The organism is Paenibacillus sp. JT22N1 (assembly GCF_059692155.1).
The window spans coordinates 1-230686 of the sequence record NZ_JCAUAW010000010.1 but is presented as its reverse complement, the minus strand read 5'-3'; the positions used below and the strand labels follow the sequence as shown (position 1 = coordinate 230686).

The following is a 230686-nucleotide window of genomic DNA, read 5'->3' as shown; positions in this document are numbered from 1 at the left end:
TAATAAGTATCCGGAACGAACCCTGCAGCTGCTGGATTACTTAAATTCTCCGGAAGGAGCAAGATTTATTTACAATGGGGTGAAAGGCAAGGATTGGGATATTGTGGATGGCAAAGCGCAATTAATTGGAGAAATGGCAAAGCCGAACAATTCAGAGTATCTTCAAGCCAATGGTCTAGGAGGTGCGTTTAAAAGGTTGGCTGCATTTGAAGAGAGCTACCCGACGGAAGATGGTACGCCGGTTGACTTGCGCAAACAGGTAAATCCGGGACTTGTGTCAAACGCTGAAAAGGATTTTGCCAAACATTACAATAAGGACTTGTTATACCCAGGGCAGGTATATGACAAGTTGGTGAAAGAAGGAAAATTCGCAGCGCCAACGAAATTTTGGCCAGTTCCGGCGCTGGTAGCCCAACCTTCAGACGCAACTACGCAGATCTTTACGAAAGCAGACCAATATTTTATGGCGAATGTCGCGAAATTTATTATGGCCAAGGATGATGCGGAATTTGACGCGGCTAAGAAAAAGGCCATTTCAGACCTCAAAAACCTCGGCATAGATAAAGCCTATGATGAGTTACATCAACTGTTAGTAGACGCTCAACAAACGGCTAAGGATTTGAATCTAAAATAGCAATGAAAAAATTTGAACAAATAATTGCATCTGTTGCCGCTCAGTTTCCCGGGTGGGAAGCTGAACGGTAACTGTATATACTAGCGCAAAGAGTTATGATAAAACGAGGAGGAATTAATGATGTATTTTGTCAAATGGAAAAGGACATCCTTGCGCACGATTGTCACCCTTATGGCGACCCTATTATTTGTCTCTTCTGGCCTGTTTATTAGCGGCAGTGCAAACGCTTTCAATCAGGATGAACTCGGGCCGAATGTATTCGGCCCGACAGCCATCGGCGAGGCGCAGTCATATAATCTTCTTTCTCCCGGTTTTGATGACGCGTTACGATCGACTAGATGGATACCAGCTGGAAGCCAGCCAGGGTACATCTTTACCTTCAACGATACAGCAGGAGTGAATAATAGCGGGGCGGCTGTCATTGAAATCCCCACTAACGACGGTGTCAACACATTCCCCTCATATACCCAGACACTCACCGTCAACGGAAACCTGCAGGTCGGCAAATCAATCGCATTCAGCGGGTGGCTGCGCACGGACAATGTCCAGTGTAAGCAGATTGGCAGCCAATGCTTTGGTGTGGGTGCGTATATCGCTATTGAATATTACAACGCGAGTGGGGGGCGCATAGCGTTTGATCAATCGGGACCCATACAGGGAAATCAAGGCTGGACGTATCGTAGAGCAATCGGGGTCATTCCTCAAGGGACGGCTTCCGTCAAATTGAATTTTTTGCTTAACGGCATGGGGAAGGCCTATTTCGACAATGCTGCGCTTGCTTACTATTCGGACAGTTCGGTGGTCAATGCTGTCTACGCTCAGCAGGTCGAGCTAAACGTAACGAATAGCATGCTTAATACCAATTTAATCGGACTAGGCACAAATTTGAATCCGCATTTCGCAATGCCTGGGAGGCTTTCGACTCAGGACGAACAACTGATTACAGAGCGATTGCAGCTGATTAAACCGGCCTGGGTGCGAGTATTTACCGATACGCGTTGGTGGGTGACTTCCACCGGCAACGACTTCACGACGAATCCTATGATGAGTGCACTGGTGAAAGATTTGCAAATCATCAAAGGTCTTGGGGCAAAAGTTAATCTCGTTATGACTTGGCCGAATTATTTACAGCCCAAGGAGGTAATTGCGGTGCATATGGCCGATCTCATCGAGTGGCTGCAGAGCCAGCAGCTGCATATCGATGGACTTACGCTCTATAATGAACCGGATAACAGCAACAGCTTTCCGGGCACTGTTTCGGACTATGTGGCGCTGTATCAGGAGATGGCTGATGTTCTGGCAGCCCGCGGTTTTCATGATGTGAAATTGATTGGAGGAGATGTGTCGGCAAGCGATACCTTTACTGAGCAGATCGCCGGGCCGCTTCAAAGCGACTTGGGGATGTTGTCCTACCATAGCTATGTCCATTATAAGAGACCGATGGCTTCTTCGATATTGCGCTCTGCTATGGTGGCAAAGTATGCACAGTCCAAAGGGCTAGACGAGTTTCTTTGGGAAACCAATGTGGGGTATGGAGTTGGTTTTGTTGCATTTAGCCCAGGTACCGTAGATGGCGTGCTGATGCCGAAACGGTATCCATCGATGCTGAAGTTGGCAGCTTATGTGATGCAGACGCTTGCGGTCGGCGTGAAAGGTCTTTCATATTGGGAAGCTTTTGACATGAATTACGGGGATCTGGGGACGACGACCTGGGTAATGAAATATGGGATGTGGGGAACCAAGGCGGAAGGCTATCCTCTTCGACCAGCCTATTATTCGTATCAGCTCCTTTCCAGTCAAATTCAGCCTGGCGCTTCAATCCGCAAGGTCACCTCGAATTCTGCCGATTCGACGCTGCTATCATATATGATCGACAAACCCGATGGCTCTCAAGCGCTATTTCTGTTGAATCCATGGGATCAACCGGTTAGCGTGACAGCTAATCTCGGCGATGCAAGCTACACGAATCAAAAGGTCAAGCGAATTATCTACAACTCGACTGAAGTTGCTTCTGCAATCGCAGAAGGCAGGCTATCTTTAGGCGAAACAGAAGTGAACTTATCTGGCGGTTCCTATAGTGATGTGATCCAGCCGGAGAGCATGATGGTCATCCAACTGGATAAAGTACCGCCAGTCACTACAGCAACCTTATCTCCTGCACAGCCAGAAGGGCAAAATGGCTGGTACGTGAATCCGGTCACGGTAAGCCTTACAGCGACAAATAATTTGTCCGTCAGTAGCGGATCAGAGGTAGCCGCAACCTATTACACCATAGACGGCGGCGCACAACAAAGCGGGAATTCCGTTACGCTGACAACTGACGGCGTACATACGCTTGCCTATTGGAGCGTAGACAACGCAGGTAACATTGAAGAGCAACATACGACAACCGTTAAGATTGACAAGACGGCACCATTATTAACTGTACAATTAGATAAAACGTCTATCTGGCCACCGAATCATAAAATGGTGACTGTTCATGCCACGCTGAATTCGAGTGATGCTACATCAGGCGTCGCATCTGTGGTGTTAACCTCCATTACGAGCAATGAACCGGATAGTGGTCAAGGTGACATTGAGGCCGCTATTGGGACATCGGCCACAACATTTAGTTTACGTGCGGAAAGATTAGGTAATGGAACAGGACGTATATATACAATAACTTATACGATAACCGACAATGTAGGCAATAAATCAACAGCAGTAAGTACAGTTAGCGTTCCACATAACCAATAAGTCAAGGTACACGCATTTTATATGGATGAGATATGCTGACGCCTCTCGGATCCAGTTGGATTCGGGAGGCATCGGTTGATGGACATTGCCGCATTCATGCGCTACTTCTATCTCACTGTCCAGTGTTCCGATACTGCTGAGGAGCGACTCCTTCGATCTTTTTAAACATCCGACTGAAGTAAAAAGGATCTGGATACCCGACTTCCTCAGCAATTTCTTTAACGCTTTTAGCTGTATTGCGCAGCAGGTGTTTGGCATGTTGGGTTTTAAGCTGGTGGATGTAGTTATGGATGTTCGTTCCAGCATATTTTTTAAACACCTGACAAAGGTATTCATATTTTCGCTCCAGCACCCGCTCCAACGTTTCCTTGGAAATGTCCGACTCATAAAAATTGTTCAAATGGTTAACCAGCTTGCGGAATGTTAGGTAAGAAGCGGGAAAAGCCGTGTCCAAGTGGCTCTGCTCCAAGAAACCACTCGCCATGAGCCGAAGTATTTCGCCAAGCAAAAGGGTAGCATGAAAACGAAAATAACCGTTCGGTTGTTTCATTGTCTCCACTAGTTCTTCAAACAAGCCGAGCAGTTTATAACGCTGTAAGGAAAGAAACTGACGAGGCACTACAAGTAAATCCTCGTGAAGGATTTCAGTGGTTCTTAGTTCCGTACGTTCGGCATGGACAATATTAAGCTCAGACGCCCGATCCAGCACGAATTCATTCAGGCTGGGTTCACAGGAAAATTGCACCCAAAAAAATTGGCCCTGTCTTTCATGGGGATTCCAACCGGAATGTGACTCCCAAGGCATCATAAGCATCGATTCACCGGTTTGTAGCGTCGTGCGGGTTTCGTTAGTCTGCAAATGAACCGTACCGTCGGCAATGACGATCAGTTCGTAGTAGGGATTATGATGCCGAGCAAAGAAGGATTGGGTATTCGCGTCGAAAAGATCCGCCCATTTGACATCGAGCTTGGACAATCGAGACAGAGCGTAGTACATGGCATGACAACCTCCGATGTTTTTACTTTCGAGAACGTAACTATGTACATGGCTCCGTAATGGCGCCGTTCCAATAATAAAGTCATCACCATTATATCAAATGACGGAGGAATACACATGAGCACCAGTATTTTAAATGAACAGGATTACTATCGAATCGTCTACGGGGGATGGCTCGGGAAAAATATCGGGGGGACGCTTGGGGGACCGGTTGAGGGCAAGAAAGAGCTGCTGGAATTGACCTTTTATCCTGTGTTGCCTGACGGTCCGCTGGAGAACGATGATTTGGATCTGCAATTGGTATGGCTGCATGCTTTGGAACAGTATGGGCCGGGATTGACCTCCCGTGAGCTTGGGCAGGAGTGGATGGAACACATCTTTTTCCCTTTTGATGAATACGGTTACGCCTTGGCCAATCTACGAAGAGGTCTTCTCGCGCCAGTTGCAGGCTGGTTCAACAATCCGTTCAATGACTGTATGGGCTCTCCGATTCGTTCCGAAATTTGGGCAATGGCAGCACCTGGAGCGCCAGCAACTGCGGCTCACTATGCCTATCAGGACGCGATAGTGGATCATGCCGGAGGGGAAGGTGTATACGGAGAAATGTTTTTTGCCGCTTTGGAGAGCGCCATTTTCTTTGAGAAGGACCGAGATACATTAATTGAGATCGGAATGACATATATTCCCAAGGATTGCCGAACCGCCAAAGCTTTGAAGGATCTCATCCGTTGGCATTCAGAAGGGAAGAGTTGGATAGAAGCACGTTCACTTATTCTAGAGTACCATGGCAATGACAACTTTTGCGACGCTCCGCAAAATATTGCTTTTACGATCCTGGGATGGTTGTATGGCGAGAATTTTGAGGATGCGATATTGAAAGCCGTCAACTGCGGCTACGACACTGATTGTACCGCTGCGACGCTAGGCGCGATATTGGGTATGCTGCTCGGGCCGGAAGCACTGCCGGATAAATGGGTGAAGCCGGTTGGCGACCGTGTTGTTGTCAGTCCCCCAGTTAAAGGATTTCCCGCGCCGAAGGATTTGGATGAGTTGACCATCCGCACCATCCGCATGGGCAAACAGATCTTGGCCGCTTGGGACACGGGAATTCTAGTGCATCCCGACCTGCCTACGTCTTGGAACCGATTGGAGACGTCTGCAGCAGAAACGGCAGGAACAATAAGGGAGCTGTGGGATAGAAAAGTTACATCCAATCAATATTTGCTGCCGCAGGGAACGCGAAGCTGTCCGGACGCCGAGCTGGTGATTGACTTCGGCTCAGAAGGCCCTGCCATCGGAGCAGGTCAAAGGAAGACATTGCAATTTACCTTGACGAACCGATCGATAATCCCGATTGATGGCAGCATAGCGCTGGAGCTGCCTAAGGACTGGGTTGGGCCTGATGAGCTTGAGGTTAGTCTGCAGCCTGACGAATCCTTCCTGTGGGACGTAGAAATTCGGGCTTCTGCGGTTGCGGCCGCAAGTCATGAGCTTACTTTTTGCTGGACGCGAATTCATGATCATTCGATATGGGCTGTTCAGAGGGTGCCTTTCGCCTTGATAAGCGCATCCAGATGGATCGTCTGGGGACCGGAAAGCGATGCGGGAAAAGAGATTTATGTCCCAGGGAACCGATTGGAATGGGAAAAGGTTCTTGGATTAGATTCTGTTGGGTTTATTGCTGACGGTGTATATCGGGCGGAAACGACGCTCATTAACCCAATTGAACGGGAGCTTCGTCTCATTGCAGCTGCTAACAGTCCCGTAACACTGAAGTTGAATGGACAAACTGTGATTGATTGTAAAGAAACGTTGGAGTTCATGCCAGCGTATAATCGTTGCCATAAAGAGCAATGGGTGGAGTTAACTTTGCCTGCCGGAATCCATAAGGTGGAACTGGAAGCTACTAGGAATGGTTATCCGCTGGAGGTGTATGTCTTACCGGTAGCGCTTCGAAACACCACATCGCCTGGTTCATACTATTACCATACAGATATATTGTTGGGGTAACAGATGAGAATTGATTAACAGTAATTGAGGAGATAAAAAATGACAAAGATAAAAGTAGGAATTATCGGTTTGGGGGAAGTGGCGCAAATGATTCATTTGCCGATTCTGGAATCCCTGCCGGAGCTCTATGAGATGGTTGCTTTTTGTGATATTTCGCCAAAGCTACTAGCGAAGATGGGAGAGAAATATCGCGTTCAGCACTTATATCTGAATGCAACAGACATGTTTGAACAATCTGAGCTTGATGCTGTTTTTGTACTGAATAACATGGAATACCATACCGAGTCCACGATCGCGGCACTGAACAAGAGAATTCATGTATTTGTAGAGAAGCCAATGTGTGTCACCCAAGATGAGGTTAATGAGATTATCCAAGCGAGGGACGCGGCAAATGTACAAGTGATGGTTGGTTATATGAGACGATTTGCTCCCGCCTACCTCCGGGCATTAGAAGAGGTTAAGTCACTTGGACCGATTATCTATGTGAGAGTTCGTGATATTATCGGTCAAAACAAATTTTTCACGAGTCAATCCAACCCTATATATCGTTTCAATGATATCTCAGCTGAAGCTGTGCAGGACCGTAAGGAGCGAAACGCCAGGTTAATGAGAGAAGCGGTCGGTGAAGCATCTGATGACATGTATGCAGCCTATGGCTTATTGCTTGGATTAAATAGTCATGATATTTCGGCCATGCGGGAATTAATAGGAATGCCCATTGCTGTGAAAGCAGCTTCATCCTGGTTGGGGGGCAGATTTAAAAATGCTATCTTTGAGTATGATGGCTTCAACGCCACATTTGAAACAGGGATGGACCAGCAGGGGCGGTTTGATGCTCATATCGAGGTTTATGGTGAGAATAAATCTGTGCTTATTCAATATGACACACCTTATATTCGACAATTGCCAACGACGCTGCATATAAGTGAAACAATCGGGGACAGCTTTGAGGAATCTACCATTCGCCCGACCTATAAGGACGCTTATGTGTATGAGCTTGAATATTTTTATGAAGTGGTGACGAAAGGGTTACAACCAAAAACGACGCCTGAGGACTACCTGCAGGATCTTGTAATCTTCAAGATGATTATGGAAGCAATCAAAGGGGATATGTAGGCATGAAGCAAAAATTCGCCGTACAGCTTTTTACGCTGCGCAAAGAGTGTGAACAAGATTTTCCTGGTGTACTAAGGGAGATCAAAAAGATGGGCTGGGCTGGGGTCGAGATGGCAGGTCTTTGCGGTTATTCCGCACAAGAGATCTCCATGGTGCTGCAGGAAACCGGATTAAAAACCGCAGGTATGCACGTTTCATTGGAAAGCTTGCTTAATGACGTGGAGAATGTCATGGCTCAAGCGCGTCTCTTTCATACTTCATACCTTATTTGTCCTTCTGTTCCGCATGAGCTGCGAAACGAAAATGGCTACCAACAATTTCGCATACAACTAAATGAAATTGCGAAGAAATTACAGCCCGAGGGCTATACAATCGGCTTTCACAACCATGCTTTCGAGTTTGAAACAAGCGTTAATGGCACTAATGCTTTGGAATATTTGATTGAGCCTTCAGTGGATAATGCCATTTTGGCAGAAATTGATGTCTATTGGGTGAAGAAAGCAGGGAAAGATCCGGCCCAATTTATTCGTCCGTATAGCCTCCGGATGCCGACAATGCACTTGAAGGATATGACCAACGATGAGCGAGGGACGTATGCTGAAATTGGTACTGGAGTGATCGATTTCGACCCTATATTGATTTGGGGAGAGCAGAATGGTGTAGATTGGTACGTTGTGGAGCAGGATGTATGTCAGGGCAATCCAATGGATTGCGTGAATCTTAGCTTAAATAATTTACACCGAATGGCTGACCAACTTTTAGAAAACCGATAGCACCATAAAGGAAGAGCTGCCTCGTGGCAGCTCTTTCTTTAACAGAATCTATATGGTTTGGGGTAGGGGGTAAGGCGAAAGCTTGCTCCTATTTAGGTTGGTTTGCTATGGATTTTGCTGAGCTGAGTGGGATTGTGGATACATGCTGTGGATAGCACAACGTCAACAATTTCCTGGATCAAAGAATCCCTATTTGCGATTGAATGATGTTGTAAAAAGTGCAACAATTGCTGCCTAATTCTCGCCTCTCTCCCTTCGTTGTTGCATAATGTACAACAATTTGGTCCTAAAAAGGCCATTTCGTAACAAATAGGCTCGAAATGTTGTACAAACTACAACTTCAAGTTGAGAAATAGCCGTTTGGCGTGTGAATTGTTGTAGAGAATACAACATTGGTAACAGGTAACCACTATAGCCCATTTGCCCTCTCGACTAAGGCCGGCGAAAGCTGGTTATTTCATTAGAAGAGCGCTTTATCTTTTGCCGAAGCAGCCTAAGATTTCCATATTTTCACCTTTTCCTTCATGTAGGTCGAGGGCAAGGTGCCGGTGCATTTTTTAAACACTTTGTTAAAATACGACTGCTCGCAAAACCCAAGAAAATCGGAGATTTCTCCTACGTTCATTTGTGAGTTGGTCAACAGGTCGCAGGCGGCGGCAATGCGGATTTGCTGGATGTAGTCCGTGACGGATTGTCCGGTAACCTGTTTGAAAATGGTGCTGACATAGTTAGGGGTTCGGTCCACGTGTTCAGCTAATTCAGTCACCGAGATGGTTCGGTGATAATGATTGAGAATATAGGCTTGCAGCAGCATAACGATATTATAGGATTTGCCCTGCATCGATTGAGAATCAATTTCTTCATTGATGATTGCAAGCATTTCAAGCATTATGCTGTGGCAAATGGTGTCCGAGTAGGTGGATTTTCGCAGCCAGTGCTGGGTTAGCAGTGAAAATCTCTGCTTTATATAGTCAAAGTTAAAAGGTCTGGTTAAACAACGATCTGGTGCAATAAGCATGGGAAGTCCATCCCCGTCACCACGATAATGAAAGTGAGCGACATACATGTCATGAGCTTCTTTGGTCGTATTCAACGCACTGCGCCAAACCCCTTGGGGAACAAATATAAGATCGCCTTTCTGCATAGAAAAGGTATGGTCTTCAACCGTGTAGAGAATGGTTCCATTTGTAATGAGGATTAAAATATGATTGTTTGTCTTACTTTTTGGTACATGCCAGTTGTTTGGCTCACAATGCTCGAAATAGATAGCAACCGGTTCGATCATAGAAGGCTCCTTTCGGCAAATTCTCCCGTCTCTGTTATGGTAGGGGATCCTCCATTTATTGTAACCGAAATCGTAGAATTATTGAAATAATTATTGTATTGTTCATTGTTTCAATAGACTGATTTTACTAAGCTTAAGGGGTAACCTTACCAAGGAGGATGATAAGTGAAATGAGTACTTTATTCAAAAAAGTAAAAGCGCGTGTCGGCGTTATAACGGTTGGTCACGAGCCTTATTGGGCACAATTTCCGGGGTTAAAAGAAGAGTTGGAAGGCTACGGCCGTGAATTTGAGGAAATGCTTCGCAAGAATGACGTCGAGGTGGTCTCGGCTGGATTTGTCGATAGTGTAGATAAGTCTTTTGCTGCATCGTCTTATTTGAAAAGCCAAGATGTTGATTTCCTATTTTGCTTCCTGAGCACGTATGTAACGTCTTCGACAGCTGCCACCCCTATCTTGAACTTGTCCGTTCCGACAGTTCTTGTTGCTCTGCAGCCAAGGAAGCGTCTTGATTATCGTAATACAACGACTTATATGCAGTTAGTCAACGATAATATTTGTTCACTTCCTGAAATAGGCGGCGTGCTTGTGCGAGCGGGAAGGCCTGCGGCAGGGATGATTGTAGGAACGCTCTATGATGATGAACGCGCGATGAAGGAATTACAAGGATGGTGCCAAGTCGCCAATACGCGCAGAGCATTCAAATATGCAAAAATCGGTTATATGGGGCATACCTATGAGGGCATGTATGATATGAACTCCGATCCGACGGCTTTTACGGCTTCCTTTGGCTCTCATGTGCAAATGCTGGAGATGTGCGATTTAGCCAAGCTGGTAAATGGGGCAACACCTAAGGAAACGGCCGACAAACTAGATGAAATTAAAAGCGTTTTCAAAGTATCCGATCCATTTATCGATCCGGTGACAAGACCGATCAAGCAGGAAGATCTGGAATGGTCAGCAAAAGTGGCAGTCGGGCTGGATAAACTGATATTGGAATTCGGGTTAACAGGCCTAGCCTATTATTACCGGGGGCTGGACAATAATGAATATGAACGAATCGGATCGAATATGGTGCTCGGCAACTCGCTGTTGACGGGTAAAGGGGTTCCGCTTGCCGGTGAAGCCGATTTGAAAACGTGCGCAGCGATGTTAATCATGGATCGTCTTGATGCAGGGGGCTCGTTCGCGGAGCTGCATCCATGCGACTTCGTTGATGATATCGTGCTGGTCGGACATGACGGACCGCACAACATCAAGATTAGCGACGGGCAGCCGATCATTCGCGGATTGGATCTGTTTCATGGCAAAAGCGGTTCGGGAATCGGCGTCGAATTCAGCATCAAATCAGGCCCTGTTACTTTGCTCAGTATTTCACAAACCGCTGACGGCAAATTCAAAATGATCGCCACGGAAGGCGAATCGATCAAAGGGGAAATTCCCCAGACAGGAAACACGAATACTCGCTGTAAATTTAATTACAGCGTTGCAGAATTCGTGGAAAGATGGTGTTCGGCTGGTCCTACGCATCACTTTGCGCTTGGAGTGGGGCATGTGAGTTCGAAGATCCGTAATGTCGCCAAAGTACTAGGCATTGAGGTGGAAATCGTATGAGTATGAGTATACCTGATAATCCAAAAACCTTGCAAAGAGTCACATTGGAAATGAGCTTAAAGCCTTTTAAAAGTATGGCGCCTGAGGCCATAGAAGCCGTATGTGCGGAAGCTATTAGGCAGTGGCTTCCTCTGATTGGTATGGCAGACAGCTGTTCCGTGCTGCTGTGGGTCGCTGATGGAAGCGAAATCCTTGTCTGGGACGGTGATTTGCAGCGTGAGATCGAATGGGCCCGCTACATCGGATTCGCGAATGAGGAGTACTTCGGCCACATCAAGGATGACAAAGACCCGCGAATCGCCAAACCATACATCAGCGAACCGGCCCGAATCACCTACGGTGATTTGCAATTCATCATCGCAACCTTTAAAAAAGTTGCAGCTGAGCGTTACGGCATTCGCATGGAAGTGGGAGCCACCTTTGATGCAGGACCGGAATTTGCCTACTCGGATTTCAAATATAAGCTGCACCCGGAAATCAATCGCGCCGAAGTAAACGGGCAATTTATCTCGTTGAAGGCGGATTATACGGTCGTATGCGGTTGGTCGAAGATGAAAGCAGATACCGCCTCTTATGCAGCTTATCCTAACGGCATTCCTGATGGCACAGCATTTGGACAGTTTCTAGGACGGCAGTGTGCAAGCTTTTTACCTACATTAGGCTTTGATTACATTTGGTTTTCCAATGGATTCGCTCTATCGTACTTTCCCTGGACGTATCTGGGAGCTAATTACGATGGCACGCAGCTTGCTTTGGCGGACTATGAAGAGCTGTCGTCGAAGATGCTGTCGTTCTGGGAACTATTCAAGCAGGAGTGCCCGAATTACCGAACTGAAATACGCGGGACGAACTACGGAACGGGCATGGATCTGGCCAAGGACTGCATTCCCTTGCTTGAACTTTATGAGAGAAACTATATCGAATTTCCACCGCCGAACTCGCCTTGGGGAGCGCTTAATTACGATTTCGGCCTAGAGTTGACAGGCTTTATGTCGCGCATTGCTGTGCTGCCTGGACAGACTTACCCGTTCCGATTCTATGCCAATGACCCTTGGTTCTGGCAAAATCCGTGGTGGGATCTGTACGACCGAGAGCCGCATGACATTTACTGTCCACTCTCCGTTGCTCGCGTTAACGCTGATGGAGAATTGGAGAGTCCTCGTGTCGTGGAAATTTTGACCATTGATACGGAAAAAGGCGAGCTAAATGAAGATGTACCGATGGAGGTTATTCCTCATATCAAGAAGGCCTTCAAGGATGCGCCCGATCAGCCCGGGATTCTAACTTGGTTGTATCCGTTTCGAGAGCTGCATGAAGCTATGGCTGAATCGGGCAAGCATTCGAGCCACGTTTTTTTCAATGATTGGTTTGTGCGTAATGCGATTAACCAAGGGCTGCCGCTTAATACGGTTCTTAGCACCGATGACTTTTTCGCTATGCAGGACGATGCCATCCATAAGCTTCAAGATACGATCTTGTTTACATCTGCCTTTTGGATAAAAGAGGAGAAGGCGCAGCGAATCGTCGAATATGTCCGTCATGGAGGAAAGATACTCATCTACGGCACTGTCGAAGATCCGGCTCTACGCCAACTGCTGAATCTCAAAATCGAGCATGCGCTTGAAGGAACTTTCTCTGTCAACCTGTCATTGCCGGAAGATACGATCACGAGTGTTGAACAACAGAGGGAAAATGGGACTCATCTGCTCGATCACAGCTCGCACATTTCCGGCGGAGGGTTAAGTGAGGTCGTGGATGATGCAGCTGACCCATTTACGCACGTACATGCAACAGTGAAGCAGGATGGGCTAGAGCGTACGTTTACGCTAACTAGAGCGTTACCTGAATGGGACGGAGGAAAGGTCGGTTGGGTACGTGGATCGCTGCCGTTTCAATCGGCCGGCGTGACGCATCTACCCGTAAGGCAGGAAATGGAGTTCATGGATAGCTCAGTTATCGTGCGTTATTTACTGCAACAATTTGGTTATTCCTTCTTCCAGACCAAAGGAGAGGAAGGTGCAAATCCAGCGCTTATGTTCATCGCCAGACACGACAACGGGTTTATACTTACCGGCTGCAAACAGGACACATCCGTAACGCTGCAGCTTCGCTTTCCAGATGGTGCTCCGGTCATCATTGGACAATCTGCCATTATTGGGGAAGGAATGGCTACTTATGCGCTTGATCGAACGTTTCATGACGATTGCCGTGTATTTGTTAATCAAAAACAATCGTCACGCATCACGTCCAGAGAAAATCAGCCGTTTCCAACATCGAAGAAACGAACTGTCCGTAATATTAGCGTTTACAATCTAATTGAGGCAGATGTGACCATTTATCCGCCAATTGCAGCGCTGCAGGCAGGCAATGTCGAAGTGAAGAACGGTGAACAGTATTTGGATTTATCAGGTAAAATAGTAGGAAATCGACTACTCTTGTCTAAGATTAGCGGTACAATTGATATATCATGGTAAAGGTCATCTTCTAGGGAGAGAAAATATGAATACTCGTAATCAGGTAAGTGAATCGATTGTTATGATGGCTGCAGAACCACATAAGCTGCGTTTCCGTTCACTGGTGAGAGAAAGCCTTCGCTTGCGCAGCAAAGCATCTTCCGAATATCCGGATCAAGTACTGTACTCAGAAGGAACAGACTACATCGTCGATTATGAAAGCGGCACGATAAGGCGTACGGCAGCCAGCTCCATCCCGGATTGGAGCAAGCATCCGACTTATGGGAAATCGGATTTTAATCATAGCGATTACCCTGATTGCACGAATAAGATGTACACCCTTTATGCTGATTATGAATGTTACGATCCGACTGCGGCCACAGACGCCGCAGCGGTCGGATCAGAAGCGCTATCACGGATTCTCACAAAGCTAGCAAACGGCGAAGCTGTCAAATACGTCGTGTTCGGCGATAGCATCAGTACAGGTGCGGAAGTAAGCGAGGAAGCAAATAAATTTTACAACCGATTTGCAGAAACGCTCAGAAAGCGATTCCCCAGGGCGGTTATTGATGTACGAATGAAAGCCATTGGCGGAGAAAGCAGTGAGGGAGGGTTAAAGCGGCTGCAAGATGCTGTCATCGCGCAAGCTCCTGATTTGGTAACAATTGGTTACGGGATGAATGACCAAAATAAACAAGCAAATGGAACGAATGCGACTTCCCCCGCACAATTTGAACGGAATATAGCAACAATGATCGAAGCAGTTCAAAAGCATACGGAAGCAGATATTGTTCTTATCACCCCCTGTCTTCCGAATCCGTTATGGAAATATGCCAGCCCGAATGTGACTGAATACGCCGACAAGCTGCGAGAGCTGAGCTTCGAATATCGGATCGGGATCGCTGACCTTCAGCGGCTATGGCTAGATGAACTTGCTGCGGGTAAAACACATGAAAGTTTGCTAATCAATAATGTGAACCATCCGAATGAGTATGGTCACAGCTTATATGCGCAGGCGTTAAATAGTCTTCTAAGTTCAAATTGATAAGTGGGTGGTTGATCGCATGGTCATACAGTGGAGGAAATGGCGGTTTTCGATATTTACGAAGCTTGTCCTGACATTCTTAATTGTGATTTCGCCGCTGTATGCGCTTGGAACCCGGATCAATGAATGGGGAGCGGAAATCGTTAAGAATGAAATTTCGAAGTCGTTGCAATCTCAAGTTCAATTTTACCGAACCTTATTGGAGAATGAGATTGATAGAATGGTAAGTCTGCAGCGAGAGTATGTGAATGACGATGATTTGCTTGCTTTAAGTCTAACCGAGGACAGCATGTCAACCTATCAGCGTATAGAAGCGATGAAGAGGTTTCAGCGCAGACTCGAGCTCATGAAGCAATCAAGCATATACGTGGAGCGGGCTAGTGCCTATATCCCCCTCATTTCGCGCAAAGTTGCTACGGACGATTTATCCGGTGACCTGCCGCAAGAGGAGTTAGAGAAATTAAAACAAAGCGTGCTTCAATCTAAATCGCTCATTGTCCAATCGAATAATAAACTATTCATCCGTGAGCACTATCCGAACCCACTGATATCAAGTACTCGTAATCCCATATTTGTGCTGGAGCAGGAAATTTCGATCCCAGCTTTGAAACGCTATTTGCAGCAGCTCTCTGGCTATGATCAGGGGGGTGCTGCTTTGATGCTTCCAGAATTAACGGTTGTGAATACGAACAATACAGAAGTACCGACTTTAATTAGAAATAAAATTGAACAGCAGATCGCTCTTTCGGAGGCTAATCTGGGATCATCAGGAGCGTTGAAGGAACAAAAAGCACAAACGTTATCGATCCGTATTGAGAAAGAAAGCTATCTGACCGTTTTCGCCTATTTGCCAAAATTGGAAGCGACTTTACTTGTCTATGTGCCTGAAAGTGAAGTTATGGGCCCTCTAGAGAAATACCGAAGCTACCTGTGGATGATTTCCTTAGTCGCCCTCATTGTTATATTACTTTTCGCCTACTGGATATTTCGCATCATACACCGCCCGCTTACGAAGCTGGTACGCGCATTCCACAAGGTGGAATCAGGCAATATGCAGATTGTGCTGAAGCATAGCAGCAACGATGAATTTAACTATTTATATGAACGATTCAATTTCATGGTAGCCTATTTGAACAAGTTAATTTATGAGGTATACGAGCAGAAGATACATGCCCAACAATCCGAGCTGAAGCAGCTGCAATCGCAAATCAATCCTCATTTCCTATATAACAGCTTTTATTTGCTGTATCGTATGACCAAGGCTCACGACTTTGACAATGCAACGCAATTCACGAAGTATTTGGGCGATTATTTTCAATACATAACACGCAGTGGAAGTGAGAATGTAGCTCTTGAACAGGAATTTAATCATGTACGGGCTTATGCGGAGATTCAATCCATCCGTTTTTCCAATCGTATCCAGTTTATTTTCGACGAGATTCCTGAAGTTTGCAAGCAGGTTATCGTACCACGGTTAATCCTCCAGCCGATTGTGGAAAATGCCTATCAGCACGGTTTTGAGGGAGTCTTATCAGATGGGCTTCTGCGCATTAGCGTAGAACTTGATCATTCCTTGGATGCCACGGAGCTCTTGCTCATTCATATTGAAGACAATGGTAAAGGACTATCAGAGCACGAACGGAATCTATGGAAGATAAGGCTTATAGACCAGGACAATCCGGAGGAAGTAACCGGCATGCTGAATGTGCACAGACGACTGCGGCTAAAATACGGCACAATCGCCGGTATTGTATTAACACCGATTGAAACAGGAGGACTCAGGGTTACTATCAAGCTGCCCATCCAGATGCCGACTATTAAAACTTGAGGAGGCAAGTAACATGATTCATATGATGATTGTGGATGATGAACCGATTGCCGTTAATTATTTGCTGGAAATGCTGCATGAGCTGGAGCATCTTGATCTAGAGCTATCCAAAGCATACTCCGGTTTTGAAGCACTAGAGAAGCTAGGTGATCGTAAAGTCGATATTTTACTGACGGATATTCGAATGCCGGGTATGACCGGGATGGAGCTTGCAGATCAAATATTAAAGCGTTGGCCCCGGTGCAAGGCCATATTTCTGACGGGTTATGATGATTTTGCTTATGCACAGTCAGCGATACGCAAAGGCGGCGTGGATTATGTATTGAAAACGGAAGGCGATGAGGCGATCGTTCGAGCCATTGAAAAGGCGATTGCCGATATTCGTCTGGAAATTAATGAGGAACATATTTTACAAAAAGCGAAGCAGCAGATTCATTTGGCGCTGCCCTCGCTACGACGGGAATACTTGGTTGAATTCTTGCAAAATGAGGTAGATTCTCTCGCTAACCGTAAGAAGCGATTTGCCAATCTGGCGATTGATTTGGATCCCGAGCTGTCCATCATGACGGCTGTCGGCAGAATCGACGAATGGGGTGCTTTTGCTCTGCCCTCAGAGAAACCGCTGCTATTTTACTCGATCCACAATATCGCCGAAGAATATTTGTCCTCATCTGTTCGGTTTGTTGCGATTCAATATGACCGTTCCCGGTTCATTTGGTTCATTCAACCGAAGGACGGAGAGGACTGGACAACGACAACACATAGGCTCAGTGACAGCGCGGAGCTTGTCCAATCAGCATGTAAACGCCTTCTGAAGGTGCCAATTTCATTGGCTCTTGAAGCTGATCCATGTCCTTGGGAACATGTTTCGGAGCGGGTTGAAACGCTCAAGCTGCAGCTTGGGCTTGGCATCGGTCGGGGGAAGGAAATGCTGATTACCGGACAGCAAACAGATCCTGCGCAGGGGGAGCATAGATCGAGCCGGATCTTTTTTGCTGAAAATGATATGAGGTCCAAGGTCCGTAAGCTCGATCTGCTTGAAACGTACATGGACAACGGAGAAAAAGAGCCATTCACGCAATTGTTTATGGAGTTATTCCAAATAGATGAGTTGCTTTTATCAGGAAGCGAAGGGAAGTTTCTAGCGATGGAGCTGTTTTCCCATCTGTCGGCTTTCTTTCTCTCCTACTTAAACAGACGTCGGCTGTTCGCGCAGCTCGGAGCTTCTATTGATCCGGAGCCATTGCTCGAGTTAAGCAAGCATGCTTCCTGGCATGAGGCTATCCGCTATTTCCGAGAGCTTGGCGAAACGCTGGCTGATTTCAATGGAAGAAAGCAAGTCGAGCGGACCAATGACATTATCGGCCGAATCCATCATTATATCCATGAGTTTTTACATGAGGACTTATCTCTAACGAAGCTCTCTGAGTTGGTTTATTTGAGTTCTCCTTATTTGTCTAGGCTCTACAAACAGATGACCGGCAAAGGGGTTCTGGACTATATCACGGAAGTACGGATCAACAAGGCAAAGCTTTTGCTCAAAACCGGAGATCGCAAAATTAACGAAATCGCCACCGAGATCGGCTTGGAATCGGCTCACTATTTCACTCGTTTATTCAAAAAAGTGACCGGATATACGCCACTTGAGTATAGAGATTCGGCAAAAGCCATGGACGAAACAAACCGCTGATCAAACGTATTATGAACTCGTTAATATAAGTCCATCATCGCAAGAAAGTCCCATTTCGATCGCAGAAGCCTCATTTTATAATAAAGATGTAAGGAAAATCGTACATTAGCGAGGGGACAAAGCAATGAAAAAAAGAAGTCTGATGACGGTCTCATTCAGCACATTGCTCATGGCAAGTATTGTCGTAAGTGGCTGCACGAAGGATACGAAGCCTGCGGTATCATCCTCACCTGAGACAAAAGCGACTGCAGTAGCGGAAGTCAAAAAAGTCGATCCGTTAGGTAAATACGATCCTCCGATTGAAGTGACGACAGTTAGGCAGGTCGATGCGACATTTAAGTATGCAGAAGGCGACTCGATCGACAGTAACATTTGGACGAAAATTTTCGAAAAGGATTACGGGCTCAAAGTAAAAAATCTTTGGACGGTAGACTCATCGCAATATCGACAAAAATTGAACGTTTCCATTGCTTCGGGCGATTTGCCGGATTTCCTCGAGGTCAATAAAGAAGAAATGCAAAGGCTTAATGAAGCCGGATTGCTTGAGGATTTGACAACCGTTTGGAAACAATACGCAACCCCATTTGCGGTAGATGTGTTGAAACAGGATAATGGCATCGGTTTAAAGGCAGCAACCTTTAACGGTAAATTAATGGGAATACCAAGAACCTACTCCAATGGAGGAGTCAGCACGGCACAAATGATCTGGGTCAGAACCGATTGGCTGCAAAAACTGAACTTGCCTGAGCCTAAAACAATTGAAGATGTCGTCAAAATTGCTACCGCTTTTGCTAAGCAGGACCCGGATGGGAACGGGAAGGAAGATACTTTCGGCTTAGGACTTAATAAGGACTTATTCTCCGGTCATGGTGTAATTGGAGGATTTCTAAACGGATTTAACGCTTATCCGGAGATTTGGACGAAAGACGCGAGTGGCAAGCTAGTTTATGGTTCCGTTCAACCAGCTATGAAGACTGGCTTGAAGCAGCTGCAGGATTTATACAAAAGCGGACTTATTGATAAGGAATTTGCAGTCAAAACAACGACGAAGGTGCAGGAAGACGTCGCTGCAGGAAGATTGGGTCTAGCTTATGGGTCTGTCTCCGACGGCGGATATATTCAAAAGGAAAATCATACGAAAGATCCAAAAGCTCAATGGAAAGCGTATCCAATTGTGTCCGCGGATGGCAAAGCAGTTAATCCTCAATTGTGGGATACGGCCAATGTCTTTTATGTGGTGAAAAAAGGCGCTAAGCATCCTGAGGCTGCCATTAAGCTCATCAACATTTATTTGAAGCATTTCTACGAAACCAACTACAGTCCGAATCCAAATCCATTTATTTCGGACCCTAAGACGGGTGCTTTTCCAGGTAAATATGCTCCTGTTGTGATCGATCCGCTAAATACGAATTTGGAGGCTTTTGCCAAGGTACAGGATGCGCTTAAATCAGGCGATGGCAGCAAGCTTGGATTCCCAGCGAACATTCATTTTGACAGGCTGACCAAATTCAAAGCGGGTGACGACTCCATGTGGTTCTCTAACGTTGTGTTTGGAGCGGAGGGGTCCTATAGCGTAATCAATCAATATAACAATAATAAGGTTGGCAAATACAATGAATTTGTAGGTGCTGCAACGCCTACTATGGCGGAAAAGCAGGCCACGCTGAAGAAAATGCAAGATCAAACTTTCACCAAAATTATTATGGGCGAGGTCTCAATTGATGAGTTCGATAAGTTTGTAACGGACTGGAAGAAACAGGGCGGTGAATCGATCGAGAAGGAAGTTAATGATTGGTTTAACAAAAATAAATAGGCAGACATGGGAGGTGAGGGCAACCTTGCCTCCTTCTGTCCTTGGGGTCTGGAGGGGAATTATATGGTAGGTAAAAAATGGAGAATCGGACTCCCGTTACATCTGATGCTCATACCAGGGTTGCTTGCAATCCTTATATTTAGCTATATACCCATGGTCGGAGTTGTGATCGCGTTTCAGAAATACGTACCGGCCAAAGGCGTGTTCGGGTCCAAATGGATTGGATTGAACAATTTCAAATATGTCATGGGCCTGCCAGACTTTTATCAAGTTTTTTGGAACACCTTGTACATCGCCAGTATGAAAGTTGTTGTAGGCTTAATCGTTCCTGTTGTGATTGCCATTCTATTGAACGAGCTCCGTAAGGAAATCGTAAGAAGATGGGTGCAAACGCTCATTTATTTGCCCTACTTTTTATCATGGGTCATTCTGAGCGGTGTATTGTTGGATATTCTTTCACCTTCCCAGGGAATCGTAAATCAACTTTTGCAAGGAATTGGCATCAAGCCGATTTTCTTCCTTGGCGATAATAGATGGTTTCCTTTCACGCTCGTAATCTCCAATGAATGGAAGGAATTTGGTTTCAGTACGATTGTGTATATTGCTGCTATTTTAGGCATCAACCCATCGTTATATGAGGCAGCTGTGGTGGATGGCGCAAGCCGATGGCGTCAAACCTGGCATATTACGCTTCCGGGAATGGCACCGATTATTGTATTAATGGCGACGCTTAGCGTCGGTAATATTTTGAATGCAGGATTTGAACAAGTATTTAACTTATACAGTCCCATTGTGTACCAGAGCGGGGATATTATTGATACTTTCGTTTACCGAATTGGTATGGTCGATGCGCAGTATGGTGTTGCAACGGCAGTAGGCTTATTTAAATCCGTGATTTCGTTCATCTTGATTTCTCTGTCCTATGTACTCGCTTACCGCTTTGCCAACTATAGAATATTTTAAGGAGGAGATCATCTTGGTCGAGCGAATGACATGGTCACGAAAATTGTTTGTTATATGCAACTATATGCTGCTTATCGCGCTTGCTGGCATATGTATATTACCGCTGATCTACTTGCTTGCTCTGTCCTTCAGTTCGAATAATGCGGCTGCTGCTGGCATGGTTAAGCTATGGCCGGTTGATTTTACATGGAAAGCCTATGAGTTCATATTAAGCAAGCCGGAATTTACTCATTCTCTTCTCGTTACGCTGCAGCGGGTACTGCTGGGTGTTTCGCTTAACATGGTATTGACGGTGCTGGTTGCTTATCCGTTATCGAAGGAATCGTCTGCATTGAAAGGAAGAACCATTTATGTGTGGATCTTCGTATTCACGATGCTTTTCAATGGAGGTATCATTCCACTGTATATGACCATTCGCACACTAGGCTTGCTGGACTCGATCTGGGCTCTAGTTCTGCATCATGCGGTGCCGGTGTTTAATATTGTGATCCTGCTTAATTTCTTCCGAAGTCTGCCGAAGGAATTGGAGGAAGCGGCCTTGATGGATGGTGCGAGCCATTGGAGAATCCTTTGGAGCATTTATGTCCCGCTGTCGGCACCATCGCTTGCAACTGTGACATTGTTCTCAACTGTTGCACAGTGGAATTCTTGGTTTGACGGTATTTTATTTATGAACTCTCCGGAAAATTATCCGCTGCAAAGTTATCTGTACACGGTTGTGGTTGGACTCGAAACTTTGATGAAAAGCACGACGGATCTCGAACTGATTAATCTGGTTTCGGATCGAACGGCGAGAGCGGCGCAAATTTTTCTCGGCGCCTTACCGATTCTGCTGTTGTATCCATTCTTACAGCGTTATTTCACCAAAGGAATTGTGATGGGGAGTGTGAAGGGATGAGCAACGACGTTAGCAAATTAGACTCAGCTTTGAGGGTCGAAGACAATAATGATGAAGCATGGAGTTGGTACTCACCGCTGAAGGAGCCTTTTCGGGTTACGGGACTGCCTTGGCTGAAACAAGATGGTGTCTACCGCAGGTTGCCGTTAAAGCCGTCGTATCCAATCCGATCGGAAATGGACCGGCTTGCGAATTTTACAGCGGGTGTTCAAATCCACTTCCAGACGGATTCCCCGAAACTATCTGTACGAGTTGTTTTGGCGGATAAACCGAATATGTATCAAATGCCGGCTACGGGTCAATGCGGCGTAGATTGCTACATTGGTTCACACGGAGAGCAGCAATTTGTAAACGTCACTCGTTTCGAGCCTGCGCTTTCGGAATATGAAGCCATTCTTTTTGAATCGTTCGGAGATCAAATGAAAGAGATTACATTGAATCTCCCTTTGTATATGGGGGTGAAGGAGATGTGGATCGGGATTGATCCATCCGCTTCGGTTGCTGATTCTCCAGGCTTCGTTTCTGACAAACGAGTCCTTATCTATGGTACGTCTATCACGCACGGAGCTTGTGCTTCTCGGCCGGGAATGGCTTATCCGAACATCTTGAGCCGGATGTTTCCGCTTGAGTTTGTGAATCTCGGGTTCTCGGGGAATGCTCAGGGAGAACCAGAATTAGCCCAAATTATCAGCGAAATCTCCGACCCTGCAATACTTGTTCTGGATTATGAGGGGAATACGCCTAGCACAGAACGTCTCAGAGAGACACTCCCTGAGTTTATTCGAATTTTTCGGTCCCGATATTCCGAAGTACCCATTCTGGTCCTTTCACAAATCCGGCTGGCAAAAGAGGCGTTCGACGCCAATATGTTTCGACAACGGGAGGAGCGAAAGCAGTTCCAACAGGAAACGGTAGAACGATTGCGGCAAAGTGGAGATCATCATATCCATTTTTTTAATGGAGAAGAGATGCTAGGATTAGAATACGGGGAATGCACGGTAGATGGCATTCATCCGTCGGATTTGGGTTATAAGAAAATAAGTGAGGCGCTAAAACCATTATTGGAAAATCTTTTGCGTCCTTACCTCAAATGAGGTTTCCTCCAAGTTCCATTAGGCAGATGAATAACAGTGAAGTATCATTTAGTGTAGGGTGATAAAAAATGTTCATTGCTCCTATGCTAGCGTACGACGCAAAAGATAATAAACCATTTAACAGTAAAAATCATATAGCTGAACTAAAATTAGAAGGTCTAAGATGTATTATTTCCAATATGGATAAACTCTATGTTTATACGAGACATAATAACTTGATTACAAATAAATTCCCCGAGTTGTATAATTGCCCCCTGCCTGAAGGAACAATACTCGATGGAGTATTAATGGTTATAGATGATCAAGGGAAACCAGACTTTGAAGCCATGTCGGCCAGGTTTTTATCAAGGAAAAACAAAACACCTGTGATATTCTGCGCATTCGACATTTTGAGATACAAAGGAATTGACGTCACGGGTCTAACTTTACTGGGGCGTAAAGAACTGTTGGACAAGGCGTTCATTGAAACTGAGAATTATAAAAAGGTTAAAGTGTTCGAAGGGAATGCAGTAGAATATTTTAAGCAGGTTCGCGGGCAGGGACTTGAGGGCATCATCATGAAATCTAAAAAAGAAAATTCCAAATACGAAATAGAAAAACGCTCCAAACAGTGGCAAAAAGTCATCAATTGGACTTATACGGATGTGTACATATCCGGTTACAGAAAAAATAATTTTGCCTTATTGGCCTCTATTGATGCAGCTGATGGCTCCAAGTTCCCAGTCGGGGTTATAGAGTCAGGTGTAACACCAATTCACCAGAAAGCTTTAGATAGTTTGAAGAATCGCTTAGTATTCAAGGAAGACAAGAATTTTGCTTATATGGAACCACGAATCATGGCAAAGATTAAGACAAGAAATTGGAGCAAAAACGGAAAACTTCGGTCCCCAGTATTCATGGAATTCGTTACCTGAGCACAAAAAAAGACTGAAATCACCAAAGGAGGAAGTGGTGGTTACAGTCTTTTGTTTTACTTGCACATCACCAAAGGAATTAGCGTCTAATTCCGCCGGTTAGTTGTTGTTCGGCCAGTTGAACTAATCTTCTTGTAATGTTACCACCGATTGCGCCAGTATCACGAGTAGCCATGTAGCCGTAATAACCATCTTGCGGAATTTGAATACCTAATTCTTGAGCGACTTCATATTTCATTTGGTCAAGAGCTGCTCTTGCTTGTTGCACGACTAAGGTATTGCTGTTTCTTCTAGCCATTTGATTCACTCCTTTTTTGTGGTGTAGGACTATTTTGTGGATTAAATGGTTTTTTATTCATGTTATTAAAATTAATTTTTGCAAAACTCAGAAAACATCTCATTACATTCTTGACTTCACAGTCAACTATGTTTATGATTCACTTATGAGCAGACCAAGAGAATTTGATGTTGATAAAGTATTGAATCAGTCGATGGAAGTTTTTTGGGCAAAAGGTTACAAAGCAACCTTATTCGAAGATCTCACCAATAAGACTCATGTCAAAAAACAAAGTCTGTATGGCGTCTTTGAAGACAAACGCGCACTCTTTTTAAAAGCACTTGCCCTATATCGAGCGCAAAATCTCGATTCACTTCGAGAAATGGTCGATCACGGCGGGTCGCCAACGGAAATTCTAGACACCGTAAAATCCGCTTCACTTTGTTCGAAAAATGAAGATAGCCGCAACGGATGTCTGATGGTAAACACAGCGTTGGAATTTGGAATGAGCGATGAGGAAGTAACCAAGGAAGTTGAAACAATGTTTAGTGACGTCCAGCTTGTGCTCGAGGAAGTGATTAGTAAAGGGCAGGCAAATGGAGAGATTACGACACGCTTCACAAGCAAAGAATTAGGAGCCTTCTTGGCTAATGCCTTGCGTGGTACTCGAATTCTAGAGAAAACAGGGGTGCCTGTGGAACAAATTGAAACCATTCTAAATACCTCGTTTGGATTATTAAAAAAATAAAACCGAATGCGCTTTTCAGTATAGAAGAGCAGGCGCATTAGATTCTATACATGGCGTTTACTCATTGGGGTGAACGCCGTTTTTTCTTAATATATAGGAAATTATGATAGATGCCGATCTGTGGATAAGCGTTGTAAAATGAAAACGGAAATGGAAGGGATACATGTTGAGAGGCAGTCCCACGGGGACATGAATACAGAATTACGGATATTCTCTAAAACCTAAAAGGAGCGTCAGGGTGATCTTCCCAGCCGCTCCTTCTACCAAGTAGCCAAACAATAATTGTTCATCCATCTGTGAACATATTCTCTTATATCTGTTTCCCAAACTCAAACGTACCGGCATCACCAGATTTTAGCGGAACGTAGAAGCTTTATTTTTCTCAAAACGGCGTAATTCACGTTTTCGCGGAACGAGGAGCCTCTATTTCCCGCTTTCGAGGTGGAAAAACCGATAAAACGCCAAAATAGCGCCCCTACGTTCCGCGTGCGGGTCCCGCATCGACATAATCACCGAATTAACGGCTCCTCGTTCCCCGCGATCCTAAGATTTGCAACCTAAATGTTCGAAATCACTCCATGATCACTTTTTTACTGAAAGAAACATATGGGGTTCTCTCAATCATAATCTAGTAACAGAAGATTTGGACAAGACGACGGCGGCGCTATGCCCGATTCCAAATAAATTTTACGAGGAGTGATTGAGAGATGAACAAGAATAAAGTAAGAATAGCCTACCGTTTCGATCCACAAGAAAGGTCGGAATCAACACGTAGAGCATCGCGAGTACCTGATCAAGAGGAGAAAGTGATACCCTCCAAGCTTAATTAGCATGGATGCGCGGGACAGTCTGTCGAGAAGTCGATTTCCGGCTTCTCGGACTCTGTCGACGAGCTTCAGCTCGTGCTTTAAGATTTTTTATTGACACAACCGCTGGAAAAAGATATATTCTTCAGTGTAATAAGTAATTATTACGATTTATCAACCGCAATGCCTAATAAATTGCCTGTAGTTAGGGCTTCGACACATGAGAAGAGCATAGTCATAAAGTAAAATCGTAATTTTTACATATAAAGTCGAAAGGGAGTTGTTCTTATGATAGTTGCCTCCATGAATGAAGTGGAATTCGGTTACAATGACGTCCCTTGTATTCAAGACGCGAGTGTAGAGATTCAGTCGGGTGAATTTGTAGCTATAACGGGCCCCAATGGCGCAGCCAAGTCGACCTTGTTGAAATTGCTTCTTGGCTTGCTTGATCCTTGGAAAGGGAATATTTTCTTATCTTCAACCAATAAAGAGGGGACGAAGCTTAGAGTGGGTTACGTATCTCAGCAAATCTCCGCCTTTAACAGTGGATTCCCTAGCACGATATTGGAGTTTGTCCAATCAGGTAGGTATGCAAGCCGCTCATGGTTTCGTAAACTCGACAAAGAAGATGAGGTGCAGACGGAAAGAGCACTCCGTCAGGTTGGGATGTGGGATTTGCGCAAGCGCAAGATCGGTGAGCTCTCTGGCGGCCAAAAGCAGCGTATATGCATCGCCAGAGCGCTTGCTCAGGAGCCTGATATGCTTGTTCTCGATGAACCGACGACAGGGATGGATCAGGATAGTCGCTTTGGCTTCTATGAGTTGATGCATCATCAAGTGAAAGCTCATGGGCGAACCGTTGTTATGGTGACGCATGGCCTTGCCGAGGTCGCTCCCTATCTGGATCGTATCATTGAGCTGGAGAGGAAGGAGGATGGCGGATGGAAATGCTGCACTACGACTTCATGCAGCGGGCATTTTGTGCCGGTGGGTTAATAGCCATCCTAGCTTCGGTTCTGGGTGTTTATCTGATGCTTCGCAGGCAAGCACTGATGGCTGACATGCTCTCCCATGTTTCCTTGGCAGGGGTTGCTGGAGGTGCGTATCTAAACATCAATCCAACCTTGACTGGATTCGTCGTAGCTACGCTGGGAGCCATAGCTGTTGAATATGTAAGGAGATCATATAAAACCTATAGTGAAATTTCGGTTGCCATCATCATGGTGGGTGGATTATCTACAGCAGTGATCATCATGAGTCTCAAGCAAAGCATTAATAAAGGCTTCTCCGCTTATTTATTCGGCTCTGTTGTTGCTGTGAATGAAACTGAGCTTCTCCTCATGTTTGTGGTAGCGATAATCGGGGGCATCTTTTTCTATCTATTCCGTCGTCCGCTTTATCAGATTACATTCGATGAGGATACGGCTAAGACAAATGGGCTTCCTGTGAAATGGATCTCCCTGGGCTTTAGTGTCATAACAGGTATGATTGTTTCTGCGGCTATGCCAATTGTGGGAGTTCTTCTCGTTTCGGCATTAATTGTGCTGCCCGCGGCACTTGCCATTCGTATTGCACCTAGTTTTACATCCGCACTTTTTATAGCTATGAGTATTGGTTTACTTGGTGTAATTTCCGGACTTACCGCTTCCTATCAGCTTAGTACGCCCCCGGGAGGAACGATCGCGCTGCTTCTCTTATTTATTCTTATTACTGGCTTGGGTTTGAAAAAGGTCATTCTGACATTAAGCAAAAGCAAAGCAAAAAATTCAATCGACACCATTCCTCGTATGTCCAAAGAAACGACAATTACATCATTCAATAAATAGTAGGAGGAAAAAACAATGAAAAAAATCTGGGTAACGAAATCACTTGCTTTTACCGTACTATCAGCTGCTCTCTTATCGGGCTGTGCATCTAAAACCGCTTCAAGTGATGGCAAATTAAATGTCGTTACAAGCTTCTATCCTATGTATGAATTCACGAAACAGGTTGCAGGTGATCATGCCAATGTGATTGCTCTAATCCCGCCGGGGTCTGAACCCCATGACTGGGAGCCTAGTGCGAAAGATATGAAACAACTGAAGAATGCCAATGTGTTCGTTTACAACGGTATCGTTGAAGGATGGGCAGAGCAAGCACTTAAGAGCGCTGAGAATAAGAATCGTGTTGTTGTTGAAGCCATTAAAGGGATTGAATTAATGGAAGGCTTACCAGAAGAAGAGCATGGAGAGGATCACAAGAAAGAAGCGCATGGAGACAAAATCTTAGATCCGCATATTTGGTTAACTCCGGTTCTTGCTCAAAAAGAGGTTGAGGCCATAGTAGTTGGATTAACACAAGCTGACCCTGCTCACAAAGAGGATTATCGAAAAAATGCGGATGCTTATATCGGAAAGCTCAAAGCCTTGGACGAGTCATTTAAAACAGGTCTTAAAAATGTAAAACGTAAAGAATTCGTCACGCAGCATGCTGCATTTGGTTATTTGGCCAAAGAATACGGGCTGATACAGGTTCCTATTGCCGGACTTTCCCCTGAAGAAGAGCCAGCTCCTGATAAAATGGCAGAGATTATTAAATTTGCAAAAGATAATAAGGTACAGACGATTTTCTTTGAAACCTTGGTAGATCCAAAGGTCGCGAGTACAATTGCAAAAGAAGTCGGTGCGAAAACGGATGTGCTGAATCCAATAGAGGGATTAACAGACGATGATAAGAAGAAAAACCTTGATTACATCGGTGTTATGACGAATAATCTTGAAGCATTGAAAAAAGCGTTAAATGAATAAATAGAAACATGTGATGCTTTTTTTTAATCATTCAAATACGTAAAATTTACGAATAGAAAGAGGTTATGACATTGGTAGATCATAAAATACCTGTAACCGTTTTAAGCGGTTATTTGGGAGCAGGCAAAACAACGCTATTAAACCACGTACTACATAATCGTGATGGCCTAAAAGTTGCCGTTATTGTGAACGATTTAAGTGAGGTCAACATCGATGCTGAGCTGATTAGAGAAGGCAACGGGCTTTCCCGCACGAATGAGAGCTTGGTTGAAATGTCCAATGGCTGTATCTGCTGTACATTACGTGAAGACCTGTTGAAGGAAGTGGAGCGGCTTGCTAATGAGAATAAATTTGACTATATTCTTATAGAATCAACGGGTGTAGGTGAACCTTTACCGGTTGCGCAAACGTTCACCTATATGGATGAAGAGCAAGGAATTGATCTTACGCAATTTTGCCGTCTCGACACGATGGTAACCGTCGTAGACGCCTACCGTTTCTGGACGGACTACTCCTCTGGAGAAACGCTCCTTGAACGCAGCCAAGCGGTGGGTGAGGATGATACACGCGATGTTGTTGATCTTCTTATTGATCAAATTGAGTTTTGTGATGTCCTGATTTTGAACAAATGTGACATGCTGGAAGAAGATGAGCTGATTGAGCTAGAGGGCGTGCTGCGCACATTACAACCTAGAGCCAAATTCATTCGCACAGTTCACGGGAAGGTTGCTCCAACAGATATTTTGAACACTCATTTATTTAATTTCGATGAAGCAAGTACGTCCGCTGGCTGGATGCGGGAAATGGAGAAAGAAACACATACACCTGAAACCGAAGAATATGGCATTTCTTCTTTTGTTTATGAAAGAATTCGTCCATTTGAGCCTTCGCGGCTGATGAGTTGGATGGAAGATTGGCCGGCTGAGATCATCCGAGCCAAAGGGATCGTGTGGCTTGCAACGCGCAATGATCACGCTCAGAATTTCAGCCAAGCAGGTCCTTCTATTCGCTTCGGTCCAGCAGGCTATTGGGTGGCGGCGCTGCCAGACGGTGAAAGAGCAGCTGTTCTTGAAGAAGACGCGGATCAAATCAAGATCTGGGATGATACCTATGGAGATCGCATGAACAAGGTTGTATTTATAGGCATTGAGATGGACCGGGTTAGTATAATGGCATCTTTGGATGCCTGCTTGTTAACGGATGATGAAATGCAAGGAGATTGGAATCGTTTCGAGGATGAGCTGCCGAATGCCATAATGGAGTTGGAAGAAGCCTGCCCTTTGCCACAATAAATTCAGCAATGATGTATGATAGGAGGTGAACAGCATGAGAGTCATTATTACATTGGCGTGTACGGAAACTGGGGACAGGAACTATACAACGACGAAGAATAAAAGAACCCAAACATCTCGTTTGGAGCTGAAAAAGTACTGTCCACGTCTGAAGCGTCACACGCTTCATCGCGAAACACGTTAATAAACCAAGAAAGTCCGGGCTTACTTGTCCGGGTTTTCTGCTTTACGAAAGGGATTATAATTATCCCAAAGGAGGTTGATGGGTTTGATGAGTTTGAATACCAATGAGGCAAGAGAAGTCATTCTAAGTCATCACACGGATGCTCAGTGGCATCGCCGCGAGCAAGAAGTATTGCAATGGGCGGCACGTGAGAAACAGCGCAAGCATGCTAAGAAGACCAAACTTCTCGGACATATCAACGTTGATGCAGAATTGTTTCCAGCCTTGATGTTACTTCAGCAGAAGCAAATAGCGACTGAATTCTCTTGTGCAGGTGTTAGCCCACTTGACGAACCAGAAGACCATTCCCTGTATGCTTATCTCACGATCATAGCCTCTAAGCGAGCCGAGCAATTTGTCCAATTGACCATGAAGCGCATGAGACATCGCTTATTGATTTCCTTTGAACCCGCAAGGAACCGATACGATCTTTCATCCTTTTACATAGGCCATAACCGTTCCTTTTGTCAGATGATCCAGCAATGTGCGGAATCTTTTGAGAATGAAATTTAGGTACCGAAATCGTACAGTAAGGCTTTCTCCTAATGTCGGAGATGGCCTTTTTTGTTTTTCCTAACTGGTCAGAACCTGATAAAAATGAGTTGGAGGGGGAACTATCTAGTAATAAATAGAACGCGGAGGTTATAAGAATGGAGCATTCATTACTCTCAGAGTTGAAGCAGCTTATTACCGATCTGGAGCAAAAAAAGGCTGAGACCCGTTATACGATTCCAAGTGAAATTATGGGGGCCACGAAAAAGGCAAAAAACTTGGAAAGGTTCTTACATGATATATTTGCTGTAGTTAACGGCAGCGGCGGGATTAACCTGCTAAGCATAATCCGTAGAGAGTTTGGCATGAGTGTGGAACTTACGGATCATATCGATCAGTGGGCACCGTACAGCAAAGATCAATTTGAAGATGCGCTCCATGATGCGATTGATCGAGCTGAAATTCGTGCAGGAAAGCAAGGGTTATTTTTTCAAGGATCGCCTGATAAAAAGGAAGCCGCAGAAGCACTCCTTCTGCTGAAAAGTATTGCTCATGCCGCGGTTAAGTGTCAATTTAATCCGAAACTGGCTGGACCACATGCCTATATGGAGATTTTGGATCATGTCATCCAGTTTTATGCACTTCCCAATTCGTTCCCTGATGACACCATGATCAAGTACAGAAACTTAATTTCCTCTGATCGACTTTATGCAATGTCGGGGAACGTTGATACCATCACAGCTGCATTGAAGAATCATGTAAAAGAGTGGTACCAAGGTTCATCCTTTACCTTCTTGGAAAACAGCGAATGGTACCATACATACGAATCTGTCCAAGATTATTTGTACGTTTTAACAGAGGAGCAGCTAGAACGCTTACGGATGGATTTCATCCAGCATATCAGGAATGAATTTATAATAGTAAAAGCAAAACCTGAGCTGCACCGCGTGAAACATCTGAAATCCATGCTGGAAACCGTATTGAACTGGAAGGTTTAGTTGCCACGAAACCGTTTAATTGTATGCTTAGCATTAAAAATAAAGGAGTTCTGTCGAAAGTTGTCGAAACGACTCGTAACTATCTTTTTAGGAGATGAGGAGTATGAGAACAGCCGATGCTGCTCCGCGGATACGACTTGTTCATTTTATTACCCTATTGATGCTTGTATCTATTTCAATCATATCTATCATTCAAATAGCTGCTTCATTTAAGGCAGAACGAGATTCCTTGTATGAAACGACACTTGAGCTTAATTATGAAAGTGCAAAAAAAATGAGTGTGACCATGAACTCCCTTTTCAAAGCAATGGAAAAAAGCTTGAAAGTGACCTCTGAACACCTGGAGAGGAGTATACAAACACAAGATTCTATCCAAGCGCAATTGGATTTGGTAACGGGGAGCAATAATTACTTTAACTCACAAATGGTCAATGACGCCAATGGGAATGTCTTAGCCATTTCTCCTGTTTCAGTAGGTCTCACTAGCAAAAAACTGACATCGAAAGCCGTTTTAGATGCGATTGAGCAACGAAAGCCTGCGATCTCAGCACCTTATGAATCTGTAACAACCAGGCTTATTGTATTAATGACAAATCCCATATTTAATTCCTCAGGACAGTATATGGGTTCTTTAGGGGGCGCTATTTATTTACGAGAAAACAATGTATTAAATGATATATTCGGTTCCAACAGCTACTCTCCATCGGGTTCATATATCTATGTGGTCGATGGGGCCGGTAATCTTATTTATCATCCAGAACACAATCGTTTAGGTCAGAATGTGAGCGCTAATCCAGTGGTAGCCAAGCTCATTCATGGTCATAGCGGTAAGGAGAAAGTCGTGAATACATTGGGAGTGCCAATGCTTGCCGGCTATTCTTATGTACCTGCTAATGGTTGGGGAATCGTTGTGCAATCGCCGCTGGAAGAGATAAATGAAAAGTCGATGGGTTTGATCCAAAATGCAATTCTGTACTCATTGCCCTTTCTCCTTTTCATACTTATGCTAACGGCATGGCTGGCCAAGAAGTTGACTCTTCCCTATGCTCGATTGGCTGCGACCGCCTATAAAATCTTGAATGGCAAGCAAGTCGCAGATCTGCCAAAGGTAAGAACGAATACGTATGAAGCCTATCATTTGTACAAAACCATGTTAATCACGATCGATGCTTTGCAAAAGAGAGCGAATCAATATGCACTGGAAGCTCAAACGGATAATTTAACGGGTCTTGCCAACAGAAGGAGCATGGAAACACAAATGCTTGAATGGTTGGAGGAAGGCATAGATTTTTCACTCATTGTACTGGATATTGATCATTTCAAAGTTATTAATGATACGCATGGGCATCTTGTAGGAGATACCGTTCTAAAATATTTAGGAAAGCTTCTGCTTTCAATGGCAAGTGAGAACGAACACTACTTCCGGTTTGGCGGAGAGGAATTCATTGTTCTGCTGCCCCGTATGACGAAAGATGATGCGTATCTGTATGCGGAGAAGATCCGTAATAAGCTGGAAATGACCATAAGCCCAGTAGGTCAACCCATCACGGTATCTTTGGGAGTGTCCTCATTCCCAACAGACGGAGTGACGGCACATGAAGTGCTTGAGCATGCGGATCAAGCGCTATATTTTGCCAAAGGAAAAGGGCGGAATTGTACCGTTGTTTACGATCCTAAATATGCATAGTCCAAAGACCTTAGATCAATCGCAAGAATTTGCGGCGGAGCTAAGGTTTTTTTCTAATGAATAGACATTTCTTATATTGACAGCGATTGGTAGATAGCTTATAGTAATGAAAATATTTAATTCCGAGTTAACTTATTGGAATAATGAACGAGGGATCTTTTTAGGTCTAACTGGAGGGGCACTGCGATGAATATTGAGAATATTGAAGCGTTCGTGTATGTCATCCATTATGGCAGCTTTAACAAGGCATCGGAAGTATTATTCCTTTCCCAGCCTTCGGTAACAGCTAGAATTCAATCGTTAGAACGGGAATTGGATTGTCAGCTCTTTGATCGAATTGGCAAGCAAGTTCATTTAACGGAAGATGGCAGGAAGTTTCTTCCTTACGCTCAGCAATTACTCCAAACATTCCAGAAGAGTAAAATCCATCTTAAGCAGAAAAAGGCGCTGCCTAATGAGCTGCGAATCGGCTGTACGGTATCTGTATCTAATTACATGATGCCAGTAATCATCCCCAAGATGAAGCATAAATACCCGGAAATCAATTTTAAACTAACGACCGGAATAACGGATGATCTCGTCAACAAGGTTTTGAACCGAGATGTGGATATCAGCTTTGTGCGGGGAATCACTCATCCAAGTCTTTTGTCAGCGAAATTTTATGAAGATCCTATTCGACTCTATGTCTATGAAGGGCATCCCTTTATTGGGAGAGAAAACTTAACGATCCAAGATATCGGACGTCAGGCTCTTATTTTCTTTGAGTGCGGCTCTCTAGACTGGATGCGCATTCACCGTGTATTTGATAGTTTGAAGGAGTCGCCAAACATCCAGATCCAGACGGATAACTCCGAAACAGCCAAGAAACTGGTTTTACAGCGGGCAGGTATCGCTTTCTTACCAGGGCTTAGCGTCAGTCAGGAAGTTAAGGACAATAAGCTATTTCCAATTGACTTTCCAGAGACATCAGGCATTGCCTTGCAGACGAACTTGATTACGTTAAATGGGGAGAATACGTTATTTTTCAACAGTATTTTGGATATTTGTAAAGGTTTATGGGGCCGAACGAAAGGGTAGTATCAGATTCTTATATATGCTTATAGAAAAACTCTATTATCCAGTTGTGAAACTTGATGATAAATTAATGCTAATATTAATTCATACAAAACAAGTAGGAATTATGAGTTTAATGTTATTGTAACCGAAAAAATGGAGGGTATACACAGATGAGAAAATTAACAATCCTTGGAACAACACTAACTTTGGCTTTGGTAGCAGCAGGCTGCGGGGCAAAAAATACAGAAACGATCGCATCACCGAAGGTAGCCGCTGTAGGTACGAAGGCTGCTGCTGCAACTGCCGGGGCGGAGCCCGTCAAAGTGAAGAAGATTATTGTAGGAACGGGCACACAATTTCCGAACGTAGCTTTTCTTGATAAAGACGGTAAGCTTACTGGTTATGATATCGAGCTTGTCAAAGAACTTGATAAACGCCTTCCTGAGTATGAGTTTGAATTCAAAACGATGGATTTCGCTAACCTGCTCCTCAGCTTGGAAACGAACAAAATTGACTTTGTTGCCCACGAAATCGAGAAAAATAAGGAAAGAGAGCAAAAATACCTTTTCAACAACGAGCCTTATGCCTACTGGAAAACAAAAGTTATCGTGGCTAAAGACAATACAAACATTAAATCGATTGATGACTTGAAAGGTAAAAAAGCGTTAACGACCGCGACTAGTGCCGAAGCTACGCTATTGGAAAATTATAATAAAGCAAATGATAACGCGATTAAAATTGTTTACCAAAACGGTGCTGCCAACGATTTGGTTAGTCAGCTTACAACAGGTCGTGCGGACGGAGCACTCGGAGCGGATTTCTTGCTGCCGCTTGTGGACCCGCAAAGCAAATTAAAAGCAGTGGGACCGATTATTGAAGAAGCTGAGGTTCGCTTCCTCTTCCGCAAAAATGATAAAGACGGGCAAGCTCTTGCGGATAAAATCGACGTGGCGTTGAAGGTAGTGAAAGCAGATGGAACGCTTTCCAAACTTAGCACGCAATGGCTCGGCGGAGACTATACGAAGAAAGATTAATGCTGTTTTAAGTAAGAAATGTACAGAAAGGTGAGATCGTCCGAATGGAACAACAATTTGATATCACCTATGTCTTTGATTTTTTGCCCAAATTAGTCTCTTATCTGCATATCACATTGTTTATTGTAGCTTGCTCTATGCTGCTGGGTGTACTAATCGGATTCCTCATAGCCCTGCCAAGGCTTTATGAGGTTCCGGTGCTAAGAAGGATATCCCAGATCTATGTGTCATTTTTCCGGGGGACGCCGATCCTCATCCAGTTGTTCCTCATCTATTATGGACTTCCCGAGATATTGAAGCTAATTAATGTCGATGTCTCTAAAGCCCCCGTCCTGACCTTCGTCATTCTGACTTTTGGCCTGCATGGCGGTGCATATATCTCTGAAGTCATTCGGGCAGCCGTGAAAGCCGTGGATCGAGGGCAAATTGAGGCTGCCTATGCGATAGGTATGACAGGGTACCAAGCCTTTACACGTATCATCATGCCACAAGCGCTTGCCATATCGATACCGAACTTTGCGAATCTGCTTATCGCCAATTTGAAGGATACTTCGTTAGCCTTTTCGTTAGGCGCGATGGAATTGATGGGGAAAGCTCAGACGCTTGGTGCGGCAACACAGCATTTTATTGAAACCTACATTTGTTTATCACTCATCTACTTTATCATTTGCTACGGGCTGGAGAAGCTGTTCTTGGATATCGAGAAAAGACTGCTGCGGCATGAACAACCCATTGTTCAACGTGATTCGAAGTTTACATTTAGTCGCTTGTTTAAGACACCTTGGGCAGCATCCGCTCAAACGGATAAAGGAGGGTATCAACCATGAAGCTCGATCTAGGGTTTATCGGTTCCGCCTTTATTCAACTGCTCTCTGCTTTGCCCATTACGCTGCTAATTACGATTGTATCGGTTTTCTTTGGATTTCTGATTGGATCGACAGTGGCGATCATCCGAATATACCGCGTACCTGTTATCCATTACATCGCAAGCGGCTATGTGACGTTCATCCGAGGAACACCGATGCTAATGCACTTGCTGCTCATTTATTTCGGATTGCCTGTGATTATTGATTCTTTGGCAGCAGCCATCGGTTGGAGCTTCCGATCGACTTCTATTCCAATGATCGGTTTTGCCTTTCTTTCCTTCTCGATTACAGCAGGAGCCTATTTGGCTGAGGTAGTAAGATCAGGCATTCTAGCCGTGAATAAGGGGCAAATCGAAGCTGCCTATTCCATCGGCATGACAACATCGCAAGCGTTGAGGCGCATCGTGCTTCCTCAGGCATTGGCTGTTAGCTTGCCTAACTTATCCAATTCGTTCATTGGTATGCTTCACGGTTCTACACTGGCTTTCACGGTATCCGTTGTTGAGATTAATGCCAAAGCGCAAATCGTCGCTACGACAAATTGGAAATTCTTTGAATCTTATATTGCCGCGGCTTTCCTGTTCTGGGGAGTGACGATTCTGATCGAGAAGATAACGGAGCTGCTTGAGAAACGAATAAATATTTACAACCGAGGTGGTGTACGATGATCAAAATGGTGAATATCACTAAAGCATTCGGCAAGCATGAGGTGCTGAAAGGTATCAATTTGACGGTAAAAAAAGGAGAAGTCGTCTGTATCCTTGGCCCAAGTGGTTCAGGCAAAACGACGCTGCTTCGCTGCATCAATTACTTGGAGAAGCCGAATCAAGGTGAGGTAACGATTGGGGATTTCACCATCAATTGCAAGCGCCCGAGCAAACAGGATATTCACACGCTGCGCAAGAAAACGGCGATGGTATTTCAACATTACAATTTATTTAAACATAAAACGGTGCTGGAAAATGTGATGGAAGGCCTTGTCATTGTTCAGAAGCAATCCAAAGAAACTGCACGGCAAACGAGTATTCAAATGCTGGAGAAAGTGGGGCTGGGAAGTAAGCTGGACGCTTATCCAAGCCAATTGTCAGGCGGACAGCAGCAGAGGGTGGGCATTGCCCGTGCGCTGGCACTCAATCCAGAAGTGATTTTGTTCGATGAACCAACCTCTGCCCTTGATCCTGAGTTGGTTGGTGAGGTGTTGGAGGTTATTCAGAAAATTGCCAAAGAAGGCATTACGATGATCGTTGTTACGCATGAAATGGGCTTTGCTCGTGAAGTTTCGAATCATGTTGTTTTCATGGACCAAGGTGTGATTGTGGAAGAAGGAAGGCCTCAGGATATTTTTAGCGATGCGAAGGAAGAGCGGACGAGACAATTTTTGAAACGAATTACGCCGGAGTATACGTTTAACATTTAAATTTACAGCGAATACGGAGTGGATGATATGGGGATCAAACTTAGTATTTTGGATCAAAGCGTTATTTTCCCGGGGGAGAATGCGGAAGCCGCACTGCAGCATACGATTGAGCTTGTACAATTAGCGGAAAAGCTGGACTATCACCGCTTTTGGGTATCGGAGCATCATGATTCCGATCAATTGGCGGGTTCATCGCCCGAGGTACTAATTTCTCATTTATTAGCGAAAACAGAGCGCATTCGCATTGGCTCTGGCGGCATCATGCTGCAGCATTACAGTCCATATAAAGTAGCAGAGAATTTTAATGTCCTGGCATCATTAGCACCTGGAAGAGTAGATCTCGGTATCGGAAGGGCGCCAGGCGGGCTTCCTCGTTCTACGAAAGCTCTACAGCAGGGCATCACCGAGCCAGCTACTTTATCGGAGAAGCTGAAGGAACTCAAACAATTTGTTCATAATCGATTGGATGCTGATCATCCGCTTACAGGCCTTCGGGTATCTCCGATTCCGACACAACCAGCGGATATTTATCTACTTGGCGCTACTGCGGCTAGTGCGGAATTAGCTGCTGAATTAGGGCTTCCTTATGTATTTGCCCAATTCATTAATGGTGATCATGCTGTGGCAGCGGCTGCTTTTGAAGCGTATCACACTGGATTTAATCGAGAACAAGGCGGACAGCCGAAGGCGATCTTGGCTCTGTCTTTAATTGTAGCTGACACAGAAGAAGAGGCCAAAGTGCTGGCTGGCGAATATAAAAATGTGAAAATTCATTTGGAAAACGGCAAAACATTAACGGTAGGAACCCTTGAACAGGCCGAGGAGTATGGACGGCAAACGCAAGCCAAATTCACCGTAGAAGAGAAAGTAGCGGAGATCACGAAAGGCACTAAAGAATCCGTCCGACAAAAGCTGCTGGACATCCAGCAAACTTATGGGGTAGATGAGTTCATCGTTACAACGTCGGTGAAAGATTTCGCCAAGCGCTTGCGGTCATTTGAATTGCTAAGTGAGGCGTTCTCGGAGCTGCTTGTGTAGGTAAAAACGACATACGTCTTTTTGGAGGGGAAATGAGCATGAGCGAAGCGCTATCGGAACAATCACAGGCGGCTTTTGAGCAGAAGCTAATCGCGATTCGGCGTCATCTGCATCAAAATCCAGAATTATCAAACGAAGAAGTTCAAACAACCGCATCGATCCGAGGCTGGCTGCAGGAAGCGGGTATTCGAGTGGCTAACTTTCCGCTGAAAACAGGTCTTGTCGCGGAGGTTGGAGGCCTGAACGAAGGTCCAATTATCGCACTTCGAGCCGATATTGATGCGTTGCCTGTCCAGGAAGCTACTGGACTGGCTTATGCCTCATTGGTTCCGGGCACAATGCATGCTTGCGGACATGATTTTCATACCGCATCCATTCTGGGCGCCGCTTTCTTATTAAAGCTGCAAGAAAAGGAGCTGCAGGGCACGGTTCGCTTCATTTTCCAACCGGCTGAGGAGAAAGCGCAAGGAGCGGAGCAGGTCATCCGAAGCGGTGCTTTGGAGGGGGTTCGTGCGGTATTTGGAATGCACAATAAACCCGATCTTCCTGTGGGCACAATCGGCATTAAACCAGGGGCACTCATGGCTTCTGCAGATGGATTCGTTGTTGAAATCGAGGGTAAGGGTACACATGCTGCAGTGCCTGAAGCGGGGATAGATCCAATCGTAACCGGCGCACATATCGTAACAGCACTTCAAGCGATTGTAAGCCGGAATGTGAGTGCGCTGCAAAGCGCTGTGATAAGCGTCACCAAGATACACAGTGGAACCGCTTGGAATGTCATTCCTGATAAAGCTGTCCTAGATGGAACGGTGAGAACATTCGATGAGGAGGTTCAAGCCACGGTTCTGAACAGGTTCGATCAAGTGGTCCATGGTGTAGCGGCTGCTTATGGAACGAAGGCATCTGTACGATGGATCAAGGGTCCGCCAGCCGTGCAGAACGATGCGGGGTTAGCAGAATTAGCAGCCCGAGCTGCGGATTTTGCAGGCTTGCATGTCATCACGCCTACACCATCTCTAGCAGGGGAAGACTTCGCGTTTTATCAGAAGAAGGTGCCAGGTATTTTCTTATTCATGGGCACATCGGGTACCCAAGAGTGGCACCATCCCGCTTTTGATCTCGATGAGCGTGCGCTGCCGATCAGCGCCAACTATTTTGCCATATTAGCGGAGCAAGCTCTCAAGCAAATAAGCTCTGAATTCAAAGTGGAGGTATCAGGATGAGTCAACTTGTAATCGATATTGGGCCTTATATAGATACAAATAAACAGTTGAGATCAGCGATTGAAGGTCTTACGGATGAGCAGTTGAAATGGAAGGAGAACGCGGATAAATGGAGTGTGACGGAAGTTTTATCCCATTTGACCGATCATAACATCGTTGTTTCCTTTCGCATTCGCGAGATCATTTCTGGATCCACGGTCCAACTGCCTGCCTTTGGGCAAGATGCTTGGGTAAGTAGTTCCAAGGCGAATGAAGGCGCAGCTGTAGATATTTTGGACGCCTTCCAAGCGCTATTGACCTATAACAGCCTATTATTGCGAAGAATATCACCACAAGACTGGGAGAAAACGGGCGTCAACTTTAAAGGACAGACGTTAGCATTGACGGATGTCGTTCAATCTTTTACCGCACATGTTCAAGTGCATCTTGCCCAAATAGAGCGGATTAAACAAGCTAGGCAAGCAAAGAACCTTTAATCATATAAAACCGACTAAACCTATATGTGATAGAAAGAAGTGTGGGGGAAATGAGTACTAATAGGATTCGGATTCGTGAAGCTCGTACGGAAGATCGTGAGGTGATCAGGCAGCTTCTTATTGATGCGTACAGTCAATACGAAGCAGTTCTTCCTCCCGAAGGATGGCAGCAGTACAAAGACAACATTCTTGCCTCTGTAGATGGCGACGCTCCCTCTGCACGACTAATTGCCGAAATCAATGGGGAAATCGTGGGTAGCTCCCTCTTGTTCCTGTCTTCTCAGGTTGCCTATGGACTTCCTGAATTGGATATCCATACGCCGATTATTCGATTATTGGCTGTTTCCCCGCAAGCTAGAGGCAAGGGAATCGCTACAGAGCTCATTAAAGAAAGCGCCCGGCGAGCGCTGGAATTGGGTGCATCTACGCTGCATCTGCACACTTCCGATATGATGGAATCTGCCGTGAAGCTTTATGAGCGTTTAGGCTTCGAACGGGCATTTGATAAGGATATTCTAAAGGGCGAAAACGTCGTAAAAAGCTACCGCTTGCAGTTGAAAGAAGCAGCGATTCTTCAATAATAATCATAAGGACGTGATGACGATGTCAAAACAAAAGCATCTGAAGCTTGGAGCAATCATTCATGGTGTTGGTGGAAACATATCAGGATGGCGCCATCCCGAGGCGATTACTGATGCCAGCGTCAATTTTGGCTTTTATAAACAGCAGGCGCAGAAAGCTGAAGCCGGTAAATTCGATCTGGTTTTTATTGCTGACGGTTTGTACATTACCGAGAAATCCATCCCTCACTTTTTGAATCGGTTTGAACCGATTACGATTCTTTCGGCGCTGGCTGCTGTCACGTCCAACATCGGTCTCGTTGGTACACTTTCGACCTCCTACAGCGAGCCATTTACAGTGTCCAGACAATTCGGCTCGATTGATCTGATCAGTGATGGGCGAGCAGGCTGGAACATCGTGACTTCACCTCTAGAGGGATCGGCAAGAAATTATAGCAAAGACCAGCACCCCACACATCCAGAACGATATCGAATTGCGAATGAATTCTTGGAAGTAGCGCGTGGACTTTGGGATTCCTGGGAAGACGATGCCTTCGTCCGGGATAAAGAAAGCGGCGTATTCTTTGATCCGAGCAAACTGCATACGTTGAACCACAAAGGGGAGTTTTTCTCCGTACAGGGTCCACTCAATATTGCGCGTTCGAAGCAGGGTCAGCCGGTTATTTTCCAAGCAGGAGCTTCTGAGGATGGTCGGGCTTTCGCGGCTAAAGTCGCTGATGCCATATTTGCCGGACATGAAACGATTGAGGAAGCTAAGGCTTATTATCAGGATATTAAAAGCAGAGCGGTAGCTTATGGCCGTTCAGCCGAAGATCTCGTCATTCTTCCTGGGATTAGCCCGATTATCGGACGAACGGAAGAAGAAGCAGAAAGCAAATATCAAGAGATTGCTAATTTAGTTACGATTGATAAAGCTTTGGATTTTCTGGGGCGCTTCTTTGAGCACCATGATTTCTCTCAATACCCGCTTGATGAACCGTTCCCGGATCTCGGTGATTTCGGCAGCAACAGTTTCCGCAGCGGCACGGATAAAATCAAGCAAACGGCCAAAGAGAAAAATCTCACTTTGAGACAAGTGGCGCTTAGCGTGGCAACACCGCGCAATGAGTTCACGGGAACACCTGAACAAGTAGCGGATCGTGTCGAACTCTGGTTCAAAGAAGAAGCGGCAGACGGTTTTATTATTGCTGCAGCTCTTCCCAAAGGATTGGACGATTTCGTTGATCTCGTTGTGCCAATCCTGCAAGAGCGCGGAATATACCGGAAAGAGTATGAATCCGACACGCTACGGGGAAACCTAGGCGTATCGATTCCTGCGAATCGCTACACGAAGGTAGAGGCTGCTATTTAAAAATCAGTTAGTATTGGTATTCATTTCCATTTTATGTACTTAGTCTCTAACCGCCCGTTTTGGGCGGTTTTATGGTGTTTGGGTTGAATTATTTCCCAAAGCAGCTTCGAAATTCCAATATTTGAAAACAAATGTGTAATCGTATAAACTGTGAACATAGACTATTGTGGAGAAAAATGTAGCCTATAGTCAAAATGTGTTACTAAATCATATAGGTGGTGCTGAAATGAGTACGTTTAAATCATGGTTTTCAAGCGCGAAAACGGGCTTGTCCGAGCAAGTCAAAAAATTTCAAAACAAAGATTTTCTGGATGCCGTTGTTGCAGGATGCGCGATTGTAGCGGCCGCTGATGGCAGCATTGGTAATTCAGAAAAAGAAAAGATGATTGGTTACATCAGCCGTAGCGAAGAGCTTAAGGTTTTTGATGTAAGTAATGTCATCGCTCGCTTTAACCACTTTGCTGGCAACTTTGAATTCTCAGCCATTGTAGGCAAGCAAGAGGCGCTTAAAGTTATTTCCAAGTTCAGCAATAAGCCTGAAGTTGGACGAATCATCATTGCGGTATGCTGCGCAATTGGTGCTGCAGACGGAGATTTTGATGATCAAGAGAAGAAGGTTGTCAAAGATATTTGTAACGCGCTGAACCTCAATCCTAGCGAATTTAGTCTTTGATCGTCGATTTACAAATAATTTAAACGGAAAAATGAAACGTGTTCGAACTTCATCCGTATCAAATGAAAGAGTGTACGAATACAGGATATGAAGGGAGGTGACCTCGTTGACAATTAGTTTGGTCAAAGGTCAAAAAATTGATTTAACAAAAGGTAATGCGGGTCTTTCCAAAGTTGTAGTTGGACTAGGTTGGGATCCGGCAGTTGTGGAGAAGAAAGGTTTCTTCGGATCCAAAAAAACAGCTGTTGAAATTGATTGCGACGCTTCAGTCATCTTATTAGATGAGAATGGGAAATTGACTAAAGAGAAGAATGTTGTTTTCTTCGCTAACTTGCAAAGCCCTGATGGTTCAGTTGTTCACTCCGGTGATAACCGCACAGGGGAAGGCGATGGCGATGATGAGCAAGTATCTGTTAATTTAGGACAAGTTCCTGCGGATGTTAGTAAGATCGTTTTCGTTGTTAATATTTACGACTGCGTGAATAGAAAGCAAGATTTCGGTCTCGTTCAATCCGCCTATATCCGGTTAGTGAATGATTCGAATAACCAAGAATTGATTAAGTTTAATCTGACCGAAGATTATTCAGGTAAAACATCCCTGATTGTTGGTGAACTTTATCGTCATAGCGGCGAATGGAAATTCAACGCGATTGGTGAAGGCAGCACGGATACAACGGTAGGACAATTAGTTAAACGTTATCAATAATAGCAACACCAAATCCACTATAAAGCGAGGTCATATGCAATGGCAATTTCACTATCCAAAGGTCAAAAAGTAGATTTAACGAAATCAAACCCAGGTCTAACGAAAGTTGTAGTTGGTCTAGGTTGGGACACGAACAAATATGATGGCGGTAAAGATTTCGATCTAGATGCTTCCATTTTCGCTGTTAATGCTTCTGGTAAAGTAGGATCTGAATCTGATTTCATCTTCTACAACAACCCGAAGAATGCGAATGGTTCAATCGTACATAACGGCGACAACCGTACAGGCGCTGGCGATGGCGATGATGAGCAAGTAAGTGTTGATCTAAGTGCAGTACCTGCTGAAACTGAGAAAATTGCTTTCTGCATTACGATTCATGATGCTGAAGCAAGAGCGCAAAACTTTGGACAAGTTTCCAATGCTTACGTTCGTATTCTTAACGAAGGTTCAGGCGCAGAATTGATTCGTTTTGATCTTGGAGAAGACTTCTCCATTGAAACTGGCGTAGTTATCGGTGAATTGTACCGTAACGCGGGCGAATGGAAATTCAGCGCAATCGGTAGCGGCTACAAAGACGGTCTTGCAGGATTAGCTCGCGACTACGGCTTACAAACTTCCTAAGATCTTACTTATAATGCTAGTTTTCTTGCGAAAACTCTAAGGAGATGCAGCAATGACAATCAGCTTGTCAAAAGGTCAAAGAATTGACCTAACTAAGACGAACCCTGGCCTCAGTAAGGCTATTATCGGATTAGGTTGGGATACGAACAAATATAGTGGTGGGCATTCATTCGATTTGGATGCGTCAGCCTTTCTGCTTCATGCTGAAGGTAAAGCTAAAGGGCTTGAGGACTTCATTTTTTACAACAACTTGGTTGGTGTAAATGGATGCGTTGAGCATACCGGCGATAATCGTACAGGTGATGGCGATGGGGATGACGAGCAAATCAAAGTTGATTTCTCCAAAATCCCTGCGCATATTCACCGAGTAGGAATAGCTGTTACGATTCATGATGGATCGAATCGCAACCAAAACTTCGGACAAGTATCAAATGCGTTCGTTCGCCTTGTTGATGAGGTAACGAATCGGGAGATTTTACGTTATGACTTGGGCGAGGACTTTTCAGTAGAAACTGCCGTTGTCATTTGTGAATTGTACCGAGACAGCCAAGGTCAAGAATGGAAGTTCCAAGCTGTGGGAAGTGGTTTTCAAGGTGGTCTACAAGCCCTTTGTAAAAACTACGGGCTTGATGCTCAGTAAATTCAGAAACAGGTGGGGTGGTGCGAGTAAGGCATCACCCTATAATTATTAGTACGGAAGGGACAGCCCTTATGCATATATCTCTTGTTAAAGGCCAAAAGACGGATGTTACAAAAACAAATCCAGGACTCTCACAGATTGGTATTGGACTCGGATGGAACTCTCCTGCGAACATAGATCTGGATACTTCAGCATTCTTGCTAAGCGCTAATGGGAAGGTAGATAATGACGAACAGTTGGTATTCTACAACAATCCTACAAAAAGCGGTGTGAATTTCATCGATCAACCCTCTCATGGGACCGATAAGAAGCAATTTTCTATTCAATTTTCTAACGTTCCAGCTAATGTTGAGAAAGTTGCTATTACACTAACCATCCATGAGGGTGAGAAGCTAAAGCAGCAATTCAGCCAAGTGACACAAGCTTATTTACGGATTTTTCATCCTAGCACAGGGCAAGATATGTTGCGATATGAATTAGGAAATCAATTCTCCGTTGAGACAGCTATTGTTGTAGGGGAACTATATAGATACGGCACAGAATGGAAATTCAGTGCGATTGGATCTGGCTTTTCCGGTGGGCTGAAAGCGCTGTGCGGTAATTTCGGAATCGAGGTTAAGGATGAACCTACACCTAACCCTGTACCTAATCCAACACCGACGCCACCCCCAGTTTCAACTCCGGCGCAAGCGAGTAAACCTCCTCTTATCCCGCCAGCTCCAATTAATCTGAATAAGATTGAATTGAAGAAGAAGGGCGATCGAATTAGTCTTGCGAAGAAGACGACAGGTAATCTCGGGGAAATTGTCATTAATTTAAACTGGAATCAGAAGAAGAAACCTGGTGGATTTTTCGGTAAAAGCAAAGGGATCGATCTGGATCTAGCTTGTTTATATGAATTAAAGAACGGTGAGAAGGGCGTTATTCAAGCGCTTGGCAACCGATTCGGTTCACTCCATAGAGAGCCGTATATCGCCTTAGACGGTGATGACCGTACGGGCTCCGTAACAACAGGAGAGAACATTCGAATTAATGGGAATAAGCTTTCTGAATTTGAACGTATTCTAATTTTCACTTTCATTTACGAAGGTGCAACCACTTGGTCTGAAGCAGATGGCGTAGTGTCCATCAAACAGGATGGCGGACCCGACATCGAAGTGAAATTGAACGAGCATGATAATCGTCAGGGCATGTGTGCCATTGCGTTAATTCGTAATCAAAATAATGAAACTTTTAGCATTGAGCGGCTTGTTCAATATTTCTCCGGACATAAGGCGCTAGATGAAGCCTTTGGATGGGGAATGAGATGGGTTGCAGGAAATAAGTAAATAATTAGCGAAATATACAGGAGGGTCAAGGCATGTCAGATTTTTTTCAAAGTTTTATCAACAACTTCCTTAACTTTTTCGACTGGGAAGTGCTTTCAAGAACACTTTCTGATCCAGTTAACTGGGGGATTATCGGGACATTAGTTATCTTAGAGGGTCTTTTATCCGCTGATAACGCATTGGTACTGGCAGTAATGGTAAAGCATTTACCGAAGGAGCAGCAGAAAAAAGCTTTATTCTATGGACTCCTAGGTGCCTACATTTTCAGGTTCATAGCTATTGGAGTAGGTACGTTCCTTGTTCAAATCACTTGGATTAAAGTGCTCGGCGGCGCCTATCTCCTCTGGATTGCCATCAGTAATCTTTTCTTCAAGAAGAAGGAAGAGGAAGGGGAGGTTCAGAATAAAGGACTTTCCTTCTGGCGTACTGTTCTTGCTGTAGAAGTCATGGATATTGCTTTTAGTGTCGATAGCGTACTTGCTGCCTTTGGTGTAAGTGACCAGGTTTGGGTATTGTTCCTTGGAGGCATCATAGGTGTACTTATGATGAGAGGCGTGGCGCAAGTCTTCTTAAAGCTCATTGACAAGATTCCAGAGTTGGAGAAAGCAGCCTTCATCCTAATTATCATTATTGGTCTTAAGATGATTGCTGGTGCATTTGGTGTCCATATTTCACATGTTCTTTTCTTCTCAACCCTTATTGTCATATTTGGAGGCACGATTGTTCTTAGCTTGCTTCGCAAAAAGGACAAGCAGAAATCAGCTAGCTAATAATACCGTCTATACAATGACAATCCCTCCTTTACGGGGGGATTGTTTCTTAAACGAAAGAGGGAGGAATCGGGATTGAGATATTTTAATTATTTAACAGCGGATGAAGAGAAAGCTCTATTTTATTTACCTCCGACTTCCTTCCATAATCATTCGCGCAAAGAAATCCTAGCTTATTCCATTGGTGCTGCACTTTATATGCCTGCTACACGTCCCACGTTTGCTGAAGATATCGCTTTTGGTAAAATTGAAGGTCTTGTTTCTGTTATTCTTGATTTGGAAGATGCCGTTGGTGAAAATGAGGTTCATGCCGCAGAAGAATCATTGGTGAATCAAATGAATAAGCTAGCCACCTTCATTGAGGTCGGGATTCTTCATACGGACAATATTCCGCTTTTATTCGTACGAGTAAGAAGTGTGAATCAGTTGAATTACTTGATCGAAAGATTAGAAGAGAACGTAGCCCTTTTAACCGGATTTGTATTCCCGAAATTTACAGCAGACAATGGAGCGGCTTATTTTGAAATACTAGAAAATTATAATGACGAGAAACCGGCTTCTGCACCAATGCTATATGGTCTGCCAATTCTAGAGTCTGGACCTGTGATTTATAAGGAAAGCCGTACCCATACGCTTCAAACGATTAAAGAGATCCTAGAGCAGTATAAGAATTTGGTCCTCAATGTAAGAATAGGCGCTACGGATTTCTCCAGCTTATTTGGTTTGAGACGCAGCCCAGACATGACCATTTATGACATAACGCCGATTCGAGATTGTGTAGCTGACATTATTAATATATTTGGACGTGTTGACGCCTCTTACGTTATTTCCGGACCTGTATGGGAATATTTTCCTCAAAAAGGATTGGTTCGCGAAGTGATTATGGATAAAGAGAACGGCATGATTGGCAAGACGATTATTCATCCTACTCATATTAAACCCGTTCAATCGCTATACGCGGTGACTCATGAAGAGTATACGGATGCTACAAGTATTATTACGAACAATAATGGCGATCATGGCGTTATTAAGAGCGCATATGCCAATAAAATGAATGAAATCAAACCTCATTTAAGCTGGGCTAGACGTATTCTCTTACGATCACAAATTTATGGGGTGCTGCATGAACAACAACAATATGACGGATTATTGCTCAAGCAAAATCGAGCATACGTATAAGATCGCTGGTGATTTAGAGCTTCAAGTGACATTGACCTATAATCCCTTTGAGATTCCCCTCGACTCTCTGTTCGCCATGGCGGCAAGAATCAATAAGAAACGATCGTTTCTGTTTGTTAGCAAAGTGCTGGGGAAACATATCCCTGTGAATCCGTATTCCTCCTTATTAAGCGGCGCTTCATTGGCACTACTTTTACAACAAGCCTTAAAAGGTACTATGCCGCAGCAGTTAATCCCTCAAGCCATTCAGGGCATTATAGATCCTTCTCAGGCCGAAGCGGCCTATAAAGAAATTATGTCCTATCGTTTAAGTTTGCCTCAATCAGTTGCTTTTATAGGGTTTGCTGAAACTGCTACAGCCATCGGACATGCCGTTTATGAAACCTTTGGTCAGGGTGGCAGCTATATTCATACCACGCGTGAAGTGATCGAAGGATCGGCATCCATCATTAATTTCAGTGAGGAGCATTCCCATGCGGTAGCACATTATTGTTACGCGAAGGATCCTCAGATGCTTACACATCCTGAGATTGTAGTCCTTGTTGATGATGAAATTACGACTGGTAAGACCTCTTTGAACATTATTCGAGATATGCAGGGGAAATTTTCGAAGAAAACCTACTACATCCTTGCTCTGCTTGATTGGAGAACCCCAGAGGATCAGCAGCAGTTTCTGAAGCTAGAACTGGAGCTAGGTATCTCCATCCACGTGCTTTCCTTAGTCAAAGGTAAGGTAAAAGTAACTGGTTCATCTGAAAGTTTGACCCCCCAAGTGCCTGTCCTTCCTATTCCAAATCAAATGGGACCCATTCACTTCATGTATTTAGATCATCTATTCGCTCATGCTCCTTATGAGAGCCAACATCCTTATTTACAGCATAGTGGAAGATTTGGTCTTACGCCGGAGGAAAGCGAACAATCCGATCATTCGATATCTCAAGCCGCCAAACAATTGAAACTTACTCGTACAGGTAAGAAGACGTTGTGCATAGGCACAGGTGAGTTTATGTATATCCCCATGCGAATTGCTGCTGAAATGGGAGAAGGAGTGTCTTACCAATCGACGACGAGGAGTCCAATTCATACCATTGATACAGAGGATTACGCAGTCAAAATAGGCTATCCGTATTCATCTCCGGAGGATCCCGATGTCACTCATTTCCTATACAACGTTCCAGTAGGCATGTATGACGATCTCTATTTATTTATGGAACGAGAAGCAGATCCAGCTTCGATGCAGCCGCTGCTTCAAATTCTTCAAACGCGAGGGCTGAAACGGATTCATATTGTTTTCTTCTCTTCTCAAACGATTGACTGGAAGGAGAATGCAGCATGGACGATTGGCGAGCTAGACCAATAGAGGAGCCAAGGCACTTGGGCAGCTATCCAGCTACCGATGTGACATTCCTGCTGAAGGATTTGAGCGAGGTTATGCTGGAAAGGTCGATGGATGCGAGAGAACTAGCCATTCAATCGGGTACTCATTATTCAGAAATGCTTCCTCAAGAGCATCTACCAACGTCCGATTATTTAAAATTGTACCAAGAGACGCTGCAGATGTCAGCCAAGAAGGTTGCATTAGCAGTCGGTACAACGGCAGAGCTTATTCGCAGTAAGAAAGGACCGAACACGGTGCTGGTCTCTCTTGCTAGAGCGGGCACGCCGGTCGGTATTCTAATAAGACGCTACCTGCAGGAAGTGCATCAGTTGGACATGCCCCATTACAGCATCTCAATTATTCGAGGTAAAGGGATTGACGAGAACGCTTTGTTTTATATCCTGCAAAAGCATCCAGAAGCGAAGATTCAATTTGTCGACGGGTGGACCGGCAAGGGAGCAATCCGTAAAGTTCTTATAGAGGCTTGCAGCAAGCTGGAACGAGATTACGGGATCAATTTGGACGATGATCTTTCTGTTCTTGCTGATCCTGGCCATTGCACGGATATGTTTGGGACGAGAGAGGATTTCTTGATTCCGAGTGCTTGCTTGAATGCGGTAGTATCCGGTTTAATGAGTCGAACGGTGCTGCGAGAGGATCTCATTGGGCCGAATGACTTTCATGGTTCCAAATATTATAAAGAGTGGTTGGACCAGGATCTCTCCAATCATTTTATTGCGGAGATTGTACCCTTTTTTGGTGAGGTAATGAAAGAAGCAAATCAAAGCGCCAGAGAACTACTCCAGCATCCTCCGGCGATTTCATGGAAGGGATTGCGAGATATCCAAGCGATTCAGAGCGAGTATCAGATTGCAGATATCAACTTGATCAAACCCGGTGTTGGAGAAACGACCCGTGTACTACTCCGTAGAGTGCCGTGGCGGATATTAGTAGACCGATTAGATAATCCGAATATACGTCATATCCTCCTTTTGGCTGAAGCTAGGGAAGTACCTATAGAAGTGTACCCAGGTCTCACTTATTCCTGTTGTGGTATTATAAAATCCGTGAAAGGAGATGCCGAATGATATTTGCAAGCGATTTAGATCAAACGTTAATCTATTCACAGCCTTTAGAGCGTGCTGAAGAATTAGGCGATCGGATTATTACAGCAGAGCTTATTGACGGTAAAGTGAGATCGTATATGTCCTCAAATTCCTACCAGCTGCTTCAAAAGTTGATGACGGAGCTCATTTTCATCCCGGTTACGACACGAACCATGCAGCAGTACAATCGTATACATTTAATTAGTCAAATGTTGAAGCCCACCTATGCCGTTACAAGCAACGGCGGGAATATTCTGATAGATGGACATCCCGACCTGGAATGGCAAGCTTCTGTAGTTGCTCGCGTCAGTGAATCAAGTGAGCATGTGCAGGATGTCAGAATGCTGCTAGATCGTGTCCTTAGTCCGGAATGGGTCATCAGTTCTAGCTATTGCGACGAGCTATTTTTTTCCCATATCATTGACCGAGCAAAGATGCCGCTTGAGGATGTTACTCAGATGAGTGCAGAACTTCAGCGAATGGGCTGGAGCACTTCCGTTCAAGGAAGAAAGGTCTATGTCGTTCCCCAAGTCGTTAATAAAAGAGATGCCGTTCAGTATCTCAAGCAGTTAACAGAGGAGCGCCAAGTTGTGGCATCTGGTGATTCTCTCTTGGATCAGATCTTGATTGATTTTGCTGATTTCTCTATCGTCCCTAGACACGGAGAATTATTTCGACAAGAGCAGCTTCAATCGACGGGGAACTATTCATTTACCGAGGAATCCGGGATTTTCGCTACGGACGAAATACTTAAGTATGTTGAATCCGTAAACATAGAGCAAACGAATCTATTTGTCATAAAGGAGTCCTCATGAAAAAAGTATGGTTTAACCGTTGGTTTTCAGTAGCCTTTCATTATATGAATAGCATTCGCAATAATGAAGATGGCGTTCAATTCAAAATGTATGCCACACACCCGGACCGTACCCATATGGCTCTACAGGCGGCTGATTACGCGGATACCGAACCTGTTTTAGGTGATGATGATTATGTGGAGTTTGCCCTTGATTTCTGCAAAAAGCATGGTATTGATGTATTCATTCCCAGATTACATATGTACGCAATAGCGAAGCATATTGATTTGTTCGAAAAGGTAGGAACGAAAGTAACAGTTTGTCGTGACCTTGAGCTATTAGAGAACTTACTGGAAAAACAAAAGTTTTATGAAGCCATTAGGGATACGAACATTATTTCAATCCCTGACTATCATGTGGTCAATACGGCAGATGAATTTATGACAGCCTATGAGGCGCTCGTAAGTGCAGGTCACCAGGTTTGTATGAAGCCAACGAATGCCGAGGGCGGTATGGGCTTCAGAATCATCAGCAATGGGCGGGATACATTAAGTGATCTGTTCGGCACAGTTACTCCATATCTCTCTACAGAACAGGTATACAAGACCTTATCATCCGTAGATCGTTTCGAGGACCTGATGGTGATGGAATTATTAAACGGCTTTGAGTACAGCATCGATTGCTTAGCATCGGCTTCTGGGGAATTACTTGCCGCTGTGCCGCGTCGTAAAGCGGACGGACGGCTAAGGCTGCTTGAGGAAGTGCCTGAGCTGATCGAAATCGCACATCAGGTTGCTGCCACCTACAAGATCCCGTTTAATTACAACATTCAAGTGAAGTACAATCAGGGTGTGCCTAAATTACTTGAGATTAATCCGAGAATGTCTGGCGGGTTGCATGTGACTTGTCTATCAGGTATTAATTTCCCTTATTTAGCTGTGAAATCAATTTTGGGTGGGCATGTGGACAACCAAAAGCCTAATTATGGCATTCTGGCCAGTCACATTGAGAAATACGTTATTATGGATTTAGGCGAATAAAAGGAACCTTGCATCATATCTTTGAATATAGATGAACAAATCTGTCAAAGAAGGTGCACAGGATGATAATAAGCGGGATTATACTTTCTGGAATAATCATTGTGCTCATTGTCGTAGCAAGCGCTGAAAAAGCAGAATATGTGTCTAAATTCATTGAAAAATAGTCATCTATGAAACCTGAAAAGGTTTCTTTTTTTTGTTATGATTTGGTAGAATATAAGAATAGATTTGTGATGCTGGGGAGGGGGCTGTACGTTGCTGGATTTTACATTTGAGATTGTTGACGAGTCGACTATTAATACCAGAATTTTGTATGCCAATGAATGGTTCACTTTCAATATATATGAGAAAGATCATGTTTGGACACTTCATCCCTTTGATGGTATGTTAATACGGAATAAAGATATGTGTCAACTTGTGATAAATGAGCTGCTCAAAAATAAATATTTTCATGTCATGTGCGCGAAAGAGAATATCCTATTGTCAGAGCTGCGGACGACAGTTGATTTAAGTAATAGAACGAGCATGTCTACACCTAGACCTACACCTTCACCTAGAGAAGAACAAATGGATGAAGAGCTTCCCGACGATATGAAGTCATTTATGGATTATCATACTTTGGATGAAATTATAGACATGGAGAAACAAATTATTCATAAACGAATGACTTTTTACAAACAAATGTTAGAGGCCATGTTCATGCAAGGGGCAGGACCGGCGGACGAGGAATTTATCCAGATTCAATCCATTTATATGATGTGGAAAGGATCGTATGAGAAATTGAATGGGTTAAGCGATCAAGATTTGTCTGGTGGGAAGAAGAGATGGTAGTATAAAGGGAGACTTAAATACCAAAGGTACATGTTCAAAAAGCCGTAAGGCTTATTTTTTTGTCCTATCACTTGTTTACAAAGGAGTACTAAATGAGCATTCCCAAAATTGAAACACCGAAAATCCCCAAAGAAATACCAGCCATTACACTGCCGAACGAGGAAATGCAGCCGGAAGATAGCTTTCATACGGGTCTTATAAGTGATTGTATCATTGACAATCAGTCCGCATATAAAGTCGCTTTTGATAAAGTGATATTTCGTAATGTCACCTTCACACGGATATCGATGAAAGACATAGAGCTGACTGATGTTATTTTCGAGAAATGCGATCTATCCAACGTTGATTTTGGTGAAGCTACGATCCATCGGACTGAATTTAGAAACTGCAAAATCATGGGCATTGACCTGACAGAAGCAGCTGTCCGGAACGTCTTATTTCATACATGCTTGGCCGACTATGCAACCTTTCGTATGGCTAACTTCAAGCAGATTGTTTTTCAAGAGTGTTCGCTTTTAAATGCTGATTTCTACGAATCTACGCTGCAAAAAGTGTATTTTGATAACTGTCAGCTGGACCGGGCGCAATTCACGGGTGTGAAGCTTGCAGGAATTGATATCAGTAGCTGTGAATTTACAAGTTTAGGTGTGAGTATAGAGGATTTACGCGGCTGCATCATTTCGAGGGGACAAGCCTCAGTTTTTGCAAGTCTTTTCGGACTTATATTGAAGGAATAAGGAGAAAATAATAAAGGAAATTGCTCCGGCAGCCTAGTATATCCGTGAAATGAGGAGTTAACCTTGAAATTCGGCTTTGATATCGATGATACACTTATTAATTTAAGAGAACATGCCTTTCATATTTATAACAATAAACTAAAGCAAAATATTGGCTTGGACGCGTTCCACGCCTTAACGACGATGGAGATTCACAGTGCCTTCGGTTTGACGAAAGAAGAAGGAGGCAAGCTGTGGACTAGCCTCCGCGATGACATTTATTATTCTCAGTGTCCTTCTTTTCCCTATGCCGTAGATATCTTGCAAGAATTAGTACATCAAGGTCATGAGGTCTACTATATTACGGCAAGGGCCAAAGAGCATACAGACCGAACGGAAAAATGGTTAATAGCCAATGGTTTCCCGGTGGTTGAGGGACATTTTTATTGTGGGATGAGTGATTCCGAGAAAGTACATATTATTGAAAAGCTGAACTTGGATTATTATTTTGATGATAAACCGGCCGTTCTGGAAACCCTGTCTCACCTCCCATTGAACTTATATGTGAAAGATAGATCGTATAATCAGCACTTGAACCTGCCTCGAATTGTATCTTGGGATGAACTCCGAGAAATTATAAAATGAAACAAAGCTGAACACCTAAATGTTAAGGGGTTCAGCTTTTTTACTCCTTTAACTAGATTTACAATAAATACAAGTGTAGATAATCATCCAATGACATTCTTCCTTTAATGTCAGTCTATGTGGATAAACTTTCCATAAGAGTAGAGGAGATGAACTGATGTTAAAGAAGAATGCTCTGACGGTCGTCCTAGTGGCCGTAGTAGGAACAAGTTTACTAGCTGGTCTAGGCGGAGCACCCAAGCCTGCCGCAGCTGCGAGTAACATGGTACCGAATTATGAAGTGAAGCTTCTCCTTAATCCAAGCGCAGTTCTTGGATCAGATTTTAAACTTACAAGCAGCGTAAAGAGTGCATTTGGCATGCCTGATAGCGTGACCAAAATGAACGTCCAGTTCCTGGACACGAACGCCAAGGACATTTATAACAATGGTTGGAGTCCAAGGATTCGTAAAACAGAGGGAGAGAACGCTTTCGAGCTTAGCTACAAAAAGCGTTATGCCGTTATTGGCAACGATATTAATGGAGCCTTAACACTCGCAAACCAACAAAGCTTTGATTCAAGCGATACGGGCTATGAGGCTCAAGTCGAGTGGGGTTATCAGAAGAAAACACTAAGTATCACACGTCCAAAGACAGGTACTAAATCAGGCTATAGCGGTATGGATCTCCCAAACCAGACCGATTCCCGCAGTCTTCTGATTAATAATGCACCTGATAAATTTAATAATTGGCTTTACAGTGGTTGGGGGACTAGCAAGCTTTCCTCTTCCCGTGTCTACGGTCCGGTTCTAGCTAAACGTTCAATCGGAACATGGAGCGGCCAACAGCTTTATATCGAAGTGTGGCCTATTCTTAATGCAGCTGGTACGGGAACTGAATACGTTGTTGAAGCTTCATTTAAAACAAATAGTGAATCGACAGCATCCAGTAAGCATGATGAACTAATTACCTATCTGCAAAGTAAAGGCTGGTTCCTCGCACAAGATTCACTGAAAACACAGCTAATCATGGATCGGTATTAAAAATATTGTCTATACGATACCGACCATAAAACGAACCAAGAACTAAGATCAAGGACTAAGGACTAAGAACAAAGAAACCAGTACCGAGAATCGCGAACGAAGAACCCAAAAACCATAAACCAAAAACCAAAAACCAAGAGCCAAGAGCTAGGAACGAAGAACCGCGAAACCCAAGAACCATCCAAGAGACAAGAGCCAAGAGCCAAGAGTCAAGAGCCAAGAACCAGAACCAAGAGCCAAGAGCCAAGAGCCAAGAGCCAAGAGCCAAGAGCCAAGAACCAGAACCAAGAACCAAGAGCCAAGAGCCAAGAGCCAAGAACCAAGAGCCAAGAGCCAAGAGCCAAGAGCCAAGAGCCAAGAACCAAGAACCAAGACCGAGAACCGAGAACTCAGAACCCAAAACCCAAAACCAGGAAACCAAGCATCCAACTCCCATACCATAAATCCAAACTTGACCACCTTTCAACAAAGGTGGACTTTCGCTTCCAGTCCACTATGCTCACTATCCCCTTAACTCAGAATGAAAGCAAAGCAGACATGAATGTAGGAATGAATGTATGCATGCAAGTAAGTAAGTAAGTAAGTAAGTAAGTATGTATGTATGTATGTATGTATGTATGTATGAACGCATTATCAAGTTGTCGTTCAATTGAAACTAAGTTTTATTTCTATAATTTCAAAAAATTGAATAGCCAAATAGAATACTACTCTTTGTCTAATTAGTAGCAAGCGGGTTTGAAGCATAGTTGAACTAAATGGGCAAAAATAGGTATGTTTTTTGAAGAAAGGTTTTGCCGATAACTAAATTCGTCTAAGTACTTTTGCAAATGTTTGGGTCCGAGGCCATGGAAGGTTTTATTTATCCATTTACTAGCTTGTTTAGCGAATATGAGCAATGGGCGAAGTCGTGTGGGGGTATAAAAACCTGTAACAATCTTAATATTTTGGGTATCGGATTCTATGTGCTGTTGTTGGAAGGCTGTTGTTTCAAAACGAGGAATATGTCTTTCTTTTGGATTCGTAAGAAGTACATGCTTTATTTTGAGGTAGGTAGATTCATTCCATTCATTAACTGATGAGCCTATGAGAAGAAGGTGCTCTTGCGGGTGTTTGCGAACAGAAGGATTATAAGGACGTCCATAGATAGCCGAATTAATACAAACTGAGCCCGAAAGCGGAGTTTGATTATCGGAGCTATGAATCATAGAACGGATTTTATATAAGATTAGCCAGGCAGTTTTATAAGTAACCTTAATAAGTTTAGAAAGTTCGATTGCGGTCGTACCTTTATTTGTACGGGAGAAAAGAAAAAGAGCCAGCATCCATTTAGTTAGTTCAGTTCGGCTTCCCTCCATAATTGTCCCCGATATAAGAGACGTTTGATGGCGGCAGTGACAGCATTCGTAAAGCGGAAGACGACGGGTAGTTGTCACATAAGCATGACTATGTTTACAACGCGGGCAGCTAAAACCTTCAGGCCACTTAGTATGAAAGATATACTCGATGCAATCACTAACAGTGGAAAAATGATTTTGAAATTGATCAAGTGACATACTTGCAAAATTCATAAGCATCTCTCCAGTTATATCAAAATGGGAATATGTGTTCTACTAATAATATACCAAACATATGATCTTATTTCAAGAGAAAATGGAAATATTTTATTTGGAAATGAATGATTTTCTGGTTTCTGAGTATTGGGGATAGTGTCCATAGATGTGGTGAAAAGTTGGGTTGGAGACAAGTGAGGTGACGTGGTAGGGAAGATAACAATGAGATGAGATACAAGTACGCAGACAGGACAGGATAGGAAGGGACAAATTGTGCCGGCTGAAGGATGTGGTGGGAAAGGTAGATGCGGAGTCGATGGGGTGTAGAGATGAGTAAATATGGAATGGATGAGGCGCAACTGGAAAGATGCTATGGTGATGGGTCGCAGGCGTGAGAAGATTTGGAATGAATGGGATGTACGTGGGAAGTTGCTATGGTGATGGGTCGCAGGCGTGAGAGGATATGGAATGAATGGGGCGTACGTGGAAAGATGCTACGATGATGGGTCGCAGGCGTGAGAGGATATGGAATGAATGGGGCGTACGTGGAAAGATGCTACGATGATGGAACGCAGGCTTGAGAAGATACGGAATGGATGAGATGCACGTGGGAAGAAGCTGTGATGATGGGTCACAGAAGCGAAGACGCAGGAGACGATGGGCCCAGATGTGAGCGGATACTAATGATGGGGATAACTGAGCAGGCGTAAGTAGGTTAGACCCATTGGGTTCAGTCACGATAACGATATGGACGCGCAGGGGACGGGACACAAATGGAGTGTGGATGGAGAAGAGATAGATTAACATAGGAGATGAACGTATGACCGCGGTGTGGACTTGCTGTGGGCAACGTGTCTTCTTTTTCACTCCATGTCCGCATAAGGTAGTACTAATTGATTTGAGTGGCTAGGGGAGGGAATGGGATGCTGCTAAGGCGACGCTGGAGAAGCAGACCTACAGGGAAAACAAACCGCAAGAAGGTGCTGTTGATCGGTCTTCTCATCTTTGTCTTATTTGGCGTGCAGTTTTTTATTTTTGTGGAACGTAATCTTAGACCTCCACTAATGAATTTGGCAAAAGTACGCATCAAGCAGATAGCAACACAGGCGATTAATAGTGCTATTGCGGATCATGTGGCTGGAAGTACGAGTGCGGAGCAATTAATTGATTGGAAGATGGATAAAAACGGTAAAATAACAGGATTCATGCTTAATTATAATGAACATATGCGTATAACTGCAGATACGATTAAAACTGTGCAAGGTGAACTGAAGGATTTGCAAAGTATATCAGAGCATATTCCGGTTGGGCAAGCGATGAATAGTGCTATTCTCTCCTCATTTGGCCCGGATATTCCGATTCGGCTTCTGCCAGTTGGTAATGTGAAGGTTGATCTGAATACACGTTCTCAAAACGCGGGAATCAATATGGTTATGTTTGAAGTATATGTTCGTATTATTGCTGAAGTATCTGTGATTATTCCCTTTGATTCCGATACTGAAATTGTGGAAACAGAAATTCCTATTTCCTATTCACTCGTGGTTGGGGATGTCCCTACGTATTATTATGATAACAAGGGTAAACCTGTGGGCAGTAATAAGGATGCGAGTCCACCGAGTTTATCGCTGCCTAGCATTCCGAATGCGGGAACTACAACAACACCAAAGGCTGAGGGAGTTTCAACGCAAGAAAGCAATACACAAAAAGAACCGCCCCAATAATGGAGCGGTTTTATTTTTTCTTTTTCATCCGATCTTCACGTTCCCATTTGCGAAGGGAGGGGTAAGGATCAAAGCTCCACTCGGTTAACCCATTATCACGATAAAGCCCAAAATGAAGATGCGGTGGGAATTTACCTGATGTTCCCGGCTTACCATAACCAGAACTACCCACCCAGCCGATGGTTTGTCCAGGTTTTACAATATCATTTTCTTTGATTCCTTTTTGAAAACCAGACAGATGGGCGTAGTAATGATAAATATTGTTCACATCTCGAATACCAATCCGCCAGCCTCCGTATGGATTCCAGCCCTTAATCTCCACAATGCCATAGCAAGTGCTTCGTACAGGAACACCATAACCCGCAAATAAGTCTGTTCCTTCATGGGAACGATGCCCGCCCCACCCGCGACTGTCCCCCCATGTGCTGCGGTAGGAGTAATCCGCGGTCACCGGCAGTGGAAAAGCATGCTCTCCAACATCGAGGGTACCTAGTGTGGCATAGATTGTAGCGAATTGCTTGATACGTTCAACACTGCGCGAGTTTTGATAATAATTCCACAAGTTAATTTGTAAATTTTCTTCTTTGTTGCCATTATTGCTCATTAGTGTGGCCATAGCTGCCAGTACGTCTAAATCGCTGTTTCGATCTGCGATGCCGTCACCTGAACCATCTCGCCCGAAACCATGAAAGAAGGAGATGCTTCTTGGATTTGTATCTTGCTGGTCTGGATTCAATAAGCCGACCCAATCTGCTTCAGGGAAGTAAATGCTGGTAATCCCTTGATGCACGGGCCTTTTTTTTGCGATATTCATCGTTCTTTCGTACTGATCAACTGCGGCAAGGTATGCCCATGGAATGCCCGACAAGATGCTTGCTTTTTCGAATAGCTCTTTGCGCTCAGTGTTTAAGTTCGGGTTAACTTTTGACGGAGCTGCGGTAAATAATTGGTCAGATGCAGCGGCATGGGATTCAGCACTGCCTGAAAGAGTCCCGGATTCGGTTGCTGATAGGAGGAGGCTAAGAACAAGAACCCGCGACCAAAACGGTCTGCTTTTCATCTCTATCATCCTTCCTGAAATGTTAGTTCTTAGGATGTACTCTTCTACGAATGTTTATCCCTGCATCTTTCGTTGTTATCTGATTTTTGCTATGATGCCTGTAAGAGGTGAGGATAGTGAGTTTTAATCATAGGGATGAGCATGTGGACGATAGTATGTTGTTAATTCAGGCTAATTTGGATGATATGAACCCGGAGTGGGTTTCTTATATAATGGATAAGCTTTTTGAAGTAGGTGCGAACGATGTATTTGTAGTACCTATTATTATGAAGAAAGGCAGACCAGGGATTATGCTGAATGTGCTGGTTGAAGATGAACGACTCTCTGTTGTAGAGGAAGTTATTTTTAGCGAGACAACGACACTTGGCATCCGGTATATGCACGCTTCCTGTCATAGATTGGCTAGAGAATTCGAGCAAGTGTTAACTCGATGGGGACCTTTAACGGTAAAAGTCGGTTATCATCAGGGGAAAATGGTACAATATGCACCAGAGTTCAAAGAATGCGAACAAATTGCTAAGGAGTATCAAGTTCCTTTGAAGCAGGTATACGAGGAAGTTAGGATGCAGTTTGTGCAGCAAAAAACAAAAAACGTCTCCTCCTGAATCGAAGGAAGAGGCGTTTTTGGCATTTTATAAATGGTCTCCGTGAAGACTCATGTATGGTGTGGGTGTGTATGTGAATATTCATGTTGGTGGTGATGATGGTCATCATGTGTATGTCCATGACCATGACTATGCTCATGTGCAAGGTGCTCGTGGCTTACTTGCCATTTTCCAATATAAGGATCTACTTTACCGACTACGACGCGAAGCACATTAGGTTGATTAGGTAAATCTCTTGTACCTGCACCGTAACCGATGGTGTCAACGATCATTGGAGGAAAGCTTTTGGAGAACTCGTCCACGATTCCGGAAATAATTCCGGCACCAGTTGGCGTGGTCATCTCTAGGTTATAGTTAGTTGAAGCAATGGGTAACCCTCGCATCATTTCCAGTGTTGCCGGAGCGGGTACGGGATAAATACCATGATCGATATGTATCGTTCCTGAACCTAGTGGTACTGGAGAGGCAAAGATGCGCTCGACTTGTAGGGAGTCAATGGCTAAGGCCACACCTACGATATCGACAATGGAGTCTATGGCTCCGACTTCGTGAAAGTGTACTTTTTCAACGGGAATGCCATGGATTTTGGCTTCAGCAATACCGATCTTCTCAAAGATGGCTAAACTGAGAGCTGTTACACGCTCATTGAAACCTGCCTGTTGAATGACTTTTACAATTTCTGAGTAATGACGATGATGTTTCGGCGGATGCTGTGGGTCTAGAATGACATCTAGCTTTAAGGCGGAAATACCGCGCTTAACAACGCGCTTCCATTCCAACATGTACGGCTCTAGCTTGATTTTGGTAAGCTCTTCTTCAATGTAAGTTCGATCTGCTCCTGCATCTACTAAAGCACCAAGGGTCATATCACCGCTGATTCCGGAGAAGCAGTCTAAATATAAAATGCGCATTGTAGGATCTCACGCTCGTTTCGACATATTTTTGTTGATGAGCCCTGCATAGTAGCCGGCTCCAAAGCCGTTGTCGATGTTCACTACTGAGATTCCTGGTGAGCAGCTATTTAGCATCGACAACAAGGGGGCGATACCTGCAAGATTCGCGCCATAACCGATGCTTGTCGGCACAGCCACGATCGGTTTGGCTACAAGCCCGCCGACGACGCTGGCGAGCGCGCCTTCCATGCCGGCAACGACCACAATCGCGTTTGCACCGCGAATGAGCTCCAGCCGGCGGAAGAGCCGGTGAATGCCTGCTACACCTACGTCGAATATACGTTCAACGTGGCTGCCTAGGCATTCTGCCGTAAGAGCCGCTTCCTCCGCCACGGGGAGGTCGGAGGTGCCTGCGCATACGACGGCGATATAGCCGTCGTGGACTTTAAGCATGGGTCGCTTAAACCAGGTCAGCGACCTCGCAGTTTCGTGGTAGGTGACACCTTCCACGGCAGCGGTAACATGGGCGGCTTTGGCCGCGTCTACGCGCGTAGCGAGCACGCGGTCGGTGTGCTCCATCAGCCGCCTGAAAATCGTCTCGATCTGCTCTGCAGTCTTGCCTTCCCCGAAAATGACTTCGGGGAAGCCCGTACGCTTTTCGCGATCGATGTCGAGCTGAGCAAATCCAAGATCAAGGTTAGCTGGGCCTGCGGCACTGCCTTCCTTGATGATTTGCTTTTTGGCTTCTTCTACGTCCAGATCACCCGCTTGGACGAGCTTTAGGATTTTCTCTAAGTCCATCATAAGGATGCTTCTTTCACCTTGTCTTTCGTCTCCTTGGACAGTACTTCGTTCATGCTGCCCGTGCGGTAACCTTGTAAATCGAGCGTCACGTAAGTGAAGCCGAGCTTGCTGAACTTTTCATAGATCGCATCACGGTGTTCAACGACTTTATGAATCTCATCCGGCATAACCTCGATCCGGGCAATCTTCTCATGGTGACGTACGCGCACCTGATACAATCCAAGCTGGGACAAGAAGTATTCGCCTTCGTCCAGTTGGTCGATTTTCCATTTCTCAATTTGCGTCCCGTAAGGGATACGAGAAGATAAGCAAGCAAAAGACGGTTTATTCCAAGTACGCAGTCCTAGCTCTTTGGAAAGCTGTCTGATCTCGTCTTTGGTCATGCCGGACTCCTGTAAAGTACTACGGACGCCTTGCTCGTTCTTGGCTTGTAGACCCGGTCTATAATCACCGAGATCGTCCATGTTTGAGCCATCAAGAATGTAGGGGTACCCTAACTCTTTGGCAAGTTGCTGCAAATGTGAATAAAGTCCCGTTTTGCAATGGTAACAGCGATCTGGATTGTTAGCGACGAAATTCGCATTTTCCAATTCTTTGACCTCTGTTTTGTACAGTGGGACACCGATTTGTTCTGCTAGTTCAACGGCGGCATCAAATTCCCGAGAAGGGAATGTTTCGGATGCTGCAGTGACGGCTAAGACTTGATCACCGAGCTCCTGCTGCGCACGTTTGAGGACGAATGTACTGTCAACCCCTCCGGAGAAGGCGATTAATACTCGGCCCATACCTCTTAAAATTTCTCCAAGCTTGCGGTCTTTCTCTCGTGTTACTTCTTGTATGCTCATGTTTCTTCCCTCCCATACAGCCTTTACGTGATAGGTTAAGCTGTTTTGGCCATCTTGATAAGTGTATCACAACTGACTGGCAAAGTGGATTGTTTTGTCAGTCATTCATGTTATAATAACAAGAACGAGAAACCAAATAAAAGGCGGGATTTATAGTGCCTCCAAAGCCATTAGAGAGAAAACCAGACTGGTTAAAAATCAATCTCAAGACAGATGAGAATTTTAAAGAAATAAAGTCAATGATGCGTTCCAAGACGCTGCATACGGTTTGCGAAGAAGCCAAATGCCCAAACATTCATGAGTGCTGGGCCAATCGTACAGCCACTTTTATGATTCTGGGCGATATTTGTACCCGAGCATGCCGATTCTGTGCAGTCAAAACAGGGCTGCCTACCGAGCTGGATCTTGAAGAGCCAGAACGTGTAGCTGATGCCGCTTTACAAATGGGACTGCGTCACTGTGTCGTCACTTCCGTAGCGCGAGATGATTTAGCAGATGGCGGCGCGATGATATTTGCTGAGACCATCAAAGCGATACGCCGCAAATTGCCAATGTGCACAGTCGAAGTGCTGATCCCTGATTTCTTGGGCCGGGAAGAGTCGCTGGCTACGGTTCTTGAGGCTAAGCCTGATATCTTGAACCATAATATGGAGACTGTTGAGCGCATGTCAGACCGTGTTCGCTCGAAGGCGAAATATCGCCGTTCTCTAGAACTGCTGGAGCGTTCGAAGCGTATTGCTCCGAACATCCCAACCAAATCCAGCGTCATGATTGGCGTAGGCGAGGAGTGGGACGAGCTGCTTCAAACGATGGAGGATTTACGCACAGTTGGCTGCGACATTATGACGATTGGGCAGTACCTGCAGCCGTCTACAACGCATTTGGCTGTAGCCAAGTATTATACGCCTGAGCAGTTTGCTATGCTCAAAGAAGAGGGCATGAAGCGTGGCTTTAAGCACGTTGAGTCGGGACCATTGGTACGCAGCTCGTACCATGCCCATGAACAGGTTCAAGCCGCATCAAACGTTTAAATTAACGAACGGATCATAGAAAGGAGAGCTTCCTACCATCATGATTCATATTGCAAATAAAACATACGAGCTCGTCACAGACCATAAGAATGGCTGGAATTTTGAAGTTTTTAAAGAACGTTTTAGCGAAGTGTTGGAGCGATACGATTATATTGTCGGCGATTGGGGTTACAGCCAGTTAAGGCTGAGAGGATTTTTTAAAGAAATCCACCCTAAAGCGACAAAGGAATCATCCATCGCCGCTCTTCAAGATTACTTGAATGAGTACTGCAACTTCGGCTGCGCGTATTTCATTATCGAAAAAGTGAATGGAACAAAGCAGCAAGTGCCTTCTGAAGTGATTACAACTACTCCTTAATGTAGTTAAACCAAAAGACGCCTCTCATTCTCCAATGGAGTGAGGGGCGTCTTTTTACTGCTTATTTCACTTCTAACCCAACAAAAGCTTCCCGAACTCTATTCCAGAAAGGAAATGGACGGAACCTAGCAAACTTAACTTTCACGTTGGCTGCTACACGGCAGCGGATAGAAACAACGTCGTCTCGCTGCAAGTATAAGTGATCAAGTGATAAAAGCATATTTTGCTGCGCCTTGGGATAAATGTCACAGTGATGATGCTTCGGTAAAATCATGGAGGAACCGAGTGTTCGGTAGACCCTATTGTTAATCGAAGCAATCTCTGCAATTTGAATCGCTTCGAGCGAAGGGTGGACCATTGCTCCGCCTAAGCTTTTGTTGTAAGCAGTGCTGCCGGCAGGCGAGGAGATGCAGATTCCGTCACCGCGGAACATTTCGAACATTTCGTCGTTAACGTGAAGTCGAGCGACTAGTGATACTTCGATTCCTCGTATTGTAAATTCGTTGAGCGCTAGATGAGTCTCTGAGCCCTTTTCTGTCGTAATTTCAATCTCTACGACGGGGTACTGCACAACACGCAGCTCCTCAGGGGTGGATACGCTGAACATCAATGAAGCTAGATGATCCAGCTCATCTGGTTTCCAATCTGCGAAGAAACCTAAGTGACCTGTATGGATACCAACGAAAGCGATGTGATCAAGCTGCTGCACATATTTATGAAAAGCTTGCAGCATCGTGCCATCTCCGCCAATAGAAAGGACAATGTCCGGATTTTCTTCATCCCTCGGCATGCCTTGCTGTGCGGCGAGTTTGTGGAACCGCTCTGTCAGCCCCTTGGAAATGTCATCGCCTCGTTCAATGACGTTGTATTTCAATTAGTTTCCTCCTAAGAAGTTATCGAGCAATATTTATCAATGTCCTGAAGCATTGATTCAGGTGTATGTCGGAATTCGGCGGCAACCCGATAAGAATCATTACTGAAATTCGTCACCCTAATAACTTCACCATAGGCGGTAATAGGATGGGGATACCCGGGGAGAATGAAACTGAATTCCAGAAATAAGGGAAAGAAAAGCCGATTCGTCGTAACGAAAGAAAGACCGCTCGCGCTAATATCAAGCAGTTGTCCGGAAAAGGCGACTCCCTTGCTTGCGGATAAGCCGCGAATGCCAACAATGCGCAGAGTGATCGGTGTTCGAAGGGAGAGCTTAGCTCGGCTATACCTTCTGTTCTGATGATGATGAATCTCTTCGGGAATGGATAGCGAAAGGTAACATATCGTCTTCTTTAATTCAAGTTGAATTAAATCGACATAGGCGTAATATAAAATTCCACGGTCTTTAAAAGAAAACTCAATGAAAGAAATATGCTCTAATTTGTCGAATGGAAAAATTCCGGATAGCTCTAAACAAACGGTGAATGAAGCTTCACCTATTTTATCAATGGAGAAATTTTCTTCATAGCAAAAAGGCTGCCCATCTTTACATTCTCCGACAATGATCAAATGACAATCCGTATTCGGTGCGATATATGCCAATTCCAGTGCCTTATTCCAATCCATAGCATCACCAAGTGGTTAGATTTGCATTCATGAACGCATGCACATACCGTAAGTTCTCTATTCATAATAATTTATAAAAGAAAATAAGAAAAGCCCCAAACGGGGCTTTATCCAGGAATTCACGTATTTACTGCCATGATAATGTACTGGTGACTAAGGAAAGTTCAAAGGAATGAGCGAAGTTAGATGAGATGGGGCGCACGCGAATAGAGAAGTGAGGCCCATGAATGAGATGGGATGGAATGGTCGCTTTATAGCTCTGCATCTGTTCAATTAGTTCGCCAATAGGTTCCATTGGAATAATTTTTTGCTCCCATGTTTCGCCATTTTCCTCGTAATAAATGACTTCTACTGCCGTATCTTGCGGCCAAATGGGGCCGAAGTGAACTTGTGTCGTAATTTCCTTCGTTGATGGTTTTATCTCATTTAACGGCACTTCCGTCGATAATTTGGCTGAGCGGTCATCGATGCCAATGATTTTGACGTGATACCAGTTTGAACGGATGAACTGTTTGTAATCGGCAACCTTAGTTGCAACATCATAGTGATTAGAAACAAAGAGTCGGGCTCGCTGAGCCGTCGGCAAATAGGTGAGCTCTGTGTAGTCTTGCACCATGCGATGCGTGTTATAGACCGGGCTTAGCGATTGAATAGAACGCTTCATGCGGCTGATCCATTGATGCGGGAGTGCTCCTTGATTGTAGTACAGTGGAATAATTTCTTTCTCTAGAATGTGATAGATGGCTTGTGTATTTTCTTTCTCTTGTGCAGCCCAGTCAGCCGCTCCTGTGGAACCGATAGCCCAGCCGTTCGCACCGTTGTAACCTTCCTCCCACCAGCCATCGAGTACACTAAAATTAAGTACCCCGTTCATGGCGGCCTTTTGACCGCTCGTTCCACTGGCCTCAAGAGGTCTACGGGGGTTATTTAACCATACGTCTACCCCTTGTACGAGGTAACGGGCCATATTCATGTCATAGTTTTCGAGAATAACGATTTTTCCGACGAATTCTTTCATTTGCGAAACGCGGTAAATTTCACGGATAAGCTCTTGACCTGGGTAATCTGCAGGGTGAGCCTTACCAGCAAAAATAAATTGTACGGGTCTCTCGGGATCGTTGATTATCTTCTTAAGCCGGTACAAATCATTAAAAATGAGATTTGCTCGCTTGTAGGTCGCAAACCTTCTGGCAAATCCAATGGTTAATGCCTTGGGATTCAAATACTGTCTGACTTCCTCGATCCGCTCTTCTGATTCTCCGTTGCGCTTGCGCTGCTCGAACAAATTTCGTCTGGCGTAACGAACTAAATCTTCTTTCAGTTGTTGATGTACTTTCCAGATGGATTCGTCTGGAATGACCTCGATTTGCGCCCACTGATGCTTATTGGCTTGTTCTTCCCGCCATGAACCGGGTAGGAAACGATCAAGCAGTTCTTTCCATTGCGGCGCTGTCCATGTATCCAGATGGACACCATTCGTAATAGAGCTAATGGGAACTTCGCTCGCATCGATGTGACCGTGAAATTCTTTGAACATTTCTCGGGATACTTGACCGTGCAGCTTACTGACCCCATTGCGCAGTCCGGCTGTATTCATAGCCAAATGGGTCATATTGAATTGACCCGTATGGTGATCGAGCCCTAGTGCTACAATGTCCTGTTTGTGCCGTGACAGCTCACTCAGGAGAGGCCCGAGATAGTGTTCCACCATCTCGATGGAGAATGTGTCATGCCCCGCAGGTACAGGCGTATGGGTAGTAAATACAGTGGCTGAGCGAACGGTTTCAACCGCCACATGAAAGGGAAGACCTAGATGCAGAAGCTCCTTCAGTCGCTCCAGCGTGAGGAAAGCCGCATGCCCTTCGTTGATATGATACACGTTAGGGTAGATGTTAAGCAGCCGAAGCGCCTTAACGCCTCCAATGCCAAGAACCATTTCCTGAGCAATCCGCGTATCTTGATTGCCCCCATACAGCTGAGCGGTCAGTTCTTTGTCCGCTGAATTGTTGGCTTCATGATCGGCATCCAGCAAAAAGATCGAATTACGACCGACACGTACACGCCAAACCTGTAGGGTGATGGCGCGACCAGGCATATCAATGGAAACGACTAGCTGCTGGCCATTTTGAAGGACAGGTTCGATTGGAAGCTTGGTGAAGTCATACGGATATAGTTCACTTTGTTGACCACCGGAGGCATCAATTTTCTGCGTGAAATAGCCTTTTTTATAAAGAAGTCCAACACCGATCAAAGGGATACCCAAATCACTTGCAGATTTCGCATGGTCACCAGCTAAGATTCCCAGTCCTCCTGAATAAATCGGCAATGATTCATGAAAGCCGAACTCCGCGGAGAAGTAAGCAATTTGTACATGACCCTGGTCCGGATGCTTCTCCTGAAACCAAGTGGTGCCGTTCATATAAGCATCGAATTTAGCAATTACTTGTTGATAATTTGCTACAAAATCTTGATTTCCGCTAAGGGCCTCGATCTGTGAATTGTCTAACAGGTGAAGTAAACGAACAGGATTATGGCCGCATTGATCCCATTTTGCAGGATCCATTTGTGCAAAAAGCTGCAAGGCGTCATGGTTCCAACTGAACCATAAGTTAAATGATAGCTCAGTTAAACGCTCAATCGTTGTAGGCAAATGTTTCGCTCCTTGGGGGAAGGCTGCTTGCATATCTGGATGTTCTCTCCCTTTATCATCATGATCGTGGTTACCCATATTATCTTGTTCCACCAACCTTTTCATACACCAGTTTAAGTAAGGAATATGCAGCAAAGAGTCCAACAATGACAGAAAAAGCACCAAGGAAGACCGTTCCGCTAATTGGCAGCATAAGCCTTAAATAGCTAAGAACAGGAGAAGTCGAATCATATTGAGGTAAGAAAACGGATTTGGTTTCACGAAAAATTTGCATAGGCTCCCAAAAAACGAGAACAATAGCAGCTGAGAGCAAGGCATGGATGAAGCGAGCGGTGACAAATGGCAAATAACGCAGATTCGTATGGCTTAATAGGCTAACAATTTGAGCATGAACGGACATGCCGCCCCATGACAAAATGAAAGCGCCGATAGCTACTTTGCTCGAGAGCGCGAGTGACGCGGGAGCATTCCCAGCAGCCTTTGCCCCGAGTGTCACCTCAAACAAACCATTCATTACTGCTTGTGATAACTCATGGGGGAGTCCTGTGATTTGCAGGATGGAGGTTATGAGCAGGTAGATCACATTCATGACTTTAGCTGCTGTTAAGACTTCTAAAACAACAGAGAAGAAGACAACTAATCCACCTACTACGAAAATCAAGCTGAGCGACTGTAGGATGGATTGACTCAGTAGTGTGCCTATGGATCTGCCGTCGTTGATTCGAGCGCTGTGCATCGCTTCAAAAGCACGCTTCCAGACCCCGCCTTTGCTCTTAGTCTCCTGCACTGTAGGCAGGCTCTTCCTGCCGTGAAATCGCATCATTAAACCTATAAACACGGAGCCTCCGTAATGAGCAACAGCCAAGATCATTGCCAAAGAAGCATCGTGAAAGAAGCCTATCGAAACGGCTCCGATTAAGAAAATCGGATCGGAGCTTGTTGTGAACGCAACGAGTCGTTCACCTTCCTCCCGGTTGACAAGCTTCTGCTCCCACAGCTGGGAGGTTAACTTAGCTCCGACTGGGTAACCTGCAGCGAAGCCCATGGCCATTACGAAGCCACCGATGCCAGGGATACGGAAGACGGGACGCATCATCGGATCGAGCAGCATTCCGAAGAAATGAACGATACCGAAGCCAAGCATAATTTCGGATATGACGAAGAAAGGGAAAAGTGCGGGAAAGAGCACATCCCACCAAATGGAAACGCCGCGCAAGGCTGCTTGAAGACCGTCATGAGGGAACGCAAGTAAGCATAGAATAATGGCAACAACAACAAAAGCCATGAGTAACGCAGCCGTGAAATTTCGTTTCCGCATGAGATTGGATACCTCCTCCTACTCAACTATATGAACAGGATGGGACATACATGCCGTCCCAAAATACTTAGGCTTTGGTACTGTTCATGGCCTGGTTTTATGGTAAAATAGAACTAGTAAAGTCTTATATCCTAGGCAGCGGGAGTGATTCAAATGACAGGTGTCATTGCTGGTTTGGTTGTATGTATGTTCGTATTTGTCATTCGAGAAACGCTCATGCATGCAGGGGATGAGGATTTAGAAAACTATTAAAAGTGATTATGAATAGCGAGGTTTACCCTAATGTCAGAAAGTGATCGCAGCACGTTGTACGAATTGATGGGGGGAGCGGAGACGGTACGCCGACTCGTGGAAGCCTTTTATCCAAAAGTTCAGCAGAATCCACTACTATCGCCTCTGTTCCCTTCCGATATAGGACCAGTTATAGATAAACAGTTCATGTTTTTAAGTCAGTTTTTTGGTGGTCCAACTTTGTATTCAGATACACATGGACATCCGATGATGAGAGGTAGACATATGGCATTTCCGATTACAGTAGAACGTGCAGATGCCTGGTTAAGCTGTATGTCGGAAGCAATGGTGGAAGTGGGACTACCGGCTGATTTGCGGGATTTTTTATTTGAACGTCTTAAAGGCTCTGCCTATCATTTTATAAACACATCTGAAGAAGAGTAGTTCTTCTTTCCTACATACAACATTAGTGAAGGCGGGGTTTCAATGATGGTCGAACCTTTATATGAAATTTCAGTGAAGTGTACATATTGCGAGAATTCTTACAAAACGATGAAGGTTCGCCCGAGCTTCAAGAAAGCTAGCAAAACTGATACGGATTTCTGTGTTCATTATAAAGACATCAACCCCGACTTTTATGTCGTGAGGGTCTGTCCGTTTTGCGGATATGCCCATACGGAAAATTTTTCGGATAAATGGAAACCGGCGCAGAGGGAAGTCTTTTACGAGAGAGTGGCTCAAAACTGGTCAATGCGCAATTATTGCGGAGAAAGAACCTGGGAAGATACGCTTCTGAGTTACAAGTTGGCCCTTCTTAGTGCGCAGATTAGAGATGAGAAATCGCGTGTTATAGCAGGTCTTCTACACCATTTGGCTTGGTTGTATCGTTCCAAAGGAGATTGGGAACAGGAGGAGCGTTTCCTAACGTTTGCCTTGGACGCATATGTCAGTGTGTATGAAACAGAAGGTTTGGATCTCAATAATGCACGACTCATGTACTTAATAGGAGAGCTCAATCGCAGATTAAGCCGCTTCAATGAGGCAGTCAAATGGTTTTCACGCATTATTAATGACCGTAAGATTATGGATGCTGGTATGATTAGAGCAAGTCGTGAACAATGGATAGCAACCCGCGAAGATATGCTTGCTATTCGTATGGAGCTGCCAGATGAAATGAAACAAGCTACATAATGAATATTGCCGTATTAATCAAATGAACGCTTATCTAATCTTGGGGTTGATTTCAATCCCTTGAAAAGTTAAGCGTTCATTTTTTGACCACATAAGAAAGTATAAGTTTTCGGTTCCCGAAAACCGCTTTCGTATTGGCGATAAAACCTACATCTAAACGCGAGCAATGGTGCAAGCAAGTGCTCGTAAGAATCGATAAGCATCTTGCTGCGAACTTTCATTGCCATGTAATTTAACGTAACTAACGTACATGCGCTTGTCAAAGGAACGAGGTACTCATTCCTACGGACTCTTTCTACTCCTTGCGCTTGGAAGCTACGATTCATTTGCGTATTGCGGTGTCCGCCAATAAATAATCGCGATCTGTGTCGACGAGCGTCAACTTATTATGGCAGCAAGGAAACACAAGCAGCTTTTTTTTACCTTCGTGAATGGATGTCAGTTCGTGTACTTTCAACGGCAGCAGCACATTGGGGCTATGGCAAAAGGGACATTGGGCCACATAAATGTCCTTCATAATAATGTCATAAGGCCAAGTATTAGCGAAAGGGATCAAAGCTTACTTCGATTCTGGATCGCTATTTTCCGTAGAGGAAGCTTTAGCGAGCTCCGCTAATTTTTGCAGTAAAATATGTTGTGGCATATGCATGAGATGTTCTAAAGGCACCTTAAGTTGTTCAGCTAGCTTAACGGCCGTTTCTGGAGAAATTTGTAACGGTTTCATAATTTGAAATCACCCATCCTGTTCCGAATATATGGTGTGGGAACTACCTATAATTGAATCATACTTTTTACCTAGAAGCAATGAGCAAGATGAGTATTATTGGCGATCAGGTGGTGTTTATGATTTAATAAAAGATGGAAAGGGAAGGTGATAGCTTTGCTTAATTTACCTCTTAATCAAACATGGAATTTAGAAAATTTTTTTCCTGGGGGAAGTGAGTCTCCTGCATTCGCAGCTCATCTGAAAGAGCTTCAAGCATCGATTGCTGCTTTTCAAGAACAAGTTCGAAATACCCCTTCACCACAACAGGCAGAAGATACAGCTTCGCTAGAAAGACTGATAGAACTGTTTCAGCATAATTTGAAGCATATCCATGAGGCGGATTCTTTTGTTGGCTGCTTGTTAGCGGATAATCAGAAGGATAAGAAAGCGCCTGTACTTAGCGGACAAGTCAAAAGCTTGTTTGCAGAGCATTTGTCTTCGCTCACACATTTTGATCAAGTTCTGACGGGGATCCCAGATGATGTATGGTCAGCTCTACTGCAGAAAGAGCCGTTCAAAGCCATTGCTTTTCCGCTCCATGAGCGACGTGCCTTAGCCCAAGAGAAGTTGCCGCCTGAGCAGGAAGCCTTAATTAATGATTTGGCCGTAGATGGCTATCATGGGTGGGGAGATCTGTACAATACGACCGTTGGTCAATTCCGTATGCCTGTGGAAGTTGACGGTGAACAGGTGGAGCTATCCGCTGGTCAAGCGTTTAATAAACTGCATACAGAGAATCGTGAAGAACGACTGGATCTGTTTGAAAAATGGGAACAAGCATGGACGGATAAAGAGGAATATTGTGCCGAAGCATTAAACCATCTGGCAGGTTTCCGTCTTCAGGTTTATAAATACAGAGGTTGGAAAAACATACATAAAGAGCCGCTTGCTATCAATCGTATGGAAGAGAAAACGTTGAATGTCATGTGGGAAGTGATCGACCGGAACAAAGATATTTTCGTTGCGTATTTGAACCGTAAAGCGAAACTGCTTGGCGTTGATAAGTTGGCTTGGGTTGACGTGGATGCGCCACTGGGCGATTCCTCGAAGAAAATTTCTTATGACGATGGTGCTAGTCTAATTATCGACCAATTTAAACAGTTCAGTCCGAAGCTGGCAGCCTTCTCGGAAGAAGCCTTTGAGAAGCGCTGGATCGAAGCTGAGGATCGAGCAGGGAAGCGACCTGGGGGCTTCTGTACTTCTTTCCCGATAGCGGGCGAGACGCGTATCTTCATGACCTATGGCGGAACGCTAAACAATGTTTCTACACTAGCTCATGAGCTAGGTCATGGCTACCATCAGCATGTCATGACGGATATGCCTGCGTTAGCACAGGAGTACGCGATGAACGTCGCTGAGACAGCCTCTACCTTCGCTGAAATGATTGTAGCGGACGCAGTTGTGAAGAGTGCCTCTACAGATGAAGAACGCATCATTTTACTCGAGGATAAAATCCAGCGCGCGATCGCTTTCTTCATGAATATCCATGCGAGATTTATCTTCGAGACGAACTTTTACGAAGCACGAAGTCAAGGTTTAGTTAGCGTTGAGCGTTTGAATGAGCTCATGGTGGATGCTCAGAAGCTTGCTTACAAAGATGCTTTAAGCAGCTATCACCCGCATTTCTGGGCGGCTAAGCTGCATTTCTATGCGACGGATGTGCCCTTCTATAATTTCCCTTACACGTTCGGTTACCTGTTTAGTGCAGGTATTTATGCGAGAGCGGTGCAGGAAGGTGCAGCCTTCGAAGATAAGTATATCTCTTTGCTTAGAGACACGGGCAGCATGAACGTGGAGGAGCTTGCTCAGAAGCATCTCGGCGTTGATCTGACAGAGCCGGATTTCTGGCAAAGTGCAGTCGATATGGCGGCTCAAGATGTGAAGCAGTTCATGGAACTGACAGAAACTAAAGTACAAGTTTAAGTTAAAAAGGCTTTCCCGCGATCGAAGTGGGAAAGCCTTTTTTGTGCAATAAAGCTTATAGTTTGAAAATCTGAATCGTCTGTTGTAATTGTGTGACTACACGCGTCATCTCTTCGGCTTGTGTCACGATCCCTTGTACCGTAGCGATCTGCTCATTCATAGAAGCAGAAACTTCTTGCGTACCAGCCGCTGATTCCTCCGTGATCGCCGATATGTTCTCCATCGCTGCAGCGATCTGTTCGGAGCTTGTCAGCATTTGCTCGCTTTCTTCCGCGAAGCGGGTAATTTCTTCCGAAATAAAGCCTACGCTTCCGACGATCTCAGCGAAAACAATTTCGGTTTGCTCGATTAACACGGTTTGTTTCTTTACGACATCTTCGTTCACTTGAATGCTGCGAATGGCTTCTTGAATGCCTTGCTCGATGCTTTTCACGAAACCGAATACTTCACGTGTAAGAGAGGTTGACTCTTCAGCAAGCTTGCGTACTTCCTGAGCGACGACTGCAAAGCCACGACCATGTTCGCCAGCCCTAGCAGCTTCGATGGAAGCGTTGAGGGACAAGAGGTTCGTTTGCTCAGCAATCTCGGAAATGGAACGAGTTACGCTGCTGATGCCTTCGGCTTGACGAGCCAGCATGTCGATTGTATCAGACACCTGCTGTGTAACTTCTACATTTCGTTTCATACCGATGCCTTGACTTTCAACGGACGTGCGTCCTTTTTCTACAAGGGTCATCATCTGATCCGAGCGATCTTTCATTTCTTTCGCAGAACCGGCATAATTGACGATTCTGACTTCAATGTCTTTGGAGGTGATCGAAACACCAGAAACTTCTTCTGAAATTTGCCCGGCACCCGAGGCCAGCTCATGGGCCGAAATACTCACTTGTTCTAGGACTGTACGGAAGCTTTCATTTTTAACATAAATATCGCGGCTTGTCTGAAAAACCTGCTTCGAAATTGTTCCTGTATCGCGAAGAATTTCGCGTAGTTTATCTATCATTTTGTTAAAAGATTGGCCAAGCTGTCCAAGTGTATCATCTGAAGTTACGGTTACTTTTTGAGAGAAGTCCCCTTTGGAAATGTTGAGCGCTATTCGGGATAAATCGGCAATCGGTTCCGTTAGCTGATTCTCGAACCATCGAATGAACGGGTAGCTGCCTCCAAGAATAATAAGTAGGAATATGATGCCAAGTAAGCGATTCCAATCTGAAGCAAATGTAACAATCAGCATGAAGAGTGAATTCAAACCAATAAGTGCATAACAACCAAGTTGTAGTTTCTTTCTGAACGATAAGGATGATACTTTATCCAATCCGACCGACTCCTCTGCGAAATTTGTTTATTTGTGTTGGAATCCATGATGTGTGTTTGCAAATTATAACATTGAATCTGGAAATATTCTACATCATTTCGACAAATATCGTTCGTTTCTTACAACTGAAATGGGAATAATATTAACGTTACATAAAAAATAGTAAGAATTGTGTGAATAATGTAAATAAACTGTTGAATTATGTAAATGGTGTGAGTATAATGGGTCTACAGTCGCATAAATTACATAATAAGTAAAAAAATAAAACTTAAGGAGGAAAGTAATGAATTTGGATCAAATGCCACTCGCTAGACAAATCGATTTGGTGTTTAGAAAGATCAAAGAAGAATTATCTCATGTGAATTCCGGTACTGTTTTTGTTCACATTCGCAACAATGAAATTGGTAAATTTGGCATTAAGCACCTTCCATTTGAGAGTAAAGACGGTGTATTGCCTGCAACCACGACCAAAGGTTTGACGGAGCAGCAGTATCAATCCTTTCGGCAGATGGCTATTGAATCCTTGAAACGGAAGAAAAGCTGGACCCATGGTGAAATTTTGTTCGATTTCACAATTAGGCAAAACCTGGTGTCTGCAAGTATAATGTTCGAAAGTAATTACAATATGGCTAATTTTGCAAGAACGATTTAGCACTTATACCTTTTATCGCAAACAACCCCGGTCACGTAGATGACCGGGGTTGTTCATTATTTATGGGGAAGAATGCGGCCCTTTCCGTAAGGGATACACATGGGTGTGCGGAAGATAGGGTCAGGCGCAACGCTGCATTTCATATCGAACACATCTAGTAGCAGTTGCTCGTTCACGATGTCTTCTGGTTTACCCTCTGCATACACAGAACTATCTTTAATGGCTACGATGTGATGGGCATATCGGCAGGCCAGATTGATGTCATGCAGCACCATCACGATCGTGCGTTGTTCGTTCTCATTCAGCTCGAAGAGTAAATCCAGCACCTCAATCTGATGGGTTAAGTCCAGATAGGTAGTGGGCTCATCGAGGAGCAGTGTAGGGGTGTCCTGAGCCAGTGTCATGGCGATCCAAGCTCTTTGGCGCTGCCCGCCAGATAAGGAATCCACACTGCGATCCGCGTAGGTAAGCATATTCGTAAGCTGGAGGGCATGCATCACTTTGCTCTCATCTTCCGACGACCACTGCTGCAGCCAACTTTGATAAGGGTAGCGTCCTTGCTTCACGAGCTGTCGTACAGTGAGCCCTTCGGGCGCGGAGGGTCCTTGTGGGAGGATAGCCATTTTCCGGGCTACCTCTTTTGTGGAGAGTTTGGCGATTTCCGTGCTATCCAGTAGGATTGCGCCTGATTTCGGCTTCAGCAGTCTAGCAAGGGAACGTAGAAGTGTTGATTTCCCACAGCCATTGCTGCCAATAAATACGGTAATTTTGCCTTTAGGTATTTGTAAATTCAAGCTGTGGAAGATCGTCGTCTCTCCATATGTTAACTGAAGCGATTGTGCTTCTAGTGCTTTTTCCAGGGTGGGCATAGGTCTATTCTCCTTTAAGTAAAACCGCTGTTGTTAACCGCGATTTCTACTGCGATATAGCACATAGATGAAGATAGGGGCGCCGATAGCTGCTGTGAAAACACCTGCCGGAATATCGAGCGGTTTGAATAAGAAGCGTCCTGCTAAATCAGCTAACAGCAAAAGCAGGGAACCTGTCAACGCTGACACAGGGATAAGCGCGCCGAAGCTTGGACCTACTAGCTTACGGGAAATGTGCGGAGCCATGAGACCAATGAAATTGATCGCACCACCGAAGGCGACTGCAGCCCCTGATAGTGCAACGCTAAGTATGATCAATAGGAAGCGCTGACGTTGGACGTTGCTTCCAACACTACGGGCGATATCTTCACCTAAAGACTGTATGGTAATGTGCCGCGCATACAAGAAGATGATGGGAATTAAGAGTGAGACCCATGGTAAGAGCGGGTAAACCGCTTTTTTCCAGGAAACTCCGTAAATACTGCCAGTCATAAAAGTCAAAGATTGATTAGCCAGAATAATCGGTCCGGAAAGCAGCATGAGATAGGAGAGTGCGCTCATCGCAGCTGTAAATCCCGTACCAATGAGGACAAGCCGCAGAGGCGTGATCCCATTTTTCCATGAGAGTGAATAGACCAGTAAGGTAGCGGCGAAAGCGCCAATAATAGCTGCAACTGGCAGCCAGTGAATACTGATTTTATCCGAGAAAAAAAAGAAAAATGAAACAGCTCCTAGCGTAGCTCCACCCGTTGTGCCAATCGTATCCGGTGAGGTTAGCGGATTTCGTACAATGCCTTGCAGAATGGCTCCAGCTACACCAAGCGATGAACCAATTAAGACAGCAACAATGACTCTAGGTAGACGCAAAGTCCTGACGATCATCGTGTTTGGATCAGTCCCGTAACCAAAGACAGCGCGAACGACTTCAGCAGGTTTGATATAAATGCTTCCTATTCCTGTACTCAGAATCATCACGATGGTGACGGCAAGGAGCAGGAAAAGAGAAACAATCAGAGATTTCTTACTGATTAGATAAGAGAAGCCTTTGTTTCGTATGGTGACATAACGATGGGAATCACTCATTTCAGAAGTCCCCCTTTACGAGCGATATAGATGAAAAAGGGTACTCCGAGAATGGCTGTCGCTACACCGACATGAACTTCCTTAGGCATAACAATGAAACGAGCTATAATGTCAGCTCCAACTAAAAGAATACCGCCTAGAACCGCACAATACGGAATGACCCAGCGATAATCGATTCCAACAAGAAAGCGAACGATATGTGGAATGATAATCCCTACGAAAACAATTGGACCCGCAACAGCGACAGAGCCTCCGGCAAGAATGACAATCATAACAGCGGCAATGAATTTCACGTATACAGTGCGTTGTCCAAGCCCTTTGGCTACATCATTCCCCATGGATAATATGTTGATGTGCGGAGATAAGAATATAGCGCCAATCCAAGCGATTAGGATATAAGGGTAAACGGATTGGAGCATGGCCATAGTCCGTCCTTCGACAGATCCGACAAGCCAGTATAAGACCTGATCAAACGCTTTACCGTTTCCTAGCAAAATGCCTTGGGTTAGCGAAGCGAAAAATGCCGTCATTGCTGAGCCCGCGAGTGTAATTTTCATAGGTGTTAAGCCATCGCGTCCTAAGGAACCCAGTCCATAGACAAGAGCAGAGCTGAATGCAGCACCGAGAAATGCAATCCATGTAAACTGTGTAAGGCTGGAAACATTAAAAAATCCAACGGATAACACAATGGCAAAGGCAGCGCCTGAATTAATGCCGAACATACTTGGAGAAGCCAGCGGATTCCGTGTAATAGCTTGCATAAGAGCGCCTGCAACAGCCAAGCTTCCTCCTACTAGTGCGGCAATTAAGGCTCTTGGGATGCGTACGGTTTGGATGATGATAGCCTCGTTTGTTGGTTTGGCTGCTTGCGCAAAGGAGGTCATAATTTGATCCCATGAATACGTATGTAGTCCGAACATGACGCTGCTGAGCATCATTGCAGCCAGCAAGCAGCAAGCTGCGAGCAATCCAATACTTTTATAGAAATGGTGGAGACGTTCTTTGCTTGAATAGCTTGAATGGTTCATGAATGAGTGCCTGCTTCCTTAAATGCTGCTTCATTTATTTTAATGAGTCTGACTAGCGAAGTCAACGAATATGATAATCATTATCAATATACATTGACAGGCAGGTGATACATTTAGTACTATGTGATAGATAATGATAATCGTTATCATCAATTGACTGCATGGAGGGAACTCATTTATATGTTTGGAAAAAGAAATCGTCAACAAGGAAGAGCTTGGGCTCTTATTGCACTTATGTTTGTTTTGTCCGTTGTTTTGACGGCTTGTGGAGATAAGCCAAGTTCACAGCCTACGGCATCTGCAGCACCTCAAGAATCAGCGAAGGCGGATAGTCCTCGAACCATTAAACATGCCATGGGAGAAACGGCTGTACCGGCGAATCCTAAGCGTGTTGTCATTTTGACCAATGAAGGAACGGAAGCACTTCTCGCGTTAGGCATTAAACCGGTTGGTGCGGTTGAGTCGTATTATGGAAACCCATGGTTTGATCATATTAAAGCTGATATGCAGGGTGTGACGACAGTCGGTGGTGAATCACAGCCGAATTTGGAGTTGATTGCATCGCTTAAACCCGATTTAATTATTGGCAATAAGATGCGTCATGAGAAAGTCTATGATCAATTAAAAGCCATTGCTCCAACGGTCTACTCGGAGACACTGCGCGGTGAGTGGAAAAGTAACTTCAGCTTATATGCCGATACGTTAAATAAGAAAGCCGAAGGCGATAAAATCATCGCAGCTTTTGATAAACGCATTGAGGATTTCAAAAGCAAAGCAGGCGATAAGCTAAAAGAAAAAGTGGCTGTCGTTCGTTTTATGGGTGGCAAAACCAGATACTATTACGGCAATATGTTCACAGGTGTTATTTTTAAACAAATCGGTATGGTTCGTTCGGATGCTAAGAGTGATGAGAAATCGTTCGAAGACATTACCAAGGAGCGTCTAACGGAGCTTGATGCTGCGGATAAAGTGTTTTATTTTACCTATGAGACCGGTGATGGCAAAGGGACTAAGCAAGAGCAGGAATGGATGAATGACCCGCTCTGGAAAAATCTTAAAGTGGTAAAAGAAAATAAGCTAATCAAAGTGAATGATGCGACTTGGAATACAGCCGGCGGTGTCAAAGCGGCTAACATTATGCTGGATGATTTGTATAACCTATATCAAGTGAAGCCTTAAACATAAGGGGCTGTCCTAAAAGTAGATAATACTTGAGGACAGTCCCTTAAGTAATATTAACAGAACGAAATGCATACTTTCATTGGATTTTTCCAATGGAATCTGCTCTCAGGCTTCGAAATTCGTGCTTCTATTGGAAATAATCAGGAATTGACTTTTAGGTCGCCAAATGGCTACTTCCACTGGATTAATTCCAATGGAAGTAGCAGGCAGACTGCAACAAGCACAAAGTGGGCATGGTGGTGGTCGTAAGAAGCTGAAGGCATGGGCGACAAAGCTTCAGTATTTCAAAATTGGTGTTAGCTGGGGCGGATTTGAAAGTCTAGTCAATGTAAATGTGTTGCGGAGCGGAAATACCGAGCGGCACATTGTCCGCCTTTACGTGGGCCTTGTGGATCCACAGGATCTGATTCGGGATATAGACGATGCGGCTGCGGCTATTTTACTATGAACATCATCCCCCGAGGGGATAAGCTCGGAAGAACCGTATGCGACAACTCGCATAACGGATCTGTAAGAGGCCTATGCACTTGTGCATGGGCCTTCTTTATATATTCGTTAGCATAAAAATAGAAGGGCTTTCTTGCAAGTAGGTTGCTACTTAAAAGAAAGCCCTTATTAAACGTAAGTATAGGGGAAACTGTTATCTGCTGAATTTACCGGCTGCGCCGCCAGCAAGTTGCTGCTCAGCAATTTGTACGAGACGACGAGTGATGTTACCACCGATTGCTCCTGTATCACGAGAAGCCATGTAGCCATAGTAGCCGTCTTGAGGAATTTGAATGCCCAATTCTTGAGCAACTTCATACTTCAATTGGTCTAGAGCTTGTGTAGCTTGTGGAACAACTAGTTGGTTGCTGCTACGAGATTGTCCTGATGCCATCTGATATCACCTCCAGTAATGGTAGTATAATCATTTTCAGGAATTATACTCTTAACCTAAACTGGAAATTTTCACCACAACAAAAAACCTTAAAAGCAGGAATGCACAGTCTTTGCTATAATGAAAAAACCGAATAAATGGGAGAGCGGAGGCAGGATTTATGTTTGATATATCCATAAAGGGTTGGTCCCTAGATAAGGATTTACAAATTATTCAGGCAGATGTCCTCATGTCGGTGGACGATAGTATCATTATTGAAGAGCCACTGTGTGTAGATGTGGGGCTTCCTGCGTTTTTGTATAGTGCCCTGCATGATACCGCGCCGAATCGTTTTGCGCCAGCGGATCAATGGGAGCGAATGCCGTTCTTTGTATGCGGCTGCGGAGATCCGGAATGCAGAGGTTTCTCGTTCGTTGTCCGTCATTTGGCGGATGAACAAGTGGAACTCGCATCCGTTGAGGAGCGCTCTAATGGAACGTACCGAGAGCTTGAAACGCATATGATCCACAGCTTGGAGTACAGCAAAAAGGTATTGGCGGTAGGGGAAACTTATCTTGCGTTTATTAAAGACTTGGACTATCGGCCATATTTCGGTGATACAGTGAAAGTTGTCGAAGATCTTGTACATCAAATACATCAACAATTACGGAGTGAATAAGATGGCAGCAGTGAAATATTATGTTGTTTGGGTGGGACATCAACCAGGGATCTACCGTACGTGGGCTGATTGTCAGGCTCAGACCAAAGGTTATCCGCAAGCTAGATTTAAATCGTATGAATCGGAGCTGGAAGCACGTCAGGCCCTAGAGAAGGGGTGGCAGAAGTCACTGAATTTCTCTGGGAATGGGGGGACAGCTGCGACTGCTAAGGGTAAGTCTGCTACCCCTGAGACGGCTCCTGAAGTCGACTATAACAGTATCTCTGTCGATGTTGGCTGTTCTGGGAATCCAGGAATTGTTGAATACAAAGGTGTGGACACGAAGACGGGTGAGATTATTTTCTATCAAGGCCCTATTTCCAAAGGGACGAATAATTTAGGTGAGTTTCTTGCTATCGTTCACGGGCTCGCTTATTTGCAGAAGCAAGGCAGTAATAAAACCATTTATACGGACTCAGTCACAGCTTTGAGCTGGATACGTAAAAAGGAAGTTTCCACAAATCTAGTTAGGGATGCTTCTACAGAAGAAATTTGGACATTAGTTGATCGGGCGTTAAAATGGCTCAAAACGAACACCTATAGCAATAAAATTATGAAGTGGGATACGCGGAAATGGGGAGAAATTAAGGCTGATTTCGGAAGGAAATAAAAAAAGTCGAAATATAAGAGAAAATATCTTCAAATGTATTGACGGGAAATCCTCCCAATGCTAATATACAGTAATTCCTATTAAATTACTCGGCATAATGAATCGATAGAGTTGATAGGAAATAGAGAAGAGCATTAGATCGGGAGGGTAACTCATGAAAAGAACGAAATTAGGCGGTTTATTCATCATCTTGGCTTTAGTAGGAAGCTTGCTTGCGGCCTGCGGACAAAAAGAGAGCAGCAGCGCAACGACAACACCTGAAGCAAGCGCGAAAGCGACTGACGCAGCTAAAGCAGCAGATTTAAGTGGAAAGAAAATTGCACTCGTGATGCAATTCAATACAGGTACATTCTCATCTCAGTATGTAGAAGGTGTGAAGGAACAAGTAGAAAAGCTTGGCGGTAAGGTAACGGTATTCGTTGCTGATACGGATCTGGCGAAAATGTCATCCAATCTGGATGCAGCGATTAATCAGAAATTCGATGGTATTCTCATCGATCACGGAACAGCTGAAGCGTTGGAAGCAGGCGTGAAGAAAGCACTAGAAAAGAAAATTCCAGTTGTAAGTTTCGATTCGATTCTTACTGTTCCAGGCGTTACGTCCTTAGAGCAAGGCGATCAGAAGATGGCTGAAGCTACGCTAGAGCAGCTTGCGAAGGATGCAGGCGGTAAAGGGAACATCGTGAAAGTATGGGTAGCCGGCTTTGCACCGATGGAACGCAGACAATTGGCCTACCAAGCTTTCCAAAAGAAATATCCAGACATTAAAGAAGTGGCTGCATTCGGTACAGCTAAAGATCCTGCGTTAGATACACAAACGCAAATGGAAGCGATTCTGAAGAAATACCCGAACAAAGGTGATATCACGGCGGTATGGACAGCTTGGGATGAGTTCGCAAAAGGCGCTTCCCGTGCGATTCAACAAGCAGGTCGTACAGAAATTAAAGTATATGGGATTGACCTCAGTGATGAAGACTTGCAATTGTTGCAAGATCCGAAAAGCCCATGGGTGGCATCTGCAGCGGTAGATCCGAAGGATATCGGTCGCGTGCAAGTGCGTTACTTGTATCAAAAGCTGCATGGTGATCAAACACCTGAGAAAGTGGTATTGGAGCCTGTTTATGTATCCAGAGACCAACTGCCGAAGGACAAGCAAGTAAATACAACACAGCTTAGCGAATACGTCAAAGGCTGGGGCGGAAGCCAACAAGGCTATACGGACTGGTTGAAAGCTGCTGAAAAAAAATAATGTAATCCAATGCGGTCCCATCGTCATTATGCGATGGGACTTTCAGATTGAGATGAGAGGTGAATGATAATGTCGGTAAACAATGGATCTTTGCTGCATATGAGAGGCATCACCAAATCGTTCCCCGGCGTGAAGGCGCTGCAGGAGGTTGATTTTGACCTACAAAACAGAGAAATTCATGCCTTGCTCGGGGCTAACGGTGCTGGAAAGAGTACCTTGATGAAGATTTTATCAGGCGCATATACCCATGATACGGGGCAAATTTCTATAAACGGCCAGTCTCTCAACATACAGACACCTAAGGAAGCAATGAACCAAGGCATCTATTGCGTCTATCAAGAAGTTGACACTGCCTTAGTAGCTGGGCTTACGGTAACCGAAAATGTCATGATGGATAAAATGGTTCAAGGCGGGGCCTGGGTCAGTTGGAGAAAGCTGCATCGGGAAGCCGAAACGATTCTAGCAAAGATCGGGGCTGCGTTCTCTGTTCGCAGCAAGGTGGACGAGCTGAGTATCTCACAGAAGCAGCTCGTTCTTATCGCTAGAGCGATGGCGCACAAGGCCAAGATCATCATCTTCGACGAGCCAACAGCACCGCTTAGTCTGGAGGAGTCAGAGCGGCTGTTCAAGATCATGGACAGCCTGAAACGTGAAGGGGTGGGGATTATCTTCATCTCCCACCGCTTGCAGGAAGTGTTCCGTGTCGCTGACCGGATCACGATCATGCGCGACGGCCGCCACGTGCTCACGCAGGCGGCCGTAGACATGGACATCGCCGGGGTCATTGAGGCGATGCTGGGCAAGACCTTCACCGAGGAGTTCCCCAAAGCCGATGTTCCTATCGGCGATACCCTCCTCGAGGTGAAAGGGCTGCGCCGCGGCACCAAGGTGCGTGGCGTTAGCTTTGCCCTCCGCCGAGGTGAAATCCTCGGCGTCGTGGGGTTGGTCGGCGCCGGCAAGACGGAGCTGAGCCGGCTGATCTTCGGCGCCGACGCCGCGGACGGCGGCGAGGTGTGGCTCGCTGGGCGCAAGCTCGCGCTGCGCCAGCCGGAGGATGCCGTGCGCGCCGGCATCGCGCTCGTGCCCGAGGAGCGCCGCAAGCAGGGCGTCCTCGTGGAGGAGACCGTGAAGCGCAATCTGTCGCTTCCGATATTGCGCAAGCTGAGCTCGCTCGGTTTCGTGCAGCGCGGTGCAGAGAGTGTGCACGCGGCGAAAATGGTGGAGCAGCTCGGCGTGCAGCCTAGCGATCCGAATCGCGTTGTGAAGCATCTAAGCGGCGGCAACCAACAGAAGGTGGCCGTAGGCAAATGGCTGCCGACGAATGCCGATGTCTATATGTTTGACGAGCCGACCAAAGGGGTCGATGTTGGCGCGAAAAGCGATATTTTCCGCTTAATAGGTCAATTGGCGTTGGAAGGCAAAGGCATTATTTATTTATCCTGCGAGCTGAATGAAATTATAGGAATTGCGGATCGCATTTTAGTAATGAGCTATGGTTCTGTAGTGAAGGAGCTCTCCCGCGCGGAAGCGACACAGGATCTCATTTTAACGTATGCGAGTGCGGGGGAGGCTGAATAGCATGAAGGAAAGAAGTTTGGATTTTACATTTAAATACGGTGCTTTGTTCATCATAGCGTTGGTGGTTATCTTCTTTTCGATCATCAATGAGAATTTTATGACTTATGACAATATCGCGGACATTTTAAGGTCGATATCGATTGTGATGTTTGTCGCTATTGGTGTCACGTTATCGCAGATTGTAGACGGCTTTGATTTATCCGTGGGGTCAACCGTTTCATTATCCACGGTGGCTGCGGCGGCTTTGATGGTTTGGTACCAACAGCCACTCATTCTGGTCATCATCGTTCCTCTTGTTATAGGAGCTATCATCGGTCTCATAAATTCATGGCTCATCGTAAAAATTCGCATTCCGGATTTACTTGCTACTTTAGCAGTAATGTACATCATCGGTGGCGTGCAAAAAACGTATACGAAAGGCTTTTCCATCTATAATAATATGAGATTCCAAGACGGCACGGTGGCCAAAGGGAAGTTTACGCCAGAGTTTCTCTGGATCGGAAAAGGCAAGCTTCTTGGCGTACCTGTGCCTGTTATTCTTATGATTGTGGCTGTTATTGCTGTGCATGTCTTTCTGACGTACACTCGCTGGGGGCGCCAACTCTACATTACGGGAGGCAATCGGGAGGCAGCACGTCTCTCTGGGATTTCTGTTAACAAAATCCGCTTAGCGGCCTATGTGCTGTCCGGTATTTTCGCAGCGTTCGGAGGTATTCTGTATGCTTCTCGTGTCGGTTCAGGACAGATTGATGCTGGTGCTCCGCTTCTGATGGAAGCTGTTGCCTCGGTGTTTGTCGGGTATTCCGTACTTGGAGCAGGGAAGCCTAATGTCATAGGGACATTCTTTGGTGCTGTATTGATTGGCGTATTGCTTAATGGACTTACGATGCTGAATGTACCTTATTTCGGATTTGATATTGTCAAAGGCGGGGTGCTGGTGCTGGCATTGGCCATTACTTTCGTCCATTTGAATCGACGCAAAGCCTAAAATGGAATGTTTGGTGTTACATTGACGCGTTATCACACTAAAGGCAGAAATTTTACGAGAAGTGTGGTATGATAGATTCATTATTTTCTTAAAAGAAATGAAATCTAGGAGGAATTGAGAATGGCTCATCCAAAACAGCGCAGCGATATGATTAAAAAAGGATTCGACCGCGCTCCGCATCGCAGTTTGCTGCGTGCAGCCGGCGTTAAAGAGGAAGATTTCGGCAAGCCGTTTATTGCGGTTTGTAACTCTTATATAGACATTATTCCTGGACATGTTCATTTGCAAGAATTCGGTAAACTCGTGAAGGAAGCGATCCGTGAAGCTGGCGGTGTTCCTTTCGAATTCAATACAATTGGTGTTGACGATGGTATTGCTATGGGGCATATTGGTATGCGTTATTCCTTGCCAAGCCGTGAGATTATTGCGGATTCCTTGGAAACAGTAGTTAATGCCCACTGGTTCGATGGCCTTATCTGTATTCCTAACTGTGATAAAATTACACCGGGTATGATCATGGGTGCTCTCCGCGTTAACATCCCTACGATGTTAGTAAGCGGCGGTCCGATGAAAGCCGGTAAAGATAAAAACGGAAAATCCATTTCATTATCCTCTGTCTTCGAAGGTGTGGGCGCTTTCCAAGCTGGTAATATTGATGCAGCTGATCTTGAAGAATTAGAGCAATACGGCTGTCCGACATGCGGATCTTGTTCCGGTATGTTTACAGCGAACTCCATGAACTGCTTGGCTGAGGGTCTTGGTCTGGCAATGCCTGGTAACGGTACAATTTTGGCTGTTGCGGAAGAGCGTAAGCAATTCGTGAAAGATTGTGCGAAACAATTGATGGTCCTGATTGAAAAAGACATCAAGCCTCGTGATATTGTTACGATCGAAGCAATCGATAATGCATTCGCTCTTGATATGGCGATGGGTGGTTCGACGAACACAGTTCTTCACACATTGGCTATCGCGGCAGAAGCGGGCATCGAGTACCCGATTTCACGCATTAACGAAGTAGCAGAACGTGTACCTCATTTAGCAAAAATCGCTCCAGCTTCCGATTATCACATTGAAGATGTGCATCTGGCTGGTGGTGTGAGTGCAATTATTAACGAGCTGCTTAAAAAGCCGGGTGCATTTGACGGTGACCGCATGACTGTAACTGCCAAAACGCTGCGTGAAAATGTGGCGGGCTGTGAAATTGTGAACCATGAGGTGCTTCGCCCAATTACGAACCCGCACAGCGAAAGAGGCGGACTAGCTGTGCTGTTCGGTAACCTTGCTCCTGAGGGTAGTATCGTTAAAGTCGGTGCCGTTGATAAATCCGTTGGCGGACGTCACGTTGGTCCAGCGATTTGCTTCAACTCGCAAGACGAAGCATTGTACGGTATTGCGAACGGTCATGTTAAAGAAGGCCATGTCGTTGTTATCCGCTACGAAGGACCGAAGGGTGGACCTGGTATGCCGGAAATGCTGGCTCCTACTTCCCAAATCGTAGGTATGGGTCTTGGCGCGAAGGTTGCGTTAATTACTGACGGACGTTTCTCAGGCGCATCCCGCGGTATCTCGATCGGTCATATCTCACCGGAAGCGGCTGAGGGCGGACCACTAGCTTTCGTACATGACGGTGACATCATTGATGTGGACATGGACGGCCGTAAAATCGAATTGCAAATCAGCGATGAAGAATTCGCGAAACGCCGCGAGAGCTGGACAGAGTTCCAACCGAAAATCCAAACCGGATATTTGGCACGTTATACGAAAATGGTGACAAATGCTAGTGCAGGCGCCATTCTGAAGTTTTAATTGTTTATATAAAAAAGGAGTCTCGCGATTGATGCGAGCTCCTTTTTTATATGTTTTGGGTTTAGGGTAGCAAAGCTACTCAGACACAGTGAGCTCTGCGAGCTCTCGCTGTAAGCGCGGTTTTCGCGCTTATTTGTTCGGGGATTTCTGAATAGGCGCGTTTTCTGCGTTTACTTGTTTGAGGTTTATGCTGTTGATTGATTAATTGGTTGAGCCTTAGTGTATGACCAATTCGTAATATACCAGATGTAAATTGTGCAGCTAAATTTGGGTTTGTTTGCCTTATTGAGTAGTGGAGATGCATTTCGTACATCAAATTTCTGTATTTTAGCTCAAAAAGGCTAGTATTGGCAGATTTTACAGCACTCTTTACATGATCTCGCCTGAAAACGTCGATTTGACAGGAATTAGCTGCACTTTTTACATCAACCCAAATCCTAATCCTATCGAGGGGCTTCAAAATCTTCTTTTAAGCTATAAAGAAATGCATAATAAGCAATGAACCCGCCAGTACCGTAACCGCTACGACGATGGAGAGAGTCAGCACGAATCGGGCTTTAAAGATGGAGAGCATCATCAGCGTGCTTTTGACGTCGATCATAGGGCCGAACACAAGGAATGCCAATAAGGAGCCTGGAGAGAAGGATTTGGCGAAGGAGGCAGCTACGAACGCATCTGTTGTTGAGCATAGGGAGAGCAGGTAGGCAAAGCCCATCATGAACACATGTGAAATGAAAGGTCCCTGACCGATCGCGGATAAGCTGTCTTGGGCAACGAATGTTTGGATAAGAGCGGTCAGAAAAGCGCCCAGCATTAAGTACTTACTCATTTCGAACAGCTCGGTCGTACCGTGGCTGAACATAATCATCATTCGACCACCGTCGTGCGAGTGATTGTGACCGTGGTGATGATCATGATTGTGTTCATGTTCATGTTCATGTTCATGATGATGATTATGGTTATGGCCATGGTGATGATCATGGCCGTGGTCGTGTGTGTGAATGTGATCGGCGTGATGTCCAGGGCTGGAACCCCCGCGGTGGTGCAGCGTATTTGCCTCATTTTCGATAGGATGACGCAAAGGATTGCCTTTCAGGAAACGTGTCAGCAGCAGTCCAACGATGAGCGCAACGCCAAATGTAAGCCCCATTCGTGAATATGCCATCGAAGGCTCGCCACGGAAAGCCATGAACGTCGAGGCGAAGACGATGGGATTCAGAATTGGACCGACTAGAATGAAGATGACGGCTATGTATACAGGCATTCCTTTTCGCATGAGCCGGCGAACGAAAGGAATCATTCCGCATTCACAGAGCGGGAACATGATGCCAAGAACGCAGGCAAATAAGATACCACCTAGCGGGTGCCGCGGCGTCATGCGTCTAATGAACGCTTCAGGAATGAAGTTTTCAACAACCGTGGATAGAAGGACACCCAGTAACATAAAAGGCAAAGCGTCGAGAAAGATATCCATGAAGGCTGTAAAGACGTGCTTGATTTCATAAAGGACCAAACCCATAGGAGGGAGCTCTCTCGTTGTCACGATTAAGATAAGGAGAAACGCGCAAATCACGGTGGAGATAGGAAGGCTCCAGCGGTATAGAGTCGATGGCAATTCGTTGACACCCCTTTGTCCGTTGATGCGTCCCCGAAGGACGCGGAGTTATTTTTATCCATAGAAAGGCTAGTATGATCTATCCTATGTACATGCAGGTTCAGATAGGACAATGTCCTTGATTGACAATGGATTGTAAGGGTGTATAATTATATAAAATCAATTCGCGATGATAGGAACAAGTAAGTTTGTCTTCCGTTTCTCAGAGAGCCGGTGGTTGGTGTGAACCGGTGAAACAAGCAAACCGAATGGATCCTTGAGCATGAGGCTGAACACAGTATGCAGGTTGCCGGAACCTAGGCCGGAGAACATCCTCATCTGTCCAAGTATGCCAAACGGCAGCTCCCCGTTATCAGAGCCTGAAGGTCTTATTGAACAATTGTTCACGGACAAATTAGGGTGGTACCACGGTCTCTCGTCCCTTGCGGGGAGAGGCCTTTTTGTTGTTTTTTTACACCATATGAAATTAAAAATTCTGGAGGGATTATCCAATGAAACGAGTATTATCCGGTATGCAATCCAGCGGACAGCTGACGATTGGCAACTATATTGGCGCACTTCGCAATTATGTGAAGCTGCAGCATTTGCATCGCTGTTATTTTATGGTCGTCGATATGCACGCCATAACGGTTCCTCAGGATCCGGCAGCTCTGAAGGAGCAAACAGAATCTATAGCTTCGCTTTATATTGCTGCGGGACTAGATCCTAGCAAAGCATCCATTTTCCTACAATCCCATGTTCATGCGCACGCAGAGCTCGGCTGGATCATGACGACGCTGACACATATGGGAGAGCTGGAGCGTATGACACAGTTCAAAGACAAATCCGAAGGCAAGGATTCTGTCGGTGCTGGCCTATTTACGTATCCATCCCTGATGGCAGCAGACATCCTATTATACAATGCGGACCTTATTCCAGTTGGAGATGATCAGAAGCAGCATTTGGAGCTGACGCGCGATTTGGCGAACCGTTTCAATAACCGTTTTGGTGAAATGTTCGTCATGCCGCAGCCTTATATGCCTGAGATTGGTGCGAGAATTATGTCTTTGGATGATGCATCCAAAAAGATGAGCAAAAGCAGTCCGAATGCAGGTAGTTACATCGCCATGCTGGATGAGCCGGATGTGATCCGTAAGAAGCTGAGCCGTGCGGTCACTGATTCAGGCCGTGAGGTAAAATATGATCTACAAAACAAACCTGAGGTTAGTAATTTGATGTCCATTTACTCACACTTTGCTGAGATGAGTTTAGCTGAGATTGAAGCCAAATACGATGGGCAAGGCTATGGTCCTTTCAAAAAGGATCTAGCTGAACACATCGTGGCTGTTCTCGAGCCGATTCAACAACGCTATCGTGAAATTCGCAGCTCAGGCGAAATTTTCGACATCTTGAAAAAAGGTGCGCAGGAAGCAGCTGAAGTGGCTGATCAAACCTTGCTCGAAGTGAAGAAACGGATGGGCTTCGTAGTTCTATAAAAAGCAAAAAAGAGCTCGAACAGCTAAAATAGCTGTTTGGGCTCTTTCTCTTTTTAACGATAGTTGTAGATTGCTTCGTTAAGACCGCGTATTTTTCTTGCGAATCTTAGCTTTAACCGCAAATCCATATCCGATAAAGCCTAACGAGATGATGGAACAGGCAAGGATCATCCAAGGCTGCCTGAGGGCAATAAATAAGCTGATGGAGGCGAGCAGCAGGGTGCCAATAACAGCGAAAAGAAGAGCGAGTGGTTTGCTCATGAACGTGACCTACTTTCTAGAAGATTGAACAGTGTCTTCTTATTTTAAACTTTTTTGATCGCTGTGCATATAAATTCATTTCCTCCACATACTATCTTTGCAAGCTTGCAAATACATCAAAGATTATAGCTGACTGAAAGGAGTCTGAATCCTTATGGCGCAAAATCGTAGCAGCAACACATTGGTAGTTCCACAAGCCACTCAAGCTTTAGATCAATTGAAATATGAGGTAGCTCAAGAACTGGGCATCCAAATTCCTCAAGATGGTTACATGGGTTATATGGCTACTCGCGATGCTGGTGCAATCGGGGGTAACATTACTCGTCGCTTGGTGCAAATTGCTGAGCAAACGCTGGCAGGACAATCTGGCTTTCGCAGCTAGGTAACCTGACTCGTTAATAGCTTTCCCGATTACGTAACAATAAAGCCCAGAGGCCTAAAAACCCTCTGGGCTTTTTGTCTGTCTTTTTTTAAAATAAAAAAGACGCGTTTGGTTAACGCGCCTCTTTTCTAATAAAGATCCACTTTTAGCTTTTTTTCAAGCCTAGTGTCACTTACCCAGCCCACATAAGAATCGAGTGTTTGGAAATTGTGATCCATCCGGATAACACCTACGAAAGGATACTGCTTGCGGTGACGATAACGTACATCAGCCCATCTTACTTCGTAACCCCAACGATGTTCTTTCACTTCAGCACATGTGAAGGATGAGAAGTAGAGTAAGGCTTGGATGTCTTCGTGACTCTTGGACACCTCGATGGCTGGATGGTCTTCACATTTGACGGTGTCGATCCACCTAAGCTTCGAATTCTTCAGTTCACCCAGCTGGAAGGTACCGTCAGTTCTGCGTTTCACTACGTTCCACACATAGAGGTTGAATGTTACAATAAGTGTGTATTTATCCCCGGGCATATGGGTGGGGTCTTTGCGATAAAGCCCTTTTTCTACAATGTAATGGTCAAGTGAGCGCCAGATGTAATATAGGGCGATAACCCCGTACAAAGTCGGGAATACCAACTTTGGACTAGCGACATGGAAAGACCACATGAAAATAGCTGCGATGTGGCTTGAAAAGATAAAGGGATCAAAGATGTGTATAATGTTCCATGACACCCACTTTTCAGAGAATGGTCGGAACGCTTGTGTACCATATGTGTTGAAACAATCTGTGAAGACGTGAAAGCAAACGGCGATTCCTACCCACATACCAAGGTGCAATAAGGGGATTCCATGGAAGAAAAGAGCAAGAGCTCCAGTGATCAGCAGCGTCCATAAAAGTAAAGCTGGCAAAGAGTGAGAACGACCGCGATGATTTCGAATGTAAGTGGCGTTCCCTTTAAAACGGAGCAGCCCGTCCACATCCGGAATCTGTGAGCCAATAACAGTTCCTATGAAGACCGCCGTGGTTGCCGCTGTGTCCGCAGAAACGCTAGGGTCAATTTGAGACAGTCCCGCTAACCCTAAACCAATTACGAGATGAGTGCCTGTGTCCAAATGGGTTTCCTCCTAAGAATTTTCCGTAGAAAATTTTCTTCGTAAGCATGGGCTGAGTTTTCCATAGGAAAACTTACTTCAGTTGATAAGAAAGTATAAGTTTTATACTTTTGCTTCGCATCAACCTTGATAAGCGCGCTCGTCCTTATAAGACGACAAAATCATTTATCCTTGTAAGCATGGTCATTTTTCCGCCTTTTTATTAGTTTACCATTTTGGAACAAAAAATAAATCAGAGGGAGATCTAAAAATGTCTAAAGTTTTTGTAGAGTATGCCATAAAACCCGCTTTTCGGGAGTCTTTTCTCATCTATATGCAGGAATGGCAGCGGGGGGAAGGGCGATTTGAGCTGCTGGAGGGAACGGATCAGGGAGCGCTTTTTGTAGAAATTTGGAAGGGAGTTACCTATGAGGAGTATCTCACTTTGAAACAAGAACGTTTGCATGGAACCGAAAATGCTTCACAGCAAGCGATATGGGAAGAGTGGATTGAAGGCGGCCTGCGCAAACTGCATATGTGGCATTTCACAGAAGTGACTTCTTCATGACAAAAAAAGCCGCTGCTCTATCAAAGAGCAAGCGGCTTTATACGTGAACTAACCATTATCTCTGTGGGCCAACTCCGCCCGCGTATGGATACATGTACTGGAGCTCTTCGTCAAATGTAATGTAGTCTAGATTCACCATGAGTAATAAGAAACGCATACCGGTAGCTGGATCACTGATGATAATATGATCGCGGCCAGCTGCCTCCAGTTTGCCTTTGAAGATTTTGGCATTCCATTGCGAATTATTTTCGTATGTCATGTAGATTGTAGCCATTTTACCAAGGTTCAAACGGAGAATATTCTCGATATAGGATTGTTCCATTGGGAGTTGACTAGGTACATTTACACCGGTTTGCAGGCCGCCAGCTGGTGGAAATGCAGTTCCACTTGGTGTTGTAGGTTTATTCATACCCGTTGTTGGAACGGGATAAGCCGGAAAAGGATATCCGTAAGGGACTTGCGGGGCCATGCTTCGGTTTTCTTGGATTCCTAGGTTACCAATTTTGTAAGGGTTATTCAACATGATCGTATTTCCTCCTTGAGCTTTCCTTGAGAAAGCTTTCTTCATAATTGAAATGTGAAACAAATTCTTAGTGCGTGTCATTATCCATAATCATCATATTGTGCATCTGCCCATTTGGTGACTGGTTTTTGCTGAATTATCCCAAACAAAAAAGAGCCCCAATGGGAGCTCACGTAAGTAGAAATTTATAACCGACACCCCAAACCGTCTTAATATATTTCGGTTCTTTGGGATCAGCTTCTATTTTTTTGCGAAGGTTTGCGATATGTACATCGATTGCACGTTCAGTTACATAGGAATCGAAACCACGGACCCGGTTTAAAAGCTCCTCCCGGCTGTATACTCGTCCTTGATTCTGCCAAAAAAGTTTCATAATTTCAAATTCAGAGAAAGTGGTCTCTATTAGTTTGTTATGTACAAAAAGACAGCGCTTCTCTAGATCCAGATGAACGACTTGTTCGGTCGTATCGGTAGATTGAACTGGCGGAGGAAAAGCATGCGAACGTCGCAATAAAGCTTGTATTCTTGCGGACAGTTCCCTCATTGAGAATGGTTTGCATAGGTAATCATCAGCGCCAGTCTGCAGGCCTTTGACGCGATCGGAGACCTCATTTTTGGCGGATACCATAAGAATGGGGATGGTTGACGAATTTCGGAAGTCTGTGCATAGCTGAATCCCGTCAACATCAGGAAGCATAATATCAAGCACGATGACATCAGGTTCGAAATCTCGGAATAACATTTCTCCTTGACGGCCAGTTTCCGCACGCATAACTTGGTAGCCTTCTTCGTACAAATAAATCGACATCATTTCACCAATGCTTAAATCATCTTCAATAATTAAAATCTTAGACATAAACGTTCCCCCCCTCCTTTTCCTTCCAAAGATTCGGTGCTCGGTATGCCGGACGCAACATTCGATCCTATATATGCATGTTATCATTATCCATTTTGTGACGTCCAGTTTAACTTCATAATTAGTTCCTTCGTATGAAAAAAAAGAAGCTGGACTGTACTTGACGCCTAATTTCATAGGTCAAGTAATCCAGCTTCCTTTAATAATGTGAGACCATGTAAGGAGAATCATACCGTTAAATGCTTTCGGACTTGATCTTCGCTCAAATGCTCGGCATAACCTTCGGCGGCTATTGTCCCCCGGTCCAATACATAATAGTAATCGGCAATGCTTGTAGCGAACTCTAAGCTTTGTTCGACCAGCAATACGGCAATTTCTCGACTGCGCTTGATTGATTCTATGATGGCTTCAATCTCCATGACAATAGAAGGCTGGATACCCTCCATCGGCTCATCTAGCAGCAGCAGCTTGGGGCCTGGGGCTAAGGCACGGGCTATCGCTAATTGCTGCTGCTGCCCGCCGCTGAGGTCGCCTCCTTTGCGGTGAAGCATTTGACGAAGCACGGGGAAGGTGTCGAACAGAGAATCAGGGAGTTTTTTTCTGCCATCTACTGCAGCTTCAAGCCCAAGCAGCAGGTTTTCCTCGACAGTAAGCTGTGGGAAAATCTCACGGCCTTGCGGTACGTAGCCGATCCCTAATTTGGCTCGTCGATCCGGCGGGAATGACGTTATGTTCCGTTCGTTATAGTGGATCGTGCCGGACTTCGGCTGAATGAGTCCCATAATGCTTTTCATGAGTGTGGATTTCCCTACACCGTTGCGGCCCATTAGACAAACGATTTGGCCAGGTTTCACCTGAAGGTTGACATGGCGTACAACCATACTCTCGCCGTAACCGGCTTCAATCTTTTGAAGGTTAAGCACCTCGCTCCACTCTCCTTCCGAGATAAACTTCAGCGACTTTATCATCATTCTGAATATCCTGCATCGTGCCTTCCCGAAGCACGGTGCCTTCATGAAGTACCGTGACGGTTCTAGCGAATTGGCGAACAAACTCCATATCGTGTTCAACAACGATGATTGTCTGATTAGCCGCAATTTCGTGCAGCAGCTCACCTGTTTTCTCGGTTTCGCTATCTGTCATGCCAGCAGCAGGTTCGTCCAGCAGCAGTAGATCGGGTTCCTGCATGAGCAGCATCCCGATTTCAAGCCACTGTTTCTCGCCGTGAGAGAGTGACCCTGCGCGTTCTTTGACTTTGCTTTGCAAGCCAATCATCTCGAGTCGGAGATACAGGCGTTCCCGTTGTTCACTCGTCGTCTTGGTCCATAGTGCGCTAAGAAGGCCGCGCTGTTGTTTCATAGAAAGAGCCAAATTTTCAAAAACGGTTAAAGTTGAGAAGACAGAAGGTGCTTGGAATTTACGTCCAATGCCAAGCTGTGCAATTTGGTGTTCTTGGTGCTTGGAGAGATCAATTGATTCTTTGAAATAAACGTGACCTTGCGAAGGCTTCACTTTCCCGCAAATGACATCCAAGAGCGTTGTTTTACCTGCTCCGTTCGGCCCAATGAGAAACCGAAGCTCTCCATATTGCAAGGAAAAGTTCAGGTTGCGCAAGGCTTTGAATCCATCAAAGCTCACTTCAAGCCCTTTAACGCTAAGGATTTTCTCGCCGGCTACAGGTTGTTGTTTCGCTAATTGTCCTAGCATTGGGATGTTCCCCCTTCAAATTTCATAACATTAAGGATTAGGTGTATGGTCAGCTTGCTTCTTGCGATGAAGAAATCGGCTTAGGAAGCACGGGTTTTTTCCAATTGGAGGTGTAGTGTGTAATCGTACCGACGATACCTTTAGGCAGCAGCAGTACAACAATAATGAACATGGCTCCTAGCATAATAGGCCACCAAGCCGGGTAAGCTTCGCTAAACGTTGTTTTGGCAGCGTTGGTGATTAACGCTCCAAGAACGGCGCCACCGATCGTTGCGCGCCCTCCGATAGCCACCCAAAGAACCATCTCAATAGAAGGGACAATGCCCATTTGTGCGGGTGAGATAATGCCTTCCTGAAGGACGAAGAGCACACCGGCAAGTCCGGCTAATCCTGCTGAAACGCAGTAAATGAATACTTTATAAGTGACTGGATTGTAGCCAATAAAGCGAACCCGATTTTCACCATCACGAATGGCTGTGAGAATGTTCCCCATACGACTGGTGACGAGTAGACTGCATAGGATAAGAACGACAACTACAACAGCTAAAGTGAGATAGAAAAATAATAATTTCGTAGATTGTGATTGCAGGTTTAATCCAAGAAAGGTGGTGAAATTGGTTAGTCCGTTAGTTCCACCTGTATAGCCTTGTTGGCCAACGAATAACGTTACGGTAATAATGACCAACGCCTGAGACAAAATGGAGAAGAAAGCACCTTTAATGCGGTTGCGGAATGTAAAATATCCTAAGATGAATGCGACGATCATTGGAACGATGAGGGCAAGAAGGAATGCTGCGCCTGCATGTTGGAAAGGAACCCAGAACCAGGGTAATCTCTCAACACCGCTCCATGACATGAAATCCGGCAGCTGGTCTGGCGTCGCGGCGAGCTTAAGATGCATGGCCATACAATAAGCGCCAAGTCCAAAGTAGACGCCATGGCCTAGGCTAAGAATCCCGGTATAGCCCCAAATTAGATCAATTCCCATGGCAATGATGGCATAAGCGAGAAACTTGCCAAGAAGGGAAAGTCGGAAGTCTGACATGAACAGAGGAGCCAGAGCGATAGCGATCAAAAAAACGGAATAGACGATCAATTTAAACTTGAATTGTCCCGTTAAGAGCATGGAAGATGCCACATCCTTTCTTCAATCTAAGGATCTTGAACGGATCGTCACAAGTCCCATCGGTTTCCATTGCAAGAAGGCGATTATAAGCGTAAAGACAAGCACTTTACCGAGCGTAGCACTTGTTGTGTATTCCAAAGCTGTATTGAAAACCCCAATGCCTAATGCTCCTGCTACGGTTCCAATCAGCTTGCCAATTCCACCAAGTACAACAACCATGAACGCATCCACAATATAATAAGTGCCTATGGTTGGTCCAATAGGTCCAAGCAGTGTTAAGGCGCATCCGGCAATTCCTGCCATTGCGGAGCCAAAAGCGAAGGACTGAGCATCTACTCTACGAGTGGAAATACCAAGACAAGCAGCCATTTCACGATTTTGCATAACAGCTCTCATGCGTCTTCCTCCGGCTGAGTGGTACAGGTACATATAAATCACAAAGATACATAGCGCAACCAAAGCAATAATAAAGAGGCGCTTGTAGGGGAGAATGAGGTCGGCCGATAGATGTAGTCCGCCTTCCAACCATTCGGGAGCCTTAACAGCCACATTAGGAGCACCGAAGATGGTGCGTGCAAGCTGCTGCAAGGCAAGGCTTACTCCCCATGTAGCCAGCAGGCTGTCTAACGGTCTGCCGTACATGAATCGAATGAGAAAAACTTCGAGCAGCCAGCCGACGAAGAAGGCTACTGCAAAGGCAACGCCTAACGACACGATGAAATACCATCCGAAAGCGGAGGTAGGTAGAAACTTCTGGAACCACTGCTGGACTAGATAAGCCATGTAGGCGCCGATCATGATGAACTCGCCATGTGCCATATTCATAACATTCATCAAGCCGAATGTAATCGCAAGACCGATGGCGATCAACAGCAGAATGGAGCTAAGGCTTAGACCGTTAAATAATTGAAGAAGCAGCAGACTCATGACAATCCCTCCCAGTAAACCCCAAGTAAACAAAATAAACGTCTACCCCGTCCTTCTCGGACGGGGGCGTTTATCCTGAAATATGCCGACTTATCGTGTGAAACATATAAATTCTTATATTTTGGTGAAATCCAGGACTGCCGTTAGGCAATCCTGGCTCCAATAACTAACTTTATTTTTTGGTTACTTCTCCACCCCAAGGATATGTTTTGAGGAAAGGATCTGGTTTGAGTGGTTGGCCGGAGTTCCATATTTCTTTGATTTGGCCATCAGCCGTAATTTGACCGATACGTGCCGTTTTGGAAATATGTTGATTCTCTCCATCAATAACCACTTTACCTTCAGGTGCGTTGAACTCGATACCTTTGGCAGCAGCTTTCACTTTCTCTACATCAAAGGATCCTGCTTTCTTAACAGCAGCAGCCCATAAGTAAACAGCCGTGTAACCAGCTTCGATGGGATCATCCGTAACACGGTCTTTACCGTATTTAGCTTTGTAAGCTTCAACGAATTTTTTATTCTCAGGTGTATCTGTTGTTTGGTAGTAATTCCAAGCTGTATAGTGTCCATCTAGGACAGATGCTCCAATACCGCGAACCTCTTCTTCAGCGATACTTACGGACATTGTTGTAAGATCTTTGGATGAAATGCCTGCATCTTTCAATTGCTTGAAGAAGGCTACGTTACTGTCGCCGTTCAGCGTATTGAAAATGACATCTGGTTTCTCTTTTTTGATTTTGCTAATGATTGTATTGTAGTCCGTGTGTCCAAGTGGCGTATATTCTTCGGCAACAAGCGATCCGCCTTCAGCTTTCAACTGCTCTTTAATAATTTTGTTGGCTGTTCTTGGAAATACATAATCGGAACCAAGAAGGTAGAATTTCTTGCCTTTGTTTTGAAGAAGCCAAGTTACCGCGGGGATGATTTGTTGGTTCGTTGTTGCGCCAATGTAGAAGATATTAGGTGATGATTCCACGCCTTCATACTGCACCGGATACCACAGTAATCCTTTGTTTTGTTCGACGACCGGAAGCACGGCTTTGCGGCTAGCAGATGTCCAGCAGCCAAAGATGGTTACGACGCTGTCTTTTTGCAGTAACTTCTTAGTTTTCTCTGCAAAAGTCGGCCAATCCGATGCGCCGTCTTCAATCACGGGCTTGATTTTTTTACCTAAGAGCCCCCCAGCTGCATTAATTTCGTCAATTGCCATAAGTTCAGCATCTCTTACAGACACCTCGCTAATGGACATCGTGCCTGTTAGTGAGTGAAGAATCCCAACAGGTACCGTTTCATCCTTCGTCTCCGCCTTAGCTTCAGCGGCTTTGGTCGCCATAGGTGTAGTTGTCGTGGATGTAGTTGGCTCTGTCTTTGCACAGCCAGCCATGACCATCATCAAAGCCATACTCAAAGCGACTGTGAGCTTTCCTTTGTTTCGTATCTCTCTCATTCACGTCCCACTCCCTTTGCTTACAAGATTTGGATTACAAGGCTTATGATAAAGTGCAAAACAAGTTAGTGTCAATATAGATGACATCAATTAAAACTTTTTTGTTAAAAATGCACAAGAACTAGCTTTTTTTTGTGAAAATCACATAAAATACGAAAAAAGACTCCAGAAATCGTTGTTTTCATGTAATTATATATAACATTAAAGATTTACAATCCTAGAATACACGAATATAATAAGGATAAAGGATTACCATTATTCGGATTTTAATGAGGTGAAGATGTGCATTTAACGGAGAGAGAAAAAGAAAAGCTGCTCATTACTGTGGCTGCTGATCTAGCACGCCGAAGACTTGCCAGAGGCTTGAAACTGAATTATCCCGAAAGCATAGCACTGCTAACATCCGAGATTATGGAAGGAGCCAGGGATGGTTTGACCGTTGCTCAATTGATGACATTCGGTACAACGATTCTCAGAGCGGAGCAAGTTATGGAAGGTGTACCTCAAATGATTCATGAGGTGCAAGTAGAGGCTACGTTTCCCGATGGGACCAAATTAGTAACCGTACACGAACCAATAACCTAACTATACAAATGAATAATCGAAAGGGGCGAGAAGAATGGTTCCAGGAGAATATCGAACAGTCAAGGGATATATTGAAATGAATATAGGAAGACAAACGATTGATCTTATCGTTACGAATACAGGTGATCGTCCCATTCAGGTCGGCTCGCATTTTCATTTTTTTGAAGTGAACAGAGCGTTGGAATTCACGAGAGAACAAGCCTATGGCATGAGATTGGACATTCCAGCGGGAACGGCTGTCCGTTTTGAGCCGGGAGAACAGAAACCTATTCAGTTAGTTGAACTTGGCGGAGCCAAACTTTCTTATGGACTAAATAACTTGAGTAAAGGCTTAGCAGCTAATGGAAATATGTCAAGTGCTGCGAGAGAAAGATGGCAAGCATGGGAGGGGAAGACTGGTGAATCGAATAGATCGTAGAAGTTATGCGCTAATGTTCGGGCCTACAACGGGAGATGCCATTCGTTTGGCTGATACCGAGCTTTGGGCACAAATCGAGCATGATTACACCGTATACGGTGATGAATGTAAATTTGGCGGCGGCAAGGTCATTCGCGACGGGATGGGGCAATCCAGCGGCGCTACCCGGGATCAAGGTGTTCTAGATACTCTGATTACGAATGCTGTCATTATTGACCACTGGGGTATTGTCAAAGGTGACATCGGCATCAAGGATGGTCATATCGTGGGTATCGGTAAAGCGGGGAACCCAGACATTATGGATGGCGTGCATCCCAATATGATCGTAGGCGCAAGCACAGAAGTCATTGCGGGTGAAGGTAAAATTGTAACCGCGGGCGGGATCGATGCTCACATTCATTTTATTTGTCCCCAGCAAATTGAAACGGCACTTTCCTCTGGGGTGACGACAATGATAGGTGGAGGGACGGGGCCTGCCACAGGTACGAATGCTACAACTTGTACACCAGGTGCATGGCACATGCAGCGTATGCTGGAGGCAGCTGAAGCTTTTCCCATGAACTTGGGCTTTACGGGTAAAGGTAATGCTTCCTTTCTAGCTCCGTTGACGGAACAAATCGAAGCGGGAGCTATTGGTTTGAAGCTTCATGAAGATTGGGGAACGACGCCGGCAGCAATTGACACTTGTCTCGAAGCAGCAGATCAATATGACGTTCAAGTAGCCATTCATACGGATACATTAAATGAAGCGGGATTTCTCGAGGATACACTGGCTGCCATCAAGGGCCGTACGATTCATACGTATCATACCGAAGGAGCAGGCGGGGGGCATGCGCCGGATATTATCCGTGCGGCTGCTGAGCTTAACGTACTGCCGTCTTCGACAAACCCGACACGTCCGTATACGATCAATACCATTGAAGAGCATTTGGATATGCTCATGGTGTGTCATCACTTGGACAGCCGTATTCCCGAGGATGTTGCTTTCGCGGATTCCCGGATTCGCCCGGAAACGATTGCTGCGGAAGATATTCTTCATGATCTAGGTGTGTTCAGTATGCTAAGCTCGGATTCCCAGGCAATGGGGCGGGTTGGCGAGGTCATTATTCGTACATGGCAAACCGCCGATAAGATGAAGAAGCAGCGTGGACCGCTGGCTCCCGATACGGAAGCTGGCGACAATTTTCGAATTAAACGTTACATTGCCAAATATACGATAAATCCGGCGATAACGCATGGTGTTTCGCACCTTGTCGGTTCCATTGAGCCAGGCAAATTCGCGGATCTTGTCATTTGGAGCCCGATGTTCTTCGGGGTTAAGCCGGATCTGGTACTCAAAGGCGGCAGCATTGCTTATGCGCAGATGGGAGATCCGAACGCTTCAATTCCAACGCCGCAGCCTGTCTTTGGGCGACCGATGTTTGCTGCTTTTGGTAAAGCTCTGACGCAAAGCTCTATTACTTTCGTCTCTCAAGCAGCATATGATCGTGGCATCGCTCAGAAATTAGGGCTGCAAAAGCGTGTCGAGCCTGTGAAAGGGTGTCGTCATATATCGAAGAAAGACATGATTCATAATAATGGAACGCCTTCAATAGAAGTAAACCCAGAGACCTACGAAGTGAAAGTTGATGGGGAAGCCATTACGTGTGAGCCGGCGACCGAGCTGCCGATGGCGCAGTTATATTTCTTATTTTAATAGAGCGGGAAGTCCCTGATCGAGGTGACGATATAAAAGCGATGACAACAAAGACAACGCCTTTCATTGAAGAGATAACTCCAAGGTTTCACTGGCTCGCATATCAGCAGCTTCTGGATTCAGCATTGCCCATAGGCGGATTCTCTCATTCCTTTGGTTTGGAAACGCTCGTTCAGCAGGAGCGATTAACAACGATTGAAGAGCTCGAAGCTTATATTCGCACGATGCTCGCCAATAGCTGGGCAACATCGGATGCAATGGTAATAAAAGCAGCCTATATCCATATTCCAAGACAGGAATGGGAGCAGCTTTGGGAAATCGACCACATGCTGCATGTGCAGCGTGTATCGAGTGAAGCGAGGAGCGGCGTTCAAAAGATGGGCCGCAGGCTGCTCCAACTATCGCGCTCGATGTATCCAGATCTGAACTGGATGCCTCTCGATGAAGCTGTGAAAGCTGGCCGCTGCAGCTCCAATCATCCGATTGTCCACGGCTGGGTCAGCTATCACCTCGGTGTGCCCTTACATCAAGCGGCGGAAGGTTATCTTTACAGCTGTATCATGACCTGCATCAACAGTGCGCTCAGACTCATGTCCATGGGGCAAACCCAAGGACAAATTCTTCTTGCGAAGCTGCTTCCTTTGACCGGAAGCGAGTGGCAGCGTGTAGCGCATTTGGATCCCTTGGATGCGTATACGAATTCACCAGCCGCAGATCTGGCCATGATGCAGCACGAAACGCTGTATTCGCGATTATTCATGTCTTAATGAGGCGATAATGCCCTAATCATCATTTTAGGAGGAATGACTATGTGTCAAGGTCAAGGTCATCATCACCACCAATGGGAAAAACCTGCTGTGGATCGGAGTCGCCCAATGCGCATTGGAATCGGCGGACCTGTTGGCTCTGGTAAAACAGCGCTAGTGGAACGTCTGGCTCGGAAACTCAACAACCGCTACAGTATTGCGGTGATTACGAATGATATCTATACGAAGGAAGATGCCCGTATTTTGATTAGCTCCGAGGCACTGCCCGAGGATCGCATTATTGGGGTAGAAACAGGCGGATGCCCGCATACAGCAATCCGTGAGGATGCTTCGATGAATTTCGAAGCCATCGAAGAGCTGGAGAATCGATTCGAGAATCTCGATATTATTTTCATCGAGAGCGGTGGCGACAACTTGGCTGCTGCGTTCAGCCCAGAGCTGGTAGATCGTTTCATCTACATTATAGATGTCGCCCAAGGGGAGAAAATACCGCGAAAAGGCGGTCCTGGCATTATGCGTTCCGATATGCTCATTATCAACAAAATCGATCTAGCTCCGTATGTAGGTGCCAGCCTGGAAGTAATGGATTCGGATACGAAGAAGATGCGCGGCGACCGTCCGTATATTTTCTCAAACCTTATGGGCGGTACAGGGTTGGACGATATTGTCACATGGGTGGAACAGGAGTTCAGCCATGCCTAGCGTGACCGGGGAGATTAAGGCGGAATTTGCGGTACGCAGCGGCTTGACGCAGCTCGTCCACAAATACCACGCCTCCCCGCTCAAAATCGCCAAAACGTTTCGTTACGAGAACGAAACGCTCATCCAGGATGCCCATCCTGCGGATCAATTGGGCGTCTATATGATGGACTGCTCCCCAGGACTCATGTCGGGGGATCATTATGAAATCAACGTGCGCCTTGGAGAGGGCGCACGTGTTTTTCTAACGAACCAATCGTTCACGAAGGTGCATCCGTCTGAGGTTGGTCAAGGAAGCACACAGCGCCAGAGGCTGCATTTGGAAGCTAACTCGCTGCTGGAATACATACCAGAGCCCTTAATGCTCTATAAGGATGCAAGTCTAGCAGCAGAAATGGATGTTCATTTATCACCGGGGTCTGCATTGATTTTCTCGGATGTATGCTGTCCGGGACGAACGCAGCGAGGCGAAGTATTTCAGTATTCTCGTTATATGAATCGTATGAAAGTCTGGTACGGCAATGAATTGATTTTTTATCAGAATCAAAGAATTGAACCACAGACCATGCAGCTATCAGCGCCAGGTTGCTGGGAGCGGGAGACACATCTCGGTAGTCTGTACATTTTCTCGGACCGTCTTAAACAGCTGCATCTCGAGAAAGTATTGGAGAGTCTTGAGAAGCTTGAAGGTGTAGAGGTCCGCATCGGAGCTAGTCTTACGAATAAATACGGTTTAATCGTCACAGTCATGGGAAGACATGCTTGGGAATTACAGCTGGCTTTGACGAAGGCATGGCATGATATTCGCCGCAGCTTATTAGCATTAACGCCACTTATGGTTAATAAATAATAGGATTAACTTATTGAAGGGAGCCCTGATGGCTCCTTTTTCCATGGAATCGAATGTTCCGATCAATTTCCACGCATACTGGAAGGAGAATCGACAATATGATGACAACTGACTGCACTTCATTGTCAAACGATGTAAGGGTTGGTATGATGAGAATGTTCATTATTCAGTTTGCTCGGAAATTCGACATAGAGGAGGACGTTTACGTGGAAAATCAAGTTAGCTACGAAAGCGTTTCGAACGGTTCGTCACAAGGGACCATTGGGACAGAATCCATAGAAGCTAGCAATATACAAGCATCGGCTGAGCCGGTGACCTTGAAAGATTTTTATCGCTTGGTTAAGCCAGGCATTATTTATTCCAATCTAATGACAGCTTTTGCTGGCTATTGGATGGCGGCCCATTGGGATGTAAGCTGGGTACACCTTATTATGACCATGCTAGGAACAGCTCTTGTAATGGCAGGAGGAACGGTGCTCAACAATTATTTGGACCGTGAAATGGATGCGAAGATGGAGCGGACGCAGAATAGAGCTCTTCCAAGCGGGAGAATGAGTGCTAATGTCGTTCTATGGTACGGTATTATTTTAGGAACGATCGGTCTGGGAGTCCTATATTTTGGAGCACAATCGCCTCTTGCAACGTTGATCGGACTGATTGGACTGTTCTTATATGTTTGGCTCTATACAGCATGGTTTAAGAGAACTTCGGTATGGAGTACATTCGTAGGGGCATTCTCTGGTGCAACACCTCCCGTTATTGGGTACTGTGCTGTAAGTGGTACGGTTGATCTAGGTGCTATTCTCCTTTTTGCTTTCTTATTCCTCTGGCAGCCTCCGCATTTCTGGGCTCTTGGGATTCGCCGTATGGAAGAATATCGCGCTGCAGGATTCCCGCTTTTACCCGTCGTGAAGGGGACTTACGTGACCAAGATCAGTATGGTGCGTTATGTGGTTTTACTTGTTCCTGTAACCGTGATGTTAACGGCTTATGGATACCTGGGTTATTTATTTTTATTCGCATCAACCATCTTAGGATTGATTTGGGCTTTCATGAGTATCAAAGGCTTTAAAGCAACAGGTGAGGCAGAAGTTGTATGGGCAAAGCGTATGTTCCTTTTCTCTCTGTTGTATTTAACTCTCTTATCGTTCCTCATGGTCATTGATACTGTGAAAATTAGTTAGAATTGAGGGCTGAAGTAATGAATACGTTTATCGGGAAAAATTGGTTTAAGCTAGCGCTGGGCGCTATTTTAATTGCCATGATTGCATCATTTGCATATAAATTATGGGCTAACGGCAGTGAACCTGACCAACGCTTAACAGCAATGAAACAAGCTCCTTCTTTTCAACTGCAGGACTTAGATGGTAAACCAGTTGCCTCTCAGGATATGGATGGTAAGGTTAGACTTGTATACTTCTTTTATTCCTTTTGCCCCGATGTTTGCATGCCGACGACTTTCTTGCTTTCTCAGGTTCAGGAATCTTTGAAGAAAAAAGATTTGCTGGGTACTAAAGCGGAAATTGTTTCGATAACAGTCGATCCAAAACGAGATACACCGGAAGTGCTTAAAGAATTCGGTAACCGATTTGAATCGAAGCCAGTTCCGGGTGGGTGGACATTCCTGCGTGGTGAGGAATCGAAAATTCACAAGCTTGCTGAAGATTTCGGCATTATGGTGATCAAAGAGAAAGATGGTAATTTCTCGCATTCGAATGCAATTTTGCTGGTTGACCCAAAAGGAAAACTCCGGAATTATTATGATGCGAGCAACCCAGAGTTGGATGTTGACCATATTGTCAAAGATGTCGTGACCTTATCTAAAGGAAAGTAAGTCAATCCTTCATGGTATTAACTATTCAAAAGCAGGGTCTGGAGCAGGGTATTTGATATACTCATCCAGCCCTGCTTTTTCTAATTGCTGAATGATGTATTCCTCAGGTGTTCCTTCCACGCCAGCATACCCTCTACGCGTATATATTTGTTCTGCGTCTGGAAACGTTTCTCGCAATAGAAAACGTATTTTTTTGCCGGAAGAGTCATTATCCGTAAATATGAAAACAGGATTGTCTTCCGCTTTTTTTCTCAGTTCTTCCAGAGTTAATGAGCTGGGGGTACCGAATGTACAGAGGATCATGACACTTTCATCAACCACACGTTTTAACCGGCTTTTATCATTTTTACCTTCTACAATGATGACAATCGACATGGGATTTCCTCGCTTTAGGTTTTTTTGTAGTATAACCCGTTTTCGCAAGTGATCCAAGGATTTCATTCGACGATTTGGCGAATATGATTGTGTAATTTCCCGGGAAATGACAGGGATTGACAGCGCAAAAGACGGCTTGATAAGCTCAAGCCGCCATATTATAGGGGAATTAAGTCGTGATAGGCGTTTTAAATGTGCGCAGCGGTAAGAGGGAAAGTGCTAACATTAAGACGAAAAACGCGATGAAGTAAGAGGAAATGTGGTCGCGAAGCTGTCCGGCCATCATGGGACCGATAAAGGCACCAACGGAATAGGAGATGGAAAGAAGGGAAAAGACGCGTCCATATCGATTGCTGCTTGTTATACCGGCAAGAAGGGCAGCGAGAGCGGGATAAATGACACCTTTCGCCATTCCGATTAGGAAAAGGGAAACGGTGAGCGGTATCGGCCACTGAATGGCTAAACCGAAGAAAACGATCGCAAGCGATATACTACCACAGACCGTTCGGATAAACGGAGGGATCTTATTTAAGAACCAGAAGCTGATGCTTAACAGGGCACCTAAACTGATTAAAGTGAAAAAAACGCCAGACGTTAGGATAGAGTCTCTGGCCGACTGCATTAGTGGAAGCTCAAAGAAAAGAATGCCTTGCGAGCAGGAGAGTGCCATCGGAATGAGAAAGAATAACCACGGTATCGTTACGCTGGCGGGTAGATCTGATTCATCACTCAGCATGCCATGACCATGGTGATCTAAGATGGGGGATTTGCTCCCTGTTTGCGCTAGGAGCTGCTTTTCTTTCACACCGAAGATGGCAAGTATGCCTGTGATAATAAGAATCCAACCTAACACGGAGAAGGCTGTTGTAAACCCGATTTTGGCAACTAACACAGCGCCTGCTGCTGGAGATACCACGGAAGCAAGGGTATGTATGAGACCATTGCCAGCCATCAGTTTACTTTGATGGATGCGATCCTTGGCTATGCGTGCAAGCAGCGATAAGCAAGCAGGGGATAAGAAGGCGAGTACGAATCCGCTAATCGAACGAATGTATAGCAAGTGCCAAGGATCTTTCACGTTGGATTGAAAAAGTAAGATGATCCCTGCTACAATCAGGCTTAAGACAATAAAGATTTTACTTCCGTATTTGTCTACGCCATAGCCAGCGATTAGATTCCCAGGCAAGTGTGTAATTGAGTATACGCCCATAATTAGCCCTATAAATGAAGGAGCTGCTCCTAAAGATAAGGCGAAGGGAGAAAGAATCGGGTACTGCGCGTGTAAATCAAAAAAAGCAACAAACATAAATAAGTACAACCAAATAGCTGTTCGCATGTTCTCACCACCTCAATCATTTAGACTTGTCTCTTCTTAAGATGTACGCCGCTCGTCCCATAGATATGACCTTTCCATACAAATGACACAATTCTGTTTTTAGGAGGCTTTATGGACGCATATGTGATTGTTTTACTCGCTGGCGCGGCTATTTTCCTGATTTTTCGCTTGAGGCAGTCTTTTCGAAAGACAAGAAGTAGAGTCGATAAAACAGAGGAGATAGAACGAAAGTTAGCCCTGTTAAGGAAAAAAAGAGATGAAGATTAAGGATTCCCTGTAGTATGATAGGAAGGGACTTTTGGATTATTAGGAGGGGTTAGTTTGGATCAGTGGATTTCCTTCGCGCAGGATCGTTGGTACTTAATTGTAGCTGCTATTATTGTGCTTTTTATCGTGATCGGTATTGTGAAAACTGTGGTGAAATGGATTCTGGTCATCGCGATTGTTGGGGCTCTTGTCGTTTATGGAGCGAGCTATAAGGATAAAATAAAGGATATTGGGGCAAGCGTGATCACGCAAGTCGGTGATGAAATCAAAGATAAGGCTGTCAGTACGTTAACCTCGGAAGCTAAAGATGCCCAATTTAAAGCGAATCCTGACGGTTCCTTTCTCATTACGACGAAGAGCTTAAAGGTGGAAGGCAAAGCAGGGACGGATGAAGTACAAGTCACCTTCCTTGGTAAAACATTTAAGATGAACGCGAACGCAGCCGTTAATGCTTTCATCGAGCAAGCAAAGAAAAACGCAAAGCAGTAAGAAGATTATAAAAAATAGGATGGTGAGAAATCATGGCGGATATGACGTGGTTACAATCAACTTCGATAAATTTAATATCCATCGTGATCGTTCTCACATTTGTAGGCTCTGTCGTTCAAGGGTTTTTCCGGGGAGGGTCAGGTTCAGCCAAGCATCTTCTGTCTATGCTCGTGGAGGCGGTTATCGTCATTCTGTCCATGTTTATCGCGTGGAAAGGGGTCCAGTGGGTATCGCCTGTGATTCAAACCTGGTTGAAAGGGCAGGATTTGCAAATTCCATTCGTAGAGATAAGCATGCTTAAACAAATCTATTATACAGCCATGACGAGTATCCGCGATTTCCCGCTGCTTCGTTTCGGTGTATTGTTTTTACTTGGCTATATGATCGTGAAGCAATTGCTGAACCTATTGGTTGATCCCTTTTTAGGAAGTTGGTTGGCTAATCGTGATCCTGACAGGGAGCGAAGCAATTCTTTTATTAGTTCTGTCTCTGGTGGAGCCATTGGTTCTGTCGCAGGATTCGCTAGGGCGCTCATTCTTATTGCCGTGCTTTTCATTTATGTAACGCTATTCCCGCACTCTTTGGTCACACCTTACATTGAATCCTCACAGATGTATCAGAAAGGTGCAAAAGAAGTAATTTCACCCTTCACAGTTGACTTCATTGCCGACAAGGTGCCTGTGTTCACACGTGCTGTGGAACAGGAATTTACGAATATCCTTCAGCGTAAGTATGAGGTTCTAGACGCGAAAATTCCAGGCAATATTGCAGATGCGGCAAAAGAAGTAACCGCCAGTGGGAAGACGGATGAAGAGAAGGCCAAGCTGTTGTATAAATGGGTAGGCAGCCGCATCCAATATGATTGGGATAAGGTAACTCTTTATGAAGAGAAACGAATCTGGAAGGAACAGACGCCGGAGGATACCTTCAACACCAAGGAAGGGGTTTGTATAGACTACTCTAGGTTGTATGCACAGATGGCCAGATCCATCGGCCTTGATGTGAAAGTTGTGACGGGGCTAGGCTATGACGGGCAGGGCAGTTATGGGCCTCACGCTTGGAATGAGGTTTACCTGAAGGAGTCTGAGCACTGGGTTCCGCTAGATTCCACCTGGGTGGCAAGCGGTGGCAACTGGTTCAATCCGCCTAACTTTGATCAGACTCATATCAAGGACGCTTAAAAAAGTATTAGTAAGAAGCCTTTCCTTTGGAGATCAAAGATGGGCTTCTTTTTGTTTAAGGCGACCGATCTTTTAAGGGAAATCATGGATAGATCTGGAGGGTTTTCTCATATGATGATTAAATGTGGTACACTAATAAGATAGGATTGTTTATAAGAATGAGGGAGATTGTATGCGGAAACCACTTCAAGAATATAAGATGATTTACTTAGATGCTGGGGACACTTTACTTACGATTCCAGCAGCCCAGACGATACTCAAACAGTATTTACAATTGCGATCTGTGGATCGTGATGAAGCTCATATTAGTGAACTATTTACGGAAGCTTTTCGTCTTTTTTATTATGTGAATAAGCAAGATAATTTCGTGGTTTGCAGTCCAGAGTCAGATCGTGAGTTCTGGGTCAATCTATATAAATACGTGCTTCATAAATTGGGCATTCACGAGGAGTGGACAGAGGAAGAGATTTATGCCTGCTGCCACGAGCTCTACGACATTTACACGGCACCTGAGTATTATGAATTGTTTGATGATGTTAAGCCCTTTTTAGATGGTTTGAAGGCCCAAGGTTTTCGAATTGGGATTATCAGCAATTTTGCTCCTACCTTGAAAGCCATATTGGAGGATAAGGGAATTTTGCATGATTTCGACCCCGTCATTGTTTCAACAGAAGTTGGTCTAGAGAAGCCAGATCCAGCGATTTTCCAGCTTGCCCTGGAAAGGGCAGGGTTAGAGGCTAAGGATATTCTTTATATCGGCGACCATGAAACGAATGATATCTGGGCGCCCAATCAAGTCGGTATCGATGCTGTGCGAATTATCCGTTATTCCTATCATACAGGGGAGGGTATTCATTCCCTGCTTGAGCTGTTTCATGAACAAGCCATAGCGTAAGAAAGGATCTGAGAGGCGATGAAGTCATCCATTATGGATGATCCGAAGAAAAAAGAGATTACCAAAAAGCGGCACTTTTCGTTTCGGATCAATATATTTTTCTTTATAACATTTTTATTATTTTCGATATTAATCGTACGATTGGCTATCTTACAATTCGTTCAAGCCAAAGATCTCAAAGCGGCAGAAAATACGAATACGAATCAGACCACGAGTATCGCTCCCATTCGAGGCAATATCTACGACTCTACAAAATCTCCTCTGGCTTATACGATTCCTGTTCAGTCCTTGTTTTTCCGTATTGAACCAGGTCAACAAAACAAAGATGAAGTGATTGCACTAGCTCAGCGGTTAAAGGTTGATGTTTTTGATAAATATGCCAAACCGAATTCGGTCAGCCCAACACCAGAAGAGATCGTTCTAGCGATGGATTTAGGTTACGATATTAATAAAAATAAGGTGAAAGACCCTAGTTATTACTGGGTACCGCGGCGGATTAAAGCAGATTTGTCCAAAGAGGAAATGGCCTATTTACTAGAGCACCGAGATGAATTTAAGTGGCTTGAAGTGACGGAGGAGAGTATCCGTACTTATGAATTGGATGATGACAACAACAAGACCACGATTGCTACGCATTTAGTTGGATATTTAAAATCATTTTCTACGCAAACGGCCAAAGATATCTATAAAGATAGCCCAAATAGCGAAGAATACCTGAACACAGAAAATGTAGGATTTGACGGCATTGAACGTATGTATCAGGATGAGCTGCGCGGTAAAAACGGGAGTAGGAAATATCCAGTAAATGCGGCTATGAAAATTATCGGAAGAGCTGAAGTGACAGCACCTATCAAAGGGAATAATCTATATCTTTCGATTAATAAAGATATCCAGAAGGCAACAGAGAGAATGCTGGAGGAACATATCAAATATTTACGCAGTCCCACTCATGCCAATGATCTGTATATGAAAACCGGGATGAAGGCCTCTTCTGGTTTTGCCGTTGCGATGGAAGTGGATACGGGGCGGGTTGTCACTATGGCAAACTATCCAGATTACGATGCTAATGCTTGGACCGGAGGTATTTCGCCAAATATTTACAAAGAAATTGGTACGTATATTTCTAATGGCTCAATTATGACGGCCAAATCCAAATATCCAGATGAGAAAGAAAATGCGAAGCATCCTTCTTCCATTGTATTTATGGGTTCAACCATTAAGCCTTTGTCTGTATTAATAGGTCTTAAGGAGAAATTATTCGGCGCTTATGAGGACTATTACGATACAGGATCTTTTAGCTTTGGTAAGGGTGGCACCAGCACAATCTCTAACTCTGGTAAAGCTGCTTATGGACCGATTAATGCTTCGTCTGCTATTGAACACTCTTCTAACACGTATATGTCAGCAAAAGTGGGCATTCCCTTTTATTTGAAATATGGGGGAGAAACTCCAAAGGTTACAGCGAAATGGGCAGAGTACCTTGCGAAATTCGGTATGGGCGTGAAAACAGGAAGCGGTCTTCCTGGTGAATTTGCAGGTTCCAACGATTTTATTAAAAATGCTCAAAAAGATAGTTACCAATCCGCAATGGTCTACGCCTCATGGGGACAGAATGAAAAAACGACAACACTGCAACTTGCTCAATACACAGCTACACTGGCCAGTCGCGGGAAACGTATGAAGCCTCTTTTTGTAGATGAAATTCGGGACTACCAGGGTGAATTAGTTAAAAAGGTTGAGCCGGAGGTTATTGAGGATTTTTCCTCTGAATTTGCTAAAGAAGATTGGAATGTCATTATTCATGGGATGAAAAGTGGCGCCGAGGGCATTGAGGAATTACCGTATAATGTAGCACGCAAAACAGGTACATCGACGCAAGCAGTATCGGGAGGCACGGTAGAAAACGCCGTATTCATCGCCTTTGCTCCCGTAGAGAATCCAAAACTTGCCGTTGCAGTTGTTGTACCTGAAGGTGGATTCGGACGCTACGGCGCATCCCCGATAGCAGCCAAAATCTTTGAGGCTTATGACGCAGCGAACGACGGCATTCTGACGAAGCTAGGCGGCGGGAAAAGGCCGTGGTAATTGACTAGGATTACTGAAAATAGCTTGCCGCGGCAAGGTTAAACTAACCCGCGAAGTCATGAAAACAAGCTAAAGGACGGTAACTATGCTTATCAATTTGTTCTTAATTGCAATTCTTATCCTACTCACCGCTTTTTTTGTCGCTACTGAATTCGCTGTTATTCGAATTCGCCCCAGTAGAGTGGATCAAATGGTATTGGAAGGTAAGAAAAATGCCCTTGCTGTACAAACGGTTACCTCTAATTTAGATGGGTACTTGTCTGCTTGTCAGCTTGGCATCACGATTACGGCCTTGGGACTTGGTTGGCTCGGTGAACCAACAGTGGAAAAGCTTCTCAACCCATTGTTCCACTTCATCGGAGTTGGAGAAAGCTTGTCTCACATTTTGTCATTTAGTATCGCGTTTTTATCCATCACGTATCTCCATGTTGTACTCGGTGAACTAGCGCCTAAAACGTTAGCGATCCAAAAGGCAGAAGCCATTTCTTTACTAACAGCTCCTATCATTATTTTGTTTTATAAAATCATGTATCCTTTCATTTGGATGTTAAATGGGTCGGCGAACAAGCTGGTAAGGATTTTCGGCATTAAATCTGCAGGTGAGCATGAAGAAGCACACTCGGAAGAGGAGATTCGTATTATTTTATCGGATAGTTATCAGAGCGGTAAAATAAATAAGACTGAGTTTCGTTATGTGAATCGAGTCTTCTCGTTTGATGAACTGCTGGCTCGGGAAATTATGGTGCCGCGTACGGATATGATTTGCCTTTATGCTAATAAATCGCTGGAAGAAAATATGAGTATTATTACGAAAGAACAATACACTCGTTTTCCAGTTGCTAAAGAAAACAAAGATGATATTATTGGGTTCGTTAATACCAAGCAGTTTTTCTTGAGTTACCTCAGTAACCCGGATTTTAATTTTAAATCTTTGCTTCAACCGATGATGACTGTTCCGGAAGTTATGCCAGTCAAAGCCCTTCTTAAGAAAATGCAGCAAGAAAATGTTCATATTGCGCTGCTTTTGGATGAGTATGGGGGAACTTCAGGTCTGATAACGATTGAGGATATTCTGGAGGAAATTGTTGGTGAAATTCGTGATGAATTTGATAAAGATGAAAAAAAAGAAATAGAGTCTTTAGGAGAAAATCACTATGCTGTGGAAGGTACCGCCTTGTTAAATGAGGTCAATCATGTATTAGGAATTGACATTGTTGATGAGAATGTGGACTCGATCGGTGGTTGGTTGTATGGCAAGCAACCGGAGCAGCAAATAGGTGAAGAATGGCAGTACGGTTCATTGACATTCATTGTACGTGAAAGAGACGCCAATCGAATCCGTAAAATTGAAATTATCAAACAGTAATCATTAATGATGATTAGTAATGGGGATCTGCGGAAGCAGGTCCTTTTTCTATGCTTAATCAAGCCGTACACAAGTGCAGGAACCGTTTCCCATCCTTGAGCATATCCTAGTGTAGGGGAAAGGACATTTTCCACCCTAAAAGTTGCACGAGGCAAACTTTTATGCATAGAGGAAAGGTGGAGGAATGTATGAAAAAAACCAGGTTATCAGCTTCATTAAAGCGACTTCTGATTTCCATCATTTTTCTATAGGATACAGCGCTTTCACGTACTTTCATCGCATTTCCAGTATGACGGACAGATATGGTATACTAATATATCGGTTGTCGAATAGAAAGATTGATGATGAATGGTACGGAGGAGTGAGTTTCACAATGTGTGGTATTACGGGTGTAATGTATTTTGAAGATAGAGAACCAACCACTGCAATGTTGCAGCAAATGACAGATGTTATTGTTCATCGGGGTCCGAACGATTCAGGTTTTTGGACGGATAATCGAATTGGTCTTGGCTTTCGCCGCTTGTCTGTTATTGACCTGAAAGAAGGACATCAGCCTTTGGCTAATGAGGATGATTCTGTGTGGATCATTTTCAACGGGGAAATTTATAATTATAAAGCCCTGCGCAGCATGCTGCAGGAGCGTGGACATCAATTCCGCACGCAAAGTGATACGGAGGTTATCGTTCACCTCTATGAGGAGTATGGAGAGGAATGCGTCAAATACATGCGCGGCATGTTTGGCTTCGTTATCTGGGACAAGAAAAAGAAGCAGCTGTTCGGTGCGAGAGACCACTTCGGCATTAAGCCGTTTTACTATCATGTCAATGACCGTCAGTTCTTGTTTGGCTCCGAAATTAAGAGCTTGCTGGCTGCGGACGGCATGAACCGGTTGATCCATACGGACAGCTTGCTGAACTATCTGACCTTTCAATACGTGCCGGAGCCTAACACTATGTTCCATGGCATACATAAGCTTCCTCCAGGGCATACGGTCAAAATAACGTTCGACGGAGAAATGTCGATACATAAATATTGGGATCCTATGTTTGAGCCGGAGGAGCGCCCGTTTGACGAGTACGTGGAACAAATTCGTGAAACATTGAAGGATTCGGTCAAGCTCCACATGGTGAGTGATGTGGATCGCGGCTGTTTCTTGTCGAGCGGGATTGACTCGACGGCGATTGCTACACATATGCGGAATATCGAACCGATCCGCACGTTCTCCGTTGGCTTCGAAGGTGCCAACAATGAAACGCCGATTGCCGCCCAAACGGCTGCGACACTCGGCACAGAGCATTACGACAAAATCATCACGCAGGATGATTTCTTCGGCACGATGCCGAAGGCGATCTGGCACCAGGACGAGCCTGTCGCCGATCCATCGGCCATTGCCCTTTATCACGTGGCGAAGCTTGCGCGCGAGCAAGTGACGGTTGTTCTGTCCGGCGAAGGCGCGGACGAGCTGTTCGGCGGCTACCGCATTTATCGCGAGCCGCAATCATTGCGTCCGATCGACCAGCTGCCGCCATCGGTGAAGCGCATGTTGAACCGCTTTGCCCGGATGCTGCCAAGCAGTGTGAAGGGCCGCAACTACTTACTGCGAGGCACGACACCGCTTGAGGAGCGTTTCCTCGGCAACGCCAAGATTTTCTCCGAGGATATGAAAGCGGAGGTGCTGCGCCTTGATAGTGAGATGCTGCGCAACTATAAGAATCCAGTGCAAATTGCTGGCGATTATTACAGCAAGACGAAGCATCTTGATCCAGTGAGCCGGATGCAGTATATCGACATGAATCTATGGATGCCTGGCGATATTCTGATGAAGGCTGACAAGATGACGATGGCACACTCACTCGAGCTGCGTGTCCCTTTCCTCGATAAGGAGCTGTTCGAAGTGGCACGCCGCATTCCAGCAAAGTACCGAATCGCGAATGGAACGACGAAATACATTTTCCGCAAGGCGATGGAAGGTATTATCCCTGATCCCATCCTGAACCGTCCGAAGCTGGGCTTCCCGGTACCGCTGCGCGATTGGATGAAAGGTTCGATGGGCGATATGGTCCTAGAGCAAATTAAGTCCAGCGGGATTGAGGATTATATTGACATCAACGCTGTGGAGCGCATGCTGCATAAGCATCGTAATAATCAGGGCGACTATGCTCGCCGCATTTGGACTATCTATATATTTGCCCTCTGGCATGTGACATTCATGGAGGAACTGCCTAAGAAAGTGCTCGCTGCTTACTAGGTCTACTAATGACGTAGAGACAGGGGATGGGAAAACGTGGGATCTTATAAATTACTTGCCCTCGATATGGACGGCACCTTGCTGGACGATGACAAAAAAATATCAGTTGAAAACCGAGAAGCGATTCAGGAAGCCACTAAAGCGGGTAAGATCGTTATTATGTCTACAGGACGCGGAGCTGTAAGCGCCATGCCTTATATTCAGGAGCTAGGGCTTACCTCACCGCTTGTCGTGGTAAATGGGAGTGAGGTATGGGAGTCTCCGACTAAATTACTTAAGCGGACCCTGCTTCCTGCTGAGACGGTACGTAATTTGCATAGTGTAGCTCAAACGTATGATTGTTGGTGGTGGGCTTATTCAGTGGAAGGTGTGTTCAATCGCGAGAGCGAAGCCATGGACATTGACAGCCAAGAATGGCTAAAGTTCGGTTATTTCACCGAAAATATGGAGAAACTGCAGCAAATTCGGGACATCGTTGAGGGATGGGGAACACTTGAAATAACGAATTCCCATCCATCTAATATTGAACTTAACCCATTAGGCATTAGTAAGGCGAGCGGCGTGGAGACAGTATGTCAGCTTCTAGGCATTAGCATGTCCGAAGTCATTGCGATGGGGGATAGTGAAAACGACATCGCGATGATTCGCGAAGTAGGTCTTGGTGTAGCTATGGGCAATGCACAGGATGAAGTAAAACGTATTGCCGATGTTACGACCGTTACCAACAATGAACATGCCATTGCTAAAGTGATTCGCACTTATATGCTGTAAAGTAGAAGTGATAAACCGCTTAGATTGGAGGAGATGCGATCTATGATCACCTTAGGCTGGACATTAGTTATCCTTTTATTTGTAGTGGGTATGATTGGTGCTGTTTATCCGGTGCTGCCCGGTGTGTTAGCGATTTATGGAGCTTTCTTCATCTATGGTTGGTTGATTAGCTTCGAACCGTTCGGCGTATGGTTCTGGATTATCCAATCCTTGATTGTCATCATCATTATGGTGGCCGATTACGCGGTAGGGGCGTTAGGGGTTAAAAAGTTTGGAGGCTCTAAGGCGGCTATCATCGGAAGTACAATTGGTCTTATCATTGGGCCTTTTGTTATTCCAGCTTTCGGCTTACTCATTGGCCCCTTCTTAGGTGCAGTGATTGGTGAAATCATCATCGGTACGTCGTGGAAAAAGGCGATAAGTGCCGGTGTCGGCTCTGTGCTCGGTTTCTTTGCAAGCAGTGCGGTGAAAATTGCGCTTCAGCTAGCGATGATTATTATCTTTTTAATCTGGGTTTTTTAATGGAATGAATACTGTAAGAGAGTAGGAACGGACTTGACGAAGGAAACCAAAGATTCTCTAGTAAAAGGGACGCTCATTCTCACCGTGGCCGCGCTAATAGCGCGGTTTCTCGGCGTTTTCCAGCGAATTCCGCTGGTACACTTGCTTCATGAAGAAGGAATGGGCAGTTATTCCATTGCTTTTAATCTATATTCGATCTTACTTGTTGTAGCAACAGCCGGTATCCCCAGCGCACTAAGCAAAATGGTGTCCGAGAAATATGCGATCGGAAGACCTGCAGAAGCGCAGCGGATTTATCGCGCGGCAATATGGTTCGCAATCGTAGCGGGAGTCGTGATGACGGTACTGCTATATGTCTTTGCACCGATCTATGCCGAGCACATTTCGCATGGTGGACCGGATGCCACACTAGCTACTCGCGCTATAGCGCCAGCTATGCTGTTCTTCCCGCTTATTGCCATTATGCGGGGCTATTTCCAAGGTAGACAAAACATGATGCCTAACGGGATTTCACAGGTTGTGGAACAAGTATTCAGACTCGTAACCTCAATTGGACTGGCATATATTTTATTGAATATTAGCTTAGGTTGGGGAGTTGCAGGCGCATCTTTCGGAGGGGTCATGGGAGGGATTGCGGCACTTGCCGTTATGCTTTACTATGCCTTGAAGCTGAAGCGTAGAGATGCGCAGTCGAACATAGCGGCCGAACAGATAGCTGCGGGAAGCACGCAATCGCCACAATCACATACGCCAGTTCGTTATAGTGAAATCTATCGCAGCTTATTGAAGCTGTCGATTCCGATCGTTATTTTCTCAGTGACGGTTACACTTGTGTATGCGATCGATACTTCTATCATTATCCCGCTCTTAGAAGGGACAATTGGCAGAAGTGAAGCGCTAGGGCTTGTTGGTATCATAGGAGGACGTGCCCAGTCATTGGCGGGGATTCCAATTATTTTGGCCATCGCGCTTAGTCAATCTGTCGTTCCCATCATCTCAGCGGCCTATTCCCGCAAAGATTTGAAACAGGTTGGCCACCATACTACAAGGGTGCTTCAACTCTCGATTCTTTCTGGGTTACCGGCTGTATTGGTAATCGCCATTGCTGCCCGTCCATTAGACTTCTTCATGTTCGGGCATGAGGATACCGCTTTCGGTATGAGTCATGGACCTCACATGATTTCACTGCTCACATTAGGAGCTATGTTTCAAATTGTGATGCAAACATCGGGCGCTGTCCTTATGGGCATGGGCCGAATGAAACCGCTGATGCTGCATGTTGCTGTTGGTATTGCAGTCAAGCTAGCTGGTAGCTTCTTACTTGCGCAGTGGTTTGGCATCTATGGAATCATTGGCTCAACGGGTCTTTGTTTTATTGTCATGTCTTGGCTCAATTTACGATCGCTTCGTAAAGAAGTCGACTTTACGATCCTCGGACGTCGTTTCATCGGATTACTGTTTTCCATTGTTGTCATAGTTATCCTTGGTCTAGGAGCAGAATGGCTAACACATACGTATGTGCATCCAACTAGCTGGTATCGACTGAATGAAGGAATAAATGCTGTACTTGTTTGTGGCTTCTCGGCTGCCTTGTATCCATTGATGCTGATGGTAACACGTGTTGTAACGAAGGATGATGTGAAAAACTTCCCATCGCCAGTGCAAAAGCTAATCGGCAAAGTGAGTCGTCTTACCAAACGTTCCTAGCCAAGCCAACTGAGTCACCGAATCACTTTCTTAATTGCTTGGGCAGCTACAATGCCTAACTCAATCTTACTTAAACCAAAGTACACTTCTTTCGTTAAATCATAAGGAATCGGTACAGGAATGGATCGCATATGCACCAGCGGCTCCTTCACACTCGTGAACCAGTCACCAGGCTCTACAGGGGCCAAGTTCCTGTCAGGCCATACCGATGTAAGCTTAGGACTATAAAACGGCTGTGTTCCTTTCTTAAGGGCGCAGCCATCCAGCCTCTCCTGATATTTTACTTCGGGAGGGGTTTTTCTTATTTGGGCAAACAGGTGAGGCCAGTAATCAGACCGTGATCCAGTGTGGGGAGTTGTGGCCGCAAATCTAAGCACTTCTTGAAGTACATCAGGTGCTCCGAAAAGTATCGCATACAAGCTTTTTCCGAATTCGATGCGTTCTGTTAAGCTAGCGAAATTCTCAAGTATAAGTCCAGCCAGATTCGGCTGAAGTGCTTGTGTTTCAATCGATGCGGGAAAAAAGGGAAACCCGATTTGATTCAATTGCAGCCATGCTTGTGTTTTGAACAAAGGCGTATTTAACACGTTTTGCTGAATCTGTTTATTCTTTACGATTCGTTTATCGATATAGTTTTGCTCATTAACAATAAGTGCAATCGTTAGCGCGGCAGATTCTTGATACATCCAAAAGTCCTTCCAAACAGGAACCATCCAGGACGAGATGTCCATATGAGGCAGGAGATGAAACAAACTCATCTTTCGTCTCTTACTTTCGCCGTAGAGCAGTAGTTGTGGATAAGCATCTTGAAAAATAAGACCGTTTGCTCGTTCCAGAAAAGCAAATAGATGCTGGGCCAATTCATTGCTTATCAAAAGCGGCAGAAGCTCCCCACGAAGATCGGTCATGCACCAACCCCCGTTGCGTGAAACCATATGGGCAAGCAGTGCCCAGTGAAGTTCAGGATTGTCCTGATAACAAGACCAATAGGCGTTAGTTCGTGTCACATTATTTCTGTTTTCTTGCTGGGTGCGATCCTTGATTCGATGCAAAATCGCCCTCTCATCTGTCGAGAGAGGAGAACTTACGACACCACTTTGCTGCAGATCTAATTGATGTTTTAAGTCCTTTTCCAGCCGTCCTATGAATGCTGTTGTGACAGGAATTTCCTCCAAAGGGTCAACTATTTTATCGGAGGAATGCAAAAGCAGCGATGCTTGCTGTTTGAACAGCTGTGCGACTGCGTTCGGCAGTCCTCTCATTTTATTGAGAACGCCTTTAACGTCCTTACCTCTTGGTTTGACTGTTCCTCCCAACACCTAATACCTCCCCAGCCTTCTCCGAATCTTTACCTCTAGTGTTTACTTATTCACTTACAGGTATGTGGAAACGCGGCCAATTATGGCTATGGCTTCCATCATCGAAAAAGTCAAAGGTTCCTTAGGACGAGCACAACGAATGTGTGGGCAAGTGATCAGATCAAGGCCGTTGCGGGAAAATGGAAAAGGGGGCCACATGGCCCCTTTTTCATCGTAAAAAAGATATATTGGAATGATTGTAATAACTACTCCGGTTTGCTGTTGATATTCTGGTACTCCGGTAAATCCCCCAGATTCATAGCTTCAATATGCCTTTTTGTTTCAGTCGTCCCCAACTGGTACACAAGAAAATAAATATCCTTAAGCCGCTCATCATAAGCGCGATTTTTCATGTCCTGATCTTTTTCTGGGAACGCCTCGTACGGAGTACTTGCCCGTTTCACCAATTGTTTATCTACCAGATTGATTTCCCGGAATTGTTCAACGAGCAGGAGAAGCTCAGCTTCATCAGCGCGGATCTCGAACTCATAATGGTCTCGAATGAGCACGTCACTGGCTGGCACGACTTCTTGCCTTCCGACGCTAACCCAGTATGTTGTTTTTGGCATGCTGTATCACTCCTTATCTCATCTTTATTACTATTTACCCCGAAGTCGATGCTTAGAAACTTATAAATATAACTCCAAAATTCGATTTTAGAGTCGTTTAGCAGCTTTGTGAAGGTAGATCGACTATAGTGGTTACCAATGTTGTAATTGATACAACAATTCACACGTCAAAAGGCTATTTTGTAAGTAGAAGTTGTAGTTTGTACAACATTTCGAACCCATTTGTTGCGAATTGGCCTTTATTGGGCCAAATTGTTGTACATTATGCAACAACGAAGGGAAATCGGCGGGATCTAGGCAGAATTGTTGCACTATATACAACATCATTCAATAGAGAAGACGGATCATTCAAACCTTATATCCCACGTGTAATTATAAATGTAAAAAGACCCGAGAGAGGTCACTTTTTTCAAAGTGTCCATCTTTCGGGTCTCTGTTCATAAGTCTACTGCGGACAGCCCCCATGGCAGAAATCACTCATCCGTCTTTTCCGAATTGGTTTGCTCTGTTCCGGGTTTAATCACACGTCCGGTTCGATGGAGCGCTTCACGCAGCAAATACTCGATATGACCGTTCACACTGCGGAATTCATCCTCCGCCCAACGTTCCAAAGCCTCGTACAGCTTAGGATCAAGTCGGAGCGGGAAATTTTTCTTAGGAGCCATAGCCCTGGTCCCGTTAGTACAACGAACCGGTATTAATTACCGGACTCGCTGAGCGGTCCGATACAATCGCAACAAGAAGATTGTTAATCATGGCCGCTTTCCTCTCTTCATCCAGGTGGAGACCTTCGGATTCCAAACGAGCAATAGCCATCTGAACCATACCCACAGCGCCATCAACAATAATTTGGCGAGCGGATAAAATAGCAGAAGCCTGCTGGCGTTGAAGCATGGCACTGGCAATTTCAGTCGAATAAGCAAGGTGGGTCAGGCGGGACTCGATGACCTCTACACCTGCTACAGACAGACGCTGCTGCAGTTCAAGGCTAAGCTCAGCGGCAACTTCATCTGCATTGCCCCTAAGTGAGTAGCCTTCGCTTTCAAAACGGTCATAAGGATATTTGCTGGCGACATGACGCAGCGCCGTTTCACTTTGAATTTCAACGAACTTTTCGTAGCTGTCCACATCAAAGAGGGCCTTGTAGGTATCGACTACTTTAAACACGATGACGGCCGCAATCTCGATAGGATTTCCTTCAATATCGTTTACTTTCAGCTTCACACTGTTAAAATTGCGCACCCGCAATGAAATTTTCTTTCTGTTTGAAAAAGGGACAATGAGCCATAGGCCGCTCTTTCGAATTGTACCTAAGTAGCTGCCGAAGAAAGTGATGACAGAAGCTTCATTCGGATTAACAGCAGTGATCGTCGAGACGAATATCAGCCCCAGAATAATAAGGATGATGCCCGGCGCAATTCGTTCTTGTGTAAGAAGGAAAACGCCAACCCCACCGCCGATAATAAATAACAGTAAACCGAGAAAACCGTTCAATGACCAAGCATTCGTTTCTTTCATTCCTGCAGCTCCCCTTAGAAGAATATCTTTTTGATATTTATATGATATCACTTTTTACTTTTATTGTAAATGTATTTCAAGCAGAACGCAGCCTATTTTTTAAACTTGACACAATTGCTAGGGCATGCTATAAGTTAATAAATTCTAAGCAGTGAGGTGCTCGTCATGATTAAAGTATCCAATGAACAAGCTTTTCAAGAACAAATCTCGCAGCCTACGTTGACCATTGCTGTATTCAAAGCAAGTTGGTGCAAAGACTGCCATTATATCGAACCCTTCATGCCGGCAGTGGAAGAAGCTTATGCTGGGCGTATCACATTCATCGAGTTAGACCGCGACGAAGTACCTGATCTTTGTGAGCAGTTGAACATCCTTGGTATACCGAGCTTTATCGCCTTCCGTGGAGGCCAAGAACTGGTTCGTTTCGTCAGTAAACTACGTAAAACACGCGAAGAAATTGAGGAGTTCCTTAACCGTGCTATCGAAGTGTCCGATGCCCTAAAGTCATAAGCACAAAAAAATCTCTCTTTTGAGTAAATGGGGTCAAGTATGACCCCATTTAGCCAAAGAGAGATTTTTTTAACCAAATTTACATCATATATCTAGGATCGATACCCATACTCAGGGGTATAGGTGTTAGCATTCAGCGATTGGTTTTTGCGAAATGTTTCATAAGCTTTAGGATCACGGTTCGAGTCAGATTCGACAAGGATAAGGATTTTACCATCCTTAACGTAATTGTCATAATCCTTGGCCTCGTTCTCGGGAATACCTAAGCCGATCAAACCACCGACAAGGCCGCCTGCACCCGCGCCAACGGCTGCTCCGGTCAAAGTCGCGACAATTGGTCCAGCTGCTATGATGGGGCCTATACCTGGAATGGCGAGTGCACCAATACCCAGCAGTAATCCCGTAACGCCACCCAATACACCGCCAGCAGCAGCGCCTGTAGCAAGTCCTTCTTCCGCTTTGGTTTCAGTTTCATTCTCAATATGACTTAAGTCTTCGTTATTCCGACCAATAACCGAGATATCATCTGCTCTGTAGCCTTCTGCTTTGAGTTGGTTAATCACGCGAATGGCTTCTTCTTCCGAATTGAATACTCCAATAATGTGCTTACCCATAGATAAAACCTCCTGCGATCGATTTTGGTTGAACAGCAATAATTTGTTGCTCATCTTTTATTTACCCTTGTCCAAAAAGTTGAAACATTGAATGCCTTATGAACTTCATGACGGCCTACCGCGTGGTTTCGGAGCTTTGTAACAATTGCGAATGGATTTGCCTACTTATTACAGCTATAATTGAAAGCGGAACAACATCATTCGACATGATTAACAGAAGTCACGACATAAAAGTAGGTGCAATCATGCAAAAATTGATTCAAAGATTAGCGAATCTTTCCGCCATTGGCATGTTTCTTATTCTTGCAATGGGTGCCTTAGTTACGAAGGCTGACGCAGGTAGAGGCTGCGGAGATGAGTGGCCCCTGTGTCATGGGAAATTCGTCCCGGCACATACGATTTCATCGCTTATTGAGTACAGCCATCGATTGGTTGTCGGCATTGTGACGTTAATCCTGGTTGCTACATTCATCCTTGTATTTCGTTATGTGAAACGTAGAGATGCCAAATTTTTCATCTCTGCTACGGTATTGATGACGCTCATTCAGGCAGCAATGGGTGCTATGGCTGTCGTATGGCCGCAATCTTCACTCGTCTTGGCATTACATTTTGGATTATCCTTATTGGCCTTTGCTTTTTCTTTGCTATTAGCCATTGTTTTTACGCCTTGGGGGCAATTCCAGCGTGATACGGCCATTCGCAGCAGTTTTAAAGCCCTTATATGGATAACGACGATTTACAGCTATGTCGTTGTTTATCTGGGTGCATTCGTTCGTCACACGGTTTCATCTGGTGGATGTTCGGGCTGGCCTTTATGCAATGGGGAAGTAGTCCCTGAACTTAGCGGGGCAACGGGTATTGTCTTTACCCACCGTGTAGCGGCATTACTGCTTTTTATATGTATTTTGTTTCTTTACTTACAAGCCAAACGTTATTATCATGGCTCAGACAAGCTAAGATTTGGCAGCAAATGGGCGCTAATTTTAGTGTCTCTTCAAGTGATTAGCGGTGCCGTTGTGACCTGGTCAATGGGGAATGAAGTCGCTTATTTATTTACCGGCATGATTCACGCGGTTATTGTTTCTTGCATGTTTGGATTCTTATGTTACTTATGCGTACTTACGCTATATGACCGCAAAGCTTAATACCTGACGGACGAGCTCCTTGGAAGCACGGCAGGGCTACCTTTGCGGTAGAGGAGGCCTTCTGACGCGGAAGGCTATTTCCTTTTTACTTACAATTACTCATCTACAATCTCACAGTCAAAGGTGGAACATACATGGTACCAACGAATTTACGAGCTTTTCTAGACATTTTGCGCCGCGAAAATCAACTGATTGAAATCTCCGCTCCAGTAGACCCAAATTTAGAACTCGCCGAGATTCATCGTAGAGTCATTGATGAGCAAGGCCCAGCCTTGCTGTTCACGAATGTCAAAGGAAGTTCATTCCCTGTCGTCTCCAATCTGTTCGGGACAACAAGACGCGTTGATCTTGCCTTCGGCCCCAAGCCGGAGCAATTCATGAAAGCGGTTATTAACGCTACAAGCACGTTAATGCCTCCAACGCCGCAAGCGCTCTGGGGCGAACGTGCTCTCATTATGGATCTGTTGAAGGTTGGAACGAAGAAAGTACAGCCGAATCAAGCGCCGATTCTCGGCGGCTTGAAGCAGGACAACCCACTCGCAGGACTGCCTGTCCTGACGAGCTGGCAAGAAGATGGCGGTCCGTTCGTCACGCTGCCGCTTGTCTACACTGAGCATCCGGACGGCGGTCATCATAACCTCGGCATGTATCGCATGCAGGTTTATGATGATTTCACCACCGGGATGCACTGGCAAATACATAAAGGCGGCGGCTTCCATTACCATGAAGCCGAGAAACGCAACAAGCCGCTGCCCGTCACCGTGTTCCTGGGCGGCCCGCCTGCGCTCATCGCCTCAGCGATTGCGCCAGTGCCCGAGCACCTGCCCGAGCTGATGCTCGCTTCGCTCATCCTCGGGCAGAAGCTCCCCATGGTGGAGAACCCCCATGGGGGGCACCGCCTCGTGGCCGAGGCGGAGTTCGCGATATGCGGTGTCGTTCCGCCGCATACGAGACGTGCCGAAGGGCCGTTCGGCGACCACTTCGGGTATTACTCACTCATCCATGATTTCCCGGTTTTCAACGTGAATCATGTATGGCACCGCAAAGACGCGATCTATCCAGCAACGATCGTGGGTAAACCGCGCCAAGAAGATTACTTCCTTGGCGAATTCCTGCAAAGACTTCTTGAGCCCGCGTTTCCAATGGCGATGCCGGGTGTTAAAGACCTCTGGACGTATGCAGAGACCGGGTTCCACCCGCTCGCAGCTGCCGTCGTCCGTGAGAGTTATAGCCGTGAGGCGCTTGGCACGGCATTCCGCATTCTAGGTGAGGGTCAGCTGTCACTCACCAAGTTCTTGATTGTCACTGACAAGCCGACTGTCTTGGCTAACTTCACAGAGCTGCTTGAAACTGTGCTGGAGCGTTTTGATCCAGGACGTGACCTATTCATCTTCAACAAAACATCGCATGATACGCTTGATTATACAGGTGGCCAGCTTAATCACGGCAGCAAAGCAGTCCTTCTCGGCACAGGCGACCCTGTACGCGAGCTGCCAAGAGCCTACACCGCCGGAGAGCTGCCTGAGATCCATGATATCGCCGTTTACTGCGGCGGATGTCTGCTTGTCTCAGGGGCATCTTACGCGGCGGAGCCGGAGCTGCCACAGCGTCTGCTGGCGAATGCAGCCAGCCGCTTAACCGAGTGGCCGCTAGTCATCTTAGTGGATGATGCCAGCGGCATCGCGAAGGACCAAACCAAGTTCTTATGGACTGTGTTCACTCGTTTCAATCCGGCAAGCGATATGTACGCGCAGTCCAGCGTAAATCGTCATCATATCGCTTATGAAGTTCCGATTGTGATTGATGCTCGTATGAAACCGGGATACCCCGATGAGCTGTTCCCGCGGGAAGATATCGTGGAACTCGTGGATCGCCGCTGGAAGGAATATTTCGCATGAATGCGGATCGGTTCCGTTCCTTTTATCCACATGCAGGATTTGTACTGGTGTATATCCTTTGGGGCATTAATTTAGCTTCGCTGAAGATTGGGGGAAGAGAGTGGGATTCCTTCGTTTTTAACGGGTTGCGCTTCGCGAGTATGATTCCGATGCTGTGGGTCTATACTTACTTTTATTATCGATCGCGTTCGCTGAAGATACAGATTGCCGGTAGAGATATTCTCCTTATATGTGGATTAGGCATTCTCAATGCTATTGGCATGGAAGCCCTTCTGCAGTATGCCTTGCAGTTTTCTAACTCCGCGAATGGCGCTGTACTAGGACGCGGCTTCATGCCCGTCATAACGGTTCTTTTCGCTTTAATAGCTGGTCAAGTGAGGCTCACATGGCGCATCCTTATAGGGATTCCATTAGCTTTATGCAGTGTAATCATCATAGTCTCAGGTGGGGTTGATGGATTCCATCTTGGAGGAGAAACGTTTAAAGGAGATATCCTGTTACTGATGCGCAGTGTTATGGGAGCCATTTATCTCATCGGTATGAATCGACTTGTATTACGTTATCCGCTGCCGCTGTTGATTTCGCTTGAAATGACAGCGGGGGCGCTTTCGTTATTGCCCTTCGTACTCTTGCGTGCTGACGCTGCCTATTATGCGGCCATCTCTTCAACAGGTTGGATCAGCTTAATTTACACTTCCTTGTTGGCTACTGCCTTAGGTTTTTCTATACACAACTGGAGCTTAGCTAAGCTAGGGCCGTTCAAATCTTCTGCTTATGGATACTTACTTCCTGTAACAGCAGCTATTGCAGGCTTCATTTTTTTACATGAGTCTATCTCTCTGTATCAGTGTTTGGGTGGTGTTGGGGTCTTGGCAGCTATGTATTTAGTGCAACGGGATCATTCACAGAAGGTGAAACAGACCCTGCTAAGCGAACAAACAGCAAAGCTATAACCGAACAAATTTGCTAGGATGAAAAAGGGGTGTGCCCGTGCTGCGAGTATTGTTCAATGAACCGAAACGAATCGATAGCGGACTTCTTTTAGACGCTGGCAACGCGGTGAGAACGTATATTGAACTGTTGGAATCTAAGGAGCATAGCCACCTAGCCTCAGAGTATCCCAAGTACCATAGACGGGCGATCTGGAGCAAGGGGTTTATCGATGCCCTGGATGAGCTGGAACAGAGCAAATATTGCTGTGAGCGTTACGCTGAGCATATCAGTAAGGCATTCTTGGAGGAAATGAATTCGCAAGAGATCGAAGAATATCATCGATTTGTTTATTTTTATAAAAATGCCTTCATTCGCTTGTTTTCGATCTTGGACAAATTGGGCACGTTTATGAATGATCTATTCGAGCTGAAAACAGAGACGCTTAAGTCTCGTTTCTCGTACTTTACCGTACTGCGCCGTATGCATGAAAAGCATATTCACGGTTCACTGGAGCTCCAGCTTTATAATCTCAAAATGGATTATAAATCGGCATTAGATCGACTGCGCAATCAACGTAATATGGAGATTCATTATATTAATGCTGAAATGCTGGATGATCTCATGCAAAAAGAACCAATTCCGGGAGAACGAATTCATGTTGAAAATGTGAAATCAAATGTCGCTGATCTGCAGCAGGGATTTGAAATGGTGTGCCGAACCTTAACAATAGCTTTCTCATATATTACGGCAAGTATTGCAAAGGGGTAAGAGGACCATGGAATTAAGAGGCCGAACGGTTCTTATTACTGGCAGCGCCAAGGGCTTGGGCAAAATGACCGCGATTACCCTAGCAAGGCGGGGTTGTCAGGTAGCTGTCAATTATGTAAATAGTGAAAAAGAAGCTGCTGAGCTTGTCCTTCGATTGGAAGATCTAGGTGTTCGCAGCGTGGCCGTCCAAGGCGATGTCGCCAAACGCGAAGATATTATACGTATGGTGGAACAAACAACATCTGCGCTCGGTCCGATTGATATTCTCGTGAATAATGCCGGACCTTTCTTTAGAGAGCGGCGCTTTTTCGCTGATTATAACGTCGATGAGATTGAATATCTGATGCGCGGCAATTTGCTCGGCGTTATGGAGCTTGATCATCTGGTTCTGCCTATGATGAGGGAGAGACGCTGGGGACGAATTGTCCATTTTGGATTCGGAAAGGCGGCCGAAGCTAGGGGCTGGACGCATCGTGCCGTATACGCGGCGGCTAAGGTAGGTTTAGTTTCCTTCACGAAGACATTGGCCGAAGAAGAAGCGAGTCATGGGATTACCGTTAATATGATATGCCCTGGCGATATTCGAGGTAAGAACAAAGAACGGACGATGCAAGAAGCGCGTCTGGAGGTTGATGGGGAAACACCGGTAGGAAGACCCGGGACGGGCGAAGATGTAGCTAGAGTCATTGATTTCCTTTGTTTACCTGCATCCGATTTCATTACTGGGAATATTATGGATATTTCTGGAGGGCTCGATCCGATCCAGCCATTACCAGTGCTTAACCAGCGTAAAAACTAGTCCTTATCATATATGCAAAAAGAGCTTACCATAGAGGTAAGCTCTTTCTTATGATATAGTCGTAATTAGAATACCTGTACGACTTCTGTTATGCCTTCAACCTCTTCAACCAATGCGCGTTCAATACCAGCTTTCAACGTGATTGTTGAGCTTGGGCAACTGCCGCAGGCACCCATAAGTTTCAGCTTCACAATACCGTCTTCTACATCAACGAGATCTACGTCACCGCCATCGCGTTGTAGAAAAGGACGGAGTTTATCTAAAACCTCAAGGACTTCATCATAAATTACTTCTTTTGTTTTTTCAGTCATTTGATTCATCTCCTTTCTTCTATTATTATATTACAATAATGTTTAAATGAAAATGGTTTTCAACTTGAATATCAACATAAGGTGGAATTTATATAATGAGACCAATCATTGAGTTTTGTGCCAGTAATATGCACCATGGAACGGATAAAGTCATGAAAGCTTTGGAACAAAATCCTGACTTCGACGTCATGGAATACGGCTGTCTAGGCAATTGCGGACAGTGCTATATGGAACCTTATGCGCTTGTGAATGGCGAAATCATAGCAGCTGAAAGCGCCGATGCTCTCCACGAGCGCATTTTAGACCGTATTAAAGAAATAGAAGCAATGTACGAACTTCTTGGAGACTAATCTTACCCGAAGTGGCGTTTCGACTTCCAGAGTACACCGCTTTTGAGAACACGAGCGATTTTACCCGTCATTAACGTACGTTTACCCATGATGCCGAAGCCGGCCTTTTTACCCAGTGAACCCAGGGTACCTCTAAGTTTGATTTTACCAAGACGAGGTGTATCACCTTTCCAAATCGACAGCATGGCTTCGGCAATCTGCTTGCCTTGGGCTTGCGCTGCTTGCGCACTTGGAGAGAACGGCAGGGAAGCGCAGTCCCCTACGACGAACACTTCTTGATACTCTGGTATTTGATGATACTCGTTAAGCAGAATCCGGCCTTGGCGGTCTTTGGGCACGTTCAAAGCCTCTACGATTGGATTGGGCTGAATGCCAGCAGTCCAGATCGTAGCATCGGTTTTAATAATTTCATCCCCATTGTACAAATCTCCACCATCTAGGCGGACTAAGGATACTTGAGGACGGAGCTCAATATGATGTTCCGTCATCCATTCGCGGACGTACTGCTGCAGATTGCTCGGGAAAGCCGAAAGTAAGCTTGGACCACGATCAATCAATCGAATGTTCAAATCAGCCCGGCTTTCACGGAGCTCAGCTGCCATTTCAACACCGCTTAGACCTCCTCCAATAATGGAGACTTGTCCATATGGCGCAATGTCGTTAATGCGCTGGTAAGTGGCACGTGTCTGGCAAAGAGTCTGGATGCTGGAAGAGTACTCTTTAGCACCGACAATTCCGTGATAACTATCCACACAGCCCAGACCGATAACTAACCAATCGTACGATAGCGGTTCTTGGTCTTCAAAAAGAATTTGTTTGTTGTTCAAATCGACGCTAGAAACCTCACCGAATGTTAGAAGCAACCGTGGGTCATTCGGATAGGCAACACGAATATGTGTTTCAGCAATCGTACCTGAAGCCAGTGCATAATATTCAGTTTTTAATCCTTGAAAAGGGCTTCGGTCAATAAGTACTAATAGTGTATCTTCTGGTAAATCCTTCTCCAGCATGTTTAAGGCTATGGTCAAACCGCCATAACCTCCTCCGAGAATCACAAACTTTTTCATCCCATCCAATATCCCTTCTGAACAATATCTCTTCTCTAGTATGACTAATATACCCTGATTTCATTATAAAAGGTGTCACGTTCAACAGGAACGCGTCCTGCGCCTTTAATGAGATAAACGAGCTCATCACGTGTAAGACCTTCTGGTGATAATGCACCAGCAGCATGGGAAATCTTCTCTTTCACGATCGTACCATGTGCGTCCGAAGCACCGAAAGCGAAGGATAGCTGGGTCAATTTCGTACCAATGTTGATGAAATAAGCCTTAATATGTGGGAAATTATCTAGCATCAAACGACTAATCGCAATGGTTTTCAGTTCATCCCAAGCTGGTACCCGTTGCTTTAGGCCTGCATTTTTGCTTGCCGGTTGAATGGAATTAGGAATGAAAACTAAGAATCCGCCTGTTTCATCTTGAAGCTCACGCAACAGCATCATATGACGAATGCGTTCCTCTTTCGTTTCAATTGAGCCGTACAGCATTGTTGCGTGAGTTTTCATTCCGAGCAAATGAGCGTTACGATGCACGTCAATCCATTCCTCAGAGGACGCTTTTTCAACTTTCATTTTAGTCCGATAGCGCTCAGTTAGAATTTCGGCTCCTCCTCCTGGAAGAGTGGACAATCCTGCATCCATTAGCGTTTTGAGGACATCTCGGAAACTAAGACCACTGATACGGGAGAAAAATTCAATTTCAGCCGCCGTATGAGCTTTGATCGTAACGTCAGGGTAGGCTTGCTTTAGTTGACGGATACAATCCACGTAATATTCAAAAGGTAAATGCGGGTTATGCCCTTGGCTAATATGAAATTCTTTAATTTCTGGATTAAAATGTTCAGCTACATAATCTAACATTTGACTAGGTGTCAGTGTATAAGAGCCTTCTTCACCTTCGTCGCGGCGGAAATGACAAAAAGCACAATGCTCCTCGCACACATTCGTAAAGTACAAACTCATATTTTGGACAAAATAAACCTTGTTTCCGTTCATTCGTGTATTAACTTTGTTCGCTAATTGACCGATGGTTAGTAAATCGTCCGATTCATACAAAAATAGCCCATCTTCCATAGATAGACGTTGATTGTTCTCAACCTTGTCAGCAATTTCGGCCATCCGTTTGACCGGGTCTGTAGTCACAACACTCATCATTATTCCTCCTCTGAATAGTAAATAAAGTCCATACTGAATCGACGCATTCAGCTAGATAAGGACCAAATGCGTTAAACGGTGTGAGACGCTCGCGTACCTGTTCATCCAGTTCGGTTCAGGAATTCACACCTAATATAGGGATCTTTGGGCGTAGCTCAAAGTCTCTCTGCTCTGTGTATCTTTGAGCTTTGTTTCATCTATAACGTGCAATCCATCCATCCCATTATAAACCTACGTGTTGGGAGGGGCAATATCATTTAGATGGAGATAAATTGACAATATACAAAAATGGCATGATTTTTCCTACAATAATGGGAAATGTTATTCCCAATATTAACAAATTCCTGTATACTATTGCAATGTGATTACGTAGGGCTAAAGGTGATTATATCGTGATACCAGTATTCGTGACCGAACCGCAGGAACGATTAAATATAGAAATAGAACAGCTTAGAGGCCAAATGGTTTCCTTGGGTACGGCATACGGCTTCCTTCATCCAGAAGTACAGCAGTGCAGTCGAGAGCTCGACCAATTGCTGTTACAATATTATGCGATAAGACATAACCGTAAAGTTTATGGCTGAAATGGCTAAGAATGACTGCGCAGCTGCCCTTGAGCAATGCTTTGAATAGGAGTATACTTGATAGTAAGCATTACGAAAACTTAGTATAATGCCAGTTTTCCATAAGGAGAACTTTAGGGAGGGATTTCCGTTATGATTAACATTAGTGAATCAGCGTCAGATAAGATTAAAGAGCTTTTAACTTCTGAAGAATCACCGAACCTGTTCTTGCGTCTAGGTGTCAAAGCTGGAGGCTGCAGCGGTTTCTCTTACGGCATGGGCTTCGATGATGAGCAGAAGGATGACGATAAAGTATTTACCATTCATGGCCTCAAGGTCGTTGTGGACGAAGATAGCTCCAAATATTTATACGGTGTTGAAATTGACTACACAGACGCAGGCATGGGCGGCGGGTTCTCCATTAACAACCCGAACGCAGTAGCTTCCTGTGGATGCGGCTCTTCCTTCAAAGTGAAGGATGAAGAGGGCTTAGTCGAGAAGTGCGACGATAAAGTCGAAGCTTAATACGTGATTACACCTCCAAGCTTATGTGTTGATGTTAATACACAGAAGCTTGGAGGTTTTTTTATGTTAAAGAATAAAGAAGGAAGAGTGCCAAATGGTACAATAGGGATAAATAGGGAACTGGAGGAGTAAATCATGCAACTACGCGAATCAGGTATCATTTTATTTTGCGAAGATTACGAACGAGTCTTAAATTTTTACATGGAGAAGATTGGTCTTCCTATTCGTGAACAAAAAAGTAATTTAGCTGTACTTGATTTTGGTGGCAGTTATTTAATGATTGAGGATAACGGTACTGCATCAACAACACCAAAGACTAGAGCGCAAAATCCAACAGTGATAAGGTTCAACGTAAATGATTTTGAAGATACCATATTGGAGCTATTGAATCGCGGAGTGAATGTTGATGTACATTCATTTAATTGGGGGAAAATTGGCGTAATCATTGATCCAGAAGGAAACAGGATAGAGATCAAGGATTAGGTCTTATGCATGTAATTTCAAGTGATACAATATACATAAAAAGGAATTCCTACAATTGGTGAGAGGAGTTGAATCCTATAAGTGAATTGGAATTTTAATGTTTCAATCATCTCTACAATTGTTGTCATTTTCGTATTAATGTTGTTTTACAGAAATAGGGAAGAGGACGAAGGATATTTAGGGTTGAAATTAGTTGGATATTACATTTTAGGAACATTCAATTTAAAAATTGGTATTTTAATTCCTATTGGATTTATTATTTGGCTGCTGCTGTTTTATCCGAAGACGAACCGAACGATAAAGCGATATTCGGCTATATTTGGATTACTTATGATGTTGATTGGTTCTTGGATTCATTAGCTCCCCGAGTGCAGCATAGTTGCACTTGTGGGAGCCTTTTTTACATTATTTGCAAAAAAGAACCCTTTTAAGCATTGTGAATAGATTGAAAGGTTTAGTTTTACTAGTGATATAAGAAGGGGGTGTGTCGATGGCTACTAGACAGGAATTTATTGAGATGATTACACCTCTTGCAGTGAAGCTACGCTTAGAGAACTCAACGATCTATCCTTCAGTGAGAATTACTTTTTAGATCCCCACGTTATGGAAAAGAAAAAGGCCGCAAGTGTATAACGGGTTGTTTATCCCTAATACACCATGCGGCCTTTAATTTTAACATTATCACCATACTTGGCTTTCATGAGCTTACTTTGCTCTAGCATAAATGCGTAAATTTCTTTCAAACGGTTCTTACGAGGCTTAATCGTTTCTTTAATTTCACCATTTAGTACAATATCGTAGACGATCATATCTTTCGCTCCTTTGTTTTTGTCTTTCTATTATCATTGTAGGCTATGAATATTAAATGACGATTAAAATTTCTTTTCAATTGTGTGAACAAGCTTAAGGATTTGTTAAGTGAACGTAAAATATTTCCGTTATTTCGATCAATTTTTTTTATCGGCAGACTGACAGTTTATCGTGTGCATAACTTTATGCACAGTATCCCCTATAAATACAGTGCGTTTATGGGACATATTAACAATCTACCCACAGGATATGCACAGGTATCTGTGGATAACGGAACGCTTGTTCTAATTTTCCCCCCATGATAATATAATTACAAATTATAGAATAAAGGTGATTTCAGTGAGACAAATTAGTGACGAAACATTGATCGACTCTTATTACAAAGCATTGGATTTGAGATTGGAATCAGATTTTGTTGACCTGTTGCTCGCAGAAATACAGAGACGTAATTTAAAACTGCACGTCTACATCAAGGATGAAACCCCGCTAAACTAGAGAGTTTCATCATGAAGTTATTTGGATGGTAAAATTCTGGTGGCAGTCGGCACAGTTTACCAGATGAAGGCATTGATTATTCTGTGATGCTGGTGTCCCATCTGACATGGAGATATCATCAATCTCTCGATAAGGAGAGTAGGGGCCTAGATAGTCACTCCATTTCCCGCAATCATTCATCTGTTGTGAACAAACAGGACACTCGGTATTCAGCTCCTGTAGGCCGTTGCAAACTGGACATATATATGACAAAGGGGTATTCCTCCTAATCGGTAGATTAGGTTTAGAATACCCCATTTTATTTGAGAAGATTAAAATTTTAAGTTACTGCTGTGTCCTGGTGAAAGCTTGGCACTAGGGTCAATATAGACTTTAGCGTTATTAATGGCAGTAGGTGCTTCACCAAAGCCAACAGCAATCAGTTTCAATTTCCCAGGATAAGTTGTGATATCTCCGGCAGCGAAGATGCCTGGAATGTTTGTTTCCATTCTGGAGTCAACAACGATTGAGCCGTTTTCAATTTCAAGGCCCCATTCGGAGATCGGTCCAAGGGAAGAAACGAAGCCGAAGTTAATGATAACAGCGTCGACATCATGTACGGTTTCTTCGCCGGATTTGATATCTTTAAGCGTTACTTGCTCAATCCGGTCACTACCGTGAAGTTTAGTGATTTCCGTAGGAGTTACAACATTTACTTTGGAGTTCATCAAGTTTTCTACGCTGTGCTCATGTGCACGGAATTTATCTCTACGGTGGATAAGCGTGACTTTCTCCGCGATAGGCTCAAGCATTAAGGCCCAGTCAACAGCCGAATCGCCGCCACCGCTGATTAACACTTTTTGGCCAGCGAAAGCATTCAAATCGCTAACGAAGTAATGCAAATTTTTCTTCTCGAATTGCGCGGCTTCCGGTAATTCAAGACGACGCGGTTCGAATGCGCCAACTCCACCCGAAATAATAACGGCACGGCTGTAGTGTGTGCCTTTATCTGTTGTTATTTCGAAGAGACGCTCTTCTTTTTTGATAACTTGGTGTACTTTCTCTTCTAAGCAAGTGTTGATTTGAAAGTGTTTCATTTGAGCTAACAAGTTGTCCACTAATTCTTGTGCCGTTACTTTTGGGAACCCAGCTACATCATAAATGTATTTCTCCGGATATAAAGCTGCAAGCTGACCACCGAGCTGCGGCATACTTTCGATAATTTTTACTGATGCTTGGCGCATACCCGCATAGAAAGATGCGAACATTCCAGCAGGGCCTCCACCAATTACTATGATATCTACGATATCTTGATTTGTTTCTCTCTCGTTCATTCTTAGACTCCTCCGATTCAGTTCTTTTGATGTGGTAAATATTTGGTATTGCCATAATTCATTAATTCATTAATTCATTATTTCATTATAAACGTCTCTTCTATTGAAGGAAACAGAAAAGTGCGATTTCTTTATATAAATCGCTTATATATATGATAAATAATGCTTACACAGGATGGTAAGGCTAGAAGGGCCTGTACGCCTTATTTTAAAGCAAAATAGCACTTGATATTTACTTATGAAAATTATATTATATCATGAGAATCGGTTTACGCATGTTGTGACTAATTTCATCCTGTTTCATCATAATTCGCTGCGGCTGGGTGCAAACTAGAGGCAGTATACTACTTTTGAAGCCGTTTGTGTAATTTTTCACAAGATAGAGAAACCATAGGACTATAAATACGGATATGGAAGTGAGAGAGAAATGAGTAGAATACCAAGAATCGTTATTTTGGGAGCAGGCTATGGCGGGATCCTATCCGCAATTCGTTTGCAAAAAGAATTAAATTACAATGAAGCTGATGTAACACTTGTAAACAAGCATGACTACCATTACATTACTACCCATCTTCACATGCCTGCTGCAGGGACAGATAATCCTGAAAATGCACGCGTGAACATTTTGAAATTGATTGATGAATTTAAAGTTGATTTCGTGAAATCGACGGTTACACAAATCCGTCCGCATGAGAAAAAGGTTATTCTCGAAGATGGAACGCTTTCCTATGACTACCTGGTTATTGGTCTTGGTGGCGAAGCTGAAACTTTCGGTATTCCAGGTCTTAAAGAAAACGCATTGAACATTCGCAGTATCAACAGCGTTCGTTTCATTCGTGAACATATTGAGTATCAATTTGCGAAGTACAAGCGTGAGCCAGATCGCAAAGATTACCTGACATTCGTTATCGGTGGAGCAGGGTTTACTGGCATCGAGTTCATTGGTGAGCTTGCTGACCGTATTCCACAGCTTTGCAAAGAATTCGACGTGGATCCTTCCCTTGTGAAGATTTATAATATTGAAGCAGCTCCAACGGCACTGCCAGGGTTCGATCCTGAGCTTGTTGAGTATGCGATGAAAGTTTTGACTGACAAAGGCATTACTTTCAAAATCGGTACAGCCATTAAAGAATGTACACCTGAAGGTGTTCTGATCGCTGGAGATGAGTTCATCAAAGCTGCTACAGTTGTTTGGACAGGCGGTATCCGCGGTAACCATATGCTTGATGAAGCTGGCTTCGAAACGATGCGCGGCAGAATTAAAGTTGATGAGCACCTGCATGCACCTGGTTTCGATAACATCTATGTTGTTGGTGACTGTTCCATCGTGATGAACGATGAAGGCAGACCATACCCTCCAACAGCTCAAATCGCTATGCAGCAAGGTGAAGCTGTTGCACACAACCTGATTGCTTCCATTCGCGGTTCGCAAATGAAAACTTTCAAATATTCCAACAAAGGTACAGTTGCTTCCTTAGGTAAAGGTCAAGCCATTGGTATCGTTGGTTCCCGTAAGCTTAAAGGTAACGTTGCAGCCATGATGAAAAAAGTGGTTGATATGAGATACCTCTACATTATCGGCGGTATTCCACTTGTTATACGTAAGGGACGTTTCTAGTCATCATTAGTAGACGGGGGGATCGCCATGCGGCACTGCAGTGTCCAAGTAAGAGGACTTCTTACCCGGGATGAACTGGATCGTTACAATGCCTTGATCGAGGTCGGTCACTTTTTAGAGACTGAGAAACGTTATGATCATGTAGCCGTTGTGCAAAAGGAAATTGATATCCTCATTCTTCCTGCGATTGAACGCTTGAAGGAAAAAGGTCGCCAGCGTGACCGTGATACGGAAGTGTATCTGGCTCGTAAAGCGCAGATGGAAGCTGAATTAGAGGCTGCCCTGCGTGACGACGAGGATGAGGAATAATTCATTGATAAGAAAGCTTCGCTCTACATCGAGCAAGCTTTCTTTTTTTGCTTCATCCATCTCAATGGCTGTTTACCCTCTTCCAATAATGTGCACAATGTTGATTGTACAGGGATGCAAAAAGAGTGAAGGACACGTAGTCCTTCACTCTTGAGTTATCTCTTAAATTTGAATTAATTTAACAAATTTATCAGGTGTCAGCAGGTTACCGACGTAAAAGTCGCCGAACTCACCGAAACGTGCGCTCACTTCATCGAAACGCATTTCATAAACAAGCTTTTTGAAATGAAGAGGATCATCTGAGAACAGGGTTACGCCCCACTCCCAATCATCCAGTCCTACGGAACCTGTAATGATTTGTTTGACTTTACCCGCGTATGTGCGTCCAATCATGCCATGGCTGCGCATCATTGTTTTGCGATCTTCCGCAGGGAGCATGTACCAGTTGTCATTGCCATCGCGACGCTTATTCATCGGATAGAAGCAGATGTGCTTCGATTTAGGCAGGATAGGCTTCAAGCGGGCTTGAATTTCCGGATCTTCCGAAGGATCCACGCCTGGCTTAGCAAGATAACTGCTTAATTCTACAATGGATACGTAGGAATAGACCGGGATTGTAAAAGCGGCGAAGCTTGATTTATTAAACGTATTTTCCAATTCATTCAGTTCTTCAAGCGTTTCACGCATTTGCATGAATACAAAGTCGGCTTTCTGACCAACGATGCTATAAACGGCAGTACTGCCTAGTTTATCGTTCTCGAATTGCTGCCACTGGGACAGAAATGTATTCAACTCGTCCGTTGCGTGCTTACGCTCCTGCGGGGTTGCGGCATGCCATGCGTTCCAGTCGATCAGACGGAAATCATGGAGCGCATACCAGCCTTCCAGCGTTTGTACGGCTTCACTCATTGGTTTTCCTCCATTCAAGGGCTAATATCCCCTACATTGTATCCAATTCATGGGGAAAGGGCAAATGAACAAAGGGTGAAGAGGGAAATGTTCAATTTGTGTACACTTTACCTGTGACATTTCGTGGATTACAATTATAAGGAAGTCAAATAGATGAACGGCTTCTTACATTGTTAAGGGGGAACATACATTGTTACAAATGGTCATTGCCACTGTCTTAATGATAGTGTTATTTTTTGGGATCGGGTTTATTTTGAATATGCTAATGAAAACAACATGGTTTCCACTTTATGCTTTTATTGCTCTGGTTATCGGTGTTGTTATTTATGGTTCAATAGGAGAGGCGTCTTTTCTTTCCAGCGGAGAGAGCTTCACAATTGTTGATATTGTTCCGGCTATCGGTGGTTTAGTTGGCGCTATTTTAAGTGGATCGGCCATTAAAGCGCTGCGGATTAGAGGCTTCAAAATGTTTTAAGGTTCTCATAGAAATAGGCGGAACTGGTCATTCTAAGGTTGAGTTGCCTAAATTGACCTTTCGGAGGAGACTATTTTGCCTTTGGCCCATGTGAACGGAACCAATTTGAATTATGAGATTACGGGGACTGGTACCCCAATTGTCTTTATTCATCCACCTTTATTAACCTTACAGACTTTTGCTTATCAAAGAGAGCAGCTTTCGGACCATTTCCAAGTCATTACTTTTGATATAAGAGGTCATGGCGCGAGCAAATCGTCAGAACGTGCATTTAGTTATGCGCTTGTTGTTGAAGATATAAGGCAGTTGCTGGATTACCTGGGTATTGATAAAGTATTCCTGTGCGGTTATTCGACAGGTGGCGCGTTAGTGCTGGAAGCAATGCTTACGTACCCTAAACGTTTCCTTGGGGGAATCGTGGTTAGCGGGATGTCCGAATTAACAGATCTTTATAACAAAAGCAGGGTATGGCTCGCCGCGCGGATGGCCGGTTCTGGTCTCTTTATGAATGTGTTGAAAAAAGCGATCACCTTCGGGAATGCGGATAATGCTTCTACTTATCACGAATTGTACCAAAGCTCCGTTAGCGATGATGCAAAAAGTGTGAAGCCGTATTATGAACAGGCCCTTACCTACACCTGTTCGCGCCGTCTTCGGGGGATCCGGCATCCGATTCTATTGATTTATGGTCAAAAGGACCGCACATTTCATCGGTATGCAAACATACTCCATGAAGAGCTGCCGTATAGCTCCCTCTATTTCATAAAGGATGCTAAGCATCAAATTCCGATTAAAAACCCTTCAAAAATGAATGACTTGATCCGCCTCTGGGTGGACAGCCTGGAGGATATTCAGACACAGCGTGTACTGTTAGACTTAGCGATTGCAAAAAAGCTGAATCCAGACATGTATGGCGAGGACATCCAGGAAAGTCAGCTGCCACTTCATTAACCCAGCTGATAGATTGAAGAGCCTGTTGAGAAAACTCAACAGGCTCTATTTTATATAAAAAGTCCGAAATTAAAAATGCTCCAAAACAACCTTTCCAACTGTGTTGCCTGCTTCAATCATGGCGTGGGCCTTCCGCATATTTGTTGCATCGATAGGCTCCAACTTTACAGTCAAAGTGGTACGGATGGTGCCAGAATCGATTAGTTGGGCTACTTCATTCAGCAGTTTATGTTGTTCAACCATATCGGCTGTTTGGAACATCGAGCGGGTGAACATTAATTCCCATACAAACGTTACGCTTTTATTTTTAAGCAAAGTCAAATTGAGTGGCTGATCCGTTTCAACGATGGAGCAAATTTTGCCTTGCGGCGCAATCGCTTCGGCCATGTTCTGCCAGTGCTGCTCCGTACTATTTAAACACAAGATATAGTCGGTATGCTGTATGCCGAGAGCGTTTAATTGAGGAACGAAAGAACTGTAGTGATTGATGATATGATCTGCTCCCATTGTTTTCACCCAATCGATCGATTCGGGACGGGAAGCCGTACCTATCACCATCAGGCCGGCATACTTAGCCAGTTGCGTTGCAATGGATCCTACACCTCCAGCAGCACCTATGATCAAAATAACCTTGCCTGTGTTAATGTCTTTATTGTGGGACACACCTAGTCGGTCAAACAGTGCCTCCCAAGCTGTGATAGCTGTTAACGGCAGTGCTGCCGATTGAGCGAAATCAAGCGATGACGGTTTCGTTCCGACGATACGTTCATCGACAAGATGAAACTCGCTGTTTCCGCCCGGGCGTGTAATGCTGCCTGCATAATAAACCTCATCGCCTGGTTGAAATAATGTGCATTCCGGTCCTGTTTGTTCCACTACACCCGCGACATCCCAACCCAGGATTCTTGGTGATACTTCAATCTTATCTTTTGGAGCCCTTACTTTGGTATCGACTGGATTTACAGAAATAGCCTTAACTTTGACAAGGAGATCTTTACCTATAGGAACCGGCTTCTCAATTTCCACATCAATCAAGCTTTCCGAATGCTCCACATTTAAATACTTATATAGACCTACTGCTTTCATAGTCTCTTTTGCAATCATATTTCCCATCTCCTCATTTAAATAATTGTTCTATGTTGTTAGTTTAATCGATTCGTTTTAAAATAGTAAGTACGCACAATGATGTTATGTAGTATCAATTTGTATACTGTTAAGGAGCTGAATCGTAATGCGTGATCGTAAAAGCGGGTACGGCAACCTTCATAATGATGAAGGCTGTCCAGTTGAATATACATTGGATGTTATTGGAGGCAAATGGAAAGGCGTTATTTTATATCACCTGATTGGAGGGACCAAAAGATTTAATGAATTCAGAAGAATCTGTCCATCCATTACGCAGAGAATGCTGACTCTACAATTAAGAGAACTGGAAGAGGACGGCATTGTCCACCGCGAGGTGTATCATCAAGTTCCTCCAAAGGTTGAATATTCGTTGACTGACTTCGGACAAACATTGGTTCCTATTATTTTACTTATGAAAGATTGGGGCAATGCTTACAAAAACAAGTCGGAGTGTCGCGTCTAACGGCTAAGTTGTCGGAATTTTGCCATCCGAAAGGTTGGTTTTTTCATATTAGGTAATATTATCTTTCTCTCGTAGATACCAAGCGTGTCGATTTTTGTGGTAGACTAATAGAGAGAAACCGAGATGCTTACATAGCTGCAATCGGTTGAGGCAGGATGGTGCTGTAACGGAATGAGAATGACGAATATGCTGCATTTCACCGAGAACCACAGGTTTTGTGTGAACCGTGAGTTTTCTTTGAGCAGTCTGGATTATAAAATGTTAGCAATTATGTATCAGCCTATGATCGGCGGTTTGGCTATTAGTCTCTATCAAGCACTTTATCTGCAGATGAGTGCAGAAAAAGTCGGATATTCGCCTCTGGAACAACAGCGAAAGCTGTTTCTACTGCTCGAGCTTGAGCAGGGGGAGCGAGGACGCAAATATTTAATAGAGCAATCTTCGAAGCTTGAAGCCATAGGGCTCCTGCAGACAACTCGCAAGTTTCTTCCGGGTGAAGAAGACTATGTCTTCGTATACACCTTGTTCCCTCCGCTAGGGCCCAATGAGTTTTTCCGCAATCAGCATTTGACGCTGCTGCTCCGCGATAAGGTCGGTAAGTTCATGCTCCTGTCCCTTCGGGAAGAGCTGCTCTCGCCGGAGCCGGAAGAGTGCCGTGACGCGAGTGAAGAGAACCTGTCTGTTCCGTTCTATGATCTATTCCGCCTCAATACTCAGGTGGTTGATTACGAACTGGAGCAAGCCCTGTATGAGGCCTCAGCCAGTAAACAGGGAGATGCTCGAATGGACGTGACAACCAAAGGCTTCCAGTATGCGGATATCATTATGAGGTTCCCGCGAGGAGCGAGTAATCGTGTTTTCGTTGAAGCTCTCAAGCATAAACCGGATCAGATGGCTGCAATTAATATCGTGGCGAAGAAGTACAACCTATCGCTTCAGGAAACATGCCGTTTGCTGGATGAGGATGGCGCATTCACCGAAGAGGGCGAGCTGCAGATGGATCTTATGCAGTATAATGCGAATCTGTTCTACAGACAGAGCAAGAAGCGGGATGAGGAACGAGAGCGCACGTTGTCTAGGTCGGAAGAGAAGTCTCAAGGCGATGCCAATGAGGATATGCTAGACACGTCTGGAGACAAGTCAGTCGAGATGGCTTATTACCTAGAAGTGCCGCAGCAGCTGCGCGGGGAATGTACAGATCATCAATACAATTACATTATGCGAAATGAGCCGTACACGGCAGTTCTGAAAATGTTCTTTACTCAGGGCTCCATTCCGGACGGTGTACTTAATATATTTGAGAAGATTGATTTGAATTATAGATTGAAAGAGGAAGTCATTAATGTCTTGATCCACTTCCTACATATTGACCGCCGCTCGTGGGCCAAGTCTTCCATTGAGGCGGTCGCATCGGATATGCTGGGCAAGCAAATTGTCACTTACGAACAAGCAGTGGAATATGTGCGTGAGAAAATCAGCTACAAACAGAAGGCTGCTTCCAAGGTAGAGGCCGCTAAGGCTAGCGGTGGCTCTGTAACTAGAGGCCGACAAGGCAAGACGCAGAAGCCTCATATTCCGATCGTTGTGCCAGATGCCGGCACAGCGGCGGCTTCGAGGCTGACAGATGAAGAGCTGGAAGCCGCGAGACGGATGGCGCAGAAGCTGGACGAGCGCTTTAATCGGAAGAGCTGACGGTTAGCGCCGATGGAATAACGTTACAAGAGAATTATAAGGAGGTGCAGGAAGCATGGATTCCCTTTCTCACTTACTCAAATCAATGCCGCAATCCGAATGGAGACGGAAGGCAGAAGCGAAAATTAAAGTTGTCATGGATGACGCCTTAGTTCATAAATTTCGCCAAAAGTATCCATTTGTCGATGACTATACCATTAAGATTAATATGAACAAGCTGTATCAATATGTGACAGAGTTCAAAAACTGTTCGAACTGTCCAGGTTTAGAAAACTGTCCGAATGATATGTCAGGGCATTATACGATGTTAACAGCCGATTCCGTCAATGAAAAGTCGTTTGTTCATGAGGAAAAGGTAGCTTGTAAGAAGTTCAACGCGAAGCAGCTGCAGGATGCCATAAGCAGCCGAATCCGCACTTTTCACGTGGATCCGCGGATGATTTCGCGCAGCTACTCTTTTGGAGATATCCTTGAAACGGATCTGGACCGGGCGAAAGCCGTTATGCAAATTAACGACTATGTCAGCCTTACGATGGAAGAGGGACTTCAGACTAGAGGACTCTATTTATCTGGATCATTTGGAACGGGGAAGACGTTCCTGATGGGCTATATGCTGCATCAGCTGGCCAAAGTTGGTATGACAGGTGCAATCGTCTATATGCCGGATTTTGCTGAGGACTTGAAGGGAATGTTCCAAGAGCCCTACAAGCTGAAGGAAACGATTGATCTTCTGAAGGAAACGGATCTATTAGTTTTCGATGATATTGGCGCGGAGAATTTGAATCCGTGGCTGCGAGATCATGTTATTGGCGCTATCGTAAATCATCGCATGAATCGTAAGCCGACCTTTTTCACATCCAATTACGCACTCTCTGATTTGGAGAAGCATTTCAGCTTCACGAATAAAGATGGTGACGAGGAGTACAAGGGACAACGGATTATGGACCGTATTCGACCCTTTGTCGATGTGGTTGTGGTAACAGGTACGAACAAGCGTGGGAAATAGTAAAAAGCTGTGCAGATGAGTTCATCTGTACAGCTTTTTTAAATTATAAAAAACGACATGAAAAAACCACTTCACACTGAGTGCAAAGCGGTTCTCTTTCAGGATTGGACATTCCTATTTCATAACTTGAATCACGGTTGCAATGGCTGCAATTAGAAACAAAAAGCCAAAGAAAGCGCCAAAGCCAATGCCTACATCCATGAAATCATTACGCGGTTCTTCGTACACGTGAAGCTCAGGGTGTTTAGGATCGCTCATGTGGTTACCCCCTACGTCCGACATTCGTATGTTTAAGTTTAGTATACCCAAATTCGTCGAAAGTTGTAAAGCTTATCAAAGTGACAATTGTGCAAACAATAACGGATAGCAGCGGAAAGTATAAAATAAGACTTGACTCTAACATTAGTGTCATGGTTTACAATGAAATCATCCTTACTTGATCAAGGAAAAGGAAAAAGGTGAAGGCCATGCGGATTAGTGAGTTATCCAAGCTTACCGGAGCCAGTATTCGTTCTTTACGGTATTATGAGGCGAAAGGGCTAATCGCGACACAGCGTGAAGAAAATGGATATCGGGTGTTCAACCAGATGGCTGTTGAGCGCGTGAAGACCATTCAGTTTTATTTGAGCTTAGGTTTTACGACCGAACAAATTGAAAGCTTTCTGAACTGCGTCATGAAAAATCAGGAGTCGATGTGCGATGATTTGCTGCCACTCTACACAGAGAAGCTCGAAGAAATCGAACAACAGATGAAGATGCTGCAGCTGCTGCAAGCTAATTTGAAGGATCGTATTGCTTATATCGAGCAGCAAAGAGTTCAGGGGCTGCCTGTAGGTTTACCTGCTAAGTAGATCCAATTTCAACCTTTTTGCTAACTTATGGCTTGGTTGAAATGACCCACTGGTGTGGTATACTTTACATGTTGACGTTCATCGGTAGCTAGGTACTACTTGATGTTATAAATCAAATCCATTCTTAGAAGGAGGAACTATCATGTCAATCGTGAATGTTTCTGATAACAGTTTTAAAGCCGAAGTTGAAGGAGAAGGTACAGTACTTGTAGACTTCTGGGCACCTTGGTGCGGACCTTGTAAAATGATCGCTCCCGTTTTGGAAGAGCTTGATAAAGAAATTGAGTCCTTGAAAATAGCAAAAGTAAATGTGGATGACAATCCAGAGTCTGCTGCTCGCTTTGGTGTAATGAGTATCCCAACATTGATCGTGTTCAAAGATGGACAGCCAGTTGATAAAGTAGTTGGCTTCCAATCCAAAGAAGCGCTGAAAAATGTTGTTTCTCGTCATCAATAATTTGTTACAAACTAGAAACAATTGTTCGTGAGAAAAAGCTCTTTTTCTGCTATGCTGAAAAAGAGCTTTTTTTGTTTTCCGATATCAGGGAAGCGTTTATAATTGGTAGCTACTGCGACGATAATGTTGTACGAAATACAACAATTGTTCGAGTAGATGAGCATTTATGGACGAATGTTGTATTTTGTACAACAAAAATGGCCTTATTCCTCTTATATGCCTATATTGAGGTTAAATTGTTGTATGAAATGTAAGATTAACAGCGAAATGGCATGCCCTGAGGTGAAAATGTTGTACGCAGTGCAACATGTAGCTGCTTTGGAACTTAGGAACTTAGAAGCTTAAGAGCTTAAGAGCTTATGAACTTAGTGGGGAAATATGTGTAAGTTTTTGTGTGAGAGGAGATTGGATGCATGACCGAACATGAGCATGAGGACGCTGGAGTCCGTGAACAGAGTCTTGAAGTAATCAAAGACAAGCTGAGCTTATTACCGGATAAGCCAGGCTGTTATATCATGAAAAACCGCGAAGGTACCATCATTTATGTGGGAAAAGCGAAAGTTCTGAAGAATCGTGTGCGCTCCTATTTCACGGGGAGCCACAGTGCAAAGACGCAAAAATTAGTCAGCGAAATCCGCGACTTTGAATATATAATTACCTCCTCTAACATGGAGGCTTTGATTCTTGAGTGTAATCTGATTAAGCAGCATCATCCGCGGTACAACGTACTCTTGAAGGATGATAAGACGTTCCCGTACATCAAGATTACACATGAAGAGCAGCCGCGCCTAGAAGTCACGCGGCGGGTGTTTAAAGATAAGGGCAAGTACTTTGGCCCTTATCCGAATGCCTTTGCGGCCCAGCAGACGAAGAAGCTGCTGGACCGGCTTTATCCACTACGCAAGTGCAAGACGATGCCCGAGAAAGTATGCCTATACTATCATATCGGGCAGTGTCTGGCGCCTTGCGAATTCGAAGTATCCGCCGAGACGAACGAGCGGATGGTGCAAGAGATCAGCCGTTTCCTGAACGGAGGACACGACGTTATTAAGGAAGAGCTGACGACCAAAATGCTGGCCGCAGCGGAGGAACTGAACTTCGAACGCGCCAAGGAACTGCGCGATCATATCATGAATATCGACGCCGTGATGGAGAAACAGAAGATCACGACGGCTGATGCGCTAGACCGAGATGTCTTCGGATACGCGGTCGACAAAGGCTGGATGGCTGTGCACATCCAGTACATGCGTCAGGGCAAGCTCATCGAGCGGCACGTCTCGCTGTTTCCGTATTACGGTGATGAGTACAATGACTTCATCACCTACGTTACTCAGGTCTACAGCGACAATCCAGCGCTGCCGAAGGAGATCTTCCTGCCGTCGATACCCGTACAGGCGGCTGTTGCTCCCGTGACGGGGGCGGAAGGGGAAGTCGATATACCTACAGCTGCTCCTTCGGATGTCATTGCTGAAGCTCCCGTTGAAGCCACAATTGACACCCTTGCGGAAATCCCTGCGGAAGTTGTTGCTCAAGTAGAGGCTGAAGAGAAGGATGTCCGCGAAGCACTGGAATCCTGGCTCAAGGTCAAGGTGCATATCCCACAGCGAGGGCTGAAGAAGCAAATGGTCGATATGGCCAAAGACAATGCCCGCAATGCGCTGGATGAGAAATTCCGCTTGGTGGAGCGCGATGAGCGCCGCACGACCAAAGCGGTTGAGAATCTTGGAGAGTGGCTCGGCACGGGAACGATTCGTCGTATCGAAGCTTTCGATAACTCGAACATACAAGGGACGAACCCGGTTTCTGCGATGGTCGTTTTCGTGGACGGCAGGCCCGATCGTAAGGAGTACCGCAAGTACAAAGTCAAAACGGTCGTTGGCCCGGATGACTACGAAACAATGCGCGAAGTCATTCGTCGAAGATACGAGCGTGTGCTTAAGGACAATCTCACGATGCCTGACCTGATTGTCGTGGATGGAGGGAAAGGGCAGATCTCAGCCGCAATCGACGTGCTGGAGAACGAATTAGGCCTATTCATACCTATTTGTGGACTAGTGAAAGATGCCAAGCACAAAACAGCGCAGCTTATGATCGGAGATCCCGCAGAAGTTGTGCCACTTCCGCGTGACAGCCAAGAGTTTTACCTGCTGCAGCGGATTCAAGACGAGGTTCACCGTTTCGCGATTACGTTCCACCGCGAGACAAGGGCGAAGTCAATGGTTGTTTCACAACTGGACGCGATTCCCGGCATCGGGGAGAAACGCCGGAAGGCATTGCTTAAGCACTTTGGCTCCGTACGCAAAATAAAAGAGGCTGAAGTCCAAGACTTCAAGCCTCTGGGTATTGGTGAGAAATTAGCTAACGAAATTCTCAAAGCGCTTCAAGGCGAGGCGGTGGCTCCCCAGGAATAAGGGGACCCCGCCTTTTTCCATGCAGCCAGGCTAGCAGCAAGCCAATCAAACCAGGCAGAACGATATAGAAAATGCCAGCAAGCACATCGCTTACATGTCCGAGGTAGAAGAGGGACATCCCCATGAGGATGCTGTCCATGCAGGCATGAGCGAATACGGCGGTAATGAAACCGTACTTAAGGAAGACATAACCAAGAATAATGCCAATGATGGTGACCTCAATTAGCCGAGTATACACTGGATAAATGGGATATTGGGTATGACTAGCCGCCCAGATTACGCTGGGAATGACAATCGCAATAAAGTTTGAGCGAAACAGCTTCTTAAATAGAATGATGCCGAGCAGTCGGTAGGTCGCCTCTTCAGATATGGCAGCAACCCAGGCCATAAGAGGGAAGAAGCGAGGTTCTACCATATTAAGAACTGAATCGGACGGATCGTTCACAGCCCAAACATCAAAATTTACTTCACCTGTGTAAAAGAGCACCTGCTGAACGCCTAAGATGAAGAGAGCAAGCAAATAGCCGCGCCCCATGCCGCTATAAACCTCAGTCCCAAATGATGATTCCTTCCAAGACGGCCATTTCCGCTTTCCGATTGAATTCCACAATCCATTACCTGCAACTAAAGCCAGGTAGAGAGATATGCCGAGCAGCACAGTCACTACATTCATGAAAATAATAGTTGCCCATGTTGCGAATTCATCGTTCAGAGCTCCACTCATAGACCTAAAAGCAGGGTACATATTAAAATTGTTGGTGATATAAATAGCTAAGAAAATGGCTGTCAGTAGTAGGCCTCTACTGAATTTCATATGTTTTCTATAGATGATGGCGAATACAATCGCGGCAATGGTCATGATGAGTGTGAAGCCCATGGAAATCCAAGTCATGATAGATGCTGATCGATCCTGCTGATCGATCCAGATTTGATGCGACGCAGGTAAGCTGAACAGCACGTTGTAACCGGTCAGATTTTTATCATCGAAATCAACTCGAACCTGTAACTTAGCTTCACCAAGCGGTTTCGATTGCTTTTCATAAAATAAGGTTGTTCCATGTGCTTGATCGTTTTCGGCAGTCCGTTTATCTATGGGTGCGAAGTCATCCGGCTCAAATCCTTGCTTCCGAATTTCCTGCTTGGCCAAAATGTCTGCTTTCTGCTTACTGATGATTGCCTGATCGGAAGGATTTTGCGCTTCACGCCATCCAATAACCGATGCATTCGTGTAATTAATCTCAACTTCAAACTGACGGTTGGTCTTGGTATCTTCTACGCTTACTTGATAGTAATCAATGGGGTAACGCTCCCCATAGTCCTTCATATAAGCTTCTAACAAATGCTCCTTTTGCAAATAACCGCTGCGATCCTTCTTGGACTGATAAACAACAAAGGTTTGGGGGTTATGCACATCGTAACGCTCACTTACAAATTGCGCTGCGCGATCCGCAGCCTGCTGCTTCGTGATAGTAGGATTTTCTGCTGCCGACGGTTCTTCGGCCTGAAGACCGTACAATGCGGATATTCCCATGTAAAGGGCTACTCCAATGCATGCAAGGAAGAGGAGAAAACGATTTAATTTTGGCCTTATCATAGTGAGTTCCCTTCTACATTCTCGATTCTGAAATCACATCTTTCACGTTATCATAGTTTAAAAAGAAAGCCAATTTAGTGGTAAAGAATTAAAAACAATTATATAATACCTATCAATTGGGTACGTTCGGAATTTCTAAATAATAACGGGGGAACCCTACCGTTAACGTATTGGAAAATCCTTATGTCTTTTTTGCAAATACAGGAGGCACTATGATTAAGAAAATGAATATTTGGCGACTAACGCCTCCACAAATTCTCGTTCTCGGATTTGCTGCTATTATATTCTTAGGAGCAGGGCTTTTGACACTTCCCTTTGCATCGGCAACGGGACATTCAATTGCTTTTATTGATGCGTTGTTTACAGCGACTTCGGCAACATGTGTGACAGGTTTGGTCGTAGTAGATACAGGAAGTGTCTACACGATGTTTGGGCAGATCGTCATTGTGAGCTTGATTCAAATTGGCGGATTGGGTTTCATGACGATGTCGACTTTAATCGCGTTTGCCTTCCGTAAAAAAATTACATTAAAAGAAAGACTAGTTCTGCAAGAGGCATTTAACCAAGGCAGTATGGAAGGTATCGTCCGACTTATTCGTAAAGTTATTATCTATTCGTTATCGATTGAAGCCATTGCAGCAGTCATTTTCACAATTCGTTGGTCATTTGATATGGATTTTGCTCAAGCCCTTTACTTCGGGATTTGGCATGCCATATCCATGTTTAATAACGCAGGTTTCGATTTATTTGGAACAGTTGATGCACCATTTGTTTCCTTTACAGCCTATGCTAACGATTTCGTGGTGAACTTTGTTGTAATGGCGCTTATTGTTCTTGGCGGTATTGGTTTCATTGTTATGTCTGATTTGATGGACTATAAGACTAAGAAGAAGCTTTCCCTGCATTCCAAAGTGGTACTTAGCATGACAGGCTTTCTTATTGTGTTTGGAGCTATTATCATCTTTATATTCGAATATACAAATATCAGAACCATGGGTTCGCTGGATTTAGGCGGGAAAATATTAGCCTCCTTCTTCCAATCCGTTGCCCCTCGTACAGCTGGGCCAAATACGGTTGATATTGGGGCTCTTCGCCAAGCGTCCCAATTTTTCATTGTCATTCTTATGTTTATCGGTGCTTCACCCGGCTCTACAGGTGGAGGTATTAAAACAACTACATTTACGATTCTAATTAGTGCTATAGTGACGATGATCCGTGGGAAAGAGGATATTGTCATTTTCCGTTATCGTTTGGCTAAGGATCGTATTCTCAAGGCTATTACCTTAACCATGATGGCTCTGTTTTTAGTTATCATTGTCACTATGCTGTTATCGACGACGGAGGATTCACAGTTTTTGAAAATTTTGTTTGAGGTGACATCCGCCTTCGGTACTGTAGGTCTGACTATGGGTTTGACTCCTGAATTAACAACATTTGGGAAAATCCTCATAAGTTTAACGATGTTTGCTGGGCGTCTAGGGCCTATCACATTAGCCTATGCACTGCAGCCGAAGCAAGAGAAAGAACTATATAGATACCCAGAGGGTAAAATCACGATTGGATAAGGGGAACTACGAACATGAAAAAAAATCAATATGTCGTAATCGGGCTGGGTCGTTTTGGGGCCAGTATTTCCAAAGAACTCATAAAGCTTGGTTATGAAGTGTTGGGTATTGATAAAGATGAAGAAGTCGTTGATGAGCTGAGTTCTGTGCTTACCCATACGGTAGTTGCAGATGCGACGGATGAAGAGGTATTGAAATCATTGGGCGTACGAAATTTCGACTGCGCTGTTGTAGCCATTGGGGATGATATTCAATCGAGTATCCTAGCGGCTATTGTACTTAAAGATTTGGGGATCAAAAAGGTTGTCGCTAAAGCATTGTCCGAACTCCATGGCAAAGTACTGAATAAGCTAGGTGTCGACCGTGTGATTTATCCGGAGCGAGATATGGGGATTCGTGTTGCACATCAACTCGTATCACCTAATCTTCTGGACTATATTGAGATTTCCAAAGAGTATACGATCGTGGAATTATCTGTCCCTAAGAATCTATGTGGCTATGCTCTCAGGGAACTAGATCCTCGTGCTAAGTATGGCTGCAGTATTGTAGCTATCAATAAACAAAATGGGATTATCATTGCACCAACGGCGGGTGATGTCGTGAATGAGAATGATGTGATGGTCATCATCGGAACCAACAATCAAATTGATAAATTTGAAAGTGAAGTTATCGGATAATGGAAAATACAACCTCGATCCTAATTGATCATGTTATCATTTTACTTGTGCTTATTTTTGGATTGGGTATGATATCTGGGAAAGCGGCGCAATGGTTGAAGCTTCCTGATGTTGCTCTATTTCTCATAGCGGGTATGCTGGTGGGACAAGCCTTTCATTGGATTACCGAGTCCAGCACATCTTTTACGAATCAATTCATCCTTGTCATTGGCTCTACCTTAATCCTCTTCGATGGAGGACGCAATATTAGACTTTCTGGTCTTCGCAAGGTATGGCTTACTGTAAGTTTACTCAGTGTTCCTGGCGTTCTTATCACATGCGGTGCAGTGGCAGTAGTCGCTCATTTGCTGCTGGATTTACCTTGGCTTTATGCTCTATTACTGGGGGCGATTATCGCTTCAACGGACCCTGCAACCCTGATCCCAGTGTTTAAACAAGTGAAGATTCGTACGAAAGTGCGTGAAACGGTTGAAAGTGAATCTGCTTTTAATGACGCGACGGCTTCGATTCTAACTTTTTCTTTATTAGCCATTATTCTTGGCACTCAAGAGGTTTCTGTTGCTTCGGGTGTCATTGATTTTGTGAAGACAGCACTGGGTGGGCTTCTAGTTGGTGCGGTAATTGGTTATGTGATGACGTTCCTGACGGCTCATTTGAAGCTGGGTCATCTAAGAGACTACGCAACGATAGCGATGGTTGTGACTTCACTTGGTGCTTATATCGCGGGAGAAGCAATAGGTGTAAGCGGTTTTATGGCGACCTTTACAGCGGGATTGATCTGGGGGAACGCAGGTACTTTTAAGCTGGAAATGAATGATAAACAGCTTGAAATGGAGCATTTTTCAGAAAATATTACGGTCATCATGCGCATGCTCATATTCATCTTGCTAGGCAGTCAAGTGAATTTTCCATTAATCCTTGAGCATTTCTGGACAAGCTTAGGTGTTATCTTTGTATTTATGTTTATCGCTCGCCCACTCACGGTACTGATCTGTACATGGCCGGATCGTAAAGCGAAGTGGAAGCGAAATGAAATTCTGTTCATGTTCTGGGTTCGAGAGACAGGTGTTATACCCGCGGCGTTATCCGGAATGGTAGCTGGGATGGGCGTTCAGCATAGTGATCTTATTGCGAGCGTTACGTTCATGGCCGTGCTTATAACCATTTTGTTTCAAGCAAGTACAACTGCTTATGTTGCGCGTAAACTGGGTCTTGAAATAAAGCCCGACGATCCCGAGAACCATGAATAAAATAAGTTTCTTTGATCACCAATCGACTATTCAATTAATAAATTTGCGAGTACATATACAACAAGAGAATTTCTAACTGAAGGTGGCCCCCCATGTATAAGGTATTAATAATTGAAGACGATGCCATGATCGGCGATATGGTTACTATGTATTTAAGTGAAGAAGGATTTCATGTCATAAGAAAGGCAAATGGGGCAGAAGGTATTGCAGCCGTCTCGCAGTTTGATCCAGATGTCATTTTGCTTGATCTGATGCTGCCTGATATGGACGGTCTTGCATTATGCAGACAAGTTCGGGAAACCTCGAAAATACCTATTATGATCGTCTCGATGAAAAGTAAAGTTGTTGAACGAGTTAACGCGCTCGGGGCAGGTGCGGATGACTATATGTGTAAACCGTTCAGTATGCACGAGATGAGTGCGAGAGTTCACGCTCTCATTCGGCGCTCCAACTTGTATTTGAAATCGAGTGTGAAAACTCGTCAAGTGACGGAAGCAGCTGGAGGATCTACGACTGCGGTTTTAGAAGCAGTCTTGGATATCAATAAGAAGATTACGCTCAATCCGAATACGCGCTCAATGCGTGTTCATGGTGTTTTAGTGGAAACGACTTATTCGGAATTCGAAATTATGAAATGCTTCGTGAATCATCCAGGTCGTGTATATAGCCGAGAAGATTTACTGCAAACGGTTCGCGGATTTGACTGTTTAGTTACGGATCGGGCCATTGATGTACATATTGCTAACCTTCGTAAAAAGATCGAGGACAATCCCAAAGAACCTAAGTGGATTCGGACGGTTTGGGGTGTAGGCTATAAATTTGTTTATTAGAAAAAGAACCTCTAGCCTCAGCACCTTCTAGGATGCGTGGCATAGAGGTTTTATTTTTGATTGGCGAAGTAATTGATCGCTTGAGTTATAAACTTCATAGACGCCATATTATCCGCTGTATGGTCGGAGTAAATGAGGGAAGTCGTTCGTTTCGTCTGTTCTAACTCGACTAGATTGCGCAAAATCAATTCATTATTACGAATTAAATCTTCACGTAAATAGGATCTTGGAAGTAAGGTTGCCGTTTTACAGGTTGAAACGAGCCGGATGATGGCTTCGAAGGAGTCGATCTCCATTTGTACATTGGGTAATATGGTATAACGGTTGAACAGCTCATCCATCAAAATGCGATACCAAGTACCTTTGGAGAAGAGGATCATCGGCAGTTCATTTAAATCGTTCATTGTGATGGTGGTGCGATCGATAAGAGGATGTCCTAGAGGAAGCACCAGACATAAGTGATCATCGAATAAAGGCTCACAATGAAGGCTGGAAGCATTAATCTGGGAAGCAACGATGCCGATATCCACTTTGTTTTCTTTCGCCATGGTAACGATCTCATGCGTCTTCCCTGTAAGCAGCTTAATTTCTGTCAGAGGGTAATCCTGCAAGTAATCTGTGATAAGATCTGGGAGCGTTGTTTGAAGCGTTGTCAGGCTTGCCCCTATGGTAATCGAAGTATGGCTGCCCGCTGCTTTGTAGGTTTGGATCGCTTGCTTGAACTTGCGCTCTAGATGACGCAGTTCTAAGGCATGGTCATAACAAATTTGACCGACTTTGGTCAGCTCCAGCCTTTTCCCTTTGCGGATAAAGAGTTCAACGCCTAGCTCTTCCTCTAACTTCATTATTTTACGAGAGAGAGCCGGTTGGGAAATGTTTAATAACTGAGATGCTTTATTGAGGCTTACCTGTTCGACAACAACAGCGAAAACATCCAAAAGTTCCATGCTTCTATCGACTCCTTTTTCGCTTAGCATATGTGTTTAAGTTATAAGTGTATATAAAAAAACGGCACTTCCATTATAAGCGTGAAAGAGGTACGATGTACATGTCACTTTTTATTCACATTTCTTGGACGAAGGTGTATAATCATTCACTGATTTGGCAAAATAGGCTTGGATGATTATGGGTTGACGCTCGTTTGCGGCGAGAGTAGAATGATATGTGGCTTGTCTTGTCTGATCATGTCGGATAAATGATGAATGAATTTTTATGAGGGGGGAATTGGTTCAATTATGGGTAATTCGTATTACTTTCGAAAGATCCACTCTTTGCTTGGCGTAATTCCTGTGGGCTTCTTTCTTATTGAGCATTTGCTCACGAACTATGAAGCAACTAAGGGACCAGGCGCGTTCGTGGATCAAATTAACTGGTTAAATGGCTTGCCATTGGTGCTGCTCATGGAAATCGTGGGGATTTGGCTTCCGCTTCTTTACCATGCAGTTTATGGACTTTACGTTGCGTATCAAGCACGAAATAACGTGTCGAATTACAGTTATTTCCGCAATCAAATGTTCATGCTTCAACGGGTTACTGGTGTCATTACCTTCTTGTTCATTGCTTGGCATTTGTTCGAGACTCGTTTGCAGGTTGCCTTAGGTAATGTTGCGCATGAAGAGCTTGGTCGAACGATGCATGATATTGCGACGAATCCGGTTATGTTCACGATCTATGTAGTAGGTATCGTTTCCGCTACGTTCCATTTCTGTAATGGACTTTGGTCGTTCCTGGTTAGCTGGGGGATTACAATTGGGCCGCGTGCGCAACGTATTTCTTCCATTATTTGGATGGTCGTATTCGTTGTCATGTCCGTGATGTTTATTATGTCTTTGACTGCATTTACAGATACGCAATTTCAGCTTCCGGTAGAAGCGCATACGGGGCATTAAGGGAGGGTGAACAGAAGTGGCTAATTCAAAAATTATCGTCGTCGGTGGAGGCCTTGCGGGACTCATGGCGACAATTAAGGCAGCAGAGGCCGGGGTACATGTGCAATTGTTCTCCTTGGTTCCTGTTAAACGTTCCCATTCCGTATGTGCGCAAGGCGGCATTAACGGAGCGGTGAATACGAAGGGTGAAGGTGACTCCACGTGGGAGCACTTTGATGATACAGTTTACGGTGGAGATTTCTTAGCAAATCAACCACCTGTTAAGGCTTTGTGCGACGCGGCTCCAGGTATTATCCATTTAATGGACCGTATGGGCGTTATGTTCAACCGTACACCAGAGGGTCTTCTGGATTTCCGTCGTTTCGGCGGTACCAAATATCATCGTACGGCATTCGCAGGCGCTACTACAGGGCAGCAGCTCTTGTACGCACTTGACGAGCAAGTACGCCGCTGGGAAACAGCTGGTCTTGTAACAAAATTCGAGCATTGGGAGTTCCTAGGTTCCGTTCTCGATGATGATGGCGTGTGCCGTGGTATTGCAGCTCAAGATTTGCGGAGCATGGAAATTCAAACGTTCCCATCCGACGCGGTCATCTTGGCTACAGGCGGTCCTGGTATCATTTTCGGCAAAACAACGAACTCGGTTATTAATACAGGTACGGCTGCAAGTGCTGTTTACCAACAAGGCGTTAAATATGCGAATGGCGAAATGATTCAAATTCACCCAACGGCGATTCCCGGAGATGACAAGCTTCGCTTGATGTCTGAATCTGCGCGTGGTGAAGGCGGACGTATTTGGACATATAAAGACGGGAAGCCTTGGTACTTCCTCGAAGAGAAATATCCGGCATACGGTAACTTGGTGCCACGTGATATTGCAACTCGCGAGATCTTCTCGGTGTGCGTAGACCAGAAGCTTGGTATTAACGGTGAGAACATGGTTTACCTCGATCTTTCTCATAAAGATCCGAAGGAGCTTGATATTAAGCTTGGCGGTATTATGGAAATCTACGAGAAATTCATGGGCGACGATCCGCGTAAAATTCCGATGAAGATTTTCCCAGCGGTTCACTATTCCATGGGCGGAATCTGGGTTGATTACAACATGATGACGAACATTCCCGGTTTATTCGCTGCTGGTGAGTGTGAGTATCAACATCACGGTGCGAACCGTCTCGGAGCGAACTCACTCGTTTCAGCTATCTATGATGGAATGGTTTCCGGTCCTAAAGCGGTTGAGTATATCCGCGGCTTAGAGAAGCACGCTGACGATACTTCCTCAATCGTATATGATCGCGAGAAGAAACGTCATACAGACCGTTACGAGAACTTGCTCAAAATGAACAACGGTACAGAGAATGCCTACGTTCTGCATAAAGAGCTTGGCGACATGATGAATGCCAACATGACGGTTGTTCGTTACAATGATCGTCTCGAAGATACGATTGGTAAGATCAAGGATTTGAAAGAAAGATACAACAACATCAACATCACAGATACAGCTCGTTGGAACAATCAAGGGGTTGCGTTCACTCGTCAGCTCTGGAACATGTTCGAGTTGGCTGAAGCGATGACACTTGGCGCTTTGCTGCGTAACGAGAGCCGCGGTGCGCATTACAAGCCAGAATTCACTGAGCGTGATGATGAGAACTTCATGAAAACAACAATTGCCGATTGGACGCCAGATGGCCCGAAAATCAGCTATGAAGAAATCGATGTATCTTTGATTGCACCGCGGAAACGTGACTACTCCACGGAGAAGAAAAAGGGAGGACATTAATCATGGCTGAGACACTAAGCGCACAAAAGACAGTGAAGTTTATCGTGACTCGTCAAGAGAGTCCAGATTCCAAACCTTATACCGAGGAATTTGAAATTCCTTATCGCTCCAATATGAATGTCATCAGCGGTTTGATGGAGGTACAGCGTAATCCGAAGAATGCCAAAGGTGACAAGACGACTCCTGTATGCTGGGAATCCAACTGTCTCGAGGAAGTATGCGGAGCTTGTTCCATGGTTATCAACGGTAAGCCGCGTCAAGCTTGTTCGGCTCTTGTTGATAAGTTGGAGCAGCCGATTCGCGTAGCTCCAATGAGCACTTTCCCTGTTATGCGTGACCTTGTTATCGATCGTGGACGCATGTTTACGGCTTTGAAGAAAGTCAAAGCATGGGTTCCGATTGACGGTACGTATGATCTTGGACCTGGACCTCGTATGGCAGAGTCGAAGCGTCAATGGGCTTACGAGCTTTCCAAATGTATGACATGCGGCGTTTGTCTTGAAGCTTGTCCGAACGTGAATGACAAGAACTCCTTTATCGGACCATCCGCGCTTTCTCAAGTTCGTCTGTTCAATGCTCATCCAACGGGTGAAATGAACAAAGACGAGCGTCTGGATACGTTGATGACAGATGGCGGTATCGAAGGCTGCGGTAACTCGCAGAACTGTGTACGCTCTTGTCCGAAAGGCATCCCGCTGACGACTTCAATCGCAGCACTGAATGCAGATACAACGAAACATATGTTCAAAAAATGGTTAGGCGTGTAAACTTCGCCTAATATGGATAAAGCTCGATACCCTGATCTGCAGGGTGTCGGGCTTTTTTTTACGCCAGAAGTATGCATACAGACTATCGATGGATGATGTTGTATAAAGTGCAACAATTGCTGCCTATATTGCGCCTCGCTCCCTTCGTTGTTGCATAATGTACAACAATATGGGCCTGAAATAGACCGTTTCGCAACAAATAGGCTCAAAATGTTGTACAAAATACAACTTCAACCCACCAAATAACCTTCTGGAGTGGGAATTGTTGCAGTAAATACAACATCTGTAACCACAAATGCTCATGTGAGGTTATGGTATTCCCGATGCACAGAAAAAGACCATCAGGAGAATCGCCATGATGGTCTTCGTAGAATTATGAGGCTAGTCAGCGGGCAGGCTATCAGCTTGGGTGGCTGCTTGATTATCTATAGGGGAAATCAGGAGAGGATGCTCGGATAGGGGGTGTCCTTCTTGAATCACTGAAGCAGGAACCCCCGTTAATGCAACAGGTTTAGGTAGAACAGGCTGATTATCTAACATCGTGATGTGGAAATGAATCGAGTACATCGTATACACCTCCATTTTTCGATCTATATGTTATATATTATTACACATATAGCTATTTTGACAACCATTTTATTTATTTGTGTTATATATATTGACATATAAGTCGGATGTAAGTATGATTAAGACAAATGTAGGACATCGAAGTACCAACCTCATAGCAAACTTGTTTTCTAGGGTTCCGCGACAGAATGAAGGCTGTTGGTCAGGTCCAAGAGAAGACACACGGTGAGCTTCATCGTGCACACGGAGGGATAAAAGCCCGGGAGGATATCAGAATATGATATCGTTCCGGGTTTTTCTTTTTACCAGTACAAATGGAGAGGGAGATCGGAATGAGACAAAGAGTGATATTTCTGATGATGGCGTTGCTATTGGTTTTTACAGTAGTTAGCGGGTGTATGAGCAAAGGGGCAACCAGCACGACAACAGGAAAAAGCGGAGAACCGATTAAATTGGCACTCAGTCCATGGCCGGGTTGGTTTGTGTGGTATTTAGTGAAGGAAAAGGGGCTCTTTGAGAAAAACGGGGTTAATGTTGATCTCGTTTGGTTCCCGGTTTATAGCGATTCCTTATCGGCATTGGCGTCTGGAAAAGTCGATGCGAACAGCCAAACTTTAAGTGATACGCTTGCTCCAGCAAGTAAAGGGATTAAACTCAAGGCTGTGCTGGTGAACGATAACTCCAATGGCGGAGACGGTGTTGTTGTGAAGCCGAACATTAATTCATTGAAGGATTTGAAGGGTAAGAAAGTAGCTACTGAGCTGGGGACGGTGGATCACCTTCTGATGCTAACCGCACTTGAAAAGGCAGGGCTTGCCGAGAAAGATGTTGCTTATACGAATATGACGGTTAACGATGCAGGACCTGCTTTCATTTCAGGCAATTTGGATGCCGCAATACTTTGGGAGCCATTCCTAAGCAAGGCGATTCAAGAGGGCAAAGGAAAGCTATTATTTTCATCCAAAGATACACCAGGACTTATCCCTGATCTGCTAGTTTTCAAAGAAGAAATAACGAAGAACCGCCCGGAAGATGTGAAAAAAATCATTAACGCTTGGTTCGATGCTTTGGATTACTGGAAAGCCAATCCTGAAGAGTCATTGAAAATTATGGCCAAAGCGGCTGAGACGCCGGTTGATGAATATAAAGCTGGTGTGGATAGCGTGAAAATTTTCCAACTTGAAGATAATGTGAAAGCTTTCCAAAGGGGTGATAACTTAGAATCTCTACATTTCACTTCGCAGAAGACGGCCGAGTTCTTGAAGGGATTAGATATGCTGACTTCCATTCCGAAGGCGGAAAGCTTCTTAGATGGACACTTTGTAGAAGAAGTGCTGAAGGAACGTAAGAAATAACAACTGGAGAGCGGGGCTCTAAATGGACACCATGGTGAAAAAAAAGCGCAAATCAACTTTGTTTGCCATACGGGGCGATATTAGCCGTAGAACCTACACATCCGGTGTCGTTCTCATTGTTGTGATAGCTTTGCTCTTCTGGAGTGTGCTCAGCTATGGCGGCTTTGTAAATCGTACATTCTTACCTACACCGGATCAAGTACTTCGTCAGTTTGCCATTCAACTTCAGAGTTCTGTCTTCTGGAACCATGTTGGCATAAGTATTTTTCGAGTAGGGGCGGGCTTTCTGCTTGCTTGTTTACTGGGTATTCCGCTTGGCATTCTGGCTGGTACGTTTCGCTTCGCTGAAGCGCTGCTTGTTCCTCCGACAGAGTTTATCCGGTATATGCCTGCGACGGCTTTCATCCCACTCATTATGGTTTGGGTAGGGATTGGTGAATGGGCGAAGGTGATCGTCATCTTCATCGGATGCTTCTTCCAGCTCATGCTGATGGTTGCCGATAATACACGTTCGGTATCCAATGATTTGCTTCAAACCTCCTATACTCTTGGTGCGAACCGCTGGCAAGTAATCGAGAGGGTGCTTATTCCTGCTCTACTGCCGGATTTAATGAACACCATGCGATTAATTATCGGTTGGGCTTGGACATATCTCGTTGTAGCTGAGCTGGTTGCGGCTAGCAGTGGACTAGGGTTCTCCATTATGAAAGCGCAGCGGTTCCTCAATACGGATTTGATTTTCGTAGGAATTATCGCCATTGGCTTGCTTGGATTAATAACGGATCGCACATTCGCTTATTGTCACCGCAGATTTTTCCCGTGGTTGGAAGGAGGGCGTTAAATCATGCATGCTTTGAATATGGAGCCCTATGATGACAGAGCTGTAGCTGTGAGTAAAATTATGGCGACGGATGTAACGAAGGTGTATAGCACAAAGAAATCCCAGTTTGTTGCGCTGGATCGCGTTTCTTTCCATGTGGATGCGCATGAGTTTGTCAGTTTTGTAGGTCCGTCAGGCTGTGGTAAGTCCTCTTTATTGAGGATCCTTGCGGGATTAGAATCGATGACGACTGGATCGCTGAGCATTTCTGGACATGAGATTGATGGTCCTGGCGCTGACCGTGGGATGGTATTCCAGTCGTACACCTTATTCCCATGGCTTTCTGTGCGGGAGAATATCGAGTTCGGACTGACGCTCAAAGGCGTTCCTTTATTCGAAAAGAGGGCTATTTCCGATCACTTTATGGAGCTTGTCGGGTTGACGAAGTTCGCCAGATCGCTGCCGAAGGAGCTTTCGGGCGGTATGAAGCAGCGGGTCGCTATCGCTCGGGCCTTGGCGAACAATCCGGAAGTTCTGCTGATGGATGAGCCATTCGGCGCACTCGATCCGCAGACGAAGAATTCGATGCAGGAGCTGTTATTGCGTATTTGGGAAAAGGAAAAAACCACCGTCGTTTTCATTACTCATGACATCGAAGAAGCGATTTTCTTATCGCAGCGCGTGTATGTGATGCAGGCGCACCCAGGAAGGATTCGCCAAGAAATCGTGATTCCGCAAGGACTTCGTGAGACACTGGAGTGTAAAGATACGGAGTCATTTATTAAGCTGAAGAAGCAAATTATTTCGCTTATCGGGGATCATGAGGAGTAAGGAATTGAAAGAGACTTGGCCTTTAATGGCCGAGTTTTTTTGCGTTTGGGGTGGGGAGTGTGGTTTCCCTAGAGGACGGCAAGTGCAGACGGCAGACCCTCGGAGAATCCCCAACCACAGTTCCGCTACCAGACTTAGATGTAAAAAGATCAGCTAATTGTGCTCAAATCACCATATTATGTGGAATAGCTGCATTTCCTACATCTAAAACCCCGGGAAATGAGGGTTTTAAACCTTATGGGGCAAATTAGCTGCACTTTTTGCAAGTAATCCATCCTGAGTACGCTCAACCTGAAATATAGATGTACAAATTGCAGTTAATTGTGAATCCTGGAGCAGCAGGAGCAGACCACAGACTACAGACGGATCTACGTACAAAAAACAAGCTAGACGCTATAGTTTGACCAGGATAAGACCGGCAAAAAGAAGGAATAGGGCAATGGTTTGCAAGAGGGTAAGACGTTCTTTGTAAACCAGAACAGAGCCGACAACGACGACAAGTCCATAGGTAGAGAAAATGGGCGCGACGATGGATCCCGGTCCCGTTTGCAGCGCGATGGAGTAAAGCTGAAGGCCACCGTAAGAGAAGCAGCCAGAAAGCAGTCCCCATAGAAGTCCTGTGCGACTTGGTAATGTATCGTATGTAGCTATGAGACCTTGTTGGACAGGCTTTTGCTGCTTCTTGGTGTGGCTGGCTGCGGCTATGGCGAACCAAATAACGGAGAGCAGATAACTGATGAATAGAATAGGCGTATTTGCTAACTCTAGTTCGGCAGTAACTTTCAAGCCGCCGTTGCGGAAGAAGAACAGAAGTCCGCCGAGCGCAACGAGTGCGAACCATTTCTTCTCTTTGATTGTGAGAGGCTCTTTGAGCTTTATGGATACAAGTACCGCTGAAGCAATGAGCAGGACGATGCCGCTGGCTTCCGTGCTATGTATGTGTTCACCGTAGATGGTGACGGACATGAGTATGACTAGCAAAATATTTAAGTTCATTAGCGGCGCTGTCAAACTAGCCGGACCGTTCTTGAGCGCCTTCATGAACACGACATTCCCCCAGCCTGACCCCACGCCAATGATGATGCCAGCTAACCAAACACGCCAATCGTCTAAGAAGAGGGAGCCTTCCCATAGACTGTTAACAGCGAAGCCAAGTGTTCCTGTGAGATAGAGTCCGAGCAATAGATGCGGTGTGGAACCTTGGCGCATTTGACTCACTTTCATAAAAAAGCCGGTTAGACCAAATAGTACGGCACTGCCGACTGCAGCAATAAACCACATGATGTGTGAACTCCTTACGTTTTCTTTTCATAGGGCTGCATGCATCCCCAAGCAATTGATTTTTCGAATACACGAATCTATTCATTATAGCGAATTGCAGTAGGAATGCACAGATTATCGAAATTTGACGAGCGATTTGCTTATCGATAAAATGAGTTATAGTATTTCAAGAATGAGGGATTTCCTATGAAGAGAAGTAAACAGCCCACCATAGTCGATGTTGCTTCCGAAGCGGGCGTTTCCATTGCGACGGTTTCCAATGTTTTGAATCGGAGAAAGGTGCCGATGTCGCTGGAGACGATACGCAAAGTGGAGGAAGCCGTTGTACAGCTGGGTTATCGTCGCAATGTGATGGCAACGAACCTTAGTCGGCGTCGATCCTATGAGCTGGGCCTTATCATACCGCATTTCGGCGGTTATTATGGCCGATTTGCAGAGAAGCTGGAGCAGAAGGTACATAGTTTCGGCTATCATTTATCCGTATTTTCAGCAGCGGGTATGGATCCAGTGATCGAGAAGCGTCACCTGGAGCACTTGCTGCAGCGAAGAGTAGACGGTTTAGTAAGCCATGGTTTAGCGATGAGTATGCAATCGACCCAGCAGTTAGTCGGTGAGGGCACGCCGCTGGTTATCTTTAATGGCTGGGGCTGGCCTAGCGACATCGTCAAACTGGCGGTTAATTTGGATTTCGCGAAGGCTTCGACGGAAGCTGTCCAGCATTTCCTGGCGAACGGCTGTCGCTCCATTATTTATGCCGGCAGGCGTAAAGGGATGGGGGCGAATGAGCAGCGTATTCAAGGGTTTATGGCAGGGCTAGGCGATAAGGCCGAGTTGACGGTTCATGCGCTTCTGGATGCGGGAGAGCTCGGTATCGAGGGTACACTGGAGGAAGCTCTGCGTATAAGCGGCGAGCAGCGACCTATCGGCATTTACACCTTCAATGATGCATTGGCGTTGGAGCTTCTAGCTGTGTGTCATGAGCGAGGTATTCGCGTGCCAGAGGATGTACAGTTGATTGGAATGGACAATGAACTGTTTTCTAAGGCCAGCTTTCCCTCTATCACAAGCTTCGACATGCCTGTCGATTTGCAAACGAGCTTAGTAGCCGCTTTTCTGATGCAGCAGATTGGTGAGGACTTGGATGAGGAGAATACACAGATGCTGGAAGAGCACCTGCCGCATATTCACGGACACGAGCTGATGATTGATTTGGAGATGATTGTACGGAAGTCTACAACAACATGAAAAGACCGTTATACTCTCGTTAAGATGAGAAGTATAGCGGTCTTTTTGGCATATCGCTTATTAGATTTGAAGCCCATTTTTATTCGTTTGTCTTTGATGTTTCAAAAACTCTTTGCCATAATCCCCATGCGGATTAATGTCGGCGTGTTCAATTTGGATGGTGGAGTGCTCGATACCATATTTACTTTTGAGCGTTTCATTAATCGCAAGAATAACACAGAAAGGTTGAATGTTGGGATTGATGAACACATGCGCGGTTAAAGAGTAGTGATCGGTCGAAACCGCCCACAGATGCATCTCATGCACATCTTCGACACCTTCAACACGCGCGATCTCGCTGCGAATTTCATCTAAGTTGAAGCGTTCGGGCACGGATTCCATCAGAATCAGATAAGATTCTCGAATAATTTTGCTCCCACCAGTAAAAATAATGCCGCCAATAACCATCGAAATCAGAGGATCGAACAAGAGAAGACCTGTGTAATAAATGATAATCGAAGAGATAATGACACCTACCGAGCTGAGTAAATCGCCGAAAAAGTGCCACAGCGCGCTTTTCACATTCAGATTGTCCTCTTCTTTCACACTGTTATGGAGAACCAATGTAAGCACAAGATTGACAACGAAACCGATGGAGGCAATTCCAAGCATAAGAGCCAGGCGAATAGGCTGCGGGTCAATGATACGTTGAATCCCCTCGATGAAAATTCCCAAAGCAATGATACAGAGGGCTAATCCATTCAGAAAAGAAGCGATAATCTCAAACCGTAGGAAACCAAACGTGAATCGCGCATTAGGCTGACGAGTAGCCAGCTTTAGAGCAACCATACTAAGTCCCAATGCGATGACGTCGGAGATCATATGAGCAGAGTCGGATAGCAAAGCAAGGGAATTCGAGAGCACCCCACCAACAATTTCTACAATAGTGAAAAAGGCGGTCAGTATGAGAGTCACCCATAACGTTTTTCTGGATTTGCTCTGTTCCTTAACATGATGGAGATGGTGATAGTCGTATTCGATACTCATACGGTCCCTCCTTATTTATAATAATTCTAATTAAGTTTATTATATGCCAGACCTTCGAAAGGTGCAACTGATTTTGTGTAAAGAGTGTATGAAGAGCGTGAGAGGCAAGTGTCGGGCATAGCAAAAGCCTGATTTCTCAGGCTTATGTTTAACTATGTTTCCGGTTGGGATCTGCATAAAATCCGAAAGCCAAACGGCTCGATTTCCATCCGAATAAATCCATCAACAGATTTCACGGGCTCGCTGCTGAACGCATCCTGCCAAACTTCCATTTCCGCGTCCACGGGATGGGCAAGAATAGCCGTATTTTCCGAATTATTCATCCAGATTGTAAAATGTTCCTGTTCATTCTTACGTTCATAAATGATCCTGCCATCCTCGGCGTCCGCCCGAAGAAAAGAGAATCGGCCGAAACGAAGCACATCATGTGTTTTGCGCAGCTGGATAAGTTGCTTGTAGAATTCAAATAAATTCCAGTCCTGTTTGGCTTCGTCCCATTCCATGCATTGGCGGCAGTCCGGGTCCTGGGCGCCCTTCAAGCCGATTTCGTCACCGTAGAAGATACAAGGAGTTCCAATATAAGTGAGTAGGAAAGTAACGGCGAGCTTGAGTCTGTCCTTATTCTCCTTAAACATAGTCAATACACGCGGCGTGTCATGACTGCCAAGCAGATTAAACAAAACTTCATTCGTTTGCAGCGGATAGCGCATAAGAATATGGTTCATATTTTCGGCAAAAGAGAGACCGTTCGGTTCATCTGACTGAAAAAATGCCAGAACCCGTTCAGAGAATGGGTAATTCATGACGGAATCGAATTGGTCACCAAGAAGCCAGCGCAGCGAATCGCTCCATGCTTCACCGATGATGTAGGCTTCAGGATTGACCGATTTGACCACTTTACGGAAATCTCTCCAGAAGGAGTGGTCAATTTCATTGGCAACATCGAGACGCCAACCGTCAATATTCACTTCCTTTAACCAATACTCAGCCACATCCAGCAAATATTGCTTTACTTCCGGATTCGTGGTGTTGAGTTTAGGCATCGAAGCGAAAAATCCGAACGTAACGTAGTTGAGCGGACCCTCCTTCACTTCAACCGGGAAATCACGAATGTGAAACCAATCGACGTAGGCGGATTTTGCACCCTTAGCTAGCACATCTTTGAAGGGAGGGAAGTCCACACTCGAATGATTAAAGACGGCATCTAGAACGACTTTCACATTGCTTGCGTGGCAAGCTTCAACCAGCTTTTTTAACAATGCGGTGTCTCCGAAATGAGGGTCCACCTTTTTATAATCGATCGTATCGTATTTATGATTGCTCGGTGCTTCAAAGATAGGAGTGAGATAGATGGCCGTTACACCTAATTCAGTCAAGTAATCGAGATGGTCCATAACGCCCTGCAGATCGCCTCCGAAATGAGAATTATGCGTTGGCTGTTCGCCCCATTCGAGTACCCCATCGGGATCAATGCTTTTGTCGCCATTGGCAAATCGATCCGGCATAATTTGATAAAACACAGCCGATTTGGCCCATTCCGGCGCCTTAAATCCATCGATTTCATGCATATAGGGCATTTCATAATAGCCTGCGGGAGGGTTGGGCTGCTCTTCGAAAATACCAGATTCGCTCATCCATAACGTTTCATCACCAGATTGCAGCCGAAACGCGTAAGAGAACCTTTTCTGTACCGGCGACAATTCCGTTGCCCAGTAGTCAAAATAGCGATCCGTTGCTATTTTTTTCATATCATAATCATTGTGGTATTTCTCCCAATCATATTTATCGCCCGTCACCGCGGTTACTTGGTCTACGTCATTCTTTTTGGTACGAATACGGAGATGAAACGTATCCCTGTTATAGGAATAAGCCCATTTGGTATGGGGGGAATGGTACAAGCTCTCGATCTGCATGGGAAGTTCTCCTTTATCATCCATGGATTAAAGATTCGGCGCCGTCGATAAAGACGGATGTTCCGGTAATATGGTCGGATTGATCCGAGGCGAGAAAAAGCACCAGATTCGCGACTTGACCTGCGGTTCCAGATTTATGTCGGAGCGGATGATCTCCTTCGGGAAATTCGATAGGGATCGTGATTTCTTCCAGCTCGGGTCTGCGGTCCGTATTCTCATCAATATTCGTTTCGATCGCTCCAGGACAGATCGCGTTTACACGAATCTTATAACGCGCCAATTCAAGCGCAGCCATTTTCATGAAAGTCACTTGTCCGGCTTTGGAAGTGCTGTAAGCGCTCATTCCAAAATTCGAGAAAACCCGGTTGCCGTTAATCGAGCTAGTAATGATGATGCTGCCACCCTGCTTTTTGAGAGGCTTGATAGCATGTTTGACGCACAAAAATGTGCCAGTCAAATTGATATTGATCGTTTGGTTCCAATCCTCTATTCCCATATGTTCGATAGGAGAGAGAACGCCGTTAATCCCTGCGTTGGCTACCAGTACGTCAAGCCTGCCCCATTGATCCATGACGGTTTGAACAGCCTGTTTCACTTCTTCTTCGACGGCAATATCCGCTTCTAAGGAGATCGCATCTCCTCCAGCAGCTTGCACTTTGGCCACTGCTGCTTCAAGCTCACCGCCCGGGCGGTTGAGCAGCCCGATTTTGAATCCTTTTTCAGCCAAACGTATAGCGGATGCCAAGCCAATCCCGGACGATGCGCCCGTGACAATGGCGACTTTCTTCGAAATATCGTATGATTGTGGATGGTTTTGTTCTTGTATGGTCATTGGAAAAAACCTCCTAAATGATTAGGATACATTTATTAGGTCATTACCCCGGCTTTGCGGGATCGAATCTTAGAGGTGTAATTATTGGAGAAGGCATGGAAATAAAGCGCTTTCTAATTTGTAACATAATTGAAATGTTCCTGTTATGGTTTCATAATGTTGGCGAGGTATTATAATAACCAAGACCCCCTTTTTAATATAAACTTTTGAACCTGGCCCCGTTGGCTGGGTTCCTTTTTTTTTGTCTGGGGATGAAAGCCTTGATACATAAGGGTTTGTTGATGAACAGAAGGGACTGAAATACCGAAAAACCGTGTTTTGGTCGGTTTTTGGTCGGCAATTATAGGAAATGAAGGGGAACTACGGGTTATTTCAAGAGGTTTTCTAATGCATTAGAGGCATCAGATTGCATGCTAGGCATTAGGTGAGAGTACAAATCCATGGTTATTTTAAATGATGAATGTCCAAGCAGTTCTTGAACTATCTTAGGATGTACTCCTAGTGAGAGCAACAGAGAAGCTGTTGTATGCCTTAGATCGTGAAATCTTATTTTTCTCATTCCAGTTTTAACGAGTAATCTATTCCAGAGTTTATGACAGTCATGCTTTGGAAGTGGTCGTCCGTATTTCGTACAAATTAAAAATCCTTCATCTGTATATTTACCTGTTGCTGATCGCATCTCATCTTCGAGTAGAGGATCGTTTATAGCTGCTTACAAGTCATCCGTGAGATGGCTTTTTTTGCTTGTATAAAGAGAAGTGCCCCAAAGAGCGTAACGGCTGTTACAAGCTAATTTAAGCGGTCTGATGATGAGTGCTGTTACCTTGCCTTCCTTTGTATCCAAGTTGGAAGGGGAGGGGATACGGTATTTACCATTTCTCGGCAATCTACATCTGGAACATAGGGGGAGCGCTTCTACGGACGCATTCAAATTAGCATGTGACGCGTTGGTAGCAAGTAATAAAGAGATAGCTTTTTACAATGGTATTAATGATATAATGTATATTAATGGGATTATAAGGGATTTCCAATAAAGGGGATTGTTGATGGCTTGTAGAAAAATGCAAGAAGTTTAAAGCAGGAAATTAACTTTCGGTATCCGTGGGAGGATTAGAAGTGCTTGACTATATTTCAAATAATGGAAAAAACAGCGTTGTAGTATTTATTCATGGCTTTACGAGTGGGAATGAAACGTGGATGCACGATGGTCGTTCACTACCAGAGATCTTACTTGAAGATGATGATATTAAAGACTATTTCGATATGGCATATTTATCATACTATACCAAATTATCCGATTTTAGAAAAACAAGGGTAGGTATTAATTTTTTAAAGCTAATTATCAAACGGCAAACCAACTATGTACCAATAAATAAAGGAATTATCTCATTAGCTGATATAGTCCATTCGAGCATTAATCTGAACTTAGATCATTACGAAAATATCATTTTGATCGCTCATAGTATGGGAGGACTTATTTCTAAGTACTGTATTTTACGGAACTTAGAGTTGGGGTCAGAAGAAAAAATAAAATTGTTTTTATCACTGGCAACTCCGCATCAAGGATCGAACTGGGCAAACATGGGGAAACTATTATTTTCAAATGAACAAATTATTGACTTAGCGCCTTTAAGCGATACTTTAGATGATCTAAATCGTGAATGGATAGATAAGAAAGACATATTACCAAAAACTGTTTGTTTTTACGGGAAAGACGATGTAATTGTTAAAGAGAATAGTGCTATAGCGCTGGGTACGGAAAAAACTAATACAGTTGCTAGTGAGGATGATCATTTTTCAATATCCAAACCAGATAGATTAAATAAGAATTGTATAGTCGGAATAAAGAAACACTTACTTCAACTGGGGCGAGAAGTATCATTAAGAACTAACTTGGAATTAAAAAAGTTTGTTGATAAAGGGCAGCTTGATAATGAGCTTTTTGTAATTAAATTACTCGTAGCTGATATACACAATGTTTTGGTAAAGAGTGCCAAGGAATCGTTTTTTAATGCTGAATATGCTACGAGAGCGTTGTTAGCTCAAGGTATAAGCCAAGAAAAGTTAGACAGTCTGTATATATTAATTAAAGACATATATGTAGATACATTTATGGATTTACGGCGAAAAAAATTAAAGGATAGTGAAGAGTTAATTGCAGAGGTTAGAAACCGAATTAACGAGAAGAATGGAACAGTACTATCCAGCACAACGACACATCAAATAATCAATGCATTTCAAAAAAATGGTATGCTTCATCAACTTGCTAATAAGTTAGATGAAGATATATGGTGGGCAATTGATCATTCAATTGAACATATAGAAGAGTTTAAAGGGAAAAAATCAGATGAATAAGATACCATTTATAATACCAGAACAGGATTTAGGAGTACGTTTGGCTCGAATATTAATACTAATTAGTGAGCTTGGGGTTAATAAAAATGATAAGCCTACGCTTACCTATGAGAAGGTAGCGATATTTGATTTTTTAGTTAAAAATCCTTTTGTTTTGAGTGAAGTATTGAAGGCTGAGGGCAAAAAGGGCATAGAATTAGATGAAAATGAATTTGGTACAATTGAATCCCAATACCCCAATATTTTATCTCTATTTGATTATGGAACAATCAAAGGATACATTCAGTTACTAGTCTCGCTTAAACTTATTAAGGTGATAATCGACGATGATGTATACTATTACATTTGTTCCAATGAAGGAACACAATTAATAGAGGAAACCAGCACAGAATACTCTTTGAGAATCAAGGAACTTAGCAAAGCGATTACACCAATTCGCTCATTTTCTCTAACTCAATTAATTAAAAAAATTAAACCGTTTATTAAGGGGGTATAAATAGGTGGAAATGGTGGATTCAAGTTCCCCTTTTTTATTCGTTGAAAAACTGCTCATCCATGGCAGAAGCAAAGACTACATTGTTCCGTTTTCAAAAGGACTTAATATTATTTATGGTGATTCAGATACAGGAAAATCAAGCATTCTCAATCTTATTAATTATTTATTAGGTGCATCTGGAGTAGATATGTACAGCGAATTAGAGATGAATGGCATTTACTGTCTTTTACAAGTACAACTCAATGAAAAGGTCTTCACAATTAAGCGTGATTTATTTGATAGTTCAGCTTTTATTGAAGTTTACCCAGCGGCAATAGATAATTTGGAACAGGTATTTCCAAGAGAGTATGGACCTAACTATTCGAGAAAACCAGGAATAGATGGATATTTTTCTGATTTTTTACTTCAAGCTTTAAACATTCCACTTATTAAAGTAAAGACTGCCCCTACAAAAGATGATTCTGATTTAGCTCGTATAAGTTTTAGAGAAATATTTAAATATTGTTATTTAGATCAAGATGATGTCGGAAACAAAGGGATCTTGGAAAATAAAAACTTTTCCCAATATGTGAAGGTAAAACAAACCTTCAAGTTTTTACACAAGTTACTTGATACACAAATTACTGATCTGGAAAGTGAAATTAAAGAGAAATCATCATTGAAGAAAAGTAAAGAGGAAAGTTTCAATAATATATCCTCATTTTTTCGTGAAACAAAAATGGGTACAATCGAAAGCCTAAATGAAGAGTTCAACGCAGCTTCGGATGAGTTGAATCGGTCGGAAGTCGCTATTCAGAAAATTACCTCAGACATCACTTCCGATACAAAGCATTTTGAAGAAATCAGGGATATAATTCGTTCTTTTGAGAATCAAATTTTACAAAAGGAACGAGAAAAAAATTCTAAGGAAATACTGTTAGAACAAAAGGCGCGATTAAAGAAAGATTATAAAAGAGATATTGAAAAACTTGAAACATCAAAAGAGATTTCCAAAAAATTGCCGATGCATAGAAACTCACATGTTAACTGTCCAATTTGTGAACGTGAGATGGATTTGGATAATCTTAAAAACAAGTTAGGGGCAAATTCGATTGATTCCGTTAATTCGGAAATAAAGCATTTAAAAGGACATATTAAATCGGTAGATAACCTGATTGAGGAAGAACGTTTAGAGATAATAAAGTTAGATAAACGTATTGAAGGTTTGAAATTAAATCTTAATAACTACAAAGATTTTCTGGATATAGAAACACATACATATATCTCTCCCTATATACAGCAACGTGATGCCCTTATGGCGCAAAAGGCTTCTTTAATCGAAAAGAAGAAACAAATTGAGCATTTGAAGAAAATTCGTACTCAACTAAGTGAGCTACATACAGAAGCTGAATTGTTGAGCGTGCAGATTACTGCACTAAAAGCTCAAATTGAATCGCTGAAGCAAAATGTTCCCTCAATAAGTGCCGTTTTGCAAAATATTTCAGATATTCTTGATGCTTATTTGAATTTTATCCCCATTAGGAATCCAGATAACATTTATATGAGTGAAACAACATTTCTGCCTGTTGTGAGAAATCGTGATTATGTTAAGCTTACTTCTGGCGGTTTAAGAACGCTTGTAAGTATTGGGTTTTTCATAAGCTTATTGAAAAATTCTTTGTTTGGTGATACATACTTACCTCGTTTTCTAATGATTGATACAGTAGGGAAGTATCTTGGTAAAACATCTAGAATTGTTTCAGATGAAACTGACATGGCAGAGGATCTAGAGGAAGGCATAAGCGATCCTCAAAAATACAACAACATGTATAAGTATTTTCTCGATCTCCATAAGAAATATAGTGATCAATTCCAGATTATATTAGTCGATAATGACCTTCCTGATAAAGTGGAGCAAACATTGCAACAATTTGTTGTAAAACATTTTAGAGTAGATGGTAGAAATGGTTGCGATAAAGGACTCATTGATGACATTGAATAATCGATGTGTTGTTTACATAGATAGGAATTGTGGTCAGCATCGACCCATTTGACACTAGAGCGTGTAGGGAGTTAAGTTTTTACTGATTACCTTAAAAAATCAAAAGTGTTATTCAATGTCGCCGCCGCTGCATCTTGTACGCGGCTTTTGTTTGTTGATAATAGAATGATTTTATTGAAGTAACGTGGTCAGTTTAGTTTAGAAAAAGTCTATATGGAAATGCAGATAATGAGGTGAACTATGTGAAATTCAATCAAATGACAGACGAAGAAAAACGCAGATTACTTATTGCGATGTATTTTCTACATAAGGGCTCGCATCATTTAAGTCGTTTACACGGTGAATTTATGGAACGAGAAACCGATGAAGAAAAAAAGAAGCAATGGAAAAGAGACACAATCTATTTGGTGCAATCACACAGATTAACGAGTTGCACCTTTATTCTGAACTAGAGGAAAGAAAATGAAGAAATACAAACATTAGAGGATGAAGTTTTTGAATGGATTGAAGATAACGGTTTTACCGAAGTAGTTAAGAAGTATTTTGATAAGAATAGTCTTATGTTCAGCTAATGGAGAAGCTTTATCTTGAAGGAGTGAAAGAGATTTGGATCCACGTGCTAATACTTTGGGAATAGTTACTCGTAATAATCAAATCCTTGTTGAAGAACAATCAGGAAACCATTCAAAAGGAAATGGCTTTTACTATAGACCAATAGGTGGAACAATCGAACTTGGGGAACACTCGCAAGAGACACTTGTAAGAGAATTTCACGAGGAACTAGGTGTTGAAATAACAATTAAATGTTATATCAAATGTATTGAGAACATTTTTAAGGTCGAAGAGAACATAGGACATGAAATAACTCAAATATATCTCGTTGAATTTAATGACCCCAATTTATATGAGGAAGAACACTTCAAAGTTATTGAAGGTAATAAGATTTCATACGCTAAATGGATACCAATTGATGATTTTGAACATGGACGTAAGATTTTATATCCTAATGGCTTAACAGAATTGCTTAAAGACATTACATAAAACATGGATTTCATTAACCTAACGGGGCAGAATAGTTTAAATTATCGAGAATAAATCCGATATAGGAATCATTATGAAAACACTGACGTCAAATTAGAATGAAACAGAAGATGAAACAGAAGACAATTGTCCAAAGCGAAGTGCGATTCAGCATAATAAGGATACAGTTCGAGTTTGTTTGTGATACTATCTGTGTATCTAGCGCAACATAAATAGTTCGAAAGAACATTTGGGGAGATTTTTCATCATGGCAATCTTAGAAAGAGAAGTAGAAATAAAAATGAGGGGTAAAAGCGTAAAACACTACCAAGAATTAGGGTATGATATTCCAAGAAAGCTTAACGCCAAGGGAGAACTAACAGTCGATCAGTATGCAAAAATAAATGTGAAAATAGAACACTTGTCCAAAAATAGCCACTTAAAGGTGACAAAGATATGTGACGAATGTGGATCAGTTAGTAATAATATTTACTATCGTTATGTGATTGAATCAAGAGAAAAAGGCGACGGGAAAGACAGATGCAAGGGTTGTGGATGGAAATACGGAGCATCGATAAAGTCATCTAATTATATGAATAAGGGTAATAGTATAAATGAAACAGATCCCTATTTAACAGAACTGTTTTATGATAAAGAAGATGCATTTAAATATTCTAGAAGTTCTGGCAAGAAAACTTTTTTCAAATGTCCTAACTGTGAAAATAAAATGCTGAAGTCTGTTGGAGATGTATATTATTATGGTTTAAGTTGTAATATTTGTGATGATGGATTTAAATATCCCGAAAAGTTTATGAAAAATACATTAACGCAACTCGGAATAGACTTTGAAACGGAAAAGACATTCGAGTGGTCTGAAGGTAAGAGATATGATTTTTATATTGGTGAATACAACATCATCATAGAAACTCATGGTCAACAACATTACGATGGGGGTTTCGAGGTATTTGGAGGCAACAGTTTAAAAGAAGAGCAAGATAACGATGAATTTAAATTGAAAAAAGCTATTGAAAACGGAGTAAAAAAATACATTGTAATTGATTGTAGAAAGTCAGAATTACAACATATTAAGAATAGTATATTAGACAGCGGACTTGCGATTATATACAACTTATCGATTGTAAATTGGGAATTAACACATAAGGCAGCTTGCTCATCATTAGCACATGAAAGTTGGAAGATGTTTCAAGGCGGAATAACCGATTTAAACAAAATAGCTATTAAATTAAATATTAACAAAGAAACTGTTCGTAAATACCTTAAGCAAGGTACTGAAGTTAATATGTGCGATTATGAAGCTGAACTAAACATAAGAAAAATTGTACAATTATCTTCAAGTATGGAGTATATCGGAGAGTTTGACAGCATATCAGAAGCAATATATTCTTTGGGAAAAACCACTAAAACTAGCGTTTCTGCAATTTCGTCTGCTTGTGTAGGAAGACAAAATACTGCATTTGGATATAAGTGGATGTATAAAGAAGATTATGATAAATATTTAAATGGCGAACTGGAATTAAAAGAAGATACTGATCCAAGATTCAAGTCAGTTGTTCAACTGTCTGTGGAAGGTAAATATATCGCTGAATATGACAGCATTAAAAGTGCAACTATGACTTTTCGTGGAAAGTCTACTTCGTCAAATATAAGTTCTGCTTTAAAGAGAATTCAAGAAACAGCATATGGATATAAATGGATGTACAAGTCAGACTACGAAAGATATTTAAATGGAGAGATATTAACGAAAGAAGATAAATATCCTAAAGTTAGACAAGTTGTCAAGTTGTCACTAGATAATGAGTTTGTCGAATCATTTGACAGTGTAAAAAGTGCATCAATATCAGTTGGAACAACTAATAGTAAAAATATATCTAAAGTTCTATCAAAGAAAAACAAGACAGCATATGGATTTAAGTGGCTTTATAAAGAAGAATATGAATGATAGCTCGTTCGATGGTGCTTTTTTATGCCCATCAAAGCGTATAGAAATTGTAGAGCGTTGATGTGGGAAATATTAAACGTTGTTCCTAATGAAACCCTTCAATTACAATAAAAGTAGCAAGTATTGTTAGGAGAGAATAATGAAGTTATTTATGAAGGTTCAATTAGGTAAGTATATTTAAGACAGATTCAAGGTGAAATAATTGTTTGAAAAAGCAGCATGGAATAAGTAATATTTATTAATTAACACTGATTAAACATCTAAGGGGAATTTAACATGAAAAGAAATGTAGCTATTATTCTAATTGTTTTATTAACACTTTTTTCTGCACCTAAATTTAGTTTTGCAGGAGAGATTGTCCAACAACCCAGTAATAAAATTGTTGAGTTATCCGCAGGAAGTTCCCATGTGATGGCAATTACAGAGACTGGTATGTTGCTAGCTTGGGGAAGTAATAGTCATGGAGAAATAGGTGATGGTACTTATACAAATAAGTTAAGACCTGTGCAAGTAGGAACAGATACAGACTGGTCTAAAGTTTATGCTGGAAGAAATAATACGTTAGCAATAAAAAAGGATGGTACCTTATGGGCATGGGGGAGTAACTCTTATGGACAATTAGGGACTGGTGATACTAGTGAATTAAATATTCCTGTAAAAATTGGAACAAATAATGACTGGGTTAAAGTAGTAACAGGTAACACATTTACAGTTGGATTAAAAAAGGACGGGAGTATTTGGGTATGTAGAGATGGGAAAGGATATTATTTCAAAAAGTTTATCGATGGCTCTTGGAATGACATTTCTGTTGGTGTCGGTCATTTACTTGCATTAAAGTCAGATGGTTCTCTGTGGTCTTGGGGTAATAACGGAAATGGAGAATTAGGACTAGGTACTGATGGACATACCGCTAGCAATGATTTTGATGCAATCCAACTAATTGGGCAAGATCACGATTGGGTTATAATATCAGCGGGGAATGGATTCTCAATTGCCCAAAAAAAAGACGGAAGTGTTTGGAAGTGGGGAGCTAACAATAACAACATAAATGTACTTTCTCCAAAAATGATAGATGAAAACGTAAATGCCAAAATTATTAGTTCCTCTTTCTGGCATTCTACAGTAGTAAAATCCGATGGTACATTATGGACATTAGGTGGAGATAATGGATCAGGACAAATTCATGACGTGGCTACCCAGTTTCAACAAATTGGTAATGGGACAGACTGGTCTGAAGTAAAAACAGGTGATAGTTATACAGTAGGTTTAAAAAATGACGGTACAGTGTGGTCTTGGGGATATAATAAGTACGGTCAATTAGGTGACGGTACACAAACTGATAAATTAGTTCCAGTAAAAATAGGAGATAAAGATAACTGGACACAGGTTTCTTCATCTGGAGAACACACTGTTGCAACTGACACTTACGGGGATTTATGGGCATGGGGGCAAAATTTTGGATACCTTGGTGATGGTACAGGGAACACAAAAAATTCACCAGAAAAGCTAGATACAGTTTCAAACGTTACATACATCGAGGCTGGATGGTACTCAAATTTTGCAATTAATAAAGATAATCTCTTATATACATGGGGAGATAACTCCCATTATCAACTTGGTAGTGGAACCAATAACAACTTGTATACTCCAACTTTAAATAGTAATTTGGATGGATGGAGAATGATTGTATCTTATGCTACTTTTTCAATTGGTATAAAAACAAATGGTACACTGTGGTTTTGGGGGACTGATTTCAATCACAATTTTTTCAATAGTGAAAATCCAAGTAATCAATGGGACCCTGTCATAAAAGCAATACCAATTCAGTTGGGTAATGATAATGATTGGAATTCGGTTTCAGTAAATATGTCTCGAATTGTTGCTATTAAGAATAACGGTACTCTCTGGTCATTTGCGTCTAAATTTCCAAGCAATCCTGATGTGGCAGGTGATAATACTATTAAGTCAGACGGATTTATTCAAATTGGAGAGGACAATGACTGGGGGGCAATCTCTCTTGGTGGTAATAATTTCGCAGTGGCAACAAAAATAGATGGAAGTGCATGGTTCTGGGGTAATAATTTGTGGGGAGATAGTGCGGGAAATGCTTACGAAACTCCTTTACGTATTGGTATGAGTACAGATTGGAGTTCTGCTTCTGCTGGGGATTCTTTTGTTTTGCTAAAAAAGAAGGATGGAAGTATCTGGTCTTATGGTTCTAATGATTCTGGACAATTAGGTATAGGTAATAGAGAAACAAAACGCACCGCGGTAAGAATTGGTGATGAAAATAGCTGGAAAAGTATTTCCGTGGGTAAGGATAGTTCGTTTGCTTTAAAAAATGATGGAACCCTCTGGGCATGGGGATCAAACGATTCTAATAATTTAGGAATAGGTACAATAAACATCACTCCTAATCCAATTAAAATAGATATTAACTTTCCTGTAGTTTTTGGTGTTAAGAATACGGATACCAAAGTTAAAGGAATAACTATTCCTAACGCTGATGTGAAAATTTTAGTGGGTTCTACACTTATTGCATCAGGAAAAGCAGATGGAATAGGGGAATTTTCGATTGAAATCAACAAACAATCTATTGGAACTAAACTAAGCATAAATATACTAGACTCGAACGTGAAATTGAATGGTGTTACTAATGTTGCTGTCGCAGAAGATACAACGATAATAGCACCTCCATCGATAAACATTCCACCATTTGGTGGAGGTGGATTAATTCCAGTAATAGAAACGCCAATTGAAAAACCAGCAAGTAAAGATTTCTTTGGTAAAAACGTTGATGTGAAAAAGATCGAAGAAGTATTAAAAGAAAAGGTTGCTTCAATATTATTATCTCCACCTGTATTTTTTGCTGATACTAAAACACATTGGGGAAGTCAAAACATAAATATTTTTATGAAACTTGGGGTTGTATCAGGCTACGAAGATGGTAGTTTCCATCCCGATGCTAAGATAACGCGGGCAGAGTTTGCAACTATGATTTCTAAGATATTTAGTTTTGAAACAAGTACAGCTACTCATAGTCCTTCTGATATAAATGGTCACTGGGCTAAAGACGATGTTCTTAAACTTGCTTCCCATGAAATAATAAATGGTTATGAAGATGGTAGCTTTAAGCCAGACAATAACATTACTCGTGCAGAAATAGTCGCAATACTTGCTCGTTTAGTTAACTTAGGTTCTGCTGAAAAAACAAACAATGTTTCTTTTAGTGACATTGGGCAGGGCTGGAATGTTCAGCAAATCAAAGAAGCTGGTGAAGCTGGAATAATTGAAGGTAGGGATTCTTCTACTTTCGCTCCTAATGATTCTTCTACAAGAGCAGAGTCTTTAACAATCATTTTGAGAGCATTAATGTTAAATCCTGAGATTAAGACCATACTAGATCAATTGAAATAATTGTTGTAGACTTTTTTTGGGGGGCGTAATTATACGCCCCTTTCTTTGATGAAGGTTTCATATATGCCCATCAGACACGATATGAGATGCGCTATAAGCGTTTTGTTGTAGTAGGAGATATGTTGCTTCCAATTTTATTAAAGGGCTGATTGCATGCCTTAGACGCTTGCATAAGCTTGGCGGGAAAAGAGGAGGTGAAGGATTAGAAGTTTTGGTCGGTTTTTGGTCGGCAACCAAAAATAATGCAAGGAAACTAAGGGTAACAACAAGTTAAATATAATAAATGGGGAAGTACCCAAAGTATTATAAATCAAGGCTTTAGGAACTTTTAGATCATTATAGGATACCCGCGGTAAACAACCAAAAGAGCAGGAGCCTGGCCCCGTTGGCTGGGTTCCTTTTTTTTGTGTCTAAAGGTGAACCTACGCCCCATTGGCTAGGTCCCTTTTTTTATTCAGCACAAAAAAGTCTCATTGCATATTTAGCGATGTATTTCAAGCTTCCGATTACCAGCACAGCAAGGTATACTAAAGGTAACAGCTTATCCTTTTGGGATGAACGCCAAAACAAGTTGCAAGCGCATACATAAAATGTAAATCATTCACAGTGATTACTCTCGATATGATCGCTACACGGAATCGTAAAGGAAATGGGGACATTTACTATGCTGTTCAAGAGAGAGAGAAGCGTTAATGTTAACGTTAACAAAGGAAGGCATCGCGTGTTTGCGCAAATTCTCGTTCCTTATCTTGTTTTTCTGATGCTGCCGATGATTATTGGCTGGGTCATTTATCAGAAGACGACTGCGTTGATCGAAAGCGAAGCAACCGCGAGCCATATGAACCTGTTGGAGCAGAGTAAAGATATCCTCGATCGAAGATTGGAGGAAATCGCCTCGATTACTCAGCAGTTATCGGCCGATACAAGAATTATGAGGTTTCTGCCTGTCACTGATCCTTTTGAGGGGACGAATACGTACCGGGTCTTGGATACGAATAAAAGCTTGTACGATTACAGGATGTCTAACAATTTCATATTTAATTATTATGTCATGTTCAAAAATAGTGAAATGGTGTTAACTCCGGGAGCTAGTTACTCTTTTCAGCATTTTTTTGATCGGGTAGCTCATTACAGCAAGCATGATTATGATTCATGGTATGACTTTGTCGCCAAGCAATTTCATACCCGCAAAACCTTTGCGTCTGAGGAAGTCATCGCACAGGGTGTGCCCTATTCCATGCTGACGTATATGCAATCGCTTGGGTACCCTGGCAATCCCCAGGGCGCCATTGCTGTCATGATTGATCAGAAGGAGATCCAGAAGCTGTTTCAAGGGCTGAACATTTCCGAAGGGGGATGGGCCTATATTGTGGATGGCGAGGGGAAGATCATCAGTGAGCTGTCAGCGAGTAAAACCCCCTTACCGATCGAGATCGGCAATCTTATTGGTGATAAGGGCGTAATCGAGCAATCGCTGCAATCGAAGCAGATGATGATTACCTATACGAAATCCTCCTATAACGGTTGGACGTATCTGGTGGGACAGCCGACCTTTGTTGTACTGGAGAAGGTTCGTTATATTCAGAAAATCATCTTCTCTTTGACGTTCGTCTTTCTTGTGGTGGGTGTTTTCATCGCATATGTGCTAGCTTATCGCAACAGTAAACCGTTAAGGAATATCGTAAACATGATTTTGGAAAAAGCGGACGTAATCTCGCACCAGAGGGATGCCTTTGGATTAATCGGAGAAACGGTATGGTTTGTTCCACAATAACCATAGGATGAAGTCCGAGATAGAGCAGCAGGTTCCTTTGCTGCGGGCAGCGTATTTTCAGCGGCTGTTGAACGGACAATTTATTTCGGCACGTGATGCAGATGCACTGTTAAAGCATGTCGGTATGGATTTGCAAGGGATGTCTTATCGGGTCGCTGTTGTTCATTTACGAGGCTTCGATAACGGCTATAACGATGACCTGTTGGAAGAACTGGATATGAAGCGTTTGCTGGCCAAAGAAATGCTGAGAAGAACGATCGATCAGGAAGGCTTTGTTTACGATATAGCGGAGGATCAATTCGGGGTGCTTTTCTGTTATAGAGCTGAGCAGACGGAGTCCTATAAGGAGCCCATTGAGCAGAAGCTGAAGGAAGCCAATGAGGAGATGAAAAGCCAGTTAAAGCTGGTGTCCGTGTATGGTGTTGGCGGCATATGTGATAGCCTCACTAGCATCTCCAGATCGTATGAACAGGCCAGAGAAGCATTAAACGTGCAGTTATGGAAAAATGAGAATGAAATCGTGTGGTATGACGAGCTCCCAACGGATATGAACAACTATTATTTTCCGCAGGATGTGGAGATCCGCTTAATCAATTTGGCGAAAGCGGGGGACCATGCTGAGGTTCAGCATACGCTTAATGAGATATACCATGAAAATTTCGAGCTAAGGCACCTTTCCTTCGCGGTTATGCAGTTGTTCTTGTTCGAAATGTGGGGAAGTCTGGTGAAGCTGCTTCCGCAGATGGAGCTCGATCAGCAGGAGGTTTACAAACGGATCCAGTCACTCAGTAGTGAGATAGACTCCTATGAAAATATGCGCAAAAATTATAAGTCGATCCGCGCAACCTATCAATGGATATGCGAAAGCGTGAACGAGCATAAGAAAAGCCAAAATGTGCAGCTGATCCAAAGTGTTCTTGGCATGCTGCAAAACGCATATATGGACAGTGAACTTTGTCTGGATGTAGTGGCTGATCAGTTTCGCATCTCGAAAGTGTATCTGTACCAATTCTTCAAAGAGCAAACGGGTATTAATTTCTCCGACTATTTGGAAAATCTGCGCATGGATCGGGCCAAAGATCTACTGCAGACAACGGAGCTAACCATTCTTGAAATTTCCGATAAGGTTGGCTATAGCTCCTCTAATACGTTTTGTCGGGCTTTCAAGCGGCTGCATGGCGTCAGTGCGACCTCCTATAAGAAATTACACGGATAGAATGCGGCACTTAGGTGCCGTATTCTTTACTTTTGCACATCCATTTAGAAAGTGCACATGGCCGAATCTTAATATTTGCACATAAAGAAAGCGCTTTCTAATTTACGGCTTGAGGCGATTTCTTGTATCGTTAAGGTATCAATTGAAAGGGGGAAGAGCGCAAAATGAAAGAGGCTGTATTAACCAAGACAGGCACGCGAGCAAGCAATCTGCTATTTGTTGCAATAAGGAAGCAAATGAAGAAAAGCTGGCAATTGTATGCCCTGCTTGCGCTTCCAGTCATCTATGTCCTTGTGTTTAAATATTATCCGATGTACGGGGCGCAGATTGCCTTCAAGGATTATATTGCATCCAAGGGAGTCGCTGGGAGCGAGTGGGTCGGCATGAAGCACTTCATCCGTTTTTTCAACTCTTATGAATTTGTGAAATTGATGAAAAACACGTTGATCATCAGCTTGTACAGCTTGCTTGCCGGAATTCCGTTTCCGATTATTCTGGCCCTATCATTGAATTATGTGAAAAACCAGTTGTTCAAAAAATCCGTACAGATGATCACTTACGCACCCCATTTTATATCCGTCGTCGTGATGGTAGGGATCGTAATGGAGTTGCTCGACCCCCGCAATGGATTAGTGAACATGCTGCTCGGTCAATTGGGCTTCGAACCGATCAATTTTATGGCCAAGCCGGAATATTTCAGCTCGATCTATGTCTGGTCAGGTATTTGGCAAAATGTAGGCTTTTCCTGCATCATTTATTTAGCTGCTTTAGCGGGTGTTGATCCCGCGCAGCATGAAGCGGCAGTCATTGATGGAGCAAGTAAATTTCAGCGCATGCTGCATATCGATCTGCCGAGCATCGTTCCGGTTATGATTATTCTGCTTATTTTGAACACCGGTCATATTCTGGATCTGGGCTTTGAAAAGGTGCTGCTATTGCAGAATCCGCTGAATGCGCGAACCTCAGAAGTCATTGATACGTTCGTGTATAAGGTCGGCCTTGCCTCTCAGGCGATGAATTACTCTTATTCCACGGCCATCAATTTATTCAAATCGGTCATTGGTTTGATTTTACTGATATCGGTTAACCAAATGGCGAAGAAAGCTAAGCAGGAAAGCCTATGGTAAGGCAGATAGAGGGAGGAAGTCATCATGGAGCAAGCTAACATTCGGGAAGCCAGCAATGACCGTTGGTTTAACGTGATCAATTACACGGTGCTTACCTTATTTCTCATTATAGTGATGTATCCGTTAGTTTTTATTGTAAGCGCATCCTTCAGCAGCCCAGACGCGGTTATCTCAGGGAAGGTGTGGCTATGGCCGGTTCAACCTACACTCGATGGTTATGAGGCTGTATTTAAACATAAGCTGATTTGGAGCTCATTTCGCAATTCCGTCATTTACACGGTTCTGGGTACAGTCATCAATGTCGCACTAACGATTATGGCCGCTTATCCGCTCGCACGTAGAGACTTGTATGGGAAAAATGCCGTCATGCTCTTGCTGGTGTTCACCACCATGTTTTCTGGCGGGCTCATTCCAAGCTACCTGCTGGTCAAAGATCTTGGCATGCTTAATACGATCTGGTCGATGATTTTGCCCGGGGCGATGAGTGTCTTCAATGTCATTATTACGAGAACCTATTTCAAAACGACGATACCGGAAGAGCTGCTGGAAGCCGCTCAGCTGGACGGCTGTAACGATTTCAAGTTTGTATGGAATGTCGTTATTCCGTTGTCTGGTCCGATCATTGCTGTCATTACCCTGTATTCGGCGGTAGGCTATTGGAATCAATATTTCAATGCGCTGATCTATTTGAAGCAGCCAAGCCTATATCCATTGCAGCTTGTACTTAGGGAAATACTCGTTCAGAATGAAGTGGATCCCGCCATGCTGTCCGATCTGGGACAGGAAGCGAATCGGGAGGGCCTGCGGGCACTGCTTAAATACTCTCTCATTGTCATCTCATCGCTGCCGCTCATGATGATTTATCCTTTTGTACAGAAGCATTTTGTTAAAGGGGTCATGATCGGTTCGTTGAAAGGTTAGTCATTCATTGAAAATTTTTCTAATGATAAATGCTAGGGAGGGTTCTTTTAGATGAAAAAATGGATGGTAGTAAGCTTAGGTTTAGCCTTGTGTACAGTCTCGATATTAAGCGGTTGTTCAGATAAGGAAGCAGCACAATCAAATGCCACTCCTAAAGTGTCAGAGGATCGGGTGACTGCAGCAGGGGAATTACCTATCACGAAGGAAAAAACGACCTTAAAGGTTCTTGTAAAGGGAAGCGCATTTGTTGAAGACTTTGCAACGAATGAATATACGAAGTACCTGGAGGAGAAGACGAACATTCATATTGAATGGGATGTTGCCCCGGAGAAATCAGCGGTAGAAAAGCTTAATTTGGTGCTCGGAAGCGGAGATTTGCCTGATGTGATCATGGGCTTTGACGTTAGCCCTACGCAGCAGCTAATCTATGGCAGCCAAGGGGATTTCCTCGATCTAACGCCCTATATCGCTAAGTATGGCGTCGAGACCAAGAAGATGTTTGAGCAGGTTGATGGAGTGAAAGATGCTATTACGGCGCCAGGCGGTAAAATATATGGGCTGCCGCTAGTGAACGAGTGTTTCCACTGTTCAATGGGGCAAAAAATGTGGATTTACAAGCCATGGCTGGATAAATTGGGGCTAGCTGTGCCAACAACGACGGATGAGCTGTACAAGGTGTTAAAGGAGTTTAAAACAAAGGATCCGAACGGCAACGGAAAAGCGGATGAGATTCCGCTTGCAGGTGCAGCGGTGGGACCAGCAGTTAATATCGATTCGTTCCTTATGAATGCTTTTATACTAAACCCTAACAATACCAATCGTTTGTACCTTAATAACGGCAAGGTCGATGTGCCCTATAACAAGCCGGAATGGCAAGAGGGCCTGAAGTACCTGCACAAGCTGTATGCCGAAGGTTTGATCGCGCCGCAGTCCTTCACACAGGATCGGGATCAAGCGAAGCAAATGGGGGAAAATCCCAACATTAATATATTGGGCGCGGCGATAGCTCAGCATAACGGGACGTTTACAGCCTTCAATGGACCGAGCGGAAGATGGCTTGAGGTTACCGCTGTTCCAGTGCTCAAAGGGCCGAAAGGCTTGCAAGTTGCGCCGTATACCAATAGTGTCTCTCAAGGGCGTTACGTGATTACGAAAGCGAGTAAAAATCCAGAAGCCGCCTTTCGCCTAGCGGATCTGATGTATACGCAGGAGATGACGCTGCGTAACGCAGAAGGGCGTCCAGATGTGGAATGGAAATATGCGGCTCAAGGCGAGCTCGGTATCAATGGCAAGCAAGCCATTTGGAAATATACCGAAGCCAAGCTGGCAAATGTGCAAAATGTGAAATGGTCTCAAACCGGACCATCGCTTAGAACGAATGATTTCCGCCTAGGCTTGGTCGCCGATCCGAAAAACCCATTGGAAGTTATTTTGTACAATGAAACGAAAACCAAATACGAGCCTTATAAGCAGAAGCTTGAAACTGTTCTACCACAGCTGTTCTTCACGAACGAGCAGGCGATGGAGCTAGCTGATCTCGAGAAGACGATTACCGATCACGTTAAAGAGATGACCGCACGCTTCATCATCGGGGATGCCAATCTGGAGAAAGAATGGGACGGTTACCTGAAAAATTTGGATAATATGAACCTGAAGCGTTATCTGGAAATTTACCAAGCTGCCTATGATGCGAAGAAGAAGTAGATTTGAATGATCAATAGATGGGCCGACAATCCAGCGAATAACACTGGAAAGTCGGCCCTTTACTTTGTACGTTCCCTTCCATCGTTGTTTTCGATAAAAAATCATTATTTACGTCAAAGACGCCTCCTATGAAAACGTTTATATTGAAAATGAATTCAATACAAAGGAGTGCGTTGCGATGAATAATACGAAGGTTATGTTTCTCAGTCCATGGCAGGTTGAAACGGTAGAAGAGAAGTTCTCCCCTCAGATTGGTGATCAGGAAGTTCTGGTCAAGAAGATTTATACTTTAATCAGCCCAGGAACTGAATTGGCCATGCTGTCAGGGAACGAATCCTGGTTCCCGATGCCGGGTATTCCAGGCTATGCAGCTGTAAGTGAGATCGTGGAAGTGGGGGAAGGAGTAACGGAGTTTAATACCGGTGATATTGTTTTTCATTATGGGAACCACACGAAATATGAGGTTGTTTCGATCAGAGGGACTTTTCTTAAAGTTCCGGGAAACTTGGATTTGAAATGGATACCGTTTACTCGCATGGCCACCGTAGCAACGACTGCGATTCGTGTTTCAAATATTGAGTTCGGAGATTATGTAAGCGTTACGGGACTTGGACTTATAGGAAATATGGCAGCTCAGCTGGCGCATTTACAAGGTGCTACTGTGATTGGTATTGATTTATCGGGGGAACGCCTTCGAATTGCCGAGCAATGCGGTGTTATCAATGTCATTAGTGGTGGAAAAGGCAGTGTGAAGGAACAGATTGCCGAAATCACTCATGGAAAAGGAGTTTCTACCCATATCGAGGCTACAGGGGTACCTCAAGTAGCCGTTCAAAGTCTCGAGTGGATCGCCAAATTAGGTGAGATCATTTTCCTGGGCAGTCCTCGAGGTGAATATCATACGGATATTACTGAAATTTTGAACTACTGCCATCTGTATGGACGAGGCTGTATTACGTTCAAGGGAGCGCACGAATGGCGGTATCCAACCGAATCTAATGAGTTTGTCAAACATTCCTTGGTTAGAAACTCAAACATCGTATTCGAGCTGATGAAGCAGAAACGGCTGCAGGTTGAACCTTTAATCAGTCATGTGTTGAAACCGGAGGAAGCGAAGGAAGCTTACGAAGGACTCCGAGTGAATAAGGATCAGTACAGCGGTGTTTTATTTGACTGGAGCGAGACATGAGTCTTAAGAGAAAAATTCGTATCATGTTGAGATATGGAAAATAGGAATACGTTTCAGTTATACTTGGGAAATAATGCAGTAGGTCATCAATCATTCCGCAGGAGGGAAGTACATGGAGACTTGGATGAACAGCATAACGCCTTTCGTCAGAATGGTCAAAATTCATAAATCCTTCTCTCTGGCGGGTGAATGGATGGATTACGACCATGTGTATACCTACATCGAGCAAGGGGAAGCTGAGTTTTTTTTGGACGGGGTCAAATATCATGTGAAGGAAGGAGACATTCTCCTCATGCCTCCCTTCATGGCGCATATTATTCGCTCTACGTCAGAGGTGCCTTTGATCCAATATATCGTTCATTTTGATTTGTATTATGATGAAGAACGAAGTTCTTGGAAGGACCAAGCGATTAGTGAAGAGCGTAAAGCAATTGCAAACAAGGAGATGCAGCTAGCATCTACCATCCCAATTTCCCACCTGCAGCTGCCGGACCGGATCGAGTTAAAGAAAAGATTCCTGATCATGCAGAAGGAGTTTCTGGATAAGAGATCGGGTTATTCGTTGATCCTTAAGGGGATTTGTTTGGAATTATTAGTCCTTTTTATGAAGGGGCAAGTGAGCCATCACGATAAAGAAGGTAAAATGACAAAGGGTTGGGTGTTCATTGAAAACACCATCAATTTGATCAATGAAAGATATTGGGACCCCGAACTGGATAATCATACGATAAGTAAACATGTCGGAATTTCGACCAATCATTTGTCGTTTTTATTTAAAGATCAGCTTGGCATTACGATTCATAAATATTTGACCCATATTCGAATCGAGCAATCGAAAATAAGAATGATAGAAGGGAATCAAACCTTAACCGCTATTGCTGAGCAGGTGGGCTTTTCAAGCATTTATTTATTCAGCCGATCCTTCAAGGCTACGGTTGGAGTTATGCCCAGCATGTTTATGGCGATGAATTCTCAGCCAACTATTTGTTAGAATAAGATCTTACCCCAGGTTGGTGTGTTCATTATCGCGGCCATCTCCGGTGAACAGGAAGTAGTATCGGGAAATCCGCATGAGGCTCCATCTGATACCAATAGGCAACGGAGGAAACATCGTCGGTTCGTTCGAAAAGCTCTCTGCTGTTATGTCCAATCTGTTGAATCGTGACGCGCACATCGCTCTCGAAATGGATAGGGTCTGGAAGATGCCAACGATACAGTCCATGCATAGGCACGGAATCTTCGCCAAACTTCTCTTTGAGGGTCGTATCAGATTTGGAATAGAACGGGTATCCAAGATAGGGAGTGCTGTATGGCACCTCGACGGGGATCCCGTTTTCTTTTTCGTAAAAGCACCAGGCTCCACCGAAATAATCTTCCGTCCCTGTCCCGCAGAGAGTTGGCCACTCTTCATCTCCGTCCAAATAAAATTTAATTTCCCCCTCACCCCACCAATAACGTTCTAATGCCGCCCATGCCAAATAGGTGCCAACATATTTTCCCTTGCCCTTAACTCCGTCCAGAATCGTGTAATCTTTGCCTTCCGTTGTGATATTCTCTCTTCTCCATTGGGCGTGAAAGTATGCTGTATTCTCCGGGAGCGCATCTACTAGCGTATAATGAAACTGATAGAAGAAGCCGTGAATATCCTCGGCGTGCTGATTCTCGATAGTAATTTTGGCTGATTGCCGGAAAGGCATGGGGAAGTAGCAGTTCATGCCGCCTGTGGGATTCACGATGATCGGCTGTGAATTCACCTTGCAGCGCTCGCCGAACCCATTGCAAAAGAAATCGCCAAGCGGCACTTCCACAGAAGGTGAGGCTTCATCATCCCAGTAGATGCGGAGCACTAAATCTCTAAGGACAAAATTCCCCTTGGAGGTAGCGTTCGTACAAGTGATCCAGAAGTGCTGCAGGATGCCAGTCCCTTGAATATCGGCCAGAACGACCGTTTCTCCTTGAGGTAAAGTGATGCATGGCCTGCCTTTGCGGGCAATACCTAAATTGCTTGCTGCTTTCCCTCCTTGTCCCTTCTCACCGGTCGGATTCTCTGCCGTGATCCAGCGAGTTCGGTCTTGTGTCAGGAATGGAGCTGCAGAGAGTTCAGGAATAAAGCCTTGATTTTGCGACATAGGAACATCCACCTTTATCATTATAGTTATGCGAACTTGAAAACATTATATAATGAAGGTAAGCGCGTTCATTTAGCCAAAGTTAGTTAAAAGTTAACCATTATTGCTGAAAGGAAGGATTCTTACTTTGAGCTTTCAAACTGTCTCCCCATACGTTCGTATTGCGATGGATAGTATCATACAATCTCCTTGGATGTTAAAAGAAAGAATGCTTTGGGACTATGAGCTGTTATATCTAATGGAGGGCAGGGTAGACATAACGATTGAGGAAAAGACCTATGAAGGCAAATCAGGAGACTTGTTTCTGCTTAAGCCTGGACAGAGGCATTCCATCCAGCTCGTAGGTGATAAGCCGATTCGGCAGCCGCACGTGCATTTTGATTTGTTTGAGCAGGAGGATAGCGGGGACGTAAAGGTATCGTTCAAAATGCTGCAAGACATGGATGAGAGGGAGCGAAGCTGGTTTCGTAAGGATGAGCTGTCGGGCGCGCTCGTTGATCTCCCGAATCATATTCGATTAAGGGAGCCGAGTCGTGTGGAGCAGCAGCTTTTTGGAATCATAGCGGAATTTGAAGCGAAGCTGCCATTGTACGAATGGCGTTTAAAGGGCAACCTGCTAGAATTAATTACACATGTTGTGAGGGAGCATGCATGGAACGGACGATTATTTGAAAACAGTCTTCATCAAGAGCTGTTATTGGATATTGAGCGTTACATCGCGGCTCACGTTCACCGTGAGTTGAAATTGGATGAGCTATCGGAGCGATTCCATATCAGTAAATACTATTTGATCCATTTGTTTAATAAAGTATTCGATGTAAGCCCGATCCAATATCACCAGAGAATCCGGTTGGAGCGAGCCAAGAATATGATCAGGCATACCTTAATGCCGCTTCAGGAAATCGCAGATCAATTAGGATTTTCCGGTATTCATGCATTCAGTCGAGCTTTTAAGAAGAAGGTGGGGGTTTCGCCTGCTGGCTTTAGGAAGGAATTCCGTGACGAGCATCGCTCAGAATCCGTAAGGTCTTCTATTTGAACCAGCCCTTTTTCCAAAACCAAGCGAACATGCCGAATCCAATTCCAAACATGACCAAGAGAATTCCAAAATAACCCCAGTGCCACTTCAGTTCAGGCATATAAGCGAAGTTCATCCCATAAAGACCAGCAATGAACGTTAATGGCATGAAGATCGTCGTAATTACGGTCAACGTTTTCATGATGGCATTCATTCGGTTTGAATTCAGGGAGATGTAGCTATCCCTCATATCAGCCGTCATGTCGCGGTTTGAATCAATCATTTCAGACAACTTGAGCAGATGATCATGAATGTCCGTGAAAAAGACGAGCTGCTCGCGAAGATGCTCAATTCGATCTGTATTGATGACTCTGTACAGCAAGTCACGCATGGGCACGATGGTGCGACGTAATTTTAACAATTTGGCACGAATACCAAAAATGTGTTTCATTAGTGCTTCAATAGATTCGGCATCAAAATTGTTCTCGATATCATCCAATTGATCTTCGATTTGGTAAACACTTGGGAAATATTGATCAACCAAATTATCAAGAATTAAATAAGCCGCATAAATATGACCTTCATTCCGCAAATGTTCTTGTTCTGAAATTCGGCTCCAAGCATCCTCAATTTCCCTTGATTCATGTAAATGAAAGGTCACAATGTAATTACTACCCAGAAACATGTCCACTTCTTCAGCATCCAGTGTCATAGCATTAATCCCATGCATCACAAAAAAGTGAACGTTCTCATAGTGATCCATCTTCGGTCGTTGCAGTAAGAAAAAGCAGTCCTCTATGGCCAGCGGATGAAAATGGAAATGCTCTTTCAGATGCAGCGCTTCCTCTTCGCTCGGATTATGAAAGTCGACCCAATACCACTTAATGTTCGGGCCAAGAAGCTCCTCGAAGGGGACATTATGGAGCACATTGAAGTCCATGGTAATAGCAAGGGAACGAATCATCATTAAAACTCCTTGGGTCATATTTTCATCTGCTTAATTTTACCATACAATAGGGAAAGTTCAGAAATGCTTGGTCCCTTGTAAATAACGTATGTGGAAAGAAGGAAGCAGGTAGGGAGCCAGCATGTGAAAGTGCTGTTCGATATTTATCACCAACAAATTACTGAAGGTCATCTTATTACGAATATTCGTGAAAATATTGCTTGGATAGGCCATTTTCATGCAGCTTCCGTTGGAGGAACCGAGTGTCGGGTTAAAACGTCTTATTAATGACAAGTGAAAGCCATAAGTTGTACGCTGTAGAGTGTGCAAGCATCGAAGTTTGGATAGGTAGTGCTTGTGTGAATTCACACAAGCACTTTATTTATGGTTAGCGGATGAAGCGCATGGCTTTCATCCACATGCACGAAGGCGTCGTACCGCCGAGCCATAAGAGAGGGAACGTAATTCCCTCTCTCATGAGCAGGGCGGTACACGACCCCGATGGCACGGTGCCCCAGCACCTCGTGCCCGAGAATGGGATCCTCCTTGCTCAGCAGGAGGATCTGATCGTGCGCGCCGGCGCGATGCAAGAGCTCCTCCCAGCTGCCCAGCTGGGCAGGTGGCACTTGCATCGTCGCCATCGGCGCGCCCCAGGATGTCGCGGCGATGACCGTGCCGCGGTAAGTGCCGAAGCCGATGGCGAACACATCGGCTTCGCCGTGCGCTTCGCGCACGAGCTGGCCGACGTTCACCATCCCGTCGGCCAACATATCTGTGGCACGCGCGTCGCCGACGTGCGTGTTGTGCTCCCAGACGATGACTTTGGCGTCTGGGCCGTGGTGGTCGACGAGGCGGCGCAGCGCCTCGACCATGTGTCGGTCGCGGACGTTCCACGATTCCGCGTCATGACGAACCATGGTGCGGTAGTAATCCTCAGCGTTCACAGCAACAAGCGCGTTCAATTCCGCGCTAAGTGCTGCTTCGCTGTCTTCTTCGTACCGCACGTGTTTCGCGTGAAGCGTTTGAAGCAGCTTCACAACCTCATCCTTGCAGCTTTCGCCGTAAAAAGCCGCGGAGACCCCGTAATTTTGTCCCTCCTTCTCATAAGAGTCGAAGCACTCAAATGCCTTCCGCGCCAGAGCTAACTGCTCAGGTGTGCCTTTTTCCTGTAAATAACGTTCGATCTCTTCTAGTGACTCCCATAAACTATAGACATCTAAACCGTAAAACCCGACTCGTTCTTCCATCGGCTTATCAGCGTTGTGTTGGTTGAGCCACTCCATCAACTCCCCAACCTCTTCATTCGCCCACATCCAAGTCGGCCAGCGATTAAAAGTTTCCAATACCTCACGGGAGCTCGGCTTTGCATCCTTGTACTGTTTCACATAGCGGTTAATCTCATAACATGATGGCCAGTCGCCTTCGACAGCAATAAAAGAAAAACCTTTCGTTTCAATCAATTTACGACTTAGCTCCATGCGCAGCTTATAAAATTCCGATGTACCATGCGTTGCCTCACCGAGTAAAACGTACTTCTTGTCCCCGATTGCCTCTACTAATACATCCAAATCTTCGGAGGTGCTCAGCTGCACAGCTTGCTGTCTAATCTGTTCCACAATGGCGTCTTCAACTTTCACTTGTTTGACTCCTATTCCTAAAGATTTACATTCTGTAGTATGTACAAAAGTGCATACAAAAAAAGCGATTCGAATGGATTCGCTTTTTTGTAACACAATTGGAACATTCCTGTTACAGTTCTCTAACATATTGGGTGTATTATAATAAACAAGACCCCCCTTTTTTAATATAAACTTTGGACCTGGCCCCGTTGGCTAGGTCCCCTTTTTTTGTTATAGAGAAAGGATGATGACAAAATGATTCGCACAGGAGAACGGTTATACATCCGCCCCTTTGAAATTGGAGACTCGGAAGCTCTGCTGGCGTTGATGCTGCGCAACCGGCAATTGTTTGAACAGGTGGTGCCGACACGGCTGGAGTCGTTCTACACGCTGGATCACCAAGCCAGCAGTATTGAACTCTGGAAGCAGGCCGATCAAGAGGGGCGGCGCTATTCATTCGGTATCTTCCTTAAAGGCACCGATGAACTCATAGGGGAAGCTTCCCTTTTCGAAATCGTTCGCGGACCGCTGCAGAAAGCGATCCTAGGTTATTGCTTGGATGAAGGTTACAATGGCAAAGGTTATATGACAGAGGCCATCCACCTTGTGCTGGATTACGCCTTCCAGGAGGCGGGATTTCATCGGATCGAAGCTGGGGCAATGCCGCATAACACCGGATCTATCCGGGTGTTGGAGAAGGTTGGTTTTCGTCAGGAGGGCCTAGCCAGGGAGAATGTGAAGATTCAAGGCGTTTGGCGGGACCACGTGATGTTTGCCATATTGGAAAGCGACTCTCGCTAATCAAAAAAGAGACCTAGCCCCGTCGGCTAGGTCTCTTTCATTTAACCTTAGATCGATAAATCTCATTAACCAATCGATAAGCGTGCCGATGAATTTCATTTTGGTAAAATGTTTCGGGCGTGAATGAGGTATCACCGGCTCGATTCCGATCTTTGAACCAGTCTAATCGATAAGAAGGGGGAGAGCTTCCTTTATGGGAGGCTTTTTCATGATTGCGTGGTAAAATGGTGAAGAAAAAATGATTTGTTTGGAGAGGGGTCACACCAATGAGTGCCGAAATCGAAAGAAAGTTCCTATTACCCGCGTTCCCTGCGGCTGAACTGGACAATAATGAGATAACGCTAGTTTCAAAACAGTACATCTATCAAACATATTTGGCCTTCTCGGAAGATCAAGAAATCAGAGTGCGTCAGCTGGTGGATAGTTCTGGATTGTCTCATTTTACACATACGTTCAAATCGGGGCATGGCTTGGTTCGGGAAGAGATTGAATACAACATATCGGAGCCTATATATAAGCAGCTGCTTGAACGTACGGGGTTAATTCCATTGGAGAAGATTCGCACCACGGTTGATGTTCAGGGGCTCCATTTTGAAATTGATGAATATAAACAAGTAGACCTCCTGGTTGTCGAAGTCGAGTTTCCAGATGTTGAAGCTGCGCGGCTCTTTGTAATACCTTCTTGGTTTGGGAGAGAGTTAGGAGCGGAGGAAGAATTCCGAAATAAGTCGATGTGGGTCAAACTGCAGACGACACGATAAACGAAGTTTTGTTTCGATTTCCTTACAATTGGTTAATAATTTTCATCAAGATATTTCCAATTGTAAGGAGGGATATGACGTGAAAAAAGGACTTGTAAGGCGCAGGAAATCGCCTCTAGCCTTTTATCTAGCGGCGCTCGCTGTAACGATTGCCATGAACAGCAAGCATGTCTGACAGAATATGTAACAACTATAAGATAAAGGCCGAGTTTATGACCCAATTGGGGTCAGATCTTGGTCTTTTCGCTTTTTTTTGCAGAGTGAAAGTGTTAGATTCGTTAGCGAACTATTAGGAAAAATAATGTTTAGCTAAGATTTAAATGATCAGTCTCTCAAAGAACAGATTAACAGCATACTTCAAGAGACGGGACTCGAACCGCAATATCTAGAATTAGAGATAACGGAAAGCATGACGATGGATGTTCAAGTTGCCTTAACAACTTTAAATAGCTTTAGAAACATGGGTCTGAAGATAGCTATGGATGACTTTGGAACGGGTTACAGCTCGCTCAGTTATTTGAAAGAATTCCCGATCCATCATTTGAAAATTGATCAATCCTTTGTGAAGGATATCTCGGTTAGTCCTACCAATGCAGCTATTGTAAATACGATCATTGCGCTAGCACGTAACCTAAAGCTAGTTGTGATTGCAGAAGGGGTAGAGAACGACGACAATTTAAAGATTCTGCAGGAATTCAATTGTGACACCGTACAGGGATATTTATTTAGCCGCCCGGTAGAAGCAAGCGAAGTACCCGAGATATTTCATAGGTTTTCATGCAATCGAATTGCGAATACATAAGAATCATCCTAACGCCAAGACAGCGACTATCGGTTCTGTGGCGTTTTTTTGTTATTTCATAATTCTGGTAAAAAATAGTGTAGACCTGCCATAATTCGACATATTATAATAGATGATAGAAGAAAAATAGGTATAAAGGAGGGATTTTAGTGATTAAGGTGCTTATTATCGAAGACGACATCATTATAGGACAAATGATAAGCATGTATCTTTCAGAAGATCAATTTGAAATGAAGCAATCCGTAACTGGACATGACGGATTGAGGGAAATCGTTCATTTTAAGCCTGATGTGATTTTATTGGATCTGGTGTTGCCAGATTATGAGGGGTTAGAGCTATGCGGGGCCATTAGGGGACTAAGTTCCGTTCCTATTATTGTGATATCGACGAAAACAAACATTAAGGAGAAGGTGGAGGCCTTTAATATTGGGGCTGATGACTATCTTTGTAAGCCGTTTAGCATGCAAGAGTTAAAAGCACGGATCAAAGCCTCGCTTCGTATGGCGGACATACAGGTTCCTGCTGCCGGTGTGTCGGAAGGGACAGAGTCACAATATCCTGACTTTACGCTGGATGTAGAGCGCAGGTTGATTGTGATCAAAGATCAAAAAATTGATATCACCAATTCGGAATTTGAAATTATGAAACGTTTTATTCACTATCCTGGCAGAGTGTTTAGACGCGATGAACTTATAGATACTTTATATCGGATGGGCGATATCGTGAATGATCGAGCGATTGATGTACATATTACGAATCTCCGTAGAAAAATAGAGCAGAATCCAAAGGAACCTCAGTATATTAAAACCGTCTGGGGTGTTGGTTATAAATTTGTCCATCTTTCAGCTATTTAAGGTGCGCAACTAAGCGATGAGGTGAGTAGCAGTGCTCAAAGATCTACTGAACAATTTCTCGATACTGGCTGTTTTTATTTTCTTGTCTATCGAGATTTTCTATTCTCCTAGATTAAAAGCCACATCAAGATGGAAATATCGCATAATAGCAGGGCTGATGCATGGGATCTATGGTGTCATTCTAACTTTTCTTGGCGTACATGTTACTGCCAGACATATATTGGATTTAAAAGCGATTGCCATTCTGATGGCAACATTCATTGGTGGAGGAATTTCTGGTTTTATTGCCACCATGATTATGATTATTGGCAGGACGATGATAGATCCTAATGTTTTCTTTCGAATCTCTACACTGGGACTGCTCATATTTGCGGTAACCGCGCTAACTAATCATTACATTCACGGTTATTGGAGAAAATGGACATTATTAATTATGTGTCCTATCAGCGTTTTGTTCGTTGATATGGTGCTCATCTATCATATTCCTGTTTTCGAGTTAGTCATTCCAGCTTTACTTCTGCATTTGGGAGGGGGCTTATTCGCAGCAGCGCTAATCCGCTATTTCTTAAGGGCAGAGGAGCTAAGGAGTCAGGTAAGTCATATCCAACAAGAGTTGATGGATATTCTTCGGCTGCAGCCCGGCATTACATTTAAACTTAAGAAAATTCATAATGAATTCATTTATTCTATGATTGATGGCCGGTTGTTACGAAATCTCGGACTACATCCACGAGATTTATTAGGTAGAAATATTCAATCAATCAAAAGTTTTACTACCGAATTCACAACGTTTATAGTTGGGAAATTTGAAGAAGCATGGAAGGGGAACAAAGTTGCTTATGAGTATCAAATAAAGGGAAAGATCGCCTTTACAACCTTACAGCCTATATTTGAAGGTGAGCAGGTGGTCGAAGTCATCGGCTCTACGACAGATATTACAGAGAGAACAGCAGCAGAGCGGCGTATTCAGGAGAGTGAAGCACGTTATCGTATCCTAGTTGAGAATTCACAGGAAGGAATTCTTGGATTCACGAAGGAAGGCGATATTACCTCTGTTAATCAAATCGTTTCTCTGATGACCCATGCGACAGCTGCGGACATGTTGGGCAAAAAAATTACCGAGTTTCTCCCGGAAGCGGAGCAAATTCGTTGGGATTCCCATTTCCAAGAAGTCATCCTGAATGGTGGTAACGTACGGTTTGAAATGAGTCTTCCGTCCTCTACAGGTGCTCTTCGAGATTATTGTGTCACGCTTTCGGTCTACCATGATGCGAGTGGCGAATTGGAAGGTATTGTTGGAACGGTTCATGATTTCACAGAGGTAACCATGCGGCATGCCGCCGATCAAGCGAATGAAGCTAAAAGCCAATTTATTGCCAAAATGAGTCATGAAATTAGAACTCCCCTGAACGGTATCATTGGTCTTTCTCAACTTCTCGGGAAAACCGCGCTCTCAGACCATCAAAAGGATTATCTACATAAAATAACATCATCATCCCATACGCTGCTAGGCATTATTAACGATGTTCTTGACCTTTCCAAAGTAGAAGCGGGAAAACTCGAAGTTGAACGTACTGGCTTTCAGTTAGATGAACTTCTTAAGGATCTCTCCAGCATACTAAGTGTCTTATCAGATAGTCGCCAGATCGAGCTTATTTTTAATACAGCCGCTGAACTGCCCAACCATATTCTTGGGGATCCGCTGAGACTGAAGCAAGTACTGCTTAATCTTTGCGGCAATCCGATCAAATTTACTTCAGAGGGCTATGTGATGCTCCAAATTGAGTTGGAACCACAAACGTCCAGAGAAGAAATTATGCTTAGCTTTACCGTAGAGGATAGTGGAATAGGTATATCTTCAGATCGCTTGGCCTTTATTTTTGATCCTTTTTCTCAGGCAGATGGATCTACGAGTCGTGAATATGGGGGAACTGGATTGGGACTTACGATCAGCCAGCATTTGATAGGGCTTATGGGCGGGTCTTTAACAGCTGAGAGTGTAGAGGGTAAAGGAAGCAGATTTAAATTTACACTGCCTTTCCATGTCATAGAACTCGCTGACCCAGATGAATGGGACTTAACGAAAGAGCATATGACGTATCAAGTTTTGCTGGTCGAAGATCATCCTCTGATGCGCAGCAGCTTACGGGACACTTTGGAGTCTTTTGCCTTAATCGTTTCGGAGGTGCCTTCCTGGAAAGATATGTTTGAACGGATGAAGAGGTTTGGGACCGATAACGACAGGTACGATTGTATCCTGCTTGATATGGAAATTGAAGATATGTATGGCATAGATATATGGCATACTTTTATCGAGTCGATCCCAAGAGATCAAACGCTTGTTGTTTGCTTAACTTCACCGCTTGGTAAAGAAGAAATGCTGAAACTTCCGAATAGCGCAAGACCTGATGCCGTCATGGTTAAACCGATTTGCCGTTTAGAGCTTTATCAAACGTTGGAATCCCTGTTTAATCCACACAATCAATCTCCAAGAAGCAGCAGGTCTTTGCAGGCCATATCCTCCAGAGTTAGCAAGTCAGGGCGAATTCTTCTCGTGGAGGATAACGAAATTAATCAGCAGGTTGCCATGGAGTTTCTAAAGGAGCATGGATTTGAGATCACGATAGCGGAAAATGGCCGGGAAGCCATTGAAAAACTGGAACTCGACGAATACGACTTGATTTTGATGGATATTCACATGCCGATCATGGACGGTGTTGAAGCGACAGCGCACATTCGTCAAATCCCCAACTATATGAATATCCCCATCATTGGACTGACGGCCAACGTAGTTAAACAGGATCATGAAGATTATATCCGTTATGGAATGAATGACGTCATTAGTAAGCCTTTGGATATAAAACGTCTCTTTAGTGTGATTAGTAAATGGATAGAACCATCTACTTCAATAGGGGCTAGTCAGACGAACACAATCCATTTTTATAAGCACATAGAAGCAATTGATTGGCAAGCTGCGCTTACCCGTCTAGAAGGAAAAGAAAGCATCTTAGTCGTCATGCTTCAGTTGTTCAAGAAAAATTATAAAACTTTTGTCGAGCAGCTAACGCTAAATATCCTTGATGAGGATTGGAAGGCTGTCAAAAGGGCTATACATACACTAATCGGAGTTGCCGGAAGTATTTCCGCAAATCGTTTACATGATGCTGCAAGTTACCTGGAACTTGCCGTTTTGCAAAAAGAAGATTTCCATGATCAGCTCATCGAAGTGGCAGAGGAAATAGAGCGTATTATCACATTTATCCCAAATGAAACTTCTTAGTGAGTGGAACTGCCTATATCAATTTCAGATACAAATGTGATAATTCCAGCCATTGTTGAATGATGACCCCGGCAGTATGATGAAGGTAAGGAAAGACTTATTACTTTCATAAACAGGAAGGGGATAGCTGCCATGTTTGTTAGGAAACAAGATCGTATGTCACCTATCACAGAAGAGCAATATGAGCAGTTCGAAAGAGATGGGTATTTGCTTATAAAGAAAGGCTGCAGCAGCGATCTCATTGATGCCTTTAATGGACACATCTTTGATATTCGTAACCAAACAGAAATACCCAATTGGGCAGCCTGTGAAGAAAGCAAAAAGTTCTCCCTGCGGTTGTTTAATCCACATAAGCATGACAGCTTTTCTCGCCAAATGATGAAGCTTCCCATCATTCGAGGTGCGCTAGCTCAATTAATGGGCAGAGAGGCTAACTGTGTGCAAAGTATGTACTTCTACAAGGAACCAGGTTCACCGGGACAGGCCTCGCATCAGGACTATTACTATATTAAGAATGATCCCATGACGATGATCGCCGCTTGGATTGCTTTGGAAGAAGTCGTGGATATCGAAAATGGATGCCTCTGGGTCATCCCTGGCACACATAAGCTTGGACTGCTGCCTCATGGTGCAGTGAAAAATATAGAAGAGCACGAATCATGGACAGACGAGACAGAAGGCATTGACCTTAGTAAGCAAATCCCGGTCGAGATGGAAAAAGGAGATATCCTATTCTTTAGTGAGCTGCTCATCCATTCGTCCAATAAGAATCGAAGCAAAGACCGTTGGCGACGCTCCTATGTATGTCATTACATTCGCGAGGATTCGTTTGTAACTCAGAGGGAAGATTTGAGAGAAAAATTTCCGTTGTTCTAAGAACGTTGATAAGAAGAAAGCTAACTCTTTTTACAGCCAAGGCTGGAAAAGGTTAGCTTATTTTATTTACACATACACAAATATATGAGCGTTCAAAAATAACTATAATTAAACTCCCCAACTTACACATACAGGAACTTCATACCCTACAGAGAACAGTGTTAATAAGACTAAGAACTAGAAGGAGATAGATGAATGGAAATTGAGTTGGAGAAATGGATCATCGAGGCAGATATAGCAAGTATGCAGCATGCAATGAGTGCAGGTAGGGTTACTTCGGAACAATTGGTTCGCATATATCTAATCCGCATAGAAAAGTATGATTCTATATTAAATACTATTCTAGAAATAAATCCAGACGCTATAGACATAGCCAAAGCTTTAGATGAAGAACGAAAAGTGAAGGGCAGCCGTGGATCCCTGCATGGTATCCCTATTCTGCTGAAGGATAATATCGATACACACGATCGTATGCATACAAGCGCCGGTTCTATCGCATTAGCGGAATCCTTCGCAGCCGCCGATTCCTTCGTTGCAGATCAGCTTCGAGCGGCGGGGGCTGTGCTGCTTGGTAAAACGAATATGACTGAATGGGCAGGCTACATGTCAGGGGATATTTGGGCGGGCTATAGCTCAAGAGGTGGTCTCACCTTAAATCCTTACGGCCCTGGCGAATTATTCGTAGGCGGTTCAAGCTCGGGCTCAGCAGCGGCCACGGCAGCGAATCTAGCAGCAGTAGCGATTGGAACGGAAACATCGGGCTCTATCATCAGCCCCTCCAGCCAGAATAGCTTAGTTGGCCTTAAGCCAACGATTGGACTAGTTAGTCGAACGGGCATCATCCCAATTGCTCATAGTCAGGACACAGCGGGGCCTATAGCAAGAACGGTCAGCGATGCAGCGATTTTGCTCGGCGCTTTAACCAACATGGATGAGCGCGATGTTGAGACGTTAGTGAGTAAAGGGCGTTCTTTCCAAGACTACACCCAATTCTTAGATGCCAATTATTTGCAGCAAGCTAGAATAGGGATCCCGAGATTTTATTATCATGAATTAGACAAGGCTCGGCTTGATATTGTAGAGGCGGCTATCGCCGTTTTGAAACAAAAGGGTGCCACAATTGTTGATCCGGTGGTGCTTCCATGTGAGCAGACGCCTTGGGATGGCAATGTCATGAGGTATGAATTTAAGAAAGACTTGAATGATTATTTATCCAAATTGTTAGGCAAGATACCCGTCCATTCATTGGCAGACGTGATCGCCTATAATGAAGCGCATGCAGATCAAGCATTGAAATATGGGCAAGGAACTTTAATCTGGTCTGAGAAAACGAGCGGGACGCTAACGGAACAAGCCTATTTGGACAGCAAAAAGAGGGATAAAGAGATGTCGCGTGAGCAGGGGATTGATCATGCATTAAAGGAGCATCAACTGGATGCACTCTTATTCTTAGGGGCTGAGGGTGGGGCAGATCTTGCGGCAAGAGCAGGTTACCCGTCCATTACTATACCGGGAGGGTATGCTGCAACGGGGATTATCGCACCGGGCGGGTACACAACGAAGGGACCACAAGGGATTACCTTTGTAGGAACGGCATTTAGCGAACCCACTTTGATAAAAATTGCTTATGGGTTTGAGCAGGCGACGAAACATCGCATTCAACCCGAGTTAGCAACTGCTGCGAAAATAGAGGTAGAATAAAATGTTGAATCTAAGAACGATGGTTGTTGGATTAACCGACGATCATGTGGCTAAGGCATTCATGCGGTTATGGGAACATAAGGATGGAACATTAAAAGTTTGGCGAGCAAGCTCCAACTTCGTATATCGATTTGAAAATAAAGGTAAGAAATACTTTTTGAGGTTTTCTTTTGAAGGAGCACAGACCCTGGAGCAAATAGAAGCTGAACTTGATTTCATAAATTACTTAGCCTTATCTCATTATCCTACAATTGTGCCTATACGTTCTAGCGAGGGTAAGCTAGTTGAAAGAGTAACGACAATTGAAGGGGCATATATTGGTGTTGTTTTCAGTGATGCGGAAGGGGAAAGTTTAGATTATGATCAAATGAACAATTCGCAGATGGAGGCGTGGGGGAAATCACTTGGCAGCTTGCATGTAAGGTCACAGGAATATGAACCACCAAAAGAAATAAAGCGTAAGGATTGGCGAGATGGACTGGATCATATTGCAGTGGCATTAGATCGTCATCCACATGAAAAAGAAGCCTTGATGGAGCTGGATAACCTGAGGCTTTGGCTTTATTCTTTAAAGCAATCCAAGCATGAGTATGGTCTCATTCATTATGATTTTCAACAGGATAACATTTTCTGGCATGCAAGTACGTCGCAATTTCATGTTATTGATTTTGATGATGCTATGTATCATTGGTATGCGATGGATATTGTTGCAGCTCTTGCTGACGTGTTGGATAATACAGAGAGGGATTCCAGCAGTCAGGTAGAATGTTTTCTGAGAGGCTATACAGCGATTTGTCCATTAGACAAGCAAATGATAGAACACTTTCCAAAGCTCCTAAGGTTCTCTAAGCTCTATAGCTTTTCAAGGATCCTAACAGCTTTGGAGGATAGTGATCTATCAAATACGCCACCATGGTATGCAGGATTGAAATTAAAGCTCATGAAAATGACGGACGAAATGAGACTTGGTTTCAGCAATCCATGGTGACCTACTAATTAACGGAACATGAGGAGGATCACAACTTGGAAATAAGGCGTTTATGGCAACCAGATATACCGCAAGTACAAGCACTAATGATGGACGTGGTGTCACGTCTTCCGTCTGATGCGCTTTATTCGATGGACCGCTTGGAGGCTCTATACGAATATGTCCAAGACAAGGGAGAGATGTATGGCACTTTTCAAGGTGAAAAGCTTGTTGCTTATACCGTTATCGCATTTCCCGGTTTAAGTGCCAATAATCTCGGACGAGAGTTTGGAGTGCCGGAAGCAGATCTACCTAGAGTTGCTTCTCTAGAAGGATCCATTGTCCATGAGTCGGTCAGGGGAAAAGGGCTGCAGCGGCATTTTCATGCCTTGAGGGAACAGCGCGCGCGGGAAAAAGGTATGTTATATCTCTACGCAACCGTACATCCTGACAATGCTATAAGTCGGCAAAACTTAGAAACATCTGGCTTCACACTTCAATTCACCCGCCCGATGTATGGCGGTCTTCTAAGGCATTGCTATGCGAAGAAGCTTGAAGTACTAGACTAGTATGTTATTTGGTAACGGCAAGCTCTCTAACTTTTTTCCACGCATCCAAATGCTTTTCCAAATTACCGACTAAGGTATTGAGATCATTCAGAAATTGTTCTTTATCATGAGCATCGACGTCTAAGGCTTCAATTTGAAAATCACTAGCTGCAGGAAATGCGTTAAGCATTTGCAGAAGTTTGCTTTGAATTGGGCTAATTGTTGTACTAGTTGAAGCTGCAGGCAGCCCGCTTTGTATCGGCATTTCTATTTTATTGTCCGGGACTATTTCCTTGGATTTCTCCGCTTTCTCCACTTTTGTCGGGGCTTTTGCAGCTGCAGGCTTGGCTCGTTCTGCTCGGTTGTTTTGAAAGACGGACCAAGTTTCGACCAGATCATGACCTGTTTTATAGAGAAGCTTTCCTTTGGTGCTTTCTGAAATATCTTTATCTTTGAACATGCGAGCAATCTTTTTGACATCACTGACAGGCATTTCATCTCTGGCAATAATCAAAGCAAGCGGATCGCGGTGCTCGATCGGTAAATCTTTGATAGGCAGCAACTGATCTTCGGTCAACTTGTCCTTTCGAATTTCCGTGCCGCTCACGATCAGCTTCTTGACTGAATTTCCAAACTTTAACAAATCACATTTGTTTTTGATGTAAGTTTCCGGCTTGCCAAGTTTGCTAGAAAGGTATTTAATAGAGGAACTGAATTTGGAATCATTCATAAGTTTGTGGAAGGCCTCGGCTTCCTCAATGGGAGAAAAGCCTTCCCTTGTCAGATTCTCCGCAATCTGTTCTAAATAAATCTCCAACTCATCCGTTACGGTCGATACGATACAGGACATGGTGGGGCGTCCCAGCATTTTGCTAGCTTTGTATCTGCGGTTCCCGTAAATAATTTTGTACCGATTGTCAGCCGTTGTTCTCACTTTAATCGGAGAGAGTAAGCCAATCTCCTCGATGCTTTTCATTAATTCTTGGAGCGCTTCTTCATCGAATTGATATCTGGGCTGATCTGTATCCTCGTCAATTAAATGCATGGGAATTTCATGTATATTCATATTCATTTTCTCCATTCGTTCAGGTTGTCCTTGGATTATTATATAACAAGGAACAAAATCGTGGAAATGCCAATCATAGTACTAGATCGGAGGTAGTCATGTTTTCATATAAAATAAGTGATGAACTCGAATTAAAGCTACTAGAAGTCAGGCATGCAGATGCCTTATTCGATTTGGTCAATCAGAATCGTGCTCATTTAGCGAAATGGCTTCCATGGGTTGATAAAACAACACAAGTAGAAGACACAAGAGCTTATATTGAATCAGAGCTTAGCCGCTTTGCAAAGAACAATGGCTTTTCTTGCGGCATTTTTTATCGAAATGAAATTGTTGGATGTATAGGTCTCCATGAAATTAATTGGGGGAATAAGCATTCGTCGATTGGATATTGGCTTGCAGAGGGGTATCAGGGGAAAGGGATCATGACCGATTCTTGTAGATGTATTGTGAGCTACTCCTTGAAAGAGTTGAAATTAAACCGGATCGAAATAAGAGCTCGGACAGATAACTTCAAGAGCCGCGCAGTTCCAGTGAGGTTGAAATTCAAGCATGAAGGAACAATTAGACAGGCCGAGTTCAGTTATAACACCTTTCATGATCATGAGGTTTATGGGATTTTGGCAGAGGAATGGGAGTAAAAAGAGTGGGAACATTAGCAAAACGCACCAAACTGCACTATGGCTGGATTGTTGTCCTAGTGACCTTCTTTACCTTGATTGTATCGGCGGGTATACGCTCGGTGCCTAGCATCTTCATGCTTCCCTTTGAAAAAGAGTTCGGATGGGGCCGCGCGGATGTATCCTCCGTCGTCTCTATTAATATTTTCTTGTATGGTCTGATGGGGCCTTTCTCTGCTGCATTGATGGAGCGTTTTGGTACCCGCAGGGTGGTGCTGATCTCCCTCATTTGCATCGCGGCCAGCCTTTCGCTGACGCCTATGATCACGGCTTTGTGGCAGTTTCATTTACTTTGGGGGGTCGTTGTGGGGCTTGGAACGGGTTCACTTGCCAACGTGCTCGGTGTAACAATCGCGAATCGATGGTTCACTCAGAACAAAGGCGTGGTGGTTGGCATTCTGACGGCCAGCGCGGCGACAGGGCAACTGCTATTTCTACCTCTTCTAGCTAAAATAACGGTGGACGTCGGTTGGCGCTATGCCATTTATACAGCGATTGCTGTAATTGCGGTTTTAATCCCTGTCGTAGCGGTCTGGATGCGTAATCATCCTTATGACATAGGCGCTGCTCCTTATGGGTCAGATCAAGTCGTCAAGCCTGCCGAATTCAAAGGCAACATCTTTATGACCCCTCTGCTTACCCTTCGAGATGCCAGTAAGAACAAGGCATTCTGGCTGCTTGCGGGGACGTTCTTTTTCTGCGGGTTCTCCACGAATGGGTTAATTGGTACGCATCTTATTCCCGCCTGTGGGGATTTTGGCATTCCTGAAGTAACCGCAGCTGGATTGCTGGCGCTCATGGGCATCTTTGATCTGGTCGGGACGACGATGTCCGGTTGGTTAACCGACCGATTTGACGGGCGTTGGCTGCTGTTCTGGTACTATGGGCTTCGCGGAATTTCGCTTATTTTTCTGCCGCAAGCGCTCGGTTTAGGCTATACGGAGCTTCTTATTTTTGCCGTTTTCTACGGATTAGATTGGATTGCAACCGTTCCGCCAACCGTGAAGATCGCATCGGATATTTTCGGCAAGGAGAAGGCAGGTATGGTCTTTGGTTGGATTGTAGTAGCTCACCAGCTCGGGGCATCCTTTGCTGCCTATGAAGCAGGTCTGCTGAGAGATTTGCTCGGCAGCTACTCGCTACCCTTTCTTATGGCGGGCTTCGTCTGTATGATTGCTGCCATTATGGCAATACGTATTCGACGTACAGGAACGGCAGCCAGAGCGTTGTAAAATCGGAAAACAAGAAGGGCCCAGCCAATCTAGGCTAGGTCCTTCTTGTCATTTCATTAACTATTTCTGTAAAGTAAAACGAAATTCAATAAAAAAGATTGCATCGGAAGGTTTATAGATGAAATAATAGAGGGTGATGATGTCGAATTGTGACATAAAACTTTCATATGACTTAGGAGTAGAGTAGCATGAAAATGTTTCAAAACACGATAATAGCTCTTATTTTCGTCATATTAGTTTCATCGTCAGAGTTTGTTCTTACCAAGTATAAGGACTCCTTACTCCATGAACTTGAAATTACGGAACAGTCCCAATTATCCTCAAGAGCATTGGCATTACAATCCGTTATTGATCGCAATTTTAATATGATGGCAAGCCTGGAAGCTTATGTGGATGCGAGTTACTTGCAAAACAAAGACGATAAAGAAGTCATGGAATACATTGCCTCTCTTTATCTGGGTGCTCAGGGATCGACGTTAAATTTAATTATTGCTCCTAATGGCGTTATGAAGTTCGTTTATCCGATTCAGGGCAACGAAAGTATATATAATTGGGATTTGCTTCAGGATCCCCGTGCCAATATTCAACAGCAAATTTCAAAGGCTTTGCAAACTAAAAAAATGACAATGAATGGCCCATTTAAATTACTGCAAGGCATTAATGGCTTAGTCGCTCGGAAGCCAATCTATCAAGATGGTGCTTTTTGGGGCTTCGTATCTGTAGGTGTAAATCTGGATCAACTGCTTGTCGAAGCAGGAATTAAGAATAGAGATACAGGGGATTTACAGATTTCCATCCGCAATCCTGGAGAGCCTGCGTTCTATGGCGACGATTCTATTTTTCATGAAAATCCGATGATAGCTACTATTGAGCGTACGGATACGAAATGGGAGCTTGCTGCGCTGCCGCAGGCGAGTGCTGTTCAGAGTATTGAGCTGCAAATCATATTAATACGCAGCTCTTTTATGCTTGTTCTGTTAATCGGTCTCATTTTTATCCTGTATATTGTTAGACAGCGGGATAAGTTATATCGAGCGGTAAATGAGCGCACACAAGAGTTGCAGTTTGCAAATGAGGATTTGACTGCTGCGAATGAAGAGCTTCTGGCAGGACAACAGGAACTGCACGATTCAACCAAACGCTTGCTGGAATCCGAACAAATGCTATCGTACATGGCTTATCATGATGTTCTGACAGGGATACATAACCGAGCCCATTTTCAAATGATCTTAAAAGAACAAATTGTACACAACGAAATTAATCATACATCCCTTGCAATGCTTTTCTTTGATCTGGATAACTTCAAGATGGTTAATGATTCGCATGGTCATCATATGGGCGATCTTATGCTGCAGGAAGTTGCTAATCGTATTGGACAATCAGACCTTTCCTATCATACGTTTGCCAGATTTGGTGGGGATGAGTTTGCCATCCTGTTAGAAGATTGTACAAGTGAGAAGGAGATTCAGTTCTTCTGTGAACAACTAATAGAAATCTTAAAGCCGCCTTGTTTGTTATCGAATCGCTCTTTTTTCATTAGTGCCAGCATTGGTATCGTGCAGTATCCTTATGGGGGTGTGACTTGGGAAGCATTGCTCAAGAATGCGGATATTGCCATGTACATAGCCAAAAAAGAGAGCGGCAGCTCATACAGCTTCTTTAATCAGCAGATGGCAATGAATTCCCTATCAAAACTGGAGATGGGAAATCATCTTCGTCAGTCACTTGACCGGAATGAACTCGAAATTGTATATCAACCCCAGGTAGATTGTTTATTAGGCAAAATTATCGGCGTTGAAGCACTATTGCGCTGGAATCATACGACCAAAGGATATATTTCTCCAGCTGACTTCATTCCTCTAGCAGAAGAAATAGGTACAATTGCTAGTATTGGTGAGTGGGTTCTGAGAGGTGCTTGCAAGCAGATGAAGGCTTGGCACAGCATGACGATTGAACCTTTAGCGATTTCGGTCAATCTATCGGTCAAACAGCTGAATGATGAACGTTTTGTTGATAAAGTGATACAAATTTTAGAGGAGACAGGCCTGGAAGCTAAGTATTTGGAGATGGAAATTACCGAAAATTTCGCGATGCAGGATGAACAACTGGACGCACTTAGCAAGCTTCGCGGGCTGGGCATTGCGATATCCGTCGACGATTTCGGTACACACTACTCCTCTCTAAGTTATTTGAAAAGGTTCCCTGTCACCAAAATCAAATTGGACCAATCGTTTGTCCGCGGCGTACAAACCGATGACAAGGATCGAGCGATGATCAAAGCGATTATTTCCGTAGCCAATTCGTTTCAACTGCAAATTATTGCGGAAGGTGTTGAAACAGAAGAACAGGCGGACTTCTTAGTCGCAAATGGCTGCAGTCAAATTCAAGGCTATTACTTCTTCCGGCCTATGTCTGCCGAACAAGCAATGCCTGTATTACAGGAATGTTTACAGCCTAAGCTTACCTTTCTTGAATCAAACCCATCTGGCCATATTGAATAAATAACAAAAAAATCTCCCCCCGCTGAATGATGAGCGAAGGAGATTTTTTTGTTTTAGAGTTGAACGATTTGTTTTTGTTTATTTTTGAAATAGACCCAATGTTTGAAGCCGATCTCTTTTAACGTTTTGCTAACTTCTTCCCAATCATCAGCAACTCGGCTTGGCAGATGAGCATCTGAGCCGAAGGTTACTTCAACACCATAATGCAGCGCTTGCTCCAATATTTCATTGGAAGGGTACCAGCCGCCAACGTCCTTCGTTTTTCCTGAAGTATTGATTTCAATCGCTACGCCAGCTTCTCCGATGATCTTCAACGTTTCGTTAACCTTAGGTGTAGAGATATCAGAGAAGGCTGGATAGAAGCCTTTCATTGCATCGATATGCCCAAGAATATGAAACATGCCGGAACGTGCGGACTCTGCAATAAGGTTATAATACTCTTCCTTATGCTGAATTTTCTGCTCTTCATTTAAATGTTTCCACCTGTTGCGATTGAAAATGCTGACCCCACCAGATAAATGAACAGAGCCAATGATGTAATCGAATGGATATTTCGCGTATTCTTGTCGGTATACTTCGACATGATCAGGAAAATAGTCGGACTCAACACCTAGAAGCACATCAATTTTTCCTTCATATTCTTGTTTTAGACGCAGAACTTCCTCGATATAACGGGGGAATTCGCTCTTAGCCATAGCGATTAAAGGTTGTGCCTGATCTTCTGGACTCGCAAAATAAGGGGAATGGTCAGAAATCCCAATGACTTGCAATCCGCCGGCAATAGCGGCTTCGATATAATCGCGAATTTTATCCTTAGCGTGTCCACATCGGTCATGATGGGTATGTAGGTCGAATTTCATCGAAAATAACCTCCTCAGAGTTTTGCTTTAGCAAAACTGACATCGTAAGCATGAACTTTAGAGTTTTGCTTTAGCAAAACTGGCATCGTAAGCATGAACTTTTATTCTGAGCCGAGAAACTGGGTTTCCGGCATTCCTTTTAGATCACGAAGGAACTGCTGCATGGCGGAATTTAAGTAGCGTCCTGACTTATATACTACACCTACAGGATGCGTAATATCCAATTCGTTCACTTTGACCATTTTCAAAGTTCCATGTCGCAGTTCATCTGAGACAGAAAGCTTGGAGATGATCGCGACCCCGAGATTTAACTCCACCATGCGCTTCACTTCTTCGCTGCTGGAGAGCTCCATCACAATGTGTGGGGAGACATCATAGGCTTTGAAGATTTGATCGACGAATCGTCGCCCGGCTGTTTCCGGAGAAAGCATAATGAATGGAATGTTGCGCAGCTTCTCAATAGATAAATGGGCAAATCGACTAAGTGGATGGTGCGTGGAAACAATCAGCTCGAAAGTATCATAATAAAGAACCGAAGTTTCTAAGGCTTGGTTTTTTTCGAACAAATACGTAATGCCAATATCAATTTGGCTATTTTCCACTGAAGTCATGATTTGGGAAGAGGTCATCGAGTGAATGGTCGTCTTGATTAGTGGGAATTGGTCTTGGAAATAGGACAGCACCCTCGGCAAAATCTGCATGGCAATCGACGTTGTCGTGCCAATGTGGATATGACCTTGCGGTGTATGATGTAAGTCGGATAATCGCTGCTTGAGATCACTGGCGATCCGCAGCATTTTTTCTGCATGCTCCAAGAACAGCTTACCACTATCAGTTAAAGTAACTGGTTGATTGCGATCAATGAGAATTGTGCCGAATTCGTCTTCAAGGCTCTTTATTTGTGCGGAAACGGCAGGTTGGGTCAAGTTAAGAATTTCGCCAGCTTTTCGAAAGCTCATTGTTTTGGATATGGTGAGCAATGTTTCTAACTGGTTCATATTCATGAGCATACCTCCTGCTTTTTATAGTAAAGATACAAATAAAATTTATCGGAATTGTAAAGAACATAAAAACCTTTTGTAACCCCATTATATGATAGGAATACCGGAATCGGCAACATTTCAGAATAAAGTTGGACAACCAAGCACAATCTAGCGAGGAAATTTGGACGAATATAGCCAATTTTCGTTGCTAATTACTCAAATTTGATTATAATACTTTATATATATTAAATAAACTATGAAGGAGATTCAATTTATGTCGTTATCCCGTAAGTCAAATACAACGTGGACCGTTGTGGCGTTGATGTTGGGACTTTTACTGGCATCGCTGGATCAGACCATTGTTTCAACAGCGATGCCAACAATCGTGTCCAAACTAGGCGGTTTCAGCCAATTCGTCTGGGTTTTTTCTGCGTATTTAATTGCGAATGTGGCTGCCATGCCTATTTTCGGTAAACTATCCGATATGTATGGTCGAAAACTATTTTTTATTATCGGCATCGTTGTATTTATGATTGGCTCAGCCTTATGTGGTACGGCAGGATCGATGACCGAGCTCATCATCTACCGCGCCATTCAAGGTATCGGGGGCGGTGCACTTATGCCGATTACTTTCGCAATCATTTTTGATATTTTCCCACCAGAGAAACGGGGTAAAATGCAAGGGCTATTCGGGGCTGTTTTCGGACTATCCAGCGTACTGGGACCGATCATTGGCGCTTACTTCACCGACCATGTGACTTGGGAATGGATTTTCTTTATTAATCTCCCCCTCGGCATTGTATCCTTATTGTTAATCATTTTCTCTTATCACGAATCCGTGGAACACAGTAAGGCGAAGATCGATTGGGGCGGTACTATTTTTCTAACAGCATCGATTATCTCCCTTATGTTCGCGTTGGAACTTGGCGGTAAAGAATATGCTTGGGATTCCTTACAAATCATCGGGTTGTTTGTAGGTTTTGCTGTTCTCTTAGGTACATTTATTATGATTGAAAAATATGCAGCAGAACCAATTATCCCACTTGATTTGTTCAAAAATCGCCTATTTACCGCCAGCATGGGTGTCAGCTTTGCTTATGGTGCGGTTTTGATCTCAGCCGGTACATACATACCTTTATTCATTCAAGGTGTATTTGAAGGCTCAGCTACAAGTGCAGGCTCTACTTTAACCCCAATGATGCTTGGTGTTGTGGTCAGCAGTGCACTCGGTGGGCGCTTCATCGGTAAGTTCTCTTATCGCAACGTCATGTTAGTTTCCATAGTCTTACTGTTGCTTGCAACTTCACTTTTAGGCGGACTCTCCATCGATTCCAAACGCTGGCTAATTACAACTTATATGATTTTCTTAGGTCTTGGGATTGGCGCTTGCTTCCCGATAACATCGATGTCTGCGCTGCATAAAATAGATTTTCGCCGCAGAGGCACAGTGACTTCACTCGTTGGTTTCTTCCGTTCAGTAGGTTCGGCAATCGGGGTAGCGGTGTTTGGCAGCATTCAAGTCAACTCGTTAAGAGAAAACATTACAACATCCCTTCAAGATCCAGCGATGGCTGAGAAGTTTCATGATGCGCGAATTCTGCTTCAGCCAGAGGTTCGAGCAAACATTCCCGCTGAAGTTCTACACAAGCTCCTAACAGCATTGGCGGATTCCATTGCAGTTGTTTTCCAGACGACCATTGTCTTGGCTGTAATCGGTCTTGTGTTTATCTTATTCATGGGTAACGCTAAACTTGAAGTGGGAAGTGCTCCAGTCAAAGAAAGCGCACCAGTAGGACACTAGGAGGTTAACATCCATGTCGATGAAGCTCGTCATTCTCGGACTGTTAATGGAAGCCAATCGGCATACCTATGAAATTCGGCAGACGATGAAAGAAAGAGGCATGAACAACTACATGAAGCTGCAAGACGGCTCGCTGTATTATGCGATGGATCAACTCCACAAGGATGGACTCGTAGAAGCACATGAGGTTGTACGCGATACGAATCGTCCGGAGAAAACGATCTATCAAATTACCGCAGCCGGGAAATTAAAGTTTCAAGAACTATTAGTGGAACAATTGCATGAAGAAATCAAGCACTATCATCCGCTTTATGTCGCTCTGCCTTTCTCCGTGCATGGGGATCAGGCGAAGATTGCCGACATTCTTGAAAATAAGATTATGGCCCAAAAAATGATTATGAACAAGATGAAAAGCTTATATGAAGAACACATCTCCATTGTTCCAAGAGTTGTCCTTCAGATGTTGGTGGGCACCTACAAGCGTGCATTTAGTGAACTAAAATGGCTGGAACAACTGCAGAAGGATGCCAGAGAGGGGCGCTTGCAAGAGAAGAACTCCCCGCTGGAAGTTGACTGGGACCGTATTGAATAGAAGAAAGCCGCAACTGCTCTTGTTGAGTGCAGTTGCGGCTTTTTTGTTTGAAACTCAGATAGAGTAACTCCACCTCGGTAGCGATATAAAACATCCTTAAAGTAGCTGCTTCTTGCGCTTATCCCAATTTAGCGATGTAAAACATCCTTAACTCCGGCTAAACTCGCTCAGATAGAGTAACTCCACCTCGGTAGCGATATAAAACATCCTTAAAGTAGCTGCTTCTTGCGCTTATCCCAATTTAGCGATGTAAAACATCCTTAACTCCGGCCAAGCTCACTCGATAAGGGTAATTCCACCTCGGTAGCTATAAAAAACATCCTTAAAGTAGCAACGTTAGTTGCTATTTACCGTTTCTGAATTTGAAGGTGTACATTATAAGCCGTCCCATTCGTTGAACTGCTCGATGAAATGCTGCAAATCATCGCAGATCAAGTCCGGCGTCAAGCCCGCCGACGCCAGCTGCTCTTGCACGTTGTCCGCCGTGGCGACACCGGTCAACACGAGCGCCGTGCGGCATCCCGCCAACCTGCCTCCGCGGATGTCGGTATGCACGTTATCGCCGATGACCCAGACATCGGCGGCTGGCAACCCGAGCCGCTCGATGGCGTAAGCCATGATGATCGGCGAAGGCTTGCCGATCACCACGGGCTCCACGCCCGAGGCGGCGGTGATCGAAGCTGCCAGGGAGCCAGCTCCTGGCATAAGCCCACCATCCGACGGCAGCATGCGGTCGGGATTGGTTAACACATAGGTCGCGCCATGCTTCAGATGGCGGACCGCTTCGGTCAGCTTCTCGTAGGAGAAGCTGCGGTCAATGCCTTGGACGACGTAATCCGGCGTCGTCTCAGCACCCAAGGCGAAGCCGGACGCCTCCAAGGCGATCCGTAGTCCGGCTTCGCCGACCATATGCACGCGGTTACCTCCGCGCTGCTCGGTTAAGTACTGAGCGGCCGCCTGTGAGGAAGTATAGACGGCCGCCGCTGGAACCTCTATGCCGAACACTTGCAGATGCTCGGCAACCTGCTCTGGCGTGCGAGACGAATTGTTCGTCACGAGCAAATAAGGCAGTTGGTGCTTCTTCAGCCAATGAATGAATGCCGCCGCATGGGGAATTGGTTCATGCCCCCGGTATAGCGTACCGTCTAAATCAATGAGAAAACCTTTCATCTTGTTAACACTCCCTTTCATGTGATGATTGCGTGGAAGGAAGTTTGATCTCTACCGTCGTTCCTTCTTCTAATTTACTGCGAATTTCCATAAAGCCGCCGTGTGCCTCGATAATTCGAAAACAAACCATAAGACCTAGTCCTGTTCCTTTTTCCTTCGTACTATAAAATGGTTCTCCCAGCTTGGGCAGCCGCTCGGGTGCAATACCGCAACCCTGATCGATGAAACGTATAGTTATGTAGTTTCTGTTATTGTCCAGTAGAGCTTGAATACGCATTGTACCACCTAGTGGCATAGCTTCCAACGCATTTTTCATAATGTTGATGAAAACCTGCTTAAGCTGATGCTCATCACAGGAGACAGGTGGCAGATCTGGCATAAGTTCTGCTTCAATCTGAATATTATCAAGCAGTGCTTGAGGTTGAAGGAGTTCAATTGTGCTTGTGACAATGGAATCCAAGGTTTGAGTTACGAAATGTGTCGCCTGCGGTTTGGATACAAACAAGAACTCATTCACAATAAATTCGATGCGCTTCAGCTCATTTTGCATGATTTCTATGTAATATTTCTCTTTCTCATTATTCGTCTTAAGCAGCTGTAAGAATCCCTTCAAAGCCGTTAGCGGATTTCGGATTTCATGAGCAACGCCAGCAGCCAATTGCCCAACAGCAGATAGCTTGTCTGATTTGATTAATAGCTCTTGCGTCTTTTTCAACTCGGTAATATCTTTGAAAGTAATAACTGTACCTAGAAGTTGACCTTTGCCCTCCAGCATAGGACTGGACATGTACATAACGGGGAAGGTGGTTTCATCTTTTCGCCAGAACTTATCCTCTTGCATATCAGAAACTTCATGATTCAAAATCGTATTCAAAATAGGACTTTCCTCAGGTGGATAAAGAGTACCATCGCTCTTAACGGGTCGAATGAGATTATGAATTTGTCGGCCCAGCATTTCATCTACTTTCCATCCGGTTATCGCCTCAGCGGCCTTATTCCAGAAAATTGTGCGACCACTCATATCAATCCCGTAAATACCTTCCGAAACGGAATTGAGAATGAGTTGATTTTGCTTATACAGCTTATCGATGACCTTCTTCTGTTCCTTGACTTCAGTCAAATCTTTAAGAATGGCGAAGACCCCAACAATACTGCCATCTACCATCGTCGGGACGAACGTTACATTAGATTGGATAGGGTATCCTTTCTGATGAACAAAAGCAGCCTCGAAATTTTGCGACATCCCGGCTGAAGCCACTTGGAAATGATGCAAGGCTTTGAGCAGATCGGGCGGATTGATCATAGGAATGAAGGAAGTTAGCATCGAGGTCTCACGAGCTAGTCCAAGAAGGCTTTCCAAACCATGATTAGCGGACAATACCTCGCCGTCCAAGCTAAACGAGATAATAGAATCAGGATGATTATCATAAAGTGATTTATATCGCTTCGCGGTCTCATTAATGGAAGATTCTCTTTTTTTAAGGACTTTAATGCCAAATAAAGCTAATGCGAGAATGGAGCCAAATAAGATAAAATCGATAAATAGACCTATCAATGGGTTGTCTTGCACATAAGCAAGAGGATGTATAAAGTAGAAATTTGCCCCGATTAAAAATATGGCAATAATATGATAAACAAGCGCAAGTTGATATAAACTCCAATTTCGAGCAGTAATATGCTGTTTTATCATACAGACTTTCAACGCTCCTTTAAGGAATTTTTTCCCATATGCTTATCAGGATTCGACATGAATATATATAATCTTCCATATTCATGTTGCATTTTCCTTTGTTCTTGGACAATAGCATCGTTGTTCGACAATATAAGTATGAAGGCAGGATGAGAATGTGTATCTGAGTAGTAGGAACTATTTTATAGAAAAAGACAGTATACTTGTCCTAATTTTTTAGGTATAATGTTGAAAAAGGTCGTTTTTCTGCGGAACTTATTCACAAATGAGATCGGAGCGGAGCTATGAAGGCTGAGTACATTAATCCCTTTTTGGAGTCGGCTAGAATTGTCATCGAGCAAGTTGCTAACATTCGCCCAACAACGGGGCAGCTCGGCGTCAAAGACGTCAAATTTGTGGAAAAGTATATCTGGATCCAAATCGGGATGACCGGGCAGATGGAAGGCGATATTGTTTTCGGCTTAGCTGAGGATGTTGCTTTGAAAATGGTTTCTGCCATGATGGGTGGATTTGTTATTACAGAAATGGACGATATGGGTAAAAGCGCCATCTCTGAGCTGGGGAATATGATTAGTGGGAATGCAAGCACGATGCTCTTCAATCAAGGGGTTAGGGTGGATATTACACCGCCGAAAATTGTTCAATCTGCGACGGCTGCAGGATTTGTGCCGAAGAGAGCATTGACCATACCTTTGATCATGGATAACATTGGCGAGCTGGACATTCAAGTATTAATCACGTAAGAGACCTATTTTAGATACATATGTTAAAATGAACTGGAGTGCTGCTGAAGCGGTATCTCCATTTTTTTATAAGGAGAAGGTAAGCTTGAACATTTCGAACAAAATCGTCTTGATTACAGGAGCTTCGAGCGGCATTGGGGCCGTTATGGCACAGCAATTTGCAGCCAAAGGAGCCATTCCTATATTAACTGCACGCAGTACAAATAAACTTAAAGAAATTGCTTCGGGCTTGCAAGGGCAGCATGCCGTTTACGAGATGGATGTAACGAATACAGAGCAGGTTCATGATGTTGTGGGACAAATTATTGCCAAATTTGGTCGTATCGATATTTTGATTAATAACGCGGGGTACGGGATATTTGAGTCGTTTGCGGAAGCGCCGCTTGCTCATTTTGAAGATATGATGAATGTGAATTACATGGGCTTAGTCCGTTGTACCCAGGCCGTATTGCCTCATATGTTGAAGGCCGGGAGCGGTCATATAGTGAATGTAGCTTCTATGGCTGGTAAGATCGGTTCTGCCAAATCCACGGGTTATTCCGCGACAAAGCACGCAGTGCTAGGTTTCACGAACAGCTTGCGGCAGGAGCTTACAAGATCTGGGATTTCAATAACAGCGATTAACCCGGGACCCATCTCAACACCTTTCTTTGATAAAGCAGACCCGAGCGGTAACTATGTCAAAAATGTGGCTTGGTTTATGCTCAAACCGGAGAAAGTCGTCAAAGAACTCATACATGCGATAGAAAGAAATATTCCTGAGAAAGATCTTCCTTTTGTGGCTGGGATGGGGATCAAGTTATTTCATCTATTCCCGCGAATGTTCGATCGCTTGGCCTCAGGCATTTTAAATAAAAAATAAGCGGCTCCCAGTTATAGATTGGGATTCCGCTTTTTTTCTTTCATTAATTGACGATTAAGTCTGTTCCGGCTTTTTCGCTTGTAAGGCCTGGTTCAAATCTCGAATTTCTTCGAAAATGCGACGTACTTCGGCTTTTCCTTCTGGATGCGTTTGATTCCAGTGGGAGGTTAGTGCCGGCAGCGACTTATGAACATGATTAAAAAATGCCCAAATCTTAATTTTCTCAAGCATTTCAGGTGAAGTATCACCCGTGATGAGTTCAGCCGTTTTGAACACTAAGGAATTAAATTCGTTCTCAAAATCTGTATTCATAATTTCATCCCTTCGGATGGAAAATAGGTGGAGTACATTTAGTTTATATGAAGATATGACAGCTGTCAAAATAGGGGGAACCCATGTCCATAGCACTAGATGATATCCGAGATGGTCAACTAGTAGGAAAAGAGCAAATTCGCTGCTTCGTGAAGCATATATCGCTTTATATCCTTACTTATGTTAGTCAAGGCCTAAAAGTGAAAGGCCTTTTAGCGGTTCCTGATGGAACAAGTCCACGTCCTGCTGTCATCTACTGCCGCGGCGGCATTAAACGTGTTGGAATGGTTCGTAAACGGAGAATTATATCGATGGCTAAACGCGGCTACGTCGTCTTTGCTCCTTATTATCGGGGGAATGAAGGCGGGGAAGGACGTGAGGATTTTGGCGGGGAAGATAGGTTTGATTTGTTTCATGCCATTCCAATGGTGCAATCTTTAGAGGAAGTATTGCCTGGTCCCGTACCATTAATCGGATTTTCCAGAGGTGCTGTTATGGCCATGCGCGCAGCCCGAGAGTGCAGTGGGGTTGGCCCTGTTGTCGTTTGGGGAGGTGTAAGTGACATGTTGGATACCTATGAGCAGCGTGTAGATTTGCGGCGGATGCTCAAACGGGTTGTCGGACATCCGAAGAAACAAATCGAGGCTTACATCGATCGGTCACCAGCATGTTGGGTAAATGAAATCAACTCGCCCATCTATATTATTCATGGTACGAATGATTCACAAGTGGACATTGGGCATGCAAGAAAACTGGCTAATTCTCTGGATCAAGCCGGCAAAGATTATACTATGGTTCTGTATACAGGACTTGAACATCGGTTTCCTCGGAAAGAAGATGAAAAGGCTCTAGATGACGTATTTGCATGGCTTGATGAGAAGCTTAAACGAGAAGCAGGAAGACTTTTCCACATAAATTAATTATTATTATTGTTTACTCCCCATTTATGACCTAAAATAAGGTAAGAACACAACACGTAGGTTCTACCTGGTAGGCTAGGGGGCGTTTAATTCGAAGTCTCTGAGACTGATATTCAGTAGTGATTTTTATACATTAGATAAGAGTGTGCAGGAGCAGGTATACCAGGAGTTCTATCTCCTCGTTTATCCCATGATTTACTTCATATTAAGGGATCATGCGGCGGTGGAGGACATTATTCAGGAGTCATTTCTTAGGGCTGTTCGTAAAGCGCCTTTATTGACTGAAATTAATAAATATGAAAGCTGGGTTAAGAAGTTAACTCGGAATGTTACACTCAATCATCTTCGTAAGCACAAGCGCAACCGGGATGAGCTGGAAGCTGAACTCAAGCTCTGTATCAAGGAAGCGGCACCAACATCTGAATATCTGGTTCCACTAGATCAAGAAGTCGAGCTGAAGCTAATGCGCGAGGCTATTATCACTTACATCAATCAACTTAGTCCCTCCTACAGACAAATTATTGCGATGAAATGGATCCATAATTTATCTTACAAAGATATGGCTAATGAGCTTGGTGTAACGGAGGGAGTCGTTCGACAACGCTTGTTCCGGGCGCGTGATGTGATTAAGCAGAGACTGCTTGAAGAGTGGGGATCTGGCGAATAAGAGTCCTTAAGGACTCTTATTTCTGCTTGCGTGGTTGTCGATTTGTATCGTTTTACGGCGTGGCATATAATAAGGAGATTAGATTGGATGAGAAAAGGGGTTTTCGTAAATTGAGTACAAGCTTTGAACAACTGCAGATCGCGCAGTCCTATTTAGATAAATTGCAAGAATTAGGGATTGGTGAGCCAACACCGATTCAAGCCGAAGGTATTCCTGTTTTAAAGCAAGGGAAAGATGCCATCATTCAGTCTCAAACGGGTACGGGTAAAACATTAGCCTATTTACTTCCAGCATTGGAACGAATCGATCCTACGCAAAAACAATTGCAGGTGCTTGTAGTAGTTCCTACCAGGGAGCTTGGTATGCAAATCATGCAGGAAATTGAGAAGTTCACTGACGGAGGACCGATTCGTTCTCAATCTCTTATTGGTGGAGCGGCCATCGTTAGACAAGTAGAAAAGCTTCGACTACACCCTCATATTGTTGTTGGTACGCCAGGTCGTTTGCTTGAACTTATGAAAATAAAGAAGCTAACATTGCATCATGTGAAAATGGGTATTGTTGATGAAGTGGACCAAGTGTTCGAGCTAGGTTCCATGCAGGACGTTGAAGCAGTCCTAAAAGGAATGCTTAAGTCCAGTCAGATGGTGTTTGTTTCCGCGACGATCCCGCAAAGCACCGAACAAGCTGCGGGGAGATGGCTCAAAGATCCTGTGATTATTAAAATCAATCCGAATCAGCGCACAGCCGAAACATTGGAACACATGTATGTGGTGTGCCAGGAACGTGAAAAGATTGATACGCTAAGAAGACTTGTGCGTCTGATTAAGCCTACATCAGCTATCGTATTTATCAACGTCACGGACGATATTGCCCAAGTGGTGGGCAAACTCCAATACGTTGGTTTATCTGTTGAAGCCTTGTACGGAGAAGCTAGTAAACAAGATCGGGCCAGAGTGATGGGGAATTTCCGGGATGGGAAATTTCAATTGCTGCTGGCAACGGACGTTGCCGCAAGAGGACTTGATATTGAAGGCGTGACCCACGTCTTCCACTTGGATCCTGCGACCAACGCGGAGTATTATCTCCACCGCGTAGGCAGGACCGGTCGGATGGGCCGCGAGGGCACGACCATCTCTATCGTGACGCCGAAGGAGCAGTTCATTCTCGACAAATTCGAGAAGCAGCTTGGCATCACGATCGCGCCGAAGGCGATGTTCGAAGGCCGGCTCGTCGACCCGGCCCAGGACCGTAGTGCGGCGACGATGCGCAGCCGCCGTGAAGCTGCGCGCCCGAGCGGCGCAGCACCTTCGCGCAGCTCCGCCGGCGCACGGGATGCTGCCGCACCAGCGGGCGCGGTGCGCACTAGCGCCGCGGCGCCTGACGCGCGCGGTCAGAACAGCGCTGTCCCGGCGAAGCCGGCGGCGCAAGCGAACACGAACACGGCTGCCGGTGGCAAGCCCGTGAGTAAGGCCCAACGCGAGCGAGATCGCAAGAGCAAAGGCGCTCCTCGCTGGCTCAAAGAAAAGCAGCAGAACAAAGAGTAGCCCTATCTACGAGGGCAACAACAAATTGTATCTGCGGGGTGTGAAACGTGCTGAAAAAATTATTCATTTTCGCCATAGCTGTGGTCTTCATCCTTACGGCTGCTCTGGTGATCGCCGTTCGGCATGTTAAACCAACCGAAGCTTTAAACCTAGATTATAAGGAAATTATGATCAGCAGTAAGATCGCAGACATCGTCAAGAATCGGAAGCTTGAGGTACAGCTAACGGAACAAGATCTAAATGATGTGGTAAAGAAGCAGCTAGCTGCTCATCAAGTTCTCCCTAACGATTTTCGTATTGAAGGGGCGAAACTTACACTTGAAGGTTCAAACCTTGTGGCTGACGTGAATGTGAGGTGGCGGGAGAAGATACCCATCGGTGGCCAAATGATGTTCACCCTTGCTTGGAACCCGCCGAATTTAGTCGTTCAACATAGAAGTACGAGTGTTAAAGGTATGCAAGTACCAAGTAAATGGGTTCAACTTGCTCCCTTTGAACTCCCTATTGAAGATCACTTGCCCAAACTTATTGGTGTAAAGAACGTACTGTTCGAGGAAAAAGCCATCATCATCCAATTAAAGCCGTTGCGATAACATAGAAAAAGCTGAATCCAATAAGGATTTCAGCTTTTTTTTACATTATACAGACTTTGTGGTCTGAACGTTCCATCTCCGAGAATATAAAATGATACCTAACACGATACACATGCCAATCAGTACAAACCAAATTGACACTCCCACATGAAAACGGTCCATCCCCCAACCGACACCTAAGGGAAGAATAGAACCTCCTAATCCACCTGCTGCGATAAGCGTACTCGTTGTTTGCTCCGTACGTCCTGGAAGCAGTTGATTCGCATAAATGAGAGCTACTGCGAACATACCGGACATGAATAATCCAAGTAATAGTACAACGGCGAAGCTGCTCCATAGATTCGTGCTAAACACCCAGATAAGTACAGTGAGCAAGCTGCCTGCAAAAGAGACAGCTAAGTAACGGAAATAAGTCATTTTCTCGGCTACCACACCGGCGAATATACGTCCTATCACCATCGCTAGCCAAAAGGCTGTTACGGCGAGGGACGAAACGGAGCTGGAAGCATGTAATTGATCAGTAAAGATGGATGGCAAGAAATTAACGATGGTATTTTCCATTCCTACATATAAGAAGAAAACGATCATGAGTAGAAGAAGAAACGTCAAGGAGCTCTTCGTAAGTGCAGGGAGTTTCTCTGTCCGCTGTGTACGATCCGCTTTATGAGCTAATAACGCATCATGCTCGCCTAAGGAAAGCTTCGACCAGACGATACCTGTTGCGAGGGCACTTAAACCTAATAGCAGGAATCCATATTTCCATAAACCGCCGGCAATAAGAATACTTGAGATAATTGGCATAAATAACGCCCCAAGACCGAAGAAAACCTCGAGCTTATTGAAGGCAATCGCTTGATTGTCCTTCGCAGCCATTAATACAAAGGTGCTAATGCTGGATTCGACAAGTCCGAAAGCGACCCCTGCTATGAATGAGAGACAAACCGTAATAGGCCATGGAGGCAGTAGGACAATGGCGATCATGGCGATAAAGAGAAGACCAAAAGCCGCTGTAATGGTACTTCTGCGACTGATGCGACGAATAAGAATTGGCATACAGAGGACACCTAGAAGGAAACCGCCGAATTCTAGGAAGACAAGCATTCCGCCATCACTGTAACTCCGATCGTAATGGGCAAGTAATTCAGGTAAAACAGCGCCAAAAATAACGTGGGTACAACCTGTCAATAAATATGACAAGCACCCCATAATAAGTAGTCTTTTCATAATGCAGTGCTACCTTTTTGTTCTAATGCATATTTCTCGTTATAAGCAAATACATGACCAATGGCTTCTGCGACAGAATCAACATGGTACAATGCCTTTTGTTTGACCTCCGGATGAGCACCTTTCATAGCAAAACTATGAGGTGTGATGCCGAACATCGATACATCGTTGAAAGAATCCCCAAAACAGGCGATCTCTTCTGGCTGCAAGCCCAATTTTGCAATAAGTACAAGCAGAGAACTACCCTTTGAAACAGCGAGAGGCATAATATCAAGACAATCTTTGTCGGAAATGAACATTTCTAGCTGATCCCCAAGCTTTTCTTCCATAAGAGCCTTAAGTTCTAAGAGCGTTTCTATTTTTCCAAACATCGAGAACTTACAAACAGCAAAGTCACCTTTCAAAGACTGCTCCATATCTTCTTTTACAATAAAAGGTTGGAATGTTCGAGATTGCACCTCATCAGAAGCAGGAGTCAAATTCGTGATATAATTCGCTTCGCCCGAGCAAACGAGCTTGACGAGATCAAAATCCTTAAGAAGTTGGTACACTTGATAAGCCAATTCAGGTTGAAAAAGCTGAGATTTCATGAACGTACCGTCCTCTAAGTGGATGAACGCGCCATTTTGTGATACGGAATAGGCACGATGGCCGATTTCCTCTAAAACCTGCTGCATTTCAATATTCATTCTTCCCGATGCCAAACAAAGTCTAATACCAGCTTCTTTGACTTTCTTTAATGCAGCCAATTCTCTTGAACTGACTTTTTTACTATGATCAAGTAATGTTCCGTCCAAATCACTTACGATAAGTTTAATCATGTTGGTCTTCTCCTCCTGCTAATACGATTTCCACATCACATGCAAGTAATTTCTCTTTCATCTCAGGGCTTAATGCCTGATCCGTTACGAGGATGTCAATACTCTCGAATCCCACTACGCGATGAAACAATCGCTTTCCGAATTTGGAATGATCCGCTAATACAATAACTTGGTCCGCATGCTGCATCATGGCTCTCACGAGATAACAATCCTCTTCGTTTGGAGCAGACAGCCCTTCCTCTGTAATTCCGCAAGTCCCGATGAGCAGTTTATCGACATGATAGTCATTTAACATCTCGATCGCTTTCGCTCCATATACACTATGGTGCTTGTTATCCAGTACACCGCCAAGAATATGGATCGTTGTTTCATCTTTACGAGTGAGAATAGCAGCAATTTCAATTGAACTTGTCACGACGATATTCTGTTTGGAGCTTAGTGCGGTGGCTGCATGAAGGACTGTGGTCGAGGCATCCATCATGATATAATCGCCGTCTTGAATGAGTGCCGCAGCTGTCTTGCCAATCGTTAGCTTCGAGGATGATTCGGCTTGCAGCCTTTGATCATAATCTCCAACTTCTTTGGAAAGGGTAGGGAGGATGGCGCCACCGCGCGTTCGAACAATAGTGCCCTGCTCCTCGAGTTTAACCATGTCACGTCTAGCTGTGTCCCGTGAAACATCGTAGAGCTCACAAATAAGATCAACCGTAATTCGTTTATTTGATTTTAAGTATTCGACGATTGAAATAAGTCTTTCTTCTTGAAACAAGGGGGTTTCACTCCTTTCGCTTAAGTGATCATAAGTGATTATAAGTATAGAGCTTATTATAATGCTGAATATGCATTATTTCAACTATTTTGTTTGCGAGGTATCTAACACATTTTTTGCATAAAAAAAGACCGTATACTCGTTCAAGGAACGAATGCACGGTTTACTAATCCATTTATCTGATTATTTAATAGCAGGTTTTTTTCTGGTTTTAATATAGCTAGGATATGTAATTTCTCCGGAGTCGAGCTTTCTAATTTCTTCTTCGTTCCAACCGGTAATTTTATTCGTACCCACTACACCCGTAAGCTTGATTTGATAGTGGTGAGCTAAGTACTGTTGGAGTTTGGTCATTTCATCAGGTTTTATTTCCCTGAGCTTTTGCTTGCCATGCAGCTGACCTAGTATAACTCCGATAGACTCTGCAGCTAGACTAGTGTTCGGTTGAATCCTTGTGCTTCCGTAGGCGATTGCCGATGAACCTACATTTTTCCCGGCCGCGATGACATTTTCATAATTTTTCAGCAAAAAGCTGCGCAGCGGCATGCCGTATTTATCCGGACGCCCCATTTCAATACCCCACTTGTTAGCACTTGTGCCCTGTAAATCAAGCGGGTACCCGCCAATACTGACATTATCCCAGAACATCGTGCCTGAAAGGAGATCAGATGGTTTTAAAACATAGTCCATTTCATAGTGATTATATTCTCGGACATAGGGATACGTAGGAAGTTCGCCCAATTCAGCATGTTCCCAACCCGGTAACGTTTTACGGAAGTGATTGAGAATCAAAGGAGTTTCTTTATTACCCAGGTTAACAGCCTCTTGGATGGATTCAGGTTTTGAAGGGTCAACGGTATAAACAAGAAGGGCGTTAATTAATACTTCTCCATCCCTTTGATGTACCGCATTCAATCCTCTTAGAAAGACTCGATCATTAGAAGGATGATAAGCCTTAGTCATTCCGCTTAGCCCAATAGCGAAGCTATCACTTACATAACCGCCACCGAATTGTTTCGATTTCTCTTCCGGTTTTAATAGGTTAAATGCGGTATTAAACTTCTTCCAGTCGACATTTTTGAATTTCATCATCATGCCAGCACTCATATACTCGATCTCTTTTTGACCATAGAACTTCTCAAGACCTGGCAATCGCTTGGCATCCAATCGACTGATTAACGCCGCATAATCACTGTTGTCGACCCAATAGGAGGCTGTAATTTTCTTCTTTTCATTCTGTTCCGTACTGTAAACGATAGAAGCGATATTGTGCATATGATCCGGTGTATTCGTTTGTTCAATCTCATTAATGACAATGCCAGATTCCATAGGAATATCTTTCATTAATTTATTCATATATGTAGTGAATTCAGGTAGCTTACGAATTTTGGCGTTTCTGAAACCGTCGAATAATTCCTTGACACGGCCTTGTACGAGTAAATGCCCTTGATCGTCGCGGGTTTCATCGAGAAATAGCATCTGACTCTGGAGAATCTGACCTCCGAAAGCTTTATGAGGATCTAGAACTTTAACCTTCAAGCCTTCATCTGCTGCAGCTCTGGCTAGGTAAAGACCTTCAAGCTCACTGCCGATCACTACTACATCGATGTGTTCAGTAGGATACGTATTACCGCCCTCATTATTTGTTGCGACAACAGGCGCTGTGGGGGCTTCGCTAACAATTGGAGTGTTTGGATGCATGATGGTTGGCGCAGAAAGAGCTTCTGGTTCCATATTCCCTTGTTTAGGCCAAACTTTGCTATACGAAAATGCCAAAAAAACAATAAGCAGAACGGCTAGAGCAATAATAAGTTGAACTCGTGGATTCCGTAAACGCATGTGTAAACTCCTTTAGCGGTAGTCTGATATGGTTTAAGTTTAGCAGTTTCATAGTGGATTTAATAGACTCAGAAATGTAGGTTGATATAAAAGATTTTCATGTACACCCCCCAAAAGATAATCGCATGGGCGAATTCTTGTAGCATAACCAGGAACCCTTCGCGAAGGCTCCACATTATTTATACCAATCATATGAATAAGGGAGAGAGAATTTAACAATGAAGAAGAACTTAATGAAAAAAGCAGTAGCAACAGGTCTTGTACTTACGATGGTAATGGGGGGCGGAGCTGCAGCGTTCGCTAAAGGCAATGATCATGACCGTGATGATAAGAAAGATTTTAAATATGAAAACAAAAGCAACAACCATAATAAAATTAATACGAACATCAACATTAATCTTAACTTCAACGATATGGAAGGCGCGAAATGGGCATTGCGTTACATAGCAAGTTTATCCTCCAAACGCGTATTTGAAGGATTTGAAGATGGATCATTTAAGCCAGACATTGCGGTTCCACGTATTCAAGCAATTGTAGCAGCCGTTCGTAATATGGGATTACGTGAACAAGCAGAATCTGCTGCTGAAATGCAAACGAAGCTGAACTTTAAAGATGCGAATCAAATTCCTGCATGGGCTGTAGGTTATGTAGCTGTAGCTCTTGAAAATGATTTGTTCTCTGAAAGTGAAGATTCCGTTAAACCGAATCAACCTGCAGACCGTCTGTGGGCGACTACACTCTTGGTCAAATCTTTGAAATTGGAAGCTGAAGCAAAAGCGAAAATGAATACAAATCTTCAATTTAAAGATGCAAGCAAAATCCCGGCCGGTTCTGTAGGTTATGTAGCTGTAGCGATCGAAAAAGGTCTGATTGACGGGTTTGAGGATAACACATTTAAACCAAACCAAAACGTAACACGCGCTCAATTGGCTGCTTTATTGGATCGTGCAGGCAACCAATTGCCTGACGAGGACCAAAGTGTTAGCACGGGAACTGTCAACGCTGTAGTTGCTAACAACGTTCTTACGCTTACTAAAGATGGCGTATCGACTCCGTACACACTTCACCCAAATGTATTCATACTACGTAATGGTGTACAAGTAAGCCCTGCTCAACTGCAAGTAGGCGATGAAGTTAAAGTTGATGGTTTTAATAATATTGTTAATTATATTGAAGTAACGAAAATGGCTCAACAAAATAACGTCACAAGCGGGACGATTAGTGCTGCAGTTTACAACAACAATAATGTGTTGACTTTGACGAATTCAGCAGGAACAACAACTCCATATACACTTAGTTCTAATGTAGTTATTTATCGTGGTGGTGTACAGGTACCAGCTGTCTTACTTCAAGTTGGCGATGTAGTCAATATCACGACTTCCGGTAACCAAGTTACTATTCAAGTGACGAAGTTGGCTCAAGATAATCAAGCAATTGATGTAATTGGCCTATTTAACTATTCGACACCAGACGCACAAGGCAGGATCTCAACAGTTTCATTAACGCAAAATAACACAGCAACAATCTACAACGTATCTCCGAATGTAGTAATAACTGGCGACCGTACTCAACTAGTGCAAAATCATCTGGTTCAGTTAAAAGGATATAATCAAGTTATTACTTCAATTGAAGTTAAATAATAAAAGCACCATTCGAAAGATATAGAAAAGGTTAGATACATGCAGTTGGCTCCTTGCTTATTTATAGCAGGGAGCCAACTGTGCTTTTTAGTTGTATAATTTTGCTTTTAATGAGGTAAACTGTCCTTTATCTTACATTGCGGAGAGACTTTGAGCTACGCACAAACATCCCTATATTAGGAGTTGGATTATTTATGGACGAAACACTCATGGCTACATTTAAAAGGTATTATGCGGATTACAGAGGTGCTGCCAATGTTGATCAAAGCTTTTCCGATGCTTATCAAGCGATTGCTTATCATGTCATTGAACAAACGGAACAATTCGCTCAAGAGGGAAACCTTGCTGATATTCAAAACTTGATCCGCGAATTCAAAGAGATTGGCTTGGTTGTAGGGCCTAGTAATGATTCATTAAAGGAGCGTTTTGAGCAGGAACTTGTAGAGCAAGTACTTGATCGCAATCCTACCTGAAAAAAGTGTCGAATATGGTATTGCAATATTCAATTTACCATGATATATTATTGATCCGGCTAAAACGAGACTGAAATTTTTATCGAAAAAAGTAAAAATAAAGCTTGCATTTGGTTAGGCGATTGTGATATATTATAAATCCGGCCGCGAGAGCAGCACGGAAAACGAAAGAAATTGATCTTTGAAAACTGAACAACGAGTGAGTAAACACGAACGAGAAATCGTTCAAAAAGAGATTGCAAAATCTCGCTAGCAACGCAAATGAGCAATTAAGCTTTCAAATAGTTTTACTATTATGGAGAGTTTGATCCTGGCTCAGGACGAACGCTGGCGGCGTGCCTAATACATGCAAGTCGAGCGGATTTATCCTTCGGGATAAGTTAGCGGCGGACGGGTGAGT

General features: G+C 44.2%; 221 protein-coding genes, 1 rRNA gene, 1 pseudogene, 1 riboswitch and 1 other annotated feature (1 of these 225 cut by a window edge). Of the genes and pseudogenes, 157 read left to right on the top strand and 66 right to left on the bottom strand.

The window, feature by feature from the left end; genetic code table 11:
• Both AC58UU_RS20275 and AC58UU_RS20270 read left to right on the top strand, forming a co-directional pair.
• Positions 1-634: the 3' portion of a type 2 periplasmic-binding domain-containing protein gene (locus tag AC58UU_RS20275; RefSeq protein WP_497318528.1), read on the top strand. 1151 nt of this gene lie to the left of the window's left edge; only the last 634 of its 1785 coding nucleotides appear in the window; the start codon falls outside the window, past its left edge; its stop codon occupies positions 632-634.
• A gap of 117 nt (positions 635-751) precedes the next feature.
• The gene (locus AC58UU_RS20270) at positions 752-3370 is read left to right on the top strand and encodes an OmpL47-type beta-barrel domain-containing protein (protein WP_497318527.1); all 2619 of its coding nucleotides are present in this window, start codon (positions 752-754) and stop codon (positions 3368-3370) included.
• Positions 3371-3482: 112 nt separating this feature from the next.
• Here AC58UU_RS20270 and AC58UU_RS20265 read toward each other — a convergent pair whose 3' ends face one another.
• Entirely contained in the window at positions 3483-4367 is an 885-nt protein-coding gene (locus AC58UU_RS20265; protein WP_497318526.1) for an AraC family transcriptional regulator, read from the bottom strand.
• Positions 4368-4484: 117 nt separating this feature from the next.
• On the opposite strand from AC58UU_RS20265, the gene AC58UU_RS20260 reads away from it, so the two are divergent.
• The 3 genes from AC58UU_RS20260 to AC58UU_RS20250 are packed head-to-tail and all read left to right on the top strand — an operon-like array spanning position 4485 to position 8266.
• On the top strand, positions 4485-6377 hold the full coding sequence (locus AC58UU_RS20260; RefSeq protein WP_497318525.1) for an ADP-ribosylglycohydrolase family protein: 1893 nt from the start codon (positions 4485-4487) through the stop codon (positions 6375-6377).
• A 39-nt stretch (positions 6378-6416) separates the two neighbouring features.
• Complete coding sequence (locus tag AC58UU_RS20255) at positions 6417-7493, top strand: Gfo/Idh/MocA family protein (protein ID WP_497318524.1); 1077 nt, start codon at positions 6417-6419, stop codon at positions 7491-7493.
• A 2-nt stretch (positions 7494-7495) separates the two neighbouring features.
• On the top strand, positions 7496-8266 hold the full coding sequence (locus tag AC58UU_RS20250; protein WP_497318523.1) for a sugar phosphate isomerase/epimerase family protein: 771 nt from the start codon (positions 7496-7498) through the stop codon (positions 8264-8266).
• Between the two features lie 493 nt (positions 8267-8759).
• Here the strand turns inward: AC58UU_RS20250 and AC58UU_RS20245 are convergent, their stop codons facing one another.
• Positions 8760-9551: a helix-turn-helix domain-containing protein gene (locus AC58UU_RS20245; protein WP_497318522.1), complete on the bottom strand. Its 792-nt coding sequence runs from the start codon at positions 9549-9551 to the stop codon at positions 8760-8762.
• A gap of 170 nt (positions 9552-9721) precedes the next feature.
• Here AC58UU_RS20245 and AC58UU_RS20240 point away from each other — a divergent pair, with 170 nt between their 5' ends.
• The 10 genes from AC58UU_RS20240 (at position 9722) to AC58UU_RS20195 (ending at position 23862) form a co-directional block, all read left to right on the top strand.
• Positions 9722-11164 (top strand): L-fucose/L-arabinose isomerase family protein, encoded by a 1443-nt coding sequence (locus tag AC58UU_RS20240; protein ID WP_497318521.1) that lies wholly within the window; start codon positions 9722-9724, stop codon positions 11162-11164.
• A complete protein-coding gene (locus AC58UU_RS20235) occupies positions 11161-13638 on the top strand; it encodes a PilZ domain-containing protein (RefSeq protein WP_497318520.1) in 2478 nt (825 codons plus the stop codon). The genes AC58UU_RS20240 and AC58UU_RS20235 overlap by 4 nt, the downstream gene beginning before the upstream one ends.
• 25 nt (positions 13639-13663) lie before the next feature.
• A complete protein-coding gene (locus AC58UU_RS20230; protein WP_497318519.1) occupies positions 13664-14662 on the top strand; it encodes an SGNH/GDSL hydrolase family protein in 999 nt (332 codons plus the stop codon).
• Between the two features lie 19 nt (positions 14663-14681).
• Positions 14682-16490 (top strand): sensor histidine kinase, encoded by a 1809-nt coding sequence (locus tag AC58UU_RS20225; protein ID WP_497318518.1) that lies wholly within the window; start codon positions 14682-14684, stop codon positions 16488-16490.
• 13 nt (positions 16491-16503) lie between these two features.
• Positions 16504-18180, top strand: a complete 1677-nt coding sequence (locus AC58UU_RS20220; RefSeq protein ID WP_497318517.1) for a response regulator — start codon at positions 16504-16506, stop codon at positions 18178-18180.
• A 124-nt stretch (positions 18181-18304) separates the two neighbouring features.
• On the top strand, positions 18305-19993 hold the full coding sequence (locus tag AC58UU_RS20215; protein ID WP_497318516.1) for an extracellular solute-binding protein: 1689 nt from the start codon (positions 18305-18307) through the stop codon (positions 19991-19993).
• Positions 19994-20056: 63 nt separating this feature from the next.
• Positions 20057-20956: an ABC transporter permease gene (locus AC58UU_RS20210; protein ID WP_497318515.1), complete on the top strand. Its 900-nt coding sequence runs from the start codon at positions 20057-20059 to the stop codon at positions 20954-20956.
• A gap of 13 nt (positions 20957-20969) precedes the next feature.
• A complete protein-coding gene (locus tag AC58UU_RS20205; RefSeq protein WP_497318514.1) occupies positions 20970-21854 on the top strand; it encodes a carbohydrate ABC transporter permease in 885 nt (294 codons plus the stop codon).
• The gene (locus AC58UU_RS20200; protein WP_497318513.1) at positions 21851-22948 is read left to right on the top strand and encodes an SGNH/GDSL hydrolase family protein; all 1098 of its coding nucleotides are present in this window, start codon (positions 21851-21853) and stop codon (positions 22946-22948) included. Before AC58UU_RS20205 ends, AC58UU_RS20200 begins: the two co-directional genes overlap by 4 nt.
• 68 nt (positions 22949-23016) lie before the next feature.
• Positions 23017-23862 carry an ATP-dependent DNA ligase gene (locus AC58UU_RS20195; protein WP_497318512.1) on the top strand — a complete coding sequence of 282 codons (846 nt, stop codon included), beginning with the start codon at positions 23017-23019 and terminating at the stop codon, positions 23860-23862.
• Between the two features lie 79 nt (positions 23863-23941).
• Here the strand turns inward: AC58UU_RS20195 and AC58UU_RS20190 are convergent, their stop codons facing one another.
• Positions 23942-24160: an alpha/beta-type small acid-soluble spore protein gene (locus AC58UU_RS20190; RefSeq protein ID WP_029195127.1), complete on the bottom strand. Its 219-nt coding sequence runs from the start codon at positions 24158-24160 to the stop codon at positions 23942-23944.
• A 145-nt stretch (positions 24161-24305) separates the two neighbouring features.
• Here AC58UU_RS20190 and AC58UU_RS20185 point away from each other — a divergent pair, with 145 nt between their 5' ends.
• From AC58UU_RS20185 to AC58UU_RS20015, 35 genes are all read left to right on the top strand, one after another.
• The gene (locus AC58UU_RS20185) at positions 24306-24887 is read left to right on the top strand and encodes a TetR/AcrR family transcriptional regulator (RefSeq protein ID WP_497318511.1); all 582 of its coding nucleotides are present in this window, start codon (positions 24306-24308) and stop codon (positions 24885-24887) included.
• Positions 24888-25594: 707 nt separating this feature from the next.
• Positions 25595-25717, top strand: a complete 123-nt coding sequence (locus AC58UU_RS20180; protein ID WP_497318510.1) for a hypothetical protein — start codon at positions 25595-25597, stop codon at positions 25715-25717.
• Between the two features lie 264 nt (positions 25718-25981).
• Positions 25982-26689: a metal ABC transporter ATP-binding protein gene (locus tag AC58UU_RS20175; RefSeq protein WP_497318509.1), complete on the top strand. Its 708-nt coding sequence runs from the start codon at positions 25982-25984 to the stop codon at positions 26687-26689.
• On the top strand, positions 26635-27519 hold the full coding sequence (locus AC58UU_RS20170; RefSeq protein ID WP_497318508.1) for a metal ABC transporter permease: 885 nt from the start codon (positions 26635-26637) through the stop codon (positions 27517-27519). The genes AC58UU_RS20175 and AC58UU_RS20170 overlap by 55 nt, the downstream gene beginning before the upstream one ends.
• Positions 27520-27534: 15 nt before the next feature.
• Positions 27535-28479: a metal ABC transporter substrate-binding protein gene (locus AC58UU_RS20165; RefSeq protein ID WP_497318507.1), complete on the top strand. Its 945-nt coding sequence runs from the start codon at positions 27535-27537 to the stop codon at positions 28477-28479.
• A gap of 65 nt (positions 28480-28544) precedes the next feature.
• Entirely contained in the window at positions 28545-29771 is a 1227-nt protein-coding gene (locus AC58UU_RS20160; protein WP_497318506.1) for a GTP-binding protein, read from the top strand.
• Positions 29772-29805: 34 nt separating this feature from the next.
• A complete protein-coding gene (rpmG, locus tag AC58UU_RS20155; protein ID WP_029195131.1) occupies positions 29806-29955 on the top strand; it encodes a 50S ribosomal protein L33 in 150 nt (49 codons plus the stop codon).
• An 87-nt stretch (positions 29956-30042) separates the two neighbouring features.
• Positions 30043-30507, top strand: coding sequence for a hypothetical protein (locus AC58UU_RS20150; protein ID WP_497318604.1), 465 nt, complete (start codon positions 30043-30045; stop codon positions 30505-30507).
• A gap of 137 nt (positions 30508-30644) precedes the next feature.
• The gene (locus AC58UU_RS20145) at positions 30645-31484 is read left to right on the top strand and encodes a hypothetical protein (protein WP_497318505.1); all 840 of its coding nucleotides are present in this window, start codon (positions 30645-30647) and stop codon (positions 31482-31484) included.
• Between the two features lie 103 nt (positions 31485-31587).
• Positions 31588-33171, top strand: a complete 1584-nt coding sequence (locus AC58UU_RS20140) for a sensor domain-containing diguanylate cyclase (protein WP_497318504.1) — start codon at positions 31588-31590, stop codon at positions 33169-33171.
• 186 nt (positions 33172-33357) lie between these two features.
• The gene (locus AC58UU_RS20135) at positions 33358-34248 is read left to right on the top strand and encodes a LysR family transcriptional regulator (protein ID WP_497318503.1); all 891 of its coding nucleotides are present in this window, start codon (positions 33358-33360) and stop codon (positions 34246-34248) included.
• Positions 34249-34397: 149 nt separating this feature from the next.
• Positions 34398-35261 (top strand): transporter substrate-binding domain-containing protein, encoded by an 864-nt coding sequence (locus AC58UU_RS20130; RefSeq protein ID WP_497318502.1) that lies wholly within the window; start codon positions 34398-34400, stop codon positions 35259-35261.
• 44 nt (positions 35262-35305) lie between these two features.
• Positions 35306-36088, top strand: coding sequence for an amino acid ABC transporter permease (locus AC58UU_RS20125; protein WP_497318501.1), 783 nt, complete (start codon positions 35306-35308; stop codon positions 36086-36088).
• Entirely contained in the window at positions 36085-36795 is a 711-nt protein-coding gene (locus AC58UU_RS20120; RefSeq protein WP_497318500.1) for an amino acid ABC transporter permease, read from the top strand. The genes AC58UU_RS20125 and AC58UU_RS20120 overlap by 4 nt, the downstream gene beginning before the upstream one ends.
• A complete protein-coding gene (locus AC58UU_RS20115) occupies positions 36792-37544 on the top strand; it encodes an amino acid ABC transporter ATP-binding protein (protein WP_497318499.1) in 753 nt (250 codons plus the stop codon). Before AC58UU_RS20120 ends, AC58UU_RS20115 begins: the two co-directional genes overlap by 4 nt.
• Positions 37545-37571: 27 nt before the next feature.
• On the top strand, positions 37572-38582 hold the full coding sequence (locus AC58UU_RS20110) for an LLM class flavin-dependent oxidoreductase (RefSeq protein ID WP_497318498.1): 1011 nt from the start codon (positions 37572-37574) through the stop codon (positions 38580-38582).
• A gap of 32 nt (positions 38583-38614) precedes the next feature.
• Complete coding sequence (locus tag AC58UU_RS20105; protein ID WP_497318497.1) at positions 38615-39808, top strand: M20 peptidase aminoacylase family protein; 1194 nt, start codon at positions 38615-38617, stop codon at positions 39806-39808.
• Positions 39805-40284 (top strand): DinB family protein, encoded by a 480-nt coding sequence (locus AC58UU_RS20100; protein ID WP_497318496.1) that lies wholly within the window; start codon positions 39805-39807, stop codon positions 40282-40284. The genes AC58UU_RS20105 and AC58UU_RS20100 overlap by 4 nt, the downstream gene beginning before the upstream one ends.
• A gap of 50 nt (positions 40285-40334) precedes the next feature.
• On the top strand, positions 40335-40865 hold the full coding sequence (locus AC58UU_RS20095; protein ID WP_497318495.1) for a GNAT family N-acetyltransferase: 531 nt from the start codon (positions 40335-40337) through the stop codon (positions 40863-40865).
• Positions 40866-40887: 22 nt separating this feature from the next.
• Positions 40888-42216: an LLM class flavin-dependent oxidoreductase gene (locus AC58UU_RS20090; protein WP_497318603.1), complete on the top strand. Its 1329-nt coding sequence runs from the start codon at positions 40888-40890 to the stop codon at positions 42214-42216.
• A 226-nt stretch (positions 42217-42442) separates the two neighbouring features.
• A complete protein-coding gene (locus tag AC58UU_RS20085) occupies positions 42443-42889 on the top strand; it encodes a tellurite resistance TerB family protein (protein WP_171640892.1) in 447 nt (148 codons plus the stop codon).
• Positions 42890-42995: 106 nt separating this feature from the next.
• On the top strand, positions 42996-43595 hold the full coding sequence (locus AC58UU_RS20080; RefSeq protein ID WP_057307630.1) for a TerD family protein: 600 nt from the start codon (positions 42996-42998) through the stop codon (positions 43593-43595).
• Positions 43596-43634: 39 nt separating this feature from the next.
• A complete protein-coding gene (locus AC58UU_RS20075) occupies positions 43635-44216 on the top strand; it encodes a TerD family protein (protein WP_497318494.1) in 582 nt (193 codons plus the stop codon).
• A gap of 52 nt (positions 44217-44268) precedes the next feature.
• A complete protein-coding gene (locus AC58UU_RS20070; protein WP_171692820.1) occupies positions 44269-44856 on the top strand; it encodes a TerD family protein in 588 nt (195 codons plus the stop codon).
• A gap of 71 nt (positions 44857-44927) precedes the next feature.
• The gene (locus AC58UU_RS20065; protein WP_497318493.1) at positions 44928-46184 is read left to right on the top strand and encodes a TerD family protein; all 1257 of its coding nucleotides are present in this window, start codon (positions 44928-44930) and stop codon (positions 46182-46184) included.
• A gap of 32 nt (positions 46185-46216) precedes the next feature.
• Positions 46217-46954, top strand: coding sequence for a TerC family protein (locus AC58UU_RS20060; RefSeq protein WP_497318492.1), 738 nt, complete (start codon positions 46217-46219; stop codon positions 46952-46954).
• Between the two features lie 75 nt (positions 46955-47029).
• Positions 47030-48133, top strand: coding sequence for an HpcH/HpaI aldolase/citrate lyase family protein (locus AC58UU_RS20055; RefSeq protein ID WP_497318491.1), 1104 nt, complete (start codon positions 47030-47032; stop codon positions 48131-48133).
• Complete coding sequence (locus tag AC58UU_RS20050) at positions 48078-49493, top strand: phosphoribosyltransferase family protein (protein WP_497318490.1); 1416 nt, start codon at positions 48078-48080, stop codon at positions 49491-49493. Before AC58UU_RS20055 ends, AC58UU_RS20050 begins: the two co-directional genes overlap by 56 nt.
• Positions 49466-50599, top strand: coding sequence for a cysteine protease StiP family protein (locus AC58UU_RS20045; RefSeq protein WP_497318489.1), 1134 nt, complete (start codon positions 49466-49468; stop codon positions 50597-50599). The genes AC58UU_RS20050 and AC58UU_RS20045 overlap by 28 nt, the downstream gene beginning before the upstream one ends.
• A complete protein-coding gene (locus AC58UU_RS20040) occupies positions 50596-51432 on the top strand; it encodes an HAD family hydrolase (protein ID WP_497318488.1) in 837 nt (278 codons plus the stop codon). The genes AC58UU_RS20045 and AC58UU_RS20040 overlap by 4 nt, the downstream gene beginning before the upstream one ends.
• Entirely contained in the window at positions 51429-52451 is a 1023-nt protein-coding gene (locus AC58UU_RS20035) for an ATP-grasp domain-containing protein (protein ID WP_497318487.1), read from the top strand. The genes AC58UU_RS20040 and AC58UU_RS20035 overlap by 4 nt, the downstream gene beginning before the upstream one ends.
• A 255-nt stretch (positions 52452-52706) precedes the next feature.
• Positions 52707-53282, top strand: a complete 576-nt coding sequence (locus AC58UU_RS20030) for a hypothetical protein (protein ID WP_497318486.1) — start codon at positions 52707-52709, stop codon at positions 53280-53282.
• Between the two features lie 92 nt (positions 53283-53374).
• Positions 53375-54019: a pentapeptide repeat-containing protein gene (locus AC58UU_RS20025; RefSeq protein WP_497318485.1), complete on the top strand. Its 645-nt coding sequence runs from the start codon at positions 53375-53377 to the stop codon at positions 54017-54019.
• A gap of 63 nt (positions 54020-54082) precedes the next feature.
• Positions 54083-54643, top strand: a complete 561-nt coding sequence (locus tag AC58UU_RS20020) for a 5' nucleotidase, NT5C type (RefSeq protein ID WP_497318484.1) — start codon at positions 54083-54085, stop codon at positions 54641-54643.
• Positions 54644-54800: 157 nt separating this feature from the next.
• Entirely contained in the window at positions 54801-55664 is an 864-nt protein-coding gene (locus AC58UU_RS20015) for a hypothetical protein (RefSeq protein ID WP_497318483.1), read from the top strand.
• 55 nt (positions 55665-55719) lie between these two features.
• Here AC58UU_RS20015 and AC58UU_RS20010 read toward each other — a convergent pair whose 3' ends face one another.
• Both AC58UU_RS20010 and AC58UU_RS20005 read right to left on the bottom strand, forming a co-directional pair.
• Positions 55720-56085, bottom strand: a complete 366-nt coding sequence (locus AC58UU_RS20010; RefSeq protein ID WP_497318482.1) for a hypothetical protein — start codon at positions 56083-56085, stop codon at positions 55720-55722.
• 298 nt (positions 56086-56383) lie between these two features.
• Complete coding sequence (locus tag AC58UU_RS20005) at positions 56384-57232, bottom strand: transposase (protein WP_497318481.1); 849 nt, start codon at positions 57230-57232, stop codon at positions 56384-56386.
• Between the two features lie 905 nt (positions 57233-58137).
• Here AC58UU_RS20005 and yunB point away from each other — a divergent pair.
• Complete coding sequence (gene yunB, locus AC58UU_RS20000; protein ID WP_497318480.1) at positions 58138-58935, top strand: sporulation protein YunB; 798 nt, start codon at positions 58138-58140, stop codon at positions 58933-58935.
• A 10-nt stretch (positions 58936-58945) separates the two neighbouring features.
• Here the strand turns inward: yunB and AC58UU_RS19995 are convergent, their stop codons facing one another.
• Positions 58946-59995 (bottom strand): M23 family metallopeptidase, encoded by a 1050-nt coding sequence (locus tag AC58UU_RS19995; RefSeq protein ID WP_497318479.1) that lies wholly within the window; start codon positions 59993-59995, stop codon positions 58946-58948.
• A gap of 116 nt (positions 59996-60111) precedes the next feature.
• Between AC58UU_RS19995 and larC2 the strand changes: the two genes are divergently transcribed.
• Complete coding sequence (larC2, locus tag AC58UU_RS19990; protein WP_497318478.1) at positions 60112-60600, top strand: nickel pincer cofactor biosynthesis protein LarC2; 489 nt, start codon at positions 60112-60114, stop codon at positions 60598-60600.
• A 50-nt stretch (positions 60601-60650) separates the two neighbouring features.
• Here larC2 and larC read toward each other — a convergent pair whose 3' ends face one another.
• From larC to larE, 3 genes are read right to left on the bottom strand one after another with little or no spacing between them, the layout of a single operon-like run.
• Positions 60651-61511, bottom strand: coding sequence for a nickel pincer cofactor biosynthesis protein LarC (gene larC, locus AC58UU_RS19985; RefSeq protein ID WP_497318477.1), 861 nt, complete (start codon positions 61509-61511; stop codon positions 60651-60653).
• A 9-nt stretch (positions 61512-61520) separates the two neighbouring features.
• Complete coding sequence (larB, locus tag AC58UU_RS19980) at positions 61521-62297, bottom strand: nickel pincer cofactor biosynthesis protein LarB (protein WP_497318476.1); 777 nt, start codon at positions 62295-62297, stop codon at positions 61521-61523.
• Entirely contained in the window at positions 62294-63142 is an 849-nt protein-coding gene (gene larE / locus AC58UU_RS19975; protein WP_036632720.1) for an ATP-dependent sacrificial sulfur transferase LarE, read from the bottom strand. The genes larB and larE overlap by 4 nt, the downstream gene beginning before the upstream one ends.
• A 155-nt stretch (positions 63143-63297) precedes the next feature.
• On the opposite strand from larE, the gene lipA reads away from it, so the two are divergent.
• Together lipA and AC58UU_RS19965 are read left to right on the top strand one after the other, a co-directional pair.
• Positions 63298-64173 carry a lipoyl synthase gene (gene lipA / locus AC58UU_RS19970; RefSeq protein WP_497318475.1) on the top strand — a complete coding sequence of 292 codons (876 nt, stop codon included), beginning with the start codon at positions 63298-63300 and terminating at the stop codon, positions 64171-64173.
• 40 nt (positions 64174-64213) lie between these two features.
• Positions 64214-64531: a YutD family protein gene (locus tag AC58UU_RS19965; RefSeq protein WP_307552890.1), complete on the top strand. Its 318-nt coding sequence runs from the start codon at positions 64214-64216 to the stop codon at positions 64529-64531.
• A 61-nt stretch (positions 64532-64592) separates the two neighbouring features.
• Here AC58UU_RS19965 and AC58UU_RS19960 read toward each other — a convergent pair whose 3' ends face one another.
• The 4 genes from AC58UU_RS19960 to ylbJ form a co-directional block, all read right to left on the bottom strand.
• Positions 64593-65405 carry an NAD kinase gene (locus tag AC58UU_RS19960; protein ID WP_497318474.1) on the bottom strand — a complete coding sequence of 271 codons (813 nt, stop codon included), beginning with the start codon at positions 65403-65405 and terminating at the stop codon, positions 64593-64595.
• A gap of 11 nt (positions 65406-65416) precedes the next feature.
• The gene (locus tag AC58UU_RS19955; protein WP_497318473.1) at positions 65417-66091 is read right to left on the bottom strand and encodes a flagellar brake protein; all 675 of its coding nucleotides are present in this window, start codon (positions 66089-66091) and stop codon (positions 65417-65419) included.
• A 127-nt stretch (positions 66092-66218) separates the two neighbouring features.
• Complete coding sequence (gene glgP / locus AC58UU_RS19950; RefSeq protein ID WP_497318472.1) at positions 66219-68846, bottom strand: alpha-glucan family phosphorylase; 2628 nt, start codon at positions 68844-68846, stop codon at positions 66219-66221.
• Positions 68821-70059, bottom strand: coding sequence for a sporulation integral membrane protein YlbJ (ylbJ, locus tag AC58UU_RS19945; RefSeq protein WP_497318471.1), 1239 nt, complete (start codon positions 70057-70059; stop codon positions 68821-68823). The genes glgP and ylbJ overlap by 26 nt, the downstream gene beginning before the upstream one ends.
• A 282-nt stretch (positions 70060-70341) precedes the next feature.
• Here ylbJ and AC58UU_RS19940 point away from each other — a divergent pair, with 282 nt between their 5' ends.
• Together AC58UU_RS19940 and AC58UU_RS19935 are read left to right on the top strand one after the other, a co-directional pair.
• On the top strand, positions 70342-70734 hold the full coding sequence (locus tag AC58UU_RS19940) for a globin domain-containing protein (RefSeq protein WP_497318470.1): 393 nt from the start codon (positions 70342-70344) through the stop codon (positions 70732-70734).
• Between the two features lie 42 nt (positions 70735-70776).
• A complete protein-coding gene (locus tag AC58UU_RS19935; protein ID WP_497318469.1) occupies positions 70777-71481 on the top strand; it encodes a DUF2225 domain-containing protein in 705 nt (234 codons plus the stop codon).
• Between the two features lie 322 nt (positions 71482-71803).
• On the opposite strand, the gene AC58UU_RS19930 is transcribed toward AC58UU_RS19935, so the two are convergent.
• Positions 71804-72037 carry a hypothetical protein gene (locus AC58UU_RS19930; protein ID WP_497318468.1) on the bottom strand — a complete coding sequence of 78 codons (234 nt, stop codon included), beginning with the start codon at positions 72035-72037 and terminating at the stop codon, positions 71804-71806.
• A 3-nt stretch (positions 72038-72040) separates the two neighbouring features.
• The gene (locus AC58UU_RS19925; protein ID WP_082562639.1) at positions 72041-72205 is read right to left on the bottom strand and encodes a YycC family protein; all 165 of its coding nucleotides are present in this window, start codon (positions 72203-72205) and stop codon (positions 72041-72043) included.
• Positions 72206-72361: 156 nt separating this feature from the next.
• Between AC58UU_RS19925 and AC58UU_RS19920 the strand changes: the two genes are divergently transcribed.
• Positions 72362-74170 carry a M3 family oligoendopeptidase gene (locus AC58UU_RS19920; RefSeq protein ID WP_497318467.1) on the top strand — a complete coding sequence of 603 codons (1809 nt, stop codon included), beginning with the start codon at positions 72362-72364 and terminating at the stop codon, positions 74168-74170.
• A gap of 55 nt (positions 74171-74225) precedes the next feature.
• On the opposite strand, the gene AC58UU_RS19915 is transcribed toward AC58UU_RS19920, so the two are convergent.
• Positions 74226-75485 (bottom strand): methyl-accepting chemotaxis protein, encoded by a 1260-nt coding sequence (locus tag AC58UU_RS19915; RefSeq protein ID WP_171692795.1) that lies wholly within the window; start codon positions 75483-75485, stop codon positions 74226-74228.
• Between the two features lie 283 nt (positions 75486-75768).
• On the opposite strand from AC58UU_RS19915, the gene AC58UU_RS19910 reads away from it, so the two are divergent.
• Entirely contained in the window at positions 75769-76137 is a 369-nt protein-coding gene (locus AC58UU_RS19910) for an O-methyltransferase (protein WP_171640948.1), read from the top strand.
• 56 nt (positions 76138-76193) lie between these two features.
• On the opposite strand, the gene AC58UU_RS19905 is transcribed toward AC58UU_RS19910, so the two are convergent.
• The 3 genes from AC58UU_RS19905 to AC58UU_RS19895 are packed head-to-tail and all read right to left on the bottom strand — an operon-like array spanning position 76194 to position 79117.
• Positions 76194-77006 (bottom strand): ABC transporter ATP-binding protein, encoded by an 813-nt coding sequence (locus tag AC58UU_RS19905; protein WP_171640950.1) that lies wholly within the window; start codon positions 77004-77006, stop codon positions 76194-76196.
• A 33-nt stretch (positions 77007-77039) separates the two neighbouring features.
• On the bottom strand, positions 77040-78089 hold the full coding sequence (locus AC58UU_RS19900) for a FecCD family ABC transporter permease (RefSeq protein ID WP_497318466.1): 1050 nt from the start codon (positions 78087-78089) through the stop codon (positions 77040-77042).
• Positions 78086-79117, bottom strand: coding sequence for a FecCD family ABC transporter permease (locus AC58UU_RS19895; protein ID WP_497318465.1), 1032 nt, complete (start codon positions 79115-79117; stop codon positions 78086-78088). Before AC58UU_RS19895 ends, AC58UU_RS19900 begins: the two co-directional genes overlap by 4 nt.
• A 180-nt stretch (positions 79118-79297) precedes the next feature.
• On the opposite strand from AC58UU_RS19895, the gene AC58UU_RS19890 reads away from it, so the two are divergent.
• Together AC58UU_RS19890 and AC58UU_RS19885 are read left to right on the top strand one after the other, a co-directional pair.
• Positions 79298-80296 carry an ABC transporter substrate-binding protein gene (locus AC58UU_RS19890; protein WP_497318464.1) on the top strand — a complete coding sequence of 333 codons (999 nt, stop codon included), beginning with the start codon at positions 79298-79300 and terminating at the stop codon, positions 80294-80296.
• Between the two features lie 169 nt (positions 80297-80465).
• Entirely contained in the window at positions 80466-80747 is a 282-nt protein-coding gene (locus AC58UU_RS19885) for a hypothetical protein (protein WP_497318463.1), read from the top strand.
• A gap of 192 nt (positions 80748-80939) precedes the next feature.
• Here AC58UU_RS19885 and AC58UU_RS19880 read toward each other — a convergent pair whose 3' ends face one another.
• A complete protein-coding gene (locus AC58UU_RS19880; protein ID WP_029194830.1) occupies positions 80940-81179 on the bottom strand; it encodes an alpha/beta-type small acid-soluble spore protein in 240 nt (79 codons plus the stop codon).
• 160 nt (positions 81180-81339) lie between these two features.
• Between AC58UU_RS19880 and AC58UU_RS19875 the strand changes: the two genes are divergently transcribed.
• The 6 genes from AC58UU_RS19875 to ilvD all read left to right on the top strand — a co-directional run bounded on the left by AC58UU_RS19875 (position 81340) and on the right by ilvD (position 88107).
• Positions 81340-81837 (top strand): hypothetical protein, encoded by a 498-nt coding sequence (locus AC58UU_RS19875; RefSeq protein ID WP_497318462.1) that lies wholly within the window; start codon positions 81340-81342, stop codon positions 81835-81837.
• A 1-nt stretch (position 81838) separates the two neighbouring features.
• A complete protein-coding gene (gene rnhA, locus AC58UU_RS19870) occupies positions 81839-82486 on the top strand; it encodes a ribonuclease H (protein WP_497318461.1) in 648 nt (215 codons plus the stop codon).
• A gap of 154 nt (positions 82487-82640) precedes the next feature.
• Entirely contained in the window at positions 82641-83735 is a 1095-nt protein-coding gene (locus AC58UU_RS19865; protein ID WP_497318460.1) for a sugar ABC transporter substrate-binding protein, read from the top strand.
• Between the two features lie 69 nt (positions 83736-83804).
• On the top strand, positions 83805-85313 hold the full coding sequence (locus AC58UU_RS19860; protein ID WP_497318459.1) for a sugar ABC transporter ATP-binding protein: 1509 nt from the start codon (positions 83805-83807) through the stop codon (positions 85311-85313).
• Position 85314: 1 nt separating this feature from the next.
• Positions 85315-86301, top strand: coding sequence for an ABC transporter permease (locus tag AC58UU_RS19855; protein WP_497318458.1), 987 nt, complete (start codon positions 85315-85317; stop codon positions 86299-86301).
• Positions 86302-86421: 120 nt separating this feature from the next.
• Positions 86422-88107 carry a dihydroxy-acid dehydratase gene (ilvD, locus tag AC58UU_RS19850; protein WP_171640974.1) on the top strand — a complete coding sequence of 562 codons (1686 nt, stop codon included), beginning with the start codon at positions 86422-86424 and terminating at the stop codon, positions 88105-88107.
• Between the two features lie 469 nt (positions 88108-88576).
• Here the strand turns inward: ilvD and AC58UU_RS19845 are convergent, their stop codons facing one another.
• Positions 88577-89722, bottom strand: coding sequence for a permease (locus AC58UU_RS19845; protein ID WP_497318457.1), 1146 nt, complete (start codon positions 89720-89722; stop codon positions 88577-88579).
• Positions 89723-89882: 160 nt separating this feature from the next.
• Positions 89883-90148 (top strand) — a binding site (T-box leader).
• 65 nt (positions 90149-90213) lie between these two features.
• Here AC58UU_RS19845 and trpS point away from each other — a divergent pair.
• The gene (gene trpS / locus AC58UU_RS19840) at positions 90214-91197 is read left to right on the top strand and encodes a tryptophan--tRNA ligase (protein WP_171640976.1); all 984 of its coding nucleotides are present in this window, start codon (positions 90214-90216) and stop codon (positions 91195-91197) included.
• Between the two features lie 78 nt (positions 91198-91275).
• On the opposite strand, the gene AC58UU_RS19835 is transcribed toward trpS, so the two are convergent.
• The gene (locus AC58UU_RS19835) at positions 91276-91458 is read right to left on the bottom strand and encodes a DUF5325 family protein (RefSeq protein WP_307447488.1); all 183 of its coding nucleotides are present in this window, start codon (positions 91456-91458) and stop codon (positions 91276-91278) included.
• A gap of 154 nt (positions 91459-91612) precedes the next feature.
• Here AC58UU_RS19835 and AC58UU_RS19830 point away from each other — a divergent pair, with 154 nt between their 5' ends.
• A complete protein-coding gene (locus AC58UU_RS19830; protein ID WP_047681486.1) occupies positions 91613-91840 on the top strand; it encodes an alpha/beta-type small acid-soluble spore protein in 228 nt (75 codons plus the stop codon).
• 128 nt (positions 91841-91968) lie between these two features.
• On the opposite strand, the gene AC58UU_RS19825 is transcribed toward AC58UU_RS19830, so the two are convergent.
• On the bottom strand, positions 91969-92952 hold the full coding sequence (locus AC58UU_RS19825) for a metal-dependent hydrolase (protein ID WP_497318456.1): 984 nt from the start codon (positions 92950-92952) through the stop codon (positions 91969-91971).
• A gap of 250 nt (positions 92953-93202) precedes the next feature.
• Here AC58UU_RS19825 and AC58UU_RS19820 point away from each other — a divergent pair, with 250 nt between their 5' ends.
• Positions 93203-93499: a hypothetical protein gene (locus AC58UU_RS19820; RefSeq protein WP_497318455.1), complete on the top strand. Its 297-nt coding sequence runs from the start codon at positions 93203-93205 to the stop codon at positions 93497-93499.
• 55 nt (positions 93500-93554) lie between these two features.
• Here AC58UU_RS19820 and gerQ read toward each other — a convergent pair whose 3' ends face one another.
• The 7 genes from gerQ to urtA form a co-directional block, all read right to left on the bottom strand.
• The gene (gene gerQ / locus AC58UU_RS19815; RefSeq protein WP_497318454.1) at positions 93555-94022 is read right to left on the bottom strand and encodes a spore coat protein GerQ; all 468 of its coding nucleotides are present in this window, start codon (positions 94020-94022) and stop codon (positions 93555-93557) included.
• 169 nt (positions 94023-94191) lie between these two features.
• Positions 94192-94878, bottom strand: coding sequence for a response regulator transcription factor (locus AC58UU_RS19810; protein WP_497318453.1), 687 nt, complete (start codon positions 94876-94878; stop codon positions 94192-94194).
• A 227-nt stretch (positions 94879-95105) separates the two neighbouring features.
• Positions 95106-95801 carry an urea ABC transporter ATP-binding subunit UrtE gene (urtE, locus tag AC58UU_RS19805; protein ID WP_497318452.1) on the bottom strand — a complete coding sequence of 232 codons (696 nt, stop codon included), beginning with the start codon at positions 95799-95801 and terminating at the stop codon, positions 95106-95108.
• Positions 95794-96585, bottom strand: coding sequence for an urea ABC transporter ATP-binding protein UrtD (gene urtD / locus AC58UU_RS19800; protein ID WP_497318451.1), 792 nt, complete (start codon positions 96583-96585; stop codon positions 95794-95796). Before urtD ends, urtE begins: the two co-directional genes overlap by 8 nt.
• A 49-nt stretch (positions 96586-96634) precedes the next feature.
• On the bottom strand, positions 96635-97711 hold the full coding sequence (gene urtC, locus AC58UU_RS19795; RefSeq protein WP_497318450.1) for an urea ABC transporter permease subunit UrtC: 1077 nt from the start codon (positions 97709-97711) through the stop codon (positions 96635-96637).
• Between the two features lie 21 nt (positions 97712-97732).
• A complete protein-coding gene (urtB, locus tag AC58UU_RS19790) occupies positions 97733-98638 on the bottom strand; it encodes an urea ABC transporter permease subunit UrtB (RefSeq protein WP_497318449.1) in 906 nt (301 codons plus the stop codon).
• A 172-nt stretch (positions 98639-98810) separates the two neighbouring features.
• A complete protein-coding gene (gene urtA, locus AC58UU_RS19785; RefSeq protein WP_497318448.1) occupies positions 98811-100085 on the bottom strand; it encodes an urea ABC transporter substrate-binding protein in 1275 nt (424 codons plus the stop codon).
• A 282-nt stretch (positions 100086-100367) separates the two neighbouring features.
• Here urtA and AC58UU_RS19780 point away from each other — a divergent pair, with 282 nt between their 5' ends.
• The 8 genes from AC58UU_RS19780 to AC58UU_RS19745 all read left to right on the top strand — a co-directional run bounded on the left by AC58UU_RS19780 (position 100368) and on the right by AC58UU_RS19745 (position 106934).
• Entirely contained in the window at positions 100368-100670 is a 303-nt protein-coding gene (locus AC58UU_RS19780; protein ID WP_261304621.1) for an urease subunit gamma, read from the top strand.
• A gap of 34 nt (positions 100671-100704) precedes the next feature.
• Positions 100705-101088, top strand: a complete 384-nt coding sequence (locus tag AC58UU_RS19775) for an urease subunit beta (protein ID WP_497318447.1) — start codon at positions 100705-100707, stop codon at positions 101086-101088.
• Positions 101089-101101: 13 nt separating this feature from the next.
• Positions 101102-102784, top strand: a complete 1683-nt coding sequence (gene ureC, locus AC58UU_RS19770) for an urease subunit alpha (RefSeq protein WP_497318602.1) — start codon at positions 101102-101104, stop codon at positions 102782-102784.
• 41 nt (positions 102785-102825) lie between these two features.
• On the top strand, positions 102826-103551 hold the full coding sequence (locus AC58UU_RS19765) for an urease accessory protein UreF (protein WP_497318446.1): 726 nt from the start codon (positions 102826-102828) through the stop codon (positions 103549-103551).
• Positions 103552-103593: 42 nt separating this feature from the next.
• Entirely contained in the window at positions 103594-104253 is a 660-nt protein-coding gene (ureG, locus tag AC58UU_RS19760) for an urease accessory protein UreG (protein WP_497318445.1), read from the top strand.
• A complete protein-coding gene (locus tag AC58UU_RS19755) occupies positions 104246-105100 on the top strand; it encodes an urease accessory protein UreD (protein WP_497318444.1) in 855 nt (284 codons plus the stop codon). Before ureG ends, AC58UU_RS19755 begins: the two co-directional genes overlap by 8 nt.
• Before the next feature lie 206 nt (positions 105101-105306).
• Positions 105307-106284, top strand: coding sequence for a heme o synthase (cyoE, locus tag AC58UU_RS19750; RefSeq protein WP_497318443.1), 978 nt, complete (start codon positions 105307-105309; stop codon positions 106282-106284).
• 17 nt (positions 106285-106301) lie between these two features.
• On the top strand, positions 106302-106934 hold the full coding sequence (locus tag AC58UU_RS19745; protein WP_497318442.1) for an SCO family protein: 633 nt from the start codon (positions 106302-106304) through the stop codon (positions 106932-106934).
• Between the two features lie 21 nt (positions 106935-106955).
• Here the strand turns inward: AC58UU_RS19745 and AC58UU_RS19740 are convergent, their stop codons facing one another.
• Both AC58UU_RS19740 and AC58UU_RS19735 read right to left on the bottom strand, forming a co-directional pair.
• Complete coding sequence (locus tag AC58UU_RS19740; RefSeq protein WP_497318601.1) at positions 106956-107309, bottom strand: ribonuclease M5; 354 nt, start codon at positions 107307-107309, stop codon at positions 106956-106958.
• Between the two features lie 169 nt (positions 107310-107478).
• On the bottom strand, positions 107479-108645 hold the full coding sequence (locus AC58UU_RS19735; RefSeq protein WP_497318441.1) for an MFS transporter: 1167 nt from the start codon (positions 108643-108645) through the stop codon (positions 107479-107481).
• Positions 108646-108966: 321 nt separating this feature from the next.
• Between AC58UU_RS19735 and AC58UU_RS19730 the strand changes: the two genes are divergently transcribed.
• The 9 genes from AC58UU_RS19730 (at position 108967) to AC58UU_RS19690 (ending at position 120176) form a co-directional block, all read left to right on the top strand.
• Positions 108967-109401, top strand: coding sequence for a hypothetical protein (locus AC58UU_RS19730; RefSeq protein WP_497318440.1), 435 nt, complete (start codon positions 108967-108969; stop codon positions 109399-109401).
• 32 nt (positions 109402-109433) lie between these two features.
• Positions 109434-110582: a transglutaminase domain-containing protein gene (locus tag AC58UU_RS19725; RefSeq protein ID WP_497318439.1), complete on the top strand. Its 1149-nt coding sequence runs from the start codon at positions 109434-109436 to the stop codon at positions 110580-110582.
• A gap of 172 nt (positions 110583-110754) precedes the next feature.
• The gene (locus AC58UU_RS19720) at positions 110755-111477 is read left to right on the top strand and encodes an HAD-IA family hydrolase (protein WP_497318438.1); all 723 of its coding nucleotides are present in this window, start codon (positions 110755-110757) and stop codon (positions 111475-111477) included.
• A gap of 18 nt (positions 111478-111495) precedes the next feature.
• Positions 111496-113562 carry a peptidoglycan D,D-transpeptidase FtsI family protein gene (locus AC58UU_RS19715; RefSeq protein ID WP_497318437.1) on the top strand — a complete coding sequence of 689 codons (2067 nt, stop codon included), beginning with the start codon at positions 111496-111498 and terminating at the stop codon, positions 113560-113562.
• A gap of 85 nt (positions 113563-113647) precedes the next feature.
• Entirely contained in the window at positions 113648-114928 is a 1281-nt protein-coding gene (locus AC58UU_RS19710) for a hemolysin family protein (protein WP_497318436.1), read from the top strand.
• A gap of 373 nt (positions 114929-115301) precedes the next feature.
• A complete protein-coding gene (asnB, locus tag AC58UU_RS19705) occupies positions 115302-117176 on the top strand; it encodes an asparagine synthase (glutamine-hydrolyzing) (protein ID WP_497318600.1) in 1875 nt (624 codons plus the stop codon).
• Between the two features lie 36 nt (positions 117177-117212).
• Positions 117213-117947, top strand: coding sequence for a Cof-type HAD-IIB family hydrolase (locus tag AC58UU_RS19700; RefSeq protein ID WP_497318435.1), 735 nt, complete (start codon positions 117213-117215; stop codon positions 117945-117947).
• Positions 117948-117989: 42 nt separating this feature from the next.
• Complete coding sequence (locus tag AC58UU_RS19695) at positions 117990-118469, top strand: DUF456 domain-containing protein (protein ID WP_171641017.1); 480 nt, start codon at positions 117990-117992, stop codon at positions 118467-118469.
• A gap of 33 nt (positions 118470-118502) precedes the next feature.
• Positions 118503-120176, top strand: a complete 1674-nt coding sequence (locus tag AC58UU_RS19690) for a putative polysaccharide biosynthesis protein (protein ID WP_497318434.1) — start codon at positions 118503-118505, stop codon at positions 120174-120176.
• A 14-nt stretch (positions 120177-120190) separates the two neighbouring features.
• Here the strand turns inward: AC58UU_RS19690 and AC58UU_RS19685 are convergent, their stop codons facing one another.
• From AC58UU_RS19685 to AC58UU_RS19670, 4 genes are all read right to left on the bottom strand, one after another.
• Positions 120191-121495 carry a DUF2515 family protein gene (locus tag AC58UU_RS19685; RefSeq protein WP_497318433.1) on the bottom strand — a complete coding sequence of 435 codons (1305 nt, stop codon included), beginning with the start codon at positions 121493-121495 and terminating at the stop codon, positions 120191-120193.
• A 245-nt stretch (positions 121496-121740) separates the two neighbouring features.
• Positions 121741-122103, bottom strand: a complete 363-nt coding sequence (locus tag AC58UU_RS19680) for a hypothetical protein (RefSeq protein ID WP_497318432.1) — start codon at positions 122101-122103, stop codon at positions 121741-121743.
• A 473-nt stretch (positions 122104-122576) separates the two neighbouring features.
• Complete coding sequence (locus tag AC58UU_RS19675) at positions 122577-122768, bottom strand: type II toxin-antitoxin system antitoxin (RefSeq protein ID WP_171692761.1); 192 nt, start codon at positions 122766-122768, stop codon at positions 122577-122579.
• A 13-nt stretch (positions 122769-122781) separates the two neighbouring features.
• Positions 122782-123621 (bottom strand): SPFH domain-containing protein, encoded by an 840-nt coding sequence (locus AC58UU_RS19670; protein WP_497318431.1) that lies wholly within the window; start codon positions 123619-123621, stop codon positions 122782-122784.
• 165 nt (positions 123622-123786) lie between these two features.
• Here AC58UU_RS19670 and AC58UU_RS19665 point away from each other — a divergent pair, with 165 nt between their 5' ends.
• Positions 123787-124131: a thioredoxin family protein gene (locus AC58UU_RS19665; RefSeq protein ID WP_497318430.1), complete on the top strand. Its 345-nt coding sequence runs from the start codon at positions 123787-123789 to the stop codon at positions 124129-124131.
• A 92-nt stretch (positions 124132-124223) separates the two neighbouring features.
• Here the strand turns inward: AC58UU_RS19665 and AC58UU_RS19660 are convergent, their stop codons facing one another.
• Positions 124224-124745, bottom strand: coding sequence for a general stress protein (locus AC58UU_RS19660; RefSeq protein ID WP_497318429.1), 522 nt, complete (start codon positions 124743-124745; stop codon positions 124224-124226).
• Positions 124746-124990: 245 nt separating this feature from the next.
• On the opposite strand from AC58UU_RS19660, the gene AC58UU_RS19655 reads away from it, so the two are divergent.
• The 5 genes from AC58UU_RS19655 to AC58UU_RS19635 all read left to right on the top strand — a co-directional run bounded on the left by AC58UU_RS19655 (position 124991) and on the right by AC58UU_RS19635 (position 130288).
• Positions 124991-125890, top strand: a complete 900-nt coding sequence (locus tag AC58UU_RS19655; RefSeq protein WP_497318428.1) for a COX15/CtaA family protein — start codon at positions 124991-124993, stop codon at positions 125888-125890.
• Positions 125891-126024: 134 nt separating this feature from the next.
• Positions 126025-127788: a UbiD family decarboxylase gene (locus AC58UU_RS19650; protein ID WP_497318427.1), complete on the top strand. Its 1764-nt coding sequence runs from the start codon at positions 126025-126027 to the stop codon at positions 127786-127788.
• Positions 127785-128741: a DMT family transporter gene (locus AC58UU_RS19645; RefSeq protein ID WP_497318426.1), complete on the top strand. Its 957-nt coding sequence runs from the start codon at positions 127785-127787 to the stop codon at positions 128739-128741. The genes AC58UU_RS19650 and AC58UU_RS19645 overlap by 4 nt, the downstream gene beginning before the upstream one ends.
• Positions 128742-128778: 37 nt before the next feature.
• Positions 128779-129489 (top strand): Cthe_2314 family HEPN domain-containing protein, encoded by a 711-nt coding sequence (locus AC58UU_RS19640; protein ID WP_497318425.1) that lies wholly within the window; start codon positions 128779-128781, stop codon positions 129487-129489.
• A 7-nt stretch (positions 129490-129496) separates the two neighbouring features.
• The gene (locus tag AC58UU_RS19635; RefSeq protein ID WP_497318424.1) at positions 129497-130288 is read left to right on the top strand and encodes an SDR family oxidoreductase; all 792 of its coding nucleotides are present in this window, start codon (positions 129497-129499) and stop codon (positions 130286-130288) included.
• Between the two features lie 65 nt (positions 130289-130353).
• Here the strand turns inward: AC58UU_RS19635 and AC58UU_RS19630 are convergent, their stop codons facing one another.
• Positions 130354-130599 (bottom strand): NifU family protein, encoded by a 246-nt coding sequence (locus AC58UU_RS19630; protein WP_056829608.1) that lies wholly within the window; start codon positions 130597-130599, stop codon positions 130354-130356.
• A 95-nt stretch (positions 130600-130694) separates the two neighbouring features.
• On the opposite strand from AC58UU_RS19630, the gene AC58UU_RS19625 reads away from it, so the two are divergent.
• Complete coding sequence (locus tag AC58UU_RS19625; RefSeq protein ID WP_047681593.1) at positions 130695-130949, top strand: YuzB family protein; 255 nt, start codon at positions 130695-130697, stop codon at positions 130947-130949.
• Positions 130950-130951: 2 nt separating this feature from the next.
• Here AC58UU_RS19625 and AC58UU_RS19620 read toward each other — a convergent pair whose 3' ends face one another.
• Complete coding sequence (locus AC58UU_RS19620) at positions 130952-132016, bottom strand: NAD(P)/FAD-dependent oxidoreductase (RefSeq protein ID WP_171641044.1); 1065 nt, start codon at positions 132014-132016, stop codon at positions 130952-130954.
• A 44-nt stretch (positions 132017-132060) separates the two neighbouring features.
• Positions 132061-133164, bottom strand: a complete 1104-nt coding sequence (mqnE, locus tag AC58UU_RS19615) for an aminofutalosine synthase MqnE (RefSeq protein ID WP_497318423.1) — start codon at positions 133162-133164, stop codon at positions 132061-132063.
• Between the two features lie 392 nt (positions 133165-133556).
• On the opposite strand from mqnE, the gene AC58UU_RS19610 reads away from it, so the two are divergent.
• From AC58UU_RS19610 to AC58UU_RS19595, 4 genes are all read left to right on the top strand, one after another.
• Positions 133557-133748: a Spo0E family sporulation regulatory protein-aspartic acid phosphatase gene (locus AC58UU_RS19610; RefSeq protein ID WP_497318422.1), complete on the top strand. Its 192-nt coding sequence runs from the start codon at positions 133557-133559 to the stop codon at positions 133746-133748.
• 132 nt (positions 133749-133880) lie between these two features.
• Entirely contained in the window at positions 133881-134252 is a 372-nt protein-coding gene (erpA, locus tag AC58UU_RS19605; RefSeq protein WP_497318421.1) for an iron-sulfur cluster insertion protein ErpA, read from the top strand.
• 135 nt (positions 134253-134387) lie between these two features.
• Positions 134388-134735: a VOC family protein gene (locus AC58UU_RS19600; protein ID WP_497318420.1), complete on the top strand. Its 348-nt coding sequence runs from the start codon at positions 134388-134390 to the stop codon at positions 134733-134735.
• A gap of 81 nt (positions 134736-134816) precedes the next feature.
• Positions 134817-135095: a hypothetical protein gene (locus AC58UU_RS19595; protein WP_497318419.1), complete on the top strand. Its 279-nt coding sequence runs from the start codon at positions 134817-134819 to the stop codon at positions 135093-135095.
• 287 nt (positions 135096-135382) lie between these two features.
• On the opposite strand, the gene AC58UU_RS19590 is transcribed toward AC58UU_RS19595, so the two are convergent.
• Positions 135383-135544 carry a hypothetical protein gene (locus AC58UU_RS19590; RefSeq protein ID WP_029194774.1) on the bottom strand — a complete coding sequence of 54 codons (162 nt, stop codon included), beginning with the start codon at positions 135542-135544 and terminating at the stop codon, positions 135383-135385.
• A gap of 331 nt (positions 135545-135875) precedes the next feature.
• Between AC58UU_RS19590 and sda the strand changes: the two genes are divergently transcribed.
• A complete protein-coding gene (gene sda / locus AC58UU_RS19585; RefSeq protein WP_373460170.1) occupies positions 135876-136040 on the top strand; it encodes a sporulation histidine kinase inhibitor Sda in 165 nt (54 codons plus the stop codon).
• Positions 136041-136351: 311 nt separating this feature from the next.
• Here the strand turns inward: sda and AC58UU_RS19580 are convergent, their stop codons facing one another.
• Positions 136352-137353 (bottom strand): NAD(P)/FAD-dependent oxidoreductase, encoded by a 1002-nt coding sequence (locus AC58UU_RS19580; protein WP_497318418.1) that lies wholly within the window; start codon positions 137351-137353, stop codon positions 136352-136354.
• Between the two features lie 427 nt (positions 137354-137780).
• Here AC58UU_RS19580 and AC58UU_RS19575 point away from each other — a divergent pair, with 427 nt between their 5' ends.
• Together AC58UU_RS19575 and AC58UU_RS19570 are read left to right on the top strand one after the other, a co-directional pair.
• A complete protein-coding gene (locus tag AC58UU_RS19575; RefSeq protein ID WP_047681609.1) occupies positions 137781-138971 on the top strand; it encodes an NAD(P)/FAD-dependent oxidoreductase in 1191 nt (396 codons plus the stop codon).
• 27 nt (positions 138972-138998) lie between these two features.
• On the top strand, positions 138999-139280 hold the full coding sequence (locus tag AC58UU_RS19570) for a hypothetical protein (protein WP_057307547.1): 282 nt from the start codon (positions 138999-139001) through the stop codon (positions 139278-139280).
• Positions 139281-139442: 162 nt separating this feature from the next.
• On the opposite strand, the gene hemQ is transcribed toward AC58UU_RS19570, so the two are convergent.
• Entirely contained in the window at positions 139443-140189 is a 747-nt protein-coding gene (gene hemQ / locus AC58UU_RS19565; RefSeq protein WP_497318417.1) for a hydrogen peroxide-dependent heme synthase, read from the bottom strand.
• Between the two features lie 190 nt (positions 140190-140379).
• Between hemQ and AC58UU_RS19560 the strand changes: the two genes are divergently transcribed.
• Positions 140380-140664, top strand: a complete 285-nt coding sequence (locus AC58UU_RS19560) for a YuiB family protein (protein WP_171641056.1) — start codon at positions 140380-140382, stop codon at positions 140662-140664.
• Positions 140665-140754: 90 nt separating this feature from the next.
• Complete coding sequence (locus tag AC58UU_RS19555; RefSeq protein ID WP_497318599.1) at positions 140755-141615, top strand: alpha/beta fold hydrolase; 861 nt, start codon at positions 140755-140757, stop codon at positions 141613-141615.
• Between the two features lie 69 nt (positions 141616-141684).
• Here the strand turns inward: AC58UU_RS19555 and AC58UU_RS19550 are convergent, their stop codons facing one another.
• Positions 141685-142719: a zinc-binding alcohol dehydrogenase family protein gene (locus tag AC58UU_RS19550; protein WP_497318416.1), complete on the bottom strand. Its 1035-nt coding sequence runs from the start codon at positions 142717-142719 to the stop codon at positions 141685-141687.
• Positions 142720-142846: 127 nt separating this feature from the next.
• Between AC58UU_RS19550 and AC58UU_RS19545 the strand changes: the two genes are divergently transcribed.
• From AC58UU_RS19545 to dnaI, 3 genes are all read left to right on the top strand, one after another.
• Positions 142847-143203, top strand: a complete 357-nt coding sequence (locus tag AC58UU_RS19545) for a winged helix-turn-helix transcriptional regulator (protein ID WP_171641059.1) — start codon at positions 142847-142849, stop codon at positions 143201-143203.
• Positions 143204-143374: 171 nt separating this feature from the next.
• Entirely contained in the window at positions 143375-144895 is a 1521-nt protein-coding gene (locus tag AC58UU_RS19540) for a replication initiation and membrane attachment family protein (protein ID WP_497318415.1), read from the top strand.
• 55 nt (positions 144896-144950) lie between these two features.
• Positions 144951-145901 (top strand): primosomal protein DnaI, encoded by a 951-nt coding sequence (gene dnaI, locus AC58UU_RS19535; protein WP_497318414.1) that lies wholly within the window; start codon positions 144951-144953, stop codon positions 145899-145901.
• Positions 145902-146015: 114 nt separating this feature from the next.
• On the opposite strand, the gene AC58UU_RS19530 is transcribed toward dnaI, so the two are convergent.
• Positions 146016-146159, bottom strand: coding sequence for a YqzM family protein (locus AC58UU_RS19530; protein WP_082562634.1), 144 nt, complete (start codon positions 146157-146159; stop codon positions 146016-146018).
• 209 nt (positions 146160-146368) lie between these two features.
• Between AC58UU_RS19530 and AC58UU_RS19525 the strand changes: the two genes are divergently transcribed.
• From AC58UU_RS19525 to uvrC, 3 genes are all read left to right on the top strand, one after another.
• Entirely contained in the window at positions 146369-146752 is a 384-nt protein-coding gene (locus AC58UU_RS19525; protein WP_497318413.1) for a MerR family transcriptional regulator, read from the top strand.
• Positions 146753-146894: 142 nt separating this feature from the next.
• Positions 146895-147209 carry a thioredoxin gene (trxA, locus tag AC58UU_RS19520; RefSeq protein ID WP_057307540.1) on the top strand — a complete coding sequence of 105 codons (315 nt, stop codon included), beginning with the start codon at positions 146895-146897 and terminating at the stop codon, positions 147207-147209.
• Positions 147210-147622: 413 nt separating this feature from the next.
• Positions 147623-149620 carry an excinuclease ABC subunit UvrC gene (gene uvrC, locus AC58UU_RS19515; RefSeq protein ID WP_497318412.1) on the top strand — a complete coding sequence of 666 codons (1998 nt, stop codon included), beginning with the start codon at positions 147623-147625 and terminating at the stop codon, positions 149618-149620.
• Here the strand turns inward: uvrC and AC58UU_RS19510 are convergent.
• Positions 149580-151151 carry a CPBP family intramembrane glutamic endopeptidase gene (locus tag AC58UU_RS19510; RefSeq protein ID WP_497318411.1) on the bottom strand — a complete coding sequence of 524 codons (1572 nt, stop codon included), beginning with the start codon at positions 151149-151151 and terminating at the stop codon, positions 149580-149582. The genes uvrC and AC58UU_RS19510 overlap by 41 nt on opposite strands.
• Before the next feature lie 275 nt (positions 151152-151426).
• On the opposite strand from AC58UU_RS19510, the gene AC58UU_RS19505 reads away from it, so the two are divergent.
• The 4 genes from AC58UU_RS19505 to AC58UU_RS19490 all read left to right on the top strand — a co-directional run bounded on the left by AC58UU_RS19505 (position 151427) and on the right by AC58UU_RS19490 (position 155536).
• Positions 151427-152779, top strand: coding sequence for a TrkH family potassium uptake protein (locus AC58UU_RS19505; RefSeq protein WP_497318410.1), 1353 nt, complete (start codon positions 151427-151429; stop codon positions 152777-152779).
• Between the two features lie 14 nt (positions 152780-152793).
• Positions 152794-153456, top strand: coding sequence for a potassium channel family protein (locus AC58UU_RS19500; protein WP_497318409.1), 663 nt, complete (start codon positions 152794-152796; stop codon positions 153454-153456).
• Positions 153456-154706, top strand: coding sequence for a cation:proton antiporter (locus tag AC58UU_RS19495; protein WP_497318408.1), 1251 nt, complete (start codon positions 153456-153458; stop codon positions 154704-154706). Before AC58UU_RS19500 ends, AC58UU_RS19495 begins: the two co-directional genes overlap by 1 nt.
• A gap of 92 nt (positions 154707-154798) precedes the next feature.
• Positions 154799-155536, top strand: coding sequence for a response regulator transcription factor (locus tag AC58UU_RS19490; RefSeq protein WP_497318407.1), 738 nt, complete (start codon positions 154799-154801; stop codon positions 155534-155536).
• Positions 155537-155586: 50 nt separating this feature from the next.
• On the opposite strand, the gene AC58UU_RS19485 is transcribed toward AC58UU_RS19490, so the two are convergent.
• The gene (locus tag AC58UU_RS19485) at positions 155587-156483 is read right to left on the bottom strand and encodes a LysR family transcriptional regulator (protein ID WP_497318406.1); all 897 of its coding nucleotides are present in this window, start codon (positions 156481-156483) and stop codon (positions 155587-155589) included.
• Between the two features lie 288 nt (positions 156484-156771).
• Here AC58UU_RS19485 and AC58UU_RS19480 point away from each other — a divergent pair, with 288 nt between their 5' ends.
• Genes AC58UU_RS19480 through sdhB form a run of 3 tightly spaced genes read left to right on the top strand, consistent with a single transcriptional unit; the run spans position 156772 to position 159972 of the window.
• Positions 156772-157425 (top strand): succinate dehydrogenase cytochrome b558 subunit, encoded by a 654-nt coding sequence (locus AC58UU_RS19480; protein WP_497318405.1) that lies wholly within the window; start codon positions 156772-156774, stop codon positions 157423-157425.
• A gap of 16 nt (positions 157426-157441) precedes the next feature.
• Positions 157442-159205 (top strand): succinate dehydrogenase flavoprotein subunit, encoded by a 1764-nt coding sequence (sdhA, locus tag AC58UU_RS19475; RefSeq protein WP_497318404.1) that lies wholly within the window; start codon positions 157442-157444, stop codon positions 159203-159205.
• A 2-nt stretch (positions 159206-159207) separates the two neighbouring features.
• Positions 159208-159972, top strand: a complete 765-nt coding sequence (sdhB, locus tag AC58UU_RS19470) for a succinate dehydrogenase iron-sulfur subunit (protein ID WP_047680827.1) — start codon at positions 159208-159210, stop codon at positions 159970-159972.
• Between the two features lie 381 nt (positions 159973-160353).
• Here the strand turns inward: sdhB and AC58UU_RS19465 are convergent, their stop codons facing one another.
• On the bottom strand, positions 160354-160539 hold the full coding sequence (locus AC58UU_RS19465) for a hypothetical protein (protein WP_497318403.1): 186 nt from the start codon (positions 160537-160539) through the stop codon (positions 160354-160356).
• A gap of 159 nt (positions 160540-160698) precedes the next feature.
• Positions 160699-160807, top strand: a riboswitch (guanidine-I (ykkC/yxkD leader).
• A gap of 64 nt (positions 160808-160871) precedes the next feature.
• Here AC58UU_RS19465 and AC58UU_RS19460 point away from each other — a divergent pair.
• Genes AC58UU_RS19460 through AC58UU_RS19450 form a run of 3 tightly spaced genes read left to right on the top strand, consistent with a single transcriptional unit; the run spans position 160872 to position 163545 of the window.
• Entirely contained in the window at positions 160872-161894 is a 1023-nt protein-coding gene (locus AC58UU_RS19460; RefSeq protein ID WP_497318402.1) for an ABC transporter substrate-binding protein, read from the top strand.
• Between the two features lie 31 nt (positions 161895-161925).
• On the top strand, positions 161926-162735 hold the full coding sequence (locus AC58UU_RS19455) for an ABC transporter permease (protein WP_497318401.1): 810 nt from the start codon (positions 161926-161928) through the stop codon (positions 162733-162735).
• A 3-nt stretch (positions 162736-162738) separates the two neighbouring features.
• Positions 162739-163545 (top strand): ABC transporter ATP-binding protein, encoded by an 807-nt coding sequence (locus AC58UU_RS19450; protein ID WP_497318400.1) that lies wholly within the window; start codon positions 162739-162741, stop codon positions 163543-163545.
• A gap of 393 nt (positions 163546-163938) precedes the next feature.
• Here AC58UU_RS19450 and AC58UU_RS19445 read toward each other — a convergent pair whose 3' ends face one another.
• Positions 163939-164826: an EamA family transporter gene (locus AC58UU_RS19445; RefSeq protein ID WP_497318399.1), complete on the bottom strand. Its 888-nt coding sequence runs from the start codon at positions 164824-164826 to the stop codon at positions 163939-163941.
• A gap of 186 nt (positions 164827-165012) precedes the next feature.
• Between AC58UU_RS19445 and AC58UU_RS19440 the strand changes: the two genes are divergently transcribed.
• Complete coding sequence (locus AC58UU_RS19440) at positions 165013-166071, top strand: LacI family DNA-binding transcriptional regulator (protein ID WP_497318398.1); 1059 nt, start codon at positions 165013-165015, stop codon at positions 166069-166071.
• Positions 166072-166131: 60 nt separating this feature from the next.
• Here the strand turns inward: AC58UU_RS19440 and AC58UU_RS19435 are convergent, their stop codons facing one another.
• The 4 genes from AC58UU_RS19435 to AC58UU_RS19420 form a co-directional block, all read right to left on the bottom strand.
• Positions 166132-167097, bottom strand: a complete 966-nt coding sequence (locus AC58UU_RS19435; protein ID WP_497318397.1) for a cation diffusion facilitator family transporter — start codon at positions 167095-167097, stop codon at positions 166132-166134.
• Positions 167098-167249: 152 nt separating this feature from the next.
• Positions 167250-169010: an alpha-glycosidase gene (locus AC58UU_RS19430; RefSeq protein WP_497318396.1), complete on the bottom strand. Its 1761-nt coding sequence runs from the start codon at positions 169008-169010 to the stop codon at positions 167250-167252.
• A 16-nt stretch (positions 169011-169026) separates the two neighbouring features.
• Positions 169027-169842, bottom strand: a complete 816-nt coding sequence (locus tag AC58UU_RS19425) for an SDR family oxidoreductase (protein WP_497318395.1) — start codon at positions 169840-169842, stop codon at positions 169027-169029.
• 367 nt (positions 169843-170209) lie between these two features.
• Positions 170210-170521, bottom strand: coding sequence for a tyrosine-type recombinase/integrase (locus AC58UU_RS19420; RefSeq protein ID WP_497318394.1), 312 nt, complete (start codon positions 170519-170521; stop codon positions 170210-170212).
• A 422-nt stretch (positions 170522-170943) separates the two neighbouring features.
• On the opposite strand from AC58UU_RS19420, the gene AC58UU_RS19415 reads away from it, so the two are divergent.
• The 13 genes from AC58UU_RS19415 (at position 170944) to AC58UU_RS19355 (ending at position 189993) form a co-directional block, all read left to right on the top strand.
• On the top strand, positions 170944-172197 hold the full coding sequence (locus AC58UU_RS19415) for an ABC-three component system protein (protein WP_497318393.1): 1254 nt from the start codon (positions 170944-170946) through the stop codon (positions 172195-172197).
• A complete protein-coding gene (locus AC58UU_RS19410; protein WP_497318392.1) occupies positions 172190-172693 on the top strand; it encodes an ABC-three component system middle component 4 in 504 nt (167 codons plus the stop codon). Before AC58UU_RS19415 ends, AC58UU_RS19410 begins: the two co-directional genes overlap by 8 nt.
• Positions 172694-172697: 4 nt before the next feature.
• Positions 172698-174674, top strand: a complete 1977-nt coding sequence (locus tag AC58UU_RS19405) for a hypothetical protein (protein WP_497318391.1) — start codon at positions 172698-172700, stop codon at positions 174672-174674.
• Positions 174675-175280: 606 nt separating this feature from the next.
• Positions 175281-175715: an NUDIX hydrolase gene (locus AC58UU_RS19400; protein WP_497318390.1), complete on the top strand. Its 435-nt coding sequence runs from the start codon at positions 175281-175283 to the stop codon at positions 175713-175715.
• A gap of 247 nt (positions 175716-175962) precedes the next feature.
• Positions 175963-177654 (top strand): PDDEXK family nuclease, encoded by a 1692-nt coding sequence (locus tag AC58UU_RS19395; protein WP_497318389.1) that lies wholly within the window; start codon positions 175963-175965, stop codon positions 177652-177654.
• A 276-nt stretch (positions 177655-177930) separates the two neighbouring features.
• Entirely contained in the window at positions 177931-181071 is a 3141-nt protein-coding gene (locus tag AC58UU_RS19390) for an RCC1 domain-containing protein (protein WP_497318388.1), read from the top strand.
• A gap of 664 nt (positions 181072-181735) precedes the next feature.
• Complete coding sequence (locus AC58UU_RS19385; protein ID WP_497318387.1) at positions 181736-182845, top strand: cache domain-containing protein; 1110 nt, start codon at positions 181736-181738, stop codon at positions 182843-182845.
• 7 nt (positions 182846-182852) lie between these two features.
• Entirely contained in the window at positions 182853-184061 is a 1209-nt protein-coding gene (locus tag AC58UU_RS19380; protein ID WP_497318386.1) for a helix-turn-helix domain-containing protein, read from the top strand.
• A 164-nt stretch (positions 184062-184225) separates the two neighbouring features.
• Positions 184226-185188 (top strand): ABC transporter permease, encoded by a 963-nt coding sequence (locus AC58UU_RS19375; protein WP_497318385.1) that lies wholly within the window; start codon positions 184226-184228, stop codon positions 185186-185188.
• A 24-nt stretch (positions 185189-185212) separates the two neighbouring features.
• Positions 185213-186109, top strand: a complete 897-nt coding sequence (locus tag AC58UU_RS19370) for a carbohydrate ABC transporter permease (RefSeq protein ID WP_497318384.1) — start codon at positions 185213-185215, stop codon at positions 186107-186109.
• Between the two features lie 51 nt (positions 186110-186160).
• Positions 186161-187813 (top strand): ABC transporter substrate-binding protein, encoded by a 1653-nt coding sequence (locus AC58UU_RS19365; protein WP_497318383.1) that lies wholly within the window; start codon positions 186161-186163, stop codon positions 187811-187813.
• Between the two features lie 178 nt (positions 187814-187991).
• Complete coding sequence (locus AC58UU_RS19360; RefSeq protein ID WP_497318381.1) at positions 187992-189002, top strand: zinc-dependent alcohol dehydrogenase; 1011 nt, start codon at positions 187992-187994, stop codon at positions 189000-189002.
• Positions 189003-189114: 112 nt separating this feature from the next.
• Complete coding sequence (locus tag AC58UU_RS19355; protein ID WP_497318379.1) at positions 189115-189993, top strand: helix-turn-helix domain-containing protein; 879 nt, start codon at positions 189115-189117, stop codon at positions 189991-189993.
• A gap of 31 nt (positions 189994-190024) precedes the next feature.
• Here AC58UU_RS19355 and AC58UU_RS19350 read toward each other — a convergent pair whose 3' ends face one another.
• Positions 190025-191131 carry a glycoside hydrolase family 172 protein gene (locus AC58UU_RS19350; protein ID WP_497318377.1) on the bottom strand — a complete coding sequence of 369 codons (1107 nt, stop codon included), beginning with the start codon at positions 191129-191131 and terminating at the stop codon, positions 190025-190027.
• A 127-nt stretch (positions 191132-191258) separates the two neighbouring features.
• Here AC58UU_RS19350 and AC58UU_RS19345 point away from each other — a divergent pair, with 127 nt between their 5' ends.
• Positions 191259-192170, top strand: coding sequence for a helix-turn-helix domain-containing protein (locus tag AC58UU_RS19345; RefSeq protein ID WP_497318375.1), 912 nt, complete (start codon positions 191259-191261; stop codon positions 192168-192170).
• Here the strand turns inward: AC58UU_RS19345 and corA are convergent.
• Positions 192163-193113 (bottom strand): magnesium/cobalt transporter CorA, encoded by a 951-nt coding sequence (gene corA / locus AC58UU_RS19340; protein ID WP_497318598.1) that lies wholly within the window; start codon positions 193111-193113, stop codon positions 192163-192165. The two genes, AC58UU_RS19345 and corA, sit on opposite strands and share 8 nt — an antisense overlap.
• Positions 193114-193206: 93 nt before the next feature.
• Here corA and AC58UU_RS19335 point away from each other — a divergent pair, with 93 nt between their 5' ends.
• Positions 193207-193383, top strand: a complete 177-nt coding sequence (locus AC58UU_RS19335; RefSeq protein ID WP_497318374.1) for a hypothetical protein — start codon at positions 193207-193209, stop codon at positions 193381-193383.
• Positions 193384-193460: 77 nt separating this feature from the next.
• Here AC58UU_RS19335 and AC58UU_RS19330 read toward each other — a convergent pair whose 3' ends face one another.
• Positions 193461-194732, bottom strand: coding sequence for an erythromycin esterase family protein (locus tag AC58UU_RS19330; RefSeq protein WP_497318372.1), 1272 nt, complete (start codon positions 194730-194732; stop codon positions 193461-193463).
• Between the two features lie 237 nt (positions 194733-194969).
• Here AC58UU_RS19330 and AC58UU_RS19325 point away from each other — a divergent pair, with 237 nt between their 5' ends.
• The 9 genes and pseudogenes from AC58UU_RS19325 to AC58UU_RS19285 all read left to right on the top strand — a co-directional run bounded on the left by AC58UU_RS19325 (position 194970) and on the right by AC58UU_RS19285 (position 205325).
• Positions 194970-195515: a GNAT family N-acetyltransferase gene (locus tag AC58UU_RS19325; RefSeq protein ID WP_497318370.1), complete on the top strand. Its 546-nt coding sequence runs from the start codon at positions 194970-194972 to the stop codon at positions 195513-195515.
• 266 nt (positions 195516-195781) lie between these two features.
• Positions 195782-196276, top strand: coding sequence for a CYTH domain-containing protein (locus AC58UU_RS19320; RefSeq protein ID WP_497318368.1), 495 nt, complete (start codon positions 195782-195784; stop codon positions 196274-196276).
• 328 nt (positions 196277-196604) lie between these two features.
• Positions 196605-197078: pseudogene (locus AC58UU_RS19315) on the top strand (EAL domain-containing protein); the annotation flags it as partial.
• A gap of 149 nt (positions 197079-197227) precedes the next feature.
• Positions 197228-197932: a response regulator transcription factor gene (locus tag AC58UU_RS19310; protein ID WP_497318366.1), complete on the top strand. Its 705-nt coding sequence runs from the start codon at positions 197228-197230 to the stop codon at positions 197930-197932.
• A gap of 31 nt (positions 197933-197963) precedes the next feature.
• Positions 197964-201212 (top strand): response regulator, encoded by a 3249-nt coding sequence (locus AC58UU_RS19305; protein WP_497318364.1) that lies wholly within the window; start codon positions 197964-197966, stop codon positions 201210-201212.
• Between the two features lie 132 nt (positions 201213-201344).
• The gene (locus AC58UU_RS19300; RefSeq protein WP_497318363.1) at positions 201345-202088 is read left to right on the top strand and encodes a phytanoyl-CoA dioxygenase family protein; all 744 of its coding nucleotides are present in this window, start codon (positions 201345-201347) and stop codon (positions 202086-202088) included.
• A 195-nt stretch (positions 202089-202283) separates the two neighbouring features.
• Positions 202284-203789: an amidase family protein gene (locus tag AC58UU_RS19295; RefSeq protein ID WP_497318361.1), complete on the top strand. Its 1506-nt coding sequence runs from the start codon at positions 202284-202286 to the stop codon at positions 203787-203789.
• 1 nt (position 203790) lies between these two features.
• Complete coding sequence (locus tag AC58UU_RS19290; protein ID WP_497318359.1) at positions 203791-204777, top strand: phosphotransferase enzyme family protein; 987 nt, start codon at positions 203791-203793, stop codon at positions 204775-204777.
• A 35-nt stretch (positions 204778-204812) separates the two neighbouring features.
• The gene (locus tag AC58UU_RS19285) at positions 204813-205325 is read left to right on the top strand and encodes a GNAT family N-acetyltransferase (protein ID WP_497318357.1); all 513 of its coding nucleotides are present in this window, start codon (positions 204813-204815) and stop codon (positions 205323-205325) included.
• Between the two features lie 4 nt (positions 205326-205329).
• Here AC58UU_RS19285 and AC58UU_RS19280 read toward each other — a convergent pair whose 3' ends face one another.
• Positions 205330-206370, bottom strand: a complete 1041-nt coding sequence (locus AC58UU_RS19280; RefSeq protein ID WP_497318355.1) for a ParB/RepB/Spo0J family partition protein — start codon at positions 206368-206370, stop codon at positions 205330-205332.
• Between the two features lie 98 nt (positions 206371-206468).
• Between AC58UU_RS19280 and AC58UU_RS19275 the strand changes: the two genes are divergently transcribed.
• From AC58UU_RS19275 to AC58UU_RS19265, 3 genes are all read left to right on the top strand, one after another.
• Complete coding sequence (locus AC58UU_RS19275; RefSeq protein WP_497318353.1) at positions 206469-207008, top strand: GNAT family N-acetyltransferase; 540 nt, start codon at positions 206469-206471, stop codon at positions 207006-207008.
• 5 nt (positions 207009-207013) lie between these two features.
• Positions 207014-208279: an MFS transporter gene (locus AC58UU_RS19270; RefSeq protein ID WP_497318352.1), complete on the top strand. Its 1266-nt coding sequence runs from the start codon at positions 207014-207016 to the stop codon at positions 208277-208279.
• A gap of 188 nt (positions 208280-208467) precedes the next feature.
• The gene (locus AC58UU_RS19265) at positions 208468-210780 is read left to right on the top strand and encodes a bifunctional diguanylate cyclase/phosphodiesterase (RefSeq protein ID WP_497318350.1); all 2313 of its coding nucleotides are present in this window, start codon (positions 208468-208470) and stop codon (positions 210778-210780) included.
• Positions 210781-210833: 53 nt separating this feature from the next.
• Here the strand turns inward: AC58UU_RS19265 and AC58UU_RS19260 are convergent, their stop codons facing one another.
• Both AC58UU_RS19260 and AC58UU_RS19255 read right to left on the bottom strand, forming a co-directional pair.
• The gene (locus AC58UU_RS19260) at positions 210834-211640 is read right to left on the bottom strand and encodes a histidinol-phosphatase (RefSeq protein WP_497318349.1); all 807 of its coding nucleotides are present in this window, start codon (positions 211638-211640) and stop codon (positions 210834-210836) included.
• A gap of 101 nt (positions 211641-211741) precedes the next feature.
• A complete protein-coding gene (locus AC58UU_RS19255) occupies positions 211742-212644 on the bottom strand; it encodes a LysR family transcriptional regulator (protein WP_497318347.1) in 903 nt (300 codons plus the stop codon).
• 253 nt (positions 212645-212897) lie between these two features.
• Here AC58UU_RS19255 and AC58UU_RS19250 point away from each other — a divergent pair, with 253 nt between their 5' ends.
• On the top strand, positions 212898-214424 hold the full coding sequence (locus tag AC58UU_RS19250) for an MDR family MFS transporter (protein WP_497318345.1): 1527 nt from the start codon (positions 212898-212900) through the stop codon (positions 214422-214424).
• Positions 214425-214437: 13 nt separating this feature from the next.
• Positions 214438-215016: a PadR family transcriptional regulator gene (locus tag AC58UU_RS19245; RefSeq protein WP_497318343.1), complete on the top strand. Its 579-nt coding sequence runs from the start codon at positions 214438-214440 to the stop codon at positions 215014-215016.
• A 375-nt stretch (positions 215017-215391) separates the two neighbouring features.
• Here AC58UU_RS19245 and AC58UU_RS19240 read toward each other — a convergent pair whose 3' ends face one another.
• On the bottom strand, positions 215392-216186 hold the full coding sequence (locus AC58UU_RS19240; RefSeq protein ID WP_497318341.1) for a TIGR01457 family HAD-type hydrolase: 795 nt from the start codon (positions 216184-216186) through the stop codon (positions 215392-215394).
• A 4-nt stretch (positions 216187-216190) separates the two neighbouring features.
• On the bottom strand, positions 216191-217876 hold the full coding sequence (locus AC58UU_RS19235) for a PAS domain-containing sensor histidine kinase (protein WP_497318339.1): 1686 nt from the start codon (positions 217874-217876) through the stop codon (positions 216191-216193).
• A gap of 284 nt (positions 217877-218160) precedes the next feature.
• Between AC58UU_RS19235 and AC58UU_RS19230 the strand changes: the two genes are divergently transcribed.
• A complete protein-coding gene (locus tag AC58UU_RS19230) occupies positions 218161-218619 on the top strand; it encodes a chemotaxis protein CheX (protein ID WP_171641157.1) in 459 nt (152 codons plus the stop codon).
• Positions 218620-218704: 85 nt separating this feature from the next.
• Positions 218705-219481 carry an SDR family NAD(P)-dependent oxidoreductase gene (locus AC58UU_RS19225; RefSeq protein ID WP_497318337.1) on the top strand — a complete coding sequence of 259 codons (777 nt, stop codon included), beginning with the start codon at positions 218705-218707 and terminating at the stop codon, positions 219479-219481.
• A gap of 54 nt (positions 219482-219535) precedes the next feature.
• Here AC58UU_RS19225 and AC58UU_RS19220 read toward each other — a convergent pair whose 3' ends face one another.
• Positions 219536-219793 (bottom strand): DUF2573 family protein, encoded by a 258-nt coding sequence (locus AC58UU_RS19220; RefSeq protein WP_057307489.1) that lies wholly within the window; start codon positions 219791-219793, stop codon positions 219536-219538.
• Positions 219794-219876: 83 nt separating this feature from the next.
• On the opposite strand from AC58UU_RS19220, the gene AC58UU_RS19215 reads away from it, so the two are divergent.
• From AC58UU_RS19215 to AC58UU_RS19200, 4 genes are all read left to right on the top strand, one after another.
• Entirely contained in the window at positions 219877-220713 is an 837-nt protein-coding gene (locus tag AC58UU_RS19215) for an alpha/beta hydrolase family protein (RefSeq protein ID WP_497318335.1), read from the top strand.
• Between the two features lie 145 nt (positions 220714-220858).
• Entirely contained in the window at positions 220859-221380 is a 522-nt protein-coding gene (locus AC58UU_RS19210; protein WP_497318333.1) for an RNA polymerase sigma factor, read from the top strand.
• 110 nt (positions 221381-221490) lie between these two features.
• Complete coding sequence (locus AC58UU_RS19205) at positions 221491-222927, top strand: DEAD/DEAH box helicase (RefSeq protein ID WP_497318331.1); 1437 nt, start codon at positions 221491-221493, stop codon at positions 222925-222927.
• A 47-nt stretch (positions 222928-222974) separates the two neighbouring features.
• A complete protein-coding gene (locus tag AC58UU_RS19200; protein WP_497318329.1) occupies positions 222975-223520 on the top strand; it encodes a hypothetical protein in 546 nt (181 codons plus the stop codon).
• Between the two features lie 45 nt (positions 223521-223565).
• Here AC58UU_RS19200 and AC58UU_RS19195 read toward each other — a convergent pair whose 3' ends face one another.
• The 4 genes from AC58UU_RS19195 to AC58UU_RS19180 all read right to left on the bottom strand — a co-directional run bounded on the left by AC58UU_RS19195 (position 223566) and on the right by AC58UU_RS19180 (position 228173).
• The gene (locus tag AC58UU_RS19195) at positions 223566-224744 is read right to left on the bottom strand and encodes an MFS transporter (RefSeq protein WP_497318327.1); all 1179 of its coding nucleotides are present in this window, start codon (positions 224742-224744) and stop codon (positions 223566-223568) included.
• Complete coding sequence (locus AC58UU_RS19190) at positions 224741-225565, bottom strand: HAD family hydrolase (RefSeq protein WP_497318325.1); 825 nt, start codon at positions 225563-225565, stop codon at positions 224741-224743. The genes AC58UU_RS19195 and AC58UU_RS19190 overlap by 4 nt, the downstream gene beginning before the upstream one ends.
• Positions 225558-226334, bottom strand: a complete 777-nt coding sequence (locus AC58UU_RS19185; protein ID WP_497318323.1) for a DeoR/GlpR family DNA-binding transcription regulator — start codon at positions 226332-226334, stop codon at positions 225558-225560. Before AC58UU_RS19185 ends, AC58UU_RS19190 begins: the two co-directional genes overlap by 8 nt.
• A gap of 183 nt (positions 226335-226517) precedes the next feature.
• On the bottom strand, positions 226518-228173 hold the full coding sequence (locus AC58UU_RS19180) for an FAD-dependent oxidoreductase (protein WP_497318321.1): 1656 nt from the start codon (positions 228171-228173) through the stop codon (positions 226518-226520).
• A gap of 218 nt (positions 228174-228391) precedes the next feature.
• Here AC58UU_RS19180 and AC58UU_RS19175 point away from each other — a divergent pair, with 218 nt between their 5' ends.
• The 3 genes from AC58UU_RS19175 to AC58UU_RS19165 form a co-directional block, all read left to right on the top strand.
• Positions 228392-229813, top strand: coding sequence for an S-layer homology domain-containing protein (locus AC58UU_RS19175; protein ID WP_497318319.1), 1422 nt, complete (start codon positions 228392-228394; stop codon positions 229811-229813).
• Between the two features lie 194 nt (positions 229814-230007).
• Positions 230008-230286: a hypothetical protein gene (locus AC58UU_RS19170; protein ID WP_497318317.1), complete on the top strand. Its 279-nt coding sequence runs from the start codon at positions 230008-230010 to the stop codon at positions 230284-230286.
• A gap of 292 nt (positions 230287-230578) precedes the next feature.
• Positions 230579-230686: ribosomal RNA gene (locus AC58UU_RS19165) — 16S ribosomal RNA — on the top strand; the annotation flags it as partial.

What these genes read in the sequence shown, in the direction of transcription:
- ureG (WP_497318445.1), top strand. Translation starts at nt 103,594, where the DNA reads ATGTGTCAAGGTCAAGGTCATCATCACCACCAATGGGAAAAACCTGCT.
- AC58UU_RS19900 (WP_497318466.1), bottom strand. Translation starts at nt 78,089, where the DNA reads ATGAGTGATTCCCATCGTTATGTCACCATACGAAACAAAGGCTTCTCT.
- AC58UU_RS19255 (WP_497318347.1), bottom strand. Translation starts at nt 212,644, where the DNA reads ATGAATATGAACCAGTTAGAAACATTGCTCACCATATCCAAAACAATG.
- AC58UU_RS20100 (WP_497318496.1), top strand. Translation starts at nt 39,805, where the DNA reads ATGAGTCAACTTGTAATCGATATTGGGCCTTATATAGATACAAATAAA.
- AC58UU_RS19325 (WP_497318370.1), top strand. Translation starts at nt 194,970, where the DNA reads ATGATTCGCACAGGAGAACGGTTATACATCCGCCCCTTTGAAATTGGA.
- AC58UU_RS19865 (WP_497318460.1), top strand. Translation starts at nt 82,641, where the DNA reads ATGAAAAGAACGAAATTAGGCGGTTTATTCATCATCTTGGCTTTAGTA.
- AC58UU_RS20185 (WP_497318511.1), top strand. Translation starts at nt 24,306, where the DNA reads ATGAGCAGACCAAGAGAATTTGATGTTGATAAAGTATTGAATCAGTCG.
- AC58UU_RS19855 (WP_497318458.1), top strand. Translation starts at nt 85,315, where the DNA reads ATGAAGGAAAGAAGTTTGGATTTTACATTTAAATACGGTGCTTTGTTC.
- yunB (WP_497318480.1), top strand. Translation starts at nt 58,138, where the DNA reads ATGCTGCTAAGGCGACGCTGGAGAAGCAGACCTACAGGGAAAACAAAC.
- AC58UU_RS19695 (WP_171641017.1), top strand. Translation starts at nt 117,990, where the DNA reads ATGATCACCTTAGGCTGGACATTAGTTATCCTTTTATTTGTAGTGGGT.
- AC58UU_RS19295 (WP_497318361.1), top strand. Translation starts at nt 202,284, where the DNA reads ATGGAAATTGAGTTGGAGAAATGGATCATCGAGGCAGATATAGCAAGT.
- AC58UU_RS19420 (WP_497318394.1), bottom strand. Translation starts at nt 170,521, where the DNA reads ATGCGATCAGCAACAGGTAAATATACAGATGAAGGATTTTTAATTTGT.
- AC58UU_RS20110 (WP_497318498.1), top strand. Translation starts at nt 37,572, where the DNA reads ATGGGGATCAAACTTAGTATTTTGGATCAAAGCGTTATTTTCCCGGGG.
- AC58UU_RS20210 (WP_497318515.1), top strand. Translation starts at nt 20,057, where the DNA reads ATGGTAGGTAAAAAATGGAGAATCGGACTCCCGTTACATCTGATGCTC.
- AC58UU_RS20005 (WP_497318481.1), bottom strand. Translation starts at nt 57,232, where the DNA reads ATGAATTTTGCAAGTATGTCACTTGATCAATTTCAAAATCATTTTTCC.
- AC58UU_RS19355 (WP_497318379.1), top strand. Translation starts at nt 189,115, where the DNA reads ATGGAGACTTGGATGAACAGCATAACGCCTTTCGTCAGAATGGTCAAA.
- AC58UU_RS20090 (WP_497318603.1), top strand. Translation starts at nt 40,888, where the DNA reads ATGTCAAAACAAAAGCATCTGAAGCTTGGAGCAATCATTCATGGTGTT.
- AC58UU_RS19955 (WP_497318473.1), bottom strand. Translation starts at nt 66,091, where the DNA reads ATGGATTGGAATAAGGCACTGGAATTGGCATATATCGCACCGAATACG.
- AC58UU_RS19320 (WP_497318368.1), top strand. Translation starts at nt 195,782, where the DNA reads ATGAGTGCCGAAATCGAAAGAAAGTTCCTATTACCCGCGTTCCCTGCG.
- AC58UU_RS19485 (WP_497318406.1), bottom strand. Translation starts at nt 156,483, where the DNA reads ATGGAACTTTTGGATGTTTTCGCTGTTGTTGTCGAACAGGTAAGCCTC.
- AC58UU_RS20120 (WP_497318500.1), top strand. Translation starts at nt 36,085, where the DNA reads ATGAAGCTCGATCTAGGGTTTATCGGTTCCGCCTTTATTCAACTGCTC.
- AC58UU_RS19220 (WP_057307489.1), bottom strand. Translation starts at nt 219,793, where the DNA reads ATGAATACAGATTTTGAGAACGAATTTAATTCCTTAGTGTTCAAAACG.
- AC58UU_RS20070 (WP_171692820.1), top strand. Translation starts at nt 44,269, where the DNA reads ATGACAATCAGCTTGTCAAAAGGTCAAAGAATTGACCTAACTAAGACG.
- trpS (WP_171640976.1), top strand. Translation starts at nt 90,214, where the DNA reads ATGAAACGAGTATTATCCGGTATGCAATCCAGCGGACAGCTGACGATT.
- AC58UU_RS19675 (WP_171692761.1), bottom strand. Translation starts at nt 122,768, where the DNA reads ATGGCTCCTAAGAAAAATTTCCCGCTCCGACTTGATCCTAAGCTGTAC.
- rpmG (WP_029195131.1), top strand. Translation starts at nt 29,806, where the DNA reads ATGAGAGTCATTATTACATTGGCGTGTACGGAAACTGGGGACAGGAAC.
- dnaI (WP_497318414.1), top strand. Translation starts at nt 144,951, where the DNA reads ATGGATTCCCTTTCTCACTTACTCAAATCAATGCCGCAATCCGAATGG.
- AC58UU_RS19620 (WP_171641044.1), bottom strand. Translation starts at nt 132,016, where the DNA reads ATGAAAAAGTTTGTGATTCTCGGAGGAGGTTATGGCGGTTTGACCATA.
- mqnE (WP_497318423.1), bottom strand. Translation starts at nt 133,164, where the DNA reads ATGATGAGTGTTGTGACTACAGACCCGGTCAAACGGATGGCCGAAATT.
- AC58UU_RS20180 (WP_497318510.1), top strand. Translation starts at nt 25,595, where the DNA reads ATGAACAAGAATAAAGTAAGAATAGCCTACCGTTTCGATCCACAAGAA.
- AC58UU_RS19195 (WP_497318327.1), bottom strand. Translation starts at nt 224,744, where the DNA reads ATGAAAAGACTACTTATTATGGGGTGCTTGTCATATTTATTGACAGGT.
- AC58UU_RS19680 (WP_497318432.1), bottom strand. Translation starts at nt 122,103, where the DNA reads ATGCCAAAAACAACATACTGGGTTAGCGTCGGAAGGCAAGAAGTCGTG.
- AC58UU_RS19500 (WP_497318409.1), top strand. Translation starts at nt 152,794, where the DNA reads ATGAAAAAAAATCAATATGTCGTAATCGGGCTGGGTCGTTTTGGGGCC.
- AC58UU_RS20255 (WP_497318524.1), top strand. Translation starts at nt 6,417, where the DNA reads ATGACAAAGATAAAAGTAGGAATTATCGGTTTGGGGGAAGTGGCGCAA.
- AC58UU_RS19175 (WP_497318319.1), top strand. Translation starts at nt 228,392, where the DNA reads ATGAAGAAGAACTTAATGAAAAAAGCAGTAGCAACAGGTCTTGTACTT.
- ylbJ (WP_497318471.1), bottom strand. Translation starts at nt 70,059, where the DNA reads ATGCGGAAACGAAATTTCACGGCTGCGTTACTCATGGCTTTTGTTGTT.
- AC58UU_RS20245 (WP_497318522.1), bottom strand. Translation starts at nt 9,551, where the DNA reads ATGATCGAACCGGTTGCTATCTATTTCGAGCATTGTGAGCCAAACAAC.
- AC58UU_RS19545 (WP_171641059.1), top strand. Translation starts at nt 142,847, where the DNA reads ATGCGTGATCGTAAAAGCGGGTACGGCAACCTTCATAATGATGAAGGC.
- AC58UU_RS19180 (WP_497318321.1), bottom strand. Translation starts at nt 228,173, where the DNA reads ATGCGTTTACGGAATCCACGAGTTCAACTTATTATTGCTCTAGCCGTT.
- AC58UU_RS19670 (WP_497318431.1), bottom strand. Translation starts at nt 123,621, where the DNA reads ATGAAAGAAACGAATGCTTGGTCATTGAACGGTTTTCTCGGTTTACTG.
- AC58UU_RS20025 (WP_497318485.1), top strand. Translation starts at nt 53,375, where the DNA reads ATGAGCATTCCCAAAATTGAAACACCGAAAATCCCCAAAGAAATACCA.
- AC58UU_RS20045 (WP_497318489.1), top strand. Translation starts at nt 49,466, where the DNA reads ATGGACGATTGGCGAGCTAGACCAATAGAGGAGCCAAGGCACTTGGGC.
- AC58UU_RS19250 (WP_497318345.1), top strand. Translation starts at nt 212,898, where the DNA reads ATGTCGTTATCCCGTAAGTCAAATACAACGTGGACCGTTGTGGCGTTG.
- AC58UU_RS19425 (WP_497318395.1), bottom strand. Translation starts at nt 169,842, where the DNA reads ATGACCATACAAGAACAAAACCATCCACAATCATACGATATTTCGAAG.
- AC58UU_RS19460 (WP_497318402.1), top strand. Translation starts at nt 160,872, where the DNA reads ATGAGACAAAGAGTGATATTTCTGATGATGGCGTTGCTATTGGTTTTT.
- AC58UU_RS19600 (WP_497318420.1), top strand. Translation starts at nt 134,388, where the DNA reads ATGCAACTACGCGAATCAGGTATCATTTTATTTTGCGAAGATTACGAA.
- AC58UU_RS19430 (WP_497318396.1), bottom strand. Translation starts at nt 169,010, where the DNA reads ATGCAGATCGAGAGCTTGTACCATTCCCCCCATACCAAATGGGCTTAT.
- AC58UU_RS19550 (WP_497318416.1), bottom strand. Translation starts at nt 142,719, where the DNA reads ATGATTGCAAAAGAGACTATGAAAGCAGTAGGTCTATATAAGTATTTA.
- AC58UU_RS19465 (WP_497318403.1), bottom strand. Translation starts at nt 160,539, where the DNA reads ATGTACTCGATTCATTTCCACATCACGATGTTAGATAATCAGCCTGTT.
- AC58UU_RS19580 (WP_497318418.1), bottom strand. Translation starts at nt 137,353, where the DNA reads ATGAACGAGAGAGAAACAAATCAAGATATCGTAGATATCATAGTAATT.
- AC58UU_RS20195 (WP_497318512.1), top strand. Translation starts at nt 23,017, where the DNA reads ATGTTCATTGCTCCTATGCTAGCGTACGACGCAAAAGATAATAAACCA.
- AC58UU_RS19810 (WP_497318453.1), bottom strand. Translation starts at nt 94,878, where the DNA reads ATGTCTAAGATTTTAATTATTGAAGATGATTTAAGCATTGGTGAAATG.
- AC58UU_RS20015 (WP_497318483.1), top strand. Translation starts at nt 54,801, where the DNA reads ATGTTAAAGAAGAATGCTCTGACGGTCGTCCTAGTGGCCGTAGTAGGA.
- erpA (WP_497318421.1), top strand. Translation starts at nt 133,881, where the DNA reads ATGATTAACATTAGTGAATCAGCGTCAGATAAGATTAAAGAGCTTTTA.
- urtA (WP_497318448.1), bottom strand. Translation starts at nt 100,085, where the DNA reads ATGAGAGAGATACGAAACAAAGGAAAGCTCACAGTCGCTTTGAGTATG.
- AC58UU_RS19350 (WP_497318377.1), bottom strand. Translation starts at nt 191,131, where the DNA reads ATGTCGCAAAATCAAGGCTTTATTCCTGAACTCTCTGCAGCTCCATTC.
- uvrC (WP_497318412.1), top strand. Translation starts at nt 147,623, where the DNA reads ATGACCGAACATGAGCATGAGGACGCTGGAGTCCGTGAACAGAGTCTT.
- AC58UU_RS20115 (WP_497318499.1), top strand. Translation starts at nt 36,792, where the DNA reads ATGATCAAAATGGTGAATATCACTAAAGCATTCGGCAAGCATGAGGTG.
- AC58UU_RS19575 (WP_047681609.1), top strand. Translation starts at nt 137,781, where the DNA reads ATGAGTAGAATACCAAGAATCGTTATTTTGGGAGCAGGCTATGGCGGG.
- larC (WP_497318477.1), bottom strand. Translation starts at nt 61,511, where the DNA reads ATGCGCATTTTATATTTAGACTGCTTCTCCGGAATCAGCGGTGATATG.
- AC58UU_RS19380 (WP_497318386.1), top strand. Translation starts at nt 182,853, where the DNA reads ATGAAGTCCGAGATAGAGCAGCAGGTTCCTTTGCTGCGGGCAGCGTAT.
- AC58UU_RS20190 (WP_029195127.1), bottom strand. Translation starts at nt 24,160, where the DNA reads ATGGCTAGAAGAAACAGCAATACCTTAGTCGTGCAACAAGCAAGAGCA.
- AC58UU_RS20160 (WP_497318506.1), top strand. Translation starts at nt 28,545, where the DNA reads ATGACATTGGTAGATCATAAAATACCTGTAACCGTTTTAAGCGGTTAT.
- AC58UU_RS19170 (WP_497318317.1), top strand. Translation starts at nt 230,008, where the DNA reads ATGGACGAAACACTCATGGCTACATTTAAAAGGTATTATGCGGATTAC.
- AC58UU_RS19660 (WP_497318429.1), bottom strand. Translation starts at nt 124,745, where the DNA reads ATGGGTAAGCACATTATTGGAGTATTCAATTCGGAAGAAGAAGCCATT.
- AC58UU_RS19875 (WP_497318462.1), top strand. Translation starts at nt 81,340, where the DNA reads ATGTTTGATATATCCATAAAGGGTTGGTCCCTAGATAAGGATTTACAA.
- AC58UU_RS19885 (WP_497318463.1), top strand. Translation starts at nt 80,466, where the DNA reads ATGGCTACTTCCACTGGATTAATTCCAATGGAAGTAGCAGGCAGACTG.
- AC58UU_RS19450 (WP_497318400.1), top strand. Translation starts at nt 162,739, where the DNA reads ATGCATGCTTTGAATATGGAGCCCTATGATGACAGAGCTGTAGCTGTG.
- AC58UU_RS20060 (WP_497318492.1), top strand. Translation starts at nt 46,217, where the DNA reads ATGTCAGATTTTTTTCAAAGTTTTATCAACAACTTCCTTAACTTTTTC.
- AC58UU_RS20170 (WP_497318508.1), top strand. Translation starts at nt 26,635, where the DNA reads ATGGAAATGCTGCACTACGACTTCATGCAGCGGGCATTTTGTGCCGGT.
- AC58UU_RS20105 (WP_497318497.1), top strand. Translation starts at nt 38,615, where the DNA reads ATGAGCATGAGCGAAGCGCTATCGGAACAATCACAGGCGGCTTTTGAG.
- AC58UU_RS19715 (WP_497318437.1), top strand. Translation starts at nt 111,496, where the DNA reads ATGAAGTCATCCATTATGGATGATCCGAAGAAAAAAGAGATTACCAAA.
- AC58UU_RS19435 (WP_497318397.1), bottom strand. Translation starts at nt 167,097, where the DNA reads ATGAGTATCGAATACGACTATCACCATCTCCATCATGTTAAGGAACAG.
- AC58UU_RS19775 (WP_497318447.1), top strand. Translation starts at nt 100,705, where the DNA reads ATGGTTCCAGGAGAATATCGAACAGTCAAGGGATATATTGAAATGAAT.
- AC58UU_RS19275 (WP_497318353.1), top strand. Translation starts at nt 206,469, where the DNA reads ATGTTTTCATATAAAATAAGTGATGAACTCGAATTAAAGCTACTAGAA.
- AC58UU_RS19835 (WP_307447488.1), bottom strand. Translation starts at nt 91,458, where the DNA reads ATGAGCAAACCACTCGCTCTTCTTTTCGCTGTTATTGGCACCCTGCTG.
- AC58UU_RS20140 (WP_497318504.1), top strand. Translation starts at nt 31,588, where the DNA reads ATGAGAACAGCCGATGCTGCTCCGCGGATACGACTTGTTCATTTTATT.
- sdhB (WP_047680827.1), top strand. Translation starts at nt 159,208, where the DNA reads ATGGCTGAGACACTAAGCGCACAAAAGACAGTGAAGTTTATCGTGACT.
- AC58UU_RS19490 (WP_497318407.1), top strand. Translation starts at nt 154,799, where the DNA reads ATGTATAAGGTATTAATAATTGAAGACGATGCCATGATCGGCGATATG.
- AC58UU_RS20200 (WP_497318513.1), top strand. Translation starts at nt 21,851, where the DNA reads ATGAGCAACGACGTTAGCAAATTAGACTCAGCTTTGAGGGTCGAAGAC.
- AC58UU_RS19940 (WP_497318470.1), top strand. Translation starts at nt 70,342, where the DNA reads ATGTCAGAAAGTGATCGCAGCACGTTGTACGAATTGATGGGGGGAGCG.
- AC58UU_RS19910 (WP_171640948.1), top strand. Translation starts at nt 75,769, where the DNA reads ATGAATTTGGATCAAATGCCACTCGCTAGACAAATCGATTTGGTGTTT.
- AC58UU_RS19570 (WP_057307547.1), top strand. Translation starts at nt 138,999, where the DNA reads ATGCGGCACTGCAGTGTCCAAGTAAGAGGACTTCTTACCCGGGATGAA.
- AC58UU_RS19935 (WP_497318469.1), top strand. Translation starts at nt 70,777, where the DNA reads ATGATGGTCGAACCTTTATATGAAATTTCAGTGAAGTGTACATATTGC.
- AC58UU_RS19655 (WP_497318428.1), top strand. Translation starts at nt 124,991, where the DNA reads ATGCAAAAATTGATTCAAAGATTAGCGAATCTTTCCGCCATTGGCATG.
- AC58UU_RS19995 (WP_497318479.1), bottom strand. Translation starts at nt 59,995, where the DNA reads ATGAAAAGCAGACCGTTTTGGTCGCGGGTTCTTGTTCTTAGCCTCCTC.
- AC58UU_RS20130 (WP_497318502.1), top strand. Translation starts at nt 34,398, where the DNA reads ATGAGAAAATTAACAATCCTTGGAACAACACTAACTTTGGCTTTGGTA.
- AC58UU_RS19370 (WP_497318384.1), top strand. Translation starts at nt 185,213, where the DNA reads ATGGAGCAAGCTAACATTCGGGAAGCCAGCAATGACCGTTGGTTTAAC.
- AC58UU_RS19630 (WP_056829608.1), bottom strand. Translation starts at nt 130,599, where the DNA reads ATGACTGAAAAAACAAAAGAAGTAATTTATGATGAAGTCCTTGAGGTT.
- AC58UU_RS19260 (WP_497318349.1), bottom strand. Translation starts at nt 211,640, where the DNA reads ATGAAATTCGACCTACATACCCATCATGACCGATGTGGACACGCTAAG.
- AC58UU_RS19495 (WP_497318408.1), top strand. Translation starts at nt 153,456, where the DNA reads ATGGAAAATACAACCTCGATCCTAATTGATCATGTTATCATTTTACTT.
- AC58UU_RS19710 (WP_497318436.1), top strand. Translation starts at nt 113,648, where the DNA reads ATGCTTATCAATTTGTTCTTAATTGCAATTCTTATCCTACTCACCGCT.
- AC58UU_RS20220 (WP_497318517.1), top strand. Translation starts at nt 16,504, where the DNA reads ATGATTCATATGATGATTGTGGATGATGAACCGATTGCCGTTAATTAT.
- AC58UU_RS19740 (WP_497318601.1), bottom strand. Translation starts at nt 107,309, where the DNA reads ATGTCGATTGTCATCATTGTAGAAGGTAAAAATGATAAAAGCCGGTTA.
- AC58UU_RS19360 (WP_497318381.1), top strand. Translation starts at nt 187,992, where the DNA reads ATGAATAATACGAAGGTTATGTTTCTCAGTCCATGGCAGGTTGAAACG.
- AC58UU_RS19385 (WP_497318387.1), top strand. Translation starts at nt 181,736, where the DNA reads ATGCTGTTCAAGAGAGAGAGAAGCGTTAATGTTAACGTTAACAAAGGA.
- AC58UU_RS19265 (WP_497318350.1), top strand. Translation starts at nt 208,468, where the DNA reads ATGAAAATGTTTCAAAACACGATAATAGCTCTTATTTTCGTCATATTA.
- AC58UU_RS19965 (WP_307552890.1), top strand. Translation starts at nt 64,214, where the DNA reads ATGATTCATATTGCAAATAAAACATACGAGCTCGTCACAGACCATAAG.
- AC58UU_RS20040 (WP_497318488.1), top strand. Translation starts at nt 50,596, where the DNA reads ATGATATTTGCAAGCGATTTAGATCAAACGTTAATCTATTCACAGCCT.
- AC58UU_RS19665 (WP_497318430.1), top strand. Translation starts at nt 123,787, where the DNA reads ATGATTAAAGTATCCAATGAACAAGCTTTTCAAGAACAAATCTCGCAG.
- AC58UU_RS19720 (WP_497318438.1), top strand. Translation starts at nt 110,755, where the DNA reads ATGCGGAAACCACTTCAAGAATATAAGATGATTTACTTAGATGCTGGG.
- AC58UU_RS19725 (WP_497318439.1), top strand. Translation starts at nt 109,434, where the DNA reads ATGGCGGATATGACGTGGTTACAATCAACTTCGATAAATTTAATATCC.
- AC58UU_RS19440 (WP_497318398.1), top strand. Translation starts at nt 165,013, where the DNA reads ATGAAGAGAAGTAAACAGCCCACCATAGTCGATGTTGCTTCCGAAGCG.
- AC58UU_RS19925 (WP_082562639.1), bottom strand. Translation starts at nt 72,205, where the DNA reads ATGAAACCGTTACAAATTTCTCCAGAAACGGCCGTTAAGCTAGCTGAA.
- AC58UU_RS19650 (WP_497318427.1), top strand. Translation starts at nt 126,025, where the DNA reads ATGGTACCAACGAATTTACGAGCTTTTCTAGACATTTTGCGCCGCGAA.
- AC58UU_RS19395 (WP_497318389.1), top strand. Translation starts at nt 175,963, where the DNA reads ATGGCAATCTTAGAAAGAGAAGTAGAAATAAAAATGAGGGGTAAAAGC.
- AC58UU_RS19525 (WP_497318413.1), top strand. Translation starts at nt 146,369, where the DNA reads ATGCGGATTAGTGAGTTATCCAAGCTTACCGGAGCCAGTATTCGTTCT.
- larE (WP_036632720.1), bottom strand. Translation starts at nt 63,142, where the DNA reads ATGAGCATACAAGAAGTAACACGAGAGAAAGACCGCAAGCTTGGAGAA.
- AC58UU_RS20235 (WP_497318520.1), top strand. Translation starts at nt 11,161, where the DNA reads ATGAGTATGAGTATACCTGATAATCCAAAAACCTTGCAAAGAGTCACA.
- AC58UU_RS19735 (WP_497318441.1), bottom strand. Translation starts at nt 108,645, where the DNA reads ATGCGAACAGCTATTTGGTTGTACTTATTTATGTTTGTTGCTTTTTTT.
- AC58UU_RS19455 (WP_497318401.1), top strand. Translation starts at nt 161,926, where the DNA reads ATGGTGAAAAAAAAGCGCAAATCAACTTTGTTTGCCATACGGGGCGAT.
- asnB (WP_497318600.1), top strand. Translation starts at nt 115,302, where the DNA reads ATGTGTGGTATTACGGGTGTAATGTATTTTGAAGATAGAGAACCAACC.
- AC58UU_RS20250 (WP_497318523.1), top strand. Translation starts at nt 7,496, where the DNA reads ATGAAGCAAAAATTCGCCGTACAGCTTTTTACGCTGCGCAAAGAGTGT.
- AC58UU_RS20215 (WP_497318516.1), top strand. Translation starts at nt 18,305, where the DNA reads ATGAAAAAAAGAAGTCTGATGACGGTCTCATTCAGCACATTGCTCATG.
- ilvD (WP_171640974.1), top strand. Translation starts at nt 86,422, where the DNA reads ATGGCTCATCCAAAACAGCGCAGCGATATGATTAAAAAAGGATTCGAC.
- AC58UU_RS20165 (WP_497318507.1), top strand. Translation starts at nt 27,535, where the DNA reads ATGAAAAAAATCTGGGTAACGAAATCACTTGCTTTTACCGTACTATCA.
- urtB (WP_497318449.1), bottom strand. Translation starts at nt 98,638, where the DNA reads ATGAGTCTGCTGCTTCTTCAATTATTTAACGGTCTAAGCCTTAGCTCC.
- AC58UU_RS19905 (WP_171640950.1), bottom strand. Translation starts at nt 77,006, where the DNA reads ATGCCCACCCTGGAAAAAGCACTAGAAGCACAATCGCTTCAGTTAACA.
- AC58UU_RS19390 (WP_497318388.1), top strand. Translation starts at nt 177,931, where the DNA reads ATGAAAAGAAATGTAGCTATTATTCTAATTGTTTTATTAACACTTTTT.
- trxA (WP_057307540.1), top strand. Translation starts at nt 146,895, where the DNA reads ATGTCAATCGTGAATGTTTCTGATAACAGTTTTAAAGCCGAAGTTGAA.
- AC58UU_RS19215 (WP_497318335.1), top strand. Translation starts at nt 219,877, where the DNA reads ATGTCCATAGCACTAGATGATATCCGAGATGGTCAACTAGTAGGAAAA.
- AC58UU_RS20145 (WP_497318505.1), top strand. Translation starts at nt 30,645, where the DNA reads ATGGAGCATTCATTACTCTCAGAGTTGAAGCAGCTTATTACCGATCTG.
- AC58UU_RS20240 (WP_497318521.1), top strand. Translation starts at nt 9,722, where the DNA reads ATGAGTACTTTATTCAAAAAAGTAAAAGCGCGTGTCGGCGTTATAACG.
- AC58UU_RS19820 (WP_497318455.1), top strand. Translation starts at nt 93,203, where the DNA reads ATGTCTAAAGTTTTTGTAGAGTATGCCATAAAACCCGCTTTTCGGGAG.
- urtC (WP_497318450.1), bottom strand. Translation starts at nt 97,711, where the DNA reads ATGCTCTTAACGGGACAATTCAAGTTTAAATTGATCGTCTATTCCGTT.
- AC58UU_RS20270 (WP_497318527.1), top strand. Translation starts at nt 752, where the DNA reads ATGATGTATTTTGTCAAATGGAAAAGGACATCCTTGCGCACGATTGTC.
- AC58UU_RS19895 (WP_497318465.1), bottom strand. Translation starts at nt 79,117, where the DNA reads ATGAACCATTCAAGCTATTCAAGCAAAGAACGTCTCCACCATTTCTAT.
- AC58UU_RS19480 (WP_497318405.1), top strand. Translation starts at nt 156,772, where the DNA reads ATGGGTAATTCGTATTACTTTCGAAAGATCCACTCTTTGCTTGGCGTA.
- AC58UU_RS19530 (WP_082562634.1), bottom strand. Translation starts at nt 146,159, where the DNA reads ATGAGCGATCCTAAACACCCTGAGCTTCACGTGTACGAAGAACCGCGT.
- AC58UU_RS19510 (WP_497318411.1), bottom strand. Translation starts at nt 151,151, where the DNA reads ATGGGAATATCCGCATTGTACGGTCTTCAGGCCGAAGAACCGTCGGCA.
- larB (WP_497318476.1), bottom strand. Translation starts at nt 62,297, where the DNA reads ATGATGGACTTAGAGAAAATCCTAAAGCTCGTCCAAGCGGGTGATCTG.
- AC58UU_RS19645 (WP_497318426.1), top strand. Translation starts at nt 127,785, where the DNA reads ATGAATGCGGATCGGTTCCGTTCCTTTTATCCACATGCAGGATTTGTA.
- AC58UU_RS20260 (WP_497318525.1), top strand. Translation starts at nt 4,485, where the DNA reads ATGAGCACCAGTATTTTAAATGAACAGGATTACTATCGAATCGTCTAC.
- AC58UU_RS19830 (WP_047681486.1), top strand. Translation starts at nt 91,613, where the DNA reads ATGGCGCAAAATCGTAGCAGCAACACATTGGTAGTTCCACAAGCCACT.
- AC58UU_RS19365 (WP_497318383.1), top strand. Translation starts at nt 186,161, where the DNA reads ATGAAAAAATGGATGGTAGTAAGCTTAGGTTTAGCCTTGTGTACAGTC.
- AC58UU_RS20135 (WP_497318503.1), top strand. Translation starts at nt 33,358, where the DNA reads ATGAATATTGAGAATATTGAAGCGTTCGTGTATGTCATCCATTATGGC.
- AC58UU_RS19540 (WP_497318415.1), top strand. Translation starts at nt 143,375, where the DNA reads ATGAGAATGACGAATATGCTGCATTTCACCGAGAACCACAGGTTTTGT.
- AC58UU_RS20095 (WP_497318495.1), top strand. Translation starts at nt 40,335, where the DNA reads ATGAGTACTAATAGGATTCGGATTCGTGAAGCTCGTACGGAAGATCGT.
- glgP (WP_497318472.1), bottom strand. Translation starts at nt 68,846, where the DNA reads ATGAAAAGGTTGGTGGAACAAGATAATATGGGTAACCACGATCATGAT.
- AC58UU_RS19300 (WP_497318363.1), top strand. Translation starts at nt 201,345, where the DNA reads ATGTTTGTTAGGAAACAAGATCGTATGTCACCTATCACAGAAGAGCAA.
- AC58UU_RS19745 (WP_497318442.1), top strand. Translation starts at nt 106,302, where the DNA reads ATGAATACGTTTATCGGGAAAAATTGGTTTAAGCTAGCGCTGGGCGCT.
- AC58UU_RS19235 (WP_497318339.1), bottom strand. Translation starts at nt 217,876, where the DNA reads ATGATAAAACAGCATATTACTGCTCGAAATTGGAGTTTATATCAACTT.
- AC58UU_RS20175 (WP_497318509.1), top strand. Translation starts at nt 25,982, where the DNA reads ATGATAGTTGCCTCCATGAATGAAGTGGAATTCGGTTACAATGACGTC.
- AC58UU_RS19880 (WP_029194830.1), bottom strand. Translation starts at nt 81,179, where the DNA reads ATGGCATCAGGACAATCTCGTAGCAGCAACCAACTAGTTGTTCCACAA.
- AC58UU_RS19245 (WP_497318343.1), top strand. Translation starts at nt 214,438, where the DNA reads ATGTCGATGAAGCTCGTCATTCTCGGACTGTTAATGGAAGCCAATCGG.
- hemQ (WP_497318417.1), bottom strand. Translation starts at nt 140,189, where the DNA reads ATGAGTGAAGCCGTACAAACGCTGGAAGGCTGGTATGCGCTCCATGAT.
- rnhA (WP_497318461.1), top strand. Translation starts at nt 81,839, where the DNA reads ATGGCAGCAGTGAAATATTATGTTGTTTGGGTGGGACATCAACCAGGG.
- AC58UU_RS19375 (WP_497318385.1), top strand. Translation starts at nt 184,226, where the DNA reads ATGAAAGAGGCTGTATTAACCAAGACAGGCACGCGAGCAAGCAATCTG.
- AC58UU_RS19445 (WP_497318399.1), bottom strand. Translation starts at nt 164,826, where the DNA reads ATGTGGTTTATTGCTGCAGTCGGCAGTGCCGTACTATTTGGTCTAACC.
- corA (WP_497318598.1), bottom strand. Translation starts at nt 193,113, where the DNA reads ATGATTCGTTCCCTTGCTATTACCATGGACTTCAATGTGCTCCATAAT.
- AC58UU_RS19290 (WP_497318359.1), top strand. Translation starts at nt 203,791, where the DNA reads ATGTTGAATCTAAGAACGATGGTTGTTGGATTAACCGACGATCATGTG.
- AC58UU_RS20265 (WP_497318526.1), bottom strand. Translation starts at nt 4,367, where the DNA reads ATGTACTACGCTCTGTCTCGATTGTCCAAGCTCGATGTCAAATGGGCG.
- AC58UU_RS20085 (WP_171640892.1), top strand. Translation starts at nt 42,443, where the DNA reads ATGAGTACGTTTAAATCATGGTTTTCAAGCGCGAAAACGGGCTTGTCC.
- AC58UU_RS19765 (WP_497318446.1), top strand. Translation starts at nt 102,826, where the DNA reads ATGACAACAAAGACAACGCCTTTCATTGAAGAGATAACTCCAAGGTTT.
- AC58UU_RS20065 (WP_497318493.1), top strand. Translation starts at nt 44,928, where the DNA reads ATGCATATATCTCTTGTTAAAGGCCAAAAGACGGATGTTACAAAAACA.
- AC58UU_RS20035 (WP_497318487.1), top strand. Translation starts at nt 51,429, where the DNA reads ATGAAAAAAGTATGGTTTAACCGTTGGTTTTCAGTAGCCTTTCATTAT.
- AC58UU_RS19190 (WP_497318325.1), bottom strand. Translation starts at nt 225,565, where the DNA reads ATGATTAAACTTATCGTAAGTGATTTGGACGGAACATTACTTGATCAT.
- AC58UU_RS19240 (WP_497318341.1), bottom strand. Translation starts at nt 216,186, where the DNA reads ATGAAAGGTTTTCTCATTGATTTAGACGGTACGCTATACCGGGGGCAT.
- gerQ (WP_497318454.1), bottom strand. Translation starts at nt 94,022, where the DNA reads ATGTTGAATAACCCTTACAAAATTGGTAACCTAGGAATCCAAGAAAAC.
- AC58UU_RS19590 (WP_029194774.1), bottom strand. Translation starts at nt 135,544, where the DNA reads ATGATCGTCTACGATATTGTACTAAATGGTGAAATTAAAGAAACGATT.
- AC58UU_RS20150 (WP_497318604.1), top strand. Translation starts at nt 30,043, where the DNA reads ATGAGTTTGAATACCAATGAGGCAAGAGAAGTCATTCTAAGTCATCAC.
- AC58UU_RS19890 (WP_497318464.1), top strand. Translation starts at nt 79,298, where the DNA reads ATGTTTGGAAAAAGAAATCGTCAACAAGGAAGAGCTTGGGCTCTTATT.
- AC58UU_RS19410 (WP_497318392.1), top strand. Translation starts at nt 172,190, where the DNA reads ATGAATAAGATACCATTTATAATACCAGAACAGGATTTAGGAGTACGT.
- ureC (WP_497318602.1), top strand. Translation starts at nt 101,102, where the DNA reads ATGTTCGGGCCTACAACGGGAGATGCCATTCGTTTGGCTGATACCGAG.
- AC58UU_RS19755 (WP_497318444.1), top strand. Translation starts at nt 104,246, where the DNA reads ATGCCTAGCGTGACCGGGGAGATTAAGGCGGAATTTGCGGTACGCAGC.
- AC58UU_RS19625 (WP_047681593.1), top strand. Translation starts at nt 130,695, where the DNA reads ATGAGACCAATCATTGAGTTTTGTGCCAGTAATATGCACCATGGAACG.
- AC58UU_RS20050 (WP_497318490.1), top strand. Translation starts at nt 48,078, where the DNA reads ATGAACAACAACAATATGACGGATTATTGCTCAAGCAAAATCGAGCAT.
- AC58UU_RS19505 (WP_497318410.1), top strand. Translation starts at nt 151,427, where the DNA reads ATGATTAAGAAAATGAATATTTGGCGACTAACGCCTCCACAAATTCTC.
- AC58UU_RS19280 (WP_497318355.1), bottom strand. Translation starts at nt 206,370, where the DNA reads ATGAATATACATGAAATTCCCATGCATTTAATTGACGAGGATACAGAT.
- AC58UU_RS20230 (WP_497318519.1), top strand. Translation starts at nt 13,664, where the DNA reads ATGAATACTCGTAATCAGGTAAGTGAATCGATTGTTATGATGGCTGCA.
- AC58UU_RS20075 (WP_497318494.1), top strand. Translation starts at nt 43,635, where the DNA reads ATGGCAATTTCACTATCCAAAGGTCAAAAAGTAGATTTAACGAAATCA.
- AC58UU_RS20125 (WP_497318501.1), top strand. Translation starts at nt 35,306, where the DNA reads ATGGAACAACAATTTGATATCACCTATGTCTTTGATTTTTTGCCCAAA.
- AC58UU_RS19635 (WP_497318424.1), top strand. Translation starts at nt 129,497, where the DNA reads ATGGAATTAAGAGGCCGAACGGTTCTTATTACTGGCAGCGCCAAGGGC.
- AC58UU_RS19230 (WP_171641157.1), top strand. Translation starts at nt 218,161, where the DNA reads ATGAAGGCTGAGTACATTAATCCCTTTTTGGAGTCGGCTAGAATTGTC.
- AC58UU_RS19860 (WP_497318459.1), top strand. Translation starts at nt 83,805, where the DNA reads ATGTCGGTAAACAATGGATCTTTGCTGCATATGAGAGGCATCACCAAA.
- urtD (WP_497318451.1), bottom strand. Translation starts at nt 96,585, where the DNA reads ATGCTAGGACAATTAGCGAAACAACAACCTGTAGCCGGCGAGAAAATC.
- AC58UU_RS20225 (WP_497318518.1), top strand. Translation starts at nt 14,682, where the DNA reads ATGGTCATACAGTGGAGGAAATGGCGGTTTTCGATATTTACGAAGCTT.